This is a genomic window from Nocardia rhamnosiphila NBRC 108938 (genome assembly GCF_000720425.1).
Classification (GTDB): Bacteria; Actinomycetota; Actinomycetes; order Mycobacteriales; family Mycobacteriaceae; genus Nocardia; species Nocardia rhamnosiphila.
Genome location: NZ_JOAJ01000009.1, coordinates 172,611 through 403,296 on the forward strand (window position 1 = coordinate 172,611; position 230,686 = coordinate 403,296).

At 68.0% G+C, this 230,686-nt stretch carries 197 protein-coding genes, 8 tRNA genes and 1 other RNA gene (2 of these 206 only partly in view); 99 read left to right on the forward strand and 107 right to left on the reverse strand.

Annotation, left to right across the window (positions count from 1 at the left end; genetic code table 11):
- Positions 1-2,032, reverse strand: partial view of a DNA polymerase III subunit gamma and tau gene (locus IG75_RS0127555; RefSeq protein WP_030524253.1) — the 5' portion only. 635 nt of this gene lie to the left of the window's left edge; 2,032 of the gene's 2,667 nt are visible here — the first part of the coding sequence; its start codon is at positions 2,030-2,032; its stop codon lies off the left edge, out of view.
- A gap of 140 nt (positions 2,033-2,172) precedes the next feature.
- On the opposite strand from IG75_RS0127555, the gene IG75_RS0127560 reads away from it, so the two are divergent.
- Together IG75_RS0127560 and IG75_RS0127565 are read left to right on the forward strand one after the other, a co-directional pair.
- Entirely contained in the window at positions 2,173-4,452 is a 2,280-nt protein-coding gene (locus tag IG75_RS0127560) for an MMPL family transporter (protein ID WP_036515342.1), read from the forward strand.
- Positions 4,449-5,141, forward strand: a complete 693-nt coding sequence (locus tag IG75_RS0127565) for a TetR/AcrR family transcriptional regulator (RefSeq protein ID WP_030524255.1) — start codon at positions 4,449-4,451, stop codon at positions 5,139-5,141. The genes IG75_RS0127560 and IG75_RS0127565 overlap by 4 nt, the downstream gene beginning before the upstream one ends.
- Before the next feature lies 1 nt (position 5,142).
- Here the strand turns inward: IG75_RS0127565 and IG75_RS0127570 are convergent, their stop codons facing one another.
- Positions 5,143-5,973, reverse strand: coding sequence for a neutral zinc metallopeptidase (locus IG75_RS0127570; RefSeq protein WP_245713251.1), 831 nt, complete (start codon positions 5,971-5,973; stop codon positions 5,143-5,145).
- A 407-nt stretch (positions 5,974-6,380) separates the two neighbouring features.
- On the opposite strand from IG75_RS0127570, the gene IG75_RS0127575 reads away from it, so the two are divergent.
- Entirely contained in the window at positions 6,381-7,988 is a 1,608-nt protein-coding gene (locus tag IG75_RS0127575; protein WP_030524257.1) for a DUF2207 family protein, read from the forward strand.
- 167 nt (positions 7,989-8,155) lie between these two features.
- Here the strand turns inward: IG75_RS0127575 and IG75_RS0127580 are convergent, their stop codons facing one another.
- Positions 8,156-9,433, reverse strand: coding sequence for an ROK family protein (locus tag IG75_RS0127580; RefSeq protein ID WP_030524258.1), 1,278 nt, complete (start codon positions 9,431-9,433; stop codon positions 8,156-8,158).
- A gap of 690 nt (positions 9,434-10,123) precedes the next feature.
- Between IG75_RS0127580 and IG75_RS0127585 the strand changes: the two genes are divergently transcribed.
- The 3 genes from IG75_RS0127585 to IG75_RS0127595 all read left to right on the forward strand — a co-directional run bounded on the left by IG75_RS0127585 (position 10,124) and on the right by IG75_RS0127595 (position 13,082).
- Positions 10,124-10,498, forward strand: a complete 375-nt coding sequence (locus IG75_RS0127585) for a hypothetical protein (protein WP_030524259.1) — start codon at positions 10,124-10,126, stop codon at positions 10,496-10,498.
- Between the two features lie 104 nt (positions 10,499-10,602).
- On the forward strand, positions 10,603-12,378 hold the full coding sequence (locus tag IG75_RS39940; protein ID WP_063834198.1) for a hypothetical protein: 1,776 nt from the start codon (positions 10,603-10,605) through the stop codon (positions 12,376-12,378).
- Entirely contained in the window at positions 12,378-13,082 is a 705-nt protein-coding gene (locus IG75_RS0127595; RefSeq protein WP_030524261.1) for an ESX secretion-associated protein EspG, read from the forward strand. The genes IG75_RS39940 and IG75_RS0127595 overlap by 1 nt, the downstream gene beginning before the upstream one ends.
- Before the next feature lie 25 nt (positions 13,083-13,107).
- On the opposite strand, the gene IG75_RS0127600 is transcribed toward IG75_RS0127595, so the two are convergent.
- Positions 13,108-13,680, reverse strand: coding sequence for an HhH-GPD-type base excision DNA repair protein (locus tag IG75_RS0127600; protein WP_030524262.1), 573 nt, complete (start codon positions 13,678-13,680; stop codon positions 13,108-13,110).
- A 335-nt stretch (positions 13,681-14,015) separates the two neighbouring features.
- Here IG75_RS0127600 and IG75_RS0127605 point away from each other — a divergent pair, with 335 nt between their 5' ends.
- Entirely contained in the window at positions 14,016-14,822 is an 807-nt protein-coding gene (locus tag IG75_RS0127605; RefSeq protein ID WP_030524263.1) for a methyltransferase domain-containing protein, read from the forward strand.
- A gap of 18 nt (positions 14,823-14,840) precedes the next feature.
- Here IG75_RS0127605 and IG75_RS0127610 read toward each other — a convergent pair whose 3' ends face one another.
- Together IG75_RS0127610 and ffs are read right to left on the reverse strand one after the other, a co-directional pair.
- Positions 14,841-16,127 carry an aspartate aminotransferase type Ic gene (locus IG75_RS0127610; RefSeq protein ID WP_030524264.1) on the reverse strand — a complete coding sequence of 429 codons (1,287 nt, stop codon included), beginning with the start codon at positions 16,125-16,127 and terminating at the stop codon, positions 14,841-14,843.
- A gap of 220 nt (positions 16,128-16,347) precedes the next feature.
- Positions 16,348-16,442: signal recognition particle sRNA small type (gene ffs, locus IG75_RS37900), an RNA gene on the reverse strand.
- 144 nt (positions 16,443-16,586) lie between these two features.
- Between ffs and IG75_RS0127615 the strand changes: the two genes are divergently transcribed.
- Positions 16,587-17,651 (forward strand): hypothetical protein, encoded by a 1,065-nt coding sequence (locus tag IG75_RS0127615; protein WP_156059190.1) that lies wholly within the window; start codon positions 16,587-16,589, stop codon positions 17,649-17,651.
- 41 nt (positions 17,652-17,692) lie between these two features.
- On the opposite strand, the gene IG75_RS0127620 is transcribed toward IG75_RS0127615, so the two are convergent.
- A tRNA-Ser gene (locus IG75_RS0127620) sits at positions 17,693-17,781 on the reverse strand.
- 145 nt (positions 17,782-17,926) lie between these two features.
- Here IG75_RS0127620 and IG75_RS0127625 point away from each other — a divergent pair.
- On the forward strand, positions 17,927-18,664 hold the full coding sequence (locus IG75_RS0127625; RefSeq protein WP_063045324.1) for a hypothetical protein: 738 nt from the start codon (positions 17,927-17,929) through the stop codon (positions 18,662-18,664).
- Between the two features lie 25 nt (positions 18,665-18,689).
- Here IG75_RS0127625 and IG75_RS0127630 read toward each other — a convergent pair whose 3' ends face one another.
- Positions 18,690-20,033 carry a wax ester/triacylglycerol synthase domain-containing protein gene (locus tag IG75_RS0127630; RefSeq protein ID WP_051714961.1) on the reverse strand — a complete coding sequence of 448 codons (1,344 nt, stop codon included), beginning with the start codon at positions 20,031-20,033 and terminating at the stop codon, positions 18,690-18,692.
- 109 nt (positions 20,034-20,142) lie between these two features.
- Positions 20,143-20,400 (reverse strand): DUF397 domain-containing protein, encoded by a 258-nt coding sequence (locus IG75_RS0127635; RefSeq protein WP_308212313.1) that lies wholly within the window; start codon positions 20,398-20,400, stop codon positions 20,143-20,145.
- A gap of 395 nt (positions 20,401-20,795) precedes the next feature.
- Here IG75_RS0127635 and IG75_RS0127640 point away from each other — a divergent pair, with 395 nt between their 5' ends.
- The 3 genes from IG75_RS0127640 to IG75_RS0127650 are packed head-to-tail and all read left to right on the forward strand — an operon-like array spanning position 20,796 to position 23,069.
- Positions 20,796-21,347, forward strand: a complete 552-nt coding sequence (locus IG75_RS0127640) for a DUF309 domain-containing protein (protein ID WP_051714962.1) — start codon at positions 20,796-20,798, stop codon at positions 21,345-21,347.
- Entirely contained in the window at positions 21,344-22,282 is a 939-nt protein-coding gene (gluQRS, locus tag IG75_RS0127645) for a tRNA glutamyl-Q(34) synthetase GluQRS (protein WP_030524270.1), read from the forward strand. Before IG75_RS0127640 ends, gluQRS begins: the two co-directional genes overlap by 4 nt.
- 46 nt (positions 22,283-22,328) lie before the next feature.
- Positions 22,329-23,069, forward strand: a complete 741-nt coding sequence (locus IG75_RS0127650) for an RDD family protein (protein ID WP_030524271.1) — start codon at positions 22,329-22,331, stop codon at positions 23,067-23,069.
- Positions 23,070-23,081: 12 nt separating this feature from the next.
- Here the strand turns inward: IG75_RS0127650 and IG75_RS0127655 are convergent, their stop codons facing one another.
- Positions 23,082-23,606: a DUF4190 domain-containing protein gene (locus IG75_RS0127655; protein WP_030524272.1), complete on the reverse strand. Its 525-nt coding sequence runs from the start codon at positions 23,604-23,606 to the stop codon at positions 23,082-23,084.
- 37 nt (positions 23,607-23,643) lie between these two features.
- On the opposite strand from IG75_RS0127655, the gene IG75_RS0127660 reads away from it, so the two are divergent.
- Entirely contained in the window at positions 23,644-24,417 is a 774-nt protein-coding gene (locus tag IG75_RS0127660) for a queuosine precursor transporter (protein ID WP_030524273.1), read from the forward strand.
- Between the two features lie 110 nt (positions 24,418-24,527).
- Here IG75_RS0127660 and tgt read toward each other — a convergent pair whose 3' ends face one another.
- From tgt to IG75_RS0127685, 5 genes are read right to left on the reverse strand one after another with little or no spacing between them, the layout of a single operon-like run.
- The gene (gene tgt, locus IG75_RS0127665) at positions 24,528-25,781 is read right to left on the reverse strand and encodes a tRNA guanosine(34) transglycosylase Tgt (RefSeq protein WP_030524274.1); all 1,254 of its coding nucleotides are present in this window, start codon (positions 25,779-25,781) and stop codon (positions 24,528-24,530) included.
- A gap of 16 nt (positions 25,782-25,797) precedes the next feature.
- Positions 25,798-27,705 (reverse strand): ABC transporter ATP-binding protein, encoded by a 1,908-nt coding sequence (locus IG75_RS0127670; protein WP_030524275.1) that lies wholly within the window; start codon positions 27,703-27,705, stop codon positions 25,798-25,800.
- Entirely contained in the window at positions 27,702-29,435 is a 1,734-nt protein-coding gene (locus tag IG75_RS0127675; protein ID WP_030524276.1) for an ABC transporter ATP-binding protein, read from the reverse strand. The genes IG75_RS0127670 and IG75_RS0127675 overlap by 4 nt, the downstream gene beginning before the upstream one ends.
- Positions 29,429-29,962 (reverse strand): RrF2 family transcriptional regulator, encoded by a 534-nt coding sequence (locus tag IG75_RS0127680; RefSeq protein ID WP_051714965.1) that lies wholly within the window; start codon positions 29,960-29,962, stop codon positions 29,429-29,431. The genes IG75_RS0127675 and IG75_RS0127680 overlap by 7 nt, the downstream gene beginning before the upstream one ends.
- 47 nt (positions 29,963-30,009) lie before the next feature.
- The gene (locus IG75_RS0127685; protein WP_030524278.1) at positions 30,010-30,600 is read right to left on the reverse strand and encodes a TetR/AcrR family transcriptional regulator; all 591 of its coding nucleotides are present in this window, start codon (positions 30,598-30,600) and stop codon (positions 30,010-30,012) included.
- Positions 30,601-30,856: 256 nt separating this feature from the next.
- On the opposite strand from IG75_RS0127685, the gene IG75_RS0127690 reads away from it, so the two are divergent.
- Positions 30,857-33,244, forward strand: a complete 2,388-nt coding sequence (locus IG75_RS0127690) for an MMPL family transporter (protein ID WP_030524279.1) — start codon at positions 30,857-30,859, stop codon at positions 33,242-33,244.
- Positions 33,245-33,583: 339 nt separating this feature from the next.
- On the opposite strand, the gene IG75_RS0127695 is transcribed toward IG75_RS0127690, so the two are convergent.
- Genes IG75_RS0127695 through IG75_RS0127705 form a run of 3 tightly spaced genes read right to left on the reverse strand, consistent with a single transcriptional unit; the run spans position 33,584 to position 35,926 of the window.
- Positions 33,584-34,303 carry a maleylpyruvate isomerase family mycothiol-dependent enzyme gene (locus IG75_RS0127695; protein ID WP_156059192.1) on the reverse strand — a complete coding sequence of 240 codons (720 nt, stop codon included), beginning with the start codon at positions 34,301-34,303 and terminating at the stop codon, positions 33,584-33,586.
- A 22-nt stretch (positions 34,304-34,325) separates the two neighbouring features.
- Positions 34,326-34,796, reverse strand: coding sequence for a very short patch repair endonuclease (locus IG75_RS0127700; RefSeq protein ID WP_051714966.1), 471 nt, complete (start codon positions 34,794-34,796; stop codon positions 34,326-34,328).
- On the reverse strand, positions 34,793-35,926 hold the full coding sequence (locus IG75_RS0127705) for a DNA cytosine methyltransferase (RefSeq protein ID WP_030524282.1): 1,134 nt from the start codon (positions 35,924-35,926) through the stop codon (positions 34,793-34,795). The genes IG75_RS0127700 and IG75_RS0127705 overlap by 4 nt, the downstream gene beginning before the upstream one ends.
- A gap of 267 nt (positions 35,927-36,193) precedes the next feature.
- Here IG75_RS0127705 and IG75_RS0127710 point away from each other — a divergent pair, with 267 nt between their 5' ends.
- The gene (locus IG75_RS0127710) at positions 36,194-37,270 is read left to right on the forward strand and encodes an alpha/beta hydrolase (protein ID WP_030524283.1); all 1,077 of its coding nucleotides are present in this window, start codon (positions 36,194-36,196) and stop codon (positions 37,268-37,270) included.
- On the opposite strand, the gene hisC is transcribed toward IG75_RS0127710, so the two are convergent.
- Positions 37,267-38,352, reverse strand: coding sequence for a histidinol-phosphate transaminase (hisC, locus tag IG75_RS0127715; protein WP_030524284.1), 1,086 nt, complete (start codon positions 38,350-38,352; stop codon positions 37,267-37,269). The two genes, IG75_RS0127710 and hisC, sit on opposite strands and share 4 nt — an antisense overlap.
- Before the next feature lie 94 nt (positions 38,353-38,446).
- On the opposite strand from hisC, the gene IG75_RS0127720 reads away from it, so the two are divergent.
- The 6 genes from IG75_RS0127720 to IG75_RS0127745 all read left to right on the forward strand — a co-directional run bounded on the left by IG75_RS0127720 (position 38,447) and on the right by IG75_RS0127745 (position 41,995).
- Complete coding sequence (locus tag IG75_RS0127720) at positions 38,447-39,181, forward strand: dienelactone hydrolase family protein (protein ID WP_030524285.1); 735 nt, start codon at positions 38,447-38,449, stop codon at positions 39,179-39,181.
- A 92-nt stretch (positions 39,182-39,273) separates the two neighbouring features.
- Positions 39,274-39,363: transfer RNA gene (locus IG75_RS0127725), tRNA-Ser, on the forward strand.
- Between the two features lie 36 nt (positions 39,364-39,399).
- Positions 39,400-39,472 (forward strand) — tRNA-Arg (locus tag IG75_RS0127730).
- A gap of 246 nt (positions 39,473-39,718) precedes the next feature.
- Positions 39,719-40,018 (forward strand): helix-turn-helix domain-containing protein, encoded by a 300-nt coding sequence (locus IG75_RS0127735; protein ID WP_245713250.1) that lies wholly within the window; start codon positions 39,719-39,721, stop codon positions 40,016-40,018.
- Between the two features lie 255 nt (positions 40,019-40,273).
- A complete protein-coding gene (locus tag IG75_RS0127740; RefSeq protein WP_030524287.1) occupies positions 40,274-40,579 on the forward strand; it encodes a hypothetical protein in 306 nt (101 codons plus the stop codon).
- 108 nt (positions 40,580-40,687) lie between these two features.
- Positions 40,688-41,995, forward strand: coding sequence for an APC family permease (locus IG75_RS0127745; RefSeq protein WP_030524288.1), 1,308 nt, complete (start codon positions 40,688-40,690; stop codon positions 41,993-41,995).
- 214 nt (positions 41,996-42,209) lie between these two features.
- Here IG75_RS0127745 and IG75_RS0127750 read toward each other — a convergent pair whose 3' ends face one another.
- The 3 genes from IG75_RS0127750 to IG75_RS0127760 all read right to left on the reverse strand — a co-directional run bounded on the left by IG75_RS0127750 (position 42,210) and on the right by IG75_RS0127760 (position 44,382).
- Positions 42,210-43,058 carry a hypothetical protein gene (locus IG75_RS0127750; RefSeq protein ID WP_030524289.1) on the reverse strand — a complete coding sequence of 283 codons (849 nt, stop codon included), beginning with the start codon at positions 43,056-43,058 and terminating at the stop codon, positions 42,210-42,212.
- Between the two features lie 109 nt (positions 43,059-43,167).
- On the reverse strand, positions 43,168-43,704 hold the full coding sequence (locus IG75_RS0127755) for a VOC family protein (RefSeq protein ID WP_051714967.1): 537 nt from the start codon (positions 43,702-43,704) through the stop codon (positions 43,168-43,170).
- Between the two features lie 66 nt (positions 43,705-43,770).
- Positions 43,771-44,382 carry a TetR/AcrR family transcriptional regulator gene (locus IG75_RS0127760; RefSeq protein ID WP_036515345.1) on the reverse strand — a complete coding sequence of 204 codons (612 nt, stop codon included), beginning with the start codon at positions 44,380-44,382 and terminating at the stop codon, positions 43,771-43,773.
- Positions 44,383-44,556: 174 nt separating this feature from the next.
- Between IG75_RS0127760 and IG75_RS0127765 the strand changes: the two genes are divergently transcribed.
- The gene (locus IG75_RS0127765) at positions 44,557-45,363 is read left to right on the forward strand and encodes a ferredoxin reductase (protein WP_051714968.1); all 807 of its coding nucleotides are present in this window, start codon (positions 44,557-44,559) and stop codon (positions 45,361-45,363) included.
- Positions 45,364-45,395: 32 nt separating this feature from the next.
- Here the strand turns inward: IG75_RS0127765 and IG75_RS0127770 are convergent.
- From IG75_RS0127770 to IG75_RS0127780, 3 genes are all read right to left on the reverse strand, one after another.
- Positions 45,396-45,483: transfer RNA gene (locus IG75_RS0127770), tRNA-Ser, on the reverse strand.
- A 100-nt stretch (positions 45,484-45,583) separates the two neighbouring features.
- Positions 45,584-46,018: a nucleoside deaminase gene (locus tag IG75_RS0127775; protein ID WP_030524293.1), complete on the reverse strand. Its 435-nt coding sequence runs from the start codon at positions 46,016-46,018 to the stop codon at positions 45,584-45,586.
- 28 nt (positions 46,019-46,046) lie between these two features.
- Complete coding sequence (locus tag IG75_RS0127780; RefSeq protein WP_030524294.1) at positions 46,047-46,586, reverse strand: tRNA adenosine deaminase-associated protein; 540 nt, start codon at positions 46,584-46,586, stop codon at positions 46,047-46,049.
- Between the two features lie 58 nt (positions 46,587-46,644).
- On the opposite strand from IG75_RS0127780, the gene IG75_RS0127785 reads away from it, so the two are divergent.
- Entirely contained in the window at positions 46,645-47,613 is a 969-nt protein-coding gene (locus IG75_RS0127785) for a prephenate dehydrogenase (protein WP_030524295.1), read from the forward strand.
- Between the two features lie 7 nt (positions 47,614-47,620).
- Here the strand turns inward: IG75_RS0127785 and IG75_RS0127790 are convergent, their stop codons facing one another.
- A complete protein-coding gene (locus IG75_RS0127790) occupies positions 47,621-48,235 on the reverse strand; it encodes a putative glycolipid-binding domain-containing protein (protein WP_281181614.1) in 615 nt (204 codons plus the stop codon).
- A gap of 260 nt (positions 48,236-48,495) precedes the next feature.
- On the opposite strand from IG75_RS0127790, the gene IG75_RS36660 reads away from it, so the two are divergent.
- Positions 48,496-49,497, forward strand: a complete 1,002-nt coding sequence (locus tag IG75_RS36660) for a zeta toxin family protein (protein ID WP_036515347.1) — start codon at positions 48,496-48,498, stop codon at positions 49,495-49,497.
- Between the two features lie 54 nt (positions 49,498-49,551).
- Here the strand turns inward: IG75_RS36660 and IG75_RS0127800 are convergent, their stop codons facing one another.
- The 6 genes from IG75_RS0127800 to IG75_RS0127825 form a co-directional block, all read right to left on the reverse strand.
- The gene (locus IG75_RS0127800; protein WP_156059194.1) at positions 49,552-50,151 is read right to left on the reverse strand and encodes a hypothetical protein; all 600 of its coding nucleotides are present in this window, start codon (positions 50,149-50,151) and stop codon (positions 49,552-49,554) included.
- Positions 50,148-50,573 carry a hypothetical protein gene (locus IG75_RS37560; protein WP_156059196.1) on the reverse strand — a complete coding sequence of 142 codons (426 nt, stop codon included), beginning with the start codon at positions 50,571-50,573 and terminating at the stop codon, positions 50,148-50,150. Before IG75_RS37560 ends, IG75_RS0127800 begins: the two co-directional genes overlap by 4 nt.
- Positions 50,574-50,658: 85 nt before the next feature.
- Entirely contained in the window at positions 50,659-51,387 is a 729-nt protein-coding gene (locus IG75_RS0127810) for a hypothetical protein (RefSeq protein WP_162183811.1), read from the reverse strand.
- Positions 51,384-51,710: a type VII secretion target gene (locus IG75_RS0127815; protein ID WP_030524300.1), complete on the reverse strand. Its 327-nt coding sequence runs from the start codon at positions 51,708-51,710 to the stop codon at positions 51,384-51,386. Before IG75_RS0127815 ends, IG75_RS0127810 begins: the two co-directional genes overlap by 4 nt.
- Positions 51,711-51,899: 189 nt before the next feature.
- Positions 51,900-51,987 (reverse strand) — tRNA-Ser (locus tag IG75_RS0127820).
- 76 nt (positions 51,988-52,063) lie between these two features.
- A complete protein-coding gene (locus tag IG75_RS0127825) occupies positions 52,064-53,239 on the reverse strand; it encodes an alpha-hydroxy-acid oxidizing protein (RefSeq protein ID WP_030524301.1) in 1,176 nt (391 codons plus the stop codon).
- A gap of 71 nt (positions 53,240-53,310) precedes the next feature.
- On the opposite strand from IG75_RS0127825, the gene IG75_RS0127830 reads away from it, so the two are divergent.
- A complete protein-coding gene (locus tag IG75_RS0127830) occupies positions 53,311-54,312 on the forward strand; it encodes an NAD(P)H-quinone oxidoreductase (RefSeq protein WP_030524302.1) in 1,002 nt (333 codons plus the stop codon).
- A gap of 86 nt (positions 54,313-54,398) precedes the next feature.
- Here IG75_RS0127830 and IG75_RS0127835 read toward each other — a convergent pair whose 3' ends face one another.
- Entirely contained in the window at positions 54,399-55,601 is a 1,203-nt protein-coding gene (locus IG75_RS0127835) for a cysteine desulfurase-like protein (protein ID WP_030524303.1), read from the reverse strand.
- A 114-nt stretch (positions 55,602-55,715) separates the two neighbouring features.
- Here IG75_RS0127835 and IG75_RS0127840 point away from each other — a divergent pair, with 114 nt between their 5' ends.
- From IG75_RS0127840 to IG75_RS0127865, 6 genes are all read left to right on the forward strand, one after another.
- The gene (locus IG75_RS0127840; RefSeq protein WP_030526031.1) at positions 55,716-56,306 is read left to right on the forward strand and encodes a bacterial proteasome activator family protein; all 591 of its coding nucleotides are present in this window, start codon (positions 55,716-55,718) and stop codon (positions 56,304-56,306) included.
- A gap of 219 nt (positions 56,307-56,525) precedes the next feature.
- Entirely contained in the window at positions 56,526-57,380 is an 855-nt protein-coding gene (gene wzm / locus IG75_RS0127845) for a galactan export ABC transporter permease subunit Wzm/RfbD (protein WP_036515452.1), read from the forward strand.
- Positions 57,381-57,393: 13 nt separating this feature from the next.
- Positions 57,394-58,266, forward strand: a complete 873-nt coding sequence (wzt, locus tag IG75_RS0127850) for a galactan export ABC transporter ATP-binding subunit Wzt/RfbE (RefSeq protein ID WP_030524306.1) — start codon at positions 57,394-57,396, stop codon at positions 58,264-58,266.
- 476 nt (positions 58,267-58,742) lie between these two features.
- A complete protein-coding gene (gene glfT1 / locus IG75_RS0127855) occupies positions 58,743-59,654 on the forward strand; it encodes a galactofuranosyltransferase GlfT1 (protein ID WP_051715048.1) in 912 nt (303 codons plus the stop codon).
- A gap of 253 nt (positions 59,655-59,907) precedes the next feature.
- A complete protein-coding gene (locus IG75_RS40435; protein ID WP_030524308.1) occupies positions 59,908-60,600 on the forward strand; it encodes a hypothetical protein in 693 nt (230 codons plus the stop codon).
- 246 nt (positions 60,601-60,846) lie between these two features.
- On the forward strand, positions 60,847-61,698 hold the full coding sequence (locus IG75_RS0127865) for an SDR family oxidoreductase (RefSeq protein ID WP_030524309.1): 852 nt from the start codon (positions 60,847-60,849) through the stop codon (positions 61,696-61,698).
- A gap of 57 nt (positions 61,699-61,755) precedes the next feature.
- Here the strand turns inward: IG75_RS0127865 and IG75_RS0127870 are convergent, their stop codons facing one another.
- Positions 61,756-63,660, reverse strand: coding sequence for a glycosyltransferase (locus IG75_RS0127870; RefSeq protein WP_030524310.1), 1,905 nt, complete (start codon positions 63,658-63,660; stop codon positions 61,756-61,758).
- Positions 63,661-63,843: 183 nt separating this feature from the next.
- Positions 63,844-64,386 (reverse strand): GtrA family protein, encoded by a 543-nt coding sequence (locus IG75_RS36665; RefSeq protein WP_245713249.1) that lies wholly within the window; start codon positions 64,384-64,386, stop codon positions 63,844-63,846.
- A 172-nt stretch (positions 64,387-64,558) separates the two neighbouring features.
- On the opposite strand from IG75_RS36665, the gene IG75_RS0127880 reads away from it, so the two are divergent.
- Both IG75_RS0127880 and IG75_RS0127885 read left to right on the forward strand, forming a co-directional pair.
- Positions 64,559-65,554 carry a glycosyltransferase gene (locus tag IG75_RS0127880; protein ID WP_051714972.1) on the forward strand — a complete coding sequence of 332 codons (996 nt, stop codon included), beginning with the start codon at positions 64,559-64,561 and terminating at the stop codon, positions 65,552-65,554.
- The gene (locus IG75_RS0127885) at positions 65,551-67,071 is read left to right on the forward strand and encodes a DUF2142 domain-containing protein (RefSeq protein ID WP_051714973.1); all 1,521 of its coding nucleotides are present in this window, start codon (positions 65,551-65,553) and stop codon (positions 67,069-67,071) included. The genes IG75_RS0127880 and IG75_RS0127885 overlap by 4 nt, the downstream gene beginning before the upstream one ends.
- Before the next feature lie 52 nt (positions 67,072-67,123).
- Here the strand turns inward: IG75_RS0127885 and rfbB are convergent, their stop codons facing one another.
- Complete coding sequence (rfbB, locus tag IG75_RS0127890; RefSeq protein WP_030524314.1) at positions 67,124-68,134, reverse strand: dTDP-glucose 4,6-dehydratase; 1,011 nt, start codon at positions 68,132-68,134, stop codon at positions 67,124-67,126.
- 304 nt (positions 68,135-68,438) lie between these two features.
- Between rfbB and IG75_RS0127895 the strand changes: the two genes are divergently transcribed.
- Together IG75_RS0127895 and IG75_RS0127900 are read left to right on the forward strand one after the other, a co-directional pair.
- Complete coding sequence (locus tag IG75_RS0127895; protein ID WP_030524315.1) at positions 68,439-69,158, forward strand: DUF8020 domain-containing protein; 720 nt, start codon at positions 68,439-68,441, stop codon at positions 69,156-69,158.
- 70 nt (positions 69,159-69,228) lie between these two features.
- A complete protein-coding gene (locus IG75_RS0127900; protein ID WP_030524316.1) occupies positions 69,229-70,050 on the forward strand; it encodes an LLM class F420-dependent oxidoreductase in 822 nt (273 codons plus the stop codon).
- 4 nt (positions 70,051-70,054) lie between these two features.
- Here IG75_RS0127900 and IG75_RS0127905 read toward each other — a convergent pair whose 3' ends face one another.
- Both IG75_RS0127905 and IG75_RS0127910 read right to left on the reverse strand, forming a co-directional pair.
- The gene (locus tag IG75_RS0127905; RefSeq protein ID WP_051714974.1) at positions 70,055-72,007 is read right to left on the reverse strand and encodes a hypothetical protein; all 1,953 of its coding nucleotides are present in this window, start codon (positions 72,005-72,007) and stop codon (positions 70,055-70,057) included.
- Between the two features lie 69 nt (positions 72,008-72,076).
- Positions 72,077-73,117 (reverse strand): ATP-grasp domain-containing protein, encoded by a 1,041-nt coding sequence (locus IG75_RS0127910; protein ID WP_245713248.1) that lies wholly within the window; start codon positions 73,115-73,117, stop codon positions 72,077-72,079.
- Between the two features lie 530 nt (positions 73,118-73,647).
- Between IG75_RS0127910 and rfbA the strand changes: the two genes are divergently transcribed.
- Together rfbA and IG75_RS0127920 are read left to right on the forward strand one after the other, a co-directional pair.
- The gene (gene rfbA, locus IG75_RS0127915; protein ID WP_030524319.1) at positions 73,648-74,520 is read left to right on the forward strand and encodes a glucose-1-phosphate thymidylyltransferase RfbA; all 873 of its coding nucleotides are present in this window, start codon (positions 73,648-73,650) and stop codon (positions 74,518-74,520) included.
- A gap of 8 nt (positions 74,521-74,528) precedes the next feature.
- Complete coding sequence (locus IG75_RS0127920; RefSeq protein WP_030524320.1) at positions 74,529-75,083, forward strand: dTDP-4-dehydrorhamnose 3,5-epimerase family protein; 555 nt, start codon at positions 74,529-74,531, stop codon at positions 75,081-75,083.
- 117 nt (positions 75,084-75,200) lie between these two features.
- Here IG75_RS0127920 and IG75_RS0127925 read toward each other — a convergent pair whose 3' ends face one another.
- Positions 75,201-75,749: a DUF4282 domain-containing protein gene (locus IG75_RS0127925; protein ID WP_063834199.1), complete on the reverse strand. Its 549-nt coding sequence runs from the start codon at positions 75,747-75,749 to the stop codon at positions 75,201-75,203.
- A 285-nt stretch (positions 75,750-76,034) separates the two neighbouring features.
- On the opposite strand from IG75_RS0127925, the gene IG75_RS0127930 reads away from it, so the two are divergent.
- A complete protein-coding gene (locus tag IG75_RS0127930; RefSeq protein WP_030524322.1) occupies positions 76,035-76,532 on the forward strand; it encodes a hypothetical protein in 498 nt (165 codons plus the stop codon).
- Between the two features lie 109 nt (positions 76,533-76,641).
- On the opposite strand, the gene IG75_RS39945 is transcribed toward IG75_RS0127930, so the two are convergent.
- Positions 76,642-77,070 (reverse strand): GtrA family protein, encoded by a 429-nt coding sequence (locus IG75_RS39945; RefSeq protein ID WP_051715052.1) that lies wholly within the window; start codon positions 77,068-77,070, stop codon positions 76,642-76,644.
- A 401-nt stretch (positions 77,071-77,471) separates the two neighbouring features.
- Here IG75_RS39945 and dprE1 point away from each other — a divergent pair, with 401 nt between their 5' ends.
- Positions 77,472-78,947 carry a decaprenylphosphoryl-beta-D-ribose oxidase gene (gene dprE1 / locus IG75_RS0127940; protein WP_030524324.1) on the forward strand — a complete coding sequence of 492 codons (1,476 nt, stop codon included), beginning with the start codon at positions 77,472-77,474 and terminating at the stop codon, positions 78,945-78,947.
- Entirely contained in the window at positions 78,944-79,723 is a 780-nt protein-coding gene (gene dprE2 / locus IG75_RS0127945; protein ID WP_030524325.1) for a decaprenylphospho-beta-D-erythro-pentofuranosid-2-ulose 2-reductase, read from the forward strand. Before dprE1 ends, dprE2 begins: the two co-directional genes overlap by 4 nt.
- 161 nt (positions 79,724-79,884) lie before the next feature.
- Here dprE2 and IG75_RS39755 read toward each other — a convergent pair whose 3' ends face one another.
- The 5 genes from IG75_RS39755 to IG75_RS0127970 all read right to left on the reverse strand — a co-directional run bounded on the left by IG75_RS39755 (position 79,885) and on the right by IG75_RS0127970 (position 89,380).
- On the reverse strand, positions 79,885-80,046 hold the full coding sequence (locus IG75_RS39755; RefSeq protein WP_168165647.1) for a hypothetical protein: 162 nt from the start codon (positions 80,044-80,046) through the stop codon (positions 79,885-79,887).
- Between the two features lie 122 nt (positions 80,047-80,168).
- Positions 80,169-83,396, reverse strand: coding sequence for an arabinosyltransferase domain-containing protein (locus IG75_RS0127955; RefSeq protein WP_245713247.1), 3,228 nt, complete (start codon positions 83,394-83,396; stop codon positions 80,169-80,171).
- Positions 83,397-83,550: 154 nt separating this feature from the next.
- Positions 83,551-85,572: a galactan 5-O-arabinofuranosyltransferase gene (locus IG75_RS0127960; RefSeq protein WP_030524327.1), complete on the reverse strand. Its 2,022-nt coding sequence runs from the start codon at positions 85,570-85,572 to the stop codon at positions 83,551-83,553.
- 167 nt (positions 85,573-85,739) lie between these two features.
- On the reverse strand, positions 85,740-85,985 hold the full coding sequence (locus tag IG75_RS0127965; protein WP_030524328.1) for a type II toxin-antitoxin system VapB family antitoxin: 246 nt from the start codon (positions 85,983-85,985) through the stop codon (positions 85,740-85,742).
- A gap of 77 nt (positions 85,986-86,062) precedes the next feature.
- The gene (locus tag IG75_RS0127970) at positions 86,063-89,380 is read right to left on the reverse strand and encodes an arabinosyltransferase domain-containing protein (RefSeq protein WP_030524329.1); all 3,318 of its coding nucleotides are present in this window, start codon (positions 89,378-89,380) and stop codon (positions 86,063-86,065) included.
- A 193-nt stretch (positions 89,381-89,573) separates the two neighbouring features.
- On the opposite strand from IG75_RS0127970, the gene IG75_RS0127975 reads away from it, so the two are divergent.
- Positions 89,574-90,074, forward strand: a complete 501-nt coding sequence (locus tag IG75_RS0127975; protein ID WP_030524330.1) for a peptidylprolyl isomerase — start codon at positions 89,574-89,576, stop codon at positions 90,072-90,074.
- Positions 90,075-90,134: 60 nt separating this feature from the next.
- Here IG75_RS0127975 and IG75_RS0127980 read toward each other — a convergent pair whose 3' ends face one another.
- The 18 genes from IG75_RS0127980 to IG75_RS0128065 all read right to left on the reverse strand — a co-directional run bounded on the left by IG75_RS0127980 (position 90,135) and on the right by IG75_RS0128065 (position 118,484).
- Entirely contained in the window at positions 90,135-91,679 is a 1,545-nt protein-coding gene (locus tag IG75_RS0127980) for an acyl-CoA carboxylase subunit beta (protein WP_030524331.1), read from the reverse strand.
- Positions 91,679-96,913, reverse strand: a complete 5,235-nt coding sequence (gene pks13, locus IG75_RS0127985) for a polyketide synthase Pks13 (protein WP_051714975.1) — start codon at positions 96,911-96,913, stop codon at positions 91,679-91,681. Before pks13 ends, IG75_RS0127980 begins: the two co-directional genes overlap by 1 nt.
- Positions 96,914-97,020: 107 nt before the next feature.
- The gene (gene fadD32 / locus IG75_RS0127990; RefSeq protein WP_030524333.1) at positions 97,021-98,931 is read right to left on the reverse strand and encodes a long-chain-fatty-acid--AMP ligase FadD32; all 1,911 of its coding nucleotides are present in this window, start codon (positions 98,929-98,931) and stop codon (positions 97,021-97,023) included.
- A gap of 187 nt (positions 98,932-99,118) precedes the next feature.
- Complete coding sequence (locus IG75_RS0127995) at positions 99,119-100,138, reverse strand: LLM class F420-dependent oxidoreductase (protein WP_036515356.1); 1,020 nt, start codon at positions 100,136-100,138, stop codon at positions 99,119-99,121.
- A 169-nt stretch (positions 100,139-100,307) separates the two neighbouring features.
- On the reverse strand, positions 100,308-101,300 hold the full coding sequence (locus tag IG75_RS0128000) for a cutinase family protein (RefSeq protein WP_030524335.1): 993 nt from the start codon (positions 101,298-101,300) through the stop codon (positions 100,308-100,310).
- A 6-nt stretch (positions 101,301-101,306) separates the two neighbouring features.
- A complete protein-coding gene (locus IG75_RS0128005) occupies positions 101,307-101,852 on the reverse strand; it encodes a DUF732 domain-containing protein (RefSeq protein WP_030524336.1) in 546 nt (181 codons plus the stop codon).
- Positions 101,853-102,532: 680 nt separating this feature from the next.
- The gene (locus tag IG75_RS0128010) at positions 102,533-104,383 is read right to left on the reverse strand and encodes an alpha/beta hydrolase-fold protein (protein ID WP_030524337.1); all 1,851 of its coding nucleotides are present in this window, start codon (positions 104,381-104,383) and stop codon (positions 102,533-102,535) included.
- A gap of 182 nt (positions 104,384-104,565) precedes the next feature.
- Positions 104,566-105,585: an alpha/beta hydrolase gene (locus tag IG75_RS0128015; RefSeq protein WP_081877174.1), complete on the reverse strand. Its 1,020-nt coding sequence runs from the start codon at positions 105,583-105,585 to the stop codon at positions 104,566-104,568.
- A gap of 439 nt (positions 105,586-106,024) precedes the next feature.
- Positions 106,025-107,014: an alpha/beta hydrolase gene (locus tag IG75_RS0128020; protein ID WP_030524339.1), complete on the reverse strand. Its 990-nt coding sequence runs from the start codon at positions 107,012-107,014 to the stop codon at positions 106,025-106,027.
- Positions 107,015-107,360: 346 nt separating this feature from the next.
- Positions 107,361-108,449: an alpha/beta hydrolase gene (locus IG75_RS0128025; protein ID WP_081877175.1), complete on the reverse strand. Its 1,089-nt coding sequence runs from the start codon at positions 108,447-108,449 to the stop codon at positions 107,361-107,363.
- Positions 108,450-108,619: 170 nt separating this feature from the next.
- Positions 108,620-110,572, reverse strand: coding sequence for an arabinofuranosyltransferase AftB family protein (locus IG75_RS0128030; protein ID WP_030524341.1), 1,953 nt, complete (start codon positions 110,570-110,572; stop codon positions 108,620-108,622).
- Positions 110,550-111,476: a decaprenyl-phosphate phosphoribosyltransferase gene (locus IG75_RS0128035; RefSeq protein WP_030524342.1), complete on the reverse strand. Its 927-nt coding sequence runs from the start codon at positions 111,474-111,476 to the stop codon at positions 110,550-110,552. Before IG75_RS0128035 ends, IG75_RS0128030 begins: the two co-directional genes overlap by 23 nt.
- Positions 111,469-112,044, reverse strand: coding sequence for a phosphatase PAP2 family protein (locus tag IG75_RS0128040; protein ID WP_051715057.1), 576 nt, complete (start codon positions 112,042-112,044; stop codon positions 111,469-111,471). Before IG75_RS0128040 ends, IG75_RS0128035 begins: the two co-directional genes overlap by 8 nt.
- Before the next feature lie 5 nt (positions 112,045-112,049).
- A complete protein-coding gene (locus tag IG75_RS0128045; protein ID WP_051714977.1) occupies positions 112,050-113,984 on the reverse strand; it encodes a glycosyltransferase in 1,935 nt (644 codons plus the stop codon).
- Positions 113,981-115,210, reverse strand: coding sequence for a UDP-galactopyranose mutase (glf, locus tag IG75_RS0128050; RefSeq protein ID WP_030524345.1), 1,230 nt, complete (start codon positions 115,208-115,210; stop codon positions 113,981-113,983). Before glf ends, IG75_RS0128045 begins: the two co-directional genes overlap by 4 nt.
- A gap of 162 nt (positions 115,211-115,372) precedes the next feature.
- Positions 115,373-116,056, reverse strand: a complete 684-nt coding sequence (locus IG75_RS0128055) for a hypothetical protein (RefSeq protein ID WP_081877176.1) — start codon at positions 116,054-116,056, stop codon at positions 115,373-115,375.
- Positions 116,057-116,192: 136 nt separating this feature from the next.
- Positions 116,193-116,966 (reverse strand): MerR family transcriptional regulator, encoded by a 774-nt coding sequence (locus IG75_RS0128060; RefSeq protein WP_030524347.1) that lies wholly within the window; start codon positions 116,964-116,966, stop codon positions 116,193-116,195.
- An 87-nt stretch (positions 116,967-117,053) separates the two neighbouring features.
- On the reverse strand, positions 117,054-118,484 hold the full coding sequence (locus tag IG75_RS0128065; RefSeq protein ID WP_245713246.1) for a SpoIID/LytB domain-containing protein: 1,431 nt from the start codon (positions 118,482-118,484) through the stop codon (positions 117,054-117,056).
- A gap of 409 nt (positions 118,485-118,893) precedes the next feature.
- Between IG75_RS0128065 and IG75_RS0128070 the strand changes: the two genes are divergently transcribed.
- Complete coding sequence (locus IG75_RS0128070; protein WP_036515467.1) at positions 118,894-121,071, forward strand: N-acetylmuramoyl-L-alanine amidase; 2,178 nt, start codon at positions 118,894-118,896, stop codon at positions 121,069-121,071.
- A gap of 85 nt (positions 121,072-121,156) precedes the next feature.
- Here IG75_RS0128070 and IG75_RS0128075 read toward each other — a convergent pair whose 3' ends face one another.
- Positions 121,157-122,005, reverse strand: coding sequence for a Cof-type HAD-IIB family hydrolase (locus IG75_RS0128075; RefSeq protein ID WP_030524350.1), 849 nt, complete (start codon positions 122,003-122,005; stop codon positions 121,157-121,159).
- Positions 122,006-122,136: 131 nt separating this feature from the next.
- Between IG75_RS0128075 and IG75_RS0128080 the strand changes: the two genes are divergently transcribed.
- The 5 genes from IG75_RS0128080 (at position 122,137) to IG75_RS0128100 (ending at position 128,472) form a co-directional block, all read left to right on the forward strand.
- Positions 122,137-123,114: an ABC transporter permease gene (locus IG75_RS0128080; RefSeq protein WP_030524351.1), complete on the forward strand. Its 978-nt coding sequence runs from the start codon at positions 122,137-122,139 to the stop codon at positions 123,112-123,114.
- Between the two features lie 70 nt (positions 123,115-123,184).
- Complete coding sequence (locus IG75_RS0128085) at positions 123,185-124,156, forward strand: ABC transporter permease (RefSeq protein WP_051714979.1); 972 nt, start codon at positions 123,185-123,187, stop codon at positions 124,154-124,156.
- A complete protein-coding gene (locus IG75_RS0128090; RefSeq protein ID WP_081877178.1) occupies positions 124,153-126,060 on the forward strand; it encodes an ABC transporter ATP-binding protein in 1,908 nt (635 codons plus the stop codon). Before IG75_RS0128085 ends, IG75_RS0128090 begins: the two co-directional genes overlap by 4 nt.
- 43 nt (positions 126,061-126,103) lie before the next feature.
- Entirely contained in the window at positions 126,104-127,777 is a 1,674-nt protein-coding gene (locus IG75_RS0128095; protein WP_030524354.1) for an ABC transporter family substrate-binding protein, read from the forward strand.
- Positions 127,774-128,472: a hypothetical protein gene (locus tag IG75_RS0128100; RefSeq protein ID WP_030524355.1), complete on the forward strand. Its 699-nt coding sequence runs from the start codon at positions 127,774-127,776 to the stop codon at positions 128,470-128,472. Before IG75_RS0128095 ends, IG75_RS0128100 begins: the two co-directional genes overlap by 4 nt.
- A 246-nt stretch (positions 128,473-128,718) precedes the next feature.
- On the opposite strand, the gene IG75_RS0128105 is transcribed toward IG75_RS0128100, so the two are convergent.
- The 6 genes from IG75_RS0128105 to IG75_RS0128130 all read right to left on the reverse strand — a co-directional run bounded on the left by IG75_RS0128105 (position 128,719) and on the right by IG75_RS0128130 (position 134,165).
- A complete protein-coding gene (locus tag IG75_RS0128105) occupies positions 128,719-129,546 on the reverse strand; it encodes a hypothetical protein (RefSeq protein WP_030524356.1) in 828 nt (275 codons plus the stop codon).
- 184 nt (positions 129,547-129,730) lie between these two features.
- Positions 129,731-130,657 carry a hydroxymethylbilane synthase gene (gene hemC / locus IG75_RS0128110; RefSeq protein WP_030524357.1) on the reverse strand — a complete coding sequence of 309 codons (927 nt, stop codon included), beginning with the start codon at positions 130,655-130,657 and terminating at the stop codon, positions 129,731-129,733.
- 88 nt (positions 130,658-130,745) lie between these two features.
- Complete coding sequence (locus IG75_RS0128115; protein WP_030524358.1) at positions 130,746-131,000, reverse strand: Txe/YoeB family addiction module toxin; 255 nt, start codon at positions 130,998-131,000, stop codon at positions 130,746-130,748.
- Positions 130,997-131,263 (reverse strand): type II toxin-antitoxin system Phd/YefM family antitoxin, encoded by a 267-nt coding sequence (locus tag IG75_RS0128120; RefSeq protein WP_030524359.1) that lies wholly within the window; start codon positions 131,261-131,263, stop codon positions 130,997-130,999. Before IG75_RS0128120 ends, IG75_RS0128115 begins: the two co-directional genes overlap by 4 nt.
- 344 nt (positions 131,264-131,607) lie before the next feature.
- Positions 131,608-133,185 carry a Rieske 2Fe-2S domain-containing protein gene (locus IG75_RS0128125; RefSeq protein ID WP_030524360.1) on the reverse strand — a complete coding sequence of 526 codons (1,578 nt, stop codon included), beginning with the start codon at positions 133,183-133,185 and terminating at the stop codon, positions 131,608-131,610.
- Between the two features lie 44 nt (positions 133,186-133,229).
- On the reverse strand, positions 133,230-134,165 hold the full coding sequence (locus tag IG75_RS0128130) for a hypothetical protein (RefSeq protein ID WP_081877179.1): 936 nt from the start codon (positions 134,163-134,165) through the stop codon (positions 133,230-133,232).
- Between the two features lie 140 nt (positions 134,166-134,305).
- Between IG75_RS0128130 and IG75_RS0128135 the strand changes: the two genes are divergently transcribed.
- The 4 genes from IG75_RS0128135 (at position 134,306) to IG75_RS0128150 (ending at position 139,637) form a co-directional block, all read left to right on the forward strand.
- Positions 134,306-135,076 (forward strand): lysophospholipid acyltransferase family protein, encoded by a 771-nt coding sequence (locus IG75_RS0128135; protein WP_030524362.1) that lies wholly within the window; start codon positions 134,306-134,308, stop codon positions 135,074-135,076.
- 67 nt (positions 135,077-135,143) lie between these two features.
- Positions 135,144-135,884, forward strand: coding sequence for a lysophospholipid acyltransferase family protein (locus IG75_RS0128140; RefSeq protein WP_030524363.1), 741 nt, complete (start codon positions 135,144-135,146; stop codon positions 135,882-135,884).
- 512 nt (positions 135,885-136,396) lie between these two features.
- Positions 136,397-137,335 carry a hypothetical protein gene (locus tag IG75_RS0128145; RefSeq protein ID WP_030524364.1) on the forward strand — a complete coding sequence of 313 codons (939 nt, stop codon included), beginning with the start codon at positions 136,397-136,399 and terminating at the stop codon, positions 137,333-137,335.
- A gap of 22 nt (positions 137,336-137,357) precedes the next feature.
- Positions 137,358-139,637 carry a heavy metal translocating P-type ATPase gene (locus IG75_RS0128150; RefSeq protein WP_030524365.1) on the forward strand — a complete coding sequence of 760 codons (2,280 nt, stop codon included), beginning with the start codon at positions 137,358-137,360 and terminating at the stop codon, positions 139,635-139,637.
- A 55-nt stretch (positions 139,638-139,692) separates the two neighbouring features.
- On the opposite strand, the gene IG75_RS0128155 is transcribed toward IG75_RS0128150, so the two are convergent.
- From IG75_RS0128155 to serS, 4 genes are all read right to left on the reverse strand, one after another.
- Positions 139,693-140,664 (reverse strand): DMT family transporter, encoded by a 972-nt coding sequence (locus IG75_RS0128155; RefSeq protein WP_030524366.1) that lies wholly within the window; start codon positions 140,662-140,664, stop codon positions 139,693-139,695.
- A gap of 54 nt (positions 140,665-140,718) precedes the next feature.
- Positions 140,719-141,924 carry an MFS transporter gene (locus tag IG75_RS0128160; protein WP_307687638.1) on the reverse strand — a complete coding sequence of 402 codons (1,206 nt, stop codon included), beginning with the start codon at positions 141,922-141,924 and terminating at the stop codon, positions 140,719-140,721.
- A 295-nt stretch (positions 141,925-142,219) separates the two neighbouring features.
- Positions 142,220-144,001 carry a putative bifunctional diguanylate cyclase/phosphodiesterase gene (locus IG75_RS0128165; RefSeq protein WP_246872183.1) on the reverse strand — a complete coding sequence of 594 codons (1,782 nt, stop codon included), beginning with the start codon at positions 143,999-144,001 and terminating at the stop codon, positions 142,220-142,222.
- Between the two features lie 159 nt (positions 144,002-144,160).
- The gene (gene serS / locus IG75_RS0128170; RefSeq protein WP_030524369.1) at positions 144,161-145,423 is read right to left on the reverse strand and encodes a serine--tRNA ligase; all 1,263 of its coding nucleotides are present in this window, start codon (positions 145,421-145,423) and stop codon (positions 144,161-144,163) included.
- A 396-nt stretch (positions 145,424-145,819) separates the two neighbouring features.
- Here serS and IG75_RS0128175 point away from each other — a divergent pair, with 396 nt between their 5' ends.
- From IG75_RS0128175 to IG75_RS0128195, 5 genes are all read left to right on the forward strand, one after another.
- On the forward strand, positions 145,820-146,827 hold the full coding sequence (locus IG75_RS0128175) for a septum formation family protein (RefSeq protein WP_246872184.1): 1,008 nt from the start codon (positions 145,820-145,822) through the stop codon (positions 146,825-146,827).
- Positions 146,828-146,840: 13 nt separating this feature from the next.
- Positions 146,841-147,191 carry a metallopeptidase family protein gene (locus IG75_RS0128180; protein ID WP_030524371.1) on the forward strand — a complete coding sequence of 117 codons (351 nt, stop codon included), beginning with the start codon at positions 146,841-146,843 and terminating at the stop codon, positions 147,189-147,191.
- 172 nt (positions 147,192-147,363) lie between these two features.
- Positions 147,364-147,696 carry a PE family protein gene (locus IG75_RS0128185; protein WP_030524372.1) on the forward strand — a complete coding sequence of 111 codons (333 nt, stop codon included), beginning with the start codon at positions 147,364-147,366 and terminating at the stop codon, positions 147,694-147,696.
- A gap of 166 nt (positions 147,697-147,862) precedes the next feature.
- A complete protein-coding gene (locus IG75_RS0128190) occupies positions 147,863-149,029 on the forward strand; it encodes a PPE domain-containing protein (RefSeq protein WP_030524373.1) in 1,167 nt (388 codons plus the stop codon).
- Entirely contained in the window at positions 149,026-149,856 is an 831-nt protein-coding gene (locus tag IG75_RS0128195; protein ID WP_030524374.1) for an ESX secretion-associated protein EspG, read from the forward strand. Before IG75_RS0128190 ends, IG75_RS0128195 begins: the two co-directional genes overlap by 4 nt.
- Positions 149,857-149,862: 6 nt before the next feature.
- Here IG75_RS0128195 and IG75_RS0128200 read toward each other — a convergent pair whose 3' ends face one another.
- The 3 genes from IG75_RS0128200 to IG75_RS0128210 all read right to left on the reverse strand — a co-directional run bounded on the left by IG75_RS0128200 (position 149,863) and on the right by IG75_RS0128210 (position 152,178).
- The gene (locus tag IG75_RS0128200; RefSeq protein WP_030524375.1) at positions 149,863-150,525 is read right to left on the reverse strand and encodes a histidine phosphatase family protein; all 663 of its coding nucleotides are present in this window, start codon (positions 150,523-150,525) and stop codon (positions 149,863-149,865) included.
- Positions 150,526-150,675: 150 nt separating this feature from the next.
- Positions 150,676-151,593: a prephenate dehydratase gene (gene pheA, locus IG75_RS0128205; RefSeq protein WP_030524376.1), complete on the reverse strand. Its 918-nt coding sequence runs from the start codon at positions 151,591-151,593 to the stop codon at positions 150,676-150,678.
- Between the two features lie 171 nt (positions 151,594-151,764).
- On the reverse strand, positions 151,765-152,178 hold the full coding sequence (locus tag IG75_RS0128210; protein ID WP_030524377.1) for a hypothetical protein: 414 nt from the start codon (positions 152,176-152,178) through the stop codon (positions 151,765-151,767).
- A gap of 183 nt (positions 152,179-152,361) precedes the next feature.
- Between IG75_RS0128210 and IG75_RS0128215 the strand changes: the two genes are divergently transcribed.
- The 5 genes from IG75_RS0128215 to IG75_RS0128235 all read left to right on the forward strand — a co-directional run bounded on the left by IG75_RS0128215 (position 152,362) and on the right by IG75_RS0128235 (position 156,740).
- A complete protein-coding gene (locus tag IG75_RS0128215; protein ID WP_030524378.1) occupies positions 152,362-153,126 on the forward strand; it encodes a DUF2470 domain-containing protein in 765 nt (254 codons plus the stop codon).
- 57 nt (positions 153,127-153,183) lie between these two features.
- Positions 153,184-153,960 carry a CPBP family intramembrane glutamic endopeptidase gene (locus IG75_RS0128220; RefSeq protein ID WP_030524379.1) on the forward strand — a complete coding sequence of 259 codons (777 nt, stop codon included), beginning with the start codon at positions 153,184-153,186 and terminating at the stop codon, positions 153,958-153,960.
- A gap of 228 nt (positions 153,961-154,188) precedes the next feature.
- Positions 154,189-155,415: an LCP family protein gene (locus IG75_RS0128225; protein ID WP_245713245.1), complete on the forward strand. Its 1,227-nt coding sequence runs from the start codon at positions 154,189-154,191 to the stop codon at positions 155,413-155,415.
- Positions 155,416-155,584: 169 nt separating this feature from the next.
- Positions 155,585-156,097, forward strand: a complete 513-nt coding sequence (locus IG75_RS0128230) for a ferritin (protein WP_036544085.1) — start codon at positions 155,585-155,587, stop codon at positions 156,095-156,097.
- 91 nt (positions 156,098-156,188) lie between these two features.
- Positions 156,189-156,740, forward strand: coding sequence for a ferritin (locus tag IG75_RS0128235; RefSeq protein WP_030524382.1), 552 nt, complete (start codon positions 156,189-156,191; stop codon positions 156,738-156,740).
- 269 nt (positions 156,741-157,009) lie between these two features.
- Here IG75_RS0128235 and IG75_RS0128240 read toward each other — a convergent pair whose 3' ends face one another.
- From IG75_RS0128240 to IG75_RS40440, 4 genes are read right to left on the reverse strand one after another with little or no spacing between them, the layout of a single operon-like run.
- Complete coding sequence (locus tag IG75_RS0128240) at positions 157,010-157,930, reverse strand: DUF5926 family protein (protein WP_030524383.1); 921 nt, start codon at positions 157,928-157,930, stop codon at positions 157,010-157,012.
- A 51-nt stretch (positions 157,931-157,981) separates the two neighbouring features.
- Positions 157,982-158,767, reverse strand: a complete 786-nt coding sequence (locus tag IG75_RS0128245; protein WP_051714981.1) for a glycerophosphodiester phosphodiesterase — start codon at positions 158,765-158,767, stop codon at positions 157,982-157,984.
- Positions 158,764-159,819 carry a DUF4328 domain-containing protein gene (locus tag IG75_RS0128250; protein ID WP_030524385.1) on the reverse strand — a complete coding sequence of 352 codons (1,056 nt, stop codon included), beginning with the start codon at positions 159,817-159,819 and terminating at the stop codon, positions 158,764-158,766. The genes IG75_RS0128245 and IG75_RS0128250 overlap by 4 nt, the downstream gene beginning before the upstream one ends.
- A gap of 18 nt (positions 159,820-159,837) precedes the next feature.
- The gene (locus IG75_RS40440; RefSeq protein ID WP_030524386.1) at positions 159,838-160,200 is read right to left on the reverse strand and encodes a rhodanese-like domain-containing protein; all 363 of its coding nucleotides are present in this window, start codon (positions 160,198-160,200) and stop codon (positions 159,838-159,840) included.
- Between the two features lie 492 nt (positions 160,201-160,692).
- On the opposite strand from IG75_RS40440, the gene IG75_RS0128260 reads away from it, so the two are divergent.
- The 3 genes from IG75_RS0128260 to IG75_RS0128270 all read left to right on the forward strand — a co-directional run bounded on the left by IG75_RS0128260 (position 160,693) and on the right by IG75_RS0128270 (position 162,959).
- Positions 160,693-161,331, forward strand: a complete 639-nt coding sequence (locus IG75_RS0128260) for a hypothetical protein (RefSeq protein WP_030524387.1) — start codon at positions 160,693-160,695, stop codon at positions 161,329-161,331.
- Positions 161,332-161,634: 303 nt separating this feature from the next.
- On the forward strand, positions 161,635-162,258 hold the full coding sequence (locus IG75_RS0128265) for a superoxide dismutase (RefSeq protein ID WP_030524388.1): 624 nt from the start codon (positions 161,635-161,637) through the stop codon (positions 162,256-162,258).
- Positions 162,259-162,431: 173 nt separating this feature from the next.
- The gene (locus IG75_RS0128270; protein ID WP_030524389.1) at positions 162,432-162,959 is read left to right on the forward strand and encodes a hypothetical protein; all 528 of its coding nucleotides are present in this window, start codon (positions 162,432-162,434) and stop codon (positions 162,957-162,959) included.
- Positions 162,960-163,037: 78 nt separating this feature from the next.
- Here IG75_RS0128270 and IG75_RS0128275 read toward each other — a convergent pair whose 3' ends face one another.
- Positions 163,038-163,454: a hypothetical protein gene (locus IG75_RS0128275; RefSeq protein WP_051714982.1), complete on the reverse strand. Its 417-nt coding sequence runs from the start codon at positions 163,452-163,454 to the stop codon at positions 163,038-163,040.
- A 529-nt stretch (positions 163,455-163,983) separates the two neighbouring features.
- On the opposite strand from IG75_RS0128275, the gene IG75_RS0128280 reads away from it, so the two are divergent.
- Positions 163,984-164,712, forward strand: a complete 729-nt coding sequence (locus IG75_RS0128280; protein WP_051714983.1) for a TMEM165/GDT1 family protein — start codon at positions 163,984-163,986, stop codon at positions 164,710-164,712.
- 123 nt (positions 164,713-164,835) lie between these two features.
- Entirely contained in the window at positions 164,836-165,603 is a 768-nt protein-coding gene (locus tag IG75_RS0128285) for an SDR family NAD(P)-dependent oxidoreductase (RefSeq protein ID WP_030524392.1), read from the forward strand.
- Positions 165,604-165,689: 86 nt separating this feature from the next.
- On the opposite strand, the gene IG75_RS37570 is transcribed toward IG75_RS0128285, so the two are convergent.
- The 4 genes from IG75_RS37570 to IG75_RS0128305 all read right to left on the reverse strand — a co-directional run bounded on the left by IG75_RS37570 (position 165,690) and on the right by IG75_RS0128305 (position 171,059).
- Positions 165,690-166,265, reverse strand: a complete 576-nt coding sequence (locus IG75_RS37570) for a hypothetical protein (RefSeq protein WP_051714984.1) — start codon at positions 166,263-166,265, stop codon at positions 165,690-165,692.
- Positions 166,266-166,447: 182 nt separating this feature from the next.
- A complete protein-coding gene (locus IG75_RS0128295; RefSeq protein WP_030524394.1) occupies positions 166,448-167,266 on the reverse strand; it encodes a class I SAM-dependent methyltransferase in 819 nt (272 codons plus the stop codon).
- A 145-nt stretch (positions 167,267-167,411) separates the two neighbouring features.
- On the reverse strand, positions 167,412-169,370 hold the full coding sequence (gene htpG, locus IG75_RS0128300; RefSeq protein WP_030524395.1) for a molecular chaperone HtpG: 1,959 nt from the start codon (positions 169,368-169,370) through the stop codon (positions 167,412-167,414).
- Between the two features lie 15 nt (positions 169,371-169,385).
- Positions 169,386-171,059: a TM0106 family RecB-like putative nuclease gene (locus IG75_RS0128305; protein ID WP_051715061.1), complete on the reverse strand. Its 1,674-nt coding sequence runs from the start codon at positions 171,057-171,059 to the stop codon at positions 169,386-169,388.
- Positions 171,060-171,339: 280 nt separating this feature from the next.
- On the opposite strand from IG75_RS0128305, the gene IG75_RS0128310 reads away from it, so the two are divergent.
- From IG75_RS0128310 to rraA, 8 genes are all read left to right on the forward strand, one after another.
- Positions 171,340-171,984, forward strand: coding sequence for a DUF6474 family protein (locus IG75_RS0128310; protein WP_030524397.1), 645 nt, complete (start codon positions 171,340-171,342; stop codon positions 171,982-171,984).
- 142 nt (positions 171,985-172,126) lie between these two features.
- Complete coding sequence (locus IG75_RS0128315; RefSeq protein WP_051714985.1) at positions 172,127-172,756, forward strand: hypothetical protein; 630 nt, start codon at positions 172,127-172,129, stop codon at positions 172,754-172,756.
- The gene (locus IG75_RS0128320) at positions 172,717-173,370 is read left to right on the forward strand and encodes a YcnI family copper-binding membrane protein (protein WP_030524399.1); all 654 of its coding nucleotides are present in this window, start codon (positions 172,717-172,719) and stop codon (positions 173,368-173,370) included. Before IG75_RS0128315 ends, IG75_RS0128320 begins: the two co-directional genes overlap by 40 nt.
- Complete coding sequence (locus IG75_RS0128325) at positions 173,367-173,921, forward strand: copper resistance CopC family protein (RefSeq protein WP_030524400.1); 555 nt, start codon at positions 173,367-173,369, stop codon at positions 173,919-173,921. Before IG75_RS0128320 ends, IG75_RS0128325 begins: the two co-directional genes overlap by 4 nt.
- Positions 173,918-174,844 (forward strand): CopD family protein, encoded by a 927-nt coding sequence (locus tag IG75_RS0128330; RefSeq protein ID WP_030524401.1) that lies wholly within the window; start codon positions 173,918-173,920, stop codon positions 174,842-174,844. The genes IG75_RS0128325 and IG75_RS0128330 overlap by 4 nt, the downstream gene beginning before the upstream one ends.
- Before the next feature lie 9 nt (positions 174,845-174,853).
- On the forward strand, positions 174,854-175,237 hold the full coding sequence (locus IG75_RS0128335) for a DUF5313 family protein (protein ID WP_030524402.1): 384 nt from the start codon (positions 174,854-174,856) through the stop codon (positions 175,235-175,237).
- A 56-nt stretch (positions 175,238-175,293) separates the two neighbouring features.
- On the forward strand, positions 175,294-175,698 hold the full coding sequence (locus IG75_RS0128340) for a DUF5313 family protein (RefSeq protein WP_051714986.1): 405 nt from the start codon (positions 175,294-175,296) through the stop codon (positions 175,696-175,698).
- A 37-nt stretch (positions 175,699-175,735) separates the two neighbouring features.
- Entirely contained in the window at positions 175,736-176,224 is a 489-nt protein-coding gene (gene rraA / locus IG75_RS0128345) for a ribonuclease E activity regulator RraA (RefSeq protein WP_030524404.1), read from the forward strand.
- A gap of 37 nt (positions 176,225-176,261) precedes the next feature.
- Here rraA and IG75_RS0128350 read toward each other — a convergent pair whose 3' ends face one another.
- The gene (locus IG75_RS0128350) at positions 176,262-176,483 is read right to left on the reverse strand and encodes an RNA-binding S4 domain-containing protein (RefSeq protein WP_030524405.1); all 222 of its coding nucleotides are present in this window, start codon (positions 176,481-176,483) and stop codon (positions 176,262-176,264) included.
- Between the two features lie 257 nt (positions 176,484-176,740).
- Between IG75_RS0128350 and lysX the strand changes: the two genes are divergently transcribed.
- From lysX to IG75_RS0128365, 3 genes are all read left to right on the forward strand, one after another.
- On the forward strand, positions 176,741-180,076 hold the full coding sequence (gene lysX / locus IG75_RS0128355; RefSeq protein ID WP_051714987.1) for a bifunctional lysylphosphatidylglycerol synthetase/lysine--tRNA ligase LysX: 3,336 nt from the start codon (positions 176,741-176,743) through the stop codon (positions 180,074-180,076).
- A 115-nt stretch (positions 180,077-180,191) separates the two neighbouring features.
- Positions 180,192-180,668, forward strand: a complete 477-nt coding sequence (locus IG75_RS40655) for a hypothetical protein (RefSeq protein ID WP_081877185.1) — start codon at positions 180,192-180,194, stop codon at positions 180,666-180,668.
- Positions 180,669-180,815: 147 nt separating this feature from the next.
- Entirely contained in the window at positions 180,816-181,427 is a 612-nt protein-coding gene (locus IG75_RS0128365) for a histidine phosphatase family protein (protein WP_030524408.1), read from the forward strand.
- Here IG75_RS0128365 and IG75_RS0128370 read toward each other — a convergent pair whose 3' ends face one another.
- The 3 genes from IG75_RS0128370 to gltB form a co-directional block, all read right to left on the reverse strand.
- Positions 181,428-182,327, reverse strand: coding sequence for a cutinase family protein (locus IG75_RS0128370; protein WP_030524409.1), 900 nt, complete (start codon positions 182,325-182,327; stop codon positions 181,428-181,430).
- 386 nt (positions 182,328-182,713) lie between these two features.
- The gene (locus IG75_RS0128375; RefSeq protein WP_030524410.1) at positions 182,714-184,183 is read right to left on the reverse strand and encodes a glutamate synthase subunit beta; all 1,470 of its coding nucleotides are present in this window, start codon (positions 184,181-184,183) and stop codon (positions 182,714-182,716) included.
- A gap of 116 nt (positions 184,184-184,299) precedes the next feature.
- Positions 184,300-188,952: a glutamate synthase large subunit gene (gene gltB, locus IG75_RS0128380; protein ID WP_030524411.1), complete on the reverse strand. Its 4,653-nt coding sequence runs from the start codon at positions 188,950-188,952 to the stop codon at positions 184,300-184,302.
- Between the two features lie 1,010 nt (positions 188,953-189,962).
- On the opposite strand from gltB, the gene IG75_RS0128385 reads away from it, so the two are divergent.
- The 5 genes from IG75_RS0128385 to IG75_RS0128405 all read left to right on the forward strand — a co-directional run bounded on the left by IG75_RS0128385 (position 189,963) and on the right by IG75_RS0128405 (position 195,965).
- The gene (locus IG75_RS0128385) at positions 189,963-191,609 is read left to right on the forward strand and encodes a DUF4407 domain-containing protein (RefSeq protein WP_030524412.1); all 1,647 of its coding nucleotides are present in this window, start codon (positions 189,963-189,965) and stop codon (positions 191,607-191,609) included.
- Positions 191,610-191,725: 116 nt separating this feature from the next.
- Positions 191,726-192,634: a hypothetical protein gene (locus IG75_RS0128390; RefSeq protein WP_030524413.1), complete on the forward strand. Its 909-nt coding sequence runs from the start codon at positions 191,726-191,728 to the stop codon at positions 192,632-192,634.
- Entirely contained in the window at positions 192,631-193,665 is a 1,035-nt protein-coding gene (locus IG75_RS0128395; protein ID WP_030524414.1) for a DUF4129 domain-containing protein, read from the forward strand. The genes IG75_RS0128390 and IG75_RS0128395 overlap by 4 nt, the downstream gene beginning before the upstream one ends.
- Entirely contained in the window at positions 193,662-194,666 is a 1,005-nt protein-coding gene (locus IG75_RS0128400) for an AAA family ATPase (RefSeq protein ID WP_030524415.1), read from the forward strand. Before IG75_RS0128395 ends, IG75_RS0128400 begins: the two co-directional genes overlap by 4 nt.
- Positions 194,667-194,669: 3 nt before the next feature.
- On the forward strand, positions 194,670-195,965 hold the full coding sequence (locus tag IG75_RS0128405; RefSeq protein WP_030524416.1) for a DUF58 domain-containing protein: 1,296 nt from the start codon (positions 194,670-194,672) through the stop codon (positions 195,963-195,965).
- Between the two features lie 22 nt (positions 195,966-195,987).
- Here IG75_RS0128405 and IG75_RS0128410 read toward each other — a convergent pair whose 3' ends face one another.
- Positions 195,988-196,788, reverse strand: a complete 801-nt coding sequence (locus IG75_RS0128410) for an RDD family protein (RefSeq protein WP_051715062.1) — start codon at positions 196,786-196,788, stop codon at positions 195,988-195,990.
- 174 nt (positions 196,789-196,962) lie between these two features.
- On the opposite strand from IG75_RS0128410, the gene IG75_RS0128415 reads away from it, so the two are divergent.
- Positions 196,963-197,952: a stage II sporulation protein M gene (locus IG75_RS0128415; protein ID WP_030524418.1), complete on the forward strand. Its 990-nt coding sequence runs from the start codon at positions 196,963-196,965 to the stop codon at positions 197,950-197,952.
- 838 nt (positions 197,953-198,790) lie between these two features.
- Here IG75_RS0128415 and IG75_RS0128420 read toward each other — a convergent pair.
- Entirely contained in the window at positions 198,791-199,558 is a 768-nt protein-coding gene (locus tag IG75_RS0128420) for an SDR family NAD(P)-dependent oxidoreductase (protein WP_030524419.1), read from the reverse strand.
- A 220-nt stretch (positions 199,559-199,778) separates the two neighbouring features.
- Positions 199,779-199,861: transfer RNA gene (locus tag IG75_RS0128425), tRNA-Leu, on the reverse strand.
- A gap of 249 nt (positions 199,862-200,110) precedes the next feature.
- On the opposite strand from IG75_RS0128425, the gene IG75_RS0128430 reads away from it, so the two are divergent.
- The 7 genes from IG75_RS0128430 (at position 200,111) to pknB (ending at position 210,023) form a co-directional block, all read left to right on the forward strand.
- The gene (locus tag IG75_RS0128430) at positions 200,111-201,472 is read left to right on the forward strand and encodes an FHA domain-containing protein (protein WP_030524420.1); all 1,362 of its coding nucleotides are present in this window, start codon (positions 200,111-200,113) and stop codon (positions 201,470-201,472) included.
- Positions 201,473-201,674: 202 nt separating this feature from the next.
- Entirely contained in the window at positions 201,675-202,142 is a 468-nt protein-coding gene (locus IG75_RS0128435) for an FHA domain-containing protein FhaB/FipA (RefSeq protein WP_030524421.1), read from the forward strand.
- Positions 202,139-203,641, forward strand: coding sequence for a PP2C family protein-serine/threonine phosphatase (locus IG75_RS0128440; protein WP_030524422.1), 1,503 nt, complete (start codon positions 202,139-202,141; stop codon positions 203,639-203,641). The genes IG75_RS0128435 and IG75_RS0128440 overlap by 4 nt, the downstream gene beginning before the upstream one ends.
- Positions 203,641-205,119 (forward strand): FtsW/RodA/SpoVE family cell cycle protein, encoded by a 1,479-nt coding sequence (locus tag IG75_RS0128445; protein WP_030524423.1) that lies wholly within the window; start codon positions 203,641-203,643, stop codon positions 205,117-205,119. The genes IG75_RS0128440 and IG75_RS0128445 overlap by 1 nt, the downstream gene beginning before the upstream one ends.
- A complete protein-coding gene (locus IG75_RS0128450) occupies positions 205,116-206,582 on the forward strand; it encodes a peptidoglycan D,D-transpeptidase FtsI family protein (protein ID WP_030524424.1) in 1,467 nt (488 codons plus the stop codon). The genes IG75_RS0128445 and IG75_RS0128450 overlap by 4 nt, the downstream gene beginning before the upstream one ends.
- Before the next feature lie 37 nt (positions 206,583-206,619).
- Positions 206,620-208,116: a serine/threonine-protein kinase gene (locus tag IG75_RS0128455; RefSeq protein WP_030524425.1), complete on the forward strand. Its 1,497-nt coding sequence runs from the start codon at positions 206,620-206,622 to the stop codon at positions 208,114-208,116.
- Positions 208,113-210,023 (forward strand): Stk1 family PASTA domain-containing Ser/Thr kinase, encoded by a 1,911-nt coding sequence (gene pknB, locus IG75_RS0128460; protein ID WP_030524426.1) that lies wholly within the window; start codon positions 208,113-208,115, stop codon positions 210,021-210,023. Before IG75_RS0128455 ends, pknB begins: the two co-directional genes overlap by 4 nt.
- Before the next feature lie 80 nt (positions 210,024-210,103).
- Here the strand turns inward: pknB and IG75_RS0128465 are convergent, their stop codons facing one another.
- The gene (locus tag IG75_RS0128465; protein WP_030524427.1) at positions 210,104-210,745 is read right to left on the reverse strand and encodes an aminodeoxychorismate/anthranilate synthase component II; all 642 of its coding nucleotides are present in this window, start codon (positions 210,743-210,745) and stop codon (positions 210,104-210,106) included.
- A gap of 154 nt (positions 210,746-210,899) precedes the next feature.
- On the opposite strand from IG75_RS0128465, the gene crgA reads away from it, so the two are divergent.
- Positions 210,900-211,166 (forward strand): cell division protein CrgA, encoded by a 267-nt coding sequence (crgA, locus tag IG75_RS0128470; protein ID WP_030524428.1) that lies wholly within the window; start codon positions 210,900-210,902, stop codon positions 211,164-211,166.
- Between the two features lie 93 nt (positions 211,167-211,259).
- The gene (locus tag IG75_RS0128475; RefSeq protein ID WP_030524429.1) at positions 211,260-211,721 is read left to right on the forward strand and encodes a PH domain-containing protein; all 462 of its coding nucleotides are present in this window, start codon (positions 211,260-211,262) and stop codon (positions 211,719-211,721) included.
- A gap of 115 nt (positions 211,722-211,836) precedes the next feature.
- On the opposite strand, the gene IG75_RS0128480 is transcribed toward IG75_RS0128475, so the two are convergent.
- Positions 211,837-212,718, reverse strand: coding sequence for a rhomboid family intramembrane serine protease (locus IG75_RS0128480; RefSeq protein ID WP_051715065.1), 882 nt, complete (start codon positions 212,716-212,718; stop codon positions 211,837-211,839).
- Between the two features lie 187 nt (positions 212,719-212,905).
- Here IG75_RS0128480 and IG75_RS0128485 point away from each other — a divergent pair, with 187 nt between their 5' ends.
- Complete coding sequence (locus IG75_RS0128485; protein WP_030524431.1) at positions 212,906-213,112, forward strand: hypothetical protein; 207 nt, start codon at positions 212,906-212,908, stop codon at positions 213,110-213,112.
- A 7-nt stretch (positions 213,113-213,119) separates the two neighbouring features.
- Here IG75_RS0128485 and IG75_RS0128490 read toward each other — a convergent pair whose 3' ends face one another.
- Entirely contained in the window at positions 213,120-213,914 is a 795-nt protein-coding gene (locus IG75_RS0128490) for an ABC transporter permease (protein WP_030524432.1), read from the reverse strand.
- Positions 213,915-213,973: 59 nt separating this feature from the next.
- A complete protein-coding gene (locus tag IG75_RS0128495) occupies positions 213,974-215,062 on the reverse strand; it encodes an ATP-binding cassette domain-containing protein (protein ID WP_081877187.1) in 1,089 nt (362 codons plus the stop codon).
- Between the two features lie 880 nt (positions 215,063-215,942).
- Here IG75_RS0128495 and IG75_RS0128505 point away from each other — a divergent pair.
- Positions 215,943-216,848 (forward strand): oxygenase MpaB family protein, encoded by a 906-nt coding sequence (locus IG75_RS0128505; protein ID WP_030524434.1) that lies wholly within the window; start codon positions 215,943-215,945, stop codon positions 216,846-216,848.
- An 88-nt stretch (positions 216,849-216,936) separates the two neighbouring features.
- Entirely contained in the window at positions 216,937-217,446 is a 510-nt protein-coding gene (locus tag IG75_RS0128510; RefSeq protein ID WP_030524435.1) for a thioesterase family protein, read from the forward strand.
- Here the strand turns inward: IG75_RS0128510 and IG75_RS0128515 are convergent.
- Positions 217,443-217,742 (reverse strand): cold-shock protein, encoded by a 300-nt coding sequence (locus tag IG75_RS0128515; RefSeq protein ID WP_051714988.1) that lies wholly within the window; start codon positions 217,740-217,742, stop codon positions 217,443-217,445. The two genes, IG75_RS0128510 and IG75_RS0128515, sit on opposite strands and share 4 nt — an antisense overlap.
- A gap of 112 nt (positions 217,743-217,854) precedes the next feature.
- On the opposite strand from IG75_RS0128515, the gene IG75_RS0128520 reads away from it, so the two are divergent.
- Both IG75_RS0128520 and IG75_RS37580 read left to right on the forward strand, forming a co-directional pair.
- Entirely contained in the window at positions 217,855-218,496 is a 642-nt protein-coding gene (locus tag IG75_RS0128520; protein WP_030524437.1) for a class I SAM-dependent methyltransferase, read from the forward strand.
- A 156-nt stretch (positions 218,497-218,652) separates the two neighbouring features.
- Complete coding sequence (locus IG75_RS37580; RefSeq protein WP_051714989.1) at positions 218,653-219,186, forward strand: helix-turn-helix domain-containing protein; 534 nt, start codon at positions 218,653-218,655, stop codon at positions 219,184-219,186.
- A gap of 27 nt (positions 219,187-219,213) precedes the next feature.
- Here the strand turns inward: IG75_RS37580 and IG75_RS0128530 are convergent, their stop codons facing one another.
- Positions 219,214-220,278, reverse strand: coding sequence for an NAD(P)-dependent oxidoreductase (locus tag IG75_RS0128530; RefSeq protein WP_156059200.1), 1,065 nt, complete (start codon positions 220,276-220,278; stop codon positions 219,214-219,216).
- Between IG75_RS0128530 and IG75_RS0128540 the strand changes: the two genes are divergently transcribed.
- Positions 220,272-220,577, forward strand: a complete 306-nt coding sequence (locus IG75_RS0128540; protein ID WP_051714990.1) for a winged helix-turn-helix transcriptional regulator — start codon at positions 220,272-220,274, stop codon at positions 220,575-220,577. The two genes, IG75_RS0128530 and IG75_RS0128540, sit on opposite strands and share 7 nt — an antisense overlap.
- 10 nt (positions 220,578-220,587) lie before the next feature.
- On the opposite strand, the gene IG75_RS0128545 is transcribed toward IG75_RS0128540, so the two are convergent.
- A tRNA-Ala gene (locus tag IG75_RS0128545) sits at positions 220,588-220,660 on the reverse strand.
- 92 nt (positions 220,661-220,752) lie between these two features.
- On the reverse strand, positions 220,753-222,030 hold the full coding sequence (locus tag IG75_RS0128550) for an oxygenase MpaB family protein (protein ID WP_030524441.1): 1,278 nt from the start codon (positions 222,028-222,030) through the stop codon (positions 220,753-220,755).
- A gap of 255 nt (positions 222,031-222,285) precedes the next feature.
- Between IG75_RS0128550 and IG75_RS0128560 the strand changes: the two genes are divergently transcribed.
- Positions 222,286-222,936 (forward strand): TetR/AcrR family transcriptional regulator, encoded by a 651-nt coding sequence (locus IG75_RS0128560; RefSeq protein WP_063834200.1) that lies wholly within the window; start codon positions 222,286-222,288, stop codon positions 222,934-222,936.
- Positions 222,937-223,234: 298 nt separating this feature from the next.
- Here the strand turns inward: IG75_RS0128560 and IG75_RS0128570 are convergent.
- The 6 genes from IG75_RS0128570 to recF all read right to left on the reverse strand — a co-directional run.
- A tRNA-Ile gene (locus IG75_RS0128570) sits at positions 223,235-223,308 on the reverse strand.
- A 179-nt stretch (positions 223,309-223,487) separates the two neighbouring features.
- Complete coding sequence (locus tag IG75_RS0128575; RefSeq protein WP_030524443.1) at positions 223,488-224,597, reverse strand: DUF3566 domain-containing protein; 1,110 nt, start codon at positions 224,595-224,597, stop codon at positions 223,488-223,490.
- A gap of 39 nt (positions 224,598-224,636) precedes the next feature.
- Complete coding sequence (gyrA, locus tag IG75_RS0128580) at positions 224,637-227,138, reverse strand: DNA gyrase subunit A (RefSeq protein ID WP_030524444.1); 2,502 nt, start codon at positions 227,136-227,138, stop codon at positions 224,637-224,639.
- A 67-nt stretch (positions 227,139-227,205) separates the two neighbouring features.
- Positions 227,206-229,251: a DNA topoisomerase (ATP-hydrolyzing) subunit B gene (gyrB, locus tag IG75_RS0128585; protein WP_030524445.1), complete on the reverse strand. Its 2,046-nt coding sequence runs from the start codon at positions 229,249-229,251 to the stop codon at positions 227,206-227,208.
- A gap of 308 nt (positions 229,252-229,559) precedes the next feature.
- Positions 229,560-230,126, reverse strand: coding sequence for a DUF721 family protein (locus tag IG75_RS0128590; RefSeq protein WP_030524446.1), 567 nt, complete (start codon positions 230,124-230,126; stop codon positions 229,560-229,562).
- Between the two features lie 348 nt (positions 230,127-230,474).
- Positions 230,475-230,686 carry the final stretch of a DNA replication/repair protein RecF gene (gene recF, locus IG75_RS0128595; protein WP_081877188.1) on the reverse strand. 1,003 nt of this gene lie beyond the right edge of the window, so the window shows 212 of its 1,215 coding nt (coding positions 1,004-1,215); the start codon falls outside the window, past its right edge; the stop codon is at positions 230,475-230,477.

Here is a 230,686-nt window from a genome sequence, read left to right on the forward strand (position 1 = left end):
CGATCTCGCCGTCTTCGACCCCGGCCACCGACGCCCCGGAGGTGAGCATCGCGCCGATGGTCGGCCCGAACTCCTTGACCGCGAGCTTGATCTCCGGCCAGGCGGCCTCCACAGCGGCCAGCAACTCCGGATCGGTCGGCGTCGCGTCGGCCTCGGGTCCGGGCGGCCCGATCGGATCGGTGCCGGGGCCGGCCGCCGGATCCGATTCGGCAGCGGGTCCGGCCGGGGGGGCCGATTCGGCGCCGGGCCCCTCGGCCACCACGGCCGGTTCGGCCGCAGGTCCGGCCGCCGCGGGCGCGGGGGCGATATCGGAAGCCGCCCCGCGGTCGGTGGGTGGTGTACTCACCGGCGGACGGGCAGCGGTCTCCGGGCTCACCGGGCTGTCGGCCCGGGTCGAATTCGTACCGCGCGAAGTGTGCGCGCCGGGGGTGCGGGCGTATTCCGCCTGCACCGGGCGGCCGGTCGAGTCCGGTTCGGGAGCCTGGTCCGGTTTCGGCGGCGCCGCGGCCGGTGCGGGACCGGCCGCTGCCGTCTCGGCCGCACCGCCGTCGGGTTCGGGACGCCGCGGCTCCACCGAGCCCCGGTCGACCGCATCCACCGATCCCGCGGGGGCAGGTGACATCTCCTGGTCCGGACCGCCCCGGTCGGGCGCGGGATGCGGCGCATCCGCCACTCCGGCCGCCGGCGGCTCGGCGGCAGCCGCGCGTTCCGGCGACCGCCCGGTCTTGGATTCCCGCAAGGCGGCCAGGGCTTCGGCCCCCCGGCGGCGGGACGGGTCCGACGCGGCAGCCGGCCGCGCGGGCGCCGGGGCGGCCTCGGTGGGACCGGATGCCGGCGCCCCGCCCGCGGGCGCCGCGCCCGGGGCCGCGACGACACCGGCGGCGACCCGCCGTTCCAGCTGTTCCAGCCGCTGCAGGGTCGCGGCCTCGGATTCGTCCGCGGCGGGCAGCAGCATCCGTGAGCAGACGACCTCGAGCAGCAGCCGCGGCGCGGTGGCCCCCCGCATCTCACCCAGCCCGGCGTGCAGGAGTTCGGCGTAGCGGGTGAGGGCCGCGGGCCCGAGCCGGGCGGCCTGCTCGCGCATCCGGTCCAGCAGGTCGGCGGGCGCGGCGACGAGTCCGCGTTCGGTGGCGTCGGGTACGGCCTGCAGCAGGATCAGGTCGCGCAGCCGCTCGAGCAGGTCCACCGCGAACCGGCGCGGATCATGCCCGGCCTCCATCACGCGGTCGACGGTGCCGAACAGGGCGGCGCCGTCCCCCGCTGCCAGCGCGTCGACCGCGTCGTCGATCAGCGCCACATCGGTCACCCCCAGCAGTGCGACGGCGCGCGAATAGGTGACGCCCTCGGACCCGGCGCCGGCGAGCAACTGGTCGAGCACACTCAAACTGTCGCGCGGAGAGCCACCGCCCGCGCGGATCACCAACGGATACACCGCTTCCTCCACCGGCACCTGCTCCTGTTCGCAGATGCCGCCGAGCAGGCCGCGCATGGTGGCGGGGGGCAGCAGCCGGAAGGGGTAGTGGTGGGTGCGCGAGCGGATGGTCGGCAGCACCTTGTCCGGCTCGGTGGTGGCGAAGACGAAGATCAGATGCGCCGGGGGTTCCTCGACGATCTTCAGCAGCGCGTTGAATCCGGCCGTGGTGACCATATGCGCCTCGTCGACGATGAACACCCGGTAGCGGGATTCGGCGGGCGCGTAGAAGGCCCGGTCGCGTAGTTCGCGGGTGTCGTCGACACCACCGTGGCTGGCGGCGTCCAGTTCGATCACGTCGAGGTTGCCCCCACCTCCCGGGGCCAGCGATAGGCAGGAGGCGCAGGTGCCGCAGGGCGTGGAGGTGGGGCCCTGCACGCAGTTCAGCGAGCGGGCGAGGATCCGGGCCGACGAGGTCTTACCGCAGCCGCGCGGACCCGAGAAGAGATAGGCATGACTGATCCGGCCGGTGTCGAGCGCGGTAGACAGCGGGTCGGTGACATGCTCCTGGCCCACCACGTCAGCGAACGTTGCCGGTCGGTACTTCCGGTACAGAGCCACGGCCAGAGGTTACCGGCGGAGACCGACAACGCGCACCCGGCGTGGGTACCCGCCCACCAGGCAGCCCGGCTCGCCTCTTCCCTCCCTGGGTTAACAGCGTTACGCTAACGCCACTAACTTACTGATTCGGGGGCCACCACATGTTGATCCGCGTCGCGCAGTTCACCACGAGATACCCGCGCGCAATACTCATCGGCGCACTGGCCGTCGCCCTGCTGTGCGGGGTCTTCGGGGCCACCGCGGCCGCCGGGCTGAAATCCGGCGGATTCGTCTCCGCCGACGCCGAATCCATCCGCGCCGCCCAGCAGCTCACCGACAACTTCGACGGCGCCGCACCCAACTACATCCTCCTCGTCGAATCGCCGGACGGGGTCGACGCGGATCCGGTGCGGACCCGCGCCCTGCAGGTCATCGATATCGTGCGGGCCCACCCGGACACCGACAGCGTCCAGTCGTACTGGACCGCGCCGTCACCGGCGGTCGCGAGCGTGCTGCGCAGCACCGACGGCGAATCCGGGCTCATCGCGGTCAATTTCGCGGGTGACGAGACCCAGATCCAGGAAGCAGCGGGCGAGCTCGGCGAGCAGGTCACCGGAACGGCCGCCGGGGTGACCGTCCGGGCCGGCGGTACCGCGGCGACGTTCCACGAGGTCAACGACCAGATCACGCACGATCTGGCCGTCGCCGAGACCGCGGCGATCCCGCTCACCCTGGTGGTCCTCGTCCTGGTATTCGGCAGTCTCGTCGCCGCCTCGCTGCCGCTGCTGGTCGGACTGTTCGCGATTGCCGCCACGCTGGCGATCCTCAAGCTGTTCACCCTGTTCACCGACGTTTCCATCTACGCGATGAACCTCACCACCGCGCTGGGTCTGGCACTGGCCATCGACTACAGCCTGTTCATCGTCAGCCGGTTCCGGGAGGAACTCGCGGCCGGTCGCGACCCGCGCGCGGCCACCGTCCGGGCTCTGCAGACCGCCGGTCGCACCGTGCTGTTCTCCGCGGTCACTGTGGCGCTGTCGCTGTCGGCGATGCTCGTATTCGACCTGTACTTCCTGCGCTCGTTCGCCTACTCCGGCGTCGCGGTGGTGATCGCGGCCGCCGTCGCGTCGATCGTGGTCCTGCCCGCCGCGCTCGTACTGCTCGGCCACCGGGTCAACGCCCTCGACCTGCGGGCCCCCATACTGCGCCTGTTCGGCCGCGAACCAAAGCCGCTGGGCGCCATGGTGCCGGAGCAGACCGGCTGGTACCGCCTGGTCAAGCGGGTCATGCGGGCCGCGGTCCCGGTCTCCGTGGTGATCGTGGCGCTCATGCTGGCGCTCGGCTCGCCGTTCCTCTCGGTGAAATTCGGCTACCCCGATGAGCGGGTGCTGCCCGATTCGGCGGCCAGCCGGCAGGTGGGCGACGAGATCCGGGCGGAGTTCCCGCGCGCCGATCCCGGCGGCAACACCACGATCGTGCTGGACGGCTATCGCGACGAACGCGGGGTCGGCGAATACGCCGCCCGGCTGTCCGAGGTCGACAACATCACCGGGGTGCTGTCCAGCGCCGGCGTGTACGTCTCCGGGAACCGGCTAGCCGCCACTCCGCCGGGTATGGCGAACGACACCGGCACGTACTTGACCGTCAACAGCACAGTCGACCCGTTCTCCCCGGCCGGCGCGGAACAGTTGGACGCGTTGCGGGCGATCGACCCACCCGCCCCGGCCCTGTTCGGCGGCTCGGCCGCGGTGAACGAGGACTCGCTCGACGCACTGGCCGAGCGGCTGCCGCTGGCCGGTCTGCTCATCGTGCTGTCCACCTTCGTGGTGCTGTTCCTGTTCACCGGCAGTCTGATCCTGCCGCTGAAGGCCCTGCTGCTGAACACCCTCTCGCTGACCGCCGCGTTCGGCGCCATGGTGTGGATCTTCCAGGACGGCCACCTGCAGGGGCTGCTCGGCTTCACCGCTGTCGGCTATCTGGTGCCGACCATGCCGATTCTCATGTTCTGCCTGGCCTTCGGGCTGTCCATGGACTACGAGGTATTCCTGCTCTCGCGGATCCGGGAGGAATGGCTGCGTCGGCGCGCCGAGTACGGCGGCACGGAGTCGGCCCGGGAGGCCAACACCGAAGCCGTCGCGGTCGGGGTGGCCCGCACCGGACGGATCTTCACCGCCGCGGCCGTGCTGATGGCCATTGTGATCGGCGCCCTCACCACCTCCAAGGTGTCGTTCATCCAGCTGATGGGCCTGGGCCTGACCCTGACGGTGCTCGCCGACGCCACGCTGATCCGGGCCCTGCTCGTTCCGGCACTGATGAAACTGATGGGCCCGCTCAACTGGTGGGCGCCGAAACCGCTGGCGCGGTTGCACGACCGGATCGGGTTCAGCGAGGAGCCCGTGGACGCGCCGGGAGCGACCGCCGAACCACCGGTGCGCGTATGACCGGGCGGCCACGCTCCCCACGCGGGCACGGAAGCCGGCTACGCGCGGAGATCATCACCGCCACCCGGGAGCTGCTCGAGCGCACCGGCGACGTCGGCGCGGTATCGATCCGCGCGGTCGCGGGTGTGGTGGGGGTCAGCGCACCCTCCATCTATCGCCACTTCGCCGACAAGGACGCGCTGATCGAGGCGGCGGTGGCCGAGGTCTTCGAAGCACTGAACACCGCGATGCAGGCGGCGGTGGATCCAGCGGACCCGCCGGCGCTGCGCCTGCACCGGCTCGGCCTCGCCTACGTACGGTTCGCCCTGGACCACCCCGAGCAGTACCGGCTGGCGACCATCCCGACCACTCATCAGGGCGCGGTGGACATGGTGCTGACCAGTGGCGCGTTCCGGTACTTCGCCGCCACGGTCGAAGCGGCCATGTCCGACGGCCTCATCGACCGCGCGGACCCCACCCCGCTGGTGCTCGAACTGTGGGCGGCGGCGCACGGCATCGCCTCCCTGCTGCTCGCGAAACCCTATCTACCCTGGGGTGATCCGATGGCCGTCGCCGAAAGAGTGCTCGACGCGGCATGTTTCGGGCATGTACTCACCGAGCTGATGGGCCCGGGCAGGTCTCCCGCCGAAATGACCCAGTGGGTGATGGACCTCCGCGCACGGATACGCGAACCGGATTCGTCCGGCTGATTCAGCTCACCGCGTCGGCCGGCGCGGTGAAGGTGTTGCACTCGGCGGTCAGATTGTGTTCGACGCCCAGGCCGAACCAGCGACCGCCGTTGTCCGGGGTGCCGTGATCTCGCATATCGCCGTGCTGATCGCCACGGTGATCGGCGTCGGTCCGGGCGTCGGTCATCTGGTCATCGGTGAGCGACCCGCCGTCGGCCGAGGAGATCAGATACATACCGTCGAAACAGTTGGCCTGCAGTTCCACTCGCCGCGACAGTTCGAGCCCCTCCGGACTGCGCGCCCCCGCGTCGACCCGGGCACTGTTGGCGGCGAGCAGGATTCCGGACATGTTCTGGATGTGATGCCCGTATTCGTGGGCGAACACCGACAGGTAGACCACCCAGTTGTCGTGGTAGTAGTCGGTCTGCAACTGGCTGACCGGCATATAGATGGTCCGGTTGGCCGGACAGTAGAACGCGGCGAAGTTGTCGGTCGAACCGGTGCACGGCGTGGTGATGCCCTCGGTATCCGCCGACACCAGCACCGTCGGTGGCTCGAACGGCAGGCCCGCATCCGCCAGCACCGGCTGCCAGGCCGCCTCCAGGCATTTCTCGGCGCTGTCGAAGAACGCCCGGGCCGTATCCTCATCCGCCGACCACGGCGCGTATTCGCAGTTCGCGGGGACAAGCGTCGCATCCGGGTCGGTGAGTAGCGGATTGTTCCCGGTTTCGGCGGGACCGGTTTCACCGGCGTCGTAACTGTGCTCCGGCTGCGGGCCCAGCACTTTCAAACCGTCGGAATTCAACGCGCCCCGCACGAGTGCGCCGACCAGCACCAGGATCAGCGCGAGCACCACCAGCAATGTACTGCCACTGCTGCGTCGGCTACGCGGCCGCGGCGCATTGGGTACCCGATAGGGCACCGGTGGCGGCATGGGCGGGGCGACGATCGGACGATAACCGGAGATCGGGCCTTGCCGGGGATAGCCCGGCGGCGGCCGGTGCGGATATTGCTGCGGGGGACGGTGACCGGGCCCGGGCGGCGGCGGATAACCACCACCCTGGGGCGGATAGGGCGGACGTGGCGGTCCACCGGGCCGGGGACCGTACGGGGGCCGGCCACCGGGTGGTATCGGCTGCCTGCCGGGCGGTACCGGTCCGCGCCCGTAAGGTGGTTGCGTCACTCCCCCGGACCCCCTCGCCTTCTCCGAACACCAACAGCCGCTGACGCAGGATAGCAAGCTGTCTAAGGTAACCAGTCATGCTCACATTTCGGGGGGGCGCGCTCGCGCTACTGCTCGCACTGACCGGATTACTCGCCGTTTTCGGGGCGAGCGCGCCGGCAGCCCTGGCCCAGGAGCCGGTCGGTTCGATCCTGTATCTGGATATGACGTTGAACCGCGAGGGCATACTCGAAGTGACCGAGCGCGTGACTGTTCCGCCCGGCGAACGGTTCACCATGACGCTACCGCTGCGGGTGCAGATCAGCGAGGACTCCGAACGCCGGTTCGCGGTCACCGATATCGAGACCAGCGGCCCGGGCAGCGCGACGATCGCCGATGATCTGTTCACCGTGGACGCGGGTCCCGGGGAGACCACGGTCCGCTATTCGGTACGCAATACGGTCAGCGATGCCGAGGGCAGTCAGGTCTTCCGCTGGTTCGGGGTACTCAATGTCGATCTCGCCGAGATCCATGCCTCGCTCATCAGCCCCAGTTTCGAGATGGGCATCGTGGAATGCCTGCTGGGCCCGATCGGCAACACCCGGCCCTGCGCGCAGGTCCGGGTCGAACCGGACGGCGTCATGTACCTGGACCAGACGAATCTGCGCAAGGGCGAATCGGTCGACCTGACCCTGCAGATTCCGCCGGGCACCGTACCGCCGAACGCCGATATCACCGGCCCCGGCGATTCACCGTTCGCGGTGACCGGGCCCGTGCTCGTCGCATTCGGCCTGCTGGTGGCCGCCCTCGTCGCATTGGCCGCCTACATCTTCTGGGTGCGCCGGCAATCCGTCCCCGCCGAGCCGATGGAACCGTTGGTGCGCAGCGGTGGGCGCACCCACTTCAGTTCCCCGGCCGGCATCCTGCCGGGTGAGGCCGGGGTCCTGCTCGACGGTCACTCCGACCCGACCGATATCGCCGCCACGGTGGTGGATCTCGCGGTCCGCAACTATCTGTGGATCTCGCGCATCGGTGAGACCCAGTGGCGGCTGACCCGGGTGAATCCGGCCGACGACCAGCTGCGCTCCTACGAGCGGACGGTCTACGACGCACTGCTGCCGCCCGGTACCGACGCGGTCACGATGGCCGAACTCGCCGCGCCCGGCCGACTGCCCACCGAACCGCTGCGCCGGGCCATGGTCACCGACGCCGTCGACCGCGGCGCCTTCATCGACCCCATGCGCCGGCGGATCCCGCTATGGCTGGGCGGCGGCCTGATCGTTCTCGGCGCCGCGGTGACCGTCCTCGCCGCCCTACTGGCCGGGCATGCCCTGGTGGGTGTGGCGATCGCGCTGGCCGGTGGCGCGCTGCTCGCGGCCCAGCGGTTCCTGCCGGTGCGCACCGCCTTCGGCCGGACACTCACCGCGCAGGTCCGCGGATTGCAGCGAGGTCTGGAACAGGTCACCAGCCGGCAGATCCCACCCGGCGACCGCGAACTCGTGTTCTCCCGCGGTCTGCCCTACATGGTGGTCTGGAGCCGAGCCGACAACTGGGTCCGCACCTTCCGCGATATCGACCCCTCCGCCGACGACGATCCCGGGCTGTACTGGTTCGGCGGTTTCGAAGGCGACCGGGACCTGCACCGGTTCGCCGTGCACTTCCCGTATTTCATCACCGCGATCGAATCGCTGTTCCCCGCGAAATAACGTGAAAACCCCGTGCGGCGATCGCCGCACGGGGCACGTCCGGGCGTCAGCGCCTCATGCTTCTTTCACCGGGCATGAGCGAGCGCTGGCGACCGGTCAACACACTGACGCGGAGGCCGAAGCGCAGGCGAAGGTATCGCACTACCGCCTCCGGGCCCGACTCGCCCTCATGCCGTGACCCGGCGCAGCGCGGCGAGCGGATCGGCGTACAGCGCGCTCAGCGAGGTGACGACGGCCGCGAATTCCTGCACCTTGGAGGCGTATCCGGTGACCCGGATATCCGTGGGCGGCAGCATCGTGGATTCGTTGAAGGCACGCGCCACATGCGCGAGCCCGGGGCGGTAGGTCGTGAACGCCTGCCCGCCGAGCACCACCCGGTCGGGGTTGAGCATGTCCCGGACCAGTGCCACTGTCCGGCCGAGCACGGTGGCCCGTTCCGCCAGCAGTTCGCGGGCCGGTTCGGAACCGCGGGCCGCCGCCCGGTAGAGGTCGGCGATGCTCGAGCTGGCTTTACCGTTGTGCGCGGGGATGATTCCCCGTCCGACGGCGCGCGCGTGGAGCCCACGATCGCCGACGGTCGCCTCCAGGCAGCCGCGCCGGCGGCACGAGCATTCGACATCGGAGCCGGTGGGCAGATGCGCGATCGAACCCGGGCCGTTGCTCGGCGTGTGCACCCGGCCGTCCAAGGTCACCGAGATCCCGGCGGTTTCCCGGACATAGAAGTAGAGGCTGCTGCCGTGTGCGGCCCGGCCGGAGTCCTCCGCCGCGTCCTGGCTCACGCCCGGCAGCAGCAGTTCCGATGCGGCCATGGCCTCGACGTGCGGGGCGATCGTCACCGGGAGACCGAGCACCTCGCTGAACACCGCACCCACCGGCGCGGCCTGCCAGCCCAGTTTCGGGTGGTCGACGATACCGGTGCCGGGATCCACCCGGCCGCCGATCGCGACGCCGACCCATAACGGGGTGCGCCGGTACCAGCGCTGCAGAAAGGATTTCGCGCTGTGCGCGACGGTTTTGACCGCGAAATCCTGGCCGGTCTGCGGGGTGGCGATGGTGAGACCGCCGAGAATCCGGCCCCGCAGATCGGAGACCACGATCCGGGTGGACGCCGCACCGATGTGCACACCGAGGGTTCCGAACGTGTCGTGGTCGACCTCGAACGGCACCCGGGGCCGGCCGACCGCGCCGGAGGCGGTCAGATCGGCGCGCTCACGCAGCAGACCGGCGGTGAGCAGCGAGGACACCTGGCGATTGACGGTGGCGATGCTCAATCCGGTGGCCCGCGCGGTCTTGTCCCGGAATACCGGTCCGGTGGTGGCGGCCCGGAGCACGGCCGCCGCGGGATTGTCCGATAACCGCAGGTCGGGGGCTACGACCGGACGAGGAACTCGGGTACGAACGGTGGACGCCTGCGACGCGGTGCGTTCGGCGGTGCGGACAGCCATATGAATTTCCTCGATGAATATTTCCCGCGAAACGGGATATGCCTACAACTGAAACGAGGCGGCCGGGAGATCCAAATCGCTCAACCGCGGTAACGGCGGCAACACAACTCGCGGGTGAGGGGCAGACGCAGACCGAGAGCGGCGGTCACATAGGTGACCTTCCGCGAGTCGGCGCTGCTGGTAGACATAACAAATAAATTAACATCTCCCCGGGCGCAACACCAAGGTTTCGACGATCTTCGTCTCGCGGACCCGGGTGTCCGCCCTGCTCGACCCCATATTTTCACTGCCGCATCGCCCACGGTCGCGCGGTGCACGGTCATTCTCGACGGCCCGGTGGTGTGGTATCGGCCTCCTACCCGGCCCGGGGTGAATTCGAAACGTAGCCCGATCGAATTCTCCGTTATCGTCCGGGAAATAAGGCCACAGTTGAAACCCGTTATTTTCCGCCGACGTCCGGGGAATATTCCCCGCCGATCTCCGGAGAATATTTCCCGGACAACCACGGACAATATTCCCCGTGGACCGGCAGACGCTCGGAGCCCGTCGGCACGGCCGGGCGCAGGGTCCGGTCCGCCGCGTCGCCCGCGCTCCCGCGGGCCCGTCCGACGAACCGCGAAGACCCTGGTACACGGCATTTTCCGCTGCTATGCTCCGAGCGCACGGTGGGGAGTCCGAAGGGGGAAGACGATGCCTGTACCAGATCTGGGTCAATCGGCAGCCGTCCGCCTGTACGAGGCGGCGCGGGCCGGAGAGTTCCATATGACCGAAGCGGCCGCGCGCGGCCTGGCCGAATCGTGCGACCGGCTCGCGGAGCGAATACGGCAGGCTCGGGTGGACGCGACCGCCCTGACCGGGGTACGGGGGTTCCCGGAGCTGCCGTCGGGCCATGCACTGACGCGGGGTTTCGCCGCGAAGGGGCAGGAGTACCTGGACACCCTCAGTGCCTTCGAACAGACGGCGCTGCGGCACAAGGCCGCGTATCTGGCGGCCGCCGCTCTTTTTCTCGAGGCCGATGCCGCCAACAGCGCGGCCATCGCCCGCACGGTGGCGGATACCGCATGAGATGCGGCAGTATGTCCAATTACGCAGGGGTGCAGAAAAATTGAAACCATGCGGTCCGATGTGCCGGAGCGGTGCGCCGGATCGCACAACCAAGGGGGCCGACAGTGGCGCAGCAGGGGCAGCCGGGTACCGCGGGGGCGGGCACAGACCCGGCCTACGTACCCGACCGTGAAGTATTCGGCGCGTACACCCATCAGCAGATCTGGGACCTGGTACACGAAGAACTGGCGCCGGCCGAACTGAGCCGTCTCGCCGATACCTGGGGCCATACCGCGACCGCGGTGGAGACGGCCTTCGACGAATTCGCCCGCGATCTCACCCGGTTATCCGGTGACTGGTCGGGGCTCGCGGCGGTGGCCGCCGCACGGGCCGCCGCCGCGTTCGTCCGGGCCGGCGACGACGCCGTAGCGGTCTGCCGCGTCGTCGAACAGAAGCTGGCGGCCGATTCCACCGCCGCCGAATCCGTTCGCGCGGCGATCCCGCCACCACCCGGCCCCTATCTGCCGGACCCGGATCCGGCTGTCGAGGCGGCTGCCGGAGTGCAGCGGCGCACTGCCTACAACACCGCCGCGGCGACCCTGACGGCCGAGGCCCAGGACGCCATGACCTTCGGCTACAACCCGACGATCCCGGCCAGCGGCGACGCCGTCCCCCGTTTCACCGCGCCGGTGGCCGGGGCTCCGCAAGGCGAGCCACCCGTCGCCGGGGCACCGGCACGGCCGGACACACCCGCGGCGCCGCCGTTCGCGGAATCCCGGCCCAGCCGCACCCCGTCGGAGGAGGCGGTCGCCCCGCCGCAGTCGGCGAGCCCGGCGTCCGCGCCGGACGGCAACCCGAAAGAGCCGGGCGGTGATCCCGACCCGGGCCGCGCCGAGCCGGATCCCGAAGCTCCCGTCGCCGTACGCGGCGGAGAAAGCGACGATTCACCGGCAGCAACACCGCGGCCGGACACCGAGACCGCGGCACCCGGGTCTTCTCCCGCGGCACCGGCGCCCTCTCCCGAGGCCTCCGAGTCCTCTCCCGATGTGCCGGCACCGTTTTCCGGTACACCGGCGCTACCTCCCGATACGTCGGCGCCACTTCCCCCTACGGCAACGCCGCCTTCCGAAACAGCAACGCTGCCTTCCGGCGCAGTAGTGAATCCGTCCGTCTCCCCACCGGGAAGCAACACTGCCGGTTCGGCGGGCACGGCGGCGGCCGCCACCGCCCCGGCCGCGCTGTCCACTGCGCCCATCACGGACCGCGGCACCGCGGGCAGCGCCGGCTCCCCCGGTCCCCTCCGGACGCCGGGCCCGATACCGCAGGCGGCCGGGTTTCCGGACCGAGGCGATCCGAACCCCACTCCCGCGGCGGTACCGCCGCGATCGCCCGCGGCGGCCGGATGGAGTCCGGCAGAAACAACCGGCCGCGCCGATACCACCCCCGCTGCCCCGCACGGCGGTCACCGACCGGCCCCGGTCGGCTCGGCGACACCGGCCGCGCCCCAACCCGCCCTCACCGCAACCGATTCCGACGCGGGTGCCGCGGCGGCCCAGCGATCCGGTCAGAGCGAACAGATAGCCCGCTCGGTCCCGTCCCGCCCGACCACCGAAGCGGCACGTGAATCACTCGCTCCCACGGGCGCCGGGACGGACGCGGCAACGAACCAGAAATCCGAACCTCCCTGGACCCGGACGGTGCGGCCGAGCGGATTCCCGCTGCCGGCCGCCCCCGGACCGGTGCCCTCACGCGCACCCGATGGCGAACGCAGCAGTCCGGACTATCTACACAGGCCGAACGAGCAGTTGACCGCTGCCCCGCCCGCCGTCCCGCCGGTCTTCGGTGAGTACACCGGGACCGAGGACCCGGACAGAACCCCACCGGGTGACGGGAACCGCTGATGGATTGGGTGTTCACGCCGGACGAGTTCGGTCATATCTGGCAGACCGAGACCGGGCTCGACCGGCGGCCCCACCCCATCGATCTGGCTCCCCGGGCCACCGTCGGCACCGAGAGCGCACGGGCCGCGCTGGGGCTGGACTCCCGGTTTCCGCCCAACAGCGATGCCGATCTCACCGGTACGCTGCGTTTCCTCGCCCGCACCGATGTCACCCGGGTCACCGTCTTCGGCGATGAGTTCGATGGCGACCGGCGCCGGCCCGACCCGATCCTCGCGCTCGCCGTCGCCTTCGGAAACTGGGGCGCGGTGATCCGCGCGCATTCGGGGCAGGTGAGCGTCACGGCCTGTCACGCCCGGAATATCGGTAAGCACCTCACCACCGTGCTCGGGCCGGCCGCACCCGGAACCCTTCCGGCCATGCGGGAACCACGGGAGGCCGTCCTCTGCCCGGATCCGGGCCGGCAACAGCCGGGCCGGGCCGAACGGCTGCGCGAGATCCTGCACCGGCCCATCGACGCACGAGGGTTCTTCACGGTCGCCGTGGCCCCGGAGGACCCCATGTCACCGCCACCGGTACATCGCACCTGGCTGGATTTCACCGGCGACGGCCGCTACCTGCTCGCCGCGGGCAGCCATCTGGCGCTGACCCCGGTCGGCGAATCCGATCTGGCCGCCGAGCTCACCCGGCTGGCGCGAATACGCTGATCCACGCGCAGAGCGGAGGTCGGGATCATTTCTGCTTGGCGGCAGCCTTCATCTGCTTTTTGAAGGCACGCACCTCGAGCAGGGTCTCGCCGTCCACGATATCGGCCGCCGAGCGTCGCGAACCCGGTTCGGCGTAGTCCCCGGCGGCCGATTCCCACCCGGCCGGGTGCACCCCCAGTTGCTTACCGAGCAGTGCCAGGAATATCCGGGCCTTCTGGTCGCCGTACCCGGGCAGCGCCTTCAACCGCTTCAGTACTTCTTTGCCGTCGGGGTCGCCGGCGGTCCAGATCGCGGCCACATCCCCGTCGTAGTGTTCGATCACGTAGCGGGCGAGGTCCTGGATCCGCCGGGCCATGGACCGGCCGTATCGGTGGATGGCGGGCGGCGTCGCGGCCAACTCCTCGAACTCGCCCTGATCCGCGGCGGCGATCGCGTGGATGTCCAGTCCGCCCATCCGGTCGGCGAGCTTCTTGGGGCCCCGGAAAGCGTGCTCGAGCGGGTACTGCTGGTCCAGGAGCATCCCGATCAGCAGCGCCAGTGAGCTCTCCGAGAGCAGCTCGTCGGCCTCGGGTTCCTGCGCCAGACACAACTTGGCCATGCCCTGCTCCTCACTCTGGACTACCAGCGATGATCCCACGGCCGCCGCGCCGTTCTCGACCAGGCGTACCTCCGCGTCCGCTCCGGCCATGCGCTCCCTGCGTACCTCCGCGTCCGCTCCGGCCATGCGCTCCCTGCGTACCTCCGCGTCCGCTCCGGCCATGTGCTCCCTGCGTACCTCCGCCTCCGCTCCGGCCATGTGCTCCCTGCGTACCTCCGCCTCCGCTCCGGCCGTGCGCGGTCTATGGATGTGCTTCCCCAGCTGCACCTATTAGGCTCGCCCCCATGCCAGACACGGCGACAAAGCCACCCACCACACTGGATGGACACGGACCCATGGACAGTTTCGGGTTACGCCCCGACCGTTTCGATGCCGCGGGGCAGGACCAGCTGGTCGATATCCGCGATCTACAGGCCACCCTTCCGGGACTCACCCGGCTACGCGACTGGGCACACGAGGCCCTGGCGCTGCAGCCGGGTGAGCACGCGGTCGATATCGGCTCCGGCACCGGATCGGAGGTGATCACCTTTGCCGACGCGGTCGGGCCCACCGGTTCGGCGTCGGGTGTGGAACCCGATCCGCACCTGCTCGCCGCGGCCGTGGCGCGCGCCGCCGAGGCGCGTTCGTCGGCCACATTCCATTCCGGTGACGCCTACGGCATTCCGTTCGGGTCCGCCGCCTTCGACGCCGTGCTGTGCGAACGTGTGTTCCAGCATCTGACCGCACCCGCCCGGGCCGCGCGCGAAATCGCCCGGGTACTGCGTCCCGGGGGCCGGGCCGTGGTGATGGATGCCGACTGGGGATCGGCCATCGTGCACCCCGGCGAGCATCGCGTGGTCCGCGAGGTCGTGGATACTCTCGTCTCGGCGACGACCAACCCCTACTCGGGCCGCAGGCTGGCAGGTCTGCTGACCGCGGCCGGGCTGGATGTGGCGAGTACCGGCTCGCAGGCGCTGATCCAGGACCGTTCGGTCGGGGCCGGAGCGCTGGTCAGCCGGGTCTCCGCCATGGCGGTGGCGCGGCGGGTGATCACCGAGGCCGAACGCGAGAAACTACTCGCCGATCTGGCCCGGGGTGCGGCGGCCGGTGATATCCACCTCTCGGTGACCATGTTCGCCGTACACGTCCGCAAACCCGCCTGACCCCGGACCTTCCGGCTCCTACTTCAGCAGTTTCTCGGTCGCTGCCAGCAGCACGCAGGTCGCCAGGCCGTCCATGGCCTGCTCCAGCTCTGGCAGCGCCGGGAAACTGGGGGCGATCCGGATGTTCTTGTCCTCGACGTCCTTCTTGTACGGGAAGGCCGAACCGGCCGCGGTCAGCGCGATTCCGGCGTTCTTCGCCAGTTCGATCACCCGCGCCGCGGTGCCCTCGAGTACATCGAGGCTGATGAAGTATCCGCCCTTCGGTTCGGTCCAGGACGCGACCTTCGACGCGCCCAGCCGCTCCTCGAGAATCCGCAGGACGAGCGCGAACTTCGGCTCCAGGATCGCGCGATGCTTCTGCATATGTGCCCGCACGCCGGCGGCGTCGGTGAAGAACCGCAGATGGCGTAGCTGATTGACCTTGTCCGGGCCGATGCTCTTCTTACCGGCATGGCTCAGGTACCAGTTCAAGTTCTCGGTCGAGGCGCCGAAGAAGCTGACCCCGGAGCCGGCGAAGGTGATCTTGGAGGTCGAGGCGAAAACCAGTGGCCGGTGCGGATTACCGGCCGCCGCGGCCAGCGACAGGACATCCAACACCGGCGCCGCGGTATCGGTGAGTGGGTGCACCGCGTAGGCGTTGTCCCAGAACAGCCGGAAATCGGGGGCCGCGGCGGGCATCGAAACCAGTTCGCGCACCACGTCTTCGGAGAAGACGACACCGGTCGGGTTCGAATAGTTCGGCACCGCCCACATGCCCTTGATCTGCGGATCGTCGGCCAGCAGCTCGGCGACGACCCGGGTGTCGGGACCGTTGTGCCGCATCGGCACGGTGATCATCTCGAAACCCAGCGATTCGGTGATCGCGAAATGCCGGTCGTAACCCGGGCTGGGGCACAGGAATTTGACGGTGGGCTCGTCGGCCCACCGCCGCGGCGAATCGGGTAGCCCGAACAGGGTCGCGAAGACGATGGTGTCGTGCATCAACTCCAGGCTGGCGTTGTTGCCCGCGATCAGATTGTCGACGCCGATACCGAGCAGTTCGCCGAAGATGGCCCGCAGTTCCGGAAGTCCGTGCAGCCCACCGTAGTTGCGGCAGTCGGTACCGGTGCCGTCGCGGAAGTCACCGTCGCCGGGCAGCGACAGCAGCGCCGAGGACAGGGCGAGTTGTTCCGGCGAGGGCTTTCCCCGGGTCAGATCGAGGGTGAGCTGAGCAGCCTGCAGCGTCGCGTAGTTCGCGGACTGGAGTTCGTGCTCGGCGGTGAGTTCCTCGGGACTCATCAAACCGATCTGCGTTTGCCGGGGCATCGTGGACAGCCTTTCCACCTGGTGAGTGCTCGCTTACGGACGACCGCTGGATCCGGCCGCCCCGAGCCACGTTACCCGGGCACCCGTCACCGCCGGGAGGGGTTCGGAGTCTGCGCGCTGTGTTCGATTTACCCGACCTCGACCACAGAGATCGACATCCGGAGCAGAAGAAGGCAGAAGGCGAGCGCTGAGGTAAGTCTCGAGTAAAAGCTCCGCCTGAATAAGGGGACCCCGCGCACCCGGCAGAGCCCGTTGACCCTTGCTGCCTTCCGGCCCTGGGGGAGTTCACAGGATGCGCGCCGCGCGGGATCCGTCGGCCAGTGTAGCGGCTACCTCCGCCGCGCGCCGCAGGGGGCCGATACCGCTCACACCGGGCCGGGTACGAGCAGGCCCCGTGCTCGCTACCATTCTTCTGAGTCGGAGGGGGATATTCCCTCACCACACGAGGGGATGGCGAGGATGACCAAGGAGAATCCGCCGGAGCACGAGCGCGCGGAACAGACGAAGTGGTGGGAGACACCCGGGGCGGGCGAGTCGGGGCCGGGCAGCACCCCGGGCGCGGATCCGACGATGGTGAACCCGAACGCCGCCGCGCAATTCCCCGGCGATCAGAACCCGCACGCGGCGGCGCCGCCGTACTCGAGCGGTCAGCAGCAGCATCCGAGCGGTCAGCAGCCGTACTCGAGTGGGCAGCCGTACTCGAGCGGACAGCAACAGCAGTACCCCGGCGGACAGCAGGCTCCGAGCGGTCAGCAGCAGTTCCCGAGCGGGCAACAGCAGTATCCGAGCGAGCAACAGTACTCCGGCGGGCAGCCACAGTATCCATCCCCCGGCCCCGCGTGGCAGTCCGGGCCGTCCGGTTTCGGAAGCCCCACCGGATACGGTGCCGCCGCGGCCGCTCGTTCGCGGTCGAAGAACAACACGGCCCTGATCGTGGTCGGAGCGGTGCTGTTCGTGATCCTGTTGATCTGCGGGATCGGGGGAATCGCGCTGGTGAACTCCGACTCGGGGTCCGAGGGGGCGGACGGCGACTACGGCATGGAGAACGTCACCAACGCCTGTGACCTCATCGACGCCTCCGTCCTGGACCAGTGGGCCGCCAACCGCGACGAGACCACCCATCAGGAGGACGCTCCGGCCAGTTATGGGGGCGGATCGCTGAATTGCCAGGTCAGCAATGAGGGCACCGACTCCAACAGTGCCCGCCTCGGCCTCGACGTCACGTTCGACAGCGAATACGGCTCGTACGGCTACGACGACTGGAAGAAATCCGATACCGCCACCACCGGCACGGATTACTCCTCCGGCGCGGTGACCGGACTGGGCGAGGACGCCTACTACTCGTCCCAGATCAACGACTACTCGTCCTTCCAGACCCTGGACTACACGGTCGCGGCCAAGGACAGCAATGTCTCGGTCAAGGTGAACATGTACATCACCCACGACGGCGTGGTGGATCGGTCGACGGTGGACCGGATATGCCGGGACCAGGTCGGCAAAGTCCTCGACGAACTGCGCAAATAGAACGAATCCGCCGGTAGCGGGATCGCTACCGGCGGATTCGGTGGCGGAGGATGCGGGATTCGAACCCGCGAGGGCTGTTAACCCAACCCGCGTTCCAGGCGAGCGCCATAGGCCACTAGGCGAATCCTCCGCCGAGCAGCATACCTGCCACCCCGGCGCATCGTGAAAACGCCCGCTCATACCCGGTTCGGACCCCGGCACACCGACCGGTCTCATAGCACGAATCCCGTTATCCAGCAAGATATCCAGTAGTTTGCCGCGCTGATCACCCAATTGTGACGGCCGTCGCGCCCGCTCGCGCCGACGGTGCCATGATGGGCGCCGTGGATCCCCAGGTGATCGAAGTCGTTCAGAGTTCCCCGGCTTGGTGGCAGTCGTGGCTGCCACTGCTCGGTTCGCTCGTCCTCGGCGGCGTGGCGGTGATCGCGGTACTGGTCAACAACCGGACGAACCGGGATGCGATCGCCGCCGCCGACGAGCGCGCTCAGCGCACCCTGGCCGCCGCCGCCCAGCAACAGAACGACAGTGCCAAACGCCAGGTGGACACGACCCGGCTGCAACTCGACGCCGCCCATCACCAGGTCGAGTCCGCGCACGCGGTGGCGCTCGGGCAGGCCGGTGAGAACTGGCGCCGCGGCACCGTGGTCACCGCGATAGCCGATACGCTGAGCATGTCCGGCCGGATCTGCCAGGCGCTGCGGCGCGACGAGGAGTGGACCGACGAGCTCATCGGCGATCTGATCCACGATCTGGAGGACGGTTCGGAGCGAGCGAACGTACTGCGCCTGGTCGGCTCGGACCAGCACTACAAGCAGTGGCGCCGGCTGGCCGATACCCTCTCCGACGGGCTGCTGGCCGCGCTCACGCTCCAGCGCAAGAAACTGCAGGACGCCCCGGCCGAGGAGATCCGCGCCGCGCGCGACCACAAGAACCAGTTGCTCGGCGAGGTCCGGGCGGCCGAACGCGAACTCATCGGCGCCACCCGCGAAGAGCTGGAGATCGAACCGAACTGAGCGGTCGACGCGCAGTCGCCCCCACTCAACCGGCGCCACGCACGGCGTGCAATGCCGTCCGCAGGTGTTCGACATAGTCGTCGAGGTCCGGAACGACCGCCGGGTCGGCGTGCAGGGACAAGGAGACGGTGTCGCCCATCCCGTGGATGCCGTGCGTGAGATGCATCACCGCGCCCAGCGCGGGAAAGCCGCCGGTGAATCGGACCGGGGCCGCACCGAAGCGCAGGTCGGCCGGGCCGCGGTCGACGCTGGAGACGACGGTATGACCGGTGATCCGCTCCGGCACGAGATCGATCGGGTAGTTCCGTACGTCGCGCCGCAGTAGCAGCGGCGGGAGAACCGCGGTCACCGCGTCCTGCGCGTCGAGCAGTGGATGGACGGCCCGTTCCCGCCGGGCCGCCAGCTCCGCGTTGATCGCCGCGGCACGCCGCGCCGGGTCGTCCTCGCCGATCGCCAGATCGACGCCGAGGCTGCGGTAATTGTTGTGGACCCCGGGCCGGGGCGGTATCGCCATCGGTACCTGGGCGCCCAGGGCTGCGGCCTCCGCACCGCGCTCGCGCAGATACCGCTGGAGCGCGAGCGAGATGGCCGTCAAGCCCACCACGGTGACGCTGCGGCCGGGCATCCGGAAATCCGCCGCCCGGCAAACCAGCATTCGCACCGAATGGCCGGTGACCTCGCCCGGCACGTTGAGGGCTTCCGGCGGGTACCCCGGCGCGGCCGGTGGCACCCGTCCGGCCGCGGTGAGTTCCGCGAGTTCGGTCCGGGCCCGGCCGGCGGCGAGGCCGCGCCGGAAGGTCCGCGCGATACCCGGTGGCAGGGCCAGCGCCCCGCGCCCCGCGCGCACCGCCATCCGGGCACGCGATAGCGGGCGTGTACCCGGTGTGGCCGCGGTGCCGGGGTCGTCGGTGAACAGGGCCCTGGCGATTCGGGACGCGCCGCGGCCGTCGACCAGTGCGTGCGAGATCTGCAGCACCACCACGGTCACCGCCGGATCGGGCGCCGGACTCTCCCGGATACCGCGGAAGATGTGCAGTCGCCATGGATGCCGGGCGGCATCGACTCCGGTGCCCAGTAGCCGTCCCAGAACCGCGAGCAGGTCGGGCCAGTGCGGCCGTTCGAGCCGGTGCGTTACGAACTGGTCCGGTTCGGGGTCGGCGGGAACCCACACCGGGTAGGACAGTCCGGTGGGGTCCGGGCGCAGCCTGACCCGCAACTCGGGGATCGCGGCGCACCGCTGGACGACCGCATCACGCAGTCGGCTGTTCTCCCAGGCGGATTCGGCGAAACAGTAGAGGAGGAACTGGTCGTTGCGAGTACGCCGGGAGAGCCAGTACATGGTCGCGTCCGGGGGCGCCAGCGGGATCACCGGCCGACCCTAATGGATGCCGCCGGATGTGACCCATCCGCGGTGCGCGCACGCAAAGGCCCCGGACCCAACGGGTCCGGGGCCACCTTGCCTGATATCAGGAAAACCGTCAGGCCCCGCGGAAGTCCGCTGCCGATACTCCGGACAGGAATTCGGCCCACTCGCCCGGCGCGAAGGCCAGCACCGGCCCACTGCCGTGATCCTTCGTATCACGGACCGCCACGTTGCCGTCTACGAGAAATGCCACCTCCACGCAGTTCCCGTCCGGGCCGCTGTATGTACTCTTCCGCCACACAGCACCCGTCATATCCACCTTCACGGCACTGCACTCCTTCGCTGCGTCGATAATGATATTCGATACCTGCATAGTTCCTGACTAGCTGGTATCCGGTGGATACCACCGAATACACGGATGCACGCGCAGATAGCGAGCAAATATCCGGTATGCCAGGATCGGACTCGCACTTCCGCGAACACATCTGACGCGGTGACCAAAACCCCACGTGAGGGCGGCCCGCCCTTCGAACACTAGCAGGTTCACACCGGATTTGCCGCTCTCTTGTGAACTGCGCCAATGCGTTTGGCAACACTGCTAAGATGCCGTATTGCTGCGTAATTGCGGACTTATAAGGATGACTTTGCTTCAAAAAAGCCGGGGCGGGTCCACTAATAGCCAAAAGTGATTGTTATGTGATGGTCTGATTATCATTTGTCAATACCCCTACCGCTCCGGCGGCCGCGCCGCGGCGGGATGATGGCGGCATGCCCGAACGCGATCGAGACGAACAGGGGCGCGCCACCAACGCCAGGCCCCGGGACCGACTGGGGCGCCCGCTGCCGCCGGGAAGTCCCGGCGTACCGCGGATACCCGACGACCTGGACCTCGCACCCGCCGCAGCCCTCGACTACGCCCAACAGCTGCTGGATCAGGGGCTGGCGTTCAATGCGCACGAAGTACTGGAGTCGGTCTGGAAGAACGGCCCGGATGCCGAACGCATGCTGTGGCAGGGTCTCGCGCAGTACGCGGTCGGCCTCACCCATATCCAGCGCGGGAACCCGAAAGGCGCACGTACGCTGCTGGAACGCGCTGTCGGGCGGCTCCGGGCCTTCGATCCGGCCGCCGCCGGGTACCCTCCGGGAAAACTCCCCTACGACCTCGACGGACCGGGCCTCCTCGCGCACGCCGAAGCCCTGCTGACCGACCTGGCCGCAACCCCGGGAAACAACGACGTCGCCGCCGGACACGAACGCCCCGCGCCACCGGATATCGACCCGTCCGGGCTGATGCCCCGGCTGCGCCGAGACATACCATGACCCGGATGCCGTCCACCACGTCCGCCGCACCCGCGGGGCGGTACGCGCCCAGCCCCTCGGGGGATCTGCACCTGGGCAACCTGCGCACCGCCCTGCTGGCCTGGCTCTTCGCCCGCGGCACCGGCCGCCGGTTCGTGCTGCGTGTGGACGATCTGGACCGAGTGCGGCCCGGTGCCGAGGAACGCCAGCTCGCCGACCTGCGGGCCATCGGACTCGATTGGGACGGACCGGTGGCCCACCAGTCCGACCGCCTCGATCACTACGCCGCGGCCGTAGACCGTCTCACCTCCGCCGGACTGACCTACGAATGCTTCTGTACCCGAAAGGAAATCCAGCAGGCCGTCACCGCGCCGCACGGACCGCTGGGCGCCTACCCCGGCACCTGCCGTGACCTCTCCCCTGCCGAACGCGCGCAGCGTCGCGCGGCCGGTCGGCCCGCCGCGTTGCGGCTGCGTTCGGCCCGTACGGAATTCGAGATCGTCGATCGCCTGCACGGCCGGTACCGGGGCCCGGTCGACGATCTGGTGCTGCGCCGCGGCGACGGCATACCCGCCTACAACCTGACAGTCGTGGTCGACGATGCCGAGTGGGGGGTCGATCAGGTGGTACGCGGTGACGATCTGCTTCCGTCCACACCCCGGCAGGCCTATCTCGCCACCCTGCTCGGACTCCCGGTACCCGAGTACGCGCATGTTCCGCTGGTGCTCAACACCGAGGGCAAGCGGCTGGCCAAACGCGACGGTGCGGTCACACTGGCCGATCGGCTCGCGCGCGGCGAAACCGTCGACCGGGTGGTGGGCAGGCTCGCCGCCTCGCTCGGCCTGGCGGGCCACCGCGCGGCCGAACTGCTCCCCGGATTCGACCCGGCCCGGCTCCCTCGCGACCCCTGGGTGCTCGACCCCGACAGCTTGGTGGTCGCGGGCCGCTGTCCGTAACCTGGCCTGCGACCAGGTCTTCGGATTTCGAGTTCAGGCAGGCGAGATGACCAGTGGCGGGTACGACCCCAGCAACCACCCCCAGGCCGGGCAGCCGTACGGGCAGCCCCCGCAGTACCCGCAGCCCGGGCAGTACGCTCCTCCGCCGGGCCGATATGCGCCACAGCCGGACCCGTACGCTCCCCAGCCGCCGCACTACAACCCGCCGGCCGGACAGCCACAGCCCTACGGGCAGCAGGCCCCACCCGCTCCGCCCGCCCCTCCGGCCCAGCCTGCTCCCCGCTACCAGCAGACGGTGTTTCCGGAAGCACAGTACGGCGGACAGCAGTACGGGCACTATCAGCCCGCGTTCGGCGTCCCCGGCAACCTGTGGCCGCGATTCGCGGCCCGCCTGATCGACAATCTCATCATCGCGCTCCCGCTGGCCCTGCTGCTCAACTTCGTCCTCATGCCCAACCTGACCGGTCTCACCGGGCCGGCGGTCAGCTACGCGATCATCTTCGCGGTCACGCTGGTGTACTACGTGCTCATGGAGTGGAAGACCGGCGCCACCCTGGGTAAGAAAATCCTGGGCCTCAAAGTCGTGGCGCCGGACGGGGCACCCACCGTCCCGCCGCTGCTCTCGCTGAAACGCAATATCTTCCTGGCGGTGCTGATCGTGCCCTGTGTCGGCTGGGTGGCCGGGGCCGCGCTCATGCTCTACACGGCCGCCACGCTCGACAAGAACCCGAACCGGCAGGGCTGGAACGACAAACTCGCGGGCGGTACCCAGGTCATCGCGGCCTGAGCACCCGGCGGGTCAGGCCCCCGCGGCGCTCGCGACGATCATCACCACGAACCAGATGAGTCCGAGGGCGATCAGGCCCACCCCGATCCAGATACCGGCGAGCGCCATCCCACGGCCCTCCTGGCCGCTGTCGCGGATCTGGTTGAGCGAGATGACGCCGAGGATGATCCCGACGATCGAGGTGGCGCCGCAGGTCGCGAAACCGGCCAGCGAGGTGACCAGTGAAGCGATGGCCAGGCCGTTCGTACCGCGATTGGCCGGATAACCGTAGGGCTGGTAGCCCGCCGGATATCCCGCCCCCGGCGCACCGTAGGGCGAGTAGGGCGGCGTCCCGGGGTAGGGGGCCGCGGGCGGCGGGGTCGCGTACGACGGTTGTCCGGGCGGCGGTGCGGGGGCCGCGGCCGGGGTGGAGGGGTACTGCGGTGCCGACGGATAACTGGAAGGTTCGGACGGATGCTGCCCGGCAGCGGGGTCCGACGAGACGCCCGACCCCCCGTACTGCTTCCACCACTCGTCGGATTCACCGGGGTTCGTCATGACTACAGCCTATTCGAGAGTTTGATTGGATAGTCGGGTGGAAGATTCGAACAAAACCCCCTTACCCGGCAAGTCTGGACACCCCGCGCCCGCACATGCGGCCCACGCACAGGTGGCGCGGGGGTACTACACACCGATCGTCGTACTGTTCACCGCAACACTCATCGTCTCCAATATCTGCGCGACCAAGGGGGTGCAATTCTTCGCCGGCAGTTCGCTGACCCTCGGACCACTGGAAATCCTGCCGATCACCACCGATGCCGCGTTCTTCCTGTTCCCCCTCGCCTACATCGTCGGTGACGTGCTCAGCGAGGTCTACGGATTCCGTGCCACCCGGCACGCTGTCTTCTATGGTTTCGCCGCACTGCTGCTGACTGTTATCTGCTTCGCCGTCGCGATCCGGCTGCCCGCCGCGGTGTTCTACGAGAACCAGGAGGCCTTCCGCAGCGTCATCGGCAGCACACCGCAATTGGTGGCGGCCGGTCTGGCCGGTTATGTGGTCGGTCAGCTACTCAACTCCGCGACGTTGGTACTGATCAAGGAACGGACCCGGGAGAAATATCTGTGGGCGCGGCTGATCGGCTCGACGGTGGTCGGCGAACTCGCCGATACGCTGATCTTCTGCTCGATCGCCGCCACGGCCATCGGTATCGACAGCTGGGGACAGTTCGTCAACTATGTGATCATCGGGTTCCTGTGGAAAACGCTCTGCGAGGTGCTGGTCCTGCCGGTGACCTACCAGGTGATCGCGCTGCTGAAGAAACACGAACCGACCTACGCCCCGAGCGACGCCGCCCCGCTGCGCTCCTGACCCGGACCTGTTGTGCCCGGCCACCGCGCCGGGCACAACACACTCCGGTCCGCAGTCGGCGACCACCGCCCGGATGCGGCACACCCGCAGCGCCGGAGGCGACGCCGAAATTACGGTGCGGTGATCCGGCCCTGCCAGCGGCCGAGTGCTTCGGCGCGGTACTCGTCGAAGTAACCCCCGTCGATACTGGCCCGGATACGGTCCACGAGGCGGATGGTGAAGCGCTCGTTGTGGATCGTGCACAGAGTGGAGGCCAGCATCTCCTTGGCCTTGAACAGGTGGTGTATATAGGCGCGGGTGTAGTTCGCGCAGGTGTAGCAGTCGCAGGTCTCGTCGATAGGCGTGAAATCCCGTTTGAAGCGGAGGGTGTCGATATTGAACCGGCCGGCCTCCACATAGATTCCGCCGTTGCGGCCCACCCGGGACGGATTCACGCAGTCGAAGGTGTCCGCGCCGGCCTCGATCGCGGCGAACATATCCTCCGGTTCGCTGATCCCCAGCATATGGCGGGGCTTGTCCTCCGGTAGTTCGTCGCAGCACCAGCCGACGATGGTGCCGAGATTGTGCTTCTCCAGTGCCCCGCCGATCCCGTATCCGTCGAAACCGCTTCCCGCGGCACCGCGGATCTCGGCCAGTTCCCGGGAAGCCTTGCGCCGCAGGTCCTCGTACTGCGCACCCTGTACCACCGCGAAAAGCGCCTGATAGGGCCGGTGTGCGCGCTCGGCGGTGAGCCGCTCGTGCTCATCGATGCACCGCTGTGCCCAGTCGTGCGTGCGCCGCACCGATTTCTCCTGGTACCCGCGGGTGTTCATCAATGTGGTGAGCTCGTCGAAGGCGAACATGATGTCCGCGCCCAGCCGATGCTGGATCCCCATCGAGAACTCGGGGGTGAAGCGATGCTTCGACCCGTTCAGGTGCGACCGGAAGGTCACCCCGTCGTCATCCACGGTCGCCAGGCGTTCCTTGCCCTTGGCGATGACGTCGTCGCTGCGCACATCGACGGTTTCCATGGCCAGGACCTTCTTGAATCCCACCCCCAGCGACATCACCTGGAAGCCGCCGCTGTCGGTGAAGGTGGGGCCCGGCCAGTTCATGAAGGCCGCCAGGCCGCCGGCCTCGTCGACGATATCGGGTCCGGGCTGCAGGTACAGGTGGTAGGCGTTGGCCAGCAGCGCCTGCGCCCCGAGTTCCTTCATCGCCTCCGGCAGGACCGCCTTCACGGTCGCCTTGGTGCCCACCGGGATGAAGGCGGGGGTCGCGACGGTTCCGTGCGGGGTCCGCAGCACCCCGGTGCGGCCGTGCCGCCCCTCGAGGCGGGTACCGACACTGAACGAGAATCCGACGCCATCCGACACGGCGGTCATCCTCTCAGGCCACCGCTCAGGCCTCGACCGCGGCCGCCGCGAACTGGGCGCTGTAGAGCCGGTAGTACGCCCCCTGCCGCGCCAGCAGATCGTCGTGCGACCCGGTCTCCACGATCCGGCCCGCCTCCATCACCACGATCAGGTCCGCGTCGCGGATGGTGGACAGGCGGTGTGCGATCACGAAGCTGGTCCGGTCGCGCCGCAGTTCCGCGGTGGCCTGCTGCACCAGCAGTTCGGTCCGTGTGTCGACCGAACTCGTGGCCTCGTCCAGCACCAGGATGGCCGGTTTGGACAGGAAGGCCCGCGCGATGGTGATGAGCTGTTTCTCACCCGCGCTGACCCCGGTGCCCTCCTCGTCGATCACGGTGTCGTAGCCGTCCGGCAGGGCGTGCACGAAACGGTCCACGTAGGCCGCGCGGGCGGCGGCGAGGATATCGTCGTCGCTCGCGGTGGGATCGCCGTAGGCGATGTTCTCCCGGATGGTGCCCTTGAACAGCCAGGTGTCCTGCAGCACCATCCCGATCCGCGAGCGCAACTGTTCCCGGCTCAACGCGGTGATATCGACCCCGTCGACGGTGATCACACCGGAGTCCAGTTCGTAGAACCGCAGCAGCAGGTTGACCAGCGTGGTCTTGCCCGCACCGGTGGGCCCGACGATCGCGACCACATGTCCCGGTTCGGCGACCAGCGAGAGGTGCTCGATAATCGGCGTCTCCGGTTCGTAGCGGAAGGAGACGTCGTCGAATTCCACCCGGCCGCGTTCGGGCGGGCGGGTGACCTTCTCGGCCGGGTCGGGGCTCTGTTCCGGGGCGTCGAGTATCTCGAAGATCCGCTCCGCCGAGGCCACTCCCGATTGCAGCAGGTTGGCCATGGCGCCGATCTGGGTGAGCGGCTGGCTGAACTGGCGCGAGTACTGGATGAACGCCTGCACCTCGCCCAGCGACAGCTGACCCGAGGCGACCCGCAGCCCGCCGATCAGCGCGATCAGCACGTAGTTGATATTTCCGAGGAACATCGAGGACGGCATGATCAGACCGGAGATGAACTGCGCTCGGAAACTGGATGTGTAGAGATGGTCGTTGCGCTCGTCGAACTCGGCGCCCACCTGCTTGCTGCGACCGAACGCGGTGATCACCTCGTGCCCGGTGTAGGCCTCTTCCACCTGGGCGTTGACGAGCCCGGTGTACTTCCACTGGTCCACGAAATGCGGTTTGGACCGTTTGGCGATCTGGGCGGTCACCACCACCACCGCGGGCACCGTCAGCAGGGCGACCAGTGCCAGCAGCCACGAGATCCAGAACATCATGCCGAGGATGCCGATCACCGTGAGTACCGAGATGAGCAGCTGGCTCATGGTCTGCTGCAGGCTCTGCGAGACATTGTCCACGTCGTTGGTGACCCGGCTGAGCACATCGCCGCGGGGTGAGGAGTCGAAGTAACTCAGCGGCAGCCGGTGGATCTTGTCCTCGACATCGGAGCGCAGCCGTTTGATCACGCGGTTGATCGCATCGTTGAGCAGGAAGGCCTGCAACCAGCCGAACACCGCGGCGCCCAGGTAGAGCGCGAGCACGAGCGTCAGCACCCGCCCGACCGCATCGAAGTCGATGCCGACACCGGGTACGACATCCATCCCCGACAGCATGTCGGCCATGGTGTCCTGCCCCTGGGCGCGCAGTCCGGCGATCGCCTCCTCTTTGCTCACTCCCGCGGGCAGCTGCCGGCCCACGACTCCGTCGAAGATCAGGTTGGTGGCCTTGCCGAGCAGGTACGGCCCGGCGATGTTCAGCACCACCGAGACGATGCCCAGCCCGATGATCACACCCACCCGCATCCGCTCCGGCGCGAGCCGCCGCACCAGCCGTTTCAGCGAAGGTTTGAAGGATTTCGGTTTGGCGTCCGGCGCCCCCGGATTCCCCGGCCTCATCGTGCTTCCTCCACACTCAGCTGGGATTCGACGATCTCGCGGTACTCCGCGCAATCACGCAGCAGTTCCTCGTGGGTACCGACCCCCGCCATCTCACCGTCCTCGAGTACGACGATCCGGTCGGCGTCGCGAATGGTGGCGATCCGCTGGGCCACGATGATCACCGCGGCGTCCGCGGTCGCCGGGCGCAGGGCCGCGCGCAGCCGCGCGTCGGTGGCCACGTCGAGCGCGGAGAACGAATCGTCGAACAGATACACCCGGGGCCGGCGCACCAGCGCCCGGGCGATGGCCAGCCGCTGCCGCTGCCCGCCCGATACCGTGGTCCCGCCCTGCGCGACCGGGGTCTCCAGGCCCTGGGGCATGGCCCGCACGAAGTCGGCGGCCTGGGCGATCTCCAGGCAGCGCCACAGTTCCTCGTCGGTGGCATCCGGATCGCCGTAGCGCAGGTTGCTCGCGACCGTGCCCGAGAACAGGTACGCCTTCTGCGGAACCAGTCCGATGCGCGACCGCAATTCGGCCAGGTCGAGGTCGCGCACATCGGTGCCGCCGATCTCCACCGTGCCCTCGGTGACATCGATGAGGCGGGGGATCAAATTCAGCAGGGTGGTCTTACCGGACCCGGTGGAACCGACGATCGCCGCGGTCTCCCCGGGACGCACCGCGAAATCGATCCCGCAGAGCACGGGCTTCTCGGCACCGGGGAAGCTGAATGCGGCATCCCGCACCCGCACCTCGGCGGGATCACCCAGGAACGGCTTCGGCAGGTCCGGTGAACGCACCGACGACGGGGTATCGAGGACCTCGGAGATCCGGTCGGCCGAGACCGCCGCGCGCGGGGCCATCATGGCCAGGAATGATGCCATCATGACGGCCATCAGGATCTGCATGATGTAGGAGAGCAGCGCGGTCAGCGAGCCGATCTGCATCTCGCCCGTATCGATGGCCTTACCACCGAACCAGATCACCGCCACCGACGTGACATTGCTGATCAGCATGACCGTCGGGAACATGAGCGCCATCAACCGGCCCACCCGCACCGAGATATCGGTGAGGTCGGTATTGGCCACTCCGAACCGCCACGTCTCGAGCGGCTCGCGGACGAAGGCGCGGACCACGCGGATCCCGGTGATCTGCTCGCGCAGCACCCGGTTGACCTGGTCGAGGCGGGTCTGCATCTGCCGGAACGCGGGCACCATGCGGGCGATGATGAAACCCATACTCAGTGCCAACGCCGGCACCGCGATCAACAGCAGCCAGGACAACCCGAAATCTTCGCGCAGCGCCATCACGATGCCGCCGATACACATGATGGGCGCCATCACGGCCACGGTCGCGGCCATGACGATGAGTAGCTGGACCTGCTGCACATCATTGGTGTTGCGGGTGATCAGCGAGGGCGCGCCGTACATCCCGACCTCACGCGCCGAGAAGGCACCCACCCGGTGCAGCAGGGCGCCGCGCAAATCGCGGCCCGCGCTCATCGCCGCCTGCGCGGCCAGGAATACCGAGGACGCGGAGGCGATGATCTGCACACCGGAGACCAGCAGCATCCGCAGCCCGGCCGTCCAGATGTAGCCGATATCGCCCTTGGTGACGCCCTCGTCGATGAGGTCGGCGTTCAGACTCGGCAGGTACAGCATCGCGATTACCGAGATCAGCTGCAGTACCACGATCCCGGTCAACTGTTTCCGGTACGGGCCCAGGAAACCACGGAGCAGTCGGATCAACATGATGACCGCACGCTACCGTCTGCCCCGGTGGGGCTGCCTGTGATTTTCGGCGGGTCGGTGCGGTGCGGTGCGCGGCGCACCCAGGCGCCCGGGTCGGCGGTGAGCGTCCCGATGAATTCCGGCAGACCGTTCGCGGCGATATCGGCCAGGTTCACGTTCTCCAGCACCGCGCGCAAATTCACCCGCAACGCGATCCATACCTGCTGCAGCGGTTCGGCCACACCCGCGTACTGCACTTCTTCGGGCCGCAGGCCACGTACCGAGGCGAGCGGGCCCTCGAGAGCACGGATGACATCGGCGATGGAGATATCGGCGGGCGGGCGGGCCAGCCGGTAACCGCCGTCCGGGCCGCGCCGGCTGGTCACCAGTCCGGCCCGGCGCAGCTCGGCCAGGACACTCTCGAGCACTTTGGGTGGTATGCGCTGAGCTGCCGCGATGGACTCCGCCTTCACCGCGGCAGCCTGATCGGATGCCGTGATCTCGAGCAGGGTCCGCACGGCATGATCCACCTTGGCGGTGATGTGCACGACTGACCTGACCTTTCGCTGTGCCGGGGCACGATGACGCGACAAACCTAGTCGGCGCCGAGTTGCAGAACCGCGAGCGCCGCATCCAGCAGCGTCGCCTCCACCACATCATCTCCCGCGTCCTGTGCGATCTCGTTCGAAACAAGCGCAACGGCCAGAATTTCCATGGCGGCGCTTGCCCGGAGCAGCCGGACCGCGGTGGGCTCGGGCCCGGCGAGCCAGTTCCGTAGCGCTTTGTTGGCGTCCACGATCACCGGATACTGGTCGGCCAGCGCGTTGACGATCGGCACGGCATTGCGCAGCATCATCTCGCCTGCGTCGCGGTGCCGGATCATGGTCCGGATATAGGACTGTAGAGCGGTCCGGCGGGCCGCGGCGTCCGACGGCATCTGCTCGACTTCCTCGGCGAGTGCGCGCAGATCGTCGAGGAGGGGGTTGACTATCGCCACGAGCAGTTCCAGTTTCGAGGCATAGTGATAGTAGAGCGACGGCTTTGTGATTCCGACCGCATCCGCCACTTCGCGCAGGCTCGTCTCTTCATAACCTTTGGCCACGAACAGCCGCACGGCGGCGTCCAGGATGGCCCGCTTGGTATCTCGACCTGCGGTAACGTGGTCGCCAGTTCTGCGATTCGCCATGCTCGGCCCCTTCTCGTTCTCCCGGTGACAGGTCCGGTCGGCACCGGAAGTCGAGCTTGTTCCTCCACTTAACCTCCCGGTAGCCTACCTACCGTACGGTAGATACATCTGGCGTCCACCGTGTAGGCGGATCCATCGGCTCCGGGCACGCGAAAGCGTCCGGCCCGCGCAGCCCCGGTCCGCGATAGCGACGTCGGCCGTCAGTTCGTCACGCGCAATGACCACACCGTCCCGGCCTCGCTAGGAGAAATCCCTCGTGTCCGTATTCCTGTACAGATGGGGAAAGTTCGCTTTCCGCCGGAAATGGATAGTGCTGCCTGTCTGGGCGCTGATCCTGGTACTGCTCGGTGGGGCGGCAGCCTCGCTGTCCAAACCGTTCCAGGACAGCTTCGAGATGCCGGGACTACCGTCGGAGAAGGCCACCGGCATCCTCGAGGAACATATGCCGCAGATGGCGGCGATGTTCAGCATCGATGCCATCAACGGCACCTATGTGATCGCGGCCCAGAACGGCAAACTCACCGACGAGCCGAATATGGCCGCGCTCGACGCCCTGGTCCAGCGGCTGAACGAACTCGACATCGTCGATCACACCGAGCAGGCCGTCAACCCGGTCCTGGCCACCTCGATGATGCCCGCCAGCCAGGAAGCCGCCAAGGCCCAGGCGCAGGCCGCGGCCGAACTCGCGCCCGGTGAGGCCCCGCCGCTGCCGGAGCCGAACTGCCTCGACGGTCAGGGCTCACCGGAGTTCAAGGGCCTGTGCGGCGGCGCGCCGCTGAACGTGCTCAACGAGAGCAACCCCGAAACCGTCGCCGTGCTCGACGTGAAATTCACGATGCCGACCTTCTCCGATATCACCGAGGAGAACCGGCAGGCCGCCGAGGCCATCGCCCAGGAGGGCCGCAACGCCGGCCTGACCGTGGAACTCACCGGCGCCATCGCCCAGACCCAGGCCGAATCCGGCCAGGCCGAAATGATCGGTATCGGGGTCGCGCTGATCGTCATGATCATCGCCTTCGGCGCCATCGTGGCGGCGTTCGTCCCGATCGTCACCGGCATCGTCGGTGTCGCCTGCGCGGGCGCCCTCATCCTGACCGGCACCTCATTGACCGAGGTGCCGACATTCACCCCCATCCTGGCCTCGATGATCGGCCTGGCGCTGTCCATCGACTACGCGCTGTTCATCGTCTCCCGGTACAAACACGAGCTGGTGGTCCAGGATTCGCCCGAGGAAGCCGCGGGTGTCGCGGTCGGCACCGCCGGTTCGGCCGTGGTGTTCGCCGGACTCACCGTGGTGATCGCGCTGCTCGGGCTCTCGGTGGTCGGGATCGGCTTCCTCACCATGATGGGTATCGGCGGGGCCATCGCCGCCGGGTTCGCGGTCTTCGCCGCCATCACCCTGATGCCCGCACTGCTCGGCGCCCTCGGCCGTTTCCTGTTCAAGCCGAAACTGCCGCTGGTCGCCCGGCACGATCCCGAGGACGACGATTCGGTCACCAACGGGATGCGCTTCGCCCGCCTGATCGCCCGGGTACCGGTGCTGACCCTGGTGGTGAGCGCGATCGTGCTGGGTGCGCTCGCGGCCCCGGCCACCCAGCTGAACCTGGGCCTGCCCGGCGGCGACAGCATGCCCGAGGACTCCTCGGTGCGTAAGGCCTACGAATTGCAGACCGAGGGCTTCGGCGAGGGCAAGAACGGCGCGCTCGTGGTGGCGGTCGACCTCTCCGAGACCCCGCAGGATCAGCGCGACGCCGCGCTGACCGCACTGCGGGACGAGCTGGCGAGCTACGACGGCGTGGACTACCTGAGCGTCGCGCAGCCCAGCCAGGACGGGCAGGCCGCGCTGTTCCAGGTGGTGCCCGATTCCGGCCCGAACAGTGCCGAGACCCAGGACCTGGTGGCGCACGCCCGCGACGCCGAGGCCGCGCTACAGGATCGATACGGCATGGAGTACGGCGTCACCGGCCAGACCGCCATCTACGCCGACGTCAACAGTGTGCTGCTGACCAGCATCATCCCGTACCTGGCCATCGTCGCTGCGGCCGCGTTCGTGCTGCTGTTGCTGGTGTTCCGGTCCATCCTGGTACCGCTCACCGCCGCGCTGGGCTTCCTGCTGTCGATGGCGGCGACCTTCGGTGTCACGGTGCTGATCTTCCAGGAGGGCGCCTTCGGCATCGTCAAGGACACCCATCCGATCATCAGCTTCCTGCCCATCGTGCTGATCGGCCTGGTGTTCGGTCTGGCGATGGACTACCAGGTCTTCCTGGTGACCCGGATGCGCGAGGAGTACGTGCACGGCAAGGATCCGAAGGAGGCGATGGTCAGCGGCTACCACCACGGGGCCCGCGTGGTCACCGCGGCCGCGATCATCATGATCTCGGTATTCGGCGGCTTCATGCTCTCGCCGGACATCACCTCCAAGTCCATGGGCTTCGCCCTGGCGGCGGGTGTGTTCTTCGACGCCTTCCTGGTGCGGATGGTGCTGATCCCGTCGCTGCTGGCGCTGCTGGGCAAATGGGCCTGGTGGATGCCGGCCTGGCTGGACCGGATCCTGCCGGATATCGACGTCGAGGGGACGAAGCTTCGCGAGCTCCAGCAGCGCGCCAAGACCCCCGCGGCCGAATCGGAACCCGCCGGAGTCTGACCCACCGGTATCTCGGCGAAACGGCCGGCGTCCACAAAGGACGCCGGCCGTTTTCGTTTCCGGGTCACTCGCCGCCGGGCTCCAGGCGAGCAGTTCCGCGCAGTGCCGGATGCGCATCCGGCGCGGGCCGGGCGGACAGCGCTGAGTGGACAGCGTCAGGAGCACAGCGCCAAGCGGCGCGCCAAGTGGGCAGCGCCGGGCAGTTCCGGCAGCGCGCTGTCCATGCCGGGCGGACAAGTCCGCTCCGCGCCGGGCGGGCAGACTCCCTCCGCGCCGGGCGGACCAGTCCACTCGGCGCCGGGCAGACGGGTGCATTCAGCGCCGGGCGGACGGGTGCATTCAGCGCCAGGCGGGCAGGTCCGGCAGCGGCCGCGGTAGCGCACCGTCCGCACCACGGCCCAGCAGCCAGGCCAGTAGCGCCGACGCCGGCCCCGCCACGACCTGCTCCGGTTCCCCCGCCCCGATGATCGCCGTGAAACCCGTATCGGTCGCATCGACGGCGAAGGGCCGCACCCCCGCACGCCCGCCCAGGTCGACGGCGGCCTCGGCGAGCAGTTCGGCCACGAAATCGGCCGGCCAGTGCGTATGGGTATAGCCGGCGTCCAGATCCAGGTGGTGGATCAGCACCTCCTGCCACCGCATCCACGGGATCCGGGTCGCCTCGATCGGGGTGCCCTGCCTGGTCCGGACCTCCACCCGCCACTGTTCGGCGGAGAGCACCCCGGCCATCCCGGTCAGCCGATCGGCCGACTCCACCAGATCGGCCCGTTGTTCGGCGAGCGGGCGCGGCGCACCCGCCTCGATATCGGAGTCCCGTAGCGCCGCACTGGCGTACTGCGGCGTCTCCACCCCGGTGTGCGCCCAGAGCAGCAGGTTGACCAGACTGTCGGCATTGCGGGACAGGTGGGTCAGGACATGGCCGCGGGACCAGCCCGGGAGCGCGGAGGGGGCGGCGACCGCTGCGTCGTCCAGAGTGTCGACGGTGGCGAGCAGCGCACGGGTGGCGTCGGTGACCGCCTGCGTCCGCGCGGTGAGCAGTTCGATGAAATCGCTGGGCACGCCTGACGACACTACTTCCGGGCTACGTCTCTGTCCCAGCGGTTTCCGGGCCCGGCGGATCGGCGCCCAGGGCGGCCTGTACCCGGTCGGCGGCCCGCACCGGATCCTCGTGTTCCCAGATCCGGACGACCTGCCAGCCCGCCTCGCGCAATGCCGTGTCGGTGGCCCGATCCCGCGCGACATTGCCGGCCAGTTTCGCCGCCCACCAGGCGGCATTGTTCTTCGGGTCGGTGGCGTGGTCGGGACAGCGGTGCCAGAAACAGCCGTCCACATAGACCGCGATCCGCCGGCGCGGGAACACCACGTCCGCGCGGCGCCGCTGTCCCCGGATCGGCGCGCGGTCCACGAAATAGCGCAGGCCCCGCCGGTGCAGTTCGCGGCGCAGAGCCAGTTCGGGGGCGGTGTGCGCGCGCCGCTGCCGCGACATCCGCGCACTGGTCGCCGCGTCGGTCGGCGGGCGCCACGAGCCGGCGCCGGACGGGTCGCCGGTCATGCCGCCCAGCCTCCCATCCGATCCAGATGGGCCTGCACATCGTCGAGGAATCCGGCCGGGAAACGCAGCGACCCCATCCCGGTGCGGCGCAGGAAACCGGCGGTGGCCCGCGCCGACAGCAACTGTGTATCGGTGAGGAAGAAGCGCAGGTCCTCGTAGGGATCGTGCACGGGCCACGGTGAGATCGGCACCTCGAACGCCGACCCGGCCCGCCCCCATGCCGCGCCCGGCCACGGACTGCCCGGCGGCAGCGGGATATGTCCCGGAATCGGCTCCGCCGGAGTACGCAACCGGGAGCCGACCCAGGACGCCATCCGCACACTCACCGCATTGCCCACCAGTTTCCAGCGCTGCCCCGGCCGGAATCCCGGCGCGTCCAGCGCCGGTTCGGTCCAGCCGGGCGCGAAGCCCTGTAACCGCTCGCCGTCGGTGATCCCCGGCGTGACGATCTCCCCGGATGGCAGCCGCACCGCCGGCGGGCTGGCGATACCCAGACCCGACCCGCCCTTCAAGGTCGGGACGGCGTTGACCACCCAGCCCAGGCCACGCACACCCTCGGTCCAGTAGAAACCGCACGGGTCGTGTTCCGGGGAACCCAGCAGCCGCGGGCCGGCGTCGTCGGCGAACAGCACCGTGCGCGGATCCTCGGTACGCGAGGCGAGCATGATCACCCGATTGCGCCGCTGCGGCAGACCGAACGCCCGCGCGTCCACCACCCGGTAGGCCCAGGTGTAGCCGAGTTCGTCCAGGGCCGTGGTGATATGACGCATGGCCGCCCCGCGCCCGAGCTGCAGCATGAACGGCACGTTCTCGATGAGCAGCCAGCGCGGCCCGCGTTTGCGCCGGACCAGCCGGAACACATGGTCGACCAGACTCGATCGGGTTCCGGTGATACCCGCGGTGCGGCCCGCCTGGGACAGGTCCTGGCACGGGAAACCCGCGGCGACCAGTTCGGTATCCGGCGGCAGCGCACGCAAACGGGTGATATCGGTATGCAGTTCGGCGTCGGGAAAGCGGCTCGAAAGCACCGCCCGTGCGCCCGGGTCGATTTCACAGAGCAACGTCGAATGCCATCCGTGCGCCGACAGCCCGAGTTCGAGTCCTCCGATCCCGGCGAAAAGCCCCACCATCCGCGCGCCCGTCACGAAGTTCCTCTCCATCCGGTCCGGCTCCGGAAGGGAGGTTACTCCGCGAATTCCGGCGGCTTCACCGGTCACGGACCACCGGCCGGGCGGCCGTGAGATACGCCACCGTCACATATGCGCCCATCCCGCGAGTCGATTACGGCCGATCGAGAGTTACTCAGCGACAACGCCATAGAAAACCCTGGTCAGGGGTTTATCACTGGTGGTTTCAGATTCGCGGTCCGGACCCGGCGGTCTGGCAGGATGGGCGCCATGAAGTTGCGTGTCGGTCTGGCCACCGTGGTGTCGGGCGCTTTCGCCCTGTCCGGTGCGGTCCTGCCCGGCGCCGCGGCGGCCGTCCCCGAACCGCTGCACACCGCGCCCGCGCGGCCCGATACCGGTTCCGCCGAGGACCCCGGCCCGGTGGAGAAAGCCGAACCGGTCCCGGCGCCGCATGCCGCGATCATCGGCACCGAACCGGTGAACGACCGGCTGATGCGGGTATTCGTCGATTCACCGGCCATGCACCGCACAGTGCAGGTGCTGGTGCTGCTGCCCACCGACCGGAGCACCCCGCGCCCCACCGTCTACATGCTCGACGGCCGCAGTACCCAGCCGGACAGCAACAACTGGCTCGACCGCGGCAACGCCGCCCGGTTCTTCGCCGACAAACCGGTCAATGTGGTGTTCACCGTCGGTGGACCCGCCAGTTTCTACACCGACTGGCAGCGCCCCGACCCGGTGCTCGGCGTCAACAAATGGGAAACCTTCCTCACCGAGGAACTGCCCCCGCTGCTGGACGCGCAATTCTCTGGGAACGGCCGCAATGCCGTGATCGGCACCTCCATGGGCGCCGAGGCCGCGATGATGCTCGCCATCCGCAAACCCGACCTGTACGCGGCGGTCGGCGCGCACAGCGGATGCTTCTCGACCGGTACCGACCTCGGCCAGGCCCAGGCCCGCGTGGTCGTCTCCACCTACAAGGGCGATCCGGAGAACATGTTCGGCGCCCCCGACGATCCGGCCTGGCTCGCCCACGATGTGACCCTGCACGCCGCCGCGCTGCGTGGCAAAGCGCTCTACCTGTCGGTGGGCAGCGGACGCCCCGGTGTCCACGACACCCTGGCCAACCCGGAAACCCCCACCAGCGTGGTGATGGGCGGCCCACTGGAGGCCGCCACCGATTTCTGCACCCGCCGCCTGGCCCAGCGCCTCGACACCCTGGGCATCACCTACACGGCCAATTTCCGCCCGACCGGCACCCACTCGTGGCCGTACTGGGCAGACGAACTGGTCACCTCCTGGCCCACCATCGCCGGCGGGCTCGGACTCGACCGAACCGCCGGTTAAGCACCGCCGCCGGCGAAGCGGGCCGCGGTCTCCGGATCGGTCGCGAAACGCAGGAACAGCTCGTTCTCGTGCGGATCACCCGCGGTCACCCGGACGCCCTCACCGGCGAAGGGCCGGATCAGCACACCCGCCGCCGCGCTCGCGTCCGCGAATTCGGTGGTCGCGGCGTCCAGCGTGATCCACAGGAAATTGGATTCGCTCACCGGCACCCGGTAGCCCGCCGCCAGTAGCGCGGTACGCATCCGGTCGCGTTCGGCGATCACCGCCTCGGTGCGGTCCAGCAGTTCGTGGCGGGCCTCCAGCGAGGCGATGGCCGCGGCCTGCGCGACCCGGCTCACGCTGAAAGGGATGTGCACCTTCAGCAGCGCCGCGATGACCTCCGGCGCGCCCACTGCGTACCCGACCCGGAGCCCCGCCAGCCCGTAGGCCTTCGAGAAGGTCCGCAGCACAACCACATTCGGCCGGTTCCGGGCCAGCTCGACCCCGTCGGGATGATCACCGGGCGTCATCCGCAGGTACTCGTAGTACGCCTCGTCCAGAGCGATCAGGACATTGCCGGGCATCCGGTCCAGGAACCGCTCCAGTTCCGCCCGGCCCACGGCGGTGCCGGTCGGATTGTTCGGGTTGCATACGAACACCAGCCGGGTCCGCTCGGTGACGGCGGCGGCCAGCGCGTCCAGATCATGCACATGATCGCGCAGCGGCACGGTCACCGCGGTCGCGTTGCCGACCTGGCTGATGATCGGATACGCCTCGAACGAACGCCACGCGTAGAGCACCTCGTCGGCCGGGTCCGCGCAGGTGATCTGGACCAGCTCCTGGCACAGCGCCACACTCCCGCAGCCGACCGCGATATTCGCCGGCTCGACGCCGAGGAACTGCGCCAGCGCCGCTCGCAGTTCGCCGGACTGGTTGTCCGGGTAACGGTTGGCCAGTTCCACCGCCTCGGCGATAGCTTTGCTCGCGGCGGGCAGCGGACCGATGGTGGTCTCGTTGCTCGCCAGTTTGACCGCGCCGGGATGGCTGCGGCCGGGAACGTATGCCGGAATGGAATCGAGGTCCGGCCGAATGTGCGCGGTCACGTAACGAGCTTAGTTCCGGTCTCGATCGAGCCACGTTCGGGCTGCTCAACCGCTAATTCTCCCCGGTCCCGGGATATCGCCCTACGCTGGGAACATGTCGGGCACTTATGACGATATCGCGCTGCTGCGGCGCGGCGAACCGGAAGCGAACGGACACGACCAAGAGCCGACAGGGGCTGCCACCAGCCCGAAAGCCGACGAACATGTGCCCATCACCGTCATCGAACCGGACGGTTACGCCCGCGGCGGAATCGTCCTGTTGCACGAGGCCCGGGAGTTCACCGGATCGTTGCTGGAGTTCATGCGCGCCCTCGCGGGCGAGGGGTGGCTGGTCGTCGCACCGAACCTGTTCCACCGCGCCACCGCGTCGTCGTCCGGGGTGTACGGCGACGAACTCTTCGAGGATTTCGATGCCTGCTTCGACTGGCTCACCCACCGCGGTGTCTTCCCGGACTGCATCGGCGTGCTCGGTTTCGACACCGCCGGCACCGCGACCTTCCTTGTCGCCACCAACCGCCCCGTCGGCGCCGCGGTGAGCGTCGGCGCCACCGGCATCTCCACACCCATCACCGAACAAGCCGAAGCACTGGTGGTGGCCGCACCACGCCTACAGGCCCCGTGGCTGGGCCTGTTCGGCGCCGAGGCGGAGATATCCGCCGACGACGTCGACGCCCTCCGCGATGCCGCCGCCACCGCAGCCACCGCCAGCCTCGTGGTCACCTACCCCGGTCAGCTCCACCGCGCCGACCACCCGGGCGGTGAGGACGGCGACGACCTGGTCGACTCCCGAACCCGCATTTTCGACTGGTTCGACAGCCACTTACGCTGATCGACCAGCCGTTTTGCAGTTTTCATACAGGCTCGGGTAGCCTTTCTGCTCGGCGGTCCGAAAGGGCCGGCGCCCTCGAAGAGAAGGCTCCAGGAGGCGTGCCAGAGCGGCCGAATGGGACTCACTGCTAATGAGTTGTCCCTTCACGGGGACCGGAGGTTCAAATCCTCTCGCCTCCGCCACGCCCGGGAAACCGGGCGACAACTGAATACGCGTACGCGCCCGTAGCTCAACGGATAGAGCATCTGACTACGGATCAGAAGGTTAGGGGTTCGAATCCCTTCGGGCGCACAGAGATCGGCCCCCGATCCGCGAAAGCGGATCGGGGGCCGATCGGCATTCTCGATGAGAGGGCCGGAATCCCGTACTTTGCCCGTACAAACGAGTCCTTACTTTCCTCCGGCGTACCGGAGCTCCATCCCACCGGCTGCGGCAACCGCCTCCGGCCGGGAGCCATGCGCAGGTATGTCGCGAGAGCTCAGCGCCCTATGGACTGCCCGATCGGCCGAGTATCGACAAGGACATGGAGGAGGGCTGATGAAGATGATGAGCCACGATGAGGTGTTCGGCGCCCGGCTGGCGCAGATGACCGACGAAGCGCGCGCCGAATACGAAGCCGCCTACGAGGAGGCAGGCATGGCGCTGCGAATGGCCGAACTCTTCTACGCCGCGCGTACCGGTGCCGGATCGACCCAGACCGAGCTCGCCCGCCGCATGGGCACCACTCAGCCCACGATTGCCAAGATCGAGGGCGGCGGGCGTGTGCCGACCATCGACATGCTCGACCGGCTGGCCCGCGCGGTCGGCCAGCGCCTCGAGGTATCGCTGGTCGCATAAGCCCCAGCCGGAAGGCCACCCCCGGCGGAGGGATCTGCGTGACCCTGTCGTAAAAGCGCGGTAAATCGTTCGGACCCTTGCAATCTCGTCAAGGCCTCGGTGTCCATTGAAGCTAGGAGCAACCGAGTGACGCGATGTAAACCACAGCCCTACTCGTTGGACAGCTCATCTCCGGGGAGATAGCTCAGCGAAAAAGTGGTTATACCGGCGGCGAGGACCGAACCCATGACGACCCGGAGCCGGGAGGATGCAGACATGAGCGGCGGCGACAAGTATCTGTCCGAACTGGGGCCCGAGGAGCTGCGCGGCCGGAGCGACGAGCTGACCGCTGTGCGCGACCGCCTGGTCGAGCTGGGCGCGGCCGATGTGGCGACGGAGCTCGACGAGGTCCTGTCGGCGATCGCCGGCTACGACGAGCCCGATATCGAGAATTACCGCGCGCAGGTCGAGCGGCGCATGGCCAAGATCGCGGACGTGCTCAGGGCCGTCGAGCGGGAGAGCTCCGGTGACGGCAGGCAGGTCGAGGAAGCGGTGACCCGGTATCGCGCCGGCATCGACTGAGCGCACCGGGCGTCCGGTCGGGTAGCGGAGGCGCCGCTCGGGGCATAGGTTGCGAATCGGCCCGTCGGTTGTCCGAGCTGCCGGCTCGGCGTTCTGCTAGGAGAAGCTGTGGCCGAGCAATCGTTTACTCCGGACCATTCGCCGGAGGGGAGTTCCGGCGGCCTGCGCAGGCGGCTCGGGCTCTCCGATGCGGTGGTGATCGGTCTGGGCTCGATGATCGGAGCGGGGATCTTCGCCGCGCTCGGACCGGCCGCGCGCGCGGCCGGGGCCGGGCTACCGGCCGGGCTGGTGGTGGCGGCGGTGATCGCCTACTGCAACGCCACCTCGTCGGCTCGGCTGGCGGCACGGTATCCGGTTTCCGGCGGCACCTATGTGTACGGCCGGGCGCGGCTCGGGGAGTTCTGGGGGTTTCTGGCGGGCTGGAGTTTCGTGGTCGGCAAAACTGCCTCGTGCGCGGCGATGGCGCTGACCGTGGGCGTCTATGTATGGCCGGAGCGGGCGCATGCCGTAGCCGTCGCCGCCGTGGTGACGATGACCGCGGTCAACTACCGCGGCGTGGAGAAATCGGCCGAGGTGACCCGCATCGTGGTAGCCGTCGTGCTGGGCGTGCTGGCCGCTGTGGTGGTGGCCGCCTTCACCACCGGGCACACCGATATGGGGCGCCTCGCGGTCGACGACGAGGTGTCCTTCGGCGGGATTCTCCAGTCCGCGGGACTGCTGTTCTTCGCGTTCGCGGGGTACGCGCGAATCGCCACCCTGGCAGAGGAAGTACGCGATCCGGCACGCACGATCCCGCGGGCGATCCCACTCGCGCTGGCGATCACCCTGGCCGTCTACACAGTGATCGCGGTGACCGCACTGGTTGTGCTCGGTCCCCGGCAGCTGGCGGAGGCGACCGCGCCCCTCTCGCAGACCGTGCAGGCCACCGGCGTGACCTGGCTCGAACCCGTGGTCCGCGCCGGGGCGGCCGCGGCGGCACTCGGCTCGCTCCTCGCCTTGACCCTGGGGGTTTCGCGCACCGCGCTGGCCATGGCGCGCGATCGATATCTGCCCCGAGCGCTCTCGGCGGTGCATCCCCGGTTCGGAGTGCCGCACCACGCGGAGATCGTCGTCGGAGTGGTCGTGGCGGTGGTGGCCGCGACCGCCGATGTGCGTTCGGCCATCGGGTTCTCCTCCTTCGGTGTGCTCCTGTACTACGCCGTCGCCAACGCCTCGGCCCGGACGCTGACCGCGGCCGAGAACCGGCCACCGCGCGTGATCCCGGTCCTCGGCCTGTTCGGATGCCTCGTACTGGCCTTCACTCTGCCTTGGACGGCAGTGGCTTCCGGGGTGGCGGCTACCGCGGTGGGAGTGGCGATCTACGTGGTTCGGTTCCGGGCGCGACCACGGTCGTCCGGCAAGGGCGCTGCCTCCTGACGGCGATCCGGCACGAGGCCCGCCTGCTCCGCTGGATCGGGACGGTATCGCCGCGGGGGACTCGAGGCCTTTTTCGCGGTCGCGTGCCGGCTGGATACACGCTGCGGTGACAGACCGCGGCAACCGGCCGATCCGCTGCGGTGGCGCCGGGTAGGCGGATGCGGCGGGAAGGCGCCGACCACGGCGCCTTCCCGCCTTCCGGGTAACGCTGGTATCAGGCCCGGCGCCGGTTTCCGTTCCGTACCCACCCCTGGGCGATATCGCCGAGATTCCACCAGCGGACGTGCCGCTCGTCCACCGATTCCAGCGACCACCCGGCCGCGAGGCGATCGAAGAACGCGTCGTCGCCGGTCTTGCCACCCCGGGGTTCGCCCACGTAGATCAGGCGCCGGCCGCCGCGGGACTCGAAGAGTTCGAGTGCGGCCGACGCCATACGATCGCCCCACCCCGGGGGCCAGCACAGGAACAGGACCGATTCCGCGTCCAACCCGGCCGCAAACCCCTCGGCCGCGCCGACCGGAAACCACACCGCCGGATGCCCGGCGCTGCCGGGGAAGGACACGTTCACCGTGGTATCCGGGGGCGCGGAGTCGAACGCCGTCATCGCGACTCCCCGGTCGGCGAGCAGTTTCGCCCAGTAGCCGCGCCCCGCCCCCAGCTCGACCAGCGGGCGTCCCGCGCCGAAGGCCACGATCCAGTCGAGCGTCTCCGGTGCCGGGATCGCGTAGGCGTAGGCGGCCTGCAGGATCGTCTGAGCGAAACCCAGCCGCACGCTCCCCCGCGGGTTGCCGCCGTGGACGACCCGCCGGTCGCCGTCTGCACCGACGGCCGGGCCGACGATATCCCAGTACGGATTGCCCGATTCGGTTTCGCCGCCGGTCATGTAGTGCACGAGCCGCAGGTCGAAGGCCGCGTCGGCGTGCGGGTCGCCGGTCCCGTCCAGCAGTGGGGCGGTGGTCAGGTATTCGGCGACCTTCGGGTATTCGGTCCGTAACCGGGCCTCGTCGTCGAGCAACGCGGCCAATTCGGTTCGGCGTTGGGGCGTCAGGACGAGACCGGTCATACCTTCGATTCTCCAGGGCGCCGCGGGTTGCCCGGTGATTTCCACGGTCCGCGCCGGAACCGTGACAGTGTCGCTACGAGCACCGGCCGGAACCCGCGGTCGCGGGGTACTACGGCGCCGAGCCCGTCGGCGCGGACAATTCCCGCATGGCCCGGCAGATGGTCGCGTGGATCTCGGACTCTTCCGTCGCCGCGTCCGGGTCCCAGGTCGGCTCCGGTGCGTTCTCGATCGCGGGCCCGAACAGCCACCACACATTGCGCCACGGATCGATGAAGCGGGCGAGGGAGGAAGCACCGTAGAAAGGCGTGGTCTCGGTGATGATCCGCGCGCCCCGCGCCGCGGCCCGGCGCAGTATCTCGTCGCAGTCGGCCACATTGACCTGAAGCAGGGCGGGCGTGAACACCCAGTCCGGTTTGGAGTCCACCACCATCAGGCAGGAATCGCCGATCCGCACCTCCGCGTGGATGAGCAGGCCGTCGGTATCGACGGCGTGCGCCTCCGGAGTCTCCGTTGCGCCGAACACCGCGCCCAGGAAATCGATGAAGGCCCGGGCGCCACCGGGCCCCTTGACCGCGGCGAATGCATTGAGGCTGCCGTAACCGTTGCCGAGCTCGGACACGGGACTGATCAGTGGTGGAGTGGTCATGGCGCGAGCATGGCATCCGTTGCGGTCAGTTGCTGTCCTCTGCACCGCCGCCCGGCGGCGCGGTCCTCACTGTCCGGAGGCCACGATGGGAACTACGTAGGCGCGGGCGAATTCGTCGAGTTGCTCGTCGGATTCCAAGGGCACCAGGCCCGACGGGCAGAGGATGAACGAGTGCACCAGCCGGCACGCCACTTCCGCACGGGTCAGCAGATCGGCGGGTTCGGTGAACAGCCCGGCGTCGGCGGCGCGGCACAGGGCGGTATGGGCGGCCGCCACCGACATGGCGAAGACCGGTCCGCCCTCCACGGTCAGTTTTTCCAGAATGCGTTCGGGCTCGACGGTCAGCATGCGCTTGACCAGCGGATGATCCCGCCACCGTGTGACTACTGTCACGAATATATCGGCGACCAGATCGGCCAGGGTGGTGTGCCGGGTGGAGATGGCATCGACCTCGATGAGGACCGCGGCTACCTCTCGGCTCACGACCGCCTGCACCACATCGTCGCGGGAACCGACACGGCGATATATGGTGACGCGGTCGACACCGGCCTGCCTGGCGATGTCTTCGATGGTCGTCTTCTTGACGCCGAACTCGCTGAATCTGATCAACGCCGCGTCCAGAATGCGAGCCTCGATACCGTCCTGCAGTCCGGGTGACGATGTATACGCGGCGGACATGCAGTTAACGCTAGCAAGTACCGCGTGAGCGCAAACACCTATCGGGCACTCGCAATATTGCAACATTGCTATTAATTATGTTGCGATGTAGATTCGCCGAATGGTGCAGACCAGCCGAGCAGTCGCTTGTTTCACCCTGGTGCGTCGTACATCCCGACTATCGGGAGCCAACTGATGGGCACCCAGGTACCGGCGCGCGGTTTCCAGATGATCGGCACGGCCGTGGACGTCTGCCGATCGATATTCGTCGCCCACCGGCCCGCCTCGTTGCTGCCGCACTCGAAGGTGCTTTGGCACAGTGGATTCAATCGCAGACTCGTGGTCGCCGCGATCCGGCGCAAGGCCGTCGATGTGGTGACGGTGATCCTGGTGGATCCCGACGGCGATCCGTTACCCGCCTGGTTACCGGGCGCCCACCTGGAACTGTCCCTACCGTCCGGGCGCCGCCGCCAGTACTCGCTGTGCGGCGATCCCCGCGACCGGTCCGCCTACCGCATCGCCGTCCGGCTCATGCCGCACGGCAACGGCGGCTCGATCGAAATCCATGAAAGCCTCCGCAGCGGTGACGCACTGCGGGTCCACGGCCCCCGGCACACCTTCCCGTTCATCGACGCGGAGGAGTACCTGTTCGTCGCCGGCGGCATGGGGATCACCCCCATCCTCCCCATGGCCCAGGCGGCCGGCCGGCGCGGCAACCTCGTCTACATCGGGCGCAGCCGGGAGTCGATGCCCTTCCTCGACCGGGTCTCCGGCGCGGTAATCCGGCCGGACGACGAGTTCGGGCCTCCGGATATGGAGGAGATCCTCGCCCGCGCGAACCCGCATGCGGCCGTGTATGTCTGCGGGCCCACTCCCATGCAGGAAGCCGCCGCGCGCGCCCTGCCGCGGGTGAACCCCACCTGCACACTGCATCTCGAACGCTGCTCTGCGACGCGGGCAGCCCCGGCGTCCGAAGCGGTGCCCGCCCGGCCCTTCCATTGAAAAAGCCCCTCACCACAGGTAAGGGGCTGAAGCGGTGGCGGAGGGATTTGAACCCTCGGAGGGGGGTTACCCCTCACACGCTTTCGAGGCGTGCTCCTTAGGCCGCTCGGACACGCCACCGCCCGCAACAATACCGGAACAGCCTCGTATCCCTAAATCGGGTGCCCGACCTGCGAACTTTCGCGGCGCCCACCCGCACGGGACCCTATCCGAAGAAGCTTCAGCGCTGGGTCCGGAAGAAGTCGTCGAGAATCGCCGCGCATTCGGGCTCCAGGATCCCGCCGCGCACCTGGGGACGATGGTTGAGGCGCCGGTCCCGGACCACATCCCACAGCGAACCGACCGCCCCTGTCTTCGGCTCCCACGCCCCGAACAGCAGCCGATCCACCCGGGCCGCCACCAGCGCGCCGGCACACATGGTGCACGGCTCCAGGGTCACCGCGAGAGTGGTGCCGGTGAGCCGCCAGCCGTCGCCGTGGACCGCGGCCGCGCGGCGCAGGGCCAGCACCTCGGCATGCGCGGTGGGGTCGCCGGAGGCCTCCCGCGCATTGGTGGCACGGGCCAGCTCCCGGCCCTGATCGTCGAACACCACCGCGCCCACGGGAACGTCCCGCGGGTCGGCGGTGGCGGCGACGGCGAGGGCCGTACGCACCATCTCGATATCGGCGAGCGGAACGCTCACCTCAGCGGGGCAGTTTGTCGAGCACCGCGGAGAACTCCGACGCGAAGCCCAGCCGCTGGGCGATCATCGTGAGCTGTTCGTCGGGATAGAGATCGGTCTCGGCGAGGATCACACTGAGCACCGGTTCGGGCAGGCCCAGATCGGCCAGGATGCCGAGGTCGCCCTCCTCCCACGGTTCGACATCGTCGAGTTCGTCGGGGTCGATATCGGGGATCTCGATATGGAGTTCCTCCAGGACATCGGCGGCGATGTCGTAGTCGATCGCCGCGGTCGCGTCCGACACCAGCAGCCGGGTGCCGCTCGGGGCGGGCCGGACCACGATGAAGAATTCGTCGTCGATATCCAGGAGCCCGAAAACCGCGCCGGAGGAACGCAGCGCCTTCAGCTCGTTCTCCGCGGCCGACAGTGTGGTGAGCGCGGCCGAGGTCAGCGGAGTGCACCGCCACGTACCGTCTTCCCGGACAACGGCCACCGCGAACCCTTCCACGTCGTCGTAATCATCCGACGCCGCCTTGTTCGTGCCCGCGCGCTGTGCTGCCATGGGCGCAACGGTAGTCGGCCCGGGGCCGTTAGATGAAGTCGTATGCGAATCTGTTCCGGTGACTGCTGACGACCATACGGCGCTCTGTGTTCTCGGAACGGGTTTGATCGGCGGCTCGCTGCTGCGTGCGGCGACCGCGGCCGGTCGGACGTGCTGGGGATACAACCGCTCGGCGCCGGGCGTGGCGGCGGCCCGGACCTCGGGTTTCGATGTCGGCGACGATCTCGCCGCGGTATTGCGCCGGGCCGCCGAGGCCGATGCCCTGATCGTGGTGGCGGTGCCGATGCCGGCGGTGAACACAATGCTCGACGCGATCGCCGAATACGCGCCGGGGTGCGCGCTGACCGATGTGGTGAGTGTGAAGGCCCCTGTCGCGGCGGCGGTGCGGCGGTACGGACTCGAAGCCCGCTACGTCGGCGGGCACCCGATGGCGGGCACCGCCGAATCGGGCTGGCAGGCAACCGATGCGGAACTGTTCCGCGGCGCGGCGTGGGCGGTCGGGGTGGACCCGGGCACCGACGCGGACGTCTGGACGCGTGTCACGCGGCTGGCCCTGGACTGCGGTGCGGTGGCCGTCCCCGTGACCGCCTCCGAACACGATCGCGCCGTGGCCCGGATCTCCCATCTACCGCATGTGTTGGCCGAGGCGCTGGCGGTGGCCGGGGCCCGCGGCGGAGACCTCGCGCTCGGATTGGCGGCGGGGTCGTTCCGGGACGGCACGCGGGTCGCGGGCACCGCACCCGATCTGGTGCGGGCGATCTGCGAACCCAACTCCGAGGCCCTGCTGGCGGTACTGGACGAGACGCTGACCGCGCTGAGTGAGGCGCGGGAGTCCCTGAGCGCGCAGACCTCCCTCGCCGATCTGACCGCGGCCGGTCACGCCGCCCGGCAGCGCTACGAAACGGCCGAACGCTGGGAGATCACCGGAGTCTTCCCGGGCACGGCGGGTTGGCTGGAGAAACTGCAGGAAGCGGGCCGGGCGGGCGGGGTCGTCACCCACCTCGCGGCGGCTCCGGCCGGCGATTGACCCGTCCTCAGACCCGCTCGGCCAGACCCGGGTAGTCCAAGACGAAACCGTCGGGATCGACGGTGAGGGTCGCGCTGGACACCGGCGAAAGAACGCTGATCCCGTCTCCCGCGCTGCTGTAGGTGAGATCGGCCTCCTGCACCGTCAGCTCCGGCAACCGGACATAGACCACCGGGACCTGCACATCCTCCATGGCGTGCTGCAGGTCGAACCGGCGGATGGGCAGGGTGTTGAAGAACGGGCTGAGCACCACATCCGCGTCCAGGGCGCCGCCGAACATGGACCGGATATGGGTGCCGGTGGCGTCGACGAGCCAGTAGTTCTCCTCGTCGCGGGCCAGGGACGCGTGCCGCTCCCCGGCGGCGGTGGTGCTGCTCATCGATAGCCGCCTGGTCGCCCCGTTCTCATCGGTGACCAGGTCATAGGAGGCGCTGAACGCGGTGTGCTCGCCGCAGCCGCTGCCGATGATGCGGCCGCTGGCGCGGATCCGGTTGCCGTTGAGCGTTACGCGAACCGATTCCATCCGCGAGCCGTCGTGCGCACGCCAGGTGAGAACCGCGGGCCACCGCCCGGCGGCCGGCGGCGCCGCCGGTCCGGGGGTTACGTCGCTCGATTGCGTCACGTGTCCACCGTACGCAACACCGGCGCCCACAGCGCTCATACGGGCCGTGTTCCGCGCCGGCGGCTCCGGCCTACCCCATATGACGCCAGGTAGTGACCGGGTACGCGGGACCCGCACCCGGCAGCTCTCCCGGCGAATGCGTGGACAGCCGCTCCGGCACGTCACCGGGCCGACGGCCGGATGCCACCGTGCAATGCCCACCGGCGAGAATCCGAGAGAATCACATCCTGTGGGTTGATGTGGAGTGCTTGCGATCCCCGGTGACGACGGTCGCGGCGCGGGGAGTCCGACGGATCGGCAACGCGATCTACACCGCGAGCGGTGAACTGAGCCGATCCGGACACGAATTCGCGGATCAACTGCGCAAGGGCGCCCTTCGCTTCGCGTTGTCCGATCACGATATGCGCCGGATCTTCGAGACGAGAATCGTTCCCGAACAGCTGGATATCCCGGGTCGGGCCACGGCCGCGGTGGGGCGGCCCCGGCTGGTCGTCGCGCTCGCCCAGCCGGGTGCCGGAAAGTCCACGGCCATAAGGGCCATCGTCGCGTCCTTCCGCGATCGCGGTGGCGCGGTCCCGCTGATCGCCGACAACTACATGCGGTACCACCCGATGTTCGCCGAACTCCGTGCGCTCGACGATTTCACGGCCGGTGATCACCTCTACCCGACGGCGGAACGATGGCTCGATATGGCTATCGACCATGTGATCGCGGGCCGCCGGAACGCCGTCCTCGAGGAGGGTGCGGGCAACCCGACACGGGCGGCGGGGGTCATCGATCGCTTCCAGATGCACAAGTACCACTCGGCCGTCGATGCCGTGGCGGTCTCGCGCGGGGAGAGCGGGGCGTCGGTGCTCACCCGCTTCCTCGGCGAGCGCCTGCGCGACGGCACCGGCCGGTACGTGCCCGACCGTGCGCAGGACATCTGCTTCGACGGCTCGGCCGAGCTGTTACGCCTGCTCGAATCGCCGCACCCACCGGTGGCCGTCGACGAGATCCGGGTGCGATCCCGCTTCGGCCTGCTGTACGAGAACCATCGGGTGGCGACGGGCGAATGGTCCGAGCCGCCGGAAGGCGGCCGGGTTCTGGCGGCGGAGCGGGGCCGCCCACGCACACCGGCCGAGGAATACGCCTACTCCGCGAAGACGCAGAAGTTCCTGGAGACGCTCACGCAGGCGTACGCCGGGCAGCCGGGACGGGCCGCGGACTGGCACCGGCTGTGGAACGAGATGAAACTGGTGGACGAGGCGATCCGGACCTGAGCCCGGACGCATCGAGTACCGGCCACCACGCTGCGGAGAACACGGCACACCACTTCATCGGTCCCGGGACTCCGCTCGAAGCCGATCGACCGCGGTGGCGAAGTCCGGATGGGCCGACACGATCAATTGCTCGGTCGAATCGGTCAACCAGACATCCGCGAAGTAGTCGGACCGCATCCACGCGACCAAGCCGACAGCCACCGCGATGGGGAAGCATCCGGGGACTGCCGTGAAACCCAGCGACACATAGAGCTGCGCCACCTCGAAGAGGATCGCAGCCACCAGTGCCCCGAGCGTCAGCACGACGGCCGACAGCGCCAGCAGAGCCCGGCGCCGGAAACGCCGGACCTCGTACAGGCAGTACTCACAAGCCGGACATTCGAATCGCAGGCGAGCCTGGACCCCGTAGTTTTCCTGAGGCTTCCAAGGCGGCCGGATCGACCTGAGGAAAACCCGCATGGTCGGTATCTCCGATCCCGCCTGCCCCATGGAATTCACTACGAAAGGACGACTCTCGATGGCTGGCAGGCCGTGTTCACTACACACATCAGGTAGGGACTCGGCAAGTTTCAGTTCGAGCGGTGCAGTCGACAATATCGGGACACGGTCCGGGTCCGGCTCCGTATCGAAGAGCACTTTCTGCCGGCCGGTCACTGCATCCAGCCGTTCTTCCAGCGATCACGGAAGTAGAGGTCGTCCTCATCGGGTTCGTCGGGGGTGACGACCTGGTCACGGTAAGATTTGCGCCCGCCCGGCGGCGCGGCGCCGACCGGAGGTGAGGGCGGTTGCGGCGTTACCCGTGGCGGCGGGGCCGAAGGCGCCGGATCGGCCGGCGGTGCCGGGGCCGACCATGCCGACGGCTGATCGCGGAGACGATCGAGTTGCGCTTGTCCCTGTTCCGCGAGCCGCTGCCGCTCCTCCTCCGGCATCTCGGCGAACTCCTGCATGGCCGCAGGTATGGTCTGATCGAGGACCACGTTGAAAGCGTCGCTGTGCATCAGTTCCCGGGCGCTGGCTCGGCCATCGAGAATGGCCCGAATCTGGCTCTTCAATCGCTGATCCGCCGTGCCGTCCATGATCACCTGGAGTGCCTGGGAGAGCTGACGCGACACCGCGATATCTCCCCGCGCGAGGTCGTGTATCGGCTCGGGTGAACTCATGTCAGGCCCCCGGGTGGTCGTAGGACTTTTGCGGCAACGTGGGCAGATCGGCGGACTGGATCGCGCCTATGCCCGCATAGACGAGCCCGGCTATCCCCTCCAAGCCGATATAGACCGAGGTCAACTCGGAGACCAGCATATTGAATGCGGCAATGGCCCGCAGGGTGGTCAAGGTCGCAGCCGCGGCCAGTGCCGCAGTGGCGACAATGCCAACGCCCGATACCGCGGACATTTTCAGCGCAGCCAGTTGGATCAGAGCGATGGCGCCGATATCCAGCAGGGTCTGCACACCGTCGCCGATCGTCTTCGCGCCGTAATACGCCGCGTTCGCGAAGTTCTTGATCTCATCTGCGATCGTGTTCAGGGATTCGACTTGCGCGGCGACCGCCGCAGCCAACTCCGCGAAGTACGTTTGCGCGTTCACTGCCGCATTGCCGTCCCACGTCGGGTCGACGGCCTTGGCCGCGTTCTCGATCTCGGCGGAGAAACTCGCGTTGTAGGCCGCGAGATTCTCGACCGCCCGGCCCGCTTTCTGGAGAGCCTCCCAATCACCGGAAATCTTCTGTGCCAACCACTCCACCGGATCAACACCCACGACATTCTTGAGCCACGTGCATGCCCAGTAGGTGGGTGAAATCTCGTTGGAGGTCACGATGAGCTCGAAATTATCGTTCATCGGGTCTTCGAGCGCGGGCTCGGCCAATTTCTCGACAGGTGCGCCGGCCATCACTTACCGGCCTCGTACGTGCGGTCCAATGCCGCGGCATTCGCGCGGTCCGTGGTCCGGTACATCTGCGCCACCGCGGCCAGTTCGGTCGCCGCAGCGGCGGACAGCGTCCCCAGCGTCTCGTAGTTCGGCTTGAGCTTGTCGTAGGCCTCACTGATGGCGCCGAGCCCGAGGCGGATCAGTCCACCGTCACCCCACACCGTGTTGTCGACCACCAACCACTTGTCTATGTAGGCGGTGGCGCTCGCGTTCTCGTCCGCCAGCTTCTGCAAGCTCGCGGAGAATTTGTCTATTTCGCCCGGATCGACATCGAGTTCTTCCGGCATTGGACCCCTCCCTCCAGCGGCGCTCCCACACCGCACTATGCAATCGGAAAACCATTGCACAGCCCGGCCAGGGGGACAACCGCTCGGTCAGCGGCCTCGCCGCTCAGTCCTGGGGGCCGCCCCGGCCGAGCAAACCGTTGCGACGGCGGACCGGACCCGCACGCCGGTGATAGATCAATGTGCCGATTCTGGCGGAGACGGAGGGATTTGAACCCCCGGTCGCTCTCACGACTCTCGCTTTCAAGGCGAGTGCATTCGGCCGCTCTGCCACGTCTCCAGGGCCTCGATGGTAACCGATGTGACCGGGAGCGACCCAAAGCCGACCACCGGTCACCCAGTGGCCGGCCGCGCGGTCACCGGGGTACGGCGAGCAGGTCGCGGGTGATGCCGGTGAGGTCGGCGCAACCGGAAAGTCCCATGGCGGAATCGAAATCGGCGAGCAGCAGACGCAGTGCGTGACGCACGCCCACACTGCCGGCGATACCGAGGGCATACGCCCAGGGCCGGCCGTAACCCACCGCCTTGGCGCCGAGGGCGAGGGCGACCAGCACATCCGAGCCGGAGCGGATACCGGAGTCGAACAGCACATCGGCCCGGTCCCCGACCGCGCCGACCACCGCGCCGAGCGCGTCCAGCGCGGCGATCGAATTATCGATCTGCCGGCCGCCGTGATTGCTCACCCACACCGCGTCCGCGCCGGCGTCGACCAACAGCCGGGCATCGTCGGGATGCAGCACACCCTTGACCGCGATCGGCAGATCGGTCCATTCCCGCAGCTTGGCCAGGTCGGCGGGGCGTAGCGCGTGGTTACCGAACAGGCCGACCCAGGTGAGGATCGCCATCCGCAGCGCGTCCTCGCTCTCCTCCGGCGGCGCGGACAGCTTCGCCCGGAAGACCGGGTCGGACAGATAGTTGGCGATACCTTTGCCCAGCAGGAAGGGCAGATGTCCCAGTTCGAGATCCCGCGGCCGCCAGCCCAGCGAGGGCGTGTCCACGGTGACCACGATCGCCTTCGCGCCGGCCCGTTGCGCACGCTCCACGAACGAGCGCGCCAGCTCGTCGTCGGCGGGCCAGTACAGCTGATACCACCAGTCGCCCGCGACCTCACCCACCTCCTCGATGGTCGCGGAGGACGCGGTGGACAGGACCGTACCGACGCCCAGCTCCTTCGCGGCCTGGGCCACCACCACCTCGCCCTTCTCGTGCAGCAGTTCCAGCACCCCGACCGGCGAGGTCAGCACCGGGGCGGCGAGCTTGGTGCCGAGTACCTCGACCGCGGTGTCGCGCGCGCCCGGCCCGCTGGTCCCGCAGAGCATGCGCGGCACGATCCGGTACCGATCGAACGCGGAGGTGTTGGCCACGGCCGTGCGTTCGGTGGAGGCGCTACCGGCCACGTAGGCGTAGGCGCGTGCGTCGAGCAACTCCCGGGCCCGGTCCGCGAAACCGTCCGCGGTCATCGGCAGTTCCGGGACCGTCCCGCCCATTCCCTGGAGGTAGATCTCGTTCTGGAAGTCGATGAAGCTGCTCACGGCGCTCACGGTAGCCGTGTCCGGCCAGTCGCGGGCACCCTCTCGGCAATTTCTGATGCAGTATGGGTCCCGTGCGTGCGATCAACTTGAACGGATTCGGCGGCCCCGAGGTGATGGAGTGGTCCGATGCCCCGGACCCGGTACCCGGGCACGGCGAGGTACTGATCGACGTGGTGGCGGCCGGGGTCAACCGGGCCGACCTCCTGCAGCGGCGCGGCCTGTACGCGCCCCCACCGGGCACCACCGCCGTGCCCGGACTCGAATGCTCGGGGGTGATCGCGGCCGTCGGCGAGGGTGTCCGGGACTGGTCGGCCGGCGACCGGGTGTGCGCGCTGCTGTCCGGCGGCGGGTACGCCGAGAAAGTGGTGGTCCCGGCCGGCCAGGTACTACCGGTACCGGACGGCCTGGATCTGGCGGCGGCCGCGGCGCTGCCCGAGGTCGCGGCGACGGTCTGGTCGAATCTGGTGCTGACCGCCGGCCTGCACTCCGGGCAGTTGCTGCTGATCCACGGCGGTGGCAGCGGTATCGGCACCCACGCCATCCAGGTGGCGGACCGGCTGGGCGCCCGAGTCGCGGTGACGGCCGGATCGGCCGCGAAATTGGCGCGCTGCGCGGAACTGGGCGCGAGCGTGCTCATCAACTATCGAGAACACGATTTCGTCGATCTGATCCGGGCCGAGCAGGGATTGGGCGGACCGGGCGCGGACATCATCCTCGACAACATGGGCGCCGCCTACCTCGGGCGCAATGTGGCCGCGCTGGCCCTGGACGGGCAGATTCTGGTGATCGGTATGCAGGGCGGGGTGAACGCCGAGCTGAACCTGGGCGAACTCATGGCCAGACGCGGGACGGTGCGCGCGATCAAACTGCGCGACCGCCCGGCCACCGGCCGCGGCAGCAAGGCCGACATCATCGCCGAGGTACGGGCCCACGTGTGGCCGCTGCTGGAGACGGGCGCGGTCGTGCCGGTGATCCACGCCGAGGTCCCGGTGGCCGAGGCGGCCAGGGCGCACGAACTGCTCGACGAACACGACACGTTCGGCAAGGTGATCCTGCGGATCGGCAACGACTGATCGAGTCGGCCGGGCCGACGGACGCGCGCAGCCCGACCCCGGAAGACCTGCGCGCGTGCCCGAGAGAAGCGAGCGTGGCCGGCCGGTCAGCCGAGCGCGGCCAGGGCCCGGCCGAACTGATCGATCTCCCGGCGAGTCGTGTACGGCGCGAGACCTATGGTCACCGCGCCGCCCTCGTCGTTCACACCCAATGCGTCCAGTAACCGGCTGCCGCCGTGTGAGCCCGCCAGCACAGTGATGCGCTTGTCCGCCAGTTCGGCGGCGATCTTCTCCGCCTGCATACCGTCGATGGTGAAACTGACCGTCGGGATCCGGGTGGAGGCCCGGCCGATCACGGTGAGTCCGCCGATCTTCTCCAGGGTGCTCATCAGATGGTCGAACAGCTGGTCGTGGTAGTCCTGCAGCGAGGTGATCGACATTTCCAGCCGTTCCCGGCGGGTGCCGCGGGCCCGTTCGTCCAGGCCGGCCAGATAGTCGATCGAGGTGGTGAGACCGGCCAGCAGCGCGTACTGGTGCCCGCCGACCTCGAGCCGCTCGGGGCCCTTGGCGTAGGGGTTCAACGCCATGGACGGAATCCGGTCCAGGAATGCCGGGTCCCGGAAGACGAGCGCGCCCACCTGCGGACCGCCCCAGCTCGGTGCGCTCAACGCGACCACATCGGCGTTCAGGTCCTCGATATCGAGCAGCGCGTACGGCGCGGCGCCGACCGCGTCCGCGACCAGCAGGCCACCGACCTCGTGCACTCGTTCGGCCGCGACCCGCACCGAGGGCGCCGAGCCCACGATCGGTGAAGCGGCCGTGAGCGCGACCAACCGGGCGGTGGGCCCGATGAGCTCCTCGAACTGCCAGGCCGGCATCTCGCAGGTCTCGATCTCCACCTCGGCCCAGCGCACATGGGCGCCGTAGCGGTTGGCGATCCGCAGCCACGGCGCCACGTTCGCCTCGTCGTCCAGCCGGGACAGCACGATCCCGGTGCCCAGGCCCAGCCGGGAACTCAGGGACTCGGCGAGCCAGGCCAGCAGGACGGCGCGGTCCGGTCCCAGCACGACCCCGCTGGGGTCCGCGCCGACCAGGTCCGCGACGGCCACCCGGGCGTCGTGCAGCATATCGGCGCTGCGTTTCGCGGCACCGTGACGGCCGAGGTGGGAGAACGACGACGAGCGGAAACCGATGGACACCGCGCGCGAGACAGAATCCGGAACAAGCATGCCCGCCTGCGGAGCCAGGTTGATCCAGCCGTCGGCCAGGGAGGGGATCAGTCCCCGGACCCGCGCGACGTCGTAAGTCATGCAGGTCACTTTAAGGCAGGGCCCATATTCCGGTAACCCTGGTCCGGGGTCTGCAACCCGCGCCACCACCACCGGCTTTAGCGCGTTCGGCGCGAACACGACATGATGGGGACCATGACGCAATCGGATGACGCATCGGATCCCGTTGTCGTGATCGGTCCCGAGGGCCGTCCGCTGGTGCTGCCCGCGGGCGCCGCGGCGAGCGCGTCCTACCCCGGCCGGGAGGCGCCCGAGCAGGAGGGCGCCGAGCGCGACACCTCCGAATCGCTGGCCGATATGGTCGAGCAACCGGCCAAGGTCATGCGGATCGGCACCATGATCAAACAGCTGCTCGAGGAGGTACGGGCGGCTCCGCTCGACGACGCCAGCCGGACCCGGCTGGCCGAGATCCACAAATCCTCCATCCGCGAGCTGGAGCAGGGCCTGGCGCCGGAACTGCGCGAGGAACTGGAACGGCTCGCCCTGCCGTTCAGCGAGGACGCCGTCCCCTCGGACGCGGAACTCCGTATCGCCCAGGCGCAGCTGGTGGGCTGGCTGGAAGGTCTGTTCCACGGCATCCAGACGGCGCTGTTCGCCCAGCAGATGGCCGCGCGGGCGCAACTCGAGCAGATGCGCCAGGGGGCCCTGCCTCCGGGTATCCATACCGCCGAGGGTCGCGGCGCGCAGCCGGGCCAGTCAATCGGAGGCACCGGGCAATACCTCTGAACGCGGTGGTATATAACCGGCCGGTACCGCGACCCGCCGACCGAGGTAGTGTCGTGCACCGTGCCTGCAGCTTCCGCTCGCTCCGACCTGGTAAACCCTGACAATCCGGAGAGCACCGACGAAAGCCCGGTGCGACCCGACCACGACCCCGCCGCAGATGAGAAGCCCGTGAGTTCCGAGCAGACCCCGGTCGCCGGCGCCGATACCGCCGTCTCCGATATCACCGAGGTGACCGCCGCGGACCCCATCGAGTCGGATTCGCAGTCCTGGTCGCGGGCCTGGCGCGATATCCGCGACGGGTTCCGGCAGCGCGAACTATGGCTCTCGCTGGGCTGGCAGGACATCAAACAGCGCTACCGGCGGTCGGTGCTGGGTCCGTTCTGGATCACCATCGCCACCGGCGTGCAGGCCACCGCCATCGGGATCCTGTACGCCGCGCTGCTCGGTCAGCCACTGACCGAGTATCTGCCCTATGTGGCGGTCGGCCTGATCGTGTGGAACGTCATCAACGCCTCGATCCTCGAGGGCGCGGAGGTGTTCGTCGCCAACGAGGGCTTGATCAAACAGCTGCCGTCCGCGCTGAGCGTGCACGTGTACCGGCTGGTGTGGCGGCAGATGCTGTTCTTCGCGCACAACGCGGCAATCTACTTCGTGGTGCTGGCCCTTTTCGGTGTCTGGCGCGATCTGCACTGGACCGTGGTCTTCGCGATACCGGCGCTGGTGCTGCTGTTCCTCAACGCGATGTGGGTTTCGGTGCTGTTCGGTATCTTCAGCACCCGCTACCGCGATATCGCGCCGATCCTGGGCAGTATGACGCTGATGCTGTTCGTGCTGACCCCGGTGATGTGGAACACCAAGAGCCTGCACGAGCAGGGCGGTCAGGTCGCGGAACGGGCCCGGCTGGCCGAAGTGGTGCCCACCTACCACTATCTGGAGATCGTGCGCGCACCGCTGCTCGGCGACGACCAGAAGCTCTACCACTGGGCGATCGTCGGCGCCATCACCGTGGTGGGCTGGATCGCCGCCGCGATCGCCCTGAAGAAGTACCGTTCGCGCGTGCCCTACTGGGTTTAGGAGTCAGGCGATCATGAGTGATCACGTGAGTATCGAAACCCGCAACGCGTGGGTGGAGTTCCCGATCTTCGACGCGAAATCCCGGTCGCTGAAAAAAGCGTTCCTGGGTAAGGCGGGCGGTTCGATCGGCCGCAATCAATCCGATGTCGTGGTGGTCGAGGCACTGCGCGATATCAACCTGTCGCTGAAAGAGGGCGACCGTGTGGGCCTGGTCGGCCACAACGGCGCGGGCAAGTCCACGCTGCTGCGGCTGCTGTCCGGGATCTACGAGCCTTCGCGCGGTAGCGCGCGGATCCGCGGCCGGGTCGCGCCGGTGTTCGATCTGGGCGTCGGGATGGACCCGGAGATCTCCGGCTACGAGAACATCATCATCCGCGGCCTGTTCCTGGGGCAGACCCGCAAGCAGATGATGGCCAAGATCGACGAGATCGCCGATTTCACCGAACTCGGCGAATATCTGTCCATGCCGCTGCGCACCTATTCGACCGGTATGCGGGTGCGCCTGGCGATGGGCGTGGTGACTTCCATCGACCCGGAGATCCTGCTGCTCGACGAGGGGATCGGCGCGGTCGACGCGGAGTTCATGAAGAAGGCGCGGATCCGGTTGCAGGAGTTGGTCGCCCGTTCGGGCATCCTGGTCTTCGCCAGCCATTCCAACGAGTTCCTGGCCCAGCTCTGCGATACCGCACTGTGGATCGATCACGGCCAGGTCCGATTGCACGGCGGGATCGAAGAGGTCGTGCGGGCCTACGAGGGCCCGGACGCGGGTAATCATGTGGCGGCGGTCCTGCGGGAGATCGAGGCCGAGAAGTCCGATCGTGCCGACGACGAACCAGCACCGCAGTCGGCCGACGGTGAACGAGAACTGGAGAACAACACAGCATGAGCGAGTCCCGCCCGGAGGCGGAAGCGACGCGTGACCCCGTAGAGCCCTCGCCGGTGCCCGAAGAGAGGGCGAGCGAGCCGGGCTCCGGGGCGGAAGCGGCGCGTGACCACGCAGAGCCCTCGCCGGTACCCGAAGAGAGCGCGAGGGAGCCGGGCTCCGGGGCGGAAGCGGCGCGTGACCACGCAGAGCCCGAGGACAGCACGAGCGAGCCCGGCTCCCTCCAGGCGGAAGCAAAGCGTGAGCCGGTAGCGACCGGCGGACACGGCAGCAGCGAGTCGGCGCCGGAGGCGACAGACGAGCGCGACGACGTAGCCCCCGCGCCGGCATCCGACGAGTACACAGGCGAGCCGGTATCGGAAGCGCAGGAGAAGCGCGATCACGCGGAGGCCGCGCCCGTCGCCGGTGGGCGCGGCACCGACGGCGCCCGGCGTTCGGCTCCGGGTCCCGCGCGGGAGCACGACCCGGCCGCCGCGGTGCTGCCGGAGGTCGAGTACGGACCGGACGCCAAGATCGTGGCCGTAGTGGTCACGCACAAGCGCCGCGATCTGCTCGCCGAATCGCTGAAAGCGGTCGCCACGCAATCACGCGCCGTCGACCACCTGATCGTGATCGACAACGGCAACGAAGCCGAAGTGGCCGAACTGGTGGCGGATCAGCCCATCGAGACCACCTATCTGGGCTCGGCGCACAATCTGGGCGGAGCGGGCGGTTTCGCGCTGGGCATGCTGCACGCGCTGAGCCTGGGCGCCGACTGGGTCTGGCTGGCCGACGACGACGGCCGGCCCGAGGGCCCCGAGGTCCTGGCGACCCTGTTCGACTGCGCGCGACGCCACGAACTGGTGGAGGTCTCGCCGGTCGTGTGCGATATCGACGAACCGGACCGGCTGGCGTTTCCGCTGCGCCGCGGCGTGGTGTGGCGGCGGTTGCGGTCCGAACTGGGCGGGGAGGACTTCCTGCCCGGCATCGCTTCGCTGTTCAACGGCGCCCTGATCTCCGCGCAGGCGGTGGATGTGATCGGCGTACCGGATCTGCGGCTGTTCGTGCGCGGCGACGAGGTCGAGGTACACCGGCGGCTGGTCCGCTCCGGATTACCCTTCGGAACCTGCCTGCAAACCGCGTACCTGCACCCCAACGGCGCGGCCGAGTTCAAGCCGATTCTCGGTGGCCGGATGCACACCCAGTACCCGGACGATCCGGTGAAGCGGTACTTCACCTACCGCAACCGGGGCTATCTCATGTCCCAGCCGGGTATGCGAAAACTGCTGCCCCAGGAATGGATTCGGTTCTCCTGGTTCTTCCTGGTGACCCGCCGCGACCCGGCGGGGTTGCGCGAGTGGTTCCATCTGCGCAGCCTCGGCCGCAACGAGCAGTTCCAGAAACCGGACTAGGCGTACCTCCGCCTTCGCTCCGGCCGTGCGCGCACTGCGTACCTGCGCCTTCGCTCCGGCCGTGCGCGCACTGCGTACCTCCGCCTTCGCTCCGGCCGTGCGTGGACTGTGGACGGGCCACACCGGCAGCGCCCACCGGTCCACGGGCACCCGTAGACGCCCCACCGGACAACCAGGGTTGACGGCCGATGCGAGAGTTTCCTCCACGCCGGGTAAGTTCGGCTGGCAATCTGCATGATTCGGGAGGAGATCGATGAGTTACCCCGGCGGTCAGCCGCCACAGGGCCAGCCCGCACCCGGCCAGTTCCCGCCGCCGCAACAACAGTTCGCGCCGCCGGCACCGAACCAGGGTGGGCAGCCACAGTATCCAGGGGGGCCACAGGGCGGGCCGCAGCCGTGGGGTGCCCCGCCGCCCGGACAGCCGCCGCAGGGCTATGGTCAGCCTCCCGCCCAGCCGCAGTACGCCGGCGGCCCGTACGCGCAGCCGCCCGGGCAGCCCCCGGCCCAGTTCGGTCCGGGCGGGCAGCCCGGGCCCTACGGCCAGCCGCCCCAGGCGGCGCCCAACGACCCGCCGGGGATCACGGTGGACTGCTCCTACACCCCGATGGCGTTCCTGCTCGCGATCACCAAACCCAAGATCACGGTGAACGGGCAGCGGGTGCCGAACACCCGGTGGGGCGCCAACCATATTCCGGTCGGCGCCGGCCAGTACCACGTGCGGGTCGCCACGCCGTGGCTGTTCGATATGGGTCCCGCCGATGTCGCGGTGCCCGTGCAGCCCGGGCAGGCGGTCCGGTACTACTACCGGACACCGGCGCTCATCTTCCTCAACGGAGCGATCGGGCCGGTTCCGCAAAAGACCCCCGGCATGGTGGTCATGTATGTGATCTGGGCGTTCGTCGCCCTGATCTTCCTACTGAACATCCTGATGATCGCCACGATGTGAGCGATGTCCGCATGCGGCGAGCCCCCTGGGCCCCGCCGCATGCGGACCCGGCCGGCCCATGATCCCGGCCGCCTCCGCGGTCCGGCGGCGGCCGCGCGCCCGGCTCCGGTGTCCGGTCGGCCCTCTGCCCGACACCCGCGCATCCGATCGCGCGGTCCCTGGGCAAGCACGGACCTGTTGCCTACGCTCGAAGCGCAGCGCCGAACGCACGGCGGTCGGCGCCCGCGACCAACAGGAGGGCAGGCAATGACAGCTACCGGAGACAAACCGCTGAGCGGCCGGACGATGATCATGTCCGGCGGCAGCCGCGGGATCGGGCTGGAGATCGCCAAACGGGCGGCCGCCGACGGCGCGAACATCACGCTGATCGCCAAAACCGATCAGCCCCACCCCAAACTGCCGGGCACGATCCACACCGCCGCCGCGGAACTGGAGGCGGCGGGGGCGACCGTACTGCCGTTCGTCGGCGATGTGCGGATCGACGAATCGGTCGCCGAGGCGGTCCGGCTGACCACCGAGCGCTTCGGCGGTATCGATATCGTGGTCAACAACGCCTCCGCCATCGATCTGTCCCCCACCGATTCGCTGGCGATGAAGCGATACGACCTCATGCAGGACATCAACTGCCGCGGCACTTTCCTGCTGTCCAAGCTGTGCATTCCAGCGCTGCGCGACTCCGCCGCCGCCGGCCGCAATCCGCATATCCTCACGCTGTCGCCGCCACTGAACCTGGACCCCAAATGGGCCGGATCCTCCCTGGGCTACACCATCGCCAAGTACGGGATGTCGCTGACCACGCTGGGGCTGGCCGAGGAACTGAAATCCGACGGTGTCGGCGTCAATTCGCTCTGGCCGCGCACCACGATCGCGACCGCGGCCGTACGCAATCTGCTCGGTGGTGAGGAGATGGTCCGTACCTCACGGACCCCGGATATCTACGCCGACGCCGCCTATCTCGTACTCACCTCACCGGCCACCGAGACGACCGGCAATTTCTTCATCGACGACGACGTGCTCGCCACCCACGGCATCACCGACCTGGACAAGTACCGGGTGACCCCGGGCGACGAACCCCTCACGACCGACCTGTTCCTCTGACTACCACGGGCCACGCCGCGGATACGGCGTGGCCCGTTCGGGCAGAACGTGTCCGGGTCAGTTCCGGTCGGAGTCGATCCCGTACAGCCGCTCCCAGTTCTCCCGGCTGGTGAGTTCGGCGTGCGCGGCGCGGTAGCGCTGCTGTAGGTCCGGCAGTTCCTTGTACAGCCGGCGCAGCACCCGCATCGTGCGCAGCAGCAGGGCGCGCGCGGTCGCCTTGTCGCGCTTGCGGACCCGGACCCCGGACTGGGAGGCATCGGTGACCACGACATGGTCGAACAGCGAGACATGCCACCAGTGCGCGTCTTCGCGGGTCACCCCGACCAGCCCGTACTGGACCTTGCCGGTCCACTGCTGGATCCCGCGTTTGATCAGCACCGCCAGCAGCCGGCTGGGTTCGCCGCCGGCCCGCCGCACGCGGATCTCGGAGGAATCCACCGGCGGTGACGCCGCGGGATGTTTCACGGTCTCGGTGTAATCGGCGCGACTGGTCCGGGCCCGTTTCAGCGGCTCGATACCGCCATCCCGCAGGATCGACGGTCCCGACAGGAAGTCCTCGATGCCCTGCAGGGTGGTGTGCGCGAGCCCGTACTGCATCGCGACCAGGTATTCGGAGATATTCCGGAAGAGCTGCCGGGTGACCGTGCCCGGATTCAGGTCCGCGTGCATCGCGCTGACGATCAGCGAGTTGCGGGTGCTGAAGTACCGCGCCCAGTCGTCGAAGTCCTTCCAGTAGAAGTCCGCGTGCCAGACCGCCGCGTTGGGCAGCGTGACCGTGACGAACCCGTGTTCGCGGGCGCGGACCCCGTATTCGACATCGTCCCACTGGAAGAAGATCGGCAGCGGTAGCCCGATCTTCTTCACCACCTCGGCCGGGATGAGGCAGGTCCACCAGGCGTTGTATCCGGCGTCGACGCGGCGTTCCTGGTTCTTCTTCAGCATGCTGGTGTTGCGCAGCGCCTTGGGCACCTTCTGGCCGTGCATGAGCCGGTGCAGGTGCACGTCCTCGGCCCCGACGTTCAGGTAGTCGGGGTTGAGCAGGAACAGCATCTGCGCGCCGACCAGCGTCGGTTCCACGGTGAGGTTGGCGAAGGCCTGCAACCGCAGCACGGTCTCGGGTTCGCAGAGGATATCGTCGTCCATGAGGATGACGTCGGCGTGTTCGTTGGCCGCGGACACCTCGTACAGTCCGCGGGTGAAACCGCCCGCCCCGCCCAGATTGGGCTGGCGGATGTAGCGCAGTTTGTCCCCGAACATGGACCGCGTGGCCTGGTACAGCGGCCGGTTCTCCACCAGATCGGTGCCCTGGTCCACCACGTACACCGCGTCGAGCGAGCCGAGGACGGTCTGGTCGGAGGCCAGTGCGGCGATGGTCTCGGCGCAGTCCTGGGCGCGGTTGAAGGTGCAGATGGCGATGGCGACCGGGCGTACGGTCTCGGGCGCGGTCGCGGTCCAGGTGAGTTCGGAGATCTCCAGGTCGCCACCGACGGCTTCGAACTCCAGCCACAGGGCGCCACCGTCGACGAACTGGTCCAGCGGCGCGGTCAGGGTCAGCGGGCCGCCGGCGGTGACCTCGGCGGTGCCGACGATCCGGCGGTGCCCGGCGATATCGGAGGCCACGATCCGCACCCTGGCGTGCTTGCCGACCTGCAGGATCATCGTGGCCTGCACCTCGGTGACCACGGTCCAGCGCTGCCAGTAGCTGGCGGCGAAACGGCCGAAGTAGGTGTTGGTGTGCGCGGTCGAGCCCTTGTCCAGGTGCAGACTCATCCGGTCGCGGGTGGCACGGCCCTTGACCACCGCGTACAGCTCGTCGCTGATCTTCGCCGAGGGTCCGGTGAAGATGCCCCGGGCGAGCACCAGTCTGCGCGGAGCCCGGTGGTGTTCGGCGCGCAGCGACTCCGGCGCGACCGTAGCGTGATCGTTCGTCTCGGTAACGGCCTGCATAGCCGACTGGTCCATGAAGTCCTCGAAATCCTCAATATTTTCGCGCATGAGCGAGACCGGCGATCGGTCCCGCGTACTGACGCGGAGGCCGAAGCGCAGGCGAAGGTATCGCACTTCCGCCTCCGGGCCTGACTCGTTCATGCTGTGCCGACGGGACAGACATGTCCCTGAATACGGTTCGCGGCGGGCCCGAGGATATCAATCAGCCACGCCGGTCGCCCGGTTGGTCGTTTCCCGATCGGGTTCCCCGGTAAACACGAACTTGTCATAAGCCCAATACCGGAACACCACGGCAACGATCTGACCGACCAATGTTCCAGAGATATTGTCCGCCAGCGGCGTGGCCAGATCCAGGATGTACCTGGAGAAACCCAGGCAACCCAATTGCAGTCCGATCGCGATCACATTGATCACGGCGTACGACAGGTACTCCCGGGCCGGGCTGCCGGACTGCTTGTGCGAGAAGGTCCACCACTTGTTGCCGAAGTAGGTGACCACCGTGGCCACCGCGATGGCGATGATCTTGGCGGGCAACGGGATGTCGTGCATGAGACCCTCGCCACCCCAGGCGCCCAGATTGAACACCAGCAGGTTGTAGGTCCCCGCATCGACCAGGAAGCCGACCACGCCGACGACCAGGAACGCCGCACTCTGCCGCAGCCCGGTCCGCAGGCGTTCGGCGAGCGAACGGGGGGCCGGCGCGTCGGCGGCGACAGCGGCCGTTGACTCACCAGATGACACGCGCCGACGGTACCGCAGTGACCTGAGCCATCCTCTCCGGCACGGCATGAGCGAGTCAGGCCCGGAGGCGGTAGCGCAGTGTGACCATGTAGGGCCCTCGATCATGCCCAATGTCACAGACCCGGTACTCTCCCGGTGTTCCCATATCCGTCGATTTCGAGGATTTGACCAGGTGGAATCCACCGAACTGCGTATTGCCGCCGTCGTCCCGTGTCACAACGAAGAGGCGTCGGTGGCCAAGGTTGTCACCGATCTGAAGGCCGCGGTCCCCGGAATTGTCGTGTATGTGTACGACAATCTCAGCACCGACGCCACCGCCGAGAAGGCCCGGGCCGCCGGAGCGATCGTTCGCGCGGAGCGGGCCAAGGGCAAGGGCAATGTGGTACGCCGCGCTTTCGCCGATATCGAAGCCGATATCTATCTCATGATCGACGGCGACGACACCTACGAGGCGTCCGCGGCGCCGGCGATGATCGAAACCCTGCTGTCGGGCCCGTACGACCATGTCCTCGGCGTCCGGAAACAGGACGAGACGGGATCGGCCTACCGGGCGGGCCACGAGACCGGGAACAAAGTCCTCAACGGTGTGGTGGGCAAGGTTTTCGGCGAGAACGTCGAGGATATGCTCAGCGGCTTCCGGGTTTTCTCCCGGCGCTTCGTGAAGAGTTTCCCCGCCGTCTCCCGGGAATTCGAGATCGAAACCGAACTCACCGTGCACTCACTGCACCTGCGGGTCCCGCAGACCGCGGTACCGGTGGGATTCCGGGACCGCCCGGCCGGCAGTGAGAGCAAACTGCGTACCTACCACGACGGTTTCAAGATTTTGGCGCTCATCGCCGGATTGGCCCGCCACGAGCGTCCGGTCGCCTTCTACGGCCTGCTCGGTACCGTGAGCTGGCTCATCTCGGTGGTGCTGACCGTCCCGATCATCATCGAGTACTACGACACCCACACCGTGCCCCGTTTCCCGACCCTGTTCCTGGCCTGCACTCTGCTGCTGGTCGGGTTTCTGGCCTGGACCGCCGGTCTGATCCTCGACGGGATCCGCCGGTCCCGGCACGAGGCGGCACGGCTGATCTATCTCCGCTACGAGGCCCCCGGCGCGAGCGTCGCGGCTACAACCGCTGTCTCCCGGATCGATCAGGTGGCGGCCGGGGACATCCGTTGACCGCCGAGACCGCGACCCGCCCTGCCGGAGACGAGCAGGCCGCGAGTCGTTCCGTCCTGGCCGGTCCCCGGCGCGCCGGGGAGGTCCTGCTGCGCCGGATGGGCCCGGCGACCGTCGCGTTCACTCTGCTGGCCGGGATTTTCGGGCTCGTGTTCGCGGTGATGAGCCCGCCGTTCTGGGGGCACGACGAAATCACCCAGTTCGGGCGCGCCTACCAGGTGGCCCACGGCGGCCTGAGCCCCACCCGGATCGACGACGACCGCGGCGTCGCCTACGGCGGTGAGGTACCGGCGGCGATCGAAGCGCTGATGGGCTACGCCATCGACGACTACACCCACAACCCGGGCGAACCGTACCCCGATGTGGCCGATCCCGCCGCCTACCAGCGGCTGAACGATGCCCCGGTCACCGATGAACGCAAGATCATCTGGTTCACCAACACCGCCGCCTACTCCGCGGTCCCCTACGTGCCCAGTGCGATCGGTATCGGATTCGCCGAACTGATCGACGCCGACGCCGGCACCATGGTGCGCCTCACCCGGTTGTCCGGGCTGGCCGCCTACCTGCTCGTGGTCGGCTTCGCCCTGTGGGCGTTGCGAGCGCACCGCATCCAGTGGCTGGCCTTCACGGTGGCCGTATTGCCCATCGCGGTGTTCCAGGCCGGGACGATCACCGCCGACACCCTCACCAATGCCCTGGCCGTCCTGGTGTCGGCGCTCCTGGTGAAGGGCCTGTTCCTCGGGGACCGGCTGGGCCGGGTGGAAACCGTCGCGGTGCTGGGTACCGCGATCGCGCTGCCGCTGTGCAAACCCACGTATGTACTGCTCGCCATGCTGGTGGTGTTGATTCCGGCCGAGCGGATGGGCCTGACCGGTTGGCGCCGGTGGCTCACCTGGGTGTGCGCGGCGATCGGCGCGATCGGGTTCGCGGTGTGGATGAAGATCGCCGCGCCCACCGGCGAGGGCACCAGCCTGATGCGGCCCCCGCACCAGTGGTACACCGTGGATACCGGCGAGCAGTTGATCGGCATCATCACCGACCCGTTCGGCTTCCTGCGGACCTTCTGGGAGAGCATTCTGCGGCGTGACCAGGAGTGGTTCAACGAATTCTTCGGGGAACTCGGTTTCGCCTATATCGACGTGCCGGCCACCGCGATCGTGGCCTGCCTGCTGGCCTTCGCGGTGAGCGTGGGCATGGCGGAGCGCTTCGATCGCCCGGATTTCCGGCGCACGCTGGTGGTGGCGCTGACCATGGCGGCCAGTGTCGCGATGATCTACGTCACCCTCTACATGTCGTTCACCCCGGTCGGCTACTACATCATCGACGGTGTCCAGGGCCGCTACTTCGTGCCGCTGGCGATCGTGTCGTTCGCGGTACTGCTGCGCTGGATGCCCTTCCGCCTCCGTGGACCCGGCGACCGCGAACCCGGCCGCTACGCCGCGGTGACCGTCGTCGTCGCCGCCCTGATCGCCCTGATCGCCTCGGTGGCGAAATACCACATCTACGTCTGGGCCTGACCGCGATCGCACCGGATACGCCCGGTCCACGCTACGGCGGGACCGGGCGTTGTCATGACGCGGAGATGGTCCGCTCCCCCGCGTCGGCGTACGCACGCTCCGTAGCGGCTTTGACCGGACGCCACCAGGCTTCGTTGTCCCGGTACCAGGCGACCGTGGCCGATAGGCCCGCCCGGAAGTCCGCGTAGCGCGGCTGCCAGCCGAGTTCCGTCCGGAGTGGGCCCGCGTCTATCGCGTAACGCTGGTCGTGTCCGGCGCGGTCGGTGACATGGTCGAAATCGCCCGGGTCCCGCCCGAATTCGGCGAGTAGCAATTCCACCACCGTCCGATTGTCCAGTTCACCGTCGGCCCCGATCAGATATGTGCGGCCGATCCGCCCCCGATCGAGCACATCCCAGACCGCACGATTGTGGTCCTCCACATGAATCCAGTCGCGGACCTGATGTCCGGCGCCGTAGAGCCGGGGGCGCACCCCATCGATCAGGTTGGTGATCTGGCGCGGAATGAACTTCTCCACATGCTGGTACGGCCCGTAGTTGTTGGAGCAGTTCGACAGCGTGGCGCGCAGACCGAAGGAGCGCACCCAGGCGCGCACCAACATATCGCTGGCGGCCTTGGTCGCCGAGTAGGGGCTCGACGGGTTGTAGGCGGTGCGTTCGGAGAACGGGGGGTCGTCGGGGCCCAGATCCCCGTACACCTCGTCGGTGGAGACATGGTGGTAACGCACATCGTGGCGGCGGACAGCCTGCAGCAGCGAATAGGTGCCGACGATATTGGTCTGTACGAACGGCCAGGGTTCGGCCAGCGAGTTGTCGTTGTGTGATTCGGCGGCGAAATGGACCACCGCGTCCACTCCGCTCACGAGTTCGTCGACCAGGTCCAGGTCGGCGATATCGCCGTGGACGAAGTCGATCCGATCGGCCACCGGGTCGAGCGAGGCCCGGTTGCCCGCGTAGGTGAGCGCGTCCAGCACGGTCACCGTCGTATCCGGCCGTTCGGCGACCGTGTGCTGGACGAAGTTGGCTCCGATGAACCCGGCTCCACCGGTCACGAGTAGACGCACCCGTTCACTCTACGTCCTGGTCACCGGGCCGGGCAGCGCTCGGTGGCCCGGCGGCGGCCGGGGCGCGGTGCCGACATCCGATATCCGCGCCGGAAGACGGCGCGGCCGACGGCGCAGGTCGATCCGGAACACGACATTTTCCGAAAAGACAAGCGAAGGAGTACTTTTCGCGACCCCGTCGACCGGACGTCGCTGCCCGGCCGATAACCTTTTTGTCTGGATTCGGCCGGACCCCACCGGGTGGCCGCTTCCGTTCGATTGACACGTATCTGTGCCCGCACTCCCATATGAGGTGAATACATACATGCTCGTCAGGAGTTTGACCACGATGTCGACGCTGCTCATCGCCGCACTCGGCATCGCATCCGGCAGTGCCCACGCCGCGCCCACCGACCTGCCGGCGCCGGTCGGCTTCACCGCGGAGGTTGTGGACGGGCGTTCCGTCGTCACCACCGATTCTGGGTCCATGGTGGTCGAGGACGGCACTTTCAAGATCAAAGCTGCCGATGGCACGGTAGTGGCCGGCACGCCGCTGACGTTCCGGCTCGACGAGTTCGAGTTCCCCATCGCGGCGGAGATCTCCGGCCACACAGCGACGCTCACCCCGCAACTCGACCCGGACCGGGCCGTATATCGACCGGCCGCGCTGCCCCATCAGGAAACAGCGCCCTGGAAGACCCCTTACGACCGCGAGGTCGCCGCCTTCACCCGGCTCAAGGACACCATCGCCACCGGAGCGGCGATCGGCACCGCGGTCGGCGGTCTGGGCGGCGCCGCGGTCGGCTGTGTGCTCGGCGGTATCGCCGGAGCGACCGTGGCCGCGGCGACCATCGTCGGGCTGTTCGGTCCATTCGTACCGGCCGCGGTGATCGGCTGCCTCGGCGGCATCGTCGCGATCGGCGCCCTGGGCACGGTGGCCGGCCAGCTCTTCGTCACCGCCCCGGTGATCATCGGCGCGGTGATCCAGTACGTCACCACCATCAACGAACCGTTCCCGCCCAACGGATCGGGCCCGGCCCGGTAGGCCGCCGCAGATCTCCGGCGTCGTGCCCACCCACGAAATATTCGCGGGTGCGCACGATGTTCGGTCTGTCATGAAGATCGGCGTCAATACCTTCCTGACCGACGAGGGAATCAGCGGGACCGCGCTCGGGCCGGCACTCGAGCAACGCGGATTCGAATCGCTGTTCCTCGCCGAGCATTCGCATATTCCGGCGAGCCGGGAGTCCCCGTATCCCGGTGGCGGCGACCTCCCCCGCGTCTATTTCCGCACCCTCGATCCCTTCGTCGCCCTCGGCGCGATCGCGGCGGTCACCGACCGGCTCGTCCTGGGCACCGGGGTCACCCTGCTGATCCAGCGCGATGTCATCCACACCGCCAAGGAGGTCGCCACCCTCGACCACATCTCCGGCGGCCGTGCGGTCTTCGGCGTGGGCGTCGGCTGGAACCGCGAGGAGATGGCCGACCACGGCACCGATCCGCGCACCCGCGGCGCCCTGCTGGACGAACAACTCGAGGCGATCGTCGCGATCTGGACCCAGGACCTCGCCGAATACCACGGCGAGTTCATCGATTTCGACCCGATCTTCGCCTGGCCCAAACCGCACCGGCAGCCTCATCCGCCCCTCTTCATCGGCGGCGGCGAGGCCGCGGCCCGGCGCGCGCGCCGGCACGGGGTGGGCTGGATCCCCAACGGCGTCTCCGATGCCGCCGCGGTACCGGCGCAACTCGCGGAGTTCACCGACAGCGGGCTACCGGTCACGGTCACCCCGGCTCCGGCGGACCCGGCGGTACTCGACGCCTATGCCGAGGCCGGGGTGGAACGGGTGACGCTGAAACTGGAAACACAGCCGGAAGCGGATTCCCTGCGCGATCTGGACGAACTCGCGAAACTGGTCGAGCGGTACCGGGACTGAACGGTCAGGCGGGCAACCGGTCGGCGCCCCAGCTGCGGTGCACATAGCCCACCACCCGGTCCAGCTCCTCCCGGTCCACCGAGGCCAGTTCGCCGGGCTCCAGCGGATCGAAATGGAAGATGTAGAGACGCGAGGCGAACTGTTCGAACGGCAGCGATGCCTCCCCGAACCGTTCGCCGTGCCCGGCGGTGCCGACCACCACGCCGTCTCCCCAGTCCTGCCCGCTGTCGTTGTTCGGGTTGTAGAAATAGACCCGCATCCGCTCCTGCGGATCCAGCGCCACCCGCAGCACCGTGATCGCGTGCCAGCCGACGAATCGGGCGGCGCTGTCGGTCACGGCGACCCCGGCCGGCTGCGGGTGGATCAGCGGCTGGTTGCCGTTGTGGAACGGGTGGTAGCTCGCATAGAAATGGCGCAGGAATTCGTCGAGATCGGTCAGGTTGCCGGTCGCCACGTCGACATTGATCCGGAAACCGCGCCCGGACCACCACCCGTGGAATTCCGGGTTGATCCAGCGGTGCGGGTCGCCCTCCCGATCCACGCAACGCCGTCCCATCTCCGCGTAGATCCGGTCCAGATGGGGCACGACCAGCAGCGATACCGGGTCCAGGTCCACCGGTAGCTCGGTGGCGACCCCGCCGGCACTGTTACGCGAGGAGATCTGCTCGCCCTCGAAATGCATGACGACCTCGTCGTCGCGCGCGGCCCAGGCCAATGTCTGCAGCAGATAATCGGGGTCGTTGTAGGCCCACATGGACAGCGCCCGCGCGGACTGACAGGTCGGGTTGTCGCCCTGGCCGATACCGAGCGGCAGCCCGAGTACCGACAACATGCCCGCCAGCAAGCGGGCGCGGGGGGACGGATCCGGTCCGAAGGCCTGTGTCAGGCGCTGCTGCGAATGCGCCGACAGTTGCAGCGCCATCTGCCGCCACAGGGCGGGGGCGACCGGGGGCTGGTACAGGATGCCGCGTTCCAGCATCAGCGCCAGCCCGTAGATACACTGGGCCGTCTCGACGTGCACGGCCTCGTCGATCAGCTGCCGCACCAGTTCGTGGTAGCAGAGCAGGCATTCGCGTCCGGTACTGGACAATCCCAGCGCCTCGCCCAGCAGGTACTCGCCCTTGCTCAGCAGGAAGCGCAACAGGACGGCGTGGTACGGCGACACCAGGCCGGTATCGTGCATCGAGCGCGCGAAACCCGCTGTCTCGTACTGCAGCGCGCTGTCGTCCATGGTTTCCAGCCGGGCGCGATACACCTCGACACCGGGATCCTCACGGCAGGAGTCGGTGGTGCCGTACAGGCTGCTGATCAACCGGTCCGCGCCCAGCCCGCCGGCGCCCAGATCGATATCCGGATTACTGCGCGCCACCGCGATCTGGGTGATCATCCGTTTCACCGAGTCGACCTGGATCGGGCGCTGCCGCAGGATCCGCCAGATCTCGTCGACCAGACTCTCCAGGACCTTCTCGTAGCCCACCTCCTCCACCAGGTGCCGCAGCAACTCCCGCGGGACCTGGGCCATCCGTCCCTGCTGGGTCCGCTCGGCCTCGGACGGCGGTGTGAACAGCAACGACAGATTGATGGCGAGCACCTGCGACACATGGTGGTGGGCCTGCTCCGCGGAAATCTGCGGATGCACGTACGCGCCCTTGGCGACCTCCAGCAGCCGCAGATTGCTCACCGTCTCGAGGACGACGGTGTCCGGGTTGGTACTGCGCAGCGAGCCGCTGCTCAGCGACGGGATGAGTATCTGCGGGCGCGCCCAGTCGGTGCCGAGGAACAGTCCGGCGGTATCCAGCCGCGCCGCACGCGACCGCACCGCGGCGCAGCCTCCGGGCAGCAGCAGTACTCGGCGCAGCGCGCCGAATACCCGCGACAGCTTGACCTGCTTACCGAAATCACCGGCATCCGCAAGTGCCTGGGTGGCGTCGTCCAATCGGGCCAGATGCCTGTCCATGGACTCCCCACCGCTGCTGAGTGGACTCAATCGCCGAACCTCCCCGACGAACCCGTTGCCGACAACGGATCAAATATAGAAATCGAGCTCTTCCTGCCTTTTCAACAGGTCCCGGAGAGTGTACGGGTCCTCTCCGAAGAAGTACAGGAGACCCCAATGGTTTCCGAAAGCCGTACGTTTCATCACTTTTTCGGTCAGCGGAGCGGTGAGCTCGTGGGAATCGAAATATTCGTGATCTTCGGTTTCTTCCGGGACCGACAATCGACTGACCACCCGGCGGCGTGGGTAGACCCCGAAGGTGCCCGCATGCCCTTTGGCGTCGACCACCTCCTCCGGGAAGAATTCCGTGATCTCCTCTTCCGTGGTCTTGGGGTCGAACGCGAGCACCAGCCCGTGGTAGGCGTTGAAACCGTACGCCCGCTCCAGCAACTCGAACACCTTGAATCCCGGCGGCCGGTAGGCGACCTCACCGAAATACATCTCGCCGTCACTGGTCACGAAATACTCGGGATGGACGAAACCGAATTCGATATCGAACGTCTTGATGAGCCGTTCCACCTGGCGAGTTATCTCCGGCCGGTACTTCTCCAGTTCCGGGGTCGCCGGGACGAAAACAGAGTAGCCGAGTGTCACATATTCCGAAATATTCAGGAATCGAATCTTGCCGTCGTGGATCCATGCCTCGACCGCGAATTCCCAGCCGTCGAGATGGGACTCCATCAGTACCGGGAATTCGTCGTCGGGGATGGTCTCGATCTCGTCGGGCGTACGGATGACCCGGTGACCGAGGCAACCGGCCTTGTCGAACGCCTTGATGTGGATGGGGTCGTTGGGGTCGCCGTCGAGTTTCATCAACGTCTGGTTGACCCGTTTCAGGAAACGAATCACGTCGTCGCGCTCGTGCGCTTCCTCGAAGATTCCCACCCTGATACCGCCGAGCTGTGCACGCCGTTTCATCAGAGCTTTGTCCCGCAACAGCATCGCCTGACCGAAGAGCCGCGGATTGTCCATCAGTACAGAATTTATGGCCCCCGCCCATTCGACGGTTTCCTCGAAGATCGGGATGGCGACGTCGACACCCATGTCACGCAACGTCTCGGCGATTTCCACCGAACGTTCGTTCAGTCTTTCGAAATTCCAGAGGATATATGGTATCCCGTGCTCCGCACAGTACCCCTCCGCCCATTCCGGGGCCACCACAACGTAACGCCTGTCGAAACGATCTATCGCCTCGACCGCATTGAGACTCCAACCCAAAAGCGCTACATACCCCTTGTCCGGGTTTCGTTTTCTCGCGTCCACAGCCGGAACCGACAAAGCCTCTCCCCTCTCAATCCCATTTCGCACCTATCAGATCTCGAGGGCGCAATATCACAGCCGTACACGGAAAACCGCACCGGCACGGAATTCGGGCGGATACTCGACCGAATCCTCAACAGAAATATCGAGACGGATCTGGATCGGACCCCTGTATCGCCCTCATTGCCGGTGAGTACCCAGGAAGGCTCATCACCAAACGGCGCCGGGGCGGCCCACCGCGCGCTCGCCCGCGGAACCGGCCCCGGCCGGCCGCACCCGACGGCGCGGCGAAGTACCGCCGCACGCAGCCGCACTCACCCGGGCTGGCACACTGACCGAACATGCGCGGAATCATTCTGGCGGGCGGCACCGGGTCGCGTTTGCATCCGATCACGCGCGGGGTGAGCAAACAGCTGGTCCCGGTCTACGACAAACCGATGGTCTACTACCCGCTGTCCACTCTCATGCTGGCCGGGATCCGGGACATCCTGGTGATCACCACGCCCGAGGACGCCGAATCCTTCAAGCGCCTACTGGGTGACGGCTCCCAGTTCGGCATCGCGATCGACTACGTCGTACAGCCGGTGCCCGACGGTCTGGCCCGGGCGTTCGTACTGGGCGCCGAGCATATCGGCGGCGATCCGGCCGCCCTGGTGCTGGGCGACAACATCTTCCACGGACCCGGCCTCGGCACCAGCCTGAACCGGTTCGCCGAGATCGACGGCGGCGCCATATTCGCCTACCGGGTATCCGATCCGACCGCCTACGGCGTGGTCGAATTCGCCGACGGCAAGGCGATTTCCATCGAGGAGAAACCCAAGCTGCCCCGGTCCAACTATGCCGTACCCGGACTGTATTTCTACGACAACGACGTGGTGGAGATCGCGCGCGGGCTGCGCCCCTCCGGCCGTGGCGAATACGAGATCAGCGATATCAACCGGGCTTATCTGGAGGCGGGCAAGCTCCGTGTCGACGTACTGGCCCGCGGTACCGCCTGGCTGGACACCGGCACCTTCGACTCACTGCTGGACGCGGCCAACTACGTCCGCACCATCGAGGAGCGGCAGGGCCTGAAGATCGGAGTGCCCGAAGAGGTCGCGTGGCGAATGGGTTATATCGACGACGAGCAACTCTGCCTGCTCGCCGACCCGCTCACCCGTTCCGGTTACGGTAAGTACCTGCTCGATCTGCTCGAGCACGGACGAAGTTGGTGAGTGGGTAGATGCGGATCAGTGAGATGTCGGTCCCCGGCGCCTGGGTTTTCACACCGAAAATCCACGGCGACGACCGGGGCGCCTTCGCCGAGACCTTCCGGGCCTCGGAGTTCGAGAAGGCCACCGGCCGGTCCTTCGATCTGCGGCAGGTCAACACCTCGGTTTCGGCCGCCGGCGTCCTGCGCGGTATCCACTACACCGACGATCCCCCCGGTCAGGCCAAATATGTGACCTGCGGACGTGGCGCCTTTCTCGATGTCGTAGTCGATCTGCGGCCGGGCTCCCCCACCTTCGGCCGCTGGGACAGCGTGGTGCTCGACGAGATGGACCGCCGGTCGGTGTTCCTGTCCGAAGGGCTCGGGCACGCGGTGCTGTCACTGCAGGACGATTCGGTCCTCACCTATCTGTGCTCACTCGAGTACAGCCCCGAGCACGACCACGATCTGGACGCCTTCGATCCGGACCTGGCGATCGATTGGCCGGAGACCGGCCGTGACGGGCGGCGGCTCACCTTTCTGCGCTCCCCGAAGGATGCCGCGGCCCCCCGGTTGCGGGACCGCTGAACCGAACGGTCGCGCCACGGGCCGATCGGGCTTCGCTCGCAGCCGGGCCATGCGGCCGTCCGGTATCGGTGATCTGCCCTACTATTCGCCGCCGGCACTATTACGGGGGGTACGGAGTTATTTGCGCGACCCCCGGCGGAAGCGCCAGAACTGCACCGCCCGCACGTCTTCGGAGAGCTGGTTCACCGGTTCGGCCACCTCGGACAGCACCTGGAACAGGTCGTCGGCGAGATCGCTGATGTGTTCCACCCGGGTCGCCAGTCGGGAGGCGTTCACCAGGAACTCCAGGAAGAGACGGACCGCGGCGGCGATCGTCAGCGCGAAAGGCAGCGCCAGCAGGGCCGTCAGCACCCCGAGCAACGCCGAGATCCGCCAGGCCAGCACGGTCAGCACCACCGGCACGGTCACCGCGAAGACCAGTCCGAGCAGGTAGACCAGCGGCAGCAACGTCCTGGTGGCGGGCCGGCGGAACCGCACATCCAGGAGCCCGCGGACCGCGTCGGCGCCCCACTGCCGGACCGACCGGGCACCGGCTTCGGGACGGGGTTCGTCCGCGGCGGCGGCCGCGTCGGCGAAGCGTTGCGCGGCCTCAGCGCGCCAACTGAGCTTCCGCCGGATTCGCCGAGCAGGCGAATCCGCAGTATCGTCCTCCTCCGGCGGTCTCACTCCTGCGCCGGCTGTAGGAGGAACCGCCGGCTCAGGTGCTCCGGCCGCCGCCGGACCGGTTCTCGGGGATTCGTCCGCTGCCTCGCTGGCCATAACGGAATCCTTCCCGGATTGCGTGCGCGAAGCCAACCAGGATCCCGATGATCGTCCTGTACCAGTTGATGTCGACTGCTGCCACAAATGAGAGGAAGCCGACAGTCGAAAAAAATCGCTGGAACGGCGTAACACCCCGGGCACCCGGCACCGATACGACCCATGAAAGCCGGAGCTTATCTATACCGGGGAATGGAGATGACAGTGCGTACGACGTTTCCGACTTCCGTCTCGGCGGCCGCCAAGTCCGCTGCCGCGCGGGATTACGCCCAGCGTGGCTGGACGGTCGCCGAAACGACCAACGGCCTGTGCCTGATCACCGACGCAGACCTTTCCGCCGTCGAGGTCACCGGGGAGTTGGCCGCGTCGGTCCGCCGGTATCTGCGAGCGAACAACCTGACCGGTCCGGTGATCGAGATCCCGGGCGCCGAGCGCCGGGAGATCCATCTGGTCACCGGGATGCGCAAGGCCGAACGTGCCGTCGAGGCGCTGCGGGCTGCCGGTGCGGTCGTGCACACCGACGGCGACGGCATCCCGCTGCCGCCCACCCACCTCTCGGCCGGTTCGGCCAGCTGGGGCGTGGACCCGGAGGAAGCCCGCTGGATCCCGCCGGTGGTCGCGATCGGCGCCGCCGTCCGTTCCGTGCGCGCCCGTCGGCCGCAGCGGCTGGCCAGCGTCGCCTGCGCCTGAGGCACCGGCCGCGCCGCGGCCTCGGTAGCACCCGACAACAACAGAAACCCGACAGCAGTGAGCCCCGGACGTCTCCGACGTCCGGGGCTCATCGCTGTGTGCGGAGGAACTAGCGGATACGGAAGATGACCAGGCGCTGGACCACGAAGTTGATCACCGTGGCCGTTCCCTGCGCGATCACATAGGCCAGCGGGACGCGCCACCACAGCCCCTCGTCGAAGGCGTGGTAGAAAACCCAGTTGATACCCACCTGAACGCAGAAGGTCAGCGCGTACAGGATCACCACCGCGATGAAACGGGCCCGGCTCGGGGCCGCGTTGAAGGTCCACCGGCGGTTGATCAGGTAAGCGGTCGTGGTGCCGGCGATGAAACCGATCGCCTTGGCCGGGTTCACCGGCAGACCCGCCACCTCGAGCAGCAGCACGTAGAGCCCGAAGTCGACCACGGCCGACAGCGCCCCCGTGACGGCGAACCGCACCAGCTGGGTCACCAGACCGATCTGCGCGCTCCCGGATCCGGCATCGTCCGGCTCGCGCACGGCGACGGCCGGCTCCTCGGCCGAGACGGAGACATCTCCGGTGCCGCCCGGCGTCACCCGGGGGCTCCGGCTCACTGCGTTGCTTTCAGGGCCCACCGACGGAAATGTACTTGTCCAGAGGCGCCCGTGGGCCCGCGGGTGCAGTCGACCGTTCATAGGGCGGCGACCGTTGAGCACCTACAGAGTCGTGAACCTACCCAGGCCGGTCGAGACGCAGGTCTCCGCGCACCTCTGTCCCCTCCGAATAGTCGGCGTCCAAGGTCGGGGCCCGCCCCGGTCTGGAGCGACAGAGCGAAGGAGCGCGGCGACTGAACGGAGGAGTGAAGAACCGGGGTCACAGGGCCCCGACCCCACGGCGCCGAAGGCGCCGCAATCCAATACAGCCTGTAGCCTCTAAGCCGATGTCCACGAAAGCTCCGACCTCGACTCAGGCGTCCGGTACCGAGACCCCGCCGGCCGGCGATCCAGTTAGCGCCGGTACGGGGTTCACGCTACCCACGCGAACCCGGACGCTCACCGGGTGGGCCCGTACGGCGGCCACCACCGCCGAAGTGCTCTCGACGAGCGACCCCGAACTCATCGCCCGCGCGGTCGCCGTGGTCGCCGAGGACAACGACGGCAAACCAGAGCATCTGCGGCGCGGTGTGATCGCCCGCGGGCTCGGCCGCTCCTACGGCGACAATGCGCAGAACGCGGGCGGGCTGGTCATCGATATGACCGCTCTGAACCGAATCCATCGCATCGACCAGGACACCCGGCTGGTGGATGTCGACGGCGGTGTCACGCTCGACCAGCTGATGAAGGCCGCGCTCCCGTTCGGCCTGTGGGTTCCCGTACTGCCGGGCACCCGGCAGGTCACCGTCGGCGGCGCCATCGGCTCCGATATCCACGGTAAGAACCATCACAGCGCGGGCAGCTTCGGTAACCATGTGCGGTCCATCCAGCTGCTCACCGCGGACGGCGAAGTACAGACCATCGGCCCCAAGAAGAACGCCAAGCTGTTCTGGGCCACCATCGGCGGCTGCGGTCTCACCGGCATCATCCTGCGTGCCACCATCGAGATGACGCCGACCGAGACCGCGTACTTCATCGCCGACGGCGATGTGACCTCCGGCCTCGACGAAACCATCGCGTTCCACAGCGACGGCTCCGAGGACAACTACGAGTACAGCTCGGCCTGGTTCGACGCGCTCAGCCCGATGCCCAAACTGGGCCGGGCGGTGATCTCGCGGGGTTCGCTGGCCAAGCTGGACCAGCTGCCGAAGAAGCTCCGCAAGAATCCGCTGGGCTTCACCGGGAAGACGTTCCTGACGTTCCCCGATGTGTTCCCCAACGGTCTGCTCAACAACAAGACGTTCACCCTCGCCACCGAGATCTGGTACCGCAAGGGCGCCACCTACCGGCAGAAGCCGCAGAATCTGACGGCGTTCTACCACCCCCTCGATATGCTCGGCGAATGGAACCGGGCCTACGGGTCGCGCGGTTTCCTGCAGTACCAGTTCGTGGTGCCGCCGGAGGCGGTCGAGGAGTTCAAGCAGATCCTCATCGACATCCAGGCGAGCGGGCACTATTCGTTCCTCAATGTGTTCAAGTACTTCGGCGAGGGCAACCAGGCGCCGCTGAGCTTCCCCATGCCGGGCTGGAACGTCTGCCTGGACTTCCCGATCGCGCCCGGTCTCAACGACTTCGTCACCGAACTGGACCGGCGCGTACTGGAGTTCGGCGGACGGCTCTACACCGGTAAGGACTCGCGCACCACCGCCGAGAACTTCCATCAGATGTATCCCCGGATCGACGAGTGGATCAAGGTCCGCCGCAGCGTCGACCCCACAGGCGTTTTCATGTCCGATATGGCGAGAAGGCTGGAGCTTCAGTGATCAACGCGGTAGGCAATCCGCAGTCCATTCTGCTGTTCGGCGGGACCTCGGAAATCGGCCTCGCGATCGTCGCGGAGTACCTGAAGAAGGGACCGGCCCGGGTGATCCTGGCCACCCTGCCGGGCGATCCGCTGCGGGATACCGCGGTGGCGCAGACCAAGGCCGCGGGTGCGAGCCAGGTCGATGTGATCGATTTCGACGCGCTCGACACCGACAGCCATCCGAAGGTCGTCGACCAGGCCTTCGCCGATGGGGATGTCGATGTCGCGATCGTCGCGTTCGGGCTGCTCGGCAATGCCGAGGAATTGTGGCAGGACCAGCGCAAAGCGGTGCAGATCGCGCAGATCAACTACACCGCCGCGGTCTCGGTCGGCGTGCTGACCGGCGAGAAGTTGAAGGCGCAGGGCTTCGGCCGGATCATCGCCATGTCCTCGGCGGCCGGCGAGCGGGTGCGCCGCTCCAACTTCGTCTACGGCTCCACCAAGGCCGGGCTGGACGGTTTCTATCTGGGGCTCGGCGAGGCGCTGCGCCCGCACGGTCCCCGGGTACTGGTGATCCGGCCCGGTCAGGTGCGCACCACCACCACGATCGAGCACTGGAAGGCCACCGGTGCCAAAGAGGCGCCGTTCACGGTCGACAAGGAAGAGGTCGCCGCGCTGGCGGTGGACGCCTCGGAGAAGGGCAAGGAGCTCATCTGGGCACCGGGCGCGTTCCGGTACGTGATGATGATCCTGCGCCATATCCCGCGGTCGATCTTCCGCAGGCTGCCCGTCTAGCTCCGCCGGGCACCGGCGTTGCCTGTATCAGCGGCAGCGCCGGTGATACAGGCTCACTCGCACAATGTTCGAGGGCCGTCACACACCGATCCGGTGTGCGACGGCCCTCGTCGTATTCGGTACTTCCGGCGGGCCACCGCGTGCGGTGGCCGCAACCGCTGTCACACGCGTGTCATTCGCTGGCCCAGCTCGCGGCGCAGCACCTCCTGGGACGGCAAGCGCCCGAGGACGCGCAGTACCGACGGTCGTAGTTCCCTTTGCTCCTCATCGGTGAGCAAGCCGACGAGATCGCGCAGTTCCATATCGTCGAAGGCCGAAGTCATGCGAACCAGCCTACGGGCCGTGCTGCCGTTCGTCATCCGTTCGGCAATTCCCTCACATGGAAATAAACCGATATGTGAGCCACAACACTTGATAGACGAGTCTCGATGTAGCGCAACCTCGTTCAACTCACCTTGATCGGATCGTCGGTGCTCATACCGCCCCGATCCACCTCGGTGACGGTCGTTTCGGCCGGTACCGCGTCGGGCCGGTACGGGGTGAAACGCTCCAGCGAACCCCAGTCCCGGGCCCAGTCGTCGGACAGATAGGTCGCCACGGAATCGGCTTCCAGCAGTAGCTCGGTCCAGCCGAGCGGGCCGCCGCCGATATGGTCCTGCCACGCGTTGGAGGCGTCGGAACCGACGCGGTCGGGCAGGATCCGCCAGCGCGGCACCTCCGCGACGCCGTGGCTGTGGTCGAACGGCCGCTGGCAGCCGAAGGCCAGCCCGACATGCCAGTCCAGCAACACCGGGTCGGTATGTCCCACAACGGAATCCAGCGTGGCCAGCCGCGGCAGCCGCGGCGGCGTGATCGCCAGCCACTGCCGTGCGGTGATGTCGTTGTCGACGGCCACCAGACGGACCGCGTTCGCCTCCCGGGGCAGCTGGTCCAGGGGTACGCGCAGATTGCGCCAGGACGGATTGGGACCGATATCCAGCGGTGTCACCGATCCGAGCACCGTCATGGTGCCGTCGGCACCGCGCGTCCCGTACTCCACTGTGAGGTCCTGACCGTAGGTGAGCACACCGTCGGCATCCACCGATTTGATCCGGCCCGCGGCGGTCAGGGCGAGCACCCGGTAGGCCGGATCGGCCCGCATGTCGTCGGTGAGATCCAGGCGATACCAGCCGGTGGTGAGCTTCGCCTGCTGCTGGTCGCCGGTCATATAGCTGCCGAGCACCGGGGTGCGGGCCGGGTCGAGACCGAACGGCAGCGCCACCGTGGAGCCGTTGATACCGGCCTGCACGGACGTGCCGCCCCCGGTCCCGGCGCCGGTGGTGTCGGTGGTCTTGTTCTCGGTATCGGATTCGACGGAATTCGCACCGCCGGAGGTGGTTTCCTCGGCGTCGGCGGTCAGATCCTCGGCCACCCCGTCGGGGGTGAATCCGACGGTCTGCGCCTCGGGGTCGGTGGAGGTCAGGCCGTCGGCGGGGTTGCCCTCGTACGGGAGCAGCAGGGAATCGGCGGTGTTCGTCTCCACCAGCACATCGTCGGCCAGCCCGCACGGGTCACCGGCCAGCGCACGGACATTCGATTTGGCGACGGAATAGGCCGGGTACTGCCCCACGGCCGCTTTGGTCAGCGACGCGATCTCGAAGAGCACCAGCAATGCCGCGGCCACCGTGAGCGGCGCCGACGCGTACCGGGCCGACCGTGCCGGCAGCCCGCCGCGGTAGGGCGCGCGATAGTGCAGCCACAACGCCACCAGCAGCGCGAGCACGGCGAGGCCGAGGAACAGCGTGGACAGGCCCTTACCGGCGATCAGCGGCGCCTTGTCCCACCACGGCACACCGTAACTGGATACGTACCACCAGCCGTTGGAGCCGGTGAACGTGATCGCCAAGAGGAACAGCACGGCGGCGGCGAACAGGGCGCGATTGCGCGGGGCCCGGATACCGTTGGTGCCCACCGCGACAGCGGCCAGCGCGGCCAGCGAACCTGCCAGGCCCGCATAGACGCCGAAGTGATGGGTCCATTTGGTGGGTGTGAACATCATCAGCAGCAGCGAGGCGAACACGATGCCCAGGATCCGCACCGACGGGCCGCGCGAGGTCCCGGGGATCCGGCCCTTGCGCAGCACCTGCAGGACGCACACCAGCAGGCAGAGCAGCATGAGCAGGACCCCGAACCGCCGCGCCAGCGAACCGTCCGGGGAGAGCATGAGCAGCGAATCCCAGCGGGTGCGTTCGTCGAACCAGGCCACATTCGGCCCGACCGCGGTACGGACGCGGGTGGCCTCCAGCACCGTGGACAGGGTCTGATCGGCGAAGATCACCACCAGCACCAGGGTTCCGGCGGCCAGACCCGGCAGGATGAGGCTCGCGTACCGCCACAGTGCCTGCGCCCGGGAAGCGCCGCCCCGGGCACGCGCGATGATGATCTGGAGTACCGGCCGGGAACCGGCGATCAGCGCGGCGATGCAGATGAGCCCGGTGGGTCCGGCGGCCAGCGAGAAGGCCGCGATGAGTATCGCGATCGCGGCGGGCAGCAGCCGCGCGGTGGCGATCGCGCGTTCGATCGAACACCAGGTGAGCAGCGCACCGGCCGCGATCAGCGGTTCCGGGCGCAGACCGTTGTCGTAGGGCAGCCAGAACGCCAGGAACACCAGGCCCGCGGTCCACAGGGCGATCTGATTGCCCCGTACCCGCGCGCCCAGCCGGGGCAGCACCTCCCGGCTGATCACCAGCCAGCACACGATCCCGGCCAGCAGCGTGGGCAGCCGCATCCACGGGCTCGACTCGGAGACCCGCGTCATCCAGGCCAGCACTTCATAGGACCAGCCGAACGGCGCTTCCGGCACCCCGAACCAGCGGTAGTAGTTCGCCAGATAGCCGGCTTTGTCCGAAACGCGGGCCATGTTCAGGATGTAGCCGTCGTCGGAGGTGTTGGCCCCGATGATGTGCCAGCCGGCGAGTACACCGAGCACCGCGCCGTCGGCGAGCCGGAAGCGCCACCAGTGCGCGGGCAGGAAGCGGCGGGCGCGCCGGCCGTCGGTGGTGTCGAGTAGATGCAGCGCGATGAGGGCGAGCGCCGTGAACACCACCGCGCCGACGATCGCGGCCAGCTTGAGCGGAGTCGGGGACGAGGTGAAACGCGAGTCGATATCGGCGTGCAACCGGATACCGCCGAGCTGCTCCTGCGGCAGGTCGGTGAACACTCCGACTAGTTGCGGACGGATATCCCGGTCCACCTGAGCGCGGAACGGTGTTCCGTCGGCTCGGGCGATGCCGGTCAGTTCCGCGGTGGTCACGGCGGCCGACGAGGTGACGGTCAGGGCCTGGCAGCCGCCGAGTTCGGCGCGCTCGGCGGAAAGCAGCGGCACATCTCGCAGCACCACCGACAGGGTGTCACCGGTCACCGTGACCCGTAGCCCGCGCGCCGACGACTGGCCCGATCCGTCGGGCACCGTCTCCACCACGGTGCCTTCGGCGGTGTTCAGCACCGGACACGGCACGGTGAGGTCCAGCCGCAGCGGCTGATAACTCACCAGCGGCGCCTCGATACTCGCGGCGCCGGCCTGCGGCCAGTCCAGGGCGGTACGTTCCTGGCGCACCGGCAGCAGCGGCGCCGCGACGGCCAGCACGAACCCGAGTAGCCCGGATACCAGAGCCAGCAGGCGGATACGGTTCAACGCTCGAGGAGATCGGTCCGGTCGCACGGGGCTCGACTCTAATAGGCGCTGCCGAGCGGAGCTCACCCGCAGACCGCGCGCGGCCGGCTCGGCGGCGGAAATACACCCGGCCGGACGCGGCGGCAACCGGGTGGCCGGCGGCGGGCGGTATCGCTCAGCGGTTCACGACGACCAGGGTGAACGGGCCGATATCGGTCACGGTGAAACGCGGGTCCTCGAACAATTTCGCGGGGAACGCGACAGTGTAGCGACGGACGTTCGGGTCGTTCGGGTACACATCGGCGGCCAGTCGCAGGGTGTACTCGTCGCCACTGCGACGGAACAGGAACGCGTCGGGCGCGCGCCACGGCGCCGCGGCCAGCGCGTCGAGAAGTTCGCCCGGTGTGTCCTTCTCGCTCCACTGCTCGATCGCCGCGGACCGATCCGCGTAATCGGCCAGTGGATTGGCGTAGTGCGAGGTCATGCCCTGGAAACCGAAGTACGGGTAGTAGGCGAGGAAGGTGGTGTCGCCGGTGAGCACCACTGTTTCCGAGGGGTCGCGTCCGGTCTGGGCCCGCAATGCGTCGTCGATATTGTGGTAGTGCCGGACCGCGGACGGGTCGCGCTGGTCGGCCCGCCGGCCGTCCCCGTCGGTATCGGTGTAGGCGGTGGTGATCTCGGGGGCCAGGACATGGGGAATGTCCTGGCAGTAGGCGAGCGCGCCCGCTGTCGCCAGCACGATGGCCACCCAGCGGAACCGTGCCGGTTCGTTGAGCGCCTGGTACACCGCCCGTGCCCCCTCCACGAAACCGAACCCGCCCGCGGCCGCCAGCAGGACCAGCAGCACCGGTTCCAGCCGGAACGACAGCAGTGTGGACCCGGCCGCGGTGGCCAGCATCGACAGCAGCGACCACAGGTACACCGCGACCACGCCGAGGCCGAGCGACTGGGCGCGGCGCGAAGAACTCGCGCGCATCACCAGCCAGATGGTTCCGATCAGGCACAGCGCGCCCAGCAGCGAGAAATGCGCCATGGGAAACGGCAGTTCGGACCCGGCCTCGGGCAGATAGTGGAACGCGCCGCCGGACTGCAGTTTCGGCCGATCCAGCATCCGGGCCAGGAACGGCAGGAATACCGGAAGCGCGATCAGCGCGGCGATCACACCCATCACGATCAGCCGCAGCAGCGGGGCGCCGACAGCCCGGCCGGCGCTACCGACCGGCGCATGCGATTCCCCGGTGTGCGCCGCGATCCGGCGCGGTGTCCGGGCGGCGTACCGCGTCCGCAGACCGAGTCCCGCGGCAACGACCGCCATCAGTACGACGGTGAATACGGCGAACGCGAAATAGAGCGTGTAGCAGGCTGCGGCGAGGCCCAGGAACAACCCGGTTCCCAATACTGCCCCCCAGCCGCCCGCGGTGCGATCACCGCTTTCCGGCTCGCCTCCGTCCCCGGTCTTCGCCCCGGCGCCGGTGAGCTCGGCGGGCCGGTACAGCGCGCCCCAGGCCATCACCAGTACCGGCGGCAGCAGAATCGCGATCACCGCGCCGTAGGCCTCCGGCGCGGCATAGGTGACGGCCACGGCCGTCACCGCGCTGGTGACCCCCACTGCCCAATCCGCGCGGATCAACTGGGTCCACAGCACCAGCGACACCACCGCGGCCACCGCGATCGACCCGATCGCGTACGGCTTGAACACCTCCCAGCCGTCCATACCGAGCACATTCGCCACCCGGCCGCCGACCCAGAACCAGCCGGCCGGATAGAACGGCGGCAGCTCGGCGTAGGTCATATCGCGCAACGCGGCGCTGTCGGTGAGCCGGGTCAGATATTCGGTCCGGAACTCCTGGTCCACCGAGATGCCGAACAGGTACAGCTTGGTGGCCGCCAGCGGCATCCCGAGGGTGACGGTGACGAACGCCGAGATACCGGCCCAGGACAGCAGTTTCGCCAGCCGTCGCGAACGCCGCAGTCGCAGCAGGGCGATAGACCCCGCGATGAGCGCCGCGGCCCCCACCTGACCGACGGTGGTCAGTGCCCGTACGACATTGGAGGAATTGAACGCGGGCCACTGCACCAGGGAGAACGCGACCAGCCCGACGGCGACCACCACCACCGCGACCACCGTCGCGAGCACCGCTTCGCCGACTCCGGCCCCGACCTGACGCACCAACCGCGCGCCGCGACTCGTCGTCATCGGCGTACTTACCTCCGGCTCCCGATCCACCTACTGGGCGTCGGTCAGCCTAGTGCAGGGTTCCCAGGGACGACCGTTCACACGGATCGGACTATCGGAGCCGTCGGCCACCGAAAGCTGCCCGGCCGGCTTTCCGGAGCCCTCGAGAAAACACCATAGGCACCCGGTCATCGCTTGTAGGCACGTTTCTCCGCGACGTGCGCGGCCTCGGCTCCCTCGATATCCCAGTCCTGTGCCAGTTCGAAGTAGTACCTGAGCGCGGCGGCGCGGTTCAGTCGCTGCTCGCTACGAACCAGATGCTGGTTGTACTGACGCAATGCTTCGGCGACCGCCTCGGTTGCGGTCCAATGCCCACCGAGCGTCCTCGCCGATTCCAGTTCCTCTTCATCGATCTCGATCTGGACGATCCCCATCACAACCTCCTGATCAGAAACGCGGCGGCCGGCACCGAAATTGTGCATTCCGATGCCGGTCGCCGTGGTCGTTCAGGTCAGAAAACCCGCAGCCTGCCCGGATCCCACAACCCGTTGCGGGTCTCGGTCCCCGTCGCCAGTTCCGCCGGTACCGCGTCGTAGTACTGGTCGTAGCGTTCCAGCGTGCCCCAGTCCCGGCCCCAGTCGTTCTTCAGATAGGTCGGGATCGTGGTCGACTTGGCCAGCATCTGGGAGAACCCGAGTGGACCGCCGAACTCCTGGGCCTGCCAGGTGTTGGTGGAGCTCACCGCGAGCGGGCGGTCCGGCAGGATGCGGAACTCGGGTACCTCGGCGACCCCGTTCACGTGCCGGAACGGGCGCTGGCACGGGAACTGCAGGCCGACCGCCCAGTCGAGCAGGATCGGCTGCTGCGAGCCGAGGTAGTCGTTGGCGGATTCCAGTTTCGGTACCCGCGGCGGGGTGAACGCCAGCCACTGGTCGCCGATGAGGATCGGGTCGTTGGCGACGACCCGGACCGCGTCGGCCTCGGGGGCGATCTCGTCCAGCGGCACCCGCAGGTTGCGCCAGGACGGGAAGGGGCCGATATCGCGGGGCAGGTAGGTGCCGAGGTGGGTGACCGAACCGTCCGGCTGCCGTTTGCCGTAATCGACGGTCAGCGATTGGCCGTACTGCATGGCACCGGTGTCGTCGTAGGACAGGATGCGCCCGGCCGCGGTGATGACCACCAGCGGATGGTCGGGCGAACGTTCGGGCAGTTCGTACCAGCTCGACGAGACGAACGCGGGCTGCTGCACACCTTCCTGATAGCTGCCCAGAATCGGCGTGGTGGCCGGGTCCAGGCCGAAGGGCAGGGCCACGGTGCTGCCGTTCACACCCTGCGCGCCCTGGCCGCCGCCGGTACCGGCGTTCTGGCCCTCGGCGAACGCGGCGCCCACCGACTGATTGGAGGTGTTGCCGGTACCCGGTTTCACCTCGACCGCGTCGGCGGACAGATCATCGGGGACGCCGTTGGGCGAGAATCCGACCGGGTCGACCCCGGCCAGTGGATCGTTCGGGTTGGTGGGCGGATTCGCCGGGTCGATGATCGGGTTCAGCCGGCCGGCGTTCGCGTTCGATTCGACCAGGACATCGTTGGCCAGACCGCAACTCTGCCCGGTCAGCGCGTCGATATTGCCGCGGGCCAGCGAATACCCCGGGTACTGCGAGTAGGCGCCCTTGGCCAGGGACAGCACCTCGAACAGCACCATGGCCGCGGCCACCAGCGTGAGCGGGATCGCCGCGAACTTACGGACCCGGCGGCCCCGGGCGGTGCGGGTGGAGTTCGGTGGTTTGGCGTAACCCTCCCGCAGGGTGTGCCAGCCGACGAGCAGCAGGGCCGCCGCGAACAGCACCAGCATCACGGTGTTGGAGGAGATACCGCCCAGCACCACCCGTTTGTCGAACCAGGGCACCCCGTAACTGGACACATACCAGTAGCCGTTGATCCCGGAGAACGCCAGCGCCAGCGTGAACAGCAACCCGGCCAAAAAGATCGCCCGGTTCTTGCGTGCCCGCAGCGCCGAGGCCGATACCGCGACGGCGGTCACCGCGGCCAGCGAACCCGCGATTCCGGCGTAGGCGCCGAAGTGGTGGGTCCACTTGGTCGGGTTGAACATCATGAAGAAGATCGTCCCGAACACCACACCCATCAACCGCCAGGTCGGTGCGGCGGCCACACCCGGCACCCGGCGCCGGCGCAACAGCACCAGCATGGTGGTGAACAGGCACAGCAGCATGACCAGGAAGGCGAAGCGGCGCGACAGCGACCCGTCGACGGTCTCGACGAACAAGTAGTAGTACCGCAGGTAGTCCTCGTACCAGGCCAGGTTGGGCCCGGCCAGCTGCCGGACCCGGTTCGCCTCCTGGATACCGGCGAAGGTCTGGTCGCCGTAGACCACGGTGAGCACCAGGAAGCCGGCCGCGGCCAGCGGCGCCAGCAGCGCGACCGTGCCGTGCTCCCGGTGCCGGCGCACGATGACACGGGTGATGGGCCGGATACCGGCCAGCAGCGCGGCCACACACATCAGGCCGGTCGGCGCGGCGGCGAGCGTGAACGCCGCGACCACCACCGCCACCGCGGCGGGTAGCAACCGGGAGGTCGCGATGGCGCGCTCGATGGAAACCCAGGTGAGCAGTGCGCCGAGGGCGACGATGGGCTCCGACCGCAGACCGTTGTCGTAGGGCAGCCAGAACGCCAGGAAGACCAGACCGCCGGTCCACAGCGGGACGCTGCCGAACCAGGCGCGTCCCCGCGCGCCGCGCAGGCCGTTGCCGAGCCGCGGCACCACCTCGCGACTGATCACCATCCAGCACAGGATTCCGCACGCCAGCGCGGGCAGACGCACCCACGGGCTGGCCGTGGAGACCTCGGCGAACAGCTGGATCACGTAGTAGTACCAGCCGAACGGCGCCTCGGGCACGCCGTACCAGCGGAAGTAGTTGGCCATATAGCCCGCGTCCGGCGCCACCCGGACCATGCTCAGGATGTAGCCGTCATCGGAGGTGTTGGCCCCCAGGAAATGCCAGATCAACAGCGTGCCGACGACGCCGCCGTCGGCGAGGGTGGGCTTCAGCCAGTGCGCCGGCAGGAAGCGCCGGTGGCCGCGCCCGTCACTGGTGTCCAGTCGCGCCAAGGCCACCAGCGACAGCACCGTGCACAGCACCGCGGCCACGATCGCGGCGAGTTTGATCCAGGTGGGGCTGGAGCTGAACCGGGTGTCGATCGTGGACTCCAGGCTCAGCCCGGCCGGGATACCGCCGGTCATATCGGTGAACACACCGACCATCTGCGGACGCAGATCACCGACCAGCCGGCCCGCGTTGGGCTCGCCGGTCTCGGTGGTGAGCCCGACGAAGGCCGCGCTGGTGGCCTCGATGTCGGACCGGATGGTGATGGCCGAGCAGTTGGCCATCTCCGCCCGGTCGGCACTGGCCACGACCGCGTTACGGTCCACCACGTCCACCGAGGTCTCCGAGACCCGGACGAACAGTGCCTCCAGCGCCGCGCGGTCACCCTGCGGGGGTGCGGTGGCCAGCAGCATGCCGCCCTGTGGAGGCAGCTGGTTCACCGCCGCGCACGGGATGGTCGCGGTGAGATCGATCGGCACCTGCGACATGAGCGGCGCCTGCACATTGGCCAGACTGTCGTGCTGTGGCCAGCTCAGCGTCGCCGTGGTCTGGGTGACGGGCAGAAAGGGCGTCGCGATCGCGAACAGCGCCCCCAGCACACCGGTGATGATCGCGACGAGACGCGCGATCCGGAAATCCTTCGGCGCGACCTTCGGCTCCGGCTCCGGTGGCGTCTTCGTCAGTACTGCGGTGGCGACTTCTGGCACGCTGGCATGCTACTTGGGCGCGGCGCGCGGGGCCCGGTGGTGCCCCGGCGCGTACCCGATCCGGACGAAAACACACCCGGCATCCGGGGCATACAAACCACCCGAATGGGGTAAAGACGGGCGGCTGGCACAATCTGCCGGGAAACACCCCCTTAAGCGCGGGGTCTAGCGGCGGTAATGGAAAGGTAGGGGCATGACCAAGGTGAATCTCGAGACGAACTACGGAACCATCGGCCTCCAACTGGACGAGGCGAAGGCGCCGGACACCGTCCGTAACTTCGTCGAATACGTCAAGTCGGGACATTACGACGGCACGATCTTCCATCGCGTTATCCCGGGCTTCATGATCCAGGGCGGTGGTTTCGACGGCCAGATGCAGCAGAAGCCCACGCAGGCGCCCATCCAGAACGAGGCGGCCAACGGCCTGAAGAACAACAAGTACACGGTCGCCATGGCGCGTACCAACGATCCGCACTCGGCGACCGCGCAGTTCTTCATCAACGTCGCCGACAACGAATTCCTCAACCACACCCAGCCGGCGGGCCAGGGCTGGGGCTACGCCGTCTTCGGCGAGGTCACCGACGGCACCGACGTGGTCGACAAGATCGCCGGCGTGTCCACCTCGTCGCAGGGCATGCACCAGGACGTGCCGGTGGAGAACGTGGTCATCGAATCCGCGGCGATCAGCGGCTGATCAGGACCGGTACGTGACGGTTCGGGTTGTTCCACCGGGACAACCCGAACCACTGAGCGGCTACAGCGGCAGCAGGTGATGTTTGCGCGGGTTGCGGACCACGGTCTTGTCTCGCAGCAGATGGAGCGCCCGCCGTAGTTCCAGCCGGGTCTGCGACGGTTCGATCACCGCGTCGATGAATCCGCGTTCGGCCGCCACCCACGGCGTGGCCATGGTGGCGTTGTAGAAGTCGATCATCTGCCGGCGTACCTCCGCCTTCTGCTCCTCGGGCGCGGCCGCGATCTGCGCCGCCCCGATGAGACTGACCGCGCTCTCCGCACCCATCACGGCGATCCGGGCGGTGGGCCAGGCCAGGTTGATATCGGCGCCCAGCTGCTTGGAGCCCATCACCGCGTAGCCGCCGCCGTAGGACTTGCGGACCACCACGGTCACCTTCGGCACGGTCGCCTCCACGAAGGCGAACAGGAACCGGCCGCCGCGTTTGATCACGCCGACCTTCTCCTGTTCCACGCCGGGCAGGAAGCCCGGGGTGTCGACCACGAAGACCAGCGGGATCTCGTAGGCGTCGCAGAGCCGGACGAAATGCGAGGCCTTGTCCGAGGCCCGGGCGTCGAGGGCGCCCGCGTAAACCATCGGCTGATTGGCCACCACGCCCACACTGCGGCCGTCCACCCGGGCGAACCCGGTGATGATATTGCGACCGGCTTCGGCACCGTATTCGTGGAAGTGGCCGTCGTCGAAGATACGCAGCAGCACTTCGTGCATGTCGTAACCGGAATTATCCGAATCCGGCACTAGCGAGTTCAGTTCCCGGTCCGAATCGGTGATCTCCGGTTCGAGGCCGGGGTTCACGATCGGCGGCTTCTCCTGACAGCTGGTCGGCATGTACGACAGGTATTCCCGAACCCATTCGAAAGCCGCCTGCTCGTCCTTGGCGACATGATGGATATTGCCGTACTGGGCCTGGCTGTGCGCCCCGCCCAGCTCTTCCAGGCTCACGTCCTCACCGGTGACCTCACGGATCACCTTGGGACCGGTGACGAACATGTACGCCGCCTCGGTGGCGACCACGACATCGGTGTTGATCGGCGAGTACACCGCGCCACCGGCACATTTGCCGAGGATCAGCGAAATGGTCGGCACCATTCCCGACAGCAGCTCCTGCCGGGTCGCCAGCTCGGCGTACCAGGCCAGCGAGGACACCGCCTCCTGCACCCGGGCACCGCCGGAGTCGTTGATACCGACCAGCGGGCAACCCACCTTGGCCGCGTACTCCATCACCGCGGCCACCTTGCGGCCGAACATCTCGCCGACCGAACCGCCGTACACGGTCTGATCGTGCGAGAACACCGCGACCGGACGGCCGTCGACCAGGCCGTGGCCGGTGACCACACCGTCGCCGTAGAGCGCGTCCGGATCACCCGGGCGCCGGACCAGAGCGCCGATCTCCACGAACGAACCCGGATCGAGCAGCATTTTGATCCGGTCACGAGCGCTGGGGATCCCCTTACGCGCCCGTTTCGCGACAGCGGCCTCCCCCGCCGGTTCCTGCGCCAGCTCCAGCCGCTTACGCAGATCGGCGAGTTTCTCGGCAGTCGTGCTCACTAGCTCCCTTTCCCGGCCGCGCTCGAGGTGATCCGGTCGAGTTTAGCGGTCAGGTCCGTACCAATTCGGCCGATCCTCGGTTCATCGATGATCTGGAGGTGGTCGCCGGGGATGTGCACGATCTCCAGGTTGGGCAGGTACTCGTCCCAGCCGCCGTTGGGGCGGCGCTCGGCGTAGCGGGGTTCGAGTTCGATCGCGCCGTCGTGGTAGCGGTCGGCCAGATAGAGCACCACATCGCCCTCGTAGTGCGTCGGCTGAACCCGCTGCAGCGCTCGGTTCTCGATCCATGAGGTCTTCTGGTGTTCGAGCACTCCACCCGGGATCTTGGCCCCGGTCATCTTGATCAGGTCGGTGATCATCTTGAACTGCTCCTCCTCGGAGGAGTCGGCCAGTTCCCGGAGCTGGTCGTCGTCGAGCTCACCGGCGACATTGAAGGTCTTCTTGGCGAACGCCTGGTAGCGCCGCATACGCTCCAACCGCTCCTGCGGGCTGTTGTCCTCCGGCTCGGCGGGGATGGCGAGGTCGATCAGGCCCACCAGGCGCACATCGGCGCCCTCGGCACGCAGGATCTGCGCCACCGCCATCGCCAGGACCGCACCCAGCGACCAGCCATAGAGAACATAGGGTCCCTCGCCCTGCAGCTTGCGCAGTTCGGGTACGTACTCCCGGGCCCGTTCCTCGATCGCACCGTCGACCCGCTCGAAGCCGTACATCGGCGTCCCCTCGGGCAGCCGCTTCAGCAAGGGCTCGTAGACCAGCGTGTTCCCGCCGGCGGGATGGAAGACGAACACCGGGACAGCAGCGGAATTCTCGCCTCGTGCCCGGATCGGGCGGACGAAGCCGTCGACATCGGCACCGCTGTCCTGCAGGGTGCGAACCACGTCGGCGAGCTGTTCGATGGTCTCCGAATCCAGCACATCGTCGAGGGTGACCTCCGCGCCGACCCGCTCGGTGAGCCGGGCGGCGAGCTTCTCGGCGGTGTCCTCGTCCAGGATCGGCAGGGTGTTGAAGATCCCCCCGGCCGATTCGCCGGTAATGGTCGCCCAGGCCGCGTAAGTGAGGCGTTCGGCAGCGTCACGTGGCGGAACGTTGTCCTGGTCCGACCCTACGACCCCGCCCCCGAACAGCGCGGCACCCGCGGCCGGTTCGGCCTTCGGCGCGGCGGGAGACACCGGGGCGGCCGGCGCCGGTTCGGTCGCTGCCGGCGCTTCCGCGGCGGCGCCCGTCCCCTGGTTCAGCACGGCGACCGGGTTCTCCCCGGCTTCCATCGCGGCCTTGGCGGCGTTCACGAAGTCGTCGTCCACGCTCAGCGCGCCCGCTTCCCCGCCGGCCTGCTGGTCGGCCATCGCCTGGACCTCGTCGCGGTGCTCGATCGCGTAGCGGAGCACCTTGCCGACCTCGTGCAGGCTGGCGTCACGAACCGCGGAGACCTGCAGCTGCGGGATATCGAATTCGTATTCGACGCGGTTCTTGATCCGCATGGCCATCAGGGAGTCCAGCCCGAGTTCCATGAGCGGGATCTCCATCGGCAGATCCTCGACCGCGTAACCCATGGATTCGGCGACGATCAGCGCCAGCCGCTCCTCGACCGTCTGGCCGCTGTCCGGGTTCCAGCGGTCGCCGAAACCGGCGGTGTCGACGACCTCGACGACCTCGGGTTCGGTGAGCGCGGGCACGGCCGGGCGCGCTGCCGGTTCGGCGGGCACCGGCAGCGCGGCACCCGAGGTGACCACCGCGTCGAACAGCAGCCGGAACTGCGCACCGTCGCGGGCGTGCACCTGGATGGACGCGCCACCGGGATGCGGGGTCAGCGTCGTGACGAGCGTGCCGGTGGCGGGCAGCGGCGCGTGCGCGATACTGGCGCCCGGGTTCACGTCCGCGAGTACCTGCGTCGCGGCCGAACGCACCAGCGTGGGCAGATCGTCGACCGATGCGGCCCGGACCTCCCAGACGTGCCGGCCGTCCGGCAGCGCGACCGACGCGCCCGGTACCCGGGCGTTCCCACCGGCCGAGAAACCGCTCATCTTGGGCCAGTACGGTTTCCGCACGAACGCGGTACGCGGGATATCGGCGTACGGTCCGGCCGGTACCAGTGAGCCCAGGTCCACGGCATGGCCGTGCACGTACAGCTGCGCCAGCGCGGCGATGACACCGGCCGATTCGTCTTCCTTGCGCTTGAGCGTGGGAATCAGCTGCGCGTCGGGGAGCCCGGCGGCGAAGGTGGTGCCCAGCACCTGCATCAGTGCCACCGAGTTCGGCGCCAGCTCCAGGAATGTGGTGATCCCGGAATCGACCGCGAGTCGCACCGCATTGGTGAAGTACACGCTGTGCCGCATGTTCTTCACCCAGTAGTCCTCGGTGTGCACCGGATCGTGGCCGGGCGCGTAGTACTGCTCCTTGTCGACCGTGGAGTACAGGCCGACCTTCGGCTTCGTGGGCTCGATCCCGGCCAGTTCGGCGGCCAGTTCGCCCAGCAACGGGTCCATCTGGGAGGTGTGCCCGGCGCCCTTGGTCTGCAGGACGCGGGCGAACTTACCGGCTTCCTCCACCCGGCCGACAATCGCCGAGACCTGGTCGACCGGACCACCGATCACCGTATTGGTCGGTGCCGCGTACACCGCGACCTCGACATCGGGGAATTCCGGCAGCAGCGCGGCGACCTCGTCGGCACTCATCTCGACCAGTGCCATATTGCGCACATCGGCGTCGGAGAGCATCTGCTCGCCCTCGCCCATCAACCGCGACCGCGCGCAGATGACGCGCACCGCGTCCTCCAGCGGCAGCCCGCCGGAGATGTAGGCGCCGGCCACCTCGCCCATCGAGTGCCCGACCACGGCGGCGGGTTCCGCGCCGTGCGCCCGCAGCAGCGCGGCCAGACCGAGCTGGATGGTGAAGATGCCGACCTGGGAGGTGCCCACGTCGTAGTCCTGGCCGTCGTCGAGGATCATCTCGCGCACCGAGTACCCGGCCTCGTCCTGCACGAGTTCGTCGACCTCGTCGACGGTGCGCCGGAAGATCGCGTTCTCCTGGTAGAGCTGTTTGCCCATCTTCCGGTGCTGGGCGCCGAACCCGGCCATCACCCACATGGGTCCCTGGGCGGCCGGGGCATCGGCGGTGAAAACGCCCGGGCCCGGTTTACCGGCGGCGATCGCCCGCAGTCCGGCCACGGCCTCGGCGTGGTCCTTGGCAAGCACCACACCACGGGAGCGCCAGTGGCTGCGCCGGGCCAGCGACCGGGCCACATCCACGAGCGGAGTCCGCTGTCCCGCTTCGGTTTCCAGCCAGTCGGCCAGGTCCGCGGCGGCCTGGCGGCGACGCGAGGGCAGATAGGCGGATACGGCCAGGATCACCGGCAGCGGCTCGGCGCGGTCGCCCGACCACTCGGGCTCGGGAGCGGCCTCGGCGGCGACCGCCTCGGCCTCGGCGACCACATCGGTGCTCGCCACGTCCAGGGTGTCGCTGTCCGCGCCCGGTACGAACGGCTCGGAAACCTCCACCGGCGCGGCGGGCACGTACTCCTGCACCACCACGTGCGCGTTGGTTCCGCCGAAGCCGAAGCCGGAGATACCGACCGTGGCGGTACCGCTGTAGCGCGGGAACGGGGTCGGCTCGTCGACGACCTTCAGCCGGGCCTGTTCGAACGGGATGTAGGGGTTCGGGCCCGCGTAGTTGATGGTGGCGGGCAGCACATCGTGCTGGAACGCCAGGAGCACCTTCGCCAGGCTCGCCGCGCCCGCGCCGGATTCCAGATGCCCGAAATTGGTTTTCGCCGAACCCAGCAGCACGGGCGCGTCGGCGGCGCGACCGGCACCGACCACCTGGCCCAGCGCCTGGGCCTCGAGTGGATCACCGACCAGGGTGCCGGTGCCGTGGGCCTCGATGTAGTCGACGGTGGAGGGCACGATACCGGCGTCACGGTAGGCGCGGCGCAGTACATCGGCCTGGGCGTCGGGATTCGGCGCGAGAAGCCCGTTGGACCGGCCGTCGCTGTTCACCGCGGAACCCTTGACCACCGCGAGGATGTTGTCGTTGTCGCGTTCGGCGTCGGCGAGCCGTTTGAGCACTACCAGCCCGGCGCCCTCGGAGCGGACCATCCCATCCGCGTCGGAGGAGAACGCCTTGATCCGACCGTCCTTCGCCACCGCGCCGATCTTGTCGAAACCGAGCGTGGTCATCGGCATGAGCAGCATGTTCACCCCGCCGGCCAGCGCGACGTCGGCGTCACCGGCGCGCAGCGCCTGCACGGCCTGGTGCACCGCGACCAGGGTCGAGGAGCAGGCGGTATCCACCGCGACCGAAGGACCGCGGAAATCGTAGAAGTAGGAGACGCGGTTGGCGATGATGCTGCTGGCACTGCCGGTGATCTTGTAGCCCTCCGCCGAAGCGGGGACGTTCGGATCGGTCTCACCCAGACTCATCGCGGCGACCAACTGGAAGTCGGTGGTGGATGTCCCGATATACACACCGACCGACTCACCGCGCAGGTCACTGGCCGGGATCCGGGCGTGCTCGAGCGCCTCCCAGGTGAGTTCCATGATGAGCCGCTGCTGCGGGTCGATCCGCTCGACCTCCACCGGCGACATGGCGAAGAACTCGGCGTCGAATCCGGTGACGACGTCCTGGTCCAGATAGCCGCCGCGAGTATTGCCCTCGGCCACGGCCTGCGCCAACTGCGGTTCGCTCAGGAACTCCGCCCACCGCCCCTCGGGCAGGTCGCGGATGGCGTCACCGCCGTTGATCAGGAATTCCCAGGTCGATTCCGGGGTGTCGCCCGCGCCGGGCAGCCGGGTCGAGAGGCCCACGATGGCGATATCGTGCGCGTCTCCCGGTGCGTACCCGGCGGTGTAGAACTGGTCGTCGGTGGCCTCGGCGGTGATCTCCGGCGGACCGTTGACGATGACATCGGCCAGCGAGGCGATGGTCGGGTGCTGGTACACCACGGTCGCGTTCAGCACCACACCGGTGAGTTCCTCGATCTCACCACCCAGCGCGAGCGCGTCCCTGGAAGCCAGCCCGAACTCTTCCATCGGACGGTCCACGGTGATCTTGTCGACCGACTGCCCGGTGGCCTCGGCGACCCAGCGCCGCAACCATTCCCGCAGCTCGGCGACCGTGAGTTCGGTGCCCGGCGTGGTAACGCCCGCCGAGGACGCGTCGCCGGATCCGGCGGCGCGGCCCTCCTCGGTGGAAAGGTTCTCGGTCGTCTCCGGCGACATGCCCTCGTTCTCAGCCATCAGTCCTCAAGCTACCTGTCTTTACGCGGTGCCCGGCAGCAGCCTTGCATCGCTGTGGTGGATGGGCGCTTCGCTCACTCGGGGCCGCGACCCGACTCGTTGCCGGCCTATTCCTCGGGCGCGTCCGGGAACGCCTGCTGGGTGTAACCGCCCCGCAGGGTGCCCTCGACATAGGCGGTCTTGCAGGCCCGCCGGGCGATCTTGCCGCTGGATGTACGCGGGATGGAACCCGCCGGTACCAGAAGCAGGTCCCGCACCGTCACGCCGTGACGCTGGGAGATCGAGGCACGAACCGCGTCGGCGATCGGCAACGGATCCGCCTTACCGGCGCCCGGACCGCGCTCGGCCACGATCACCAGCTGCTCGGAGGCGTCGTCGGCGTCGAAATTCAGACCCGAATGGCTGCCCTGGGCGAACACCTCGGCCGGCAGCTGGTTGGCCGGTACCGAGAACGCCGCGACGAACCCGGGCCGCAGCGCATTGCTGGCCTCCTGCGCGGAGAACTCCAGGTCCTGCGGGTAGTGATTACGTCCGTCCACGATCACCAGGTCCTTGACCCGGCCGGTGATGTAGAGCTCACCGTCGAAGTACACGCCGTAATCGCCGGTCCGCATCCAGTACGCGTCGGGCGTGGTGCCCGCGGCGTGGCTGCCCTCGGCCAGCGGGGTGACGATCTTGTTCTGGAAGGTCGCCGCGGTCTCGGCGGCCCGGCCCCAGTACCCGATGCCCATATTGTTGCCGTGCAGCCAGATCTCACCCACGTGACCGTCGGGCTGCTCCCGGGCGTCACCGTCGACCGACTCCGGATCGACGATCACCGCCCACTGGGATTTCGCCACATAGCCGCAGCTCACCTGGGCGATCGCATTCTCGGTGCCCTGCTCGACGCGCACCATGCGCCCGGCATTGAGCTCGGTGCGGTCCACATAGGTGACCTTGGCCTCGTCCTCGGCCTTGGTCGCCGAGACGAACAGGGTGGCCTCGGCCATGCCGTAGCACGGTTTGATGGCCGTCTTCGGCAGCCCGTAGGGCGCGAACGCGTCGTTGAACTTCTTCATCGACGAGGTGGTCACCGGTTCGCTGCCGTTGATCAGGCCGATCACATTGGACAGGTCCAACGACTCGCCGTTCTTCGGCAGACCGCGTACGGCCGCGTGTTCGAAGGCGAAGTTCGGGGCGGCGGCGAAGGTGCCCGCACCGTCGGAGGCGGCGGCCAGCTCCTTGATCCACCGGTACGGCCGCCGCACGAACGACGCCGGCGACATGATGGTGATGAACTTGCCGCCCACGGCCGGCAGGATCACCGTCAGCAGACCCATATCGTGGAACAGCGGCAGCCAGGTGACGCCGCGGGAGTTCCAGTCGAGGTTGATGGCGTCGACCATCTGCAGCAGGTTGGTGCCCACGGCCCGGTGGGTGATCTCCACACCGGCCGGGGTCCGGGTGGAACCCGAGGTGTACTGCAGGTAGGCGATATCGTCCACCGCGATATCCGGGCGCGCCCAGCTGTCACCGACACTGTCGGGAATCGCGTCCACGGCGATGATGCGCGGCCGCTGCGCGGCGGGCAGCCCCCGGAAGAACTGACGCACGCCGGCCGCCGCCGAACCGGCGGTCAGAATGGCCGACGGTTTGCAGTCACCCAGTACCGCGTGTAGCCGGTCGGTATGACCCGGTTCGTCCGGATCGAACAGCGGCACCGCGATCGTGCCCGCATAGATGGCGGCAAAGAATGAGATCACATAGTCGAGTCCCTGCGGCGCGAGGACCGCCACTCGGTCACCGGGAGTGGTGACCTGCTGCAGGCGACCGGCCACCGCGCGCAGCCGGACCCCGAACTGTTGCCACGTCAGCTCGTGTACCTCGCCATCGCGCTCGCGCGAGTAGTCGATGTAGCGGTACGCCAAGGTGTTCGCGTCGTTACGGGTGTGCTTCTCGACGTGGTCGACCAGGGTGCGATCATCGGGAATGGTGATGTTCCCGTTCTCGTCCAGGTAGTCGTCGAAAGTCTCGTCCATTCCTTCTCCTCCGAGGCGCACGCGGCAACGGCACGATTGCCGTTATTTACTGTGTGGCCCCGACTCGCTTTCGCCACGGGCGCTCTCCATTCGAGAACCGACCCTGCGGGTTCTGGGTGCGGTCTGCGCGGTGACCGCTATCGGCTAGATGTTCTCAAACCAGAGACATGTTACAGAGACGAGCTTCTCACTCCTCCCGGAGCAAGGGAATCACCGGCGCGAATGCGTCCATCTGGGTGGGGAATATCCCCACATAGGACATACCGGTGAGCTGCCGCACACGGCGCATCTGGTCGGCGATCTCCTCGAACGTGCCGATCGCCACATACGGCGAACTCAAGATCTCCTCGACCGAGAGCTTGACGTCGACTTCCAGGTCGGGATGCAACCCGCGCTCGATCGCCGACAGCGCCATCTCGGCGGTCTTCTCCCGGTCGTCGGTGATGACGATGGCGGTGATCGCCCAGTTCAGCTCGATCTGCTCGAACCGGTCCCCGGCGGCCTCCTTGATCAGGTTCACCTTCTCGATGGTCTTGTCGAGGGTGATACCCGAGAGCAGACCTTTACCGTTCGACGTGGTGACCGGAACGATCGAGATGATGTCGGCGTGCTTCGCGGCGAGTTTCAGCATCCGGGGACCGCCGCCTCCGGTACACAGCGGCGGCCGCGGGCCCTGCCGCGGCCGTGGGGTCCCCTTGACACCGTGCACCTGGTAGTACTTGCCCTCGAAGGTGCACTCCTGACCGCGCAGCAGCGTATCGAGAATGGTCAGCGTTTCGTCGAGCTTGGCCAGTCGCACCCCGGGCCGGTCGTAGTCCAGCCCGGCGGCCTCGAACTCGTCGGCCTTCCAGCCGGCCCCGATGCCCACCTCGAGCCGGCCCTTCGACAGCACATCGATGGTGGCCAGATCCTTGGCCAGCACCACGGGGTGCCGAAAACCGTTGGCCAGCACCGAGGTACCGAGGCGGATCCGGTCGGTGGCCTGGGTGAGCGCACCCAGGGCCGCGATCGGGCCGATCTGGTCACCGAGATGATCGGGTACCACGAAGGTGTCGTAGCCGTACTCCTCGGCCTGCTGCGCCGTCTGGATGAACTTGCGGGCGCCGCCCTCCTGCTTGTTTCCCTCACCCGCGGCCGCGAAGCGGAACTTACGCAGCGTGGTGCCCAGCGCGCTCAACTCATCCACCGGTGCGGCGGCTTCTGTCATGAACTCATGCTCCTGGATATCGGAAGTCTGCGCATCCCGTGCCGGCGCAGGGCCCGGGATGCGCGATCACCAGCGCACTTTACAGCCTGCCAGGCAGCGGGGACCACGCTGACTGCGGTGAATTGTCACAAGACGGCCGCCACGGCGTCGTCTGCCCCGTATCCGCGGATCACGAGTGCGGCGGAGACGGCGCGCTGCCGACCAGACCGACCGCCCAGTCGGCCGCCCACTGGGTGGCCGTCGTGCCGTCCGGGTCCACCACGAAGTTGTGGTAGAGGCTGTGTACCGGGTTGCCCACGGCCTGAGCGAGGGTCCCGATACTGCCGAGAATATTGGCCGGACTCAGCGCGTTGCGGGGCGCGTCGCAGATCAGGTCACCGGGCGCGCAGATCGTGTACACCCGATCGGCCAATTCGCCGAAACCCTCCTTGCGGACGCCGGTCATGGTGATTCCGGGAACGGTCAACCCGGCCAGCGCCACTTCGGCGCCGACCCCGGGCGGCGGAGTGCCGACCTGGATCGGCTGACCGTCACCGGTCTCACCGGACCGCCGCCCGTCGGCGATCAGGGTGACCCCGAGCACCCGGTCCGCGGGTACCGGACCGTTGCCCTTGCCGATCTGTTCGGCGATATCACCGACGATCACCGCGCCCTGCGAGAATCCGGCCAGCACATAGGTGGTGAGCGGGCACTCCTGGTGGCGCTGGGTCAGGAAATCGAAGGTCCGCCGACTGCCCTCGGTGCGGCTGGCGTTGTAGGAGGCCTGACCGTCCGGCGGAATCGCGATCGGATTGGAGAACTGCGCGATGTAGGGGACGGTGTACACGTCGACCCGGCCCTCCGGGAACTGTTCCCGGACCGGATTGCTCACATTGAGCATGAGCGAGGCCGGATTGGCCGTCGGGTTGTACGGGTTGTCGGTGCTGTTGGACTCCCAGGTACCCGGCACCGAGATCATCTGCACATCCGGGCAGCTCGCGGGCTGACTGGTCGGCTCCCCGGGCCCCGGCTCGGGACCCGGGCCCGGCCCGGGCTCCCGTAGGCAGCCGGCCAGCAGATACCAGAGCAGGATCACGATGACGAGCCCGACGACTCCCACCGCGAGCAATGTCAGACAACCCTTCGGCCGGGACCGACGGGACCCGGTACGTCCTCTACTCATCGGCTATCACTGGCAGTAGTGCGCTTTGGCGGTGCTGATGTAGATCTGACCCGCCTGCTCCACCGGCATCTTCGCGGGATCGAACGACGGATCCGAACCGGCCATCGCGTTCACGAACGTCGCCATATCGGCATCGGAGGTCCCGGCGGCCACACCCTGGCAGACGTAGTTGCCGATACTCAGCGCGATATCCGGGGAGGACGGGGTGACACCCTGCTTGGCCAGCTCGTCGACGAAGGTCTGCTCCTTCGCGCCGAGATGCCCGGTGTCGGTTTCCTGCGGCGGCACCGGGGCGGGACGCTCCGGCTCCTCGGCCGGCGCCTCGGGTGCGGCCGGCTGCTCGGGCGCGGGCGTTTCGCCCTCCGGTGCCGGGGCCGGGGCCGGGCTCTCGCTCGAGGGCGCGGGGGCCGCACTCGCGGACGTCGTGCCTGCCGAAGTCGACAGCGTCGGGGTGCCGGTCGCGGTCGAATCGTCGTTGCCGCAGCCGGCGAGCAATCCGGCGGCCGCCACCGCCGCCACCACTCCGAGCAGTGTGCCTCGGGTCCGATACATACATTCCATCCTGTGTTCCGGCGCACGGATGCGCACGGGTTCACGGCCGCTCGAGTCGGGGCCGCCGAACCACTGGGTTGACGGTCGGGTGTGCGTCCCGGCCCGGCGGGTTGGCCCGGGCCGCGACCCCCGAGGGTAGTACTAGACCCGGAATCACCGCTGGACTGCCCGGGCGAGCAGGTTCGGATCGACCCGTATCGGGCGGGCCGAACCCGCGGTGAGCGGGTGGATCGGTGATGGTGTGGAGGCAAAGGACGGGGCGGGAGTCGGAAAGCCCACCCGGGTGGGAGCGGCTCGGTTGCGAAGGCGGGGGTGAGCTCACCAGCGAAAGCCGGGGGTGAGCTCACTCACGAAGACCACGGCCTGGAGCCACGCACGACGGCTGAGACGTAGACCTGTCCGCGAAGGTGCTGTGTTTATTGGCGCCGCCTCCGGCGGCGCGGGGTTGAGGCCCCCTTGGTCTCGCCGTTTCGGCCTCGAGACTCGAGCCTTCGGCTCCTGCGCTTTCGAGGCCGAAACGGCGAGACGGGCCGCAGCCGCCCTCGCGGCCACCGGGCCGCGCTGTTCTGCTGGCTCGGTGCCCGGGCGTGACGGTGCTGGTCACGAGCCGGGCTCGGCTGGTGGTGCCGTTCGAGCAGGTTTGCTGCATCGGGTGATCGGCATCACTCGGTGGGTGCTGTTCAACCGTGCACTTCGGTGCGGTTGTCGCGGACAGTGATAAAGCCTCGTTGGAAGTTCTGCTGGACTCCGCCCGGGATCGCGAACTCGTCGCTGATCGGGAAACCGATCCGGCCGGCCTCGTAACCCGCGTCACGCCAAGCGTCCATGATGGGTCCGTCGCGAACCGCCCACGCGCCGGACAGGGGACTCCAGTAGATGCTGCCGCCCTCGAAGCGGGTGAACTGGCCGAGGTCTTTCAGCGGGGCCTGGGCGGCGGCCGGGAAACCGAGCCGGCTGTTCTCGAAGCCGAGTTCGGCGTACTTGGCCAGGATCATCCCTTCGACGCGATGTGCGCCGGTGGCGGGGCTGAAATAGAAGGGCCCACCTTCGAAGGACTGGACCGCACCGTCGCGGTTCGGCGTCTTCACTTCGGGGCCGACCGGGTAGCGCGCGGGGCCGCCCTCGAAGCCCTGCCTGCCCCATTCCTCGAGGATCGCGCCGCGCACCACCTGCGCGCCCGTTTCCGGGGTCCAGTAGAGCGAGCCGTGCTGGAACGGCTGGAAGCGGCCGCGGCCGTCCGGTAGCGGCTGTTCGACGCCGGTCGGTAGCCCGAGACCGCCACGGGGCCCGTCCGCCGCCTGGTAGCCCCCGCCGATCCGGCCGGCCACCGGCTGCGCCCCGGTATCCGGGGAGTAGAAGACGCGGCCGTGCCGGAAATCCTGAGCCAGCCCGCCGGGTACCTGGTATTCGCCGGTGAGGCAGTCGCCGAGCCGGTCGTTGCCGCCGGCGACCGCGCCGATGGCGCCCGTGACCGCGCATTCGGGCTTGCCGGCGGGCACCCCGAGCGCGCCGGCGGCCTGCGACCACGACTGCCGCATTTCGAAATCCCAATACGGCCAGGTGTGGGTACCCGCGGCCCGGTAGTTCACGGTCGCGGGGATTCCCAGCTCGCCGAGTTTGTCCACGAAGTTCTGCGAGGTCAGCAGGGCCAGTGTCTCCAGGCCCATCCCGAACATATTGGTGCTGACCCCCGGAATTTCGCCGCCCTCGTCGTGTTTGCCGGAGACACCGGTCCCGCTGGAGATGTAGAGCGATTTACCTTTCAGCCGATCGGCGAGCAGCAGCGGGTCGTGTTCTTCCCACTGCGGGCTTCCGGGCGGTCCCCACATGGCACCGGAGTCGAAGCCGCCCGCATCGGCCATTGCCAGCCGAATAGCCTGGGGCATACCGAGGCTGGTGGTCGTGAGAAAACCCGAATAGGAAGCGGCGTATTTCACGAACTCCGGATTGCGCGCGGCCAGGAACATTGCGGCGGTTCCGCCCATGGACAGTCCGGCGATTCCCCTGGCCGAGGTGGCGCGCCACTGACTCTCCAGCAGCGGGGGGAGTTCCTTGGTGAGAAAGGTCTCCCATTTGTAGTTCTTACCGTTGTCCGGTTGCAGCCAGTCGGAGTAGAAACTCGATTGCCCGCCGACCGGCAGCACCACGGTCGTGTTCTTGTCGGCGTAGAAATCCACCGCCCCGGCGTCCTTTATCCAGCCGTTCTCGTCGTCGGTGGCACGCAGGCCGTCGAGCATGTACAGCACCGGGAACTTCGCGTCCGGCTGAGTGTTCCAGTCCCGGGCGAGCAACAGCCGCACCTGGATCGGGACGCCCATGGCGGGTGAGTCGACCCAGACGGCAACATCGCGGTCGGTGTGCCAGACCACATTCCGGATCGTGGCAGGGGACGCGGCAACGGTCGGCTGGGCGACGGCGGGAACCTGTGCCGCGGCGAAGGGAAGCACCAGCGCGGCGGCCCAGGCCGTCAGCTGCCGCCGGGCGCGTCCGCGGCACCGGCCGACCGTCGTCCCCCGGTGTGCGCGTGTCATCCCTGCCACCCACTGTTTGTACCGCCGCGGCGTGCGGATACCCGGTAGGACGCGCGGGCAGCAAACCAGTTCCCCACCGCCGTGCGATCCGACGACAACGGCGCCACCTGCTTCGATACGAAGCGGGTGGCGCCGTTGGGGAGAACTATCGGTTCAGCGGCAACCGAATGGCGTGCCTTCGATCACCAGCCGTTGGTGGAATCCAGGAACATCTTGCGCGAGGCGAAGAGCTGGCCCTCCCAGTACTTCCAGGAGTGGGTGCCCACGTTCGGGAAGTCGAAGTGGGCGTTGATGCCCAGCGTCTTCAGGCGGGCCTGGAACGCACGGGTGTTCACCAGCGACAGTGCTTCCAGCGCCATGGCGTTACCGGTGTTGAACGCGCCGACCGCACCGGCCGGCTTGTCGTACGGGCCGGGCAGGCCGCTGGCCGCCGAGATGTACATGGGCAGGCCACGCAGCTGCGGGGCGAACACGAACGGGTCCATCCGCAGCCACTGCGGGCTCCACGGCGCGGCCATCGAGTCGACGTTGAATTTGCCGGCGTCCAGCATGGCGATACGGATGGCCTCACGCATACCCGGCGCCGAGATGTTCAGGTAGCCGGAGTAGGCGGCGGCCGAGCGGAACTGGTCGCGGTGGTAGGCGGCCAGGGCCAGAGCGGCGCTACCGCCCATGGACAGACCCGCGATCGCGTTGTTGGTCCGCGAGACGCCGTGGCCCTCGAGGAAGGCGGGGAGTTCCCGGGTCAGGAAGGTCTCCCACTTGTAGGTGAACTTCTGCCCGTTGGTGTTGCTGGGCGAGTACCAGTCGGCGTAGAAGCTCGACTGGCCACCGACCGGCATGATCAGGGAGATGTTGTCGTTGCCGAACTGCTCCAGCGCGTTGGTCTCGAACGACCAGGCATTGCGGTCGTCGCGCGCGCGCAGACCGTCGAGCAGGTAGAGCCCGGCATTGCCGCCGCGCGCCGCCCACTGCACCTGGACCTTGATCGGACCCATGCTGGAGGGAACCAGCAGCTCTTCGAAGGCGCCGCGCTTGACCGGTGCCGCGGGCGAAGCCAGCGCGGTCGGGGCCGCGATACCTGCCGCGACGGGTAGCGCGAGCACTGCCGCACCGATAGCCAGAATCCGGTTACGCCAGCCGCGGGGTGCCCGCGACCGCCCGGTACTTCTCTTCGGGCCGGCTGCCCTGCCGAAACGCATGAATTCTGCTCTCTTTCTGCTGTTGTGGCGTTGTCGCTACCGCTGTGCGGACAACACCCCGTTTCTCCTCGGCGGCGCCGGCGACCGGGTCCCGACCTACCACTGGGCCGACAGCGCTACAACGATCTGGTCACAGATGTGCTCGCTGGACTTTATTCGACCTCATCGAGCCGAGCAAGGCCGTGCCGATCGGATGGCCGAAATCCGCCGCGAGAACCGCTGTGATCGCCCCGTGACGATACCTTGCCGGAGCGGTGATGTCTCGGCGGGCCGGGATATTCGGCTGTTATCGAAATCGCGCTCCGACCTGGCTTGTGTAACGGAATACCAACCGAGGACGAATTCCTATCGACAGTAGTGTGCCCGCCCCGAACGATTCCTTCCGGGCGGGCACATCGCACTACGTCCGGGGCCCCGCGAACGGGACCCCGAACTGGCGTTATCCGATATTCGCCGACAAATCGGGGAGCATCCGGTACACCTCGGCCTCCCAGTAAGTCCAGGAGTGAATACCGGTATCCGGGAACGAGTAGGTGACATTGTTCGCGCCCAGCGTCATCATCCGCACCTGGAACGCCCGGGTGTTGGCCAATGCGAGAGCCTCGAGCCCCATACCGTTGATCGTGTTGCCGTCGAACCCGTCGGCGGGCCCGGGCAGCGCGCTGCCGGCGGAGATCCACAGCCGGGTGTTGTGATCGCGCAGCAGCGGCGCGAAGACGAACGGGTCCATCCGCAGCCACTGCGGGCCCCAGGGCGGCGCCATGGAATCCACGTTGTAGCCGCCGGCGTCGATCATGGCGGTCCGGATGGCCTCGCGCATACCGGGCGCGGAGACGTTCAGGTAGCCGGAGTAGGACCCGGCGAAGCTGAACTGGTCGGGGTGGTAGGCGGCCAGGGCGAGGGCGCCACTGCCGCCCATCGACAGACCGAATACACCGTTGCGGTTCGGATTGAAGCCGAGCCGGTCACTCAGGGCCCACCGCAGATGCTGGTTGATGAAGGTCTCCCAGGCGTAGCGGTAGCTCTTGCCCGGCCCTCCGGAGATGACGTTCAGGGCCCCGGAGCCGGATGACGAACCGGTCGGCTCCATCCCGAGGAACGAGCTGGGCGCGTTCCAATCCGCATAGAAGCTGGACATACCGCCGATCGGCATGACGACGTTGATATTCCAGTCGGTCAGCGCGTTGGCGACGTTGGTGTCGTTCTCCCAGCCGCTATGCGTTTCGGGAGCGCGCATACCGTCGAGGGCGTAGACCACTCGGCTGGTGTTGCCGTCCTTGGCGCGGAAAACCCGCGACCTGATCGGGCCCATCTCCGGTGAGTCGACCCAGAAATCGAAGCCGGCCGGGTTGGGGGCCGCCTCGACCCGGGGGGCCACATCGGACAGAGCCACCGTGAGGGGGGCCAGTAGCGCCACCGCCACACCCATTGCCCATCGCTGTACCCACCGCCGGGTACGCACCGATCCGGGTCTGCGCGCACTTCGCATTCGACTAGACCTTTCGCCTGGACAGCCGGACAGCAAGTACCTAGCTACATTACCGGCCCCATCTCGGATACATAGACCACAGCGCCCATCCGGAGACGGAAGCCGTTATCTGGATACATGTTCCTGGTACATCAGTCGGCTATACCCGCGTTCATGTTGCCAAATAGTGGCGTAGGTCACAGATGTTTGCGAGGTGGCGTACACATTCGTTGCCGAACCAGCCGGCAATACCCCTTGGCAACAATCGCGCAAAGACATCGGCCGGACAGTGCCGGCCCGCGGCCGGTCAGCCGATGTTCGCCGACAGATCCGGGATCATCCGGTAGACCTCGGTCGCCCAGTACTGCCAGTTGTGCACGCCGACGGCCGGGAAGTCGTAGGTGGCATTGGTCGCGCCCAGCGTCATCATCCGCACCTGGAACGCCCGGGTATTGGCCAGCGCCAGTGCCTCCAGACCCATCGCGTTGATCGTGTCGAAGCTCAGACCGTCGGTGGCGGCCGGGAGACCGCTGCCGGCCGAGATCCACAGCCGCGTGTTGTGCTGGCGCAGCTGCGGCGCGAACACGAACGGATCCATCCGCAGCCACTGCGGGCTCCACGGCGGCGCCATGGCGTCGATATTGAAACCGCCGGCGTCGAGCATGGCCACGCGCAGCGCCTCGCGCATACCGGGCGCGGAAACGTTCAGATATCCGGAGTAGGAGCCCGCGTACCGGAACTGATCGGGATGGTAGGCCGCCAGCGCCAGGGCCGCGCTGCCGCCCATGGACAGCCCGAACACGCCGTTGCCGTTGGGGTTGAAGCCGAGCCGGTCGCGCAGCGCCCAGCGCAGGTCGCGGGTGAGGAAGGTCTCCCACTTGTAGGTGGTGGTCCGCCCGACCCCGGCCGCCGAACCCGAAGCCAGGCCCGAGCCCGAATCGGCCGCCGAACCGGTGGCGCCGCCGGCACTACCCGAACTGCCCAGCCCGAAGAAATCGCTCGGGGCATTCCAGTCCGCGTAGAAGCTCGACCGGCCGCCCACCGGCATGACCACGTTGATATTCCACTTGGTCAGTTCCCGGGCGACATCGGTATCGATCTCCCAGCCGCTCAGATCGTCGCGGGCACGCATCCCGTCCAGGGCGTACACGACCCGGCCGGTGTTTCCGTCGGCGGCGCGGAACACGCGCGACTTGATCGGGCCCATCTCCGAATCGACCCAGAAATCGATACCGCTGGGATCGAACTGCGCCGATGCCGGAGCCGCGGGCCCGGCCACCGAGGCACCGACCGGGAGCAGGGCCGCCAGGGACAGCAGCACCGTGCGCTTCAGCCGACCGCCCAGCCGCCGCCCCGGACGTGCGCTCCGGACATCACGGCCGATAACCCCTCGCATTTTTCCCGCCCTCCGTCGTGCGACCCACGGCCGCGCAGTACGACTACCGGTCCCCGGCCCCTGACGAGCCGGGGCCGGACGCCAGCACTTTAACCCGACCGCAGTTCACCTGCCCACCAGGAATGCGAAGACGCGGCGAACAGGCGAACTACTGTCGGGGAAACCGCAGTTCAGCGCACCGGTGGTATCGGATCGACGAGCCCACAGCGCTGAATCTCATATTTCGGTACCCGGTCTATGCGGTACGACGCGAAATCGAAAGCGTGCAGCAGATTGTGCTTGAACCGTTCGAACGTCAACGGGCCCTTGTAGGAGAGCGTCAGCGCGTAGGTGTCCGGGCACGACATCGCCACCCGGGCCTGCTTGACCCAGTCCTCGTCCATGTACCAGGGGAGCCAGGGCTTGATATCCACCATGCCGGTCTCCACGATCACCCAGTCCGCATACAGGCTCTTGTCGTGCCCGATCCGCCCGTCGGTGAGCCGGTCGGTGTGCGCGGCCAGCGGGAAGGCCAGGCCCATCGGATCGATGACCCGGACGTCCAGGGGAACGTTCATGCTGGTCATGCCGAGGTTGAGGAAGTAGACCGTATGGCCGGCCCCACCCGGCGGGATCGGCAGCGGCGGCGGGGCGATGTACCACATCATGAACGACGGGGAATTGAGCAGCAGACCGCCGTCCGGCGTGTTCTCGATCGCCTCCACCATGGGGCGCATCCGGGCGTAGTCGAGGTAGTCCTCGGCCCGGATGGGGTGATCGTGACCGGTGTTGAGGACGTAGTAGATCCGCTCGTCCACGATCCCGGACTTGTTGATGTGGGTGCCGGTCTTGATGGCGGTGGTACCCGACGCCAGCAGCGCCCACGCCACCGTGCTCACCAGCGCGACGACCAGGACCGCGAAGGTGGGGGCCTCGCGGCGGGTCAGCGACCGCAGACCGCCCTCGGGCAGCCGCACCGGCAGCACCGCGACCGGCAGCAGGAACAGGAAAAGCTGCGGCAGCAGCATCCGCCCGTGCATGAAATCGCCGCCGACGCGCAGCGCGTAGATCGTGAGCAGCACCGCGGCACCGAGCACCAGCGCCACCACCGCCGACGGTGAATGCAACCGCTCCCGGAACTGCCGGAACCGACCGGCCTCCCGGTCCACCGCGGTACCGGTATCCGGGCGCACATAATGCGCCCGCGCGGCCACCAGACCCGCGACCAGCAGAACGACGAGCGGTACGTAGAGGTAATAGGGACCGGCCAAATCCCACAGATAGGTGAAACCCTGGCCCCATTTCGCCCCGCCCGCGTCCTTGGCGACCGCGGTATTGGGGTAGGGCAGGCCGTAGTAGCCCATCCGCCAGACCTGGTAGAGCAGCGGAACCGCGCCGGCGACGGCGACCACCAGGCCCCGCAGCAACCACGGGCGCAGCCGCGACCGCGGCATCGGCGCGAAGAAGATCAGCAGCAGCGCCAGGCCGCCCACCACGGTCATCTCGGGCCGGATCAACGGTGCCAGACCGGCCAGGAAGGCCAGGCCCAGCAGCCCGGGCACGGTCGGCTGTTCGGCCTTGCTCCACCGCACGAGCAGCAGCCACAGCAGGGCAATCCAGCAGATGACCAGGCAATTCTCCAGACCGGAGGTCACATAGTCGCGGGCGGGCGGCACGGAGATATAGGCCAGCGCTCCGGCGGGCAGCAGCAGCGTCGACGACGCCGGGCCCCAGAGTTTGCCGGTGCCGAGCATCGCGAACAGCACCGCCAGCAGCGACAGCGTCAGTGCGACACCGAGCACCACGTATTCCAGCCGGCCCTGGGTGAGCCAGCTGAAGAACCAGACGACATAGGTCCATGCCGTACTGGTGTTGGTCTCCACCCGTTCGCCCGCGTTGAAGACCGGACCGTTGCCGGCCAGCAGGTTGCGCACGGTACGCAACACGATCAGTCCGTCGTCGGCGATCCAGCGCCGTTCCCAGCCACCGAACGCGAACAGGGCGACGGTCGCCAGAATGCCGCCCGCGAACACCGCACGCGAGACCGGACTGCCCGGCGAACGCCGCCGCTCGGTGGCGGCGCGCTCGTCGGGCTGTTCTGTTTCGGCTACCGCAATCTCGTCAGAAGAGATAGACAGCGACACCTACCGCTCCGATCCAGGCGATGGCGAGCAACTGCAGGACGCGATCGCCGAACGCGATCTCCTCGGGTTCACCGGCCTCACCACCGTCGACGTCCACGGCGTAGCGCAGGATCGCGACGGTGAACGGGATCATCGAGAGGGCGAACCATTCGGTGTCCTTGGCCGCGCCCTGTTCGAAGGCCCACAGACCGTAGAAGACCACCACCGCGGTCGCGGCCAGACTCCAGATGAACCGTAGGTAGGTCGGGGTGTAGTACTCCAGCGACTTACGGATCTTCGCACCGGTGGACAGTGCCAGTTGTAGCTCGGCGTAGCGCTTACCGGCCGCCATGAACAGCGAGCCGAACGCCATGATGAGCAGGAACCACTGGGACAGCGGGATCCCCGCCGCCACGCCGCCGGCGATCGCACGCAACAGGAAGCCGGAGGACACGATGCAGATGTCCAGGACCGCCTGGTGTTTGAGACCGAAGCAGTACGCCAGTTGCACTCCGATGTACACGCCCATCGTGACGGCCAGCTGCCAGGACGCCAGGAACGACAGCGCCAGCGAACCGAGCAGCAGCACCGCCGACAGCGCGAAGGCGAGATTCACCGGGACCACACCGGCGGCGATCGGACGGAACCGCTTGGTGGGGTGGGCCCGGTCGGCCTCGACATCCATCGCGTCGTTGGTGAGGTAGACACCGGACGCGGCCATGCAGAAGACGACGAAGGCGATGGCCACATTGGCGAGCACATCGAGATCGGTCACCGAACCCGCCGCCATCGGGGCGGCCAGCACGAGGACGTTCTTCACCCACTGGCGCGGACGAGCTGCCTTGACCAGGCCCCCGACCAGCGTTTTGGGAGGCCCTTTCACTTCGGCTTCGGCCAGATCGGCGCCGGTGGGCTCTTCACTCATGGCGGGCAGCGCCTTTTCGTCTTGTGCGGTCACTGTCGAGTCTCTTTTCGGCGGCGAGCAGGGCGGCGGCGGACGCGGCACCGAGCGCGGAACCGGCGAGCACATCGGAGGGGTAATGCACCCCGAGCACGACTCTGGACAGCAACATCGGCGGTACGAGCACCGCAGGCAAGGGTAGCCCGGTCAGTTTTCCGAGTAGCACCGCCGCCGCGGTTGTCGAGGTCGCGTGTGAGGAGGGGAAGCTCAGCTTGCTCGGCGTCGATACGTTGACCTGCACCGATGGTGCGTGCGGGCGAGGCCGGCGGACGATCCGCTTGATGACGATGGAGGCGGCGTGCGCCCCCACGGCGCCGACCGCCACCCCGGCCCACTGCCGACGCCGGGGTTTGTCGACCAGCGCGCCCACCGCGGCGATACCGACCCAGCCGAGCGCGTGCTCCCCGAAATGCGACATACCGCGTGCCGCCGAGATCACCGGCGGGGTCGCGATGGCGCCCTGAACCGCTTCGAGGATCTTGACTTCCGCCGGTGCCCGGCCGGTACCCGAATCCTGCAGGCTCGGGTTCATGGCGTTCACCGCTGGCTCTCCTCGCTGCTGTCGACCCCGAAAACCTTCTCCCACGCCGCCGTACCGGTGAGTTCCGCGTGCGCGGCGCGGTAGCGCCCCCGCATCTCCGGCAGTCGCGCGGCGAGTTCCTTGCGCAGCCGCAGCGCTTCCCGGAGCAGGCCGTAGGCCTGGCGGGGATCGCGCTTGCGGTACACCACGCCGCGCCCGTCCGCGGTGGTGACGGTGACCCCGTCGACCTGCGAGAGCAGGAACCAGCGCGCGTCCAGGGTGGGCACGTTCAGCTGGGGCCGGTCGTGGTGTTCCTCGTGCGCCGGCCGCAGGTTGTGCAGCAGGCCCTTACCGAGCCGCACGATCTTGGCGATCGGATTGGCGGGCTCGCCCACCGCGCCGACCCCGATCCCGCTGGCCAGCGGAAGTTCGGTGGAAGAGGGCAGGATCACCGCGTCCGGATACTGTTTGCGCAGTTCGTGTACCGCGCCGAGCGCGCTCGGCAACAGTTCGAACAGGCGCTGCGGACCGGCCAGGAAATCGCGGATCGCCAGATTCTGGATGGCGACCGTCGAATATTCCAGGCAGAGCAGGTGTTTGAGGGTCGCCTTGACCGTGTGGGCGATCATGCTCCGGCCGGTGCCCGGCTGGTACAGGGCGGCGACGACCAGGCGATTGCGCAGGTGGAAATACGCCTGCCAGTCGATCGCGTCGTCCTTGTCGCTCCACGCCATATGCCAGACCGCGGCGCCGGGCAGGGTGACCGTGGGATATCCGGCTTCCCGGGCGCGCAACCCGTATTCGACATCGTCCCATTTCAGGAACAGCGGCAGCGGCTGGCCGAGTTGTTCGGCCACCTGCCGCGGGATGACGCAGGTCCACCAGCCGTTGAAATCACCATCGATACGCCGGTGCAGCAGTTTCGAATTGTCGCGGTCGCGTAGCGGATATTTGGCGAAATCGTGGTCGTAATCGACATTCGGCGCGGCCGACCACATGAAGATGTTGCGGTCGACGACCTCGCCCATCACATGCAGATGCGAGCGCTCCTGCAGGTTGAGCATCTGGCCGCCCACCAGTACCGGCGATTTCGCGAATCGGGCGAACGCCAGCGCGCGCAGGATCGAATCCGGCTCGATCTCGATATCGTCGTCCATGTAGACGATGAATTCGGCACTGGTGGTTTTCAGCGCCTCGTACATCACCCGGCTGTACCCGCCCGACCCGCCGAGATTCGGCTGATCGTGAATGGCGAGCCGGGCGCCGAGGACGGCGGCGGCCTCGTCGAATCCGGGCTCGTCGACGACCTTGCGGGTGCCCTGGTCGGGAATGATCACCGCGTCGATCTGCGCCAGCACCAGCGGATCGGCTCCGAGCGCTTTCAGCGTCGTCACGGCGTCGGTGGGACGGTTGAAGGTCGGCATACCGACCGCGATCCGGCCCTCCCCCGGTGCCTCGATCGGCGCGTACCACCCTCCGGACACCAAGGTGACCGCGGTGTCGGTGGTGATGTCGAACCAGAGCCAGCCGCCGTCCTCGAAGGGGCCGAAATCGGCCTCCATCTCGACCGACACCGTCTCCGCGCCGGAGGCCACCGCGAACTCACGGCCCTGGACGTGGATACGGGAACCGTCGGCCTTGGAGCGGTACAGGTCGACACGGCCGTGCCCGGCCAACTCCAGCCGCAGCACCACCGAGTCGAGCATGCTCCAGCGCCGCCAGTAGCTGGCCGGCAGCGCGTTGAAATAGGTGCAGAACGACACCTCGGACTCCGCACCGATCGACAGCGAGGTCCGGGTGGTGGCGTGGGCGCGCCGCGCGTTGGTCGCCGACTCCTCCAGGTAGAGGGTGCGCACATCCAGCGGCTCGCCCGGTCGGGGCAGGATCACCCGTTGCAGCAGCGATTTCGCTCGGGTCGCGGACGCACTGTGCGCCAGTGATGCAGAGGTCATACGTCGTTGTTCTCCTCGGCCAGCGGCGCACCCGTCTCCAGGTGCGGACGCAGCACATTGTCGAACATGTTCAGCGCGCTCGCGATGGCCATGTGCATGTCCAGGTACTGATAGGTACCGAGGCGGCCGCCGAACAAGACCTGCGCGCCGACGGTCTCCTTCTTGGCCAGCTCGCGATACGCGGTCAGTTTGGCCCGGTCCTCGGGTGTGTTGATCGGATAGTACGGTTCGTCGCCGGTCTTGGCGAAACGCGAGTATTCGCGCATGATCACCGTCTTGTCGGTCGGGTAGTCCCGTTCCGGGTGGAAATGCCGCGGCTCGATGATCCGGGTGTAGGCCGGATCGGCGTCGTTGTAGTTCACCACCGAGGTGCCCTGGAAATCGCCGGTGGGCAGCACCTCTGTTTCGAAGTCGATGGTGCGCCAGCCCAGCTCACCCTCGGCGTAGTCGAAGTAGCGGTCCAGCGGGCCGGTGTACACCACCGGGGCATCCGGATTCTGCGCGCGCAGCTCGTCGCGGACATCGAACCAGTCGGTGTCGACCCGGACCTCGATCAGGTCACTGGCGGCCATGTTCTCCAGCCACTTCGTGTACCCCTCCTTGGGCAGGCCCTCGTAGGTGTCGTTGAAGTAGCGGTTGTCGAAGGTGTAGCGGACCGGGAGCCGGGTGATATTGCCGGCGGGCAATTCCTTGGGGTCGGTCTGCCACTGTTTGGCGGTGTAGTCGCGGACGAACGCCTCGTACAGCGGGCGCCCGATCAGCGAGATGGCTTTTTCCTCGAGGTTCTGCGCGTCGGCGGTCTCGATCTCGGCGGACTGCTCGGCGATCAGTGCGCGCGCCTCGTCCGGGGTGAAATACCGGCCGAAGAATTGCGATACCAGGCCCAGCCCCATCGGGAACTGGTACGCCTGACCTTTGTGCAGGGCGAAAACGCGATGCTGGTAGCCGGTGAACTCGGTGAACTGCGTGACATAGTCCCAGACCCGTTTGTTCGAGGTATGGAACAGATGCGCGCCATATTTGTGGATCTCGATACCGGTTTCCGGTTCGGGTTCCGAATAGGCATTACCGCCGATATGCGGGCGGCGATCCAGCACGAGGACTCTCTTGCCCAGTAAGTTCGCGCTGCGCTCGGCGATGGTCAGCCCGAAGAAGCCGGAGCCGACGACGATCAAGTCGAACTGTGCGGTGTTATCTGAGTTACCCGGAGACGATGCGGCGGTCACGGGAGCCCAGCGTATCGGAAGCGTTTCGCGGCGCCAGTCGGAGTCGGAAGGTCAGGGGTATTGCCAGGTGAGCGGCTTTCCGCGCCGTCCGTCGCGGAAAACACGCGCCGGGGCCGGCGCGGTCCGGCCCCGGCGCGGGAAAAGTGCCGTTCACCGGCGCTGTCAGCGGTAGCCGTACGGGGCGACGCCGTAGGCACCGACCGGAACGGGCGTGCGGGCGGCCTCGATCCACCGTTTGGTGGGAGCGATGGCCGCCAGCACGAGGGTGAGGACGGCGAAGAGCGGAGCACCGAGAACGCTGATACCGCCACCGACGGCGACCACACCGATCACGACGACGGTCAGCACGATCGAGAGCACGCAACCGAGGATGACCATCACTCGCCCGGTATTGCTGCGACGCAGCAGCAGGATGCCGCCGGTCAGGAGCAACAGAGCAAGGACGCTGTAGGCGATGCCGAGCACCACACCGGTACCTGCGAGGTCGAAATCGAAATCGATATCGGGCCCGCTGGAACTCGAGCTGGAACTGCTCCGGCGGCGGGCGCCGGTGGCCAGAACGGCGCCGTTGGTCAGCGAACTCTCGGAGGTGGCCGAGGCGAGCACGAACATTCCGAAGGCGGACAACGCGCTGGCGACCCCACCCAGCAGGGCGAGAATCCCGGCGGTGATACCGGTCCCCCCACTGGGCGGCGCCTGATATCCGTAGGTGCCGGCGAACTGCGGCCCCGGCGCATAGCCCATCTGCTGCGCAGGCGGGGGCGGGTAGGCGGGCGGCGGCGAATACGGCGGCGATGGAAACGGCGGGCCGGGCTGTTGCGGCGGGTGACCATACGGATAACTCACGGGACCTCCCCCTCGTCACGGTTTCGGGCACTGTACCGCGCGTCGTCGGCGACCGTCGGCGCGCCGATTCCCGGCAAATGTGAAACACGAGCACCCGCACACGTATTCGTATGCGGGTGCTCGGCGGACGCCTTCGCTATTCGAGATTGTTCTCGGCGTAGATGCGCATCGCGTCCCGGATCAGTTCCGCCGTGCCTTCCGCGTGCACGTCGTAGTTGGCTCCGAAACGTTCGTCGGCGACATACATTTCACCCAGGCCCGTGAATTCCTGCGCGCCGGGACGGCGGCCCTGCCAGCCGCCGGTCACCCATTCGTAATGCCGCCCGGTGATCTCCTGGACCTCGGCGCTGTCCGGTGTGAGCCCGGCTTTACGCGCCCGCCCGAAGGCCGCGGCGATATCGAGTTGTGCCTGCTGGAACGCCTGTTTCTCCGCGGCGCTCAGCGAACGCCACCAGCGGTCACCACCCTCGTAGGCGTCCTTGCCCCAGCGTTCGACGACCTCGTCCTTGTACTGCGTGTGATCGAATTCCTCGAAGACTTCCGCCGCCACGAGTCGTTCACCTCTTTCCAACTTGCCCAATGTGGTGTGTACCGACACGATCCGGCGGCCGATCCGGTCCTGTTCCTGCCGCAGCAGGTCCAGCTGGGCGCGCAGCGCGGTGATCGCGTCACGCTCCCCGGCGAGGATCTCTCCGATCACCGGCAGGCCCATGCCGAGTTCACGGAGCAGCAGGATCCGCTGCAGCCGGACCAGCGAGCGCTCGTCGTAGTAGCGGTAGCCGTTCACGCCGATCCGGCTGGGCGGCAACAGCCCCAGCTGCCCGTAGTGGCGCAGGGTGCGGCTGGTGGTTCCGGCCGCTTTCGCCAGATCCTGGATGGACCATTCGTCGTTGCGTGAACCCGCGCCCACGACCTTCACCTCTTCCGTTCCGCGTCGGTGCCACCAGCCTGCAAGTTGACGCAACGTAAAGGTCAAGCCGTCCGGCGACGGTGGTGACTAGAACACCTCGGTGGTCTCCATTCTCGTCGGGATCTGCTGGGCTCCGGGTACGGGCGCGGGCCGGTCGCCGTCGACTGTGCCGGACCCGGCCGGGTGGATGCCGAACTCCGGTGTGCTGTCCGGTGCGGCGCGGCCGGCCGGCATCCGGCCGGGAATCGTCGCCGCCTCGGAATCGGCCGTGCCCGGCCCGGAACTGCCGGATTCGGTATCGGCGGGCGCCGCGCCGTCGGTGAGGCCGGGTACGAGCTGCATCAACGTGTCGAAGTCGACGACCTGCGCACCCAGGTCGGCGGTGTAGACGATGACGCCGTTCTCGAACAGCCGGTATTTGCCCGCGTCCTCGGGCAGGGGCAGTTCCGGGGTGACGGGCAATCCGAGCGCGCCCTGCATACCACCCGTCTCCGCGTAGGCGGTATCGATCGGCGAGGGGGTCGTGCCCGGCGCGACACCCGGGAGCGTCCCGCCCGGGGATACCGGGAGCGAGCCTTCCGGGGTACGCGGCACCGGTGCACCCGATTTCGTGCCCTCCGGCGAGGCCTCGTTCCACGGTTCGGTGGTTTCCGGAGCGGCGCCCTCCGGCAGCGGGTTCACCGGCGGTGGTAGCGGCATCGGTGTGGTGACCGTGAGTTCGGCGGGTGTCGGTCCCACCTCAAGGGCCTGGATATCGGCCGGCGCCCCGCCGTCGGGTGCGGCGGAGTACTCGGCGCGCAGGATCCGCCCGTCGCGCAGCAGTACCCGGCCGGCCGTGGCCTCCACCGCGGCGGTGGTGCGCGGGTCCTCCTGAGCGGTACCGCTGTAGACCTGGCAGTCGGTGGTATCGCAGGTCTGTGCGTAGGGCTCGCGGGTTTCGGCGAGCGCGTAGGACCGGGCGGCGACCGCCTGGGCTTCCAGGGCGGCGGGCGCCCAGTCCGGCGGCATCTCCGCCGGGACCACGCCGAGCAGATAGTCCTGGATGTCCACCCGGTTGACGGTGCGGGCGTCCCCGTTCTCGGCGGCCACACCGAGGGACCCGCGGTAGGCGCCGCCGCCGCACAACGTCAGATGCTCCGCCGCCGGACGGTTCGGGTTGGGGTCGATCGGATAGACCCACGGATCCTGGATCGGGTTCTCCCACAGGACCGGTCCGTCGCAGCCCTGGGTGACCACCGCGTGCGCGCCCCCGTCGGGTAGCGGCGTGAGCCGGACGGCCTCGCCGGCCTGTAGTTCCTGTCCGGCGAGCCGCATACCGGCGGCGGAGGTGACGACCAGATCGGCGCCGTCCTGTTCCTGCAGCCGGACCGATACCGACGCCGGTCCGATGGTGCCGATCTCGGCGCCCGGATAGTAGTAGGCGAGGATCTGGTCGACGTTTTCCCCGTTGTCGGCGTTGCGCAGCGCACCGTGCTGACTCAGTCCGCGCCCGTGCCCCGGACCGGCCTCGGCAAGCATCCGGTATACCTCTCCCGGGCCGGGCACGAGGAGCGCCCCGCCGATGGCCAGAGCGGTCGCCCCACAGGCGAGTAATGGGCCTGGACGGATCCGCCGGCCTCTCATCGACTGCGGCATACCAGGAACTACCAGCGTGTTCCCCATACGCCCTGAGGCTTTCGGACGAGTCATGTTGTTTCTATATGACATGCGAGCACTCCCATCGTCAGCCCGGACGCTTTCGACTCGGTACGACGTCGGCATGTCGTTTCGACCGGCCACGCTCCGGGAGCTACATTCGAGCGAACAGGAAAGCCTCAACCTCAGGTTTAGATTTGTGACGAATGTGGCTAGTGTGGTCCGTGGGACTGAAGTTCGCAAGCATGACTTGCTCACCGATCACTGGTTGCAACCCTGATTGGAGAAGCTCGTGCCCTACCGCAAACCGAAGCGTTCCTGTGTACTGCCGGTTGTCGCGTTAGTAGCGGTAGCGGGCCCGATCCTGCTGCCCACGGTCACCGACCCGGGCAAATCGACCGACCAGATCGAACTCACCGCGGTGCCGCCCCAACTCACCGAACTCGCGCTGCGCAACGCCCCCGATACCGTGCTACCCCTGGGTGAGCTGACCGGCCTCGACCTGCCGGACCTGCGCCTGGGCGATCTGCAGGCACTCGGCGTGCCCGGCATCACCCCGAACGGTACGACCACACCCACCGATCCGAGCCGCCGGCTGCCGGGACGGCAGCCCGGTCTGGGGTTCGTCACCGAGGGCGGGCCCCCGCCCGCGGACACCCCCGCGCTCACCCCCGGCGTCATTCCGCCGGAATTCATGGACGCGGTCGGTGCGCAGGTCAAGGAACTGAACCGGGAACAGCCCTTCAGCATGGTCGCGCTGACCGCTCCGGACCTGGCGAATACCACCGTCATGATCCGGGCCAAACAGCCCGACGGCGGCTGGGGCCAGTGGTACGAGGCCAACCCGATCGACGGCGCCGACGGCGTAGCGGCCGGTGGCCCCACCGGCACCGACCCCATCTACGTCGGCAACACCACCTCGGTGCAGGTGCTCGTCACCCGGAAACCGCAGCAGCACGGCGACGATCCGCTCGGACGGACCCCCGCCGCGGCGGGTGGTCCGCAGCAGCCGCCCGACCTCACCGCCGTCCTCATCGACCCCGGTCGCGGCGCGGTCGACGATCAACTCCAGGACATCGCCGCCGCCCTGCCCGGCGGCGGCCCCCGGGTCATCACCCGCAACCAGTGGGGCGCCGACGAATCGATCCGCTGCCAGGAGCCCACCTACGACGACGGGCTGGGCGGAGTCACCGTGCATCACACGGCCGGCCGCAACGACTACAGCAAATCCGAATCGGCCGGGATCGTCCGCGCCATCTACGCGTACCACTCGCAGACCCTGGGTTGGTGCGATATGGGATACAACGCACTGGTCGACAAGTACGGGCAGATTTTCGAGGGGCGCTACGGGGGCCTGGACAAACCGGTGCAGGGCGCGCACGCGGGCGGTTTCAACGAGAACACCTCCGGAGTCGCGATCATGGGCGACTACCAGGTCGAACAGCCCACCGACGCCTCGATCGAGGCCACCGGCAAATTCATCGGCTGGCGGGCCCGGATCGCCGGTCTCGACCCCAAGGGCCAGACCACCATGTATTCGGAGGGCACCGAGTTCACCCCGTACGCGCAGGGTGAGGAAGTGCATCTGCCGGTGGTTTTCGCGCACCGCGACGTCGGCAACACCAGTTGCCCCGGCGATGCCGCCTACGCGCAGATGGACCGGATCCGCACGATCGCCGCCGGCGAAGCGGGCGCGACCCGGTCGTCGACCCCACGCAGCCGGGCCGCCCGCTCGGATCTCGCCGCACTGGCCGATCTCACCGCCAAACTGCTGACCATGGTGAACGACAATGTGATCGCGAAATATTGGGTCTCCAAAGGCGGTCCGGACGGGCCACTCGGCCAGGCCGCGTCCGAGCCGATGCCCGCGGCCCAGGGACAGCAGTACGCCCAATTCGTGAACGGCTACGTCTACACCACACCGGACGGCCAGGTGCACGAGGTCGTGGGCAAGGTCCTGGATCGCTTCCTGGAACTCGGCGCCGATACCGGTGCGCTCGGCCTGCCGCTCACCGACGCCTACCCGGTCCCCGAGGGGCTGCGCACCGACTTCCAGAACGGCTCCCTGATCCTGAACCAGGTGGCCGATATCGTCACCACCGTCTGGAAGACCTACAACGACACCTACCAGCAGCAGTTACAGGGGCAGGACACCCGGCCCGGCACCGCGCCGCACGCGATACCCGGCACCGGTCCGGCCCCGCGGGTCGCGGCACCGCCCGCACCTGTCGCCGGGCCGGTCGAAGGACAATCACCGGTACCGCAGGTCGCGGGCCCGGTCCCGGAAGCTGCGGCAGCTCCCGCACCTGTCGCCGGGCCCGCCGAAGGACAACCCCCGGTTCCGCAGTCCACGCCGGCGCCCGCCGCCCAGGCCGGTCCGCCGCCGGCCGAAGCAGGTCCGGGACCCGCCGCCGAAGCCGGTCCGGCACCTCCGCCGGAGCCCGCGGCACCGCCCCCACCGGCCGCCTGACCTCCGCGTACCGACCGCGCCGGATCGTGCCCCGCACGATCCGGCGCGGTCGTCTCGTCACGGGTGGTCCGCCGCTCCGCCGCGACTACCCTTCCCCCGGCCACCAGCGTTCGAGGATCTGCGCGACACCGTCCTCGCTGTTGGTCCCGGTGATCTCGTCGGCGGCCGCGAGCGCCTCCGGATGAGCGTGCCCCATCGCTACCCCCAGCCCGACCATGCGCAGCATCGGGATGTCGTTGGGCATATCGCCGAACGCGACCATATCCGCGGGATCGACTCCGAGCCGCTCGCCCAGGGTCCGCAGCCCCGACGCCTTGGTGACCCCGGGCGCGGAGATCTCGATCAGACCGTGTTCGGTGGAGTAGGTGATATCGGCGCGGTCGCCGATATGGGCGGCCAGCGTCACCGCCATATCGCCGCTGCGGGCGCCGGGTAGCCGGATCAGCATCTTGATCGCCGGGGTGTCGATGACCTCGTCGCGGGCCACGGCGGTGTCGTCGGGATTCAGCCAGGCGTGCTCGTACTGCGGTGAGCTGACGAATTGCGGAGTGGCCGCGTCGTGCGCGCTGGCGCCGATCCGTTCGGCCGCCAGCCCGCATCCCGGCAGCACCTTCTCCGCGATATCGGCGACCCAGGCCAGGGTTTCCACATCCAGCACCGAGGCACCGAGCACCTTGTCGGTCCCGGCGTCGTAGAGCACGGCGCCGTTACCGCATACACACAGCGGCGCGAACCCGAGCCCGGCCACCACCGGGGCGATCCAGCGCGGCGGACGTCCGGTGGCCAGCACGAACGGCACTCCGTCGGCGACCAGCGCCGCCACCGCGGCCCGGGTCCGCGCCGTAACCCGCTCATAGGGATCGATCAGGGTGCCGTCCACATCGGAGGCCACCAGTTCCGGTCGGGTCTGCCGCGTTGCGCTCACCCGTTCCATTCTGCTGGGTCGGCCGCGGCGCACCGGCGGGCATACCCGTTCGCGGGGCGAACACGCAGCAGGCCGTCCGTCGCGCATCCCCGGGGATCGCTCCCTATGATCAGGGGCTACACCTGATATCGAGGGGAACGATGGCCGGCTTTCTGCTACGACGGGCGCTCAACTACGTCGTGCTGCTGCTCTTGGCGTCCTTTCTCACCTTCAGCCTCGCTTCGCTGACCTTCCGGCCGCTGGACAGCCTGGAACAGCGCAATCCGCGACCGCCGCAGTCGGTGATCGACGCCAAGGCCGAGGAACTACATCTGAACGAGCCGATTCCGCAGCGCTACGTCACCTGGGTGACGGGTGCGGTGCACGGCGATTTCGGTGAGACGCTCGGCGGGCAGCCGGTGAGCGAGGAACTGGGCCGCCGGGTCGGGGTCAGTCTGCGGTTGCTGGTCCTCGGTTCGATCATCGGCACGGTCCTGGGTGTGCTCATCGGTGCGGCCGGCGCGATCCGCCAGTACAGATTCAGTGACTATTTCACGACCGTCGTATCACTGCTGATCTTGTCGACCCCGGTGTTCCTGCTGGCGACGCTGCTGAAATTCGGTGCGCTCGAGATCAACTCGGCCACCGGGACACAGATCTTCCTCTACACCGGCGAAACGTCGGCGACCAGTATCGAGGGGCTCGGCGCCCAACTGGTCGACCGCCTGCAACATCTGGTGCTGCCCACCCTGGCCCTGGCCCTGGGCGGGATGGCCGGATACAGCCGCTACCAGCGCAATGCCATGCTCGATGTCCTGCAGAGCGATTTCATCCGGACCGCCCGCGCCAAAGGACTCACCCGCAACCGGGCCCTCTACAAACACGGTCTGCGAACCGCCCTCATCCCGATGGCCACGCTGTTCGCCTACAGCCTCGGCGGGCTGATCACCGGCGCCACCTTCACCGAGAAGATCTTCGGCTGGCACGGCGTCGGGGAATGGCTGGTCGATTCCATCAACGCCCAGGACATCTACGTGGTCGCCACGGTGACCGCGTTCGCCGGGCTGGTGGTCCTGGTCTCGGGTCTGCTCTCCGATATCGTCTACGCGATTCTCGACCCCCGGGTGCGTGTGGGATGAGCGGGTCAGGCCCGGAGGCGGCAGCGAAGCGTAACCACGCAGGGCCCCCGATCATGCCCGAGGACACAGCATGAGCATCAACGAAACCGAGATCCTGGTCCAGGGCGCGCCCGAACCGGCCGCCTCCGGCCGGCGCAAACTCATCCTGCGCCGCTTCCTGCGCAATAAACCCGCGCTGGTCGGTACCGCGGTGCTGATCCTGATGTTCCTGGCCAGTTTCGCACTGCCGTCGTTCCTGCCCTACGACTATCAGGACATCGACTACACCGCCCTGCTCCAACCGCCGAGCCCACAGCATCCCTTCGGTACCACCGAGATCGGCCAGGACGTACTCGCCCAGACCCTGCGCGGGCTGCAGAAGTCGCTGATCATCGGCTTGTGCGTGGCCGTGTTCTCCACCACCATCGCCGCCGTCACCGGCGCGGTGGCCGGATTGCTGGGTGGCTGGACCGACCGGACCATCATGTGGGTGGTCGACCTGCTGCTGGTGGTGCCGAGTTTCATCATCGTGGCCCTGTTCGCGCCGCGTACCAAGGGCAGCGGTTCGATCGTGCTGCTGATCATCCTGCTCAGTGTGTTCGGCTGGATGATCAGCGCGCGGATCGTGCGCGGCCTGACCATGAGCCTGCGCGAACGCGAATTCGTCCGGGCCGCCCGCTATATGGGCGCGCCGACCCGGACGATCATTCTCACCCATATCGTGCCGAATATCGCCTCGATCCTGATCATCGACACCACGCTCACCGTCGGCGCCTCGATCATGGCCGAAACCGGGCTCAGCTTCCTCGGTTTCGGGGTACAGCCGCCGGATGTGTCGCTGGGCACGCTGATCGCGAACGGCACCAGTTCCGCCATGACCTATCCGTGGCTGTTCCTCTTCGCGGGCGGTCTGCTGATCATCACCGTGCTCTGCGCGAACCTCGTCGGCGACGGCCTGCGCGACGCCTTCGACCCCGGCGCGAAACGCGCCCGGTCCCGGCCGTCGCGGAAGGCGCGCAAGGCGGCGGAGAAGTCCCGGCAGGCGGAGGAAGCGCGGACATGACCGGAGAGACCACGACGGTGCAATCGGCAGCGGACCGGGCCGTACCCGGTGCATCCGGCTCGGGCCAGGGCCGTGCGCCCCTGCTGGAGGTATCGGATCTGCGCGTTTCGTTCCCCAGCGAAGAAGGCCGCGTCGACGCGGTCCGCGGGGTGGACTACACGGTCGCCGACGGCGAGGTCCTGGCGATCGTCGGCGAATCCGGATCCGGGAAATCGGTGTCCTCCCTCGCCGTGATGGGTCTGCTGCCCGAACAGGCCCGGGTCACCGGCTCGATCCGGTTGCGCGGACGGGAGCTGCTCGGCCTCGGCGACCGGGAACTGTCGAAACTGCGTGGTAGCGCGGTGAGCATGGTGTTCCAGGACCCCCTCTCGGCGCTCACCCCGGTGTACCGGGTGGGCGATCAGGTCGCCGAAGCACTACTCGCGCACGGGAACATGAGCAAGGCCGAGGCGGCGAAACGCGCGGTTGAACTACTCGATCTGGTCGGTATTCCCGACCCGGAACTGCGCGCGAAGGCCTTCCCGCACGAATTCTCCGGCGGTATGCGCCAGCGGGTGGTCATCGCCATGGCGATCGCCAACGATCCGGCGCTCATCATCTGCGACGAACCGACCACCGCACTCGATGTGACGGTGCAGAAGCAGATTCTGAACCTGCTGCGCAAAGCCCGCGATATCACCGGCGCGGGCGTCGTCATGATCACCCACGATATGGGTATCGCGGCCACCCTCGCCGATCGCGTGGCCGTGATGTACGCGGGCCGGATCGTGGAAACCGCCACCACCGCCCAGGTTTTCCGAAGTCCCCGGATGCCCTACACCGTGGGGTTGCTCGGCTCGATCCCGCGGATGGACGGGCCGCCCCGGGCACCGCTGATCCCGATCGTCGGCGCGCCTCCGGCCATGCACGCGCTGCCGCGGGGATGTTCGTTCGCGCCGCGCTGCCCGGTCGCGGTCGAGGACTGCCGCGCCGCGGAACCCCCGCTGGCCGAGACCGTTCCGGGCCATCGCGCGGCGTGCATCCGTACGGACGAGGTCGATTCGGCGGCGCTGTTCGACGCCTATCGCCGCGAGATCGGCGAGCCGGCGGCGCTTCCCGCGACCGACCCGCAGCCGGTACTGAAAGTGACGGATCTGGTCAAAACCTTCCCCATCACCTCCGGGGTGATACTGCGCCGCCGCAAGGGCGAGGTCCGCGCCGTGGACGGGATCGGTTTCGAGGTCCGCGCCGGACGCACCCTGGCCCTGGTCGGCGAATCCGGGTCGGGTAAATCCACCACCCTCACCCAGATCCTGGACATGGTGAAACCGCAGGCCGGGACCATCGAGATCATGGGCCGCGATACCGCCACCCTCGGCGCCGCGCAACGTCGTGAACTGCGCCGCAAACTACAGATCGTCTTCCAGGATCCCACGGCCTCACTGGATCCGCGGCTCCCGGTTTCCGATATCGTCTCCCAGCCGATGCGCATCGCGAAGCGGCCGAAATCCGAGATCGCCCAGCGCGTACCGGATCTGCTGCGGCAGGTGGGCCTGCGGCCCGAACACGCCGACCGCTATCCGGGCGATTTCTCCGGCGGCCAGAAACAGCGCATCTGCATCGCCCGGGCGCTGGCCCTGGACCCCGAACTGCTGGTGCTCGACGAGCCGGTGTCGTCACTGGATGTCTCGATCCAGGCGGGCGTGCTCAATCTGCTGCGCGACCTGCAGGCCGAACGCGGACTCTCCTACCTCTTCGTCTCCCACGACCTCTCGGTGGTGCGCAATCTGGCCCACGATATCGCGGTGATGTATCGGGGCAAGATCGTCGAAGCGGGTCCGGCGGAACAGATCTTCGGCGATCCGGGACACGAATACACACGATCACTGATCGATGCCGTGCCCGTACCCGTGGTAGAGGGTTGACGGACGTGTTCTCCGGACCCACCGGCAGGAAGGATGAACGGCCATGAGGATTCGATCATTGCGGAGGCTCGCGGTACCGCTGTGCACCGTAGCCCTGCTCGCGGCCGGTTGTGGTGCGAACGATTCGGGGGCACCCGAGGGCGCGGTCGCCGAACTGGGCACGGTCAACGACATCAACCCGCACGATGTGAGCGAACTGCGCGACGGCGGGAATCTGCGCTTGGCCGCCACGTCCTATCCAGAGCACTGGAACCCGATGCAGATCGACTCCGACGGTGAATCGGCGGGCATCATGCGCCCGATGCTGCCGCGCGCGTTCACCACCGACGCGGCCGGTGCCATCTCGGTCAACACCGACTTCTTCACCGGCGTCGAACTGACCAATACCGAGCCGCAGCAGGTCACCTACACCATCAATCCCAAGGCGGTGTGGTCCGACGGATCCCCGATCACCTGGGAGGACATCGCTTCCCAGGCCAACGCCATGAGCGGCAAGGATCCGAAGTTCCTGATCGGCAACACCAATGGATTCGACCGGATCGAGAAGGTCGAACGCGGCACCGACGACCGCCAGGCGATCATCACCTTCAAGAGCCACTACGCCGACTGGGCCGGTCAGTTCGCCGGTAACTCCATGCTGCTGCCGAAGGAAGCCACGGCCACACCGGACGCGTTCAACGAGGCCTGGCGCAACGCCCCCGGAAAGACCTCGGGTCCGTTCGTCATCCAGTCCACCGACCGTGGCCAGGGCCGGATCGTGCTCGGGCGCAATCCGAAATGGTGGGGCGCGACGCCGAAACTCGACACCATCACCTTCAGCGTGCTGTCGAGCGAAGCGATGGTGCCGGCGCTGGCCAACAACGAGATCGACGCCATCGGCCTGGCCACCCGCGACGATATGCAGACCGCCCGCAACACCCCCGGGGTGGCGATCCGGCGTGCTCCCGGTAACAGCTGGTCGCATCTGACCTTCAACGGCGCCCCGGGCTCGCTGCTGGAGGACCCGAAACTTCGGGTCGCCATCATCAAGGCGATCGACCGCGCCGGTATCGCCAAGGCCATGCAGAACGGCCTGGTGAATGACCCGCAGCCGCTTAACAACCACATCTTCATCCAGGGTCAGAAGGGCTATCAGGACAACAGTCTGCCCTTCGACCCCGAGGCCGCGAAGCAGGAACTCGATGCCCTCGGCTGGACGCTGAACGGGGACGTCCGGGAGAAGGACGGCCGCAAACTGGTGATCCGCGATGTCATGTACAACGACAAGACCTGGGTGCAGGTCGCGCAGATCATCCAGCAGAACCTGCGGCAGGTGGGGATCGAACTCGCCATCGAGACCAAACCCGGCAGTGGTTTCTTCACCGACAACATCCAGCCCGGCAATTTCGATGTCGGCCAGTGGGTGTGGATGGGTGACGCGTTCCCGCTGAGCAGCATCCCGCAGATCTGGGGCTACTACCCCGATAATCTGCAGGGTAACTACGGTCGCATCGGATCGCCCGAGCTGAACGATCTCATCGAGAAGACGCTGACCGAACTGGACCCGCAGAAGGCCATCGAACTGGCCAATCAGGTCGACCAGGAGGTCTGGGCCGAGGGTCATTCGATCCCGCTGGTGCAGTCGGCCGGAAACGTCGGCGTCCGCGACAACCTCGCCAACTACGGCGCCGCGGGACTGGCTTCCCTGGACTACACGAAAATCGGTTTCCTGAAGTGAGCTCCCGGATAGGCCATCCGCTGGCCTATCCGCTGTGCGTGACCATCGGCGCCCTCGCGGTACTCACCGCGTGGGCGCCGTTCGCCGATCCGGACCAGTTCAGCGCGCTGGTGGTGGTCGGCGCGGGCATCGTGGGATACAGCGGGTACCGGGCCGCGGTCGCGCTGGGGGCGGTGGGCTTCGGGGCGGAGAAGTCCAGGACAGTGGCGGTACGGCGGGTCAGGCAGGAATACCAGCTGGTCAGCCGCTCCTGGCTCGAGTTGCGCGACAATGGCGACGACAGCTGGCTCCCGGTGTACTTCACGCCGGAGCTGATCGGTTTCACCGGCGGCACCGCCCTGGTGACCGAGCGGCAGATCGTGCTGCGCCCCGATCCCGGCGGCACCGAGCTGCCCGGTGGACCGCGCGAGTTCCGGGTACTCCCGGCCGGCCGGGCCCGGGAGACCGAACCGCCCGGTCGCCTGGTCGACAATCCGATCCGGGTGGACCCGGACGCGGAGGCCCGGGTGGCCACCGCCGCGAAGACCACCCGCCGATTACTGCTGGACGCCCAGCCGGCGGTCGCCGCCCCGTTCGTCGCGCTGCTGTGGCTGTACGTGATGGGTGGCGGGACCGGCGCGTTCGTCGCCGCCATGTGCGTCGCGGCCGCGACCGGGACCTGGCTCAGCGCCGTCCGCGGGTCGGACCCGAGCTGAATGCCGTGCACGAGATACGGCCGAATCGATCGCCCGCGAACGGCCTACCTGCTCGGCGACGGCCCTTCGCAATCGGGACGCAATGCCTCGGCAGTTACGAGCAGTCACTCCGCGGGCCGTCGGTTCGCTCTGCGCTGGATCGCGTGCGCCGACTTCTCGGAATGGGGCTCGGAGTGTTCGAGTCGACCACCGGATCGAGTCTCCGGTCGATGGTAGTGCCGGTCTCCTTGTCGCTCCCTGTGGCGATCAATGATCGTCCGGGCCGAGGTCCCAGAGTGTGCGCAAGGTGGCTTCGGCCTCTTCGCGCCGCGTAATACCCGGCGTAATCGCACTGGGATGGTTTCCGATCTCCTCGGCGAGCACCGCCACGGCCCAGTCGCGGTCCGCGTCACCGGCTTCGATGGCATCGTCAAGTCGACGCAGGGCTTGCCCGAGGGGCACGGTAATACTCGGGCCGTGGGCCCGCTCCATCTCCCGGGCAATGCGGGCGGCGGCGAGATAGCCTTCGGCGTCGGGATCGAAGTGCTTTGCGAGGGCTGCATCACGCCAGTCCTCCCAGCGCTCGTCGGGCTCGGGTCGACGAACGTCCTGCCGCGGATGATCCAGCAGGTGATGCGCCTGTCCGACGGCGCTCGACAGTGACCCCACAGTCTGCCCGGGATTGACAAGGGGGGCCACCAGTACCTGCGGTCTTTCGCTGTCGGGGGCCACCACCATCAAGGGCCGGTCACCCTCTCGCGCGGTATCGGCCCGGCCGACGTGCCACCCTTCGGCACGAAGCCTGGTGATCATGGCGGTCAGCGTGGGCGAGAACGCGACGATATCGTCGATATCGTCGCCCAGCCCGGTCACGACTCGAGTCGACCCGCCGCTGTGATGGGAGAGAGGTTCGCGGGAGATCTGCTGCCAGGTGACACCGTGTGCGGCATCCGCAGCCGGCAGATGATGACCGGTCGTTACTTCGAGAATGTCCTTTTCGCGCTTCACCGACGCCGAGGCCCCGCCGGTCGCCGCTTTCGCGACCCGACCGGCGAGCTTCCGCAGCAACTGCGGCAACCCATCCGACTTGCCCATCTCGCACCTCCGCGCCACCTATTTTCGGGCGTGGGCGGATCTGCGAGACCCTCGGGGTGAGGTGACCGAGGGAGAAACCGGGGTCGAGAAGTGAGAGAAATTCGGCGAGAACAGTTTTGAGTGATCGCGAGTTCGGTCCTCTCGGCGAGGACCGGCCTCCGGTGCGCGGCGTCTGCGGGCGAACTCAGTGCGGGATGGAATCGATGATCGCCCGGGCGCCCTGACGCAGCAAATCGGAGCCGACGAAGAAACCGAGGGCCTGCGGATCCTCCGGTACGCCCCAGTGCTGCGAATCCAGCCACCGGGTGCCCTCGAGATCGAACACCTTTCCGCGCAGCGACAGCCGGCCGGTGGGTTCGATCACGCAGACCCCGGCGATCGGGGAATTGCAGTGCCCCTGCAGGGCGTGCAGCATGGCGCGTTCGGCGTCGGCGACGCGGCGCGTCTCGGCATGGTCGAGGTGCCCGGCGAGTTCACGGACCTCGTCGTCGGCGGCGCGACAGGCGAGGGTGAGCACGCCCGCGCCGATCGGCGGGCACATGACCTCGAGCGGCAGGATTTCGGTGATCCGGTCCTGCCGGCCGATGCGATGCATCCCCGCGACGGCGGCGATCAGCACATCGCAGTAACCGTCCTCCAGCCGCTCCAGCCGGGTGTTCATATTCCCGCGCAGCGGTTTCATCACCAGCCCCGGATAGTGCAGGCGCAGCTGTGCCGCCCGGCGCACCGAACTGGTCCCGACCACCGTCCCCGGCGGCTGCTCGGCCAAGGGCCGGCCGTCCTTGGTGATGATCGCGTCGCGCACATCGTCGCGCTCCGGGAAACCGGCGAACGCGATACCTTCCGGGATCGGGATATCGCCGGGAATGTCCTTCAGGCAATGCACGGCGAGATCGGCCCGGTCCTCCAGCAGCGCGTCGTCGATCTCCTTGACGAAAGCCCCCTTGCCGCCGAGCTTCGCCAGATCACCCATCCAGCGGTCGCCGGCGGAGGTCACTTTCACCAGTTCGGTTTCGACACCGAACTCGGACAGACCGGCCGCGACCTGCTCGGCTTGGGCTACTGCCATAGGACTGGCCCGGGTCGCGACCCGGATAATGCGCGAGGCCATGGCGTGACTCTACCGTTGCCGTAATTCGCCCTGAAGGGCGGTGGAACGCCTTCGGGCCGGAGTGACCCTGGTTACGGCCGGATGAAGGTCAGTAGTGATAGCGAGCCTGGGCGATAAGGATGTTGTCGCCGGAGACGGCATAGACCAGGCGGTGCTCGTCGTTGATCCGGCGAGACCAGTACCCGGACTTATCGCCCTTCAACGGCTCGGGCTTGCCCAACCCGGTGAACGGGTCACGGTCGATATCGTCGATCAAACGCATGACCCGCAACGCCATTTTGCGATCGGTGGAGATCCAGTGGCCGAGGTCTTCGAATGCGACCTTCGCGAATGTGACTTTCATTCGAGCTCTTCGGCGAGCTTCGCCAAGTCCACTTCGACAGAATCACCGGCCTCGAGCTGGGCAATACCTTGCGCGAGGCGCGCAGCATTGACGGGAGAACGCATGAGGTAGAGGGTTTCGCGAAGAGAGTTGTACTCGTCCTCGGAGATCAGCACGGCATTGCCTTTGCGGCTGGTGATATGCACGGCGACGGCGTCGTCGTTCACCTGTTCGATAAGCGGGTACAGGTTGGCCCGCGCCTCGCTGGCGGACATGCTGGTCATCGGCCGTTCCCTTCCCTGCGTCGCCACTGAATGGTACCGGTTTATGGTACGTGTCGTCGAGCAATCCGGGTAGGCGCAACCTTGCCGGCCGCAGAACCGCAGGCAGGTATGCCACCTACCACGTGACCAACGGCAGCCCAGGAATCCGTCGAGAGGTAGTGGAGGCGGCGCCATCGCTCTCTGGGATCCGCGCGTCGACCAGCTTCGCCGGGTTCAGCCAGCCGACCGGGTCCTCGGGCCACGCTGCCGGATAGCGATCCGCCTCATGCACTCGGCGCAGGGCCGCAACACATGCCGGTAGGTCGGCGAGGGCTCTGGGCCGGATATCCACCGACCACACCGCGCTACCCGGCCGGTTCGGACACCTTCCGGGAGCGCAGCTCATGCCCCTTGGAGGTCTTGCAGCGGCCCGACTCCAGATCCCACTGCCAGCCGTGCAGGTTGCAGGTCAGCGTCTTTCCGTCCACCACACCGAATTTCGACAGGTCGGCCTTCAGATGCGGGCAGCGACGCTGGATCTCCCAACCGGCCACCTCCACCGAGGCCGAATCGTCGTGCGCTTCGGAGAACCAGCCGTCCGCGTAGGCGATCCGCTCGTCGGTGAGGCATTTGAAGAAGGTGTACAGGTACTCGTTGTACCCGCCGATCCGCCACGCCTGGAAACGGGTGGACAGGAAAATGGTGTTCACCCAGTCGGGTTCGTTGTCCCGCAGGACGGTGCGCACCAGTTCGGGGGCGATCCGGAAGCCGTAGCGGTATTTGCCCTCGCCCTCCAGCGGCGCGCGCACGGCCCGCTTCGGGAAGTCCAGGACCACGGTCTCCTCGCCGATCACGAGCCCGACCGGGTAACCGATACCGTCGCAGATCAGATCGCTCTGCGCCATGATCGGCTCGAACAGCGCCTGCAGCGGTTCCAGCAGAGGTTCGCCCTCGGCGGGCGCCCAGGTCTTCTTCTCCGCCACCAGCACCGGCGCCAGCCGCTGCGCCATCTTTTCGATGTACGCGGCCTTGTCGGTCCAGATGGTGTCGGGATCGTAGGGGTGATCCAGTTCGAGTTCGGCGCCGTGCACCTCGACCACCGAACCGGGCACCATCAGCACGCCGCGGTCGTGACCGTGCTCGCGCATCTGCTCGAGGAAGACCATCTGGTCGGGGAAGATATTGCCCTCGTCACCGTGGTCGTCGTTGAGATAGCGCAGTTCGTCGTCGAGGAAAACCGGCGGTCCGGCGGACGGGACCACCCAGGTGGCGCCGACCTGCTCGATATAGCTGCGGGCCCGGTCCATTCCGCGCTGCCGCTTCTGTTTACCGAAATTCGATTTCGTCCGGGCCGGGATGTCGTAGACCATCGGATACCAGATGGCGCCCGAGTACTGCAGCAGATGAATATCGATCGTGCCGAACGCCTCGTGCAGCACGTCCATATCGACCGGCCGCGCGTCGTTCATATTGAAACAGGTGGTTTCGCCGTCGGAGACGATCAGCCCGGAATCACCGATCGGGCCGTCCGCGGGGGCGCGCAGCGCGACGATCATGATCTCCAGTTCGGCGCCCGGATCGCCGCCGCCGATCCCCATCGACCCGTTGATCTTGTGTTTGACCGAATCCTCGGTCTCGAAGAATTTGTGGAAGCCCAGTTTCTCCAGCTCACGGCGCAGATCCGGGACCGGGTAGTCGGGCAGCAGAACGGTCGCGTCCTTGTTCACGTACTCGGCCAGATGCGCGGCGTCGAAATGGTCGCGGTGCAGATGCGACACATAGAGGAAATCGCAGTTACCCAGTTCCTCCCAGTCGAGCTGGGTGTTGTCCGGGAAAGGGAACCAGGAACCGAAGTACGCGGGGTTCACCCAGGGATCGCATAGGATCGAACCGGCCGCGGTCCGGATATGGAATCCCGCATGTCCGACGCTGGTGATCTGCACGAGCTCGCTCCTCCTGACCGTTTACGGCCCTCCAGGGTAGTGCTTCAGGACGAAATGTCCCCGATGCAGTAGCCGTCATCACCCTGTTCGAGTAGAAATGTCCGGTTCTGCGTGATTCCGGACTCATTCGTCACCGGCACCGCGACGGCCATATATCCGGTCGTGAGCGGCTGGGAACTGATCTGCTGATCGGTGAATCCGGTGATCGAGCCGAGCGTACCGGGATTCTCGGCGAGCGGCGCGGCCACGGGCGCGCCGGTGGCCTCCGGATCCCAGGTGGCCGGGCTCGCCGCGCAGACCAGAGGGTACTGCTCCTCCAGGTCGGCGGGGTCCAGCGGCTGCCCGGCCGAGCGGGCCAGGTAGCGGCGCACGGTGTGCCGGGCGTCGGCGGCGTCGTAGACCGGTTCCACACCCGCCTCGGACACCCGGCCGCAGGCATACCCGGCGGCCACCCGGTGCTCGTCCACGGTGACCGTGGTGACTCCGTCGGTCCAGGTGAGCATGCCGTCCACCGCGGCACCCGGCTGGGCCAGCGCGCTGAGCACGGCGTCGCGGTCGGTGTACATGGTCTGCACGGTGAGCGGCGGAATGGTCCAGCAGGTGCTCTGCAGGGTCGCGATATCCGCCGACCGCAGGTCGGCGGCGAACCGTTGCAGCGCGGGGGCGGCGTCGGGCACCCCGGGGACCGCGCCGACCGCGGGCGCGTCGGCGGGGACCGGTGGCAGTGGGGGAACCGACGGCGGTGCGCCCGCGGACGTCGCCTGCTGCTCCGTGCTCGGCGCGTCGCCCTCGGAGGCCTGCACCGGCGGGCTGCCGGCATCGTCGCCCGGGATTCCGGATACCGAGTCGCATCCGGTGCCGAGCAGCACTCCGGATACCGCGAGCCCGACGGCGAGAGCGCGAACGCGGGCGCGTCGCGCGGTCTCACGGCCGATTCGGCGCAACGGTACGGGACGGGCGCGTTCCACTTCGACGATCACCTTTCCTGCGGTACATAGCGGTTCGGTCGAGACATCGGGGTTCGACCGCACCACGGCGGGCCCGGGATCCGGCGGGCCGGGGCGCGCGCGGCGGACCGGACGCTGCCGGTCATCATGACAGCGACTACGCTAGCGGACTTGTGGAACCCGTCTACCGGACGATCATCGGGCTGGCCCGGACCGTCTTCTTTCTCGAGGGCCTGAAGTTCACCGTCACCGGCGATGAGAACATTCCCGCGGCAGGGGGCGCGGTGCTCGCGGTCAACCACACCGGGTACATGGATTTCACCTATGCGGGTCTGCCGGTACGCACCCCCAAACGCTATATCCGCTTCATGGCCAAGAGCGAGGTCTTCGACAACAAGATCGCCGGGCCGATCATGCGTGCTCTCAAACATATTCCGGTGGACCGGGCCGCGGGCGCCGACTCGTACAAGGCCGCGGTGGATTATCTGCGGCGCGGCGAACTGGTCGGCGTATATCCCGAAGCCACCATCAGCCGCAGTTTCGAGATCAAGGACCTGAAATCCGGCGCCGCCCGGATGGCGATCGAGGCCGGCGTACCGATCATCCCGATCACCATCTGGGGCGCCCAGCGGGTCTGGACGAAAGGTCATCCGAAACGGCTGGGCCGCACCAACACCCCCATCTCCATCGCCGTCGGCACACCGATCCAGCCCTATGAACCGGCGTCCGAACTCACCGCCGAACTCAAGACCGCCATGCAGGAACTACTGCGCGGCCTGCAGGAGAACTACGCCCACGAACCCGGTGCCTACTGGGTTCCGGCCCGGCTCGGGGGCGGTGCGCCTACCCTGGAAGAAGCCGATGCGATGGACGCCGCCGAGGTCGCGGAACGGATCGCCCGGAGACGGGCCGAACTCACCGGCCAGGACGACACCGGCGCGTAACGTTACCCACCATGGGCGGGTAGGTGCCGAGCAGCGGGTAACCCGCAGGTAGTGAGCAGGAGTTGCGATGGCGCGGGAGCCGGTTTTCGATGTGCTGGCCGGGCTGGCGCACACCGTCCTCTTCGCGCAGGGGGTGCGCCTCGATATCCGCGGGCAGGAGAACATCCCGCGCACCGGGGGCGCGGTGCTTGCGGTGAACCACACCTCCTACCTGGATTTCATGGAGGTCGGGGTCGTGGGACGCCGGTCGGGCCGCAATGTGCGGTACATGATGAAAGCCGAACTCGAGCACGGCATCGTCGGATTTCTCATGAAGCACTGCAAAGCGATCGGCGTCGACCGGACCGCCGGCGCGGAATCGTTCGGCCGGGCCGTCGACGCGCTGCGCGACGGTGAGCTCGTCGTGGTCTATCCGGAGGCCACCATCAGCCGCAGCTTCGAATTGAAGGAATTCAAATCCGGTGCGGCGCGCATGGCGCTGGAGTCGGGGGCCCCGATCGTTCCACTCACCATCTGGGGAGCACACCGCATCTGGACCAAAGGTTTCCCGAAACAACTGGGCCGGCACAACTTCCCGGTCCACATCCGCATCGGCGAACCGCTGGTCGCCGCCGGTTCGGTCGACGAGGTGACCACTGCGCTACGCGGCCGGATGAGCGAACTCCTGACGGCGGCGCAGGAGGGGTACCCGATGCCCGCCGGTCGGCCGTGGGTCCCGGCCCGGCTGGGCGGCAGTGCTCCGACGCTCGAGCAGGCCGCGGTCCTGGAAGCCGAGGAGTACGCCCGGAGGCGGATCCAACGGCCATAGGCTCCGGCGCCTGTAGGGTCCGGCGCGGTTCCCGGAACGGGATCGGAGACCACCGGGCCGTTCGGGTACCCACCCGGACCTGACCGGGATCAGAACTGTCCCGCGGCACGTCCTGTCCCGCGGCACGTCCTGGTCCGTGTTCCGCCTCGGGACCTCGGACGCCGACGCAACCCACGTGCGTCGAGTCTTACGAGACACCTCAAAGGGGTGAGGCCCGTCTCGCCGTTTCGGCCTCGAAGCGCATGCGCCGCAGGCGCGAGTCTCGAGGCCGAAACGGCGAGACCAAGGGGGCCTCAACCCCGCGCCGGGCTGCTCGCGAAGGCGGTCGGATGCGAGGCTCGCCGAGCATGCGGAATGAGCGGCGAACGGGCAAACAGCGCCGAGCCTGGCGTCAAGCGACCGATCAACCTTCCCACCTGCCCTGTTGACAAAATACCCTAGGGGGGTACCGTAACAACTGGAGAGCGCGAGGGCGGAGAGCCGCCGGAGCCTCCACGGAAACGGAGCATCGAATGAATACGCCGACAAAGTTCGCCGGGTTCGCGCTCGGACTCGTCGCGTTGTTCGGGGTCGCGCTGGGCGTCGGTGCCCTGGCCGGCACCGGGGACAGCGAACCGGAAGCCCACGACGCCGCGGCCGGGGAACCCGCCGGGGACGCGACCCCCGGTGGGCTGACCAGCAGCGCCGGGGGCTACACCCTGGTCCTGGACGAGCCGGTCACCAGCGCCACCCGCGCGGCGACCCTGCGGTTCCGGATCGAGGACAGCACCGGGCGGCCGGTGACGCGGTACACCCCGAACCACGAGAAAGACTTGCATCTGATCCTGGTTCGCCGTGATACCGCCGGTTACCAGCATCTGCACCCGGCGCTTGGACCGGACGGCACCTGGAGCACCCCGGTCGACCTCACCCGTGCCGGCGACCACCGGGTCTTCGCCGATTTCGTCACCGCCGAGGGGCAACCCTTCACTCTGGGAGCGGAACTGCGGGTCGCCGGGCAGTACACGCCGCGTCCGCTACCGGCGCCGAACACCACCGTCACCGTGGACGGCTACACCGTCGCCCTGAACGGCACCGTCGCTCCCGGGCGCGCCACCGATGTCACTTTCAACGTCACCCGCGACGGCGGGCCCGTGACGGACCTGCAGCCCTATCTGGGGGCGTACGGTCATCTCGTGGCGCTGCGGACCGCCGACCTCGGCTATCTCCACGTCCATCCGGCCGGTCACCCGGGTGACGGGAGCACCCCGGCCGGACCGGGCGTAACCTTCGCGGTGACGGCACCCGGACCGGGCGACTACCGGCTGTTCTTCGAGTTCCGCCACGGCGGGGCCGTACACCGCGCCGAGTTCACCGTGCCCGTCGCGGAAACCGCCGGGGACCAGGCCGGGCACACCCCGGCAGACGCGCAGACCGCCCCCGAACCCACCGGACACGGCCATGGGCACTGACCCCCGGCCAACGGAGCCAACGATGAGTACACAGACTGCACCGGACACCGCGCAGACCGATAACCGGACCGCGCAGGTCGAGTTGGTGATCGGCGGGATGACCTGCGCATCCTGCGCCAATCGCATCGAGAAGAAACTGAACAGGCTCGACGGTGTGACCGCGACGGTCAACTACGCCACCGAGAAGGCCCGGGTGCACTACCCGGACACCGTGGCGCCGTCCGATCTGGTGGCGGTGGTGGAGCAGGCCGGCTATACCGCGAGCCTGCCGCAGCCGCCCGCCGCGGAACCGGACACCACCGAACCGGCCGACCCCGCCGACCGGCTGCGCACCCGGCTGCTGATCTCGCTGGTGCTGACCGTGCCGGTGATCGCCATGGCGATGATCCCGGCGTTGCAGTTCACCAACTGGCAGTGGCTGTCGCTGACCCTGGCCGCGCCGGTCGTGGTGTGGGGCGCGCTGCCCTTCCACCGGGCGGCCTGGACCAACCTGCGGCATGCCACCGCGACCATGGACACCCTGGTCTCGCTCGGCACCCTGGCCGCGTTCGGCTGGTCGATCTACGCGCTGTTCTGGGGCACCGCCGGTACGCCGGGGATGACGCACCCCTTCGAGTTCACCATCGCCCGGATGGACGGCACCGGCAGCATCTATCTGGAGGCCGCGGCCGGGGTCACCACCTTCATCCTGGCCGGCCGGTACTTCGAGGCCCGGTCCAAGCGACGGGCGGGTGCGGCGCTGCGGGCCCTGCTCGAACTCGGCGCCAAAGAGGTCTCGGTCCTGCGCCGGACCGGGCAGGACGACTGGTCCGAACAGCGGATACCGGTCGAACAACTGTCCGTCGGCGACCGTTTCGTGGTGCGGCCGGGCGAGAAGATCGCGACCGACGGCGTGATCACCGACGGCGCCTCGGCGGTCGATGTCTCCATGCTGACCGGCGAATCGGTGCCCTTGGAGGTAGGGCCCGAGGACGCGGTCACCGGCGCCACCGTGAACGTGGGTGGCCGGATCACCGTGCGCGCCACCCGGGTCGGCTCGGACACCCAGCTCGCGCAGATGGCGAAACTGGTCGAGGACGCACAGACCGGGAAGGCGCAGGCCCAGCGGCTGGCCGACCGGATCTCCGGTGTCTTCGTACCGATCGTCATCGCGCTCGCGGTCGCCACGCTCGGATTCTGGCTCGGCACCGGCGGTTCGGTGGCCGCGGCGTTCACGGCGGCGGTGGCGGTCCTGATCATCGCCTGCCCCTGTGCGCTGGGCCTGGCCACGCCGACCGCGCTCATGGTCGGTACCGGACGCGGCGCCCAGCTCGGCATTCTCATCAAGGGACCGGAGGTGCTGGAATCGACCCGCCAGGTGGATACGGTCGTCCTGGACAAGACCGGCACCGTGACCACCGGCCGGATGGCCCTGGTCGACGTGGTGGCCGCCGCCGGCGAAGACACCGGCGAGGTGCTGCGGCTGGCCGGATCGCTGGAGGACTCCTCCGAACATCCGATCGCCCGTGCCATCGCCGAAGGTGCCCGGGAACGGACGGCCGGGCTGTCCCCGGTCGAGAGCTTCCGGAACAGTGCCGGACTCGGCGTGGAGGGCGTGGTGGACGGCCATGCGGTGGTCGTCGGCCGGCCGGGCCTGCTCGCCGACTACGCACTGCACCTCGACGATGCGCTGCAGGAGTCGTTGCGGGAGGCCGAGAGCCAGGGCCGCACCGCGGTGGCGGTCGGCTGGGACGGCCGGGCCCGCGGGGTGCTCGTGGTCGCCGATACGGTGAAACCGACCTCCGCCGAAGCGGTTTCCCGCCTGCGGGCGCTCGGTCTGACCCCGATCATGCTCACCGGGGACAATGCCACCGCGGCGGATGCCATCGCCCGCCAGGTCGGTATCGACCAGGTGATCGCGGAGGTGCTGCCGCAGGACAAGGTCGCGGTGATCGAACGCCTGCAGCGGGAGGGCAAACGCGTCGCCATGGTCGGTGACGGCGTGAACGATGCCGCCGCGCTCGCCCGGGCCGATCTGGGCCTGGCCATCGGCACCGGCACCGATATCGCCATCGAGGCCGCCGACCTCACCCTGGTCCGGGGCGACCTCACCGCCGCCCCCGACGCCATCCGGCTCGCCCGCCGCACTCTCGGCACGATCAAGGGCAACCTGTTCTGGGCCTTCGGTTACAACGTCGCGATGATTCCACTGGCCATGGCCGGCCTGCTGAATCCGATGCTGGCCGGTGCCGCCATGGCGTTCTCCTCGGTGTTCGTGGTCAGCAACAGTCTGCGGCTGCGGAATTTCCGCCCCACCCACTGACCGGGCACGTCCCCGCCGGGCCCCGGATCTTCCAGATCCGGGGCCCGGCGCGTATTCAGCTCACGGGTTCGCGGTCCCCCGGAACCGGCGCTCTGGCCGCGACGACCACCGCGATCAGGGTCAGGACACAACCGAGCACTTTCACCAGGGACAGCTCCGCGCCCGTGGGCAACAACCGGTCCAGTACGAGCGACGCCGTCAACTGGCCCGCCACCGTGCTCAAACCCATCAGCAGCACCCCCACCCATCGCACCACCAGCACACCGGCGGCGATGAACAGCACTCCGATCACACCGCCCAGATACAACCACGGTTCGCGGGGGAATTCGGCCGGCACACCGGTCCGGGCCACCACCAGCGCTTCCACGATCAGCAGGCCCAGCAGGCCGACCGCGAAGTTGATCACCGTGGCGGCGAACGGGCTCCCGGTCGTACCGATCCGGCCGTTCCACGCCTGCTGCCAGGCCAGCCCGATGCCGGCCGCCGCCGGCAGCAGCAGGAGCAGCGGTCCCGGGACACCTTCGAGCCACGACGAGGTGCGCAGCGATTCCGGCGCCGAGCCCCCGGAGCCGGCCAGCAGTACCGCGCCCACCGCCAGCACCGCGCCGCCGAACCGCGCCGTGGTGACCGGGGTGCGGCCGCCCGGCCCCACTCCGAGCCGGTCCACCAGCAGACTGCTCAGCAGCTGACCGGATACCGCCGCGACCGTGAACGCCGTGACTCCGAGCGCGGCGACCGTCAACGACTGGCTTGCCACGAACAACCCGCCGAACAACCCGCCCAGCAACTGCCAGGGCCGCAATTCGCCCGCGGCGACCGAGCGACGGACCGCCCGCAACCCCGCCCGGAGCCGAGAACTGAACAGCACCGCCACCGCCAGCACCAGGAAACCGCTGCCGAAGCTCACGACTGCCGCCGCGACCCCGTCCTGCAGCCGCGCCCCCAGCTCACCGTTGATCCGCCCCTGGACGGCGACCCCGGCTCCGATCAACAGCCCGGAACCCAGACCCCACCGCCGCGAAACCATGACCGCACCCTACCGACGCCGGCGTGCGCGGTGCCCGGGCCGGCCATCCGCGGCTCAGGTCTGCGCATCGGTCTCCGATCCCGGCCGCGGCGGCAGCCAGAACGGTGTCAGCACGCCCAGTGCCAGGATGGCGACGCCCAGCAGCGCGATCGTCGAGGAGACCGACAGCCACAGTGTGGCCAGCGCGACGAACCCGAAAACCGCCAGGGACAGCAGTTCCTCGAGCAGTCCGGACACCGACATCACCGTGGCACGCGCGGGCCCGCCGATGGCGTCCTGGAGCCGGGCCTCGGCGACGATCGCCGCGTTGTACACCACCCCGTAGGCGGCGGCGATCGAGGCGAAACCCAGTCCGGTACACAGGTAGACCGCGCCCGGCCAGCGCACCGCGAGCCCGGCGACCACCGCGCCCGCACCGAACAGCACCCCGGCCGCCCCCAGCGCCCACGCCAGAATGCGCGCGGGAAGCGCTTCGGTCCGGCCGGCCAGCAACGAACCGAGCAGTGACCCGACCACGGTCACACCCACCAGAACGGGAACGAACGAAGTGGCCACACCCGCTTCCCCGGCGACCAGCCCGAAGTACTCGTCGAACGCGGTGATCCCGTAGAGCAGTGCCCCGAGCACCACACCGTGCCGGACCAGCCGGACCCGGACCGCCTCGGCGACACCGGTACGCAGCATCAGCAGATACCGTCCCAGCGTTCCCGCCCCGGCCGCGGCCGGGGCGTCGGCCCGGGCCCCTGGACCGGTGGTCACCGGCCGGGGGCTCGGGGTTATGACCGCGGGGGTCGCACTGTCGGCGCCCGTCTCCTCCAGCTCGCCCACATCGGCGGCCGAGACGGATTTCGGCGCCGCGGGCAGGCTCGCGGCCAGCGCGGTGTGCAATACAGCGCACCCCACACTGACCCAGCCCACCAGCTCGTACCCGCCCCACAGGTACAGCGGAGTCGCGGCGAGGATGGCAAGCACCGCGCTCGACTCGCTCCCCGTGCGGGTGTAGCCGATCACCCGGGCATAGGCCCGGGCCGCACCGCGGGCGGCGAGTTCGTCGTAGAGCAGCGCCTCGAACGTTCCGGAGCGCAGTGAACCGGCCACGCCCCACAGCACGAACCCGAGCGCGAAGCCGGCATAGGACGGCGCCACCGTCCACACCACGAAACCGGCCGACATCAGCAAGCCGTTCAGAATCAACAGTCCGCGCCGGGACACCGTATCCGCCCACGCCCCCGAGGGGACCTCGAACAGAAAGGCCGTCACCGACCAGAAAGCCAGCAGGAGCGAGATCTGCCCCGGACCGAAGCCGTGATCGGCGAAGAGGAGCGCGTACAGCGCGTAGTAGGGAACCAGGTCCCCGGTCGCAGCGAACAGGGTCGCTCGCAGGGCGAGCGCGCGTAGTCCAGACTTACGGCCGGAATCCGTGGATCCGGCTCAACGGTGGTAGAAGACCAGTCGCATAGCGATCAGCATCCGCGAGGCGTGCCCGCGGGTCAAGCGGTTTTCTTATGTGCGCACCGCAGACGTTGTGGGAACGCGGGTCGCTACCGGCCGGAGTTCACAGAGGTACCCAGCCGTTGTCGTCGGCTGCGGCATCGCCCAGTGCGCGGGTGCTCAACCCGCCGAGGCGGCCGCTGTTCATATCACCGATCAGTTCGGCCACCGGATGCGAATCGCTGTAGTGGTAACCCTGCGCCAGCGCGAAACCCAGTTCGGTCAGTACGGCGGCCTGGTGCTCGGTCTCCACGCCTTCGGCGATGACCTGCAGATCCAGCGATTTGCTCAGGGCCGCGATCACGCCGAGCAGCGGCGGGGCGGGCGAATCGGAGCGGATGGCGGCCACGAACGACTGGTCCACCTTGATGATGTCGCTGGGCAGGGTCGCCAGCCGGCTCAGCGAGGAGTACCCGGTGCCGAAATCGTCGATGGCGATCCGCACACCACGGTCGCGTAGCGTGTGCAGGTTCGCGATGGCGGTATCGGATTCGGCGGCCAGTTCGGTCTCGGTCACCTCGAGGACCAGCTGCTCCGCGGGCCAGCCGGTGGTCTCGAGGATCGTGGCCACCTTGTCCGCGTATCCCGACTCCGCCAGCTCCAGGCCGCTCACGTTCACGTTCAGGGTCAGCTCCAGGGCGGCGAAGGTCTCCTGCAGCTGCGCGGCGTCCGCGCAGGCCCGGCGCAACACCAGTTCGTCCAGGTCGGCGATGAGGTCGTACTCCTCGGCGACCCGGATCAGCCCCTCGGTGGTGACATCGGGCTGGGCGCTGGACGACCAGCGCAGCAGCGCTTCCACCCCCACCGCCTTCTCGCCGCCGTCGCTGAGGCTGACGATCGGCTGGTAGTGCACGTCCAGACTGCCGTTGTCGATGGCTTCGCGCAGTTCCACGGCCAGCGGCGTGCGATGCCCCGACTCGAGTACGGTGCGGTTGCGACCCGCCTGCTTGGCCCGGTACAGACCCACATCGGCCCGGCTGACCAGCAACGACGCCGATTCCCCCGGCTGCCAGGAGGTGACGCCCGCCGAACACCCGGTACTCACCGCGGCGCGCAGCTCCTCGGTGAGCAGGATGGCGGCCTGCTCGGTGGTATTGGGCAGCAGTGCCGCGAACACGTCACCGCCGTAGCGGGCCAGCCGCTGATCGGGCCCGAGCAGGGCGGCCCAGGTATCGGCGACCTTCTGCAGCACCGCGTCACCGGCGCGGTGCCCCAGATGATCGTTGACCTTCTGGAAGCGGTCCAGGTCCACCAGGACCAGCGCCAGTGCCTGGCCGGAACGATCGGCCTGTTCCAGAGCGGTATTGAGCGCGCGATCGAAACCCCGGCGGTTCAGCAACCCGGTGAGGGTATCGATATCGGCCTCCGACGCCATCCGGGTCAGGATGCCCACCACGACCCCGACACCGAAGGTGATACCCGCCGGGATGAGCCCGGACCACCACGGCAGACCGGCACGGGTCGGCAGCACCCACAGGCACAGCGCCATACACAGCGCGATATGGGCCGCGGCCTGCGTCCAGGCGAAGAACAGCGCGGCGTCGCAGGCCACGAACACGTAGAACGAGGCGAGCGTGATCGCCGCGACGGTATTGGGGAACGAGTGCACGGCGATGGTGACCAGGACCGTCGCCAGGACGACGTAGACGTGGTGCAGCCAGTGCGGCATCCGGGGACCCCACCCGAGCAGGCTTATCCCCAGCAACAGGGCGACCGCCGCGGCCGAACCGACCAGCGTTCGGTTGCCCTCGTCGCCCGGGTGCAGCACCTGGGTGGGCGCGAGGGCGGTCACCAGCAGACCGAGGATCCCGCCCATGACATAGAAGGCCCCGGTGGTCCGGGACATGACCATGGCCGTTGCCACACCAGACGCGGCCCGTACCCGCGTTCGGGTATCGCCGCGAGACCCGCTTCCTCGCACGAAGAACAGCCTAAACAACTGATCAGCTCACCGGCGACCCAACCGGGGATATGAGGTACCCCGATTTCTCGCCGCGCAACCACATCAGTTCGGCGGAGTGAGCAGGTCGGTACCGACAAAAGGCACCAGAGCTGCGGGAACCCGCACCGAACCGTCGGCCTGCTGATGGTTCTCCAGCAGCGCGACCAGCCACCGGGTGGTCGCGAGCGTGCCGTTGAGCGTCGCGGCCGTCTGCGGCTTACCGTTCTCGTCGCGATAACGGACCGATAGCCGCCGGGCCTGGAAGGTCGTGCAGTTCGACGTCGAGGTCAGCTCGCGGTAGGTGCCCTGGCTCGGCACCCACGCCTCGCAGTCGAACTTCCGCGCGGCCGAACTGCCCAGGTCACCGGCAGCGACATCGATGATCCGGTAGGGCACGTCGAGGGCGGCGAGCATATCCCGTTCCCAGGACAGCAACCGCCGGTGTTCGGCGTCGGCGTCCTCGGGGCGGCAGTAGACGAACATCTCGACCTTGTCGAACTGGTGCACCCGGATGATGCCGCGGGTGTCCTTGCCGTAGCTACCGGCCTCCCGCCGGAAACACGACGACCAGCCCGCGTAGCGCTTCGGCCCGGCGGCGAGATCCAGGATCTCGTCGGCGTGATAGCCGGCCAGCGGCACCTCGGAGGTACCGACCAGGTACAGATCGTCCTCTTCCAGGTGGTACACCTCGGCCGAATGCTGCCCCAGGAAACCGGTGCCCGCCATGATCTCGGGCCGGACCAGTACCGGCGGGATCATCATGGTGAAACCGTTGGCCACCGCCCGCTGGGCCGCCAGTTGCAGCAGACCCAGCTGCAGGAGCGCGCCGTAGCCGGTGAGGAAATAGAACCGCGACCCCGACACCTTCGCGCCGCGCTCCATATCCATCAGCCCCAGCGCCTCACCCAGGTCCAGATGATCACGCGGTGTGAAATCGAATTCGGGTACTTCGCCGACGGTCTCGAGCAGGACGTAATCGTCCTCACCGCCCGCGGGCGCCCCGTCCTGGACGACATTCGATATCGCCCGGTGCGCCTCCTGCAGTTCGGCCTCGGCGGCATGCTGGGCGGTCTCGGCCTCCTTGACCCGCACCGACATCTCCTGGGCCTGTGCGAGCAACGCCGGGCGCTCCTCCTTGCTCGCCTTGCCGACCTGCTTGCCCATGGCCTTGTGCTCGGCACGCAATTTATCGGCGGTCGCGATCGCGGACCGGCGCGCGTGGTCGGCGGTGAGCAGCGCGTCGACGAGGGCCGGGTTCTCGCCCCGGGCTCGCTGCGAGGCGCGGACCAGCTCGGGATCATCGCGCAGGAGGCGGAGGTCGATCATGGCTGACCAGCGTAATGGTCGCGGAATTCCCGCCTCAACCGAGTATCGCCCCGGCCCGCCGCGGACCCGCTCCGGACAACACGCGCGCGAGCCCGATCGGCCGGGTTCGTGGCACGTTCGGGTGCGGCGCTGCCATGATGGACCGCGATGTCCTCCGAAACTGAGCCCACCAGCCGGCGCGGCCCTCGCGGCGCCCAATCGTTGCGCTCGCGTGCCGCCCGTCCGGGCCGCGGTCGCAGGACCGATGCCGCGCGTCCGCGGTCCGACGGACCGGCGGGGCCGGAGTCCCCGGGCCGGAGCGCGGCGGCCGGGCAGCGCCGGAACCGGCCCCGCGCCGGTGCACCGGGCAGTTCCCGCCGGACCGGCGGGAAACCGCGTCGGATTCCGGCGCCCAGGTTGCGCTGGGGCCTGCTCGCGGTCGCCGTGGGCGCGGTGCTCGCGGCACTGGGCACCATGCTGATCAGTGGATTCGACAACGATTCCAATCTGCAGGCCCGCAGCCCGGGCGGCTCGGTGGCCAAGGCCGACAAAGTGTTCGCCTCCGTCGGCACCGGCGACTGTCTCACCTGGACCAAACCCGACCATTCCGATCTGGTCGAACTCGATTGCGCCGACGACCATCTCTTCGAGGTCACCGACACCATCGACCTGAGTGTCTACCCGGGATCCGAATTCGGGCCCGAAGCGCTGTGGCCGGATTCCCTGCGGCTCACCGAGCTCCGCGAGGAACACTGTGTGCCCGCCGCGCAGCGGTATCTGAACGGCCGGCTCGATCCGCGCGGCCGCTACGCCGTCGGGTTGATGTATCCGAGCAACGACGGCTGGATCAACTCCGGCGACCGTATCCTGCGCTGCGGGTTGCAGGTCCCGGGGCTCAGCGGCAACCCGATCGCCACCACGGGCCGGGTCTCCGACGGCGACCAGTCGAAGATCTACGAAGCCGGCGTCTGCCTCGGTATCAGCCAGAACCTCCCGACCGATCCGATCGACTGCGGTCAGGAACACGCGGTCGAGATCGCGGCCACCGTGGATCTGTCCCAGCGCTTCCCGGGCGGGCCACCGGCCAAGGAGGACCAGGACCGGTACCTGGAGGAGGAATGCGGCCGCCTCACCAACGAATATCTCGGCGGCCCCCATGTGCTGCGGGACAAGACGCTCACGGTGTTCTTCGACTTCATCGATGTGCGCAGCTGGCTGGCGGGTAGCCGCAAACTCGACTGCATGATCGGAAAGGGCGCCGACCAAGAGGGTTTCGCGCCGATCGTGGGTCCGGCGCGGGGCCGGTTGCTCATCAACGGCCAGGAACCCGTGCCGCCGCCCAACTCCGGACGTTCGACGCCCAAGCCGCTGCCCGGCGCCGCACCGCTGCCCCCGCAGCCGGAACCGCGTCCCGCGCCCCGGTAGCCGGAGCACGACGATGCCGGTCCGCATGTCCGAGGCACGATTCGAGGAACTGGTAGGCGATGCGCTGGACCAGATCCCGGCCGAGCTGACCCGGGCCATCGACAATGTGGTGATCCTGATCGAACCGCGAAATCCCGATGACCCGCATCTGCTGGGTCTCTACCACGGGATCGCGCTGACCGAGCGCGACAGCCACTACGGCGGCTCACTGCCCGATACCGTCACCATCTACCGGGACGCCCTGCTGGACGTGTGCGCGGACGAGGCCGAGGTGATCGAGGAAGTACGAATCACCGTGATCCACGAAATCGCACACTATTTCGGGATTGACGAAGACCGTCTCCATCAGCTGGGATGGGGTTAAGCTCAGACCGGTCCACGCAACGAGCCGGCAGGGGATGCACGGGCGGGGGCTGGGCCGACGGAGAAAGTTTCGGAATCGATGGAACCGCCAGCGGGGGTATCGCGTCCGATCTACTCGTAGGGGGAATTCTCGTGGTTCCGCCCAAGAGCCGCCACCAGAAGGAGTCGAGGACATGATTGGCAACGTCGACGTCACACCGGAGCTCATCCTCGCCGCCGCGGTCGAGCTGGATCTGCTCGCCGACAGGCTGGCCGGGGTCGCCGCGGCCACCGTACCGGCCACCTATGTCGTGCCGTCCGGCGCGGACGAGGCCTCGATACACGGTGCGATGCATATGAACAAGGCCGCCGCCACCCATCAGACCTCGCTCGCCCAGGCCGTCCTCGAACTGCACCACACGGCCGCGATCCTGCGCACCCAACTGGCCCAGTACCTGGTCCAGGACGCGGCCTCGGCGGGTGTGCTGGCGTTGACCGGGGCGCCGTTCGGGTCGATCGCGGTCTAGTGGTGCTGCCGGGCGGAGTCCGTCCGCGGCCATCCGGCGGAGCGGATGCGGCGGTACGGCGGGCCCACACGAAGGCCGGAACCGAGGAGCAGAGCACGGTGACCACGACGCGTATGCGGCAAGACCGCCGATTCACCATCGATAGTTCACAAGGGGAGAGACAAGCATGACCGCAGGTATCACCGGGGTGTTCTGGCTGCCCAGACTCGCCGAGGGGAATTCGATTGCGCTGAACGCGGGCTCGCACGCCATTCCGATGAGCGCGGCCGCCGGCGCATGGGGTGGGCTCACCGGTGCGTGGGTCGACGCCACCGCCACCGTCGTCCGGGTCATGGCCGAGCTCGGCGTGGGTATGCAGAGCGTCAACGGTATCGGCGCCCTGGCCCGGCTCGTCGGCTTCACCGGATGGGCCGAGCAGCAGGGCGCGATGGCCGCGACCCTCGGCACCAAGGCCGCCTCGCAGGCCACCGCCTACACCGTCGCCTCGATCGCCATGCCGAGCCTGCCCGAGATCGCCGCGGTCAATGCCGCTCGCGTCGCGGCGCATTCCACCGGCGGCGTCCTGAACGGCACCTCCGAGGTGGCCGAGGCCGCCAAGGCCGCCCTGGATCTGCGGGCCGCGCTCACCATGGAGACCTACGAGGCGGCCATCACCGCGACCGTGCTCACCCCCGGTGAGTTCCTCAATCCCCCGCCGATCGCCAACGGCGCCGGTCAGGTCGATTCCTCCTCCGCCGAAGAGGCCATGAAGGAGGCCAACGGCGACCCGGTGAAGATGCTGGCCTCCGCCGGCACCGCGCTGGCACAGAACCCCGGATTGGCCAGCGCGGCAACACAGGCGGCGCATGTCGCCGGCTCGGTGGCGAGCACCGGCGTCACCACGGTCGGCAATCTCGGGGCGAACGCGCTCGTCGCGGCCACCACCTCCGCCCCGGCACCGGCTGCCATGGCGCCGCTGGCGCCCTCGATGGTCACCGGAGGCGTAGCGGCCACCGCGGCGGCGGCCACCCGGGCCGGCGGTATGCCCGGTAGTTCGGCACTCGGCCTGAACAACGGTGGCCTGAAGGTACCCGAGGGGTGGGGCGCCCCGGCGGCGAATGCCACAGCCCCGGCCACGGAGACCCTCGCGGTCACGCGCGGGGAGGCGGCACCGGTGCGTCCGGCCGGCACCGGCTCGTCCACCAGCCCGCTGCTGGGCAATTCGCGCGGCGCCGCCGGCGAGGACGAGCAGGAACACGACGGCGCCGAGTATCTGCGCGGTGATCACTTCACCGACGGTCGCTACATCGCGGACGGCGTGATCGGCGCCGAACCGCCACGAGCGGACAAGTGACAGTGCTCGGAGCAGGGCGCGGACCGTCGACACTGGCGGCGGTCACGCTGTCCCTCGACGAAATGCAGTACCTCCTGGAGGCACTGGAAATCGACGAGGTACCCGTCGTGCTCGACGCACGGGGCCGCTACGACAATCAGGTCGACCACGACGCCGCGATGGACGCCGCGGCCCGGTCGCTCACCGACCGGGACCTGTTGGACGGTGAGCGAATTCATCCGGAACTCGCGGAACGCCTCCGCGGCCTGTATCGGCCGCACTGGGTGGTCGCACTCCGCCTGATCGTCGCGGGGCAGGTGAGCCGGATGTGCCTGGCGAAGGGTGACGACCTGGTGACCGTCGCCCTGCGCGGACCGCAGACCTATGTGATCGACGAGGCGACCGAGGATCTGCCCGGCCCTGTCATCATGGCGCTCGGCCCGGCCGAGGCACTGGAACTCACCGGGATGAACGCGCCCACCGAACAACTCGTACCCATCTTCGACGACGCGGGAGATCCGACGGCCACCGCCTCCCGGCTGTCGAAGGTCGGTAATCCCCCGCGCGACGCGCAGGCGATCGCCTCGGCGATGGCGCACTGCGACTCGCACGCGGAGATCGTCGGTGTGGTGTACGGCGACGCGAGCCGCGATATCGCGGAAAACCATATCGCCGTATTCGATACCCGGGCGGGCCGATTCATCGCAACGGCCAGCTTGGCCGATGACGGCACCAAATGGACCTCGTTCAGCAGTGGCACCGATTCCCGGCTCCGGATCGCACTCCAGGATCTGATCAACTCGCTGCCCGAACGCACCGAGTTCCCTCGGAGCCCGAACCTCGCCTAGGCGGCCTCAGCCCATCGGGTCGTCGGCGCCGACTTCCGCCTTCACCCCGAACGGCGGAGTGAACCGACCCCAGCGGACGCACTCCCAGCCGCCGTCCGGGCGCGGGACGAGTTCGATCGTTTCGGTGTTGTCCAGGTGGTTGTTGGTGGTGAACGGTGGCGCCACCCCGGCGAGGAACCTGCCGACCAAACGCATGGCGGCGCCGTGGGTGACGACCAGAACATCGCCGCTGTCGTTACCGTCGAGGAACTCGGTCCGCAGTTCGGTCACCGCCGGAACGAAGCGATCCAGCACCTCCTGCGCGGTTTCGCCGCCGTCGATGCGCTCGTCCAGCCGGCCCTCGTGCCACAACCGGTACACAGCCTGGAACCGGTCGTGGGCCTCCTTGGTGTTCAGCCCGTCCAGAGCGCCCAGCTGCACCTCGTGTACGCCGTCACGCTCTGTCGCGGTCACACCGGTAGCGGCCTCGATATAGCCGGCCGTCTGGCGAGCGCGCAGGGCCCGGGAGTGGAACAGCGCACGCGGCGGGGCGGTCAGCGCCGAACCGAATGCCTTGGCCTGCGCCACGCCGCGCTCGGTCAGCGGGAGGCCGGGGAGTTTGGTGTCCAGGATTTTGGCGACATTGCCTTCGGTCTCCCCGTGCCGCACCAAGATCAGTTTCGCGCTCAGAATGCTTTCTCCTTCGAGGCTGTTACAGGTTCTCCGCGGAGGGCGTAGCGAAGGCGGAGGTACCGCGTCACAGCGCCTCCTCGAAACCGTTGCATGCGGTCCGCGGAGGCCGTAGCGAAGGCGGAGGTATCGCAGTATCGCAGTACCGCATCACAGGTCGGCCACCCCCTTGCGTAGCTGGGTCAACCAGATCGCGGCGTCCTCGTCCGACGGCGGCGGGGTGCCCGTCGCCGAGGTGGCCGGCCAGGATCCGAGGAACCGGATACGCGCGGTGCGGTGCAGCGCTTTGAGCGCCTCGGCCACCGCGGCGTCTTCGATATGGCCGACACAGTCCAGGTAGAAGCGGTAGGTGCCCATACCGGTACGGGTGGGCCGGGATTCGATCCGGGTGAGATCGACACCGCGGGTCGCGAATTCGGCGAAAGCGCGCATCAGCGAGCCGGGCATATTCGGCAGTTCCTCGAGCACGATGGAGGTCCGGTCGGCGCCGGTGGGGGCCGGCGCCACCCGCGGAGCGGTGACCAGGACGAACCGGGTGACCGCCTGCTCGTGGTCGGCGACGCCCGAGGCCAGCGCGGTCAGTCCGAGCCGCTCCCCGGCGAGCATGGTGGAAACCCCGGCGTCGGCCAGCCCGGCCCGCACATCTTCGGCGGCGGCGGCATTCGAGCTCGAGGTGTGCAGCGCCACCTCGCCCCAGGTGTGCCGGACCCACTGCCTGACCTGAGCGAGCGCGACAGGATACGCCGCCAGCGTGCGCACCGCGCCGATCTCGGTACCCGGACGCGCGACGATGGTGAAGGTCACCTCCAGTTCGACCTCGGCGATGATCTGCAGCCGGGGCCCGATCGCCAGCGAATCGAGAGTCGACGAGATGGAGCCTTCGACAGAACTCTCGATCGGCACCACCGCCGCGGTCACCTCGCCTGCCCGGACCAGTTCCAGGGCAGCGGACTGGCTGGGCGCGGCGATCCGCTCGACCGGCCCGTCGAAGGACCCCGAGCTCTCGAATTCGGCGAGGGCCATCTCGGTGAAAGTTCCGGACGGACCGAAATACGCGATACGCGGCACGTCTACGAGACTACTGGTGCGTGCGCCGGGCCCGCCGACCACGGGATCCGGACGATCGCGCGACCATCAACAGGTCGGGCCCGGTGACCCGGGCGCACTACCGACGGCCCTCGGAGCCGGGTTCGAGCGTGTGCCCGCGGTACCGGACCATTGCCTCCGGGGCCACTCCGGTCAGCTCAGCGCGGCCCGCAGCGTCTGATCCAGTTGGGCGGGCTCATCGCTCTCGATTCCGAGCAGCACCTCGCGCACCGCATCGACCGCGCCACCGGAGAGGCCGGCCAGGAAGTCGGTATCCGGGCTGCGCAGGGCGGTGCGGATATCGTCGCCGCACAGCGCGGCGGCGGTGGCGGCGACGATGGCGAGCGCGCGGGCGGCGGTATCGGCGCGGGCCGCGAAGCCGTCCGGGCTGTGCGCGACCTCGGCCAACAGGTCGGCGACCCCTTCGTCGGACAGGGCCGGCTCGACCATCCGCACCCCGGCGAACGTTCCGGTCGGGACCACCAGGCCGTCGACGAGTCCGCGTTCGATCGTGCGCTTCGGGACGGTCAGTTCGACGAGTACCGGCTGCGATTCACCAGCTACCACACCGAGATCGTATGCCCGGGACGTCCGCGACCCCGCCGCGCATACCCCCTGAACACGGACGGCAGGTCGTATCCGCCGACGCCTGCACCATCGATGCCCTTGCGCCACATCCGACTATAACTTAGCTTAGGTTTACCTAAATCAAAGTTTGTGAAGTCGGGCACGCCCGCAATGGAGGTACCGATGGCGCCGATCGCCGCCGCACCCGCCCCGTCCACCGCCGAACGTGTCCGCAGCGCCTGCGTGCATGCCGAACAGGCAGTGCTCGCTCTCCCCGGCGCGGACCCGACCCCGGTATCGGTGCATTTCCTGCGCCAATGCGGCGACGTGGTGATCGCGGTACCCGACGACAGCGCGGCCGTGTACGCGGCGCACACCGCCATCGCCGGCGCACCCGCCGTCCTCGAACTCACCGATCACGCGCCACTTCCCCTGCGTGAACCGGTCCGGGCCCTGGTCTGGTTGCGCGGCTGGATCCGGGGGGTACCGGCCCGCGCCCAGCGGACGCTGGTCAGCGCCGTCGCCGAGGAACACCCGCACCCCGGCCTCCTCGATATCGGCCACACCGCCACCCTGCTGCGCCTGGTACTGAACTCGGCCGTGGTGGCGGACTCCTCCGGAGCCGAATCCGTCTGTGTGGACGAATTGCGGCTGGCCGCTCCCGACCCCTTCTGCGGAATGGAATCGGCCTGGCTCCAACACCTCGAGGCCGACCACGCCGACGTGGTCGCCCAGCTGGCCCGGCATCTACCGGCGAAACTCCGCCACGGCCGCATCCACCCCCTGGCCATCGACCGCTACGGCCTCACCCTGCGCATCGAAGGTATCGACGGCGACCACGATTTCCGCCTCCCCTTCGCGACCCCGGCCGAAGACATCGAAGCCCTGGGACGCGCCGTCCGCACTCTGGCCGGCTGCCCCTTCCTCAACGGCCTGCGCCGCGGCTGACCCGATCGGCGCCGCCTGCGGCGCGGTGACCGGCCCCTCGGGACGTAGATTCTGGGTATGCGTGAGAGCAGCCCGGTCGACGACCGGACCGGGGAGCAGCGGGGGATCCGGCTCGAGATCCTGGTCGTCCTCGGTGTGACCTTCGGGCTCAGCGGCATGAACGCGGCGCTGTCACTGCTGGAGAGCGCGCTCGCACCGGGCGGCGTCGGCGAGCAGACGGTCGCGCTGAACTCGTCGCGGGCCACCCAATCCTTCATCGATCTGCTCTTCCAGCTGCTCGGAGTGCTGCGTTTGGCGGCGTGGGCCGGACTGGCGCTCTACCTGCTGTGGCGTAGCGGTATCGGTCCGCGGGCGATCGGACTCGCGCGTGCCCGTTTCCGGCCGGACGGGTTGTACGGTCTGGCGCTCGCCGCCGTCATCGGGCTGCCGGGTCTTGGGTTGTATCTGATCGCGCAGTCGCTCGGCGTGAATGTGACGATCGTGCCCGACGCATTGAGCGACCACTGGTGGCGCATTCCCGCCCTCGTGCTCTCGGCCTGCGCGAACTCGGCGGCCGAGGAGATCGTGGTGGTGGCCTTTCTGCTGACCCGGCTGCGCGCACTGGGCTGGTCGGACAATTCGGCGCTGGCCGCGTCCGCGCTGCTGCGCGGGAGCTATCACCTGTATCAGGGGCTGGGCGGCGGTCTCGGCAATGTGGTGATGGGAGTGATCTTCGGCCGGTTCTGGCAGCGCACCGGCCGGCTGTGGCCGCTGATCATCGCGCACGCCGTGATCGACACAGTGGCCTATGTCGGCTACGGATTGCTGCACGGCCGGGTGTCCTGGCTGCCCTAGCGGGGTAAGCCGTCTATACCGGCGCAGTGCGCTCACCTGCGGGTCGAACGGACGCCGCCGGCGCCGACAGAACAGGCACCGATCGATAAGTACAGTTTGATGATGATGAACGGCGACGACCCACGTATGCGCCGGGTGCCGCCGCACAGCGGGGGACCCGGACGAGCCGGCGCGCGCCGGCCCCCACCTCCGCCGGGTGGTCGTCCACCGGTAGAACCACCGCAGGTCATGCGCCGTAATCCCGGCCCGGGACAGCCGGGCCGCCCCACCGAACGCTACGAACCACCCCGGGCCTGGTCACAGACTCCGCAAGGTCGTAACGCTCCCCCTGCCCGGCCACCCGCGCCGGGCCGCGGCGGCAAACCCCCGACGCAACGTCCGGTGCCGTACCGCGAAGGTGACCACGCCCCTACCCAGCGCCCGGTCCCGTACCGCGACGGCCGCCGCCGGCCGCCGCCGACGGGGAACCCACCGGGCCGCCGCCCGGCAGCGCCCCCGCCCCGGCGTCCGCGCCGTAAACGCCATATCGGCCGCTGGTTCCTGGCAATCCTGCTGACTCTGCTGGCCCTGCTCGTCTACGGGGTCGTGAAGCTCGACGGTTCGCTCACCCGCATCGACGCGCTCACCGACTACGAGGACCGGGTGGGCAACACCGCCGGCACCAACTGGCTGCTTGTCGGCTCGGACAGCCGGGCCGGACTCTCCGAGGAGCAGACCAGCGGTCTGGCCACCGGCGGCGAGGTCGGCGATCCGCGCACCGACACGATCATCCTGGTGCACGTCCCGCCCTCGGGCCGCACCACGCTGGTGAGCCTGCCCCGCGACTCCTATGTCGATATTCCGGGTTACGGCCAGGACAAGTTGAATGCCTCGTTCGCCTTCGGCGGCGCACCGCTGCTGGCCGAAACAGTGGAGATCGCGACCGGGCTGCATATCGACCACTACGCGGAGATCGGTTTCGCCGGTTTCGCCGGCGTCGTGGACGCGCTGGGCGGTATCGACGTCTGCGTGCCGCAGGCCATCAACGACCCCCTGGCCGGTATCGACCTCCCGGCCGGCTGTCAGGAACTGAACGGCCCGCAGGCCCTCGGTTTCGTCCGCAGCCGCGCCACCGCCCTCGCCGATATCGACCGGATGAACAACCAGCGGCTGTTCCTGTCGGCCCTGCTGGAGAAGGCGACCAGTCCCGCCACCCTGGTCAACCCCTTCGCCCTGTGGCCGATGGCCGGCGACACCGCCGATTCACTGACCGTGGACAAGAACGACCACATCTGGGACCTGGCCCGCCTCGCGTGGGCACTGCGCGGCGACACCCTCGCCACCACGGTCCCGGTCGGCGGTTTCGCCGATACCGACAGCGGAAACGTCCTCCTCTGGGCCGACCCCGACGCAAGCCGCTTCTTCGAAGCCCTGGCCGACGGCGACCCGATCCCCGCGGACCTGGCCGGCGAATAGGCGCCCGCGCACCGAAGAATCTTCTCGCCGAAGCGAAAGGTTGTTCGCCCGCCCCTCCGCGCCCGGCCACCCGCAGAGACATCGAATGCCGACGCAACCCGCAGCGTCGAGTTTTACGAGACACCTCGAAGGGTTGAGGCCCGTCTCGCCGTTTCGGCCTCGAAAGCGCATGAGCGAAGCTCGAGTCTCGAGGCCGAAACGGCAGCAGTATCTGGCGGCCGCGGTGTACTTCGATATCCAGCGGTTACCACAATTGGCCGGTCATTGTTATGTGCGTTCCGAGCAGCATCGCGGACATGCGCTGCGAATTGTGCAGTACCTGATCGACCGGGATCTGGAGATCACGGTCGGGGGTTTGGCGGAAGTGCGACAGACTTTCGAATCGCCGCGCGCGGCAATAGCTTTCCTGCTGGCCAGGGAGGAGACGACGACCGATCAGGTGACCGAGTTGGCGCATTTGGCCCGGGAATGGTCCGACTATCTGGGAGAGCAATTCATGAGTTGGTTGCTCGAATGCCAACAACAGGACGTGGCCGGTATGTCTACACTCTTGGCTGTGACGGATCGCGCGGCCGGAAACCTTCTCGACGTGGAAGAGTTCGTGGCCCGGGAGCTGCGTTCGACGGTTCCTGTGGTGAATCAATCCGTGCCGAAAATTGCTGGAGCGAGCCGTAATCGATAAGGCACACTATCCTCAATTCCATAAGGCAACACTATCCTCAATAAGGCTGCACTTGGATGACAGCCTTACTTTTCGGCGTTAATGTCAAGGCATGTCCAATCATCCGGAGAGTCCCCGCAGCAAATTCCATGGCCTCCTACACGACCAAATTCGACACGAGTTCAATGCCGAGCACCAGTACATCGCCATCGCGGTGTGGTACGACAATGCCGACCTTCCGCAGCTCGCCAAGCGCTTCTACGCGCAAGCCGTGGAGGAACGGAATCACGCGATGATGATCGTCCAGTACTTCTTGGATCGGGACATCAGTGTCGACCTCACGGGCATCGATGCGGCGAAATCGCATTTCGAGAACGCCCGGGAGCCGATCGCCATGGCGCTCGACCAGGAGAAGACCGTCACGGATCAGATCGTCCAGCTGGCCAGTACGGCCCGCGAGGAGGGCGACTATCTGGGCGAGCAGTTCATGCAGTGGTTCCTCAAGGAGCAGGTGGAGGAAGTGGCGAAGATGACCACCCTGCTCACCGTCGCCGACCGGGCGGGTTCGAACCTGTTCGATCTCGAGGAGTTCATCGCGCGTGAGATGAGCGATGACCCGTCGAAGGTTTCGGGTGCGCCGTCGGCCGCCGGAGGCCATGTCTGATCGGTAACGGCCCGCGTCCACCCGCCGATGAGTTCCGTGAGTACGGAACCGCGGCGGGCCGATGTCGGCCCCGGGTGATGATTGGAGCATCGGCCGTCCCGGCCCACTGCGCCGAGGTCGGGCGGCCGATGCTCCGTTACGTCAGCCGGCGCCGGGTCGTTGTGTCGGCTGACGTTGCGTCGCCGGGGGGTTCCAGAAACGGCGACCTCTGAAACCTAGCCGAGATCGCCGCCGGAAAGAAGAGTTTTTCTAAAAATATTCCGGTTTATTCAGCGGAGGGTGACCTGCCGTGACCGCAGCCCGTCCCGAGAGCGCCGTTGCTCCGAGGTCAGGGGGGTTTCCACCGCGAGCGCGTCGGTCAGCCGGGCCCCGAACTCCGCTGCCGGGGAGCGCCATTCGCTGACATGCCGGTCCGGGTCGAGGTCGAACACCGGCACCAGCAGGCCATGGGTGCGGAAAGACCCCGCGAACCGCGAGCCCTCCCCGAGATGCAATCCGCCCGCGGCGTGCAACCGGGCCAGTGCCAGCATCAGGTCGTCCTCGGATTCCGGTCGTACCCAGCGCAGGTGGGCTTTGTCCCCGGCGTCGACCCACCAGGGGGCCCCGATCGCGTCCGCTCCGAGATCCAGCCGATCCGACGGCATGATGGCCTGTTTCGCCTGTTCGATGGTCGCGGCGATCTGCGGATCGGGCTGCACACCCTCGGGCACCCACCAGTCGAAGTCCTGGTGCACGGTCAATTCGAGCGCGGCGTCGGCCACCAGCACATCGGCCAGCGTGGGCCCGCCGGGCGCGGCGTGCGCCACTGCCAGCGAATCGCCCGGATCTGCCGACTGGGTCCACAGGATGGAGGCGGCGATATCGGCGGCCGGATCCGAACTCGGCGTCTGCACCTGCACACCGACGTAACCGGTGGGCGCGTCCCCGGCCCGCACCAGCGCGGAGACCGCGCCCGGCAGCACAGTTGCCAGCACCACGGCACGTTCGGCGGCGACGCCGTCGGCCAACTTCAGCTCGGCAGTCGCCGACGGCACGAACTCCCGCAGCGCGACCAGATCGCATTCGGCGGCCAAGCCCTGGAACGGCCGGGCCACGGCCTGTTCGTTCTCCTGCAACGCCGCCCGGCGTTCGGCCAGACGCTGGGCCCGGTTGCCGCCGGGTTTCGGACTATTGCGTTTGCTCTTACCCACGGCTGGTCAAACTACACGGCACCACGCCGGATCAGCCGCAGGCCACACCCTTCAGCTGTTGGCCAGCACGGCTTTCGCGCGACCGGGATGATTGGTCGCCACCCAACTCACGCCGAGGTCCGCGCACAACTGCATATCGTCGGGTTCGTCGACCGTCCAGCAGTAGGTGGCGCGGCCCGCCGCAGCCGCCTTGTCGACCAGATCCGGGTGTTCGCGCAGGGTTTTCACCGAGGGACCCACCGCGGTCGCCCCGACGGTCGTCGCCGCACTGCCACCCAGGTAGCGCGATGATTCGCCCAGCAGCACAGTGGGCAACAGCGGCGCCGCGCGGCGGATCCGCCAGACCGCGGTGGCGGCGAACGACATCACCACCGCACGGGAATGGGCCGCCGAGGCCGGGGTGGCGATCCCGAAGCGCTGCAGTTCCGCCAGCACCTTGCTCTCCACCAGGGAGCCGTACCGGACCGGGTGTTTGGTCTCGATGAACAGTTTCGTCGGCCGGCTGCGCCAATCCAGCACCAGCCCGATCAGCTCACTGAGGGTGAGGACCCCGGCCGGGGCGCCGTCACCGAAATCGAGATCCTTCAGTTCGGCCAGCGTCAGCTCGCTGACCAGGCCGCTGCCGCTGGAGGTGCGGTCCACCGTGCGGTCGTGCACGCACACCAGATGTCCGTCGCGGGTGAGCCGGACGTCGCATTCCACCCCGTCGGCGCCCTCTTCCAAGGCCAGTTCATAGGCCGCCAGGGTGTGCTCGGGGCGCGCCGCCGAGGCACCTCGGTGCGCGACCACGAACGGCGCACGGCCGTTCTGAACCGACTGGTCAGTGCCCTCGCTCACTTGGCCACAACCTCCTGTGGTGCTCGGTCGGCGCCGTCGGGGGAATCGGCGCTGTCGGCGTCCGCCGCGGTGCTCACCGTAGCGGTCGTCCCCGGGTGCACCGGTTCGATCAACGGTGTCGCCGGGTCGACGGCGATCACCCAGCGCTGGGCGAGCCGGCTGCGACCACGCAGGTCGCGGCCCTCCAGCGTGCGCACAACCCACAGCGTCAGCACCGCGACGGCGGCGGCCACCGCGTCGGTGAATGCGGTGAAGAGCACACCGTCGGCCTTCGCCTGCAGCGAGTCCGCGGTCCGCCAGTACAGCGCCGCGACGGTGACCAGCCCACCGAACACCCAGGCCGCCCACCAGACGCGGATCGCGATTCGGGCCCGCGGGTCGGTACGGCCGGACACCACCTCGGTGAGGAACACGCCGGGCCAGACCAGATTGACGACCGGGATCAGACAGCCCAGCGCGAGCATGCGCGGCGAGCGGGGGTCGCGGCGACCGGCCGCCGCGAAGGCAGCGCGCCGGACCTCGATCAGCCATCCGAGCGTGGCCACCGCGGCGACGAGCGCCATGATCAGCGCGAACAGCGCCGCGGTGTTCACCAAGGCGTCGGAGAACCACAGTAGCGGCGGTTCGATGAGGCGGGTGCGGTTGCGCAGCAGGATCAGATAGCGCACCGATTCGGCCACGGCGGATACCGCGAACAGTACGGCCGTGGCGAAGAGGGCGGCGTGCGTCCAGCGGGTCAGTGTGCTGAGCGGACGGGGGTGGTGCCGGTCCGCTTCACGCTCCGGGGCGGGCCGATCCCGCAGACCCCAGCGCGGGATCACCGTGTAGTGCGGGGTCCCGGTGCTCGGACGGCCGGTGGCCGCGTCCCGGGACGGGTGTCCGGCCCGGCCGGGCCGGCGGGCGACCCAGCGGTAGTTACGGCGTTCCGGCGGGGCATCGATCGGCCCCGGTGAGAGGAGTACCCCGCGGCAGCGCGGGCACCAGTGCATCGGCGGACCCTGCACCGCCCAGCGTGTACCGCAGCGGGCACATGGCTGCACCACCGTACTCACCGCGCACCTCGCTTTTCGTCAGTAGATCTTCGCGGGCTCGGCACCCTCGGCGGTCAGTGGACGACCGGTCTGCTGCCAGGCCACCATCCCGCCTGCCACGTTCACCGCTTCGTACCCCACATTCGCGAGGAACTTCACGGCCTCCAGCGAACGACCGCCCTGTCGGCAGACCACGTACAGATCGGCGTCGGGGTCCAGTTCGCCATAGCGTGCGGGCACATCGGCGAGCGGGATGTGCACGGCGCCGGGTGCGTGGCCGAGCTGCCATTCGTCGTCTTCGCGCACATCGAGCAGGACGGCGGTAGCCGCCTCCCCGGGCGGATGGTCGAATTCAGTGGGTACGGCCTCGACCGGTACCGACGGGACTCCGAAGCTCGTCACCCCCTTGATCCTGCCATAACCACCTCCGAGGCTGCCCGGCTCTCGTGGGAGCGGGCGCCCGGTTCGTACCTGCGCGCCCGGAGCCGATCGGCCGGACGTCACGCACGCCGACACGCCGGACGATGCGACATATTCGCCGGCTGCCACCCATCCTCTCGAAATCCACCCCACGGCGGTCCGACGCCGACGGCTTTTCATGAGTTATGCGCATAACCCACCACGAAAGACGCTGGTATCAGCTATTATTCAGCGCACCAATATCCCAGGTAGCTCACCAGATGCCCTGTGACCTGCGATAACGGTGCCACCGTACGGCCGATCCGGTACTCCCCTCCAAAAATCCCGGAGCGGCCGCCCGGCCACTCGATCGGGTCACGCGCCGTTGCGTGACCCGATACCGAGTTGGACGCGGGGAAGCCCGGATCGGTTCCACCGGAACCGGAAATCGGCGAAATCCCCTGTTCCCGGCCATGACCTCGGTAACCTGTCGCCATGACATCGACCAGGGGGTTACTCGACGAATTGGACGCGGCCGGCCTCGACAAGGCGCTGTCGGAGGCCGGATGTCTGGGATTGGAAATAGATTCCGAGGCCCAGCGACTGGAGCTCGACCTAGAGGTACTGAGCCTACCGGAGCAAATTTCCGGCATATCGGAAGAACACCCGGAATCGGGTAACGGTTGCCGGCGGGTGCGGCTGGTGTTCAAGGGAGTCACCAGGATTGCCGCATCGTTGCGGATACAGCGGTGGGACGACCTGGAACCGCGGGTTATGCCGCTGGAGCTGCCGGGACTACCCGCTGCCGTCGCGAGCTTCGGCGGTAGCCGCCTGCACGGCTGGGAATTCGTCGATCTGGACGACAGCGGCTGGACCCTGTGGAGCGAGCTGCTCAGTTTCGACACCACCATCGACACCGGGATCTCCCGGCACGTTCTGGAGTTCTCCCAGGAGGAGGGCATCGATCCCCGGGCCCTCGATATCCGGGTGTGGTTCGACACCGTCACCGCACAGACCACCGGCGGCCGGCCCGTGCCACTGCCGGAGCTGGTCGCCGGGTCCGAACGCTGGTGGGTCGCACATGCCAAAGGTGATCCCCGGGCCACCCATCCCGGTATCGCGCCCCCGCTGTAGCACCGGGTCCCGGCGCTGTCCGAGCTGCGCATCGGCCGGACACCGTGCCGTGCGGCGCCGGAGCAACAGTGGGCGGGCGCGACGCTTCGCCGCGGGGCTCGGCGCGGGTACGAGAGTCGACCTCGTACCGCTCCGGAACAGGTTTCACCGGGCCGTGCGGCATGGGCCCATTCGATCTCGAATGGTCGGTTGCGACCCGATGTGGAATGGTGGGGCGTCGGGGCGAGTTGGACCGATCGGGTGTACGAATGGTCGGGAGCATCCCGTACAGGACGCACTCGACCCGACAAGGAAGGGACATTCGTGGCTGAGTACACGCTGCCAGATCTGGATTACGACTACGGCGCCCTGGAGCCGCATATCTCCGGGCAGATCAACGAGATTCACCACTCCAAGCACCACGCGACCTATGTCGCCGGAGTGAACACCGCGCTGGAGAAGCTCGAAGCCGCGCGCGAAGCCGATGATCACGGCGCCATCTTCTTGCACGAGAAGAACCTCGCCTTCCACCTCGGTGGCCATGTCAACCACTCCATCTGGTGGAAGAACCTCTCCCCCAATGGTGGCGACAAGCCGACCGGTGAGCTGGCCGCTGCCATCGACGACCAGTTCGGCTCCTTCGACAAGTTCCGGGCGCAGTTCACCGCTGCCGCCAACGGACTGCAGGGTTCGGGCTGGGCGGTGCTCGGTTACGACACCCTGGGCCAGAAGCTGCTGACCTTCCAGCTCTACGACCAGCAGGCCAATGTCCCGCTCGGCATCATTCCGCTGCTGCAGGTCGATATGTGGGAGCACGCCTTCTACCTGCAGTACAAGAACGTCAAGGCCGACTATGTGAAGGCCTTCTGGAACGTGGTCAACTGGGCCGACGTCCAGGAGCGCTTCGCCAAGGCCACCAGCCAGGCGCAGGGCCTCATCTTCGGCTGAGTGATCGCTTTCGCGAAGGACCCGCGGGCCGCCGAGCCTGCGGGTCTTTTGCCTTTTCTGCCCGAATTGGCACTCTCTGGTACTTGTGTGCCAGATACCTTCTGCGCGATCCTCTTCTTCCACGATAGTTCGAGGACGGGCAAAGCCGCCCCCGGTTACGCACGGGAGGCCTCATGCGCAGCAACAGTCCGATCGGCGTCACGCCGTTCCACGCCGGTGGCACGCTGCGCGGGTTCGTCATCTCCGGACGCTGGCCCGACACCACCAAAGAGTGGTCGCAGCTGCTGGTACTCGCCGTACGGGTGGCGTCCATGCCCGGCCTGCTGACCACCTCGACCGTTTTCGGGGTCCGCGAGGAACTACCCGACGAGCCGGAGCCGGATACCGTCGGCCTGGTGATCGCCGAGGGCCCGGTCCTCGGCGAGGACGGCGTGCGGCCCGGCCGGTTCGCCGAGCATATTCCGCCCGCCCTGTTCATGCTGCACCCGCCGGCGGAGACCAATCCGTCCCTGCCGGAGTGCACCGGCGCCGCCTCCGGGTGTGTACTGCTGCCGGGCCTGCCCCACCTGGGCCTCGAACACCGCGCGGCCTGGGCCGAGGCGGAAGCGGACGGTACCGTCACCTCACTGGTGAGCCGGGTCGGCCTGGACCCGATCAGCGACCCCGATACCGCCGTGCTGGCCATGCTGCTGGCCGCCTGAGCCGGGTGTCGAGCCCGGTAGAGCGCCGGGCTCGCATTGATGCCGTCGCCCGCTCCCGGAGAGACGACGATCCGCTGGTTACTTCAGTTTCGCCAAGATCTCCGCGAGCCTGTCCATGACGGCTTGCTGACCGCTGCGCAACTCCTGCACATCGCCACGCAACTCCTGGACACCGCCACGCAACTCCTGCACATCGCCACGCAACTCCTGGACACCGCCACGCAACTCCTGGACACCGCCACGCAACTCCTGGACACCGCCACGCAACTCCTGGACATCGCCACGCAGCTTCGTCTGCCCGGCCTCGAGCCGAGCCTGGCCGGTCCGAAGATCCTGGACATCCGCGTGCAGACTGCCGAGTTCGCCCAGGACCGCATTGTGATTGCTGTCGATCCGAGCTCGCAGGGCCCGGACCGATTCCGGCTCCCGATCCCGCTCGTTGATGATCTGCACCACTTGGGCCTCCAGGACAGCAAGGCGGTTCTCGATCGACATCTGGAGTGGTCCTCTCGTTGGTCGGTAGTTTACCGATCGACCGGTTCCGTCAGGCGTCCGTCCGGTCTCGCGGCATCGTTTCTTCCGGTGATCCGGCTGTTCAGCGGCCGGTGGGGCTTACACGACTCATAAGGACGCTTCCGCCATCGGTGCGGTCGTCGCGGACCCCACATGCCGCGGTTCAGGGCTTGCGATCTGTTTGCTGCAGCGATGCCATCAATCCGTTCCGGACGGCCGGACAACGGTTATCAGGGCCCCCTAACTATGTCGCTACCTTAACCAAACTTATTGTCAGAAGCCATTTTTCGCCGTTGCGTAATTGCGACACCGGAGTGGGTGCGGTAGAGTTGCCGACAGCGAAGGGGAGTAGCCCCCAATCACGCGGTCGACATACTGACCCGCCGCACGTCGGTGGGTCCGGTCGTGTGAACCGGTCCTTCCGGTGGGCGAGACCTTCGGCCGTACAGCAATTTCGTTGTCGGCCGGAGGCGAACCCGTTTCCGGCCGGCGGATCGGGAGCATTCGTCAGATGATCGCCACCGTCGGACTCGCCATCGGCATCGTTTTCCTGGCCGAATTGGGTGACAAGTCCCAGCTCATGGCCCTGACGTTCGCCCTGCGCTACCGCTGGTGGGTGGTGCTCGGCGGAATTGCCACCGCCACCACGGCGGTGCACGTCATTTCGGTCGCCATCGGGCATTTCCTGGGCGCGGCCCTGCCCACCACCGCCATCGCGGCGGTGGCATCGATCACATTCCTCGCCGTGGGTCTGTGGACACTGCGCGAGTTGATCAGTGGTGCGGACGACGACGAGGAACCGGCCCCGTCACGGTTCGCCACCACGGCGCCCTTCCTGGTCGTGCTCTCGGCCTTCCTGCTGGCCGAACTCGGTGACCGCACCATGTTCGCCACCGCGGCGCTGGCCACCGACAACAACTGGGCGGCGGTCTGGCTGGGTTCGACGATCGGCATGGTCGCCGCCGATGCCCTGGCCATCGCCGCGGGCATCCTGGTGGGCAAGCACCTGCCCGAACGCGCCATCGGCTTCGGGTCGGGATTGCTCTTCCTGTTCATCGGGGCGCTCACCGGCATAAACACCACATTCCCGGACCTCGCGCTCGTCGGCGCGGCCGGTATCGCTCTGCTCGTACCGGCTGTGGCAGCCCCGGCGCTCTGGCTGCTACGGGCACGCCGTGCGGCCGCGGACCGGCTCGCCACCGAGGCCGCCACCACCGAGATCTCGCAGCGCCGGGCCTAGGTTCTTTACTGAGTACGATTTGGCCGATCAGCGCAAGGGGACCGTCCACGAACTCTCCGCACGCACCGGTTAGGGTGCAATTGACGTTAGGCCAACTGGCTTGTCACGAACGAGAGGACCATCGTGGAGATTTCGGGTTCCGCCGCCATCGTTACCGGGGGCGCGTCCGGTCTGGGCGCCGCCACTGCCAAGCGTTTCGCCGATCTGGGCGCCACCGTCTTCGGGCTCGATGTCCCGCAGTCGATCGAGCGCGCCGGCGACAATGTCCCCGACGGGGTCACCCTGCTCGCCGCCGATGTCACCAGCCACGACGAGGTCGCCGCCGCTGTCGCCAAGGTGGTCGAATCGGGTACGCCGCTGCGTATCGTGGTCAACTGCGCCGGGGTCGGCTGGGCCGGGCGCATCCTGTCCAAGAACGGGCCGCACGATCTGGAGCTGTTCCGCACGGTCATCACCGTCAACCTGCTCGGCACCTTCAACGTGATGCGCCTGGCCGCCGACGCCATCGCCAAGACCGACGCCGTGGACGAGGCAGGACAGCGCGGTGTCGTGATCAACACCGCGTCGGTGGCGGCGTTCGAGGGCCAGATCGGCCAGATCGCGTACTCGGCGTCCAAGGGCGGCGTGCACGGTATGACGGTGCCGGCCGCGCGTGACCTCGCGCAGTTCGGTATCCGGGTCAACACCATCGCCCCCGGCATCATCGACACCCCGATGCTGGCCGGTGTCACCGAGGAATACCGGCAGGGCCTCGAGGCCGGTGTGCCGTTCCCGTCCCGGCTGGGCCGGCCGGACGAGTACGCGCAGCTCTCGCAGTACATCGTCGAACACGACTACCTCAACGGCGAGACCATCCGCATGGACGGTGCGCTGCGCATGGCGCCGCGGTAGTCTTCGGGCCGTACAACGACGCCCGCTGTCCCGGCGATCCGGGGCGGCGGGCGTTCGTGTTCCGGGTGCGGCGTACCGAATGCGGGTCAGCCGGCGCTGCCGGTCGGCGGGAGCTGCCGGTCTGCCGGCGGACGCTGCCGGTCGGCCAGGCGCGCCCGCCATGCATCGCAGACCGCACGGTCTGCCGACTCCCGGTCGTTGCCGTCGACACGGCAGCCCGCGCGCGTGTATCCCTCGCGATCGAAACCGCGGCGATCGTAACCCCACCGGTCGTAGCCGTGGCGGTCGTACCCGGCCCGGTCACGCCCGAAACTGTCGAGCCCGTCCTCGTCGTAGCCGCCGCGATCGCGCCCGAAGAAGTCGAGCCCGTCCTCGTCGTAGCCGTCGCGGTCGTAGCCGGAATGGTCGAACCCGTCCTTGTCGTAGCCGCCGCGGTCACGACCGAACCGGTCGTAGCCGTCCTTGTCGTAGCCGTCCTTGTCGTAGCCGAAGGTGTCGTAGTCCTCGGAGACGGGAGCGAAATGCGTCGTGATCGGGCCGGCACCCGATTCCGCCGACGCCGGTACGGCCACCAGGGCGGGTGCGGCGATCAGCGCGCCGAGCAACGCGATCCGAAGCGAGGTGTGGCGCAATCCGCGGCGCGCCGCACGGGTGGTCGACATGATCGATCTCCTATCCGGAACACGATTCGCGTATCCCGGACGATGCATCGCCTACATCCCTTGACATGTTACAAACCGCAGGTTGACGGCCATGCGAAACCGTTTGCGCCCGAAGCGATCCGGTGACCGCCCGACGCGTCGCCCGACCGACCCGCGCCGCACGCCCCGGCGGCGCACAACCGTTACCGGTAGCCGACCCCGAGATATGCCGTGGTGGTCAGCGGGCTGCCCGGCCGGTAATGCTCGGTCAGGTAGGAGCGCATGGCCTCGATACGCTCGGCCATCGCCCGGTCACCGATACTGCGCCGCATCAACTCCAGGGGCGCTATACCGCGGGTGAGCCGGGCGAGCAGTGCGTCGGCATCGGCGAAGACCATCTCCACGGTATGGGGCACCACGGATACCCGTTCGAACCCCGCCGCGCGCAGCTCACGCTCGAATACCTCGGGGTTCTCCAAACTTTCGAGGTTGGATGCCGGTGGACGGATACTCGGGTCGGCGGAGCCCAGCGCGCGCCACGACATCTGCATCCAGGTCGACCGGTCGGCCGGCGCCCAACTCGATACCACCGCGACCCCGCCGGGCCGCAGCACCCGGAACAGTTCGGCGAACCCGCGCGCACGGTCGGGGAAGAACATCAGCCCGAACATGGAGAACGCCGCGTCGAATTCGGCATCGGCGAACGGCAATTCCTGTCCGTCACCGATCCGCGCCACCACATTGCCCACACCGGCCGCTGTCACCGCGCGCTCGAGCTGCTCGATCATCGGCGCGGAGAAATCGATCGCGTCCACCCGCTCGGCGTGCTCCGCGGCCAGTAGGCTCAGCGTGCCGGGACCGGCCGCGACATCGACCACACGGGCGGGCGGCGTATGTCCGGCGAGGCCGGCCAGTTGCACTGCCGCGGCGGCGAACGGGCGCATCACCGAAATAGTGGACACCGCATAGTCCTCGGCGACCAGATCCCAGGGATCCACGGCGGCGAGTAAGTTTTCGGGCACGGTCGTATCCGATCTCGTCGATACCTCAGCGCGTACCGGGAGACCGCGGCAGCGGCCACGGTCTCCCCTACGGCCGGGCGCCCGCCGTCCGCGCTCGCCTACTTCCGTAGACGGTTCGCGGACGAAAGAAGCCCGGCTGCACCCCTCAGAGCGTACGCGTCAGCCGGTCGGCGAGGATCTGCGCGAATTTGGCCGGATCCTTCAGTTCCCCGCCTTCGGCCAGCACAGCCGTGCCGTACAGGAGTTCGGCGGTCTCGGTGAGCTCGGGAACCTTACCCGCGTCGGCGTCGTCCCGGCGGGCGTCGTAGGCATCGCGCAGACCGGTCACCAGCGGATGGGTGGGGTTGAGCTCGAGGATCCGCTTGAACTGCGGCAGCTCCTGCCCCGAGGCCCGGTACATCCGTTCCAGCATCGGCGTCATATCGAACACATCGCCCACCAGGCAGACCGGCGAACTGGTCAGACGCGAGCTGAGGCGGACCTCCTTGACGCTGTCCTCGAGGGCCTTGCCCAGCCAGGTCAGCACCTCGGCGAAATCCTTGTCCTGCTGTTCACGCAGGGCCTCGGATTCCTTCTTCTCCTCCTCGGTCTCCAGATCGACCTCGCCCTTGGCGATCGACTGGAAGGGCTTACCGTCGAAGTCGGTGACCGACCCGACCCACATCTCGTCCACCGGATCGGTGAGGATCAGCACCTCGCGGTCCTTGGCGCGGAACGCCTCCAGATGCGGCGATTTCTCCACCTGCTCGCGGGATTCGCCGGTCATGTAGTAGATGGCGTCCTGCCCTTCGGGCATCCGTTCCACGTACTGCGCCAGCGTGGTCGCCTCGGTGTCGGAGTGCGTGGAAGCGAAGGACGACACCTCCAGGATGGTTTCCCGGTTGTCGAAGTCGGAGAGCAGGCCCTCCTTCAGCACCCGGCCGAATTCCTGCCAGAAGGTGCGGTATTTCGCCTGGTCCTCGGCGCCCTGCAGATCCTTGACACTGCTCAGCACCTTCTTGACCAGACGTTTGCGGATCATCTGGATCTGCCGGTCCTGCTGCAGGATCTCCCGGGACACGTTGAGCGAGAGGTCCTGCGCGTCGACCACACCCTTGACGAAACGCAGGTACTCCGGCATCAGCTCTTCGCAGTTGTCCATGATGAACACGCGCTTCACATAGAGCTGGACACCGCGTTTGTGTTCGCGGGTGAACAGATCGAACGGCGCCTGCGAGGGCAGGAACAGCAGCGCCTGATACTCGAACGTCCCCTCGGCCTTGAGCGGGATGATCTCCAGCGGCTCGTCCCAGGCGTGGCTGACGTGCCGGTAGAACTCCTGGTACTCCTCCTCGGACACCTCGCTGCGCGGGCGGGTCCAGAGGGCCTTCATCGAGTTGAGCGTCTGCTCCTCGATGACGGTTTTCTCCTCCTTCTCCTCACCCTCACCCTCGGTGACCGTGCGCTCGACCTGCATCCGGATCGGCCAAGCGATGAAATCGGAGTACTTCTTGACTATCTCGCGGAGCTTGTGTTCCTGGGTGTAGTCGAAGAGATGATCCTCGGGGTCCGCCGGCTTCAGGTGCAGCGTGACGGCGGTCCCCTGCGGGGCCTCGTCGAGGGTTTCGATGGTGTAGGTGCCCGAACCGGCGGTCGACTCCCAGCGGGTGCCGGTGGTCTCCCCCGCCCGGCGGCTGGTGAGCACCACCTTGTCGGCGACCATGAAGGTCGAGTAGAAGCCGATACCGAACTGGCCGATCAGCTCCCCGGCCGCGGCCTCGGATTTCGCCTCGTTCAATTTCCGGCGCACCTCGGCGGTACCGGATTTGGCGAGGGTGCCGATCAGGTCCACCACCTCGGCACGGGACATGCCGATGCCGTTGTCCCGGACGGTGAGGATCCGCTGATCCCCGTCGACCTCCAGCTCGATGTGCAGGTCGTCGGTGTCTACGTGCAGATCCTTGTCCCGGTAGGACTCCAGCCGCAGCTTGTCCAGCGCGTCGGAAGCGTTCGAGATCAGCTCCCGCAGGAACGTGTCTTTGTTGGAGTAGACCGAGTGGATCATCAGCTCGAGCAGCTGATGGGTCTCGGCCTGGAACTCGAGTTGTTCGACGTGCTCTGTCACGGTGGACAATGGTAATCAAGCCTGCGCGGAACTCGTCCACAGGTCGGGCGGTGTTCCGGGCGGCGCGGCGAAGTCGCTCAGCGCGGGCACCTCACGTTCGGCGCTGTGCTCCCGCGGTACCCGGGGGTTCATCCACTCACGCAGGACCGCGGTGGCCCGGACATCGTCCTCGTTGTACTCCAGCAGCCGGGTGCGCTGGGTGAGGTCGGGCTCGGCGTCGTAGCCGACCGCACGCCGATACCAGCTCATCGACGCCTCCCCACCCGCCTCGGGATCGCGCCAGGCGAAACCGGCCACGGGTGCGATCTTCTTGAGTCCTTTACCGCTCGGGCAGATGAACTGATCGGTGACCGCCTGGAACATATCGACCCATTGGATGGAATCGACGAACTCGGTGACCTGGGCTTCGGTCGGCACCCCGGGACGCCCGGCGAACCGCCGCGCCGACTCGTAGAGCCATTTGTCCTCGGCGCTGCGCGAATAGCAGTACGCGGCGAAGGTCTTCCCGGCGGTCAGGGCCTGCGCCCTGATCTCCATCAGCCAGGTCCAGAACTCGCCGAAGGAACGGCCCTCGTCCTCGGTGGGTAGCGGATCCCAGGTGACGAACGCCCGGTACCGCCCGTCGAGCAGGGTCCCCCACAGGTAGGCGCCCTCCTCCTGATAGCTCTCCAGATCGACATCCACCTCGACATCGGCCCGGCGCACCCAGACCCGGTCGAACCGGCGCACCAGCGGTGCCTGTACCAGCCATGCCCGGGCGGTGACCACGGCCTCCTCGAACGGCCCGTGCTGCCAGTCCTCCGGTTCGGGCCCGGACCAGGCGGCCAGTTCGTCGATGGTCCGCACCCCGTGCCCGCGCAGCACCTCCGCGCGCGAACCCGGCGCCACCACGCTCACATCACGATGCTCGTTCAACCAGGCCTGACACCCGCCCTCGGCGCCCCGGCTCCACCAGACACACTGGCGGCATTCCGGGACCTTCGACGGCACGGTTTCCAGCTGCCCGCGCACCACCGCGATCCGGTCGGCGAAACGGCTGTCGTAGTCGGGGAGCACCGCGGTCAGGTCGTGGACGAGGATCCGGTCGAAATGGAAGCCGATGACCCCGCCGACCCGAGCGGCCGGCGCCAGCCCGTGACGCTCCAGCATCCGGTACACATGGGCCAGCCGCTGCTGGTCGCGGGGTTGCTGGCGGAGTTTGCGGGCGCGGTCGGGAACGGGGTTCCAGGAGAACAGATCCGAGGTCAGCGGGTGGAATTCGGCCGGATCCGGGCGGCGCGGATCGGTCACCTTGTGGTTGACCACGATGACCGGGATATAGCCGCCGTTGCGCTCGTCGCGCAGCAGGATCTCGGCGCCGCCGCGACGCCCGGTATCGGGCTCCTGCGGCAGCAGCCCACCCCAGATCCGGGACGCGCCCGCCGCGCAGGCACGCAGCGTGGCCTCGGCACGCGCGCTCGCCGGCAGCGCCGGGTCGATGATCACCCAGCCACCGGGGTCGGCCGCGACCAGAGTGTCGCGGACACGTTCGCGATGGGCCTGTGCCGCCTCGCGCCGCTGCTGCACCCCCGTGTCCTCTCGCACTTCGGCGAGCAGTTCCGGGTGCGCGGCGTCCATCCCGAGCCGGTGCCGGCAGCCGATCAGACCCCGGGCATCGAGGAACGCGAGCCGGCCCGCACCGGCGGAAATCCGCCCGGCGGGCGCGGCGGACTCCCGCCGCTCGTGATCGGCGTGGGAGGGGTCTTCGCTGTCGACACTGCCCGGTTGCACGCAAGCAGTATGGTCCCTGTCCCCGACAGACCACCCAATCGAGCATCCGGGAACAGCATCGCCGCACCGCCGGGGGCAGAGTCTGTCGCCGCCGCGGCCGGTAACCCGATAGGGTGTCGGCGAACCGTGTGACACGGGTGGACGGTGCGGTTTTCCGTGTCGTATCGCCGTAGCGAACCAGCATTACGGAGGGCCTTCGATGGGGTTGTTCACCAAGCGCAAACGGCGGCCGAGTCGGCGGGCCGAGGCCAAGGCTCTCAAGCACAAGGCCGCCATGGAGGCCAAACTCGGCGCGAAGAACGATCGGAAACGCCAACGGGCGGAGGCCCGTTCCCAGCGCAAGGTCGCCAAGGCCCAGGTCGCCACGCTGCAGGCCGAGGAGAAGGCGGCCCTCAAAGCGGCGGCGCGGGCCGAACGTGATCCGTTCAGCCCGGCCCAGTTCAGGAAGTACATCGGAGTGGCACGGGTGCTGGTTCCGGTGCTCGCCCCGCTGGCCTACCGCGGCGCGACCTATCTGCGCGGCGAGCTCGACGCCCGCCGCGCCAAACAACTCGGCGTCGGGGTGAGCCAACTCGGCGACTACGCCGGGCACGGTGGCCGGCTGCAGGCCCGGATCGGCAATACCGAGGCCGCACTGGACAAGATCACGGACGGGCGGTCCGGCAAGGACAAGGACACCCAGCAGTTCGTCGCCGACGCCCGTAACCGGCTCGACGCACTCACCGCCGCCGTCCGCACCGCCGACCAGATGCCCGCCGGGCGGCGGCGGTCGGTGTACAGGTCCATCACCACCGAGCTGTCCCGGATCGAGGCGGACGTCCTCGCTCGCCTCGGCGTCGCCTGACCCCGGCCGCCGAGTGGGCGTCCCCGGTCCGATCTGCGGGCCGGGTGCGCGAGCCCTGGGCCGGTCGGCGACCATGGACACTGCCCTGCCCACTCCCCGACCAGCCGGGCCCGGTCAGGTCGGCCGAATCCGAAAGTCCGCGATGCCCAGCACGTACCCGTCTCCCGCACCACTGCGGGGCTGCGTGGTGGGCGCGACTACCGCAATCCTGGCCGTCGCCGCCCACGGCATCGCCGGTGGCGGATACCCGACCTCCGCCGGAGCGGCGTTACTCCTGCTGACGGCCCTGGTGACCGGCGCCGCCGCCGGTTCGGTCATCGGCGGATCGAGCCGGTTGCGGACCGGCCCGGGCCGGAGCACGCTGATCGCTCTCGCAGCCGGGCAGTTCGCCGGGCACTGGGCGCTGACCGGCCTCACCGGTCATCACGGCTCCCCCGTCGAGACGGCGTCCGAGGCCCTGCCGGGGGCGGCGATGATCGCCTTCCACCTGCTCGCTGTCGTGGTCTGTGCGCTCGCGATCACCACGGCAGAGCGGCTCTACCGTTGCGCGTCCTCGATACTGCGCGCGCTGCTCGAACCACCACGCCCCACCCCGGGCCCGACCCGGGTCCGTATCGCCGCGACCACCCCGGTCACGGTCCATCGCTCTCCGAAGGGAGCGCCGGGTCCACGCGCACCGCCCGCGCGCACCGACCCCGCCACCCCTTCCCTCGGAGAGAAAGCTTCCAACACATGTCCCACGGGATCTCCCCCGTCCTGCGCCGTGGTCTGACCGCGACCTTCGCCGCGGGTTTCGTACTGGCCGCGGCCGGTACCGCCGCCGCGCACGTGAGTGTTTCCGCACCGGACGCCACACCCGGTCACGGCGCGGTCGCCACCTTCAGCGTCCCGACCGAATCGGATACCGCCGCCACCACTTCGGTACGGATCACCGTGCCCGGGTTCTCCACCGCGCGCACCGAACCGGTGCCCGGCTGGACCGCGAAGTTCGACCGTAACGACAAAGACCAGATCACCGCCGTCACCTGGACCGCGAACCCGGGATCCCCCGGTATCCGGCCGGGTGAGTTCCAGCGTTTCGCGGTATCGCTCGGGCCGTTCCCGGACTCGGAGTCGGTCGCCTTCCCGGCGGAACAGACCTACAGCGACGGCACCGTCGTGCGCTGGAACGAGACCGGCGACCACGATTCGGTCGAACACCCCTCGCCCGTCCTCGCGCTGAACGGCGACGAGGCCGGTCACGGCGGTCACGGTGACGAAGCGGCCGCCGCGCCCGCTGACGACGGTGGCGACACCACCGCCCGCTGGCTGGGCGGTCTGGGGCTGGCGCTGGGCGCACTGGCGCTGGGCGCCGGAGTCGGCGCGGTGGTCCGGAGCCGGCGATGAACCAGCGCACGACCCGGTGGGGCCGGCGCTTCGCGCTGGTCGCCACCCTGCTCATGGTGACCCTCGGCGCGCTGGCCGGCCCGGCTGCCGCCCATTCCGCGGTGGTGGGCAGCGATCCCGCGGACGGCGCGACCGTCGAGGTGGGGCCGCAGCGCGCCACCATCACGTTCAACGAACCGCTGCAGCCCGACTTCCCGGCCATGACCGTTGTTGGTCCGGACGGCAATCTGTGGTCCAAGGGCGAGCCGGTCGTCGACGGCAGGAATCTCAGCGTCGAGGTCGGTGAACTCGGTCCGGCCGGCGAATACCGGATGGCCTTCCGGGTCACCTCGGCCGACGGCCACGTGGTCAACGGTGAGCGCGCTTTCACGCTGAGCAAGCCGGGTACCGGTACTCCGGGCCCGGCCGCGAACGCCCGCGGTGAGAGCGGCGGCTCGGACGGCGGTATCCCGGTCTGGGTGTACATCGTGGGTGCGGTCGTCCTGTTCGGCGGCGGTCTCGGGTTCGCGCTGTTCGGCTCGAACCTGGGCAAGGGCAAGAACCAGCGGTGAGAAACGGCGTCCCGAGCGGAACCGACGACCGGTTCGCGCTCGGACTCGTGATACCGGCGGGCCTGATCGGGGTGCTGCTGGCCTGGACGCTCGGCGGGGTTCCGGCGGCCTCGGCGGTGCGCTTCTGCGCCGATATCGCGGGCGCGACGGTGCTCGGCCTGGCCGTGCTGCCCCGGCTGGCGGACCGGATCGAGCTCCCCTGGCGGATGATGGCGGTTCTGGCCGGACTGTGGTGCTGCCTGGAATTCGCCACTCTGGTCTTCGCCGCGGGTGAGGTGGCGGGTTCGGGGGCGACCGCGCTGAGCCCGGCCGATTTCGGCACCTATCTGGCCCGGATCAGCGCGGGCCAGATCGGCCTGGCCATCCTGCTGGCCACCGCGGCGATCGCGGTGTACGCCGCGATCGCCTTCCGGCGGCCCGGGCAGCGCTCACCGGACCTGGTGCTGGTGTTCGCCGCGGTCAGCGTGACCCTGCGACCGATCACGGGGCATATGTCGCAGCAACCGGCCGGGTCGGTACTGGCCGGGGTCCACGCGCTGGCGGCGTCGACCTGGCTCGGGCTGCTGCTGGCGCTGGCCCTGGTGGTGCGTGGCCGCCGCGGGTGGGCCGACGCACTGCCCAGGTACTCGGCGGTCGCGCTGCCCATGATCGCCGCCGTGGCGTTGACCGGCGTGATCAACGGTCTGGTGCGCCTCGGCGGTATCGCACCGTTCGTCACCACCGGCTACGGACGGATCATGCTCGCCAAGACAGTGCTGCTGGCGGTCCTGCTGGCGCTGGGCTGGTGGTGGCGGCGGAGCTGGGTGGTGGCGGCGGCCCGGCATCAGATGCCGGCCGAGGGCTCGCTGCGGCGCGCGGTGGTGGAGGTTTCGGTGATGGCGGTGGTGTTCGGGCTGGCGGCGTCGCTGGCAGTCACGGGATAGCCTGGGTCCATGGCTGCCGGTGCCCCGACTCCGAATCTCCTCCAGCGGATCGGGTACATCTGTGGCCGCACACTGCCCGCCGAATACTCCGACTGGGTGCTGAACGATCTCACCGGGCCGGGTGCGACCCGCCGCTACCTGGTGCGGATGTTGGTGCCGCTGGTGCTGGTGCTGTTGCTGTTCCTGCTGGTCCCCGGGCCGCTGTGGATAGGAGCGTCGATGATGGCGCTGCTCCTGCTGCCGCTGATCTACTTCACCGTGGCGCTGACCTACGTCTTCCGGCGCAACCGGCTGGTCAAGCACGGCCTGGATCCGGCGCTGGCCGACGCCGACGTCCGCCGCCGCGCGGAGCGCGAGCGCGCCGCCTACGAGCGGCGGCACGGCCGGGGCTGAACGCAACGCCCGAATTACCCCTGGTGAGCGATATCACACAGGCATAGCCTGGAGCTATGGACAAGCCGACCTTCAAGCAACGGATCGCCTACGATCTGGGCGGCGAACTGCCCGCGGAGCTGCACGCGTGGGTGGTCCAGGACGTCGTCGGCCGCGGGGCGATGGAGCGCTACCTGATCCGGTTCGTCGGACCGATCATCCCCTTCTTCGTGCTGATCTTGCTGTTCCCGGGCCCGATGACCCTCAAGCTGGGCCTGATCGTCATGATGATCGTTCCGCTGATCATCTTCACGATCGCACTGACCTATGTGTGGCGGCGCTACCGGTTGGTACAGCACGGGTTGGATCCGGATCTGGTCGACCACGAGAAATGCAAAGACTGCGATCGTGAGGTGTACAACCTGCGCTACCGCCCACAGCACGGCGACGCGCGGATGACACAGCCCGGGCACGGGGGTTGATGGGCGCTGCCGGTACGCACCCGGCACAATCGGGACCGTGACCGAATCAGAGCAGCAGGTGGCCACCGCGGATCTCGCCGACGAGATCGGGCCCGATATCCGCAGTTGTGACACCCAGTTCATCCAGTTCGGCGGCCACCAGGTGTTCTCCGGCCGGATCACCACGATCCGCTGCTTCCAGGACAATCTGCTGGTCAAACAGACACTCGGAGAGCCCGGCGCCGGGCAGGTCCTGGTCGTCGACGGCGGCGCGAGCATCCACACCGCCTTGGTCGGCGATATCATCGCCGGCCGCGGGGTCGACAACGGCTGGGCCGGGGTCGTGGTGAACGGCGCGGTCCGCGACTCCGCGATTCTGCGCACCCTCGGTATCGGCGTAAAGGCCCTGGGCACGAATCCGCGCAAGAGCACCCAGACCGGTAGCGGCGAGAAGAACGTCCCGGTGGAGTTCGGGGGCGTCACCTTCAATCCCGGCGAGATGCTCTACAGCGACCACGACGGCATCGTGGTCCGCACCGAACCCTGATCGCCGCGGTCCGGTGCCGGCAACGGCCGGTCCGGTGTTATCCGCTGCTCACCCTGGCGGAGTGACCGGCGATGGCGACCACATCGCCGACCTGCAACTGCCGTCCGCGGCGCAATTCGACCTCGTCGTTCACGCGCACCAGACCGGCCGCGATAACGGTCTTGGCCTCCGACCCGGATTCGATCAGATTGGCCAGCTTCAGGAACTGCCCGAGCCGTATGGCGCCGTCGTCGATCGGCACATCGATGGGATCCGACATAGGTTCATGCTTACTCCCCCGGTCACGGCGCTTTCCGACCGGCCCCGGGCACCCGGCGCGCGGACAGCGCCGGATGCGTAACAAGAAGACATTTCCGGCATTTCACGGCAGCTTCGCGCGCCACGCCCGGGACCCGATTTCCCATATCGGCCAACCGCGCCCGCGCACAGGGAAATACATGCGCTTCCGGACCGATATACCATTAACACGCCGGGCCACAGCCATGATTCGGTGATTCCTGGCGGCAGACTGGAACCGTGATATCCACGCAGGAACCGCGACACCCCGCACCACCCGGCCCATCCGGCACGCCCGGGCGGTTCGCGGCGATACCGCGTGTCGCCACGCTGGTCTCGGGTGTTCTCGCGGCCGCCTGCCTGCTGTGGAGTCTTTCCCCGACCCTGTCGACGGCGCTCGCCGGCGCCCGCCACTACCTGGATCGCTACTACCTGTACGCACCCGATACCAACCTGCTGTGGGCCGGACTGCTCGGATTGCTGACGCTCGGACTGGCCGGGCGCAAGCGGGTCGCCTGGTGGGCGTTGGTGCTCTACACGGCGAGCTGGGTCCCGGCGAACCTGGCCGATCTGCTGCGCGCACACGACCGGCATGCCGCGGTGGCCGCGCTGATCCATCTGGCCGCGCTGACCGTACTGGTCCTGAGCCGCGCGGAATTCGGCGCGCGGATCCGCCGCTGCGCGCTGCGCCCGGCCGCGCTGACCCTGGCCGCCGGCTTGCTGATGGCGGCCGTCGCGGGTGGAGTCGTGGTCCAGCTGCTTCCCGGAGCACTGTCGTCCGTCGCGCAGCGTGCGCTGTGGGTGATCACCGAACTCACCGCGCATCTGGTACCCGGCTCGCCGGAACCCCCCGGCGTACCGTCCTTCCCGGCCCAGTTCCTGGTGGGACTCTTCGGCGCCCTGGCGGTCGCCGCAAGCGCCCTGGTCCTGCACCGAACCCAGCGCACGGAGTACGCACTCACCGACGCCGACGAATCGGCGCTGCGCGAACTGCTGGCGGGCGCGGACCCCTCCGGTTCGATCGACTACTTCGCGACCCGGCGAGACCGGGCACTGATCTTCACGCCCAACGGCAGGGCGGCCATCGGCTATCGCGTGGAGTACGGAGTCTGCCTGGCCCTCGGCGATCCGATCGGCGCGCGTGACTCCTGGCCACAGGCGATCGAGACCTGGCGGCAGCACGCCCGGGATTTCGGCTGGCGGGCCGCGGTGATCGGAGCGAGCGAATCCGCCGTACCGGTCTACCAGCGTGCCGGGCTCACCGCGGTGACCGCCAGCGCGGAGGCCGTCCTCGACACTCGCAGTTTCTCCTTGGCGGCCCCGGAACTCGCGCCGGTCCGGCAGTCGGTGACCCGGCTCCGGAAAGCGGGTGTGACAGTCCGGATCCGCCGGCACCGCGATATCGGGACCGCCGACCTCGCCCGGCTCACGGTACGCGCCGAGGAGTGGCGGCACAGTGAGACCGAACGCGGGTACCCGCTTCCCCTGGGCCGTCTCGGCGATCGCCGCGACGGTGACTGCCTGCTGGTGGAAGCCGTCGACACCGACGACCGGGTGCTGGGGATGCTGTCCCTGGTGCCCTGGGGGAAGACCGGCGCCACAGTGGAATTGCTGCGCCGGGCACCCGGCAGCACCACGGAGACGACCGACCTGCTGATCGCGGAATTCGCGTTGCGCGCCGAACAGCACGGTATCCACCAGGTTTCGCTGAGTTTCACCCTGTTCCGGTCGGTGTTCGAGGCGGCGGCACGCGAGTACATTCCGGCGACCTCCCGGAAGCCCCTGGCCGCGCTGCACACCGCGGCCGGATTCGTGCGCGGTGCCCGCACCCTGCCGCTGGCCTTCTCGCGCTGGTGGCAGCTGGCCCAGTGGCACCGCGCGAGTATGCGGTACCAGCCGCGGTGGGATCCCCGCTACGTCCTGTGCGACTCCTCGCGCGACCTGGCACGGATCGCCGTCGCCGCGGCGCGCGCCGAAGGTCTGCTGCCACGGGCGGACGGAAGGTCCACGGCCTTCACGCATACCGGCCGGCACCGCGCCGCGCCGGAACATCCGGCTCCCGCACGCGCCGGCACGAATACCGGGCCCGCGGAGATCGAACCGGAGCCGATCACCGCGCACCGGCCCGAACAGGTGCGGGTGCGGATCGAGAAGCTGGACCGGCTCGCCGCCGCGAACGTCGATCCCTATCCCCTGCCGTTCCCGCCGACGCATACGGTCGCCGCCGCCCGCCGGACACCGCGCGGTACGACGGTCCGCGTCTCGGGACGATTGCTGCGCCGGCGCGACTACGGGGGTGTGATCTTCGGGGTGGTCCGGGACTGGACCAGCGATATCCAGCTGCTGCTCGACCGCGACCGGCTCGGCCGACAACGCCTCGACGAATTCGGTGAACTCGTCGATCTGGGAGATCTGGTGTCGGTCAGCGGTCAGCTGGGGTACAGCCGGCGCGGGGAACTGTCCCTGCTGGTGGCGGATTGGCGGATGCTCGGTAAATGCCTGCACCCGCTCCCCGACAAATGGCGCGGCCTCAGCGACCCGGAGGTCCGGATGCGGCGCGGTTACCTGGATCTGATGATCGACCGGGAAGCGCGCGAACTGCTGGCCCGGCGCAGTGCGGTGCTGCGGGCGCTGCGCGACGCCCTGCACGACTGCGGATTCCTGGAGGTCACCACCCCGGTGCTGCAGCACAGCCCCGGCGGCGCGGCGGCCCGTAGTCTGCGCACCCATATCGACGCCGACAACACCGATCTGCATCTGCGGGCCGCTCCGGAACCGGCGCTGAAACGGTTGTGTGTCGGCGGTGTCGAGAAACTGTTCGAACTGGGGCCGGGTTTCCGCAACACCCACGCCGATACCCGCCACCTGCCCGAATACACCGTGCTGGAGGCCTATGAGGCGCATAGTGATCACCGGCGCATGATGACGCTGTGCCGGCAGCTGGTGCAGCAGGCCGCGCTGGCCGCCAATGACGCGATGATCGCCATGCGGCCTACCCCGGACGGTTCGCTGCACGCGGTGGACATCTCCGGCGAATGGCGGGTGCGGTCGATATACGAGGCGCTGTCGGCGGAGGTCGGTGTCGATATCACGCCCCGTACCGCCCTACCGGACCTGCGGGAACTGTGCGAGAAGGCCGATATCGTCCATCAACCCGGCTGGGACGAGGGCCGGATGGTCTACGCCCTCTATGAGCGACTGGTGGTGGAGGCCACCCGGGAACCGACCTTCTACACCGACTTTCCGAGCTCGGTGTCGCCGCTCGCCCGCCCGGCCCGCCGCGACACCGCACTGGCCGAACGCTGGGATCTGGTGGCGTGGGGTATCGAGCTGGGCTCCGGGTGCAGCGAACTCACCGATCCGGTGGAACAGCGGCGGCGGCTCGCCGCCCAATCCCGTATCGCGGCCGACGGCGGCCAGGCGGCCATGGAACTCGACGAGGAGTTCCTGTGCGCACTGGAACACGCCATGCCGCCGACCGGTGGTCTGGGCCTGGGCGTGGACCGGGTGATCATGCTGCTGACCGGGCGCGCACTGCGGGAGACCCAGCCGTTCCCATTGGTCCGGCCGCGATGATCAGGCACTTCCCCGTACTGATCGGAGGGAATGTTTCCGCCCCGCCGCTCGGGGAAGTACGGTGTAGTGACTTCGGCCCCGGGAGGAGGGGCCTACCTTCGGAACGGGGTTCGATTTGAGTTACGTGGACCTGCTCACCCACGCCGGCCAGGTGGACTTTTCGGCTTGGGCCAACACCGATACGTTGGCGTCCGCGGTCGAGCTGAGCGCCCGCAAGAGAAGCAAGGGCAAGGGCGGCGGCTTCGGTCTGTTCGGCCTGATCTGCTGTGTGCTCGTGGTGGCGATCATCGTCGGCGTCATTCTGCTGGCCCGTAAGAAGAAGAACGACAACAACTCCTCGGGTCAGTTCCCCCAGCCCGGCCAGCCCCCGCAGGGTTACCCGCAGCAGGGTGGTTACCCCCAGCAGGGTGGCTACCCCCAGCAGGGCGGTTACCCCCAGCAGGGCGGTTACCCCCAGCAGGGCGGTTATCCGCAGCAGGGTGGTTACCCCTCGCAAGGTGGCTACCCGCAGCAGGGCGGCTACCCGTCCGACCCGAACTACCCCAATCCCCCGCAGGGCGGCCAGCCGCCGTACCCGCCCACCGGGCAATAGGCTCACCCGGTACACAGGGGCCGGTTCGCCGTGATCACGGCGAACCGGCCCCTGGGCTTTTCGAGACCACCCGGGATTTCATCGATCGGCCGACCGGCTCCGCGACCTCGCTGCCGACCCACCGGGCCGATGCGGCAGAGTGGACGCGTGCAATTGATACTCGTTCGCCATGGCCAGCCGCTCCGGGTCGACAACGCCGGGCAGGCAGCCGACCCCGGTCTGGCGCCCATCGGCGTGGAGCAGGCCGAACGGGTACCGGCCGCCCTGGAACACCACCGCATCGTGCGGGTGATCAGCAGCCCGCAACGCCGGGCCCGCGAAACCGCCGCGCCGACGGCCGCGAAGCTGGGCCTGGACGTGGATACCATGGACGATCTGGCCGAATACGATCGTGACCTGCCGTCCTATATCCCGATCGAGGACGCCAAGGTGGAGTTCCGGGACGCCTACGACCGGATCAAGGCCGGGCACCTCCCGGTGCAGATCGATGCCGATGCCTTCCGGCACCGGGTACACGACGCGATCACCGAGATCGCCTCCACGACCCCGGCCGCCGATACCGTGGTGGTGTTCGCGCACGGCGGCGTCATCAATGTCACTCTGCAGGACATTCTCGGTCTGGCCCGGCCGCTGACCTTCCCGATCGATTACTGCTCGATCACCCGGATCCTGTTCTCCCGGACCGGTCGCCGCACCGCGGCGACCGTCAACGAGAACGGACACGTCTGGGAATTGCTCCCCCGCAATATCTCCGGCTGATCAGGCCATTCCGGCGATCCAGTTGTGCATCCAGGACAGCGCGGTCTGGCCGCCACCGACCTTGTAGCTGCCGTAGGCGACATGCGACTCGGACCGGTAGAAGGTGTCGAGATCCTTGACCCGCTGCTCGTTGGCGCCGCGGGTCAGCTGGGCCTGCAGTGTGGGCAGACCGCCGTTGGAGATCAGATCGCTCACGATGGCGCCGACTTCCAGCTGGTAACGCCAGATATTGGCCGGGTTGGCGTCGGAACTCTGGGCGAGGAAACCGGCGAATCGGGTGACGAAATCGTCCGACGCGGTGGCGCAGTAGAGATCATCGGGGATGCACACCGTGCGGGTACGGTCGCTGACCCAGCCGAATCCACCGACCCGGGGGCCGCCGGCCCCGGCACCCGGCGCGGGCGGACCGACCTGAACATCACCGGGCGCCCGCCGCGGATCGGAGATCAGCCCGACACCCGCGATACTCTCCGGCCGGATCGGGCCGAGGCCCGTACCGATCTCGGCGGCGAGATCCCCGGCGGCGTCGGCACCCTGGCTGTAACCCACCAGTGCGACCTTGGTGCCGCCGCAGCGCTGCACCATATCGGTGATCATGCCGCGCGCATTGGACACGGCCTCGTTCTTGGAGTCGGCGTAGATATCGCCTTCCCACGGAAAAGCGGTTGCCGCGTAGGTGACGTAGTCGACCTTCGCCGAGGACGGTAGGCCGTTGGTCACCCGGGCGAGCATGCCCGGCGTGGGGCGCTTGTCGTGGCCGGTTTCCCAGGTCCCGGGAATCGCCACCACATACAGACTCGGGCATCCGGGGTCGGCCGTTGCCACCGATCCCCCGAAAACCACTCCCGACGCAACCGCCGCACAGGCACCCAGCGCCGCGGCAACCCTCTTGAACTGCATTCTGCTCCAGTCAACCCTGGCCCCTGATCGGGACGCTCCCGTTAAGTCATCGCCAAGATGCTGACCCCGGCCGATGACACCGATGTGTGTAACAGGTGAACAACAACCACGCGTCACAATTACACGATCGGATCACGATCTCGTACCGGGACACACCGCAGATAACAATAGAGCGACGATCTTGGTATCGCCAGCCCAACCCCGGCCTGACCACCGGAGACGAGCGATCACCCGTATTTCACCGGAAAAGCTGCGTGTCGAATTCGGCCCGCGCCCGAAATACGTCGGCGCGGTGCCCCCGGAAAAACCCGGGAACACCGCGCCGTAGCGTATTCATTTGTGCCGCAGCATCTCCGGCTCGGCGGTTCGGGACCGCCGCGCCGAGGTCAGCGCTGGGCGACGGCGGTCGGCGGAATCGGCGCGGGCAATGCCGTCTCGCCCTCCAGGTACCGGTCCACCGCGGACGCGGCGGCCCGGCCCTCGGCAATGGCCCAGACGATCAGGGACTGACCGCGGCCCATATCGCCGGCCACGAAGACACCGGGGACATTGGTGGACCAGTTCTTGTCCCGCTGGACATTGCCGCGCTGGTCGTAGCCGACCCCGAGATCGGTCAGCAGACCCGGTTTGTCGGGACCGACGAAGCCCATGGCGAGCAGCACCAGATCGGCTTCGAGGGTGAAATCGGTGCCGTCGACCTTTTCGAACCGGCCGTTGACCATCTTGACCTCGTGCGCATCGAGCCCGGTGACCTTGCCGTCCGCGCCGACGAAACGTTCGGTGTTCACCGAGAACACCCGCTCGCCGCCTTCTTCGTGCGCCGAGGACACCCGGTACATGAGCGGGTAGGTCGGCCACGGAGTGGAACCGGCCCGCTCCTCCGGCGGCCGCGGCATGATCTCGAACTGGTGCACGCTGGCCGCACCCTGCCGGTGCGAGGTGCCCAGGCAGTCGGCGCCGGTGTCACCGCCGCCGATGATGACGACCTTCTTACCGTGCGCGTGGATCGGCGGCAGACCTTTGTCGTCGGTCACCGGGTCGCCGTGCTGGACCCGGTTGGCCCACGGCAGGAATTCCATGGCCTGGTGGATCCCGTCGAGTTCCCGGCCCGGGATGGGCAGGTCACGCGCCTGGGTGGCGCCACCGGCGAGGACCACCGCGTCGAACTTCTCGCGCAGCTCGTCGGCGGTGATATCGACACCGACGTTGACGCCGGCCTTGAAGATGGTGCCCTCGGCCTCCATCTGCGCCAGGCGGCGATCGATGAAGCGCTTCTCCATCTTGAATTCCGGGATGCCGTAGCGCATCAGACCGCCGATGCGGTCGGCCCGCTCGAACACGGTCACGGTGTGACCGGCGCGGGTGAGCTGCTGCGCGGCGGCCAGACCCGCGGGGCCGGACCCCACGACCGCGACCCTCTTACCGGTGAGCCGGGTCGGGTAGACCGGCGCGACCCAGCCCTCGTCGAAGGCGTTCTCGATGATCTCGACCTCGACCTGCTTGATGGTCACCGGGTCCTGGTTGATCCCGAGCACGCAGGACGCCTCGCACGGCGCCGGGCACAGCCGCCCGGTGAATTCCGGGAAGTTGTTGGTCGCGTGCAGCCGGTCGATACCCTCGCGCCAGCGGTCCTTGTAGACCAGGTCGTTCCATTCGGGGATCAGGTTCCCCAGCGGGCAGCCGTTGTGACAGAAGGGGATACCGCAGTCCATACAGCGGCTGGCCTGCCGCTGCAGGGTCTGGTGCGGGAAACCCTCCTGGTAGACCTCTTTCCAGTCCATCAGCCGCAAGGGCACCGGACGGCGTTCGGGTAGCTCCCGGGACGTGTGCTTCAGAAATCCTTGGGTGTCACCCACGAGCGGCCCCCGAATAGTCACAGCGCCTCATCGACGCCACCTGCGGAATCTTCTTACCGGCCACGAGCGGCCTCGAATAGTCACAGCGCCTCATCGACGCCGCCGGAGTTTTCTTACTAGCCACGAGCGGCCTCCATGATCGCCTCATCGACATCTTTACCGCTCTTCTCGGCCTCGGAGATGGCGAGCAGCACCTTCTTGTACTCGCGCGGCATGACCTTCACAAAGTGGTTGACCTGCTGCGACCAATCGCCCAGGATCCGTTCGGCCACCGCCGAGCCGGTCTGCTCGCGGTGCTGGCCGATGATGTCGCGCAGCCAGGTGAAATCGTCACCGGACAGCGGTTCGACGGCCTCGGCCTGTTCCGGGTTAAGCCGGCCGGCGAAGGTGCCGTCGGGGTCGTACACGAACGCGAGGCCACCGGACATACCGGCACCGAAGTTGCGTCCGGTATCGCCCAGGATGACGACCCGGCCACCGGTCATGTACTCGCAGGCGTGGTCTCCGACGCCCTCGACCACCGCGGTGGCGCCGGAGTTGCGTACGGCGAACCGTTCGCCGACCACACCGCCGATGAACGCCTGGCCGCTGGTCGCGCCGAACAGGATCACGTTGCCCGCGATGATGTTCTCCTCGGCCCGGAAATCGGCCGGGGCGTTGGGCGCCGGGCGGACCACCAGGTGGCCGCCCGAAAGACCCTTGCCGACATAGTCGTTCGCATCGCCCTGCACCCGCAGGGTGATACCGGCGGGGACGAACGCACCGAAGCTGTTACCGGCCGAGCCGGTGAGAGTGATGTCGATGGTGTCGTCGGGCAGGCCGGCGCCACCGTAGAGCTTGGTCACCTCGTGGCCGAGCATGGTGCCGACCGTGCGGTTCACGTTCGTGATCTTGGTATCGATCCGGACCGGTTTGCCGAACTCGAGCGCGTCGCGGCTCTGCGCGATCAGCTCGTTGTCCAGCGCCTTGTCCAGGCCGTGGTCCTGTTCCTTGGTCCGGCGGCGGTCCTGGAACATGAACGCCGTCTCGACATCGTCGAGGATGGGCGACAGATCCAGTTTGCTGGCCTTCCAGTGCCGCTTGGCCTTACCCGTGTCGAGCAGATCGACCCGGCCGATGGCCTCGTCCAGGGTGCGGAAACCCAGTTCCGCCAGCAGTTCCCGGACTTCCTCGGCGATGTACATGAAGAAGTTCACGACGAACTCGGCCTTACCGGTGAACCGCTCACGCAGCACCGGGTTCTGGGTGGCCACGCCCACCGGGCAGGTGTCCAGATGGCAGACCCGCATCATGATGCAGCCCGAGACCACCAGCGGCGCGGTCGCGAAACCGTACTCCTCGGCGCCCAGCAGGGCAGCGATCATGACATCGCGACCGGTCTTCATCTGACCGTCGACCTGCACCACGATCCGGTCGCGCAGACCGTTGAGCAGCAGGGTCTGCTGGGTTTCGGCCAGGCCGAGCTCCCAGGGACCACCGGCGTGCTTGAGCGAGGTCAGCGGGGAGGCACCGGTCCCGCCGTCGTGGCCGGAGATGAGCACCACATCGGCGTGCGCCTTGGACACACCCGCCGCGACCGTGCCGACGCCGGGCTCGGCGACCAGCTTCACGTGGATCCGCGCCTGCGGATTCGCGTTCTTCAGGTCGTGGATGAGCTGCGCCAGATCCTCGATCGAGTAGATGTCGTGATGCGGCGGCGGCGAGATCAGGCCGACACCAGGGGTGGAGTGGCGGACCTCGGCGACCCACGGGTACACCTTGTGCGCGGGCAGCTGGCCGCCCTCGCCCGGCTTGGCGCCCTGGGCCATCTTGATCTGGATATCGGTGCAGTTGGTCAGGTAGTGCGCGGTCACGCCGAAGCGGCCCGAGGCCACCTGCTTGATCGCGCTGCGCCGCCAGTCACCGTTGTCCTCCGGCTCGAACCGGGCCGGCGATTCGCCGCCCTCACCGGAGTTGGAGCGACCACCGAGGCGATTCATCGCGATGGCCAGGGTCTCGTGCGCTTCCGCCGAGATGGAGCCGTAGCTCATGGCGCCGGTGGAGAAACGCTTCACGATCGCGCTGGCGGGCTCGACCTCCTCGATCGGAATCGGGGAGCGCGCGCCCTTCTTGAACTTGAACAGGCCACGCAACGAGGCCAGCCGCTCGGACTGGTCGTCGACCAGCTTGGTGTACTCCTTGAAGATCGAGTACTGACCGCTGCGGGTGGCGTGCTGCAGTTTGAAAACGGTGTCCGGGTTGAAGAGGTGGTATTCGCCCTCGCGCCGCCACTGGTACTCACCGCCCACCTCGAGCTCGCGGTGGGCGCGCTCGTTGCGGTTCTCCAGGAAGGCGACCGAGTGCCGGGTGGCCACATCGGTGGCGATCTCATCCAGGCCGATTCCGTCCAGGTGCGAGCGCAGACCGGTGAAGTACTCGTCCACCAGTTCCTGCGACAGACCGATCACCTGGAACAGCTGGGCGCCGTTGTACGAGGCGACGGTGGAGATGCCCATCTTGGACATCACCTTCAGCACGCCCTTACTGGCGGCCTTGTTGTAGTTCGCGACGGCCTTGCGGTAGTCGGCGGGCAGGTCTCCGGTGCTGCCGGGGATCTGCAGAGCACTCCGCTCGAGCATGTCCTCGATCGACTCGAAGGCCATGTAGGGGTTGATCGCCGCGGCACCGAAACCGACCAGCGTCGCCATATGGTGCACCTCGCGGGCGTCACCGGCCTCGACCACCAGACCGACCATGGTGCGCGTGCGTTCCCGGACCAGATGGTGGTGCACCGACGCGGTGAGCAGCAGCGACGGGATCGGCGCGAGCTTCTCGTTGGATTCGCGATCGGACAGCACGATGATCCGGGCGCCACCGTCGATGGCGGCCGAGACCTGGGTGTTGATCGCGTTCAGCGCCCGGCGCAGGCCCTCGCCGCCGGCCGCGACCTCGTACAGGCCGCGCACGACGACCGAGCGCAGCCCGGGCTGGCTGCCGTCGTCGTTGATGTGGACCAGCTTCGCCAGTTCGTCGTTGTCGATGATCGGCTGCTGGATCACGATCTGCCGGCAGGACTCCGGGCTCGGGTGCAGCAGGTCGGACTCCGGACCGATATGGCGGCGCAGGCTGGTGACGACCTCCTCGCGGATGGCATCCAGCGGCGGATTGGTGACCTGCGCGAACTGCTGGGAGAAGTAGTCGAACAGCAGCCGCGGGCGCGCCGACAGCACCGCGATCGGGGTGTCGGTACCCATCGAACCCAGCGCTTCGGCGCCGGTCTTGGCCATCGGCGAGATCAGCAGCTCGAGTTCCTCGTTGGTGTATCCGAAGATCTGCTGGCGGATCAGCACGCGATCGTGCGACATGTGGATATGCGGCCGGTCCGGGAGGTCGGAGAGGTTCTTGATGCCCTCGTCGAGCCATTCCCGGTAGGGATGTTCGGCGGCCAGCTGCGCCTTGATCTCGTCGTCACCGACGATCCGGCCCTGGGCGGTGTCGACCAGGAACATGCGGCCCGGCTGCAGGCGGATTTTGCGGACGACCTTGGACTGGTCGATATCGAGGACACCGACCTCGGAGGCCATGACCACCAGGCCGTCGTCGGTGACCCAGATCCGGCTCGGGCGCAGACCGTTGCGGTCCAGGACGGCGCCGATGACGGTGCCGTCGGTGAAGCACACCGACGCGGGGCCGTCCCACGGTTCCATCAGCATCGAGTGGTACTCGTAGAACGCCCGGCGCTCCGGGTCCATGTTCTCGTTGCGCTCCCAGGCCTCGGGAATCATCATCAGCACCGCGTGCGGCAGGCTGCGGCCGCCGAGGTGCAGCAGTTCCAGGACCTCGTCGAAGCGAGCGGTATCACTGGCCCCCGGGGTACAGACCGGGAAGATCTTGTCCAGCCGGTTCTTGCCGGCCGAATCCTTGCCGAAGATGTCCGAACGCAGCAGCGCCTCGCGCGCCCGCATCCAGTTCTCGTTACCGGCGACGGTGTTGATCTCACCGTTGTGCGCCACCCGGCGGAACGGGTGGGCCAGCGGCCAGGACGGGAAAGTGTTGGTGGAGAACCGGGAGTGCACGATGCCCAGGGCGCTCTCCACCCGGTCGTCCTGCAGGTCCAGGTAGAAGGCCCGCAGCTGCGGGGTGGTGAACATGCCCTTGTAGACGAAGGTCTGGCCGGACAGGCTCGGGAAGTACACCGACTCCTTGCCCACCGCGCCCTCGCCGGCACCCGCGCGACCGAGTTCGTGCTCGACCCGCTTGCGTACCACGTAGGCGCGCCGTTCGAGATCCATCCCGGACAGCGGTTCGGCCGAATCGGCGGGCGAACCGATGAACAGCTGCCGGAACAGCGGCATGGCATCACGCGACAGCGCACCGAGCGACGATTCGTCGATCGGTACCTCGCGCCAGCCCAGGACCGTCAGGCCCTCTTCCTTGACGATCTTCTCCACGCCGTAACAGGCGCGCGCGGCCTCGCGGCGGGCCTGCGGCAGGAAGGCGATGCCCGTGGCGTAGGAGCCCTCCGCCGGCAGGTCGAAGTCGACGACTGCCCGGAAGAACCGGTCGGGTACCTGGATGAGGATGCCCGCGCCGTCACCGGAGTTCGGCTCGGCGCCCGCGGCACCGCGGTGCTCCAGATTCAACAGGGCCGTAATAGCCTTGTCGACGATGTCACGGCTGCGGCGGCCGTGCATATCACCGACGAAGGCGACACCGCAGGCGTCGTGTTCGTTCGCCGGGTCGTAGAGCCCGATGGGTCCGGGGGACCTGTGGCCAGGTAGTTGCGTCATGCCTCTGCCTTCGAGAAAGTCGACCTCGACGTGGTGCGGCCTTTGCGAGAACGCCCTGTCGAACGCCGGTACTGTCGAACGCTCCCTGCTTGGACTGCGTTCGTACGTTGGCCGACACCAGCCGCGCTGATGGTGTTCGGCGTGCAGTCACGTCTGAAGTTTTTCCACCTGTCGCTGTGCGCAGGTACCCGCCGGTAACGAAACGCTTACGCGTCCGGAACCCGGGAGCGGGATTTCGCCCGCTAGGCTGGCCTGATCGGTGGTCGCCCGAGCATGCCCTTCGGCCGGACATGGGTATGTGCGGCGTAAGAGCAAACGATAAGCCAGGTCCGGGACCCAACCAACCAAGGTTGCCCTAATAATCGGGTCTAGCTGGGCTTCTTCATTCGTTCCTCCACATATGCGCGTTTTCTAGTGTAAAGCAGCTTTCGGGGGTGAATCGATCCCGGATCGGCCCTCCGAACAGCGGCGATCCATCGGTTCCGAGCCTTTCCCGATGCCGCGCCGCATCCGCCGAACCCACGCTCACCTGCATCGAAGATGATTTCCCGAGACCGACGGACGGCAAACCCATCAGCCTGCGGCTAACTGTTGCGCACCTCGGTGAGATGTTCGTGACAGCGTCGTGACAAGCACAGAACATGATCCGACCGTTCGGCCTGTTTTGCTGATCGGCACCTCCAGCATCTGATCAGCAAACCATCTATCCAGTGGTTTACGACACACTTTTACGGGCCACTCACAGCTCGCTTCCGTTGCGCGAGCGCGAGTTTCGGCAGCGTCGGAAGTACGGGAGGGACGCGGCGCGCGGATCGGTCACCGTATGCTGCGCGACACCCCTGTGAAGATCCCCACACCCGATCGCCAAGGGTCGATGGACAGGCGTGTGTCCTGTCACGCTGAGACAACGAATCGATGGTGCGATACCTCCGCCTTCGCTGCGGCCTCCGCGGACCGCATGCCTGCTCCAAAGGAGTGCCGATGACTGCTGTGAAGGATATGGGGGTCCCATGAGCGTCACCGGCATGTTCATCCGGCTCGGCGGCGGGCAGCCCGCCGAAACCGCCGAGGGATACGAGCGCACGGGCTACACCGTCACCGGAGCGGGGGTGGCGCTGTTCGCCCTCGTCGCCGGCGCGGTCACCGCCTCCGCCATGAGCGCCGCCGATCAACCAGCTGCCGCGGTCGCCGCCATCGCCGTGGTGGGCGGCCTCCTCGCGGGCCTGCTCGGCCGGGCGCTGGCCGGGGCCCAGCCCACCGGCCGCCCCGATCTGCCCGCCGGCACCGTCAATGTTCCGGCGGTCGCCGCGCGGGTCGGTACTGCGCTGCTGGCCGGCGTGGTGGTGGCCGAGATGGCGGTGACCGTACTGTTCGGCGGCACGGTCGACCGGATACTCGACGAGCGGGCCGCGACCGCGACCGCCTCGGCTCCCGCCGTCCGAACCGCGCAGGACGAACTGGACCGCGCGGTCACCGACCGCACGGCGCTGGACGGGACCATCGCGGCGGCCACCGCGGATATCGACAACGCCCTGATCATCGCCCGGTGCGAGTTCAACCCCACCCCGCAGTGCCCGCAGACCAAGATCACCGGAGTGCCCGGTCGTGGACCGGAGGCGCAGACCGCCAACGCGATGCTCGACGACGCCCGCACCGCGCTGAGCACCGCGCAGAACCGGGTTACCCCGCTGGACCAGCGCGTATCCGATGCCCGTCTGGCCCTGCACGACGCGCAGGCGGTGGCCGCCGGCGGTGACCGCGGGTTCGGTGCGCGATGGTCGGCGGCACACGAATACACCGTCGGTGAGCCGGGCGCGCTGGCACTCCGGGCGCTGATCTGGGCGCTTTTCGTTCTGCTGGCCCTGCTGCCGCTGATCCTGCGCTGGTGGCGCGGCGAGACCGCGCAGGAGCGGCGCCGGGCCGCCGACACCGTCCGCGACCGCGCCGAACGCGCCGCCGACGCGGCCATCGCCGAGAAGGAGGCCCGGGTCCGGGCCGATACCGCCGCCATCCAGCTCCAGCAGCAGCTCACCACGGCCGAACTGGTGGCCGAGGCCGACACCACCATCGACCGGGAACGCCAGCGCACCCGGGTCATCGCCGCGCTCGGCGGGCTGGAGATCGGCGTCACCGAACGCGACCCCGACCCCGCCGTACCGGCGGCGGCCCCGAACAACGCGTTGCCGCCGGGAAGTGACGGATCGGACCTGCCCGTACCACTGGGCAAAGAGGTCGCGGTCCGGCAGCCGGCGGGACTGGAGCTCCCGATCATCGGCACCGTTCCGTTCACCGATACCGCCGCCCGCTGGATCCGCCCGCTGGTCCCGGGTTTCGTCAGCTCGGCCATCGACACCGCCGTCGATACGGCGAGCCGGCCGCTGCGCACCGCCCGCCAGGTGCTCACCGAGGCCGAGGAGATCACCTTTACCCTGCGCCGGGCACGGAAGGTCAGTGTGGACAGCGGTATCGAGGATTCGCGCACCGTGCGTAACCGTCCGGCCGGCCGCCGCGGCGACGCGGTGGACGCCGAAATCACCCTGGGCTCGGATGCCATCGTGTCCGCCACGACCCATCTCGAGCCGGCGACCCCCGCCATGCTGCCCGCGGGTGGCGAACGACAGACCCCCGCGCCTCGCGAACTGCCCCCGGGCAGCTGACCGCCACACGGCCCGCATGCTCACCCGCGCGCCGCGCCCCACCGCACCGGCAGACATATCGCCACCTTCGCTCCGGACCGGCGCGGACCGCACCGGCGCCCATTAGACTCGGCCGCGTGCAGCCTGCCGCTGATACGGCCGGTTCCGTCGGGGCGGGAAGACATCCGGAAGGCCGAGCCCAGGTAGCGACGGTTCCGATCCGTCCGCTGAGTTTCCGCGAACTGCTCGACGCGCCGTTCGCGCTCCTACAGGCCGATATCCGGACGCTGGCGGGCTGTGCCGCGGTACTGCTGGTGGCCGGAGAACTCATGGTGGCCGGGTCGATCGGACTCGTCTCGCATCTGACCGACGGCTCCGATACGGGGACCGCCCTCGCCGCGTTGTTCGCGACACTCGGGAGCGCCTGGGTCGTCCGGCTGGTCCTCCGCGGTGTGACGGTCGGCACCGGCCTGGCCCGGGTCGGCCGGCAGCCGATCGGGCTGCGGGAAAGTCTGCGCCGCACCGCCGGGAGGCTGGGCCCGCTGCTGCTCACCCAGCTCTCGTTCACCGCGATCGGTGCCGCGGTCCTGGGTATCAGCGCCGCGCTCTTCCCGTTCACCTTTCTCGGCGGCCTGTTCTGGTTCGTGGTCGCCTATCCCTGCTGCCTGCTCTGGCTGGCCTGGCTGCGCGCGCGTCATTTCGCGGCCGTGCCGGTGCTGTTCGCCGAGGGTGTCGGCGCCGGGGCGGCGCTGGCGCGGTCGGGCGCACTGGTCGCGAACCTGCGTGCCCGGCGAACCGGCCTCTGGATCTGCCGGCACCTGCTGTTCACACTGCTCGTGGCACCGCTGCTGGGCCTCCTGCTCTTCGTCGGTGATATCTCGGGCACCCACCGGTGGGCGTTCCTGGTGCTGGTCACCGTCGCCGGCCTGCTGCTGGCGGCCTTCACCGAGATCGTGGAGTCCAGCGCCCGAGTGGTCGGTTACCTGGACCTGCGTTGCCGGCGCGAGGGCGCCGATATCCGCATCCCCGACGGAGGCGGCCGGTGACCGAGCCGTCCCGGACCGTTCCGGAGCCGCCCCGGCTGGACGCCGCCGCGGTCCATTCGGCCGCCGCCGAATACGCGGCCGCCTCCGGTGACTTCGATACCGCGCTACGCGAACGTTTCCGTGCGGTGCTGCGCGGGCTGGAACAGCGCGGTCTGCTCGAGGTGCGCCGATCGCGCACAGCCCGCGAAACCTCGCACGAAGCGGCGGCCGGCCTGCCCGCCGGGGACTCCGGTGAACTCCCGGCCGCCGCCAGATCGTTCGACGAGGTCGTCTACGGCGGCCGCCGGGCGGATGAAGAGGAGTACCGCCGCCTGACGCGGGCCGACCGGTTCTCCGCGGCGGCGCCACCCCCGGCGGCCGAACCGTTCGATATCGAACCGGCCCGCCGCGGGTCGCGATGGCGACCGGGTTCCGGGAAGTGGCCCGCGGTACTGCGCGACCCCCGGTTCTGGGCCTGGTCGGCCGCGCTGGCCGTGCTCCTGCTGGTGCTGTACGCGGTACTGCAGGGCTGCTCCGGGCCCAGCGCGCCGCGCGCCCCGGACGCGCCGCCGCTCGACCCGCCCCCGATGGACCCGCCGAGCGGCGACTACGACCCGGACCTGCCCCGGCCGACCGGCGACGACTCCCTTTTCCAGCGAACCCCCGACTGGCTGGCCTTCGGCGGACTGCAGTTCCTGATCGCCGCCGCCCTGCTGGTGTGGTGGCGGGCACGGCGCCGGGGCACGGTGGTCGGTGAACCGCGGCCGGTGGAGGTCGCGGCCGATGAACTGCTGGCCGGACAGGCGGGGCTCTACCGCCGCTCCGGTGATCACGCGCATATCGCGGGTGTGTTGCGCGCCGCGACCGTGCGCAGATTACGCCGCGCGCTCGGCACCGGGGCCTCCCCGGAGAAACTGACGGCGGCGGTCGCCGCGCGGATCGGCGCCGACCCGGCGGTCGTCGGGTCGGCCCTGTACGGGCCGGTGCCCGACGCATCGGCCCTGGAAATCGTTGCCGCGCAACTCGAATGGATCGAAGCGGAGGTCGGATGACCAGCATTGACACCACCAAGGCCGACACGGGAGGAGCCACGGACCCCACCCCCGCCGAGGCGGCCGCCGCCTTCGCGGCGCTGCGCACCGAGATCGGCAAGGCCGTGGTGGGTAACGACAACGCCGTCATGTATCTGGTGCTGGCGTTGCTGTGCCGCGGCCACGTACTGCTGGAAGGGGTCCCCGGTGTGGCGAAGACCCTGCTGGTCCGGGCCCTGGCCACCGCCCTCGACCTACGGCACGCCCGCGTCCAGTTCACCCCGGACCTGATGCCCGCCGATGTCACCGGATCACAGATCTACGATCCGCATTCGGCCGAGTTCACCTTCCGCGACGGTCCGGTGTTCACCAATCTGCTGCTGGCCGACGAGATCAATCGCACCCCACCGAAAACGCAGTCGGCGCTGCTGGAATCCATGGAGGAGCGCCAGGTCTCGGTCGACGGCGCGCCCCGCCCGCTGCCGGACCCCTTCGTCGTGGTCGCCACCCAGAATCCCATCGAGCAGGAGGGCACCTATCCGCTGCCCGAGGCCCAACTGGACCGGTTCCTGTTCAAGGTCGATATCCATCTCCCCGACCGGGACGACGAGTTCCGCGTATTGCAGCGGCACGCAGACGGTTTCGACCCCCGCGACCTCACCGCGGCCGGGTTACGGCCGGTGGCCGGGCCGGCGCATATCGCCGCTGCCCGGTCCGCGATCGCCGGGATCACGGTCCGCCCGGAGGTTCTCGCCTATATCGTCGATCTGTGCCGCGCCACCCGGACCGCGGCGGCTGTCCAGCACGGCGCGTCCACCCGCGGCGCCACCGCGCTCATGTCCGCGGCCCGGGCGCTGGCCTGGCTGAACGGACGAGGTTTCGTCACGCCCGACGATGTGAAGACCGTTGCCGTGGCGGCGCTGCGACACCGCCTGCAACTGCGTCCCGAAGCCGAGTTGGACGGAGTCACCGGCGAACAGGTGATGGCTTCGCTGCTGTTGTCGATCCCGGTCCCGGTGTAGGGCGTGGTCGTCACCGGCCGGCTGGTCACCGTCGCTGCCGTCGCGGCAACGGCGGTCATGCTGCTGGCTCCGTCCTGGGTCGCGGTTCTGATGGCCAGTGCGCTGATCTTCGCGCTCGCCGTGACCGACCGCCTGCTGGCCGCGCGGAGCGCGGAGCTGACGCTGCACCGGCCCGAGTTGTCGGTGCTGCGTCTGGGCGCGCACACGGAGGTCGAGCTGACGCTGACCAATACCGGCGCCCGGACAGTGCGGGGACTGCTCTGGGACGACTGGCCCGACAGTGCCCGCGCCACCGAGCGCGAACACCGGATCACCGTCCCGCCATCCGGCCGGATCCGGCTGCGTACCAATCTCTTTCCCGCCCGGCGCGGCGATCGCGCCGCCGGCCCGGTGACGCTGCGTCTGTGGGGGCCGCTCGGGCTGGCCGGGCATCAATTCCACCGCGAGGTCCCGGCCCGGGTCCGTGCTCTGCCCCCGTTCCGCAGCGAACGGCTCCTCGCCGCCAAGGTGAAACGGCTGCATCATCTGGAAGGCCGCAATCCGGCCGATGTACGCGGCCAGGGCACCGAGTTCGACTCCTTCCGCGAATATGTACCGGGCGACGATGTCCGCTCCATCGACTGGCGGGCCACCGCGCGAGCCACCGATGTACTGGTCCGCACCTGGCGTCCGGAACGCAACCGGCAGGTGCTCATGCTCCTGGACACCGGCCGGATCAGCGCGGGACGCGTGGGTGCGGGCACCCGCCTGGAGTCGGCGATCGAGGCGGCCCTGCTGCTGGGCGGCCTGGCCGCGACCGGCGGCGATATGGTCGGCCTGCTCGCCTACGACCGGGCGGTGCGCGCCGAGGTGCCCACCGGGGTCGGCCGCGGCGTCCAGCCCAAACTCATGCACGCCCTGGCCGGTGTCACCCCCGCGCTGGTCGACACGGATGCCGACGGGCTGGTCCGGGCCGCTGTCCAGCGGGCCCGGCGGCGCAGCCTGATCGTCTGGTTCACCAGCCTGGACGGCGCGGCGGTCACCGAGAACCTGCTTCCGGTGCTTCCCGTCCTGGCCGAGCGGCACCGGGTACTGATCGTGTCGGTCACCGATCCCGATATCGCCGCAGCGGCCGCCGACCGCGGCAGCCTGCCGGCGTTGTACCGGGCAGCCGCCGCCGAAACGCGGATCGCCGAGCATGCGGTTCTTCAGGAATCGCTGCGCCGAATGGGTATCGCGGTGGTCGCCGCGGCCGGAACCGATCTGCCGGCTGCCCTGGCCGACGAGTACCTGGAACTCAAACGTTCCGGAGCTCTCTGATCCCGTGGCCGGCCTGTCGGCCTCAGGGCACGGGAGTGAACGACACCGGCGGCAGGACGAACGCCGCCGGGGGCGGGGGCGCCGGAAGCGCACGGCGTTGACGTTCGGCGATCACGCTGCCGAGGATCTGCACCGGCGGGTACCCGGCCGGCGGTGCGACCCGCAGCCGGGCGCATACCGCGTGGACGAGTGCGTATCCGAGTTCGTGCTGCGCCGCCGGGGTCAGCGAACTGATCCGGGTCAGATACTGCCGCACGGCCAGGGCCAGATCCTCGGGCAGCGCCGCGAGATCCAATTCGGCCGACCAGCCGGTCAGCCATACCGGCGGAACGGCCAGCGCGGGCACCGACAGCCGCTGCCGCATATGCACCACCACGGTGCCCGCGAGCACATCCCCCACCCGGCGCGCGTGCGGCGAGCACATGGAGCTCACCACGGCGATGGCACCGAAGAGCCCGAGCATCCAGAAATCCACGATCGCGCCGGTGAGGCCGCGGGTGAGGGCGTGCCGGAAATCGATCGGGCCACCGTCGGCGCGGACCACCCGCAGCCCGAGCGCGAGTTTTCCCGGGGTCGCACCACGCAACAGCGTCTCGAACGCGACCGGATACCCGACGAGCACGGTGACCAGCGACACCAGTGTCAGGGTCGTGAACCACGGATCGGCATCGTCGCCGTCGACGAGCAGCAGCACGCCGGTGAACAACACGATCGCGAGCACGGCCTGCAGGAGAAGGTCGAGTACGAACGCCGCCGCACGGGTCGGGACGCGAGCGACCGGCAGTTCGATCGCCACGGCTTCGCCCGTCGTGAATTCGGCCATATCGCATAGCATTCTTTCACGGCGGCCGGTTTCCGGCCCCGCGTCGGTGACACGGGGGTACATCCGTCGCCATCGGTTCGCCGAGTACGGACCATCGCTGCCGTTGGGCGCAGTCCGCGGCGGGTGGCCGGCGCGGAAACGACGGCGGTACAGGCGGGAGCGGGAGGCGAGCCCATGGACGTGGACGCATACAGCGCGCGGAACCGGCACCTTTGGGCCCGGCTGGACTCGCTGTCGCGCAAACGCACCCTTACCGGGCCGGAAACCGACGAACTCGTGCTGCTGTACCGGCGCACCTCGCAGCAGTTGGCCCGGTTACAGACACACAGTCCCGAACCGGAACTGGTGGCCGGACTCAGCGCGGTGATCGCCCGGGCCCGGGGCCGGATCGTCGGCAGCGCACCGAACACCTGGACCGAGATCGTCCGGTTCGTGACACACGGTTTTCCCGGCGCGGTGTATCGGGCACTGGGCTGGTGGCTGGCTGTCGCGGTGGTCTTCCTGGGTGTCTCGGCGGGGTTCGCGACCTGGATCGCGAACGATCCGTCGGCCCGGAAAACACTGGGCCTGCAGGGCAACACCGGTGTGCTGACCGCTCCCGGTGGCGCTTTCGAGACCTACTACACCGAGCATTCCAACGACGCGTTCGCCGCATTGGTCTGGACCAACAACGCGTGGGTATCCGCACTGGCCCTCTTTCTGGGTGTACTCATCGTGCCCGTGCTCTACCTACTGTTCATGAATGCCCTGAATATCGGCATTACGGCCGGCTTGATGGCCGAGGCCGGCCGACTGGACTCATTCTTCGCATTCCTGCTGCCGCACGGCATGCTGGAGCTGACAGCCATTTTCATCGCGGGCGGAGCGGGGCTGAAACTCGGCTGGACGCTGATCGATCCGGGCCGCCTCAGCCGGGCCGAAGCGGTCGCCAGGCAGGGCCGCGTCACCGCCGCCATCGCGCTCGGTTTGGTACCGACCTTGCTGGTAGCGGGCCTTCTGGAGGGATTCGTGACGCCGAGCGCCTTGCCCACGCCGGCCCGGATCGCCATCGGATTCGCCGTCGAGGCAGCGTTTCTCACCTACATCTTCCTCGCCGGCAGCCGTGCCGACCGGCCCGCCGAGACGATGATGGCAGAAGTAGCGGTAGCGCAACTTTCGCGGTAACGGGTAGACAACCTCGAGCACACGGCAATCGACCGCGTTTTATGAGGTCGCAGCAACGCGAACCGAATGACCTGCGTGGATTCCCCCATTTGAATTCCGCTGGCCGCAGCGAGTCGCCGCTCTAGCTGCGGCCAGCGTTACCGTTGACTCTACACAATCGTTATCCCTACGCAACCCGTTGCGGCTGAGGTCACAGGTATGCGTCGCAGTTCGGCAAACTTTCAGGAACCCCCATCTCGACCCTTGTCCAGCTAACTTCCAGCAGGGCGTGCCGGACTTACAGCGGTGCTTTCATTTGCAAGTACATTTGGTTTTTACTGGTCACAGACATATCCGTAACCATGGTTACGGATAACGAGAAAGCGGTTCGCCACGCGGTTCCCCCGAACGGCCGTTAACTCGGTTGTTCCCTCGCCGACCTGCGCGTTCGCGCGCCGTTAACGCGGTTGCCGAACAGGCGATACGAACGAAAAATACCTAGAGTTTGTTTAGCCGGTACAAACCCGCCACACCCCCCGTACAGCGGCCTGGTAAACACCTCGCGGTAGTTAACCATGGTGGTTCCAGGGCGTGAGCTGGGTCACCGGAGCTGCCTACTGAGGCAACCCTCAGCAGCGCCGCCGCAATCGAAAAGTTCTTGTGTGATCTCGGTCTCATTCAGGCATACCGAGAGTTCGGTGCGCTGTTCGCGCCGGAGCCGGCCATCGCAACCTTGCGCCGCGACCGGGCCGGATCATGGTCCCGGGCAGCGCATTCGGCACCCGGGGAAAGAAATAAGGCCGCAGCGGCGATCGCGCCTCGCGCGAGCACCGTTGCGGCCTCGGAACATCATGGGACATCACATGAGCGCGCCGCCGTCGACGCGGATCTCGGTGCCGGTGATGTAGCGGCCGTCATCGGATCCCACCATCGCCACGACGCCGGCGATATCCTCCGGAGTGCCCAGCGCACCACCGTTCAACCAACCCGTCAGCCGGGCGAACAGGGTCCAGTCCGCGTCCTCCGGTTGTTCGGTGATGGATTCGGTGGTGATCCCGCTCATGATTCCGGCCGGAACGATATTGACCGCCCGCAGTCCCTGCTTCGCGTACTCCAGACCGATCGCGTGGGTGAAAGAGGCCACGCCACCCTTGGAGGCCGCGTAGGCGGCCAGATAGGGGGCCGACTGGAAGGCCGACGTCGACGACAGATTGATCACCACGCCCCGGCCGGATTCCAACAGGGGTGGCAGCAGCGCCTGGGTCACCAGGAACGTGCCCGTGAGATTGACGGTGATGACCCGGTTCCACTCGTCGAGCGGCATCTCGTGTGTACGGGCCGGCTTCAGAATGCCCGCGCAGTTGACGAGCACATCCAACCCACCGAGGGTTTCGAGCGCCGTCCCGGCGGCCGCGCGCACCGACTCGATATCCGCGATGTTCACCACCACGGTGCTGAGCCGGTCGCCCACATCGCCGGCCTTCTCCACTGTGGTTGCCAAACCGGGCTCGTTGATATCGGCGGCGACGAGCCGGGCTCCTTCGTCCAGCAGTCGCAGGGCCACGCCCTGGCCGATCCCCGATCCCGCACCTGTCACCAGTACTCGACGGCCTTCATATCTCCGCATGGCATGAATTAGAACAGGTTCGAAACGGGAGTCAACGGGTTCCGCTTATTTTCCGGCATGTTTCTGAAACACGTTCTAGGCATCCTGCGGAGCCACGGCGGACCGAGCATGACCAACGCCACACACCGGATTTCGCAGACTATGATGCCGGAGCGGTACACACTCGACGGCAGAAAAAGACGAAGCCGCGGACCCCTGAGGATCCACGGCTTCTTCTCGGTGGGCGAAGGGGGACTTGAACCCCCACGTCCCGAAGGACACTGGCACCTGAAGCCAGCGCGTCTGCCATTCCGCCACTCGCCCGAGCGACGGTCAGACACTAGCACGGAGATGTCCGGGAGACGAAATCACGTGGTCACAGGCTTTTCGAACCCGCCGCTGACCAGGGCCCGGAGCACGAGGACCGCCGGGAAGGGAACTCCGGCACGGTTCCGGTAGTTACAGGTACAGCGGAACGTGGATATCATGCAGAGAACGTGCTCGTAGAACGACACGCCGTATTCGCGTGTCGTCGTAAAGAATGAGGAGAGACTCACCGAAGGGAGGGCCCGGATGGGGATCGTCTCGCGTTTCGAGCGTCGCCTGCAGGGCGCCGTCGGTGACGTCTTCGCCAGAGTCTTCGGCGGGAACGTCGTTCCCCAGGAGGTCGAGGCAGCGCTGCAGCGTGAGGCCGCCGACAACGTCCGAGATGTCGGTGGTGGGCATCTGCTCGCACCCAACAGCTATGTGATCACCATCAACTCGTCGGACCACCGGCAGCTCGACGCCGATCACGACCTCACAACCCGTGCTTTCGCCAAACATCTGCAGGATTACATCCGTGAGCAAGGCTGGCAGACCTATGGCGAAGTACACGTGGCGTTCGAGGCATCCCCTACGCTGCACACCGGAATGTTCAGGACGAGCGGTCGCGTCGACCCCGACGCCGGCCGCGGAGCCGCACCGGCTCACCGCCCCGAACCGCTACAACGACCCGCTAACCCGCAACCAGGAGCTGGCCCCATGACGCAGAACTCTGGCTACGACCCGAGCCGTGAGCACGCGGAGTCCGATCCACGTAATCGCGGGTACGCTCCCGGACCCGCGGGACGCGGGCCGCAGAACGGCGCGTACCCCGAGGACTACGGTCCCGGCGCGGCCTACAACGGCGGCCCGGATTATCAGAACGGCTACGACTACCAGCAGGGTGGCGCCGCCTACGACCAGCAGGCCTACGGCGCCCAGCAGGGCGGCTACGACCAGGGCTACGGTCAGCAGGGCTATGCCCAGCCCGGCTACGACCAGGGGTACGACCAGCAGCAGGGCTACGGCCAGCAGCCCGGCTACGACCAGGGCGGCTATCAGGGCCAGCCCGGCTACGACCAGGGTTATCAGGGCCAGCAGGGTTACGACCAGGGCTACGACCAGCAGGGTTATGCCCAGCAGGGTGGTTACGATCAGCAGGGCTATGCCCAGCCCGGCTACGACCAGGGGTACGACCAGCAGCAGGGCTACGGCCAGCAGCCCGGCTACGACCAGGGGTACGACCAGCAGGCCTACGGCCAGCCGCAGGGCCAGGGCTATCCCCCGCAGGCCCAGCAGGCCGGTTACGGCGCACCGGGCGGATACGCGCCGGCGGCCGGGCCCGGTTTCTCCGCGACCCTCGCGCTCGACGACGGCAGCGGCCGGACCTACCAGCTACGGGAAGGCAGCAACATCATCGGCCGCGGGCAGGACGCGCACTTCCGTCTCCCCGACACCGGTGTCTCCCGGCGCCATATCGAGGTTCGCTGGGACGGCCAGACCGCCATGTTGTCCGATCTCGGTTCCACCAACGGCACCCTGGTGAACGGGTCTCCCGTGCAGGATTGGCAACTCGCCGACGGCGATGTCATCCGTGCCGGGCACTCCGAGATCCTCATCCGTATTGTCTGATGCCGTAGGCTCGCCGTGCGGATCACGAGGCGGCTCTCGCATAATGGGGCGGCCTAATCGTGATCGGTATCGTCCGACGGCCCTATGATGTGCCAACACACGCGCGGCACCGCACAGCGGTCCGCCGGGACGAGCATCGCAGTGGGGTGGGTCGCACCACGCCTACAGCACCGACACACGGTCGAACAGGAGGTGGAGCGCCGTGCAGGGATTGATCTTGCAGTTGACCCGAGCCGGGTTCCTCCTGCTGCTGTGGCTGTTCGTGTGGGCAATCCTGCGTACCCTCCGCAGTGATATCTACGCGGCCTCCGGCAAACGACTGCAGACCCGGGGACCGCGCGGTTCCGCGGTGCTGCCGTCCATGCGCCGAGGCCAGAAGGGCGCCAAATATCTTGTGGTGACTCAAGGTTCTCTCGCCGGTACCCGCATAACGCTCGGTACCCAACCGGTGCTGATCGGCCGTGCGGACGATTCCACGCTGGTGCTCACCGATGATTACGCCTCCACCCGACATGCCCGGCTGTCCCTACGCGGTGACGACTGGTACGTCGAAGACCTCGGCTCGACCAACGGTACCTACCTGGATCGTGCCAAAGTCACCACCGCAGTCCGCGTTCCGCTCGGCACTCCTGTCCGGGTCGGCAAGACAGTGATCGAGCTCCGATCGTGACACTTGTTCTCCGCTACGCAGCGCGCAGCGACCGCGGCCTCGTCCGCGCCAACAACGAAGATTCCGTCTACGCCGGCGCCCGCCTGCTGGCCCTTGCCGACGGCATGGGTGGCCACGCGGCCGGCGAGGTGGCGTCGCAACTGATGATCGCCGCACTGGCGCATCTGGACGACGACGAACCCGGCGAGGATCTGCTCGGCAAACTGAACCGGGCCACCCACGCCGGTAATGCCGCCATCGCCGAACAGGTCGAGGAAGAGCCCGAACTAGACGGTATGGGCACCACGCTCACCGCCATCCTGTTCGCCGGCAAGAAACTCGGCATGGTCCATATCGGCGACTCGCGCGCCTATATGTTGCGCGACGGCGAACTCGCCCAGATCACCCGCGACGACACATTCGTCCAATCGCTGGTGGACGAGGGCCGGATCACCGCGGAACAGGCTCATACTCATCCGCAGCGCTCGCTGATCATGCGCGCGCTCACCGGTAACGAGATCGAGCCGACCCTGGTGATGCGCGAGGCCCGGGCCGGGGACCGCTATCTGCTCTGCTCGGACGGTCTGTCCGATGTGGTGAGCGACGAGACCATCGCCAACACCATGCGTGAGGGCAGTACCGACGAATGCGCCGACCGGCTCATCGAGCTCGCGCTGCGCAGCGGCGGGCCCGACAATGTGACCGTCGTCGTCGCCGATGTCATCGACCTCGACTACGGCCAGAGTCATCCGATCGTGGCCGGCGCGGCATCCGGCGAAGCCGAGGACAACCCGCCGCCGAACACCGCGGCCGGGCGGGCCGCCGCGATGCGCCCGCCGGCCGCCGCCCCGCGCCGGGCCGCCGGGGAGCCCGAACCGCAACCGAAGAAGTCCCACAAACTGCGCTGGCTGTTGCTGGCGGTCGCCCTCGTACTCGCGGTGGTGGTCGGCCTGGTCGTCGGCTACAAGATGATCCGGACCAACTACTACGTCGGAGCGGACAACGACAGTGTCGTGGTCATGCAGGGTCTGCCCGGGTCGATTCTGGGCTACTCGATCCACGACGTGAACCTGGTCGGCTGCGTCACCTCCAAGGGCGAGCTCAGCCTCGTCGAGAGCGGCGCCGCCCTGCCGCAGGGCTGCCGGGTTCTGAAGGTCAGCGATCTGGAACAGACCGGTCGTGACCAGGTCGAGCGCGGGCTGCCGCCCGGCACCCTGGACAAGGCCCGCGAGCAGATGGCCGTGCTGGCCGACCGTGAGCTGCTGCCGGTGTGCAAGAAGAATGCCTCGGCCGCGCAGCCGGGCGTGGTCACCACCACCCCGGCCCCCGCCCCCGCTCCGGCGGCGCCCGCGCCGACGCCCACCGACGCGGCTCCGCCCGCCCCGGCCAACCAGCCGCCCGCGCCCGGCACCAACGGGGAGAACCCCGCGCCGCCCGCGCCCCCGACCACCACCGTCCCGGCTCCGACGACCACCGCTCAGCCCCAGATCGCCGGGGAGAACTGCCGGGTGACGGACTGATGTCCGCACCGGCACCACCGTCCGCCGGGGCTTTTCCGAGCCCCCCGGGCGGTTTCGCTCCGGCGCCGTCGCCGACGACCCGGCGCAATACCGAGCTCATGCTGCTCGGATTCGCGGCGCTGATCACCACCGCCGCACTGGCACTGGTGGAAGCGAGCCAGGAAGAATCGCTGACCTGGGATATCGCCAAGCTCGGTTTGGCCTATCTCGGTCTCTTCGCCGTCGCGCACCTGGCGGTACGCCGTTTCGCTCCCTACACCGATCCGCTGCTGCTGCCGATCGTGGCGCTGCTCAACGGCATCGGCCTGGTACTGATCCACCGGCTCGATCTGGCCGATCAGCAGACCGCCGCCTACAACTCCTGGGAGATCCCCTCTCCCGACGCGAACCAGCAGATCCTGTGGACCGCGCTGGGCATCATCTTGTTCGTCACGATCCTGCTGGTGCTGCGCGACTACCGCACGCTGGCCAAATACGCCTACACCCTCGGTCTCGTCGGATTGGTGGCACTCGCGATCCCGGCGATCCTGCCCAGTTCGCTGTCCGAGGTCAACGGCGCCAAGATCTGGATCCGGCTGCCCGGTCTCAGCCTGCAACCCGGTGAATTCGCGAAGATCCTGTTGATCATCTTTTTCGCTTCGGTGCTGGTCTCGAAACGGGAGCTGTTCACCGCGGCCGGGCGGCACTTCCTCGGCATGGAGTTTCCGCGGGCCCGCGATATGGGCCCGATCCTGGCCGTGTGGATCGTGTGCATCGGTGTCCTGGTGTTCGAGAAGGACCTCGGCACGTCGCTGCTGATCTTCAGCACGGTCCTGGTGATGCTCTACATCGCCACCGAACGCGTGGGCTGGCTGCTCATCGGCGGCGGTCTGCTCGCCCTCGGTTTCGTATTCGCCTACCAGATGTTCGGGCACGTCCGGGTACGCGTGGAGACCTGGCTGCACCCGTTCGACGACTACAACAACACCGGCTACCAGATCGTGCAGTCGCTGTTCGGCCTGGCCACCGGCGGTCTGGCGGGTACCGGCCTGGGCGCCGGACGACCGTCGCAGGTGCCGTTCGCCAAAACCGACTTCATCGTGACGACCATCGGTGAGGAACTCGGTCTCATCGGCCTGACCGCGATCCTGATCCTGTTCCTGGTGCTGGTGCTGCGCGGTATGCGCACCGCGCTGGCGATCCGGGACAGTTTCGGCAAACTGCTCGCGGCCGGGCTCTCGTTCACCATCGCCATCCAGGTCTTCGTGGTGGTGGGCGGAGTGACCAAGCTGATCCCGCTGACCGGTCTCACCACGCCGTTCGTCTCCTACGGCGGTTCCTCGCTGCTGGCGAACTACGTGCTGATCGCGCTGCTCATCAAGATCTCCGACGCGGCGCGCGAACCCGCGCCGGCCCGCCGCCGCGAACCCGCCCCGGCGCCGCTGGCGGAAGCGCAGACAGTGATGGTGTCACGACGGCAAGGGGGTCTTCAGCGTTGAACACACCATTACGCCGCGTCGCCATGGCGGTCATGGTGATGATCGTCGCCCTGCTGCTCAACGCGACCTACGTGCAGGTCATCAAGGCCGACGACTACCGCGCCGACCCCCGTAACTCGCGGGTACTGCTCGACGAGTACTCCCGCCAGCGCGGACAGATCTCGGCCGGCGGCACCGTGCTGGCCAGTTCGGTGTCCACCGACGACCGTTACAAGTATCTGCGCGTCTACCCGACCGATCCGCAGGCCTTCGCCCCGGTCACCGGTTTCTACTCCATGCAGTACGGCAGCACCGGACTGGAGCGGGCCGAGGATCCGGTGCTCAACGGTTCGGACGCCCAGCTCTTCGGCAGTCGGCTGGTCGACCTGGTCTCCGGTCGGGACCCGCGCGGCGGCAATGTCGTCACCACCATCGATCCGATGATGCAGCAGGTCGCCTACAACGAACTCACCAGCAAGGGTTACACCGGCTCGGTGGTGGCGATCGAACCCAGTACCGGCAAGATCCTGACCATGGTGTCCACGCCCAGCTACGATCCGAACCTGCTGACCGGGCACGACGGAGCTCAGGGCACCCAGGCCTGGGAGGATCTCGGCGCCGACGAGAACCAGCCGATGCTCAACCGGGCGATCTCGCAGACCTACCCCCCGGGCTCCACGTTCAAGGTGGTCGTCACGGCGGCCGCGCTGTCCAACGGGAAGGCGAATCCGCAGTCCCAATTCACCGCGGCGCCCAACATCACCCTGCCGGGCACGAGCACGACCCTGGAGAACTACAACGGCTCGACCTGCGGATCCGGTGCCACCGCCACCCTGTACGAGGCTTTCCGCCGGTCGTGCAACACCGCGTTCGTGGAACTCGGTGTCGATGTCGGGGCGGCTGCTCTGGAAGACGAGGCCGCCGCGTTCGGTATCGGACCGCATCGCGGGATCCCGATGCCGGTCGCCGAGAGCACCGTGGGCAGCATCCCGGACAACGCCGCTCTCGCGCAGAGCAGTATCGGCCAGCGTGATGTCGCGCTCACCCCGCTCGACAATGCCGTGATCGCCGCTACGGTGGCCAACGGCGGTGTCCGGATGGAGCCCTACCTGGTCGACCAGTTGCAGAACCCGGATCTGAGCGAGCTGTCCACCACCGAGCCGGTCTCGGTCGGCCAGGCCGTGAGCGCCGATGTAGCGTCTACGCTGACCGAGCTGATGGTCGCCTCGGAGGAGAACACCGCCGGCAGCGGCGGAACGTCCTATCGGATCGCGTCGAAGACCGGTACCGCCGAACACGGCGCCGATCCACGGAACACTCCACCGCATGCCTGGTACATAGCCTTCGCACCTGCCGAGAACCCGAAGATCGCCATCGCGGTCATCGTGGAGGACGGCGGTGACCGGGCGCTGGCGGCAACAGGTGGGTCGGTCGCCGCGCCGGTCGCCCGGGCGGTACTGGACGCAGGTCTGCGAGGTCGCTGAACGAGATGGATGTGCGAGTGAATCTGCGGGGAACCCGATGCTGACAAACGGCGCGTTGATCGCGGACCGCTACCGGCTGCAGCGGCTGATCGCCACCGGTGGGATGGGCCAGGTCTGGGAAGCCCTGGACACCCGGCTGGATCGCCGGGTCGCGGTCAAGGTCCTCAAGTCGGAGTTCTCCGCGGACCCGACCTTCCGGCACCGCTTCCGCACCGAGGCCAAGACCACCGCGCAACTGAACCATTCCGGTATCGCGGGCATCTACGACTACGGCGAGACCTACGACCCCCAGGGCGGCGAAACCGCCTACCTGGTGATGGAACTGGTCCAGGGCGAGCCGCTCAACACCGTATTGAACCGGCTCGGCCGGCTGTCGGTGGCCCAGGGCCTGGACCTGCTGGAACAGACCGGTCGCGCACTCCAGGTCGCGCATCTCGCCGGCGTGGTGCACCGCGATGTGAAACCGGGAAATATCCTGGTCACCCCCACCGGCCAGGTGAAGATCACCGATTTCGGTATCGCCAAGGCGGTCGATGCCTCTCCGGTCACCAAGACCGGCATGGTGATGGGCACCGCGCAGTACATCGCGCCCGAGCAGGCGGTCGGCGAGGACGCCACCGCGGCCAGCGATGTGTACTCCCTCGGTGTCGTCGGATACGAGGCGCTCGCGGGGCAGCGGCCGTTCACCGGAGACGGTGCGCTCACCGTCGCGATGAAACACGTCCGCGACGTGCCGCCGCCGATGCCCACCGACCTGCCGCCGAATGTGCGCGAACTGGTCGAGATCACACTGGCCAAGGACCCGGCCCAGCGCTACACCGACGGCGGTGAATTCGCCGAGGCGGTCGCCGCGGTGCGCTCGGGCCGCCGCCCGCCCCCGCCCCGTAATCTCCCGGTGGCCGGGCCCACCAGCGTGATCGCGGCTCCGCAGCCGGGATACGACGAGACCGCGACCGTCCGCTACAACACGCCTCCCGCCGCCATGGCCGGGCCGGCGACGACGTACGACCGCGGCGCGCACGACCCCGGTGACGACGACTACCGCGGCAACCCCGGCGGCGGCATCCTCAACAAGAACCAGAAGTGGATGATCGCGCTCGGTATCGGCGCGCTGCTGCTGGGTGGTGCCGTGGTGTGGCTGCTGTTCGGCGGTGACACCAACCCGGCGGGAACTTCGCCGGTCACCTCTTCCACCGCACCCACCACCCGCCCGCTGCCGGCGCCGGTCACCACCACTTACGAAGTGACCGAGCCTCCGGTGTGGACGCCGCCCGTGGAGCCCACCACCACCGCGCCGCCGGCCGCGACGACCACCACACCGCCGCAGCCCTCGACCACGACAACTCAGCCGCCGACCACCACCACTTCCGCGGCGCCGAGCACCACCGAGACGACGGCGAGCGAAGAGACCACCGGCGAGGAAGAGGAGACCACCACACGTCGCCGCCCGCCGGTCCCGACGATCGATATCCCCTTCCCGGGGAACCCTGTCGACAACATCGCGCCGGACCTTAATTTGCAAGGACAGCCATGACGACCCCGAAGAATCTCTCCTCTCGCTACGAGCTGGGCGAGATCATCGGGTTCGGCGGTATGTCCGAAGTCCACAAAGCACGCGACCTCCGGCTCAACCGCGATGTCGCGATCAAGGTGTTGCGCGCCGACCTGGCCCGGGACCCCACGTTCTATCTGCGCTTCAAACGTGAGGCCCAGAACGCCGCGGCGCTGAACCATCCGGCCATCGTGGCGGTCTACGACACCGGCGAGGCCGAGATCGACGGCGGACCACTGCCGTTCATCGTGATGGAGTACGTGGACGGTGACACGCTGCGCGATATCGTGCGCAACGAGGGACCGATCCCGCCCCGGCGCGCGATGGAGGTCGTCGCCGATGTGTGCGCGGCGCTCGATTTCAGCCACAAGGCCGGGATCGTGCACCGCGATATGAAACCCGCCAACATCATGATCAACCGCGCCGGCGCGGTGAAGGTGATGGATTTCGGTATCGCCCGCGCGCTCGCCGATGCCGCCAATCCGATGACCGCCACCGCGGCCGTGATCGGCACCGCCCAGTATCTGTCGCCGGAGCAGGCGCGTGGGGAGACAGTGGACGCCCGGTCCGATGTCTACTCGGTCGGTTGTGTGCTGTTCGAGATCCTCACCGGTCAGCCCCCGTTCACCGGTGACTCCCCGGTCGCCGTCGCCTACCAGCATGTCCGGGAGGATCCCCGGTTGCCCTCGCTCGTCTACGAGGGGGTGCCGCGGGAACTGGACTCGGTGGTGCTCGAGGCGATGGCCAAGAATCCGGCCAATCGCTATCAGAGCGCGGCGGAGATGCGCGCGGATCTCATCCGGGTGCTGGGCGGTCAGAAACCCGGTGCGCCGATGGTGATGACCGACGAGGACCGCACCACCATGCTCGGCCCCGCGGACGGTTCCGGCCGTGGCTATCGCGGCGGCGGCGAGGACGACGACTACGACGATTACGGGCACGACTCCGGGGGCCGTTCACGCCGCACGGCCTATATCGCGGCGGGTGTGGTCGCCGCGGTGGTGGCGGCCTTTGGGCTGTTCTGGATGTTGCTCGGCCCGGGCAGCAGACCCGACCAGGTGGCCGTCCCGGATCTGTCCAACACCTCCGCCACCGAGGCCCAGAAGAAGCTCGATTCGCTCGGCTTCGATGTGGCCGTCCAGGAGAAACCCGACGGCAAGATCAGTGCCGGCAATGTGATCGCGACCCAGCCGCTGGGCGGCTCGCGCGCCGACGAGGGCAGCACCATCACCGTGCAGGTGTCCACCGGTCCGCAGCAGGTGCCGGTCCCCCGGCTCACCGGCCTGTCCCAGCAGGACGCCGAACAGGAACTCAACAACGCCGGCCTCCAGGCCAATCCGGACGTGAAGCGGGAACCGTCCAGCGCGCAGGACAAGGACAAGGTGATCGGGCAGGATCCTTCGCCCGGTATCGAGATGGACGCGGGCAGTCAGATCACGCTGACCATCGGCACCGGTCCCAAGCAGGTCCGCGTCACCGAGGTGGTCGGCCAGCTGATCGATGTGGCCCAGCCGAACCTCGAGGGCGCCGGCTTCAAGATCGTGATCGAGCAGGTCCAGTCGGCGCGGCCGCGCGGCGAGGTCCTCGCCACCAGCCCGGCCGGCGGTTCGACGGCCGACGAGGGTTCCACGATCACGGTCCAGGTGGCGCAGAGCGATCGGATCGCGATGCCGAACCTGGTGGGGCTCACCACTGCGGAGGTCGTGGACAAGCTGCGCGAAAGCGGCTGGCAGGGCAGCGCGAACCAGGTCCGTCAGATCACGCAGATCACGCTCAACTCCGATCAGGCCGGCAAGGTTCTCAGCCAGCAGCCCTCGGCCGGGACCACCGTGCCGTCGTCGACGACGGTGACGGTCAATACCGGCGTAATGCCACTGGGACCACCCTGATCCGCCGCCGGGCCCGGCCCGGCGACTCGGCAGGATATACGAAACCGGGCGGCCGTGAATCGGCCGCCCGGTTTCGTATATCAGACGGCCAGGGAGGCGACCTCTGCTTCCAGCATCTGCACCAGCCCCTCCTGGGGGCGCTCACCGCAGACCTCCAGCCAGTTCGCCAGCATCCGGTGCCCGCCCTGGGTGAGGACCGATTCCGGATGGAACTGCACGCCGTGAATCGGCAGTTCGTGATGGCGCAGGGCCATCACGATCCCGGTCTCGGTGCGGCCGATGACATCGAATTCGGGCGGAAGCGTCTTCTCCACCACGGTGAGCGAGTGATAGCGGGTGGCAGTGAACGGATCGGGCAGCCCGGCCAGGACTCCGGTGCCGATATGGAATACCGAACTGGTCTTCCCGTGCAGCAGTTCCGGAGCCCGGGTCACCGTGGCGCCGAAGGCCGCACCGATGGCCTGATGCCCGAGGCAGACGCCCAGCAGCGGGGTACCCCGGTCGGCACAGGCACGCACCAGGTCGATACTGGCGCCCGCGCGTTCCGGGGTGCCGGGGCCGGGGCTGATCAGGATTCCGTCGAAATCGCCGGCCACGGCCGTCGGGTCCGCCAGCTCCGGGTCGTCGTTACGCCAGACCACTGCCTCGACGCCGAGCTGGCCCAGATACTGGACCAGGTTGAAGACGAAGCTGTCGTAGTTGTCGACGACCAGTACACGCATGCCCAAAGATTACGTGTTCGCACGCCGGCACACCCGGTCCGGCCTGCGATTGCGCCACAATCGGTCACGCGGACTGTACGGCCGCTGGGCATCACACCGATTACCTGGTGGGATAGCCTTGGAACACGACCTGCACGCTGAACACGAGGACATCATGCCCAAGTCGAAGGTCCGGAAGAAGACCGACTACACGATCAACCCCGCCAGCCGTACGCCGGTGAAGGTGAAGGCAGCTGGTCCGTCGCCTGTCTGGTACGTCACCATCATGCTGGGCTTCATGCTCGCGGGCCTGGTCTGGCTGCTGGTCTACTACCTCGCGGCCGACCAGATCAGCTGGATGAGCAACCTCAATGCCTGGAACTTCCTGATCGGGTTCGGGCTGATGGTGGTGGGTCTGATCATGACGATGCGCTGGCGTTAGCGGCGCCTCGCCCGGGGTTACACCGGTGTAATTAATGCACACCTGTGGATAACTCTGTGGATAACCCTCGACCTCAGATGGAGGTATACCCGCGTGCAGCCCGAGCGCACCGAGCCCCGTCTCGCCTGGACGACGCCCCTGCCCGCGTTGATCGCGGCGGCCGGCGGCGGGGTGGTCCTCGCGGTCGCGGCGGTACTGACGACCGAGCTGCCCGGCAAATTCCTGCTCGGGGTGGCCGCGCTGGTACTGCTGGGACTTGCCGCGCTCGGAATGCGGCAGCGACCACGACTCTCGGTGGTGCCGGGCGAGAACCCGCGGCTGGTGCTGCGCACACTCACCGGCGTCACCGAATACACCCGTGACCAGATCCTGCGGGCGCGGGTGGTCGGCTACCGCCGGCTGGGCCGGAAATCGCCGATGCTGGAGATCGATGTGGACCATCTGGGATCCGAACGGCTACTGATCTTCGGCCGCTGGGATCTAGGCACAAGCCCCGAGGATGTCTACGACGCGGTGCGGACGGAACTGCGGTTGCGCGGCGACGCCGCGCGCTGAGCGCGCCGACGGGTCACCTCGTGGTCGCACGACTGCGCGGGTCCGAATGTTTCACGTTGAACATGCCTGGGCCCGCGAGACCCACGCGCCGGAGCCTCGGCGCGGTACGCCCGGCTCACCGCAGCGAAACCGCCGCGAGCACTATCACCGCCACGGCCAGCACCGCCAGGGCTGCCAGCGCGAGCACCCCGACCAGCCGGGCCCGCTCCGGCGTCCGAACCCGCACCCACGCGGGCAGGAACATGATGCCGAGCGTCGCCAGGGTGCCCGCGGCAAGACCGCCCAGGTGCCCCCACAGCGAGATACCGGGTAGGGAGAAGCTGATGAACACGTTGATCGCGATCAGGATCAACATATTGTTCGGGTTCTGCCGCAACCGGATCAGCACGACCGTGATCGCGCCGAACAAGCCGTACACCGCGCCCGAGGCCCCGGCCGTGAGACTGTCCTGGGCCAGCAGCATCACCGCGGCCGATCCGCCGAGCAGCGAGATGAGATACACGGCCAGGTAGCGGGCCCTGCCCAGCACCAGTTCGATATCGCGGCCGACGATATACAGCGCGAACATGTTCAGCAGCAGGTGGATCAGCCCGTAGTGCAGGAACCCGGAACCGATCACGCGGAACCAGTCGCCGCCGGCCACGGCGGGTGGATACATGACCCAATCCACGAACAGCGCCGATCCGCGCTCGTTCTCCATCACGCTGCGCGACTGCGCCGCGGTCACGACGTAGACCAGGATATTGAGCGCGATCAGGGTGTAGGTGACGAACGGGACCGAACTGCGGGCCGCGGCCGAACCCGATACGGTCCGCACCTGCGGCGTGCTGCGCTGATCGGCCCGCACACAATCGACGCAGTGCTGGCCGACCGAGGCGGGACGCAGGCATTCCGGGCACGCCGGACGTCCGCAGCGGGTACAGGACAGACCGGTCGGGCGGTCGGTGTGCCGGACACACACCTGAGCCGGCGTCGAGGGCTGCTGGGGATTCACCACGGCCTCCGCTTCGTTCCCGGAGCTGTATCGCGGCGCGCTCGCCACCTGGCCGGGCGTGTCGTACTCACCAGCCCATCGTGCCATGCGCGGCCGCGGTCCGTAGCTCGCCGGTTCCGCGCCCGCGGTCGGCGGCGATGCCCTGACCTGCCGGTCTGCGTTATCCGCCGGGCTGTGCCAGAGTTGAGCCATGAGCTCGAGGCCACTGCGTCCATCCAGTCGTTCGCGCTATCGGTTGCTGGCGGCCGCCGCGGTGGCGGCGGCGGGCGGTACCGCGTGGCTGGTGCGCAGCAAGCGCCCGCAACCACCCGAACCGGCCGCGGCGCCGCCCCGGATCGGCTATACGCGTCACGGTGCCGCGGTGGCCTCGGACGATCCCGAAGCCACCGCGGACTGACCGACTCTCAGCGGCTGACGGTCTTGCGGTACTGCCGCAGTGCCAGCGGTACGAAGACGGCCAGGATGATGACCACCCATACCAGGGTGGTCGCCACCGGGTGCCGCATCGACCACGCGGTGGATTCCGCGGTGAGCGGGGCGGCATTGCCGAACAGTTCCCGGGATGCCTGGGTGAGCGCCGATACCGGATTCCATTCGGCGAAAACGCGCAGCGGTGTCGGCAGTTCGTCCATCGGCACGAAGGTGTTGGCCAGGAAGGTGAGCGGGAAGATCACCATGAAACTGGCGTTGTTGAACACCTCGGGCGTACGCACGATCAGGCCGACCACGGCCATGATCCAGGAGATCGCGTAGGCGAACAGCAGCAGGAGGACGTAGGCCAGAACAGCGTCCAGGACCGACCCGCGGATCCGCCAGCCGACCACCAGGCCGGTCAGTGACATGACCACCAGGCTCACCACATTGATCACCACATCGCTGACCGTGCGTCCGATCAGTACCGAGGACGGGGCCATGGGTAGCGAGCGGAACCGGTCGATGATGCCCTTCTGCATATCCTCGGCGAGGCTGAGCCCGGTGAACGTGGACCCGAACACCACTGTCTGCACGAAAATGCCCGCGATCAGGAATTCGCGGTAGCCGCCCTCCATACCGGGAACCTCGATGGCGGTACCGAAGATATAGGCGAACAGCAGGACGAACATGATCGGCGAGAGAGTGCTGAAGATCAGCACGTCGGGCACTCGCTTTATCTTGATCACATTGCGCTTGGTGACGGTCAGACTGTCGCTGACCACCATGGACAGCCGCTCGGCCAAGGTGGGGTTCTCCCCGATATCGCCGACGGTCGCCAGCGCGGTCATCTGCTTCTTCCTTCCATCGCCTCGATTGCTTCCACTTCGCGCGCCGGACCGGATCCCTCGGACCCGTCCGCTTCAGGGACCACCCCGGGGCCGTCGCCCCCGGCCTTACCACCCTCGTATTCGCCGGAATCATCGACCGTTTCCTCGGCCTCGTGCCCGGTGAGCGTGAGGAACACATCGTCGAGCGAGGGCCGGCGCAACCCGACGTCCTGGATCTTCACACCCTCGTCGCTCAGCTTTCCGATGGCGGCGACCAGCGCCTGGGATCCGTCGCTGACCGGCACCACCAACCGGCGCAGCCCGGGTTCGATATGGATATCGCCGTCGGCCAGCGGCGCGAGCGCTCGCCGGGCCACGGCCAGATTGTCGGCGTGATCGACGGTCAACTCGATCCGGTCGCCTCCGACCATGCTCTTCAATTCGTCGGCGGTGCCGCGGGCGATCACCTGGCCCCGGTCGATGACCGCAATGGCATCCGCGAGGCGGTCGGCCTCTTCCATGTACTGGGTCGTCAGCAGCAGGGTGGTACCGCCGGCGACGAGTTCCTCGATGACATCCCAGAGGTCCAGACGAGCTCGCGGGTCCAGACCCGTGGTGGGTTCGTCGAGGAACAGCACCGGCGGGTTGGCCACCAGCGCCCCTGCCAGGTCCAGCCGGCGGCGCATACCACCGGAATAGCCGCGGACCGGGCGGTCGGCGGCATCGCTGAGACGGAACCTCTCCAGTAGCTCGCGCGCGCGTTCCTTACTGCGCCGCGTACCCATGTGGTACAGCCGCCCGACCATCTCCAGGTTCTCGAAACCGGTCAGATACTCGTCGACCGCCGCGTACTGTCCCGAGGCCCCGATCCGCGAGCGCAGCGCACGCGGCCGGGCGAGTACGTCGATTCCGGCGACGGTCGCCCGGCCGGCGTCGGGCACCAGCAGAGTGGTGAGCACTCGTACGGTGGTGGTCTTGCCGGCTCCGTTGGGTCCCAGCAGCGCGGTGACCGTGCCTTCGGGCACAGTCAGGTCGAGGCCGGCGAGTGCGCGCACCCGGCGGCCGTAGTGTTTGACGAGACCCTCGGCGACTATTGCGTCGGGCATGATTCTCCTGAACTGAGTAATCGACAAGGACGAGTCGTATATCGCCGGTGGTGGGCCACCGACCTCAGGCGCTTCGGCCGCCGGCCGATACAGTGCAGTATCGTCGCGGCCACCGACGTTTTCATCCGATTTATCCGGTTCTCCGGCCCCCTCCCCGCCCTGCGCAGGTTCGCGTCCCGGATCGGCCGCGCCCGGGGTAGCCGAGACGGCATGCGACCGCTCTCGTATTCCCCGCTCCGGGTCGCGAGATCCCGCGCAGGGCACCACTCGATTCGGTTTCCGCGGTTACTCGATCCCGCTCCGGAGCACGACAGTCGAAGTGGCCGTGCGCACGCTCACAGTGCACAGCGGCATAGTGACAGCGGGGTCCGACAACTCGGCCCGGGCAGCGCTCGGGGAGCGCCCCGTACCCCCCATGTTCCGCTGGGCGGAATACACTGGTCCAGCAGGCCGATTCCCTTGCGCTGCAACAATTCCGGACGCTCTCATCCGTAGTGCACCAAGCCCCGCACGACACTGTGATCTGCACCGAAAAAAGTTCGAAACTCTTGGGCCCCTTGTGCGCGCATTTTCGCGATATCGCGTAGGATCGGTTCCGTCGGCCCCTCCCCCCCGGGCCGACCTTACGCGGGCCTCGGCTAACTCCCCCCCTTCGCCGAGGCCCGCTCTCATATCCGGGTTCTGTCGTCACCGGACAAGCCGACCGGCTCTTCCCTCTTCGGGTACCGCGTTCCGCTCCGCGAACACCGGTCGCGCACGGCTGCCGAATCCAACTCCCCGCCCCCGATCGGGATGCCGCGCGAATCTTTCGACGCAATGGTGAGAGGTTTGCAGTATCATCGTCTCATCGAATCGATGCAGTAGATCAAGGGAGATCCGCATGACCGCGTCCGTCGCAGCCACCGACACGCACGCTCCGGTGGAGCGCCGTCCCTTCGGTCCCGGTACCCGGACCTGGGAGGAGACCGGCCTGATCACCTTCTCCCTCACCGCGGGCTCGGCCTTCCTCCTGCAGACCATGGAACCCACCATCTCCGCGGTGGTCGATGCCCACTCCACTTTTCGTACCGACCCGATCGGCCGCGCGGTGCGCAGCCTCTCGGCGGTGATGATGTGGACCTACGGCGGCGAGGAATCGCTGGGCGAGACCGACCGGCTACGCAAGATGCACGCCACCCTCAACACCACCGACACCAAAGGCGTCCGGCACACCGCGCTGTCCAGCGGACCGTGGGCCTGGGTACTGCACACCGGCACTTTCGCCTTCTCCGAGAACGCGAAGTACTTCTCGAAACGTCCGCTCACCGCGGCGGAGAAAGAGGATTACTACCGCGAAGCCCTGCAGCTGATGCGTAACTTCTCGGTGCCACCCAAGGAACTGCCGGCGACCTACGCCGATTTCGAGAAATTCTTCGCCGACCAGGTCGAGAACCATCTGGAGGCCACCCAGACCTCGAAGGACTACCTGAAGGTCATCCGGACCATCACCCCGCCCACCCAGCTGCCGGGGGCGCTGCACCCGGTATGGCGGGTGCTGACCGGTCCGTTCGGCCGGATGCAGTACTTCGTCACCGTGGGCACCACGCCGGAAGCGGCCCGCCGCAAACTCGGTCTCACCTGGAGCGAATCCGACGAGCGCAAACTGCGGATCCTCGGCTGGTTCCTCGCCCGGCTGGTGCCGCTGCTGCCGGAACGGCTGCGGTACTTCCCCATCGCCTACGAGGCCCGCAGGCTCGAACGCGACAAGGCGCGGTTGCGCAAGGTCATCGACGTGCGGCCGCTCTGAAGCCAGGGGTGACGACGGCCCCGGATCCCACGGATCCGGGGCCGTTCTCCGTGTCGATACACTTCGCCGGGACGAGGAGGAGCTGATCATGACCGGGACGATTTCGATTCCCAGCTACGAGCAGGTGGTGACGCTGCCCCGCGAACTGGGGCCGATCACGGTCCCGGAGGCCTATCGCGACGAGAACGACCATATGAACGTCACGCACTATTTCGCGTTGTGCGTATCGGCCGCGACCGGCGCCTTCGAACGGGCCGGGATCACCGACGAATACCGTGCCACCCGGGGTGCCGGGTTCTTCACCGGTGAACACCACATCCGGTACTACTCCGAAAACCGGATCGGCGAAGAGATTTCGATCCATGTACGCGGAGTCGACCGTTCGGACAAGGTCGTACACGCCATGGCACTACTGGTCAACGACAGCACCCGGCGGCTCAGTTGCACCCTCGAGATCATCGCCGTCCACGTCGATCTGCGCAGCCGTACGGCCGCGGCGTTCGCCTCCGATATCGCGGCCGCCCTCGACCGGGAACTGGCGTCCACCGCGGTGGACTGGCCGGCCCCGATCTGTGGCGCCATGCGAGTCCGGCGCTAACGCCGGCTCTGCCCGCCACCCGGGGCGGTATCGGGTAGCCCGGCGCCGGCCTCCGGCCGGACCGTCACCGCCTCGTGCCCGCGGGGCCGGGCAGTGCTGACGAACAGCACCGGCTGGCCCGCGTGCAGGGTGCGGTAGCCGTCGGTCTCTATGCACCGATACTCGACGAACACCTGATCGGTTCCGTCGTCGGGTTTGATGTAGCCGAAGCCCTTCTCCGAGTCGAACCAGAAGACCCGCCCGCGTCTCCAGTCCGATCCGTCGATCCCGGGCCCGCTGAAATCCGTAGCAGGCATTACCAGGTCTTCTCCCTCGTCTGTGCAGGGTCGACACCACCAAAGCTACGCCCCGGCACCGCGAACGTCACGACCACCGTCGGGTTCTGCCCCGGACACTACTGTCTTTCCGGTGACCGAATCCTGTTTTCTCTCTCGTACCCGCGCCGGTTACGACGCGATCGCCACCGCCTACGCCGAGCATGCGGCCGGGGAAATGGACAGGCGGTTCTGGGATCGAGCGGTACTGGCCGCGTTCGCCGAGTCGGTCGGTGATTCGGGTCCGGTCGCCGATATCGGATGCGGCCCGGGCCGGATCGCCGCTCATCTGGCGGCGCAAGGGATCCGGGTACACGGAATCGACCTGTCCCCGGCGATGGTGGAACTGGCGCGGAACACCCATCCGGAGATCGATTTCGAGGTGGGATCCATGACCGCGCTCGACATCCCCGACGGCTCGCGGGCCGGCGTGGTGGCCTGGTATTCCCTCATCCACATCCCGGCGGCCGAACGCGGTGGTGTGCTCGCCGAGTTCCGGCGGGTACTGCGTCCCGGCGGCAAGCTACTGCTGGCATTCCAGTCGGGTACCGACATCCTGCATCTGGACGAGGGCTACGGCCACGCCATATCGCTGGACTTCCATCGCATCTCGACCGACGAGCTCGCCGGTGCCCTCGCGGCAGCGGGTTTCACCGTCGAATTGCGACTCGACCGTAGCGCCGAGGACGGGGAGCGGACCACGCAGGCCTACATGATGGCGACCCGCTCGAGTTGATAGGAACCGATTCTTCTATCAAATGGATATTCGACAGCATCATTTCGATAGACATCAGCTTGATCAATTCACCCCGCAGAGCCCGCGGACCGCGCCCTCGATCGATCCATCGAAACGATATTTGACGGCATCATTTCGATAGACCACCCTGGTCAGGTGGTGATCAAGAAGAACCCGCTCGGCCCCACGGGCGATACTGTGCGCGCGAACGTCCTGCGGTATCGGAACCGGATGAACCTCGGCTATGCCGATCTGGCGCGCAGGCTCGAGGCCATCGGGCGGCCGATCCCGGTGCTCGGCCTGTCCCGGATCGAACGGGGTGAGCGCCGGGTGGACGTGGACGATCTGATCGCGCTGGCGGTCGCGCTCGGCGTCTCACCGACCAGTCTGCTGCTCCCGGATACCTCCACGGCCGACGAGTCCGTGGAAGCCACCGGAATCGACGGCACGGCAGCCGATCTGCTGGGCTGGCTCCGCTTGTACACCCCGTCGGCACATATCGGTAGACCGGTCGGCGAGCGCTTCGTCCGAGACGCCATCCGGTTCATCGCCGACGCCCGGCCGCGCTGGGATATCGAAAACCTGACCCTGGAACAGCTTCCGGGCGTGGACCATATGGAGTACGCCGCCGAGATCACCGAGAAGGCGCGGCTGGCGAATCCGGCGCCACAGCCCGGCCCCCGCGGGTAGCGGCGGAGGCCGAGCCCGGCCGAAACCCTATGCGGAGTCGCCGCCACCCATCATCTCGAACACGGGCACCGGACGGCCGGCCCGCTCGCTCGCGCCCCGCGCCCGGCGCCACAACCCCTGCGCCGCACGGGAAAGGGTGGCGTCCACACCGACCTCGGTACTGGCGTCGATGATGTGCTGTGCTCCGGCGTCCATCATCTTGAAGGCAGTGAGATCGCCCCAGCCACCGGCCTTCGCCGCCGCGGCGTACTCGGTCATGAAGAACGGGTACGCCTCGCTAGACCGCACGGCGTACGGCAGGAACTGGTCGATATCGACACCGGAGCGGTCGATGACGGCGAGCGCCTGGTCGAAGGCGAGCATCCACGGATGGAAGACGATCAGCAGCGCCTGATAGAAGACCTGCGCCAGACCGTCGTCCACCCCGAGGTACTCCTGCGGACTCAGCGGCCGCAGCAGTTCGGCATGGGCTTCGAAGACCTCCCGCGGTCCGCTGTAGAACACATACGAGGCCGGGTGCGCGATATTGTCGCCCGCGGACATGAAGCCGCCGGAGAGGAATTCGGCGCCCTGCTCGCGCACCCACGCGGCACCCTTACGCGCATTCTCGGGCGAATCCGAGGACAGATTGGCGATCACCTTGCCGGACAGACTGCCGGCCACCGGGCCGAGTACGTCGTACATCGCCGCGTAGTGGGTCAGGCTGAGCACGGTCACCTCATTGGCTTCCAGCGCTTCGGCCACGGACGCGGCACGTTTCGCGCCCTCGGCCACCATCGCCTGGGCCTTGTCACCGCTGCGATTCCAAACGGTGACCTCGATACCGGCGGCGAGGAATGCCCGCACCATCGCCCGGCCCATCGGCCCCAGCCCGATGACACTGACGGACCGGATCTTCTCCTGAGACATTCGATGTCCTTCTCGGTTGTGGTTCAGCTGGTTGCGGCGCCGATACCGATGCTGGTCACGCGGGTAGAGTCGGACAAGAACGCACCTGCGGATGTGGTTGCTTACCGCCAGGTCCGTAACGAGGTCAGGAGGAGAAGGTGGCCGGCGTGAGTGATGCGGATCACCAAGTGTGCGGGATGTCATTGGCCATCGATGTGGTCGGCGGCAAGTGGAAACTGCACCTGATGTGGGTCCTGGGCACGAGCCCGCAGCGGTTCGGCCAGATCCGCCGGGCGTTGACGGGGGTGAGCGAGAAAGTGCTGACCGAGAATCTGCGCCAGCTCGAAGCCGGCGGCGTGGTGCGGCGTGAGGTGTACGCGGAGGTGCCGCCGCGAGTCGAATACTCGCTGACCCCGCTCGGAGAGGAACTCGCAGAGGCGCTGCGCCCGCTCGAGGAATGGGGAGACAGGCACCGCGGCCATCTGGCCGCAGTCGCCTGCTGAATACCGGAAGTGGAGCCTAGGGGAATCGAACCCCTAACCCCTGCCTTGCAAAGGCAGTGCTCTGCCAATTGAGCTAAGGCCCCGGGCAGCCGTGCGGCCTGAGCCGCGAGTCGCCTGCGAAACACTAGCGTTCCGGCACGTACACCGTCAAACAAGGATACCCGGGGGCGGCCGATCAGCGTCGCAGGGCGCCGGTCGCCTCGAACTCCGCTTCCCGGCCCTGCATCTGCTCGCGATACCAGTTCTCCCGGTGCCAGAGCATGATCCGCTCGTGCACCCGGCCCAGCGGCGGCACGCGGCGGAGGAATTCCACGGCGGTGACCAGCGGGATTCTGGCGATGGGGACGAGCACCCACGGGAAGGCCGCCGGCATCCGGTAGCGGCGCCGGGTGGTGGGCAGCATGTAAAGGGCCGAGTACGCCGAGTTGATCCGATAGTTGTAGTGCGCCCGCAGCCGGGCCGGGCCCCGCTGCTCCGGGCGGGGGGCGAACGCCGCGGGATAGGACTCGATGAGTTCGGCGCCCTGCGCACCGGAGTCGTACGCCCGGGCGACCATCGTCATCGCCATCACCCGTAGCGTGTCGGCCACGGTCTCCGGGTGCCACGTCAGCCGGACACCCAGGAGGTATCCCATGTACTTCTGGAAATGCAGGAGCGCCCGGAACTCCGCGGGGGTCGTCTGGTAGCCCAGCGCCCAGAGTCCCAGGCCCGGGATGGTGCTGCCGGCGATCAGCGTCAGCAACTGGTAGGTCTGGCTGATCGGCAGCCCCCACCGCTCGACCTCCCATTCCGGATGCCGCTGCACGCCCGCACGCACCGAGACGTGCATGATCCGCACCTTCAGGGCGGTGGCCCGCCCCGGCGAGCCCGGACTCAGCAGCGCTCCGGGCCGGGAGACGTCCATCCAGAACCGGCAGGTCTCCAGGAAGCGGCGCAGCGCGCTGTCTCCGGCGTAACCACCGGCCAGCGAAAGCGGTGTCGCGACCGCGGATTCGGTGTACATCTCCAATGTCTCCGCACCCGCGAAGCTGAACAGCATGGTGCCCCAGCGCCGCCAGACCGCGGCGCCGCGTTCGACCAGCTCCGGCCGGACCCAGTCGGGCACCGTCTCGAACTCGTCGAACAGCTCGCGCATGGCGGTGGGGGCGTCGGGAACCGCGCCGATACCGTCGCGCAGCGCGGTGTCCAGCAGCCGGCGGCCGTGCTCCCGGCCGGTTTCCCCGCGCATCACCTCCGCGACGAACCGTTCCGCGACCGGGTCGCCGGTGAACATATTCGCGCACAGCGCCCGCGCCTGCTCGTCGGTCGGGAACAGCGCCGAACCGGTCACCGCCCGGAAAACCCGTTCGACCCGCCTGACCGCGGGAGTGTCCCGGACCTGCCAGTAACGGAAGGCCGCCGGGCATCGGGTGTCCGTTGCGTCTCCGGCCGGTGTCGCCGCTGGTATCGACATCGCTGCTCTCCTCACCGGGGCCGCCCGGAACCTGGTGACGGACCGCGACGGGGCGCGTGGCCCAACCCATACCTAATCGTATGGAAATACTGTACTGGAAGGTATGGAAATCGCGCCGGAGAATTCGATACACATCCGGCGGAGACACAGCCACGCGCACGACCGGCAATCCGTCGTGATGGGCGAATACGTCGAGGCCGTCGGCCCCCTCCCCTACCATCGGAGTATGAGACTCAGCGCTGACCTGTCGAACCGATGACGGCGGGTTCGTCCACGGCTTCGCACCCCGATCCCGCCGACGACCGGACGGCGCCACCACGACCCCGATCGAAAAAAGCTCGCGCCCAACAGACCCGGCGCCGGCGGACCGCTCGGCTGTCCTACGACGACTGGGTCGACGGCGCGCTCGAACTGCTGTCCCGCGAAGGTATCGCGGCGATCAGGATCCCGCGGTTGTGCCAGGAGCTCGGCGTGACCAAGGGCAGCTTCTACTGGCATTTCGACGATATCGAACAGCTCATGGCGGCAATGGCCGACCGCTGGAGCGCGGTACAGAGCGAGAAGATTCGGGAGCTGGGCGGCTTCGCGGAGATCCCGGTGGAGGAACGGATCGAGAAGATGGCCGCCATGCTCGTCGACCACCGGCACTGGATCGTGGAGACCACGGTGCGGGAATGGTCGCGCAGCAATCCCAAGGTGGCCGATGCGGTACGCACCCTCGACCAGCGGGTGTTCGAGACGGTCTACCGGACGATGCTGGACCTGGGGTTCGACGAGAAGCAGGCCGGCCTCCGGGCGGGCGCGATGGTCTACATCGGACTCGGGTTGATCCACGGCCGGGACAATCTGCCGACGCCGACCACCGAACAGGTGTACTCGGTCATCGAACTGCTGGCCCGGCCGTGATCACAGCGGACCCGGTTGTCACCGGGGCCGGTGGCAACAACAGCGAACGTCGCCCGGGACGAGATCAGCGTGTGGTGACCTCGTGCCACAGGTCGGCGTCGTCACGCTGGCGCAGCTTGCTGATACCGATGAGAACCGCAGCGACAAGACCGATGGTGAGAACGTATTTCATGCTCTCGAGCCTAGTCCTGTGACAGCGGAAGAACTCAATTCCGGACCGGGCGGTATCCCGGGGAGCCCGGAAACGAATCAGCCCCCGAACCTTGGAAGGTTCGAGGGCCGGGTTCTCGTGCAAGTGTGGGTCTAGGAGGACTTGAACCTCCGACCTCTTCGTTATCAGCGAAGCGCTCTAACCGCCTGAGCTATAGACCCGCGGGGTTCACCGAACATCAGTTTCGCACGAGAACTGTAGTTCGACGACCGAGAACAGAGACTACAGGAAACCGTGATTTCAACCAAAACAGCTGGTCAGAACGGCGTCGAAGCTCGCCCGACAAGCGGAACGGCCGACGCCCGGATGTGGGCGCCGGCCGTTCCGGGTTTGTGCGAATTCAGTCCGGGTCGGCCAGCGTGACCTGGATCCCGCCGACCATATCGCAGCACTGGTTGTAGATGAACGTGCCGACCGTGGCCAGCGCGGTGAACAGGACGACATTGATGAGCCCGATCACCCCGGCGTAGCCGAAGACCGTACCCGCGTCGATCAGCCCCACCGATCCGCTGTCCGGGGACACCATATCGGTGAAGGTGCTGTTGAGCCGCTCCCAGACGCCCATACCCGCGAGCACCATGTACAGCAGCGCGACGGCGATCATCCACACGAAGAACATGGCCACGCTGATCACCAGAGTGATCTTCAATGTGGACCACGGATCGATACGGCGCACCTGGACGGTGGCGCGCAACGGTTCTCCGCCGAGCACCGCCTGCGGCAGCCCGCGCGGCGCCGCCGGCGCGGGCGGGGGCGCGGCCGGCGGTGTGTACGGGTTGTGCGGTTGATTGGGCGGCTGTTCCGGGGGTAGCGGATGCCGGATCTCGGAAAGATCCGGCATATCCTTCACCAGCTCCGGACGCGCGATACTGCGCGTCGGCCCGTCCAGGCCAACGGATTTGGCCATGGCCGCTTCCTTACGTGCCGCCTTGGCCGCCAGGTCGCTGGTGGTGCGGGCATTGGTGACTCCGCCCTGCAAACCCCCGCCGCCCTGCAGGCCGCCGCCGCCCTGCAGGCCGACCGACCGCTGGGCGCCGCCCACCGGCATATGGCCGGGCCGTGAGAGGTTCGACTGCGGTTCCCGCTGCGGCAACTGCGACCAGCCCTCCTGGTAGCGGTTCCCCTCGGGGCCCTTGCCGGCCTGCTGATTACCCGCGCCGCCCTGCTGATCGCCCGGCCCGCCGCCGGCCTGCGGGCCGGAATTCCGGTCCGCCGGGGCGTTGCGCGAGTCGGACGCGAATTCGCCTTGCTGCTCCTGCTTTTCGGGCTGCGGGCCGGCAGCGGGCGAACCGCCGGACGGGTTACCGCCCGGCTGTCCACCTGCCTGCTCGTGGTCCGCGGCCTCGCCCGGCCGCTGAGTCGGGCGCGGCGAAATCGGGGACGGGGCGACCCGCTCGGTCACGCCGTTCGTCTGCTGCCGCTCGTCGCTCGGCTGTTTCGGAGTGGTCAATGGGAATCCTCGGATCCGTTCTTTGCCGCCGATATGGGATTACTGCTCGGGAGAACCGCCGCCGTCGATCTGCTCGGGCTCGTCGGCGTTACGTGCGATCGCAAGCAAGGTATCGCCCTCGGCGAGGTTCATCAATCGCACGCCCTTGGTCTGCCTACCGGCCTTGCGCACCTGCCGGGCGGCAGTACGGATAACACCTCCGCTGGAGGTGATGGCATACAACTCGTCGTCGTCGTCGACGATGAGTGCACCCACCAGGGTGCCACGCCGGATGTCGTACTGGATCGTCAATACACCTTTTCCGCCACGTCCCTGCGCGGTGTACTCCTCGATAGCGGTTCGCTTGGCGTAGCCGCCCGAGGTCGCTACCAGCAGGTATGTCCCGTCGCGGACCACATTCAGCGACAGTAGGGCATCCTCGGCATTGAACCGCATACCCTGCACCCCGGAGGTGGCGCGTCCCATCGGGCGCAGCGCCTCGTCGGTGGCCGAGAAGCGGATCGACTGTCCCTGCGCCGAGACCAGCAGCAGGTCGTCCTCGGCCGAACACAGTACGGCGCCGACCAATTCGTCGTTGTCGCGCAGGTTCACCGCCACGATCCCGCCGCTGCGGTTGGAGTCGAAGTCGACCAGGCGCGACTTCTTGACCAGGCCCTTCTGCGTGGCCAGCACCAGGTAGGCGGCATCCTCGTAGGACTTGATCCGGATGACCTGGGCGATCTTCTCGTCCGGCTGGAAGGCCAGCAGATTCGCTACGTGCTGCCCGCGTGCGGTGCGGTTGGCCTCCGGCAATTCATATGCCTTGGCCCGGTATACGCGACCCTTGTTGGTGAAGAACAACAACCAGTCGTGGGTCGAGGTCACGAAGAAGTGCCGGACGATATCGTCCTGCTTCAGGCCCGCGCCCTGCACACCCTTGCCGCCGCGCTTCTGGCTGCGGTACAGATCGGTCTTGGTGCGCTTGGCGTACCCGGTCTCGGTAATGGTGACCACCACGTCCTCGCGGGCGATCAGATCCTCGTCGGCCACATCGCCGTCGGCGGAGATGATCTGGGTCCGCCGCTCGTCGCCGTAGCGCTCCACGATCTCGGCGAGTTCGTCCTTGACGATCGCGCGCTGCCGTTCCGGCTTCTCCAGAATGTCCTTCAGATCGGCGATCTCGGCCTCGAGCTTGGCCAGTTCGTCGACGATCTTCTGCCGTTCCAGCGCCGACAGACGCCGCAGCTGCATATCCAGGATCGCGGTGGCCTGGGTCTCGTCGATATCGAGCAGTTCCATCAGGCCGGTCCGCGCGGTCTCGGTATTGGCCGACCGGCGGATCAACGCGATGACCTCGTCCAGCTGATCCAGCGCCTTGACCAGACCGCGCAGGATATGGGCCCGCTCTTCGGCCTTGCGGAGCAGGTAGCGGGTACGCCGGACGATGACTTCCAGCTGATGGTTCACATACAGCCGGAGCATCTGATCCAGCCGCAGGGTGCGGGGTACGCCCTCGACGATGGAGAGCATGTTCGCACCGAAGCTGGTCTGCAGCTGGGTGTGCTTGTACAGGTTGTTCAGTACGACCTTGGCGATCGCGTCGCGTTTGACCGTGACGACGATGCGCATACCCACGCGGTCCGACGATTCGTCGTGGACATCGGCGACGCCCGCGATCCGGCCGTCCTTGACCTGCTCGGCGATCGCGTTGATGAAGTTGTCGGTGTTGACCTGGTAGGGCAGTTCGGTGATGACGATCGTGGTGCGCCCGCGGACATCTTCTTCGATTTCCACCACACCGCGCATCCGGATGGAACCGCGACCGGTGGTGTAGGCGTCGTGGATGCCCTGAGACCCGACGATCAGACCGGAGGTCGGGAAGTCGGGGCCCTTCACCCGTTCCATACAGGCGGCGAGGGCGGCTTCCTCGTCGGCCTCGTGGTTGTCGAGAATCCAGTAGATCGCCGCGGCCAGCTCGTTCAGATTGTGCGGCGGGATATTGGTCGCCATCCCGACCGCGATGCCGTTGCTGCCGTTCATCAGCATGTTCGGCACCCGGCTGGGCAGAACTACCGGTTCCTGGGTCTTACCGTCGTAGTTGGGGATGAAATCGACCGTGTCGTGGTCGATTTCCCGCAACAACTCCATGGCGAGCGGGGTGAGCCGGCATTCGGTGTACCGCATGGCGGCGGCGCCGTCGTTGCCTCGGCTGCCGAAGTTGCCCTGGCCGTCGACCAGCGGGTACCGCATCGCCCACGGCTGGGCCATGCGGACCAGGGTGTCGTAGATGGCCGAGTCGCCGTGCGGGTGGTAGTTGCCCATGGTGTCGGCCACCGGGCGGGCCGATTTCACATAGCTGCGATCGGGCCGGTAGCCGTTGTCGTGCATCGCGTACAGGATCCGGCGGTGCACCGGCTTGAGGCCGTCACGGACCTCGGGCAGCGCACGGCCCACGATCACGCTCATCGCGTAATCGATGTAGCTGCTCTGCATCTCCTGCTGGATATCGACCGGCTCGATCCGGTCGCCTGCGCTCTCCGGCGGCAGGGTGGTGTCGGTCATGCAATCTCCTAGGTACTGACGGAATACGGCGGGTCACCGCGCGCGTGGGCGCTGCGGGCGGACCGCCCTATACGTCGAGGAAGCGGACGTCCTTGGCGTTACGGGTGATGAAGCTGCGGCGAGCCGCCACATCCTCGCCCATCAGGACGCTGAACAGTTCGTCCGCGGCGGCCGCGTCGTCCAGCGTCACTTGACGGAGCACCCGGACCGAGGGGTCCATGGTGGTCTCCCACAGTTCCTTGGGGTTCATCTCGCCGAGACCCTTGTACCGCTGGATACCGTCGTCCTTGTTGATCTTCTTACCGGCCGCCAGACCGGCTTCGAGCAGACCGTCGCGCTCCCGATCGGAGTAGGCGAACTCGGGCTCGGTCCGATGCCACTTCAGCTTGTACAGGGGCGGCTGCGCAAGGAACACGTGACCGTGCTCGATGAGCGGCCGCATGAAGCGGAACAGCAGCGTCAGCAGCAGCGTCGAGATGTGCTGGCCGTCGACATCGGCGTCGGCCATCAGCACGATCTTGTGGTACCGCAGTTTGGCGATATCGAACTCGTCGTGGATGCCGGTGCCGAAAGCGGTGATGATCGACTGGACCTCGGCGTTCTTGAGGACCTTGTCGATACGCGCCTTCTCGACGTTGATGATCTTTCCGCGCAGCGGCAGGATCGCCTGGTACATGGAGTCCCGGCCGGATTTGGCCGAGCCGCCGGCGGAGTCGCCCTCGACGATGTAGATCTCGGATTTGCTCGGGTCCTTGGACCGGCAGTCGGCCAGCTTGCCCGGCAGACCGCCGATATCGGTCGCGCTCTTGCGCCGGACCAGCTCACGGGCCTTCCGCGCCGCGACCCGGGCCTGTGCCGAGGACACCGCCTTGTTGACGATGGTCTTGGCATCCGCCGGATTGGCCTCGAACCAGTGCGCGAGATGCTCGTTGCAGGACCGCTGCACGAACGACTTCACCTCGGTGTTGCCGAGTTTGGTCTTGGTCTGGCCTTCGAACTGGGGCTCGCTCACCTTGACGCTGACGATGGCGGCCAGGCCCTCGCGAATATCGTCACCGGTGAGGTTGCCGTCCTTCTCCTTGAGGAGTTTCTTCTCCTTCGCATACCGGTTGACGACCGTGGTCAGCGCCGCGCGGAAGCCCTCTTCGTGGGTGCCGCCCTCATGGGTGTTGATGGTGTTGGCGAAGGTGTGCACCGACTCGGAGTAGCCGGAATTCCACTGCATGGCGATCTCGAGCTCGTGCCCGGGACCCTTGCCGTTGAACGAGACGACCGAGTTGTGGATCGGCTGCTTGGTCCGGTTGATGTGCCGGACGAAATCTTCCAGACCGCCCGGGTAGTGATAGGTGCGGGTCTTCACCTTGGGCTCGGCCGCGGCCTTCTCGCCGTTGTCGTCGTGCTTGGGCGCTTCGGCGGTGTCGCTGACCACCTCGTCGGTGATCTCGGTGTCGCTGACGCGCTCGTCGGTCAGGACGATGGTCAGGCCCTTGTTCAGGAAGGCCATCTCCTGCAGGCGCCGCGATACGGTCTCGAAGTTGTAGGTGGTGGTCTCGAAGACCGCGGGATCGGCCCAGAACCGGATGGTGGTTCCGGTGGTCTTGGTCGGTTCGCCCTGGACCAGCTGCCCCGGGACCGCGTCCTTGTAGGTCTGGCTCCAGTGGTAACCGTCGGTGTCCACCTCGGCTTCGAGCCGGCTGGACAGCGCGTTGACCACAGAGATACCGACGCCGTGCAGACCGCCGGACACGGCATAGGAATCGGAGTCGAACTTGCCGCCGGCGTGCAGCTGGGTCATGACGACCTCGATGGTCGGGATGCCCTGGGCGTGCATGGCGACGGGAATACCACGGCCGTCGTCGACGACCTGGACACCGCCGTCGGCCAGGAGAGTGACCTCGACCCTGGTGGCGTGGCCGGCCATCGCCTCGTCGACGGAGTTGTCCACGACCTCCCAGATCAGGTGGTGCAAACCGCGCTCACCCGTGGAGCCGATGTACATGCCCGGGCGCATCCGCACCGCCTCGAGGCCTTCCAGGACCTTGATGGAGGAGGCACCGTAGTCCTGCTTTTCCGATGCGCTCGAGCCTGATGCTTTGGAGTCTTTGGCAGCCACTGGTCGGTAGCTCTCCTTACTTGCTGATCCCCGGGACGGCGGTGGGACAGCGCACGTGGGCCCGGGAACGATCAGAGGGCTGCACGCAACGCGCCGAGGGCATCGCCGCTGATTTACAGTTCCATCCTACTTCGCGGCCCAACTTACAGTGCACCTGCGACACCCCTGACGGCTTCCTGGGTGAGAGAAATCGGACCGGCACGGGTCCCCTCGCGATGCAGCCGTTTCGAAGCACCAGATTCGGCCTGAGAGTTCACTGAGGCGCGCGGGCGGTGAACGCGAGGTCGCGTTCCACGTGAAACCGGTTTCTATCCGTAGGTATCGCGGGGTCCGCGGCCCCGGATATGACGTTGCCCTTTGCGCCAGCTCGGCGCCGTCGGCCCGGAAATGCGCAGTGAACGCACCACCCCGGGCCCCACCGCCGCGCTGATCTTCGCGAGCAACTGCGCCTGTAGCAGACGTAACTGCGTGGCCCAGGCCGTGGACTCGGCCGCGACACTCAACACCCCGTTCTCGAGAGAGATCGGTTTCGCGTGGGCGGCGATGTCCTCCCCGACCACACCCGACCAGTGCCCGAACACTGTGCCCTCGGCGACTTTGGTGGACCAGCCGCGGCTGCGCGCGATCGAGGTGGCGAGCTTGGACAGCGGCTGCGGATCGCGGTCGTCGGGACGGGGACCGGACCACCCGCTGCGGCGGCGGGCACCGGAACGGAGACCGCGGCGCGGGGAAGAGCGTCCCTGGCCGACGGATTTACCGCTGGCGCGCGCCGCTGCCCGAGCCTCCTCCAGCGCCCGGCGGGCCAGGTCGACCCCGCGCAACTCCGGTTCGGTCGGAGGCGTTGCGCCACCGGGCGTTCCGGGCTGGTCGGTCATCGCTGCTCCCACTCACCGGTGCGAGTTATCCCCAGGTTCGACCGGTTTTTCCTCAGGCTGTGCACATCCGGGAACCCCCGCTCGACACCGCACCACCAGGATCGTCACAAGGGCCGCTCCATCGGGGAAACTAGCAGCTCAGGGCTGGTATTTCGGGTGCCGGTGCCGGGTGCCACCGAGTGGACCGGGCAGCCGTCCGGGGTGCGGGGCGACGACCTGGTCGAATAAGTTATCCACAGGCTGTGTATAACTGGATTCCGATACCGGACGGGGGATAACGGCCCGGTGTACCGGCTCACTCTACGAACGGCCCGGCGCGCATGCAAGACGGCGGCGGGCGCGTGTCCCTCATCCCGCCGAATCACCGGCGACCGCTGCGGGCGGGTCACCACCGGCGACCGGGCGCTCCGTCGCGAAACCGGATATCCGATGCTCCGGATCCCCGGTGGTCGTCACCCGCAACGTCACACCGATCAGCTCGGCGGGCACGTCCTCGGGAACGGCCGCGGTGATCAGCACCTGCTCGGCGGCCGCCGCCACGGTGGCCAGGGCGGCACGGC

Coding starts and splice junctions, on each gene's coding strand:
- IG75_RS0127560 (WP_036515342.1), top strand. CDS start 2,173: ATGTTGATCCGCGTCGCGCAGTTCACCACGAGATACCCGCGCGCAATA.
- IG75_RS0127565 (WP_030524255.1), top strand. CDS start 4,449: ATGACCGGGCGGCCACGCTCCCCACGCGGGCACGGAAGCCGGCTACGC.
- IG75_RS0127575 (WP_030524257.1), top strand. CDS start 6,381: ATGCTCACATTTCGGGGGGGCGCGCTCGCGCTACTGCTCGCACTGACC.
- IG75_RS0127580 (WP_030524258.1), bottom strand. CDS start 9,433: ATGGCTGTCCGCACCGCCGAACGCACCGCGTCGCAGGCGTCCACCGTT.
- IG75_RS0127585 (WP_030524259.1), top strand. CDS start 10,124: ATGCCTGTACCAGATCTGGGTCAATCGGCAGCCGTCCGCCTGTACGAG.
- IG75_RS0127595 (WP_030524261.1), top strand. CDS start 12,378: ATGGATTGGGTGTTCACGCCGGACGAGTTCGGTCATATCTGGCAGACC.
- IG75_RS0127600 (WP_030524262.1), bottom strand. CDS start 13,680: ATGGCCAAGTTGTGTCTGGCGCAGGAACCCGAGGCCGACGAGCTGCTC.
- IG75_RS0127605 (WP_030524263.1), top strand. CDS start 14,016: ATGGACAGTTTCGGGTTACGCCCCGACCGTTTCGATGCCGCGGGGCAG.
- IG75_RS0127610 (WP_030524264.1), bottom strand. CDS start 16,127: ATGCCCCGGCAAACGCAGATCGGTTTGATGAGTCCCGAGGAACTCACC.
- IG75_RS0127615 (WP_156059190.1), top strand. CDS start 16,587: ATGACCAAGGAGAATCCGCCGGAGCACGAGCGCGCGGAACAGACGAAG.
- IG75_RS0127635 (WP_308212313.1), bottom strand. CDS start 20,400: ATGCAGGTATCGAATATCATTATCGACGCAGCGAAGGAGTGCAGTGCC.
- IG75_RS0127640 (WP_051714962.1), top strand. CDS start 20,796: ATGCCCGAACGCGATCGAGACGAACAGGGGCGCGCCACCAACGCCAGG.
- gluQRS (WP_030524270.1), top strand. CDS start 21,344: ATGACCCGGATGCCGTCCACCACGTCCGCCGCACCCGCGGGGCGGTAC.
- IG75_RS0127650 (WP_030524271.1), top strand. CDS start 22,329: ATGACCAGTGGCGGGTACGACCCCAGCAACCACCCCCAGGCCGGGCAG.
- IG75_RS0127655 (WP_030524272.1), bottom strand. CDS start 23,606: ATGACGAACCCCGGTGAATCCGACGAGTGGTGGAAGCAGTACGGGGGG.
- tgt (WP_030524274.1), bottom strand. CDS start 25,781: ATGACCGCCGTGTCGGATGGCGTCGGATTCTCGTTCAGTGTCGGTACC.
- IG75_RS0127670 (WP_030524275.1), bottom strand. CDS start 27,705: ATGAGGCCGGGGAATCCGGGGGCGCCGGACGCCAAACCGAAATCCTTC.
- IG75_RS0127675 (WP_030524276.1), bottom strand. CDS start 29,435: ATGTTGATCCGACTGCTCCGTGGTTTCCTGGGCCCGTACCGGAAACAG.
- IG75_RS0127685 (WP_030524278.1), bottom strand. CDS start 30,600: ATGGCGAATCGCAGAACTGGCGACCACGTTACCGCAGGTCGAGATACC.
- IG75_RS0127700 (WP_051714966.1), bottom strand. CDS start 34,796: ATGACCGGCGACCCGTCCGGCGCCGGCTCGTGGCGCCCGCCGACCGAC.
- IG75_RS0127705 (WP_030524282.1), bottom strand. CDS start 35,926: ATGGTGGGGCTTTTCGCCGGGATCGGAGGACTCGAACTCGGGCTGTCG.
- IG75_RS0127710 (WP_030524283.1), top strand. CDS start 36,194: ATGAAGTTGCGTGTCGGTCTGGCCACCGTGGTGTCGGGCGCTTTCGCC.
- IG75_RS0127720 (WP_030524285.1), top strand. CDS start 38,447: ATGTCGGGCACTTATGACGATATCGCGCTGCTGCGGCGCGGCGAACCG.
- IG75_RS0127735 (WP_245713250.1), top strand. CDS start 39,719: ATGAAGATGATGAGCCACGATGAGGTGTTCGGCGCCCGGCTGGCGCAG.
- IG75_RS0127740 (WP_030524287.1), top strand. CDS start 40,274: ATGAGCGGCGGCGACAAGTATCTGTCCGAACTGGGGCCCGAGGAGCTG.
- IG75_RS0127750 (WP_030524289.1), bottom strand. CDS start 43,058: ATGACCGGTCTCGTCCTGACGCCCCAACGCCGAACCGAATTGGCCGCG.
- IG75_RS0127755 (WP_051714967.1), bottom strand. CDS start 43,704: ATGACCACTCCACCACTGATCAGTCCCGTGTCCGAGCTCGGCAACGGT.
- IG75_RS0127760 (WP_036515345.1), bottom strand. CDS start 44,382: ATGTCCGCCGCGTATACATCGTCACCCGGACTGCAGGACGGTATCGAG.
- IG75_RS0127765 (WP_051714968.1), top strand. CDS start 44,557: ATGGGCACCCAGGTACCGGCGCGCGGTTTCCAGATGATCGGCACGGCC.
- IG75_RS0127775 (WP_030524293.1), bottom strand. CDS start 46,018: ATGGTGCGTACGGCCCTCGCCGTCGCCGCCACCGCCGACCCGCGGGAC.
- IG75_RS0127780 (WP_030524294.1), bottom strand. CDS start 46,586: ATGGCAGCACAGCGCGCGGGCACGAACAAGGCGGCGTCGGATGATTAC.
- IG75_RS37560 (WP_156059196.1), bottom strand. CDS start 50,573: ATGGACGGCACGGCGGATCAGCGATTGAAGAGCCAGATTCGGGCCATT.
- IG75_RS0127815 (WP_030524300.1), bottom strand. CDS start 51,710: ATGCCGGAAGAACTCGATGTCGATCCGGGCGAAATAGACAAATTCTCC.
- IG75_RS0127835 (WP_030524303.1), bottom strand. CDS start 55,601: ATGACTTACGACGTCGCGCGGGTCCGGGGACTGATCCCCTCCCTGGCC.
- IG75_RS0127840 (WP_030526031.1), top strand. CDS start 55,716: ATGACGCAATCGGATGACGCATCGGATCCCGTTGTCGTGATCGGTCCC.
- wzt (WP_030524306.1), top strand. CDS start 57,394: ATGAGTGATCACGTGAGTATCGAAACCCGCAACGCGTGGGTGGAGTTC.
- IG75_RS40435 (WP_030524308.1), top strand. CDS start 59,908: ATGAGTTACCCCGGCGGTCAGCCGCCACAGGGCCAGCCCGCACCCGGC.
- IG75_RS0127865 (WP_030524309.1), top strand. CDS start 60,847: ATGACAGCTACCGGAGACAAACCGCTGAGCGGCCGGACGATGATCATG.
- IG75_RS0127870 (WP_030524310.1), bottom strand. CDS start 63,660: ATGGACCAGTCGGCTATGCAGGCCGTTACCGAGACGAACGATCACGCT.
- IG75_RS0127895 (WP_030524315.1), top strand. CDS start 68,439: ATGCTCGTCAGGAGTTTGACCACGATGTCGACGCTGCTCATCGCCGCA.
- IG75_RS0127900 (WP_030524316.1), top strand. CDS start 69,229: ATGAAGATCGGCGTCAATACCTTCCTGACCGACGAGGGAATCAGCGGG.
- IG75_RS0127905 (WP_051714974.1), bottom strand. CDS start 72,007: ATGGACAGGCATCTGGCCCGATTGGACGACGCCACCCAGGCACTTGCG.
- rfbA (WP_030524319.1), top strand. CDS start 73,648: ATGCGCGGAATCATTCTGGCGGGCGGCACCGGGTCGCGTTTGCATCCG.
- IG75_RS0127920 (WP_030524320.1), top strand. CDS start 74,529: ATGCGGATCAGTGAGATGTCGGTCCCCGGCGCCTGGGTTTTCACACCG.
- IG75_RS0127930 (WP_030524322.1), top strand. CDS start 76,035: ATGGAGATGACAGTGCGTACGACGTTTCCGACTTCCGTCTCGGCGGCC.
- dprE1 (WP_030524324.1), top strand. CDS start 77,472: ATGTCCACGAAAGCTCCGACCTCGACTCAGGCGTCCGGTACCGAGACC.
- IG75_RS39755 (WP_168165647.1), bottom strand. CDS start 80,046: ATGACTTCGGCCTTCGACGATATGGAACTGCGCGATCTCGTCGGCTTG.
- IG75_RS0127960 (WP_030524327.1), bottom strand. CDS start 85,572: ATGACGACGAGTCGCGGCGCGCGGTTGGTGCGTCAGGTCGGGGCCGGA.
- IG75_RS0127965 (WP_030524328.1), bottom strand. CDS start 85,985: ATGGGGATCGTCCAGATCGAGATCGATGAAGAGGAACTGGAATCGGCG.
- IG75_RS0127975 (WP_030524330.1), top strand. CDS start 89,574: ATGACCAAGGTGAATCTCGAGACGAACTACGGAACCATCGGCCTCCAA.
- pks13 (WP_051714975.1), bottom strand. CDS start 96,913: ATGGCTGAGAACGAGGGCATGTCGCCGGAGACGACCGAGAACCTTTCC.
- fadD32 (WP_030524333.1), bottom strand. CDS start 98,931: ATGGACGAGACTTTCGACGACTACCTGGACGAGAACGGGAACATCACC.
- IG75_RS0127995 (WP_036515356.1), bottom strand. CDS start 100,138: ATGACAGAAGCCGCCGCACCGGTGGATGAGTTGAGCGCGCTGGGCACC.
- IG75_RS0128000 (WP_030524335.1), bottom strand. CDS start 101,300: ATGAGTAGAGGACGTACCGGGTCCCGTCGGTCCCGGCCGAAGGGTTGT.
- IG75_RS0128005 (WP_030524336.1), bottom strand. CDS start 101,852: ATGTATCGGACCCGAGGCACACTGCTCGGAGTGGTGGCGGCGGTGGCG.
- IG75_RS0128010 (WP_030524337.1), bottom strand. CDS start 104,383: ATGACACGCGCACACCGGGGGACGACGGTCGGCCGGTGCCGCGGACGC.
- IG75_RS0128015 (WP_081877174.1), bottom strand. CDS start 105,585: ATGCGTTTCGGCAGGGCAGCCGGCCCGAAGAGAAGTACCGGGCGGTCG.
- IG75_RS0128020 (WP_030524339.1), bottom strand. CDS start 107,014: ATGGGTGTGGCGGTGGCGCTACTGGCCCCCCTCACGGTGGCTCTGTCC.
- IG75_RS0128025 (WP_081877175.1), bottom strand. CDS start 108,449: ATGCGAGGGGTTATCGGCCGTGATGTCCGGAGCGCACGTCCGGGGCGG.
- IG75_RS0128035 (WP_030524342.1), bottom strand. CDS start 111,476: ATGAGTGAAGAGCCCACCGGCGCCGATCTGGCCGAAGCCGAAGTGAAA.
- IG75_RS0128040 (WP_051715057.1), bottom strand. CDS start 112,044: ATGAACCCGAGCCTGCAGGATTCGGGTACCGGCCGGGCACCGGCGGAA.
- IG75_RS0128045 (WP_051714977.1), bottom strand. CDS start 113,984: ATGACCTCTGCATCACTGGCGCACAGTGCGTCCGCGACCCGAGCGAAA.
- IG75_RS0128065 (WP_245713246.1), bottom strand. CDS start 118,484: ATGCTTGCCGAGGCCGGTCCGGGGCACGGGCGCGGACTGAGTCAGCAC.
- IG75_RS0128075 (WP_030524350.1), bottom strand. CDS start 122,005: ATGGAACGGGTGAGCGCAACGCGGCAGACCCGACCGGAACTGGTGGCC.
- IG75_RS0128080 (WP_030524351.1), top strand. CDS start 122,137: ATGGCCGGCTTTCTGCTACGACGGGCGCTCAACTACGTCGTGCTGCTG.
- IG75_RS0128085 (WP_051714979.1), top strand. CDS start 123,185: ATGAGCATCAACGAAACCGAGATCCTGGTCCAGGGCGCGCCCGAACCG.
- IG75_RS0128090 (WP_081877178.1), top strand. CDS start 124,153: ATGACCGGAGAGACCACGACGGTGCAATCGGCAGCGGACCGGGCCGTA.
- IG75_RS0128095 (WP_030524354.1), top strand. CDS start 126,104: ATGAGGATTCGATCATTGCGGAGGCTCGCGGTACCGCTGTGCACCGTA.
- IG75_RS0128105 (WP_030524356.1), bottom strand. CDS start 129,546: ATGGGCAAGTCGGATGGGTTGCCGCAGTTGCTGCGGAAGCTCGCCGGT.
- hemC (WP_030524357.1), bottom strand. CDS start 130,657: ATGGCCTCGCGCATTATCCGGGTCGCGACCCGGGCCAGTCCTATGGCA.
- IG75_RS0128115 (WP_030524358.1), bottom strand. CDS start 131,000: ATGAAAGTCACATTCGCGAAGGTCGCATTCGAAGACCTCGGCCACTGG.
- IG75_RS0128120 (WP_030524359.1), bottom strand. CDS start 131,263: ATGACCAGCATGTCCGCCAGCGAGGCGCGGGCCAACCTGTACCCGCTT.
- IG75_RS0128140 (WP_030524363.1), top strand. CDS start 135,144: ATGGCGCGGGAGCCGGTTTTCGATGTGCTGGCCGGGCTGGCGCACACC.
- IG75_RS0128145 (WP_030524364.1), top strand. CDS start 136,397: ATGAATACGCCGACAAAGTTCGCCGGGTTCGCGCTCGGACTCGTCGCG.
- IG75_RS0128150 (WP_030524365.1), top strand. CDS start 137,358: ATGAGTACACAGACTGCACCGGACACCGCGCAGACCGATAACCGGACC.
- IG75_RS0128155 (WP_030524366.1), bottom strand. CDS start 140,664: ATGGTTTCGCGGCGGTGGGGTCTGGGTTCCGGGCTGTTGATCGGAGCC.
- IG75_RS0128165 (WP_246872183.1), bottom strand. CDS start 144,001: ATGTCCCGGACCACCGGGGCCTTCTATGTCATGGGCGGGATCCTCGGT.
- serS (WP_030524369.1), bottom strand. CDS start 145,423: ATGATCGACCTCCGCCTCCTGCGCGATGATCCCGAGCTGGTCCGCGCC.
- IG75_RS0128180 (WP_030524371.1), top strand. CDS start 146,841: ATGCCGGTCCGCATGTCCGAGGCACGATTCGAGGAACTGGTAGGCGAT.
- IG75_RS0128185 (WP_030524372.1), top strand. CDS start 147,364: ATGATTGGCAACGTCGACGTCACACCGGAGCTCATCCTCGCCGCCGCG.
- IG75_RS0128190 (WP_030524373.1), top strand. CDS start 147,863: ATGACCGCAGGTATCACCGGGGTGTTCTGGCTGCCCAGACTCGCCGAG.
- IG75_RS0128215 (WP_030524378.1), top strand. CDS start 152,362: ATGGCGCCGATCGCCGCCGCACCCGCCCCGTCCACCGCCGAACGTGTC.
- IG75_RS0128220 (WP_030524379.1), top strand. CDS start 153,184: ATGCGTGAGAGCAGCCCGGTCGACGACCGGACCGGGGAGCAGCGGGGG.
- IG75_RS0128225 (WP_245713245.1), top strand. CDS start 154,189: ATGCGCCGTAATCCCGGCCCGGGACAGCCGGGCCGCCCCACCGAACGC.
- IG75_RS0128230 (WP_036544085.1), top strand. CDS start 155,585: ATGAGCGAAGCTCGAGTCTCGAGGCCGAAACGGCAGCAGTATCTGGCG.
- IG75_RS0128235 (WP_030524382.1), top strand. CDS start 156,189: ATGTCCAATCATCCGGAGAGTCCCCGCAGCAAATTCCATGGCCTCCTA.
- IG75_RS0128260 (WP_030524387.1), top strand. CDS start 160,693: ATGACATCGACCAGGGGGTTACTCGACGAATTGGACGCGGCCGGCCTC.
- IG75_RS0128270 (WP_030524389.1), top strand. CDS start 162,432: ATGCGCAGCAACAGTCCGATCGGCGTCACGCCGTTCCACGCCGGTGGC.
- IG75_RS0128275 (WP_051714982.1), bottom strand. CDS start 163,454: ATGTCGATCGAGAACCGCCTTGCTGTCCTGGAGGCCCAAGTGGTGCAG.
- IG75_RS0128280 (WP_051714983.1), top strand. CDS start 163,984: ATGATCGCCACCGTCGGACTCGCCATCGGCATCGTTTTCCTGGCCGAA.
- IG75_RS37570 (WP_051714984.1), bottom strand. CDS start 166,265: ATGTCGACCACCCGTGCGGCGCGCCGCGGATTGCGCCACACCTCGCTT.
- IG75_RS0128310 (WP_030524397.1), top strand. CDS start 171,340: ATGGGGTTGTTCACCAAGCGCAAACGGCGGCCGAGTCGGCGGGCCGAG.
- IG75_RS0128315 (WP_051714985.1), top strand. CDS start 172,127: ATGCCCAGCACGTACCCGTCTCCCGCACCACTGCGGGGCTGCGTGGTG.
- IG75_RS0128320 (WP_030524399.1), top strand. CDS start 172,717: ATGTCCCACGGGATCTCCCCCGTCCTGCGCCGTGGTCTGACCGCGACC.
- IG75_RS0128325 (WP_030524400.1), top strand. CDS start 173,367: ATGAACCAGCGCACGACCCGGTGGGGCCGGCGCTTCGCGCTGGTCGCC.
- IG75_RS0128335 (WP_030524402.1), top strand. CDS start 174,854: ATGGCTGCCGGTGCCCCGACTCCGAATCTCCTCCAGCGGATCGGGTAC.
- IG75_RS0128340 (WP_051714986.1), top strand. CDS start 175,294: ATGGACAAGCCGACCTTCAAGCAACGGATCGCCTACGATCTGGGCGGC.
- IG75_RS0128350 (WP_030524405.1), bottom strand. CDS start 176,483: ATGTCGGATCCCATCGATGTGCCGATCGACGACGGCGCCATACGGCTC.
- IG75_RS0128370 (WP_030524409.1), bottom strand. CDS start 182,327: ATGCAGTTCAAGAGGGTTGCCGCGGCGCTGGGTGCCTGTGCGGCGGTT.
- gltB (WP_030524411.1), bottom strand. CDS start 188,952: ATGACGCAACTACCTGGCCACAGGTCCCCCGGACCCATCGGGCTCTAC.
- IG75_RS0128385 (WP_030524412.1), top strand. CDS start 189,963: ATGAGCGTCACCGGCATGTTCATCCGGCTCGGCGGCGGGCAGCCCGCC.
- IG75_RS0128400 (WP_030524415.1), top strand. CDS start 193,662: ATGACCAGCATTGACACCACCAAGGCCGACACGGGAGGAGCCACGGAC.
- IG75_RS0128410 (WP_051715062.1), bottom strand. CDS start 196,788: ATGGCCGAATTCACGACGGGCGAAGCCGTGGCGATCGAACTGCCGGTC.
- IG75_RS0128415 (WP_030524418.1), top strand. CDS start 196,963: ATGGACGTGGACGCATACAGCGCGCGGAACCGGCACCTTTGGGCCCGG.
- IG75_RS0128420 (WP_030524419.1), bottom strand. CDS start 199,558: ATGCGGAGATATGAAGGCCGTCGAGTACTGGTGACAGGTGCGGGATCG.
- IG75_RS0128430 (WP_030524420.1), top strand. CDS start 200,111: ATGGGGATCGTCTCGCGTTTCGAGCGTCGCCTGCAGGGCGCCGTCGGT.
- IG75_RS0128445 (WP_030524423.1), top strand. CDS start 203,641: ATGTCCGCACCGGCACCACCGTCCGCCGGGGCTTTTCCGAGCCCCCCG.
- IG75_RS0128455 (WP_030524425.1), top strand. CDS start 206,620: ATGCTGACAAACGGCGCGTTGATCGCGGACCGCTACCGGCTGCAGCGG.
- pknB (WP_030524426.1), top strand. CDS start 208,113: ATGACGACCCCGAAGAATCTCTCCTCTCGCTACGAGCTGGGCGAGATC.
- IG75_RS0128465 (WP_030524427.1), bottom strand. CDS start 210,745: ATGCGTGTACTGGTCGTCGACAACTACGACAGCTTCGTCTTCAACCTG.
- crgA (WP_030524428.1), top strand. CDS start 210,900: ATGCCCAAGTCGAAGGTCCGGAAGAAGACCGACTACACGATCAACCCC.
- IG75_RS0128485 (WP_030524431.1), top strand. CDS start 212,906: ATGAGCTCGAGGCCACTGCGTCCATCCAGTCGTTCGCGCTATCGGTTG.
- IG75_RS0128490 (WP_030524432.1), bottom strand. CDS start 213,914: ATGGTGGTCAGCGACAGTCTGACCGTCACCAAGCGCAATGTGATCAAG.
- IG75_RS0128495 (WP_081877187.1), bottom strand. CDS start 215,062: ATGCCCGACGCAATAGTCGCCGAGGGTCTCGTCAAACACTACGGCCGC.
- IG75_RS0128505 (WP_030524434.1), top strand. CDS start 215,943: ATGACCGCGTCCGTCGCAGCCACCGACACGCACGCTCCGGTGGAGCGC.
- IG75_RS0128510 (WP_030524435.1), top strand. CDS start 216,937: ATGACCGGGACGATTTCGATTCCCAGCTACGAGCAGGTGGTGACGCTG.
- IG75_RS0128515 (WP_051714988.1), bottom strand. CDS start 217,742: ATGCCTGCTACGGATTTCAGCGGGCCCGGGATCGACGGATCGGACTGG.
- IG75_RS0128540 (WP_051714990.1), top strand. CDS start 220,272: ATGTCATTGGCCATCGATGTGGTCGGCGGCAAGTGGAAACTGCACCTG.
- IG75_RS0128530 (WP_156059200.1), bottom strand. CDS start 220,278: ATGACATCCCGCACACTTGGTGATCCGCATCACTCACGCCGGCCACCT.
- IG75_RS0128550 (WP_030524441.1), bottom strand. CDS start 222,030: ATGTCGATACCAGCGGCGACACCGGCCGGAGACGCAACGGACACCCGA.
- IG75_RS0128560 (WP_063834200.1), top strand. CDS start 222,286: ATGACGGCGGGTTCGTCCACGGCTTCGCACCCCGATCCCGCCGACGAC.
- gyrA (WP_030524444.1), bottom strand. CDS start 227,138: ATGACCGACACCACCCTGCCGCCGGAGAGCGCAGGCGACCGGATCGAG.
- IG75_RS0128590 (WP_030524446.1), bottom strand. CDS start 230,126: ATGACCGACCAGCCCGGAACGCCCGGTGGCGCAACGCCTCCGACCGAA.